Raw genomic sequence first — 230,686 nt, forward strand, 5'->3', positions numbered from 1 at the left:
AATCGGGGCAGTTTGAATTAAGCAGTAAGCTTAAAACTTACATTTATTCGGTTTGCCGGAGGCTTTGGCTCAAAAGGCTTAGCCATATGCACAGATATGGAGGTGATATAAGGGATTTTGAAGAATACCTGCCTGTTGACGATGAGATTGATAACCATAATGACCGGGATATACAGTTTAATAAAATGGAAAACGCGCTCCAGTTATTAGGAGAACCCTGCAAAACCATTATGGAAGATTTTTATATACATAACAGATCAATGCAGGATATCTGCGAACGTTTTGGCTATACGAATGCCGATAATGCCAAAACACAAAAATATAAGTGCCTGCAAAGGCTGAAAAAATTGTTTTTTCAGCAAAAATAAGGAGTGAAAAGAGATGAGCGATAACCAACTTACGGAATTAATTGAACGGTACCTCAATGATGACATGAGTCATGATGAGCGTATTGAGTTTGAATTGCTCCGCAAAAACGATGCTGCGGTTGACAGCCGGGTAACCGAGCACAAGCAGTTTATTGGTTTGCTGAAGCAATATGGCGAGCGTTTGGAACTGGAGAAACGCCTGAATGCCATTCATGATGAAATTGATGTGCATGCACTGAAAGAAGAGGTGACCATCCATCCAGTATGGATTGTGCGTATGTGGCGCCATCATCACTCAAAAATATCGGTTGCTGCGTCAATTGCCATATTTGCTATTTTGAGTACGCTGTTTTTTACGGGTAAGCTTAATAATCACGATTCACGCTTTGTACAATTAAGCCAAAAGGTAGATCAGCTTCAGAGTTCAAACGATCAGCTTAAACATACCATAAACACAAGCCTTAAGAACAGTAAACCTGTTAAACCGGTTAAACCTAAGGTTGTCAATCCGGGTAATTTCAGAGGTACAGGCTTCGCTTTATCATCAAACGGCTATATAGCAACCAATTACCATGTAGTTACCGGTGCCGATTCAGTTTATGTGCAAAATGCCAGCGGTGAATCGTTCCATGCCAAGGTGATCTATACAGAACCTCAGTATGATATTGCCATATTGCAGATCAACGATCCGTCGTTTAAAAACTTAGGCGCTGTGCCATATAACTTTAAAAAATCAGGCAGCGATCTGGGCGAAAATGTGTACACGTTTGGTTATCCGAGCGGGCAGGAAGTTTTCGGCCCAGGTTCATTAACAGCAGCTACCGGTTATCATGGCGATACGCTGAATTACCAGGTATCTATCCCGGTTGATTATGGTAACAGCGGCGGCCCGTTGCTTGATGATAAAGGTAACCTGATTGGTGTTATCCGTGGTTTACAAACCCAGGTTGCTGGTACCGCGTTTGCGGTGAAATCGGCTTATTTATTAAAAGCGATACAAAACATCCCGTCCGATTCGTTAAGTAAATCGTTAACCTTAAATAACAAAAATACACTGGCCGGCTTAAGCCGTACCCAGCAGCTAAAAAAACTTAAAAACTATGTTTTCATGGTTAAAGTTTATAACCAATAATTTGCCCAACCAATAAAAATTAATAATTGAAAAAGGAGATACCGGAAGGTGTCTCTTTTTTGTTTTAGGGAAATTCGGGTTTGATGGCCTGTCAGTCTGAGCTTGTCGAAGACTCGTGCGAAGAAGCCTTTGCCCACCATGCTTCGACGGAACTCAACATGACACCCTGGCTTTTGATTCTCAGGAGAAAATAGGGATTGGCTTTCTACCTATCTACCTCTCCCAAAACAAAATCGATAGAGCCAACAATAGCTATCAGGTCGGCAATGAGTACGCCTTTTGATATTTCTGGTAATACAGATAAATTGTTAAAACTTGGTCCGCGTGATTTTACACGGGTAGGTATCTCTGATTTCCCATCGGCCATAAAATAAAAACCCAGCTCGCCTTTAGCGCCTTCACAGCGTACATAATAATCTTGTGCCTTAGGTATGGTTTTGCGGGGCATTTTAGCACGCGGATCAAAATCGGGTGTGCGTTTTAGCTCGTTTTGCAGGCGGTCAAGGCATTGCTCAACTATACGTAATGACTGTTCTATTTCATCAACCCGTACCTTGTACCGGTCCCAGCAGTCGCCTACGGTGCCCATGAGGCCTTTACCAACAGGTATCTCAAAATCAAGCTCGGGATAAGCCGAATAATTGTCTATACGTCTCAAATCCCACTTTAAACCCGAAGCACGCAGCATTGGGCCTGAGCAGCCATAGTTTATGGCCACATCAAGCGGTAGCACGCCTACGTTTGCCGTGCGCGATATAAATACCTGATTATCGGTTAGCAGTTGGTTAAGCTCCACCATTTTTGGTTTAAAGTATTCCACAAAATCACGGCAACGTTCTTCAAAACCCACGGGCAGATCATAAAACAAACCGCCAACCCAAATATAATTATACAGCATGCGTGAACCCGAAGCCCACTCCAGCATGCCCATAATATGTTCCCTGTCTCTAAAACACCATAAAAAAGGGGTAAACGCGCCTATATCAATACCGTAGGTGCCAATGGCTATCAAGTGCGATGCGATCCGGTTAAGTTCACAAACCAACACGCGGATGTATTCAACCCGTTTGGGGATATCTTTGTCAATGCCCATCATACGTTCAACACCCATTACAAAAGCGTGGCTGTTGTTCATAGAGGCAAGGTAGTCAAGCCTGTCAGTAAACGGAATGGTTTGCTGGTAGGTTAACGATTCGGCGTGTTTTTCAAAACAACGGTGCAGGTAGCCAATATGCGGAATAACTTCTTTTACTATTTCGCCATCGGTTATAAGCTCCAAACGCAAAACACCATGTGTTGAAGGATGCTGAGGGCCCATATTGAGCACCATATCCTCTACACTGGCATCAGCTATCTTTTTGTTGTAATTAAGGAGCGCTTCTTCGTATTTAGTGTTAGTGACTACCAATGTTGTTTGCTATTTTGTAAACTTCAAAAATCAACATTTTTTTGGTTTTATCGGGCCAAATTGATGTGAAATCTATAAAAATTGTAGTGCTTACAGGAGATAGAGGGCTCACCCAGCAATATACTATATCCAGCTTTGCTCGCAAAAAACATGTCATTGCGAGCGCAACGTGGCAATCGCATACGTTACAGCGTAACTTGTACAATTTGCGATTGCTTCGTCGTTCTTCCTCGCAATGACATGTTGATTTTTCCTCCCTCTTTTCGCCAAAGGCGAAGAGAGGGGAGGCGAGCGCAGCCATGTCGGGGTGAGTATACCTGCTATTTACCTTTTAAAGCCTCGCTGATTTTGGATGTTTGGGTCGCTACCGCTGCATATGCGTACATGGCGACGGCTTTTAGTTTGCTGTCGCGCTTTTTAAACGTCCATACATCCTTCATAAACTCTTTATGGTTTTTACTGTTCAGCGTATCAAAAGCTACAGATATGGTAGGCGTTAGCGAATAGGCCGTATGCCAGGTGCCAAAGGGAATAAACAGGGTTTCGCCGGGGCCTACTACAAAGTTGATAGGAGTGGCTTCTTTAAACAAAGGGTGTTTATTGTAATCGGGTTCAAATACGTTTACCTCCGAGCGCCATGGATCATCAGGACGAGGATAAAGTAAATGTTCTTGTCCGCGTGGGAACACGGTAAAGCGTTTTTTGCCATAAAGCTGGGTAATCCAGGCATTAAGGTGGTAATAATCAATATGCATGTATGGAAACCTACCGCCCGGGCCGCCAACAAACATTTCGGTGGCGCCACCCCATTTGCCCAAACTAAACATTTTATTTTTCAGCCAGTTTGGCGACGCATAGTTCAGATCCAATGGGTCTAACAGCGGCATCAACTCGGGTATAGTGGCCGGGATATCGAATATTATAGGGTATACAGCCGGTTTCTCTTCGGTACTGGCCTCAACCATATCCATTGCCTGTTTAATAGTCAATATTTGGCCGCGTACGTCGGTTTTCCTGTCGGGGTAGTTTTCCCTGAACCAATCGGGGCTAAACAAGCCATTAGCTTTCCAAACTTTGGCAGCATTGGTAAAAACCAGCGGAATGCCGGGTTTATAATGCTCCTCCATAAACTCTTCGTAAGTGATGTTGTCTCTGCGGATGATATCCATGTTTAATAATAGGGGCTTAATAAGGTTAACATTATATGGTTGTTAACCTGGTGATAACAAAATAATAAAGGTTTAAATTGGTGCTGGTTTTCTTTTACCGTTTTACGCAAAAAACTAAACGAAGGTTGTAAAACAAAGTGTAGATTGGAGAAGAATTGATGTGTTGTAAGTAAGTTAGCAGAATGGTGTCAAAAAATAAGTAACCAGGTTGTAAGTATATCATATGTTAACTAATTGGTTTGTTAGTGTTTGTGTAATATTAATTGATTTGTGGTTTATTAAATTATTGTATTATTTAATTATTTATTCTTTTTTTTTGGTTATTTAAATATTTTTTAATGTATTATTGTGAAATCATTAACCTTAAAAATACCATGAAAAAAACACTAATTTTTAGTTTGGCTTTCGCCGGACTCCTGAGCGTTTCGTTGTTTTCCTGCAAAAAAGACAACAATATCGCAAACAAAGACACTGCTGATTTAAGCAAAGCACAGGTTACCAATGCCAATGGCAGACTGGTGTTTAAAGACAGTCAGGCTCTTAATCAAACAATAAATGAATTAATGAACAAGGATCCCGAAAGCCTTGTTAAATGGGAAAAAAGTCTTAATTTTAATTCGCTTAGAAGCGACTCTACAGCAGCTTCAAGCTTTGAGAGTTTTGGGTTTCCGGATTTTTATACCTCAATAATTAATAATAAAGGCGAGTATATGATAGGTGATACTATTGTATATTTTAATAATGGCTACAAACACCTCATAGCTAATAAGGATGAAGCATTACTGGCAAAAATTAAAAGTAATCCAAGCCTAAGTACTTTAAAATTTAAGGCTGGTAATCAGGTTATTTATAAATCTGCCGTAGAGGGATCGCTTTCAACCCAAAGTGTAGGCTTGGCTAATGGACAAATAGATGCCCGGTATCAATATCAATTTTTAAGAAACGGTGATAACAATAGCAAACGTAAGTTAGTGTTTGAAATTCAAAATTATGTTGAGGGAAATCCCTTTGCCTATATTTGCTATGTACATACCAGAATAAAGCAAGAATATTTAGGAGGTAATAAACCTAATAATTGGCTACCAGCAGGCGAACCAACAGAGAAAAAAATTACAGGGCTAAGCTTTGATGTATCTTTTATTAATACGGGTAACGGCACTACAACCCATGTTACAGGAGCAAATATCAATGCATCTCAAACCGATGGCAATAACCTTGACCGTGTTTTATGTACATTCCAGGCTTCGCAGTCAACCATTACTGCTTCAGTTAGAGGAACCTATTATGCCCGCGTTTTACCACCATATAACTCGGATGGCAAAAGTACCTACACTGTAAACGCTGTATGGTAATCAGCTTTAAGTGATCAAAAAAAAAGGCTTTTTAGTAAAAAAAAGCCTTTTTTGTTTAAAAGTACTACCCCAGAAATGATGATCAGGAAATATGATCTATTTGCCCCGTGCAGTAAAAGTATTTTTGAAGCACCATTAAGGATATCAGCCCCTCCTGTTTTTTATTGAGGAATTGTTTTACAAACTGATTCGCATTGTTAACTATGTCCAACGCCTCCGCATCATGGTCAATGTAATAACATAGTTTTTCTTCCAGGTCTGAGTAATCGTCTTTAATTAGTATATAATGATAATCAGGAATCAGCAACCCTTCCATAAACCATGTTTCATATTTGGGTTTGGGCATTACCGCTATGGAATTGGATGACATGATCCATTTTAAGTTAGTAGCCACATCATTGCCTTCTAAACTTAATATGAATTTATAGCCTAAATGTTCGGTTATCGAAATTTTGGGTTTAAACCATGCTGTATTTCCTCCGGTTTTATTAACCTGACCTAAATCGCACAGCTGGCTATTAAAGTATTTTTCCATAAAGGTAATCCGGTGCGGCTGGCTCATTGTTCCCCGGCCTATGAGCATGTTTTTTTTGTCGGCAAACTTTTTATCGTCATTTATAAAAACAAAATGCCGCTTTTTATCCAGCTTTAATAATACAGCATTGGCATTGTCGCCGGTAATGGGGCGGCTTTTTTGTATCGATGGAACATCCGGATTGTAAGTTACATCGCCAAAAAGAAAGTTTGCTTTGAGGTGTTTTTTAAAATAACGGGTAAATTCAAAAGTATCAAAATTGTAGGCTTTAGGACTTTTAAATATTTGCATGTTTTGCAGTTCAATGGCATTAGGGCCAACTGAAGTGAATTTTTCGAGCCTGTTATAATAATTTACCCGGTTTATTACATCAGTCTTGTTGTAATTGTTTATAGCTGATAGTTTTTTATTGAGCAAACTTTGATAAAATACGGACGGAATAATTTGCCTTAAAATGTTTTTTGCATAATAAGGGATTTTGCTTCTTTTAATTTCCGAACTTATTTTTTTAAAAGCCATAATTACATTGTTTATAGAATGATCATAAATTCTGCGCAATAACAAATCCACTTGCCCAGGCCCATTGAAAATTATAACCGCCCAGCCAACCGGTAACATCTACACACTCACCACCAAAAAATAAGCCGTGGACCTTTTTGCTTTCCAGGGTTTTAGATGATAGTTCATCAGTTGATACCCCGCCGCGCATTACTTCGGCCTTATCATATCCCTTATCACCGGCGGGTTTTACCTTAAACTCGTGGATCAGGCTGCTGATGTTTTCTATATCGGTTTTAGTAAGCGATGCCAAGTTCTTTTCTACCGGCAGCTTATCGCTCAGCGCTTCGGCAAATTTGCGGGTATAGAGGTTGGCCAGGTATGCCAGCAGCATTTTTTTGCCATTAACTTCCTTTTCGTGCTGTATAAGTTCAGCTATGTTTTGGTTGGGTAAAAGGTCGATATTGATGTATTCACCGGGTTTCCAATAGGAAGAGATCTGTAATATGGCCGGGCCGCTTAATCCCCAATGGGTAAACAGTATGTTTTCTTCAAAGCTGGTGTGATCGTTCCAAACCCGGCAAAAAATGCTGTTGCCGCTTAATTGCTCATACCAGGGCTGATCTTTCCCGGTAATGGTAAGCGGCACCAGGGCAGGAGCGGTATCGGTAATTTTGAGGTCGAATTTGCGGGCTGTTCTCAATCCAAAATCGGTAGCTCCCATTTTAGGGATAGGTAAACCGCCGGCGGCTACCACCACACGGGGAGCGCTTATATACTCCTGCCGCCCGTTAACTTCGGCCCTGACGGTAAATCCATCTTCGGTTTTTTCTATCATCTTAACCTCTGCATCGCACCAGATTTCCTGGTCGAGATCGGCACATAGGTTAGTGAAAACTTCTACCACGTCCTTTGCTTTATCGCTAACAGGAAAAAGCTGACCGAGGGTTTTTTCCTTCCCCACAATGCCATAGGTTTCAAAAAAACTGATGGTATCGTCAACCGTCCATTGTGAAAAGGCCGATTTAGAGAAGTGCGGATTTTGCGAAATAAATTGCTGATCGGTAGCATACAAATTGGTGTAGTTGCACCTGCCGCCGCCGCTTATCAGAATCTTGGCGCCTACACGATCATTTTTTTCGAGCACGAGGGTGCGTTTACCCAGAAAGCCTGCCTGCACAGCGCACATGAGCCCGCAGGCCCCGCCGCCAATTATTATTGCATCAAAATGGGTTTGTTTTGTTAAATTTGTAGTCATGACCGATGTTTCGCAAATATCAGAATTTGGAAAGATACTTATCTTTCTGATTACAGGAATAATAATGGTATGCGTTATATTTTTTGTTAACCGCCTGTTTGCCCCAAATAACCCCAATCCGGAGAAACTGACCTCGTACGAATGCGGTGAAGAGCCAACCGGCAATGCCTGGCTGCCGTTTAATTCGCGGTTTTATGTAATAGCGCTTATATTTTTACTGTTTGATGTAGAAATGGTGTTCATTTTTCCGTGGGCAACGGTATTTGGCAGTCATGAAATTATAGCACAGGATGCGCGCTGGGGCTGGTTTTCATTGGCCGAAATGTTTGTTTTTTTAGGCATCCTGATATTGGGCCTGGTTTATGTTTGGGCCAAGGGCGACCTGGAATGGATAAAGGCCAAGCCTGTAACACCCACCATTGATGTAAGCATCCCCGCATCAATTTATGAGAAACTGAACCTGGAACAAAGTACATACGCTGTTAAAGCATTTAGTTTAACTAATCAGGAGCCAGAAGCTATAGCAGTAGCCGAAGCGCCTGAACCTGCTCAGACGGTTAGAAAGCCTATGTTTAAACCAACTTTTAAAAAGCCTGCAAATGAGTAGTGATATAACAAGCGAAAGCGGTGGTGTAGTAGTTACCAAATTGGACGACCTGCTCAACTGGGCACGTTTATCATCATTATGGCCTTTGAGTTTTGGCATAGCCTGCTGCGCTATCGAAATGATGGGTTCCATGGCATCTACCTATGACCTTGACCGGTTTGGTGTTTTCCCGCGCCCCTCTGCGCGCCAGGCCGATGTTATTATTATTGCGGGCACCGTTACCTTTAAAATGGCCGAACGCATCAAACGTCTATACGAACAAATGCCCGAGCCAAAATATGTAATATCTATGGGTTCATGCTCCAACTGCGGCGGCCCGTACTGGCAGCATGGCTACCACGTAGTAAAAGGGGTTGACCGTGTAATTCCTGTTGATGTGTACGTACAAGGCTGCCCGCCCCGCCCCGAAGCCCTTATAGGCTCCATACTTGAACTGCAAAAGAAAATTGAGCAGGAACATCTGGTGAGAGGGTAAGGACATTTCTTCCTGCCAATGTTGGTGTTGTCACCCTATGTGTCCAAAAAAATCAAGATACATTTCAAATGTCTATTTTGGCTAAAGCTAACGGCAATGATCAATAAAGATATTTTAAATGATTTCGTTTATTGCAGTCCCATTTATGGGACAGATAGCCCACATTCATTTATAACATTTTATCGTATTATTCCATTGCATGAGCAACGCTTCAGATTTTAATAATATCATTGATCAATTTTTGGTAAGGCGACTGATCAATTCGCAGTTTCCGCAGTGGACCGATCTGGAAATAAGCCCTGTAGAACCGGGGGGATGGGATAACCGAACCTTTCGGCTTGGCAAACACATGACGGCGCGTTTACCAAGCGCTGCAGGTTACGCAGCACAAGTTGAAAAAGAACAATACTGGCTACCTAAGCTCGCGTCGCATTTAACGCTCCCAATTCCCACACCGCTGGCTGTCGGGAAACCAGGATTCGGCTATCCATGGCATTGGTCAGTTTATAGCTGGATAAACGGGGAGACCGCTGCCATTGAACGCATAGCTGATTTATCAGAATTTGCGGCTGACCTTGCCGGGTTTTTAAACGAGCTATATCAAATTGATGTGGAGGATGGTTTAGCGCCGGGTACGCACAATTTTTTTCGCGGCGGTTCGGTAAGTGTTTACGACGCCGAAACGAGGCAGGCGATTGCTCACTTACAAGGTAAAATTGATACTGCTGCAGCTATTGCAATTTGGGAAGAGGCGTTAAATGCTACCTGGACCGGAAGACCAGTTTGGATGCATGGAGATATTAGCTGGGGTAATTTGTTGGTGAATAATGGTAAATTAAGCGCTGTTATTGATTTTGGAAGCTCGGCAGTAGGCGATCCGGCCTGTGATTTGGCTATTGCCTGGACGCTGTTTAAGGGAGAAAGCCGGGCGGTTTTTCGCAGTAAATTAAATCTTGATAAAGCCACCTGGGCCCGGGGCCGTGGCTGGACGATATGGAAAGCCCTGATCGTAATGGCAGGCCTTTCAGGTACAAATCCTTTAGAAGTAGAAAATTCCAGACGGGTACTGGAAGAAGTGATTGCAGATTATCAGCAATCTGCTTGATTTATCCAGCTTACACTAACAATGGCTTCCGGTTTTAGTGTGTAAATTGTATCCCGACAGAACCCGTTGTTTATCAGTCATATTTTATAAATTTACTTTATAAAATATCTTTCATGAAAACCTTCTGCCTTAATTTTATCGCATTTATCTGGTTATGCCTTGGCGCTTGTCATGCACAAACTGCTAATCCCAAACAAGATATTTTCCCAAAAGGAACCACGTTTATCAGCAATATACCTTATGCAAGCGATACATTAAAAAAGCACCTGCTGGATATTTACCTGCCGCCGGTTGTTAAAAGCAGCTATCCACTCATTATATGGGTGCATGGTGGCGCCTGGATGCTGAACGACAAGTACGCCGATATGGGTTATATGACCCAAACCCTGAAAAAGTTTATGGATAAGGGCTATGCCGTAGCATCTATCGACTACCGGCATAGTACTACCGCGTCTTTCCCGGCGCAGATACAGGATTGCAACCAGGCTGTGGAGTTTTTATATCAGCATGCCATCAAATACAAGCTCGATCGTGATAAAATAGCGCTCATCGGTTTTTCCGCAGGCGGGCATTTGGCATCGTTACTGGCATTATCCAATAATAATAACATTAAGGAGTTTTACTATGACGGCAAAAAGCCAGGTTTTAAAATACGGCTGGTACTTGATTTTTATGGCCCTTCAGATTTTCTTTCCCTTAAAGGCAGCGAAGTAAATGATCCCAAAAGTCCTATAAACTTGTTGCTGGGAGCATGGGTATTTGACCGGCCCGATCTGGCTAAAATAGCCAGCCCGGTTACTTACATTGATAAAAATGATCCGCCGTTTTTAATAGTTCAGGGCGAAAAAGACGAATCTGTGAACCCCACACAGTCAATATCGTTAAGTCTGCACCTTAAACTGGCCGGTGTAAAAAACGACCTGATCATAGTGCCCAACGCGCCGCACTATGGCGTTATGTTTGATGCTGAAAATATCAGGGAGAAAATAGCTCAATATCTGGATGAGTTTATGAAGTAAATAGGGGAAGGGTATATCAGTGTAATACTTTTCTTTCTTCTACTATCTTTTTCAGCAAGGCTTGTAATACTACAGCGTTCCAGTCGTTGGCAAAACTGCGGCTTTTGTTTTGGCTTTTGTTATTGCTGTTGTATATCATGAAATAGCTCTGGTAACTGCTGATGCCTATGGCGTTCCACTGTAAAATGTTTTGCGGTTCCCAGCCAATACCATTAACATGAAACCGGATACCACACAAGTCAAACGTTTGCCGGATATTATACAACTCGTAATAGTAATTGTAAACGTTAACGAAATAATTTCGCCAAAGCTGCTGAATAATATCTGTCCAGAGTTTACTGTATAGCTTTTTACGGATATTGTAATAACTCGTGAGCTTTATACTGATAATTTTTTGCTGCTCGTTTTGAATTTCAATAAAATACTGCCGGCCTATGGTAAACGCGTACCCGTTAATCCAGTTAACACCATAGCGGAAACCGGTAATATTTTCGGCCGCGATAAAATCTGGAGGCATAAAGCTTAATGGTTTTTCAATAACGAGGCTTTCGGTTTTAAACGTAAGTATTTTGCTTGTTTTTTTACTAAGCAAGGCAGGAATTTCAATAAGGCAGGTATCGTTATTCATCAGCATAAAAATAGGCATCTTAACTTATAGTTTATTTATATGCACAAAATATTTACATATTAAAAAAGTGGCCGTTTTTATAAAAAAACTAACTTTAGATCCTGAAAATTACATCTGATGCAAAAAAAAGCACCTCGTAAAAGCAACGCCCTGCTCGCTATCCTTTGGATTGGTTTGCTCTGTGGCACGCTTGATGGCCTTGCCGCCATGTTGTTAAACTATAAAATTAGTCCGGCTATTATTTTTAAGTTTATAGCAAGCGGGGTATTCGGGCAGGCTGCCTTTAAAGGCGGAACCGAAATGATTGTAGCCGGGGTGGTGTTTCATTACCTTATTGCCATTTTATTTACAAATGCCTTTTATCTGTTGTATCCTTTTTTTAAAAAACTATTTAAAAACCCGTATCTGATAGCTGTTATTTACGGACTTGCCACCTGGATTATCATGAACCTGATGGTTGTGCCCGTTAGTAAAATAGGCTTCCATACCATTAAGATACAAGGTATTTTAACGGGTATGCTTGTTTTGATTATCTGTATAGGGCTACCTGTTGCCCTTAATGCCGACAGGCATTACAAAGCCGGTAAATTTGATATTCCGGATAGGTAAGGATATAAAAAAAGAGCCCGGTAATTTTCATACCAGGGTCCTTTTGGATTTAAAATTAAACAAACATACGATTAACTATTGGGGCATCAACACCCCGTTAAGGCCGTGTACAACGCCATTGGTGGCCATGAGGTCAAACGCTATAACCAGGGCAGCGTTGCCTTTGGCGTCGGTAATCTGCAAATTGCTCTTATCGTTAACAGATAGGGTTAATGATTCGCCGTCAATAGTTTTTAACACCGCTTTTCCCTTACCGGCACCAAGGGCTTTTATAATATCGGCCTTGGTATATTTACCTGCTACCACATGATACTTTAATACCTTAGCCAGTTTGGCATGATCTTTCATCAACTCGTCCATAGTTGGTTTGGGCACTTTGCTAAAAGCCACATCATTAGGGGCAAATATGGTAAATGGACCAGCAGCTTTTAAGGTAGTTTCCAGGTCGGCATTTTTTATAGCTAATGCAAATGGTGCATAATCTGTTGATGATGAAAGTACGCCCACTACATCGCCCGAAGCAGCAGAAGGTGCGGCAGGAGTTGCGGGTGCGGCATTAGTTGTATCTTTTTTGGTTGTGTCTTGCTGTTGAGTTTGGGCAATCGCTTTGTTCGATAAAATCCCCGTCGCTAATGATACGATTGCAATTAAAACTGACTTTTTCATGTTCATCTTTCTTTTTGTTTTAGTTAGTAATAAAATGTAATGAGTAGCAGTTTATCTCATGAATTTTCCTTTTAAATTATTTATAGTTGTCGATTGATGCAGTGTTATAACCTATAATTACATAAAATAGTTTTTAATTAATTAAAATTGGTTTGTAAATAACTGCAAACCAGTTAGGTATGGAGTGGCAGAGCAATATAAAGGAGGGTTTACTACACTAAGTTTACAGTTAAAACCGATTTGATGAGACCTTTAATTTAGAGAATTATCCTTCATTTCCCCAACTCGTAAAGCAAGCAGACCAAATGCAAAGGTTAGACTGACAAATATAAGTTGGTATAGGAACAGGAAAAACAAAGTAGTACGAGTTAGCATTGATGAGGAAGACGATTTGATCACGTGAAATACATCATCCCTTCCCCATTCTTTAATCAGGTTGGCTTTACTTCCAATGTCTGCCAGGCCTTGTTTTAGTTCTCCCCGTGGCCATAGCGGGAAAAATAACGGGCTTGAGCCGGCAACTTCGACCACATATTCGCTAAAAAGGTACAGATAGAGAAACATGGTAAAAGCGAATACCAGGATAGAACCAATGGTTAAGCTATTGATAGCTTTTATACTGAATGACTTAAACATGTTCTGATTAAAATGTAATAGCATCAGTGTAAAAATCCCGAACGATTCAATGGTAGCAAAGAACATCACTTTGGAGCAGTTTGGCGGTACCCCAATATTGGTTGCCAAAACCGCTAAACCCGGAATAATGGCGAATACTCCGGCAGCAGCCTGTAAAGATGTTTTTAACCTATTCATTTTTAAAAATCAACACTCACCTTTTGTATAGGTTCCAGTTCAAGGGGTTTTGTATAATGCGTACGGATTAGGTATTTATCGCCCAATTTAAAAATAACGGTGTACACAGTTTCATCTATGCCAACGCTGGTGTTTGTTTTATCGCTATCTACAAGAAAAGCCTCAATTAATACATTATTCTTTTGCCAGTTAGAGTTTTGTATCCTGTTAAGCCACACACGGCGGGGTATCAAATAAACTTCGGCTTTAACCGGGTTTGATACCAGCTGTAATTGTATTCCCCGGGCAGTTACCCCATCGTAGCTTACAATAGTAGCTGAAGACCAATTTTCACGATCACTTTCAGGTCCGCCCCACATAGCAGCTGCGTTACAGGTGAACATAGGGTGTAATTTGTAAATATTCAGGGGGATCCGCACTTTTACCAGAAAGCCCAGTGAGTCATTATCCAAAGGTATTAATGCAGGTGATGTCCAGTCAATATTATCCGTTTTATATTTTAATTTAAAAGCCTTTGGATTGCGCCAGCCCGGCACATTTGTAATTGGTACAGATAGATGTTTTATATGTAAAAATGTAAGCACCGTTGAGTCGCTATTATTTAATGGTTTACCGGCGGCGGCTACAGAATCGGCGTGCTGCTGAGCAGCGCATGTGAAAAATAAGTTTAAAAGAAATACTGCAATTAAACCTGTTTTTTTGAGAACCCGGGGCGATTTCATAATTATAGGTTTAGAAGTTGATAATGTAATCTAAATTAATAAAAATGAGGTATTTATCAAAGGAATGACTGATGTATAATCGCACAAAAAAGGCCCTCGACTTAATCACAGGCTTTTCGTTACAGCTGAAATTTAGGGGGTTATTTATTGCCCCTGCGCCAGGGTATAGCCTATCTTTCCGTCAAAGTTCATCAGGAATTCTACCGAACAAACTTTTACCCGTTCAGAAAAATCGGCCGCTATGTGCAGTAGCTCTTTTTGGGTAATTTCCCTGCCTGCCTTTTTTTCAAAACGAACGCGGTATTCGTTCACCAGTTCGGTATAAATAGAACCGGTGGGCCAAATCTGTGTGCCGCGGTTTGATATCATGACCAGCTCAAAATTATCGGTAAGTACGGTTTTGGCAATTTCGGCCAGTTCATTGGGCTGTATTTTTGACTCCACAAAAACGTCGACACCAATCATTTCTTCCTTTATATTGCTGGTAACGGTGAGCTTATTTTTCAATGGCTGCACGTGGCTGGCTTTATTTTCAAAATTGGTGTTGGAGAACACTCCGCCGCTGGCCGGTACCTTACCCAGGTTGGCAATAATGGCTTCGGTAAATTCGGTAGTGTTTGAAGCGGGAATTGATCTATCGCCGAAATCGCCGGTATGCACACCCTGTTCCAGTGTGTATAACAACGCGTTTTCAATATCAGCTGCGTTTTTTGAAAAACCCAGAAAGCGCAGCATTGAAATACCCGAAAGTAACAGGGCCGTTGGGTTGGCAATACCTTTGCCCGCAATGTCAGGCGCCGTGCCATGCACAGCTTCAAATATGGATATATTATCGCCAATATTGGCCGATGGCGCAAAACCCAGGCCGCCGACTAATCCGGCGCACAGGTCAGACACAATATCGCCCTGCAGGTTGGTTAACACAATAGCCTCAAATGTTTGCGGGCGTGTTACCAACTTCATACACAGGTCGTCGACGATAATGTCAGATGCTTCAATATCAGGATATTCCGGGGCTACTTTCTGAAAGGTCTCGAGGAACAGGCCATCGGTAAGTTTCATGATATTGGCTTTGTGGCCGCAGGTCAGTTTTTTTAGGCCCTTGCGACGCGCCATTTCAAACGCATAACGGATCACCTGCTCTGAGCCGGGGCGGGTAATGATCCTGCGGCCAACTGCTACATCATAAGTAAGCAGGTGCTCAATACCTCCGTAAGTATCTTCAATATTTTCACGAATAATAGTTAGGTTAATAGGAATGCCCGCCTTAGAGAAAACGGTATCAACACCGTTTAGTGTTCGGAAATCGCGTTGGTTGGCATAAGTGTTCCATACTTTGCGGGCGGTTACATTTATACTTTTAACGCCCTTACCTTTAGGTGTTTCCATGGGACCCTTAAACAGCAGGCCTAAAGTTTCGATGGTTTCCTTGGCCTTTGCCGTCATCCCGGTTGAATGGCCTGCATCAAAATACGATTTTCCCATCTCCACAAATTCATATTCTAATTGTACATCATTGGCTTCAAAAATTTTAAGCACGGCCTGCATTATCTCCGGTCCGATCCCATCTCCGTTGGCAACTGCTATTTTGGTTTTCATAGATAGTTTATTAAGTAAAAACGTTGTAAATTTAGCCGTTTTGGGCTTGTTCGCCTTGTTTTACCCGAGTGTCAATCAATTTGTGACATTAGGATTAAGGCTTTTTAAGGTTCGATACGTTTCTTTGCAGCTACAACAACCCGGCCAAAAGCCAATCTTTTAATTTAGCACCATACTATGAAGGAACGTACAAAACAACTTTTTAAAGGCTTTCTGTTTTCACTTCTTATTTCGGTGGCTGCGGCTTGTATTTACTTTGCGGTTACCCAAAAAGGTGTTGATTACAGCCAGGCTTTATCCCCAATTATGGAGGGCGTTTTTCTCCTGAATATTATGGTATTCATCATGACGTTACCGTCGCTGTTCCTGGTTAATCCCGCTTACTGGAATAACTTGCCGGTAAGGTTGCTATTATATTTTTCCGGGCCGATAGTTTTTATCATTACGGCTTCGTTCCTTAAAATAGAACCTTCATATAAAGTGGTTTATCTGCTCACCGGTGTTATTTTCCTATTGGTTCATACTGTATTTTACTATTTAATGGTAAAAAGGAGGGCTTAAGCAGTCTATGTTTAAGCATTTCATGGCTTTTTCAAAGATTTCAGGTAAACTTGCATCAGCAACATGAAAGCATTTTACGGAGATTTGAAATTAGGTATCCTGGGCGGCGGTCAGTTAGGTCGTATGCTGATACAACAGGCTATAAACTATAACGTTACAGTAAAAATTCTTGACCCCGACCGCGAGGCGCCTTGCCGCAAACTATGCGATGAGTTTACTGTGGGCTCACTGGGCGATTATGAAACCGTTTACAATTTTGGTAAAAATGTCGACCTACTTACCATTGAAATTGAGAAGGTAAATGTTGATGCGCTTGAGCAACTGGAGAAGGAGGGGGTGCTGGTATATCCACAATCGCGCATTATCAGGCTGATACAGGATAAAGGACTTCAGAAGCAATTTTTTAAGGAAAACGATATCCCTACTGCCGATTTCCAGATCATATCATCACCGCAGCAATTGCAGCAAAGCTATATTCCGTTCCCTTATATTCAAAAACTGCGTAAAGACGGTTATGATGGCAAAGGGGTTTACAAGGTAGCCGACGAAAGTTATCTGCCCGGCGCGTTTAAAGAACCCAGCCTGATTGAAAAATGGATAGATTTTGAAAAGGAAATAGCGGTAATTGTGGCCCGCAATGAAAAAGGCGATGTAAGCACATTCCCATTGGTGGAAATGGAGTTTAACCCGGAAGCCAACCTGGTTGAGTTTTTAATATCACCATCAACACTATCATTTGAAATACAACAAAAAGCCGAGCAGATTGCCAAAAAAATAGCCGAAAGCCTCAAAATAGTTGGCTTGCTGGCGGTCGAAATGTTTTTAGATAAACATGGCAAAATACTGGTTAATGAACTTGCCCCACGTCCGCACAACAGCGGGCACCAAACCATTGAAGGTAATGTGGTTTCGCAGTTTGAACAGCATTTAAGGGCTATATTTAATCAGCCCTTAGGCGATACAGCCTGCCTCAACAACGCCATTATGGTAAATGTTTTAGGCGAGGCTGGTTATGAAGGCCCGGCCATTTACCAGGGTATTGAAAAAGTATTGAATGTGCCGGGAGTATATGTGCATTTATATGGGAAAGCCCTTACTAAGCCGTTCCGCAAAATGGGCCATGTTACTATTGTAGATGTTGACAGGGAAAAAGCCATTGAAAAGGCTCGGTTTGTGCAGAAAACACTAAAGGTGATTAGTTGATTGGGAAGTGGCGTGTCACCCTAAGCTTGTCGAAGGATCGCGCGAAGAGGCCCGCCCACAATGCTTCGACAAGCTCAGCATGATAGCCTTTTGATTGATATCGAATAACAAAGTTAAAACAGCATGTCAATGCGAGGTACGAAGCAATCCCCACGATGACATTCAATAGGCATAGATATCAATAATTGTCTTGAGGAAGGAGATTGCTTCGTACCTCGAAATGACATAGTTGAGATAATAATCCTCGCAGTAATGACGATTTTAAATAAAATAAAAAAATGAGCCAGCCAAAAGTAGCCATAATAATGGGCAGCAAATCGGACCTGAACGTGATGCAGGATGCTGCTGACGTGTTAAAAGAATTAGGTGTGGAGTATGAGATCACAGTGGTATCGGCACACCGCACACCCGATCGTATGTTTAGCTATGCACGTGCCGCTGCCGATCGTGGTATTAAGGTAATTATAGCCGGTGCAGGCGGTGCAGCGCATTTGCCGGGCATGGTGGCTTCGCTAACCCATTTGCCGGTGATAGGGGTGCCGGTAAAGTCAAGCAATTCTATTGATGGCTGGGATTCTATCCTTTCTATATTGCAAATGCCAAATGGTATCCCGGTTGCTACCGTGGCTCTAAATGCCGCTAAAAACGCGGGTATATTGGCCGCTCAGATACTATCCACTGCGGATGAATACCTGGTTCAAAACCTTATCAACTTTAAAGAAGACCTTAAAAAGAAGGTAGAGGACTCTGCAAAGGAAATGGAGGGGTAGTAAATGTTTTAGGTTATACGTGTTACGTTGTACGTTTTTATAGCTCTGTTCTTTTGAACGTACAACGTAATACGTCCTACGTAAAACCTCATCAAATTGCTAACTTAATTCAACGCCGGATTCTCCGGGAAATTGGCAATGTGGGCATAGCGCTGGCCGAGACCTATCACTACTTCTCGCCATAGGTTTTGTTCGTCGCCGCTGAATAATGTTTCGGCTTTAAAGTTATCGGCAACAATCCAGCTGTCTTGTTGTATTTCTTCGTCGAGTTGCTGGGGAGTCCATCCGGAGTAACCAGCAAAAAATTTTATTTCGTTTTCGGTTACCTGGTAGTTAGATACCAGTTCCTTAGCCTGTTCAAAATCCCCGCCCCAAAATATGCCATGGGTAATTTCAATACCGCCCTCTATTTTATCGGGGCAGCAGTGTATAAAGTGCAGCGTGTTTTTAGCCACTGGTCCGCCATCGTAAACCGGCATCTCGGAGTAGGATACATCAGGCAGTACATCGCCCAGCATAAATTCACTGTGGTGGTTTAATATAAAACCCATAGCACCCTCGGCAGAATACTCCGTTAGTATGATAACCGATCTTTTAAAGTTCGGATCCATCATAAAAGGTTCCGAAATGAGTAAACGCCCCGCGGCAGCCGAAATTTGACTAAGCATAAGGTCAGTATTTAAATAGTGTAACAAGCATAGTAAAAATATGTTCAATTATTAAATTGAAATATATACAATATGTACGGTTTAATTAATTTGTAAGTTTGCATGAAATGAATCAGCAGGAAATACAAGATTTAAGGCAGGATTATACTGCCGCTACGTTGTCCGAAAAAGACACTAAAGCAAGCCCGGTAAGCCAGTTCGAACAATGGTTTAACGAAGCTTTAGCCGCAAAATTGCACGAACCCAATGCCATGACGCTGGCTACGGCCACGCCAAACGGCAAGCCATCGGCCCGAATAGTGCTGTTAAAAGGCTTTAATGAGCATGGTTTTATATTCTATACCAACTACTTAAGCCGCAAGGGCAAGGAGATTACCAAAAATCCGCAGGGTGCCTTAACTTTTTTTTGGGGAGAACTGGAACGCCAGGTACGTATTGAGGGCACTATTGAAAAACTGAGCAAGGAAGATTCTGAAAAATACTTCCACTCGCGCCCCAAAGGTAGCCAGATAGGAGCGGTGGTATCACCGCAGAGTCAGGAAATTGATGGTCGTGAAACACTGGAGAAAAAATGGAGCGAACTGGAAACCGAATACGAAGGTAAGGAAGTTCCGAAACCATCATTTTGGGGCGGCTATATCTTAAACCCTCAAATGGTTGAGTTTTGGCAGGGACGCTCAAGCCGCTTGCACGACCGCATTTTGTATAAAAAAGTTGATAAAAAAAGCTGGAAGAAAGTACGTTTAGCGCCATGATGTTTAACGATATTAAGCTGTTACTCACCCAAAAATTTGGTGAAGCCGTAATTACTGGTGAAGAAAAAGACGGGCTGCAGTCCGCCCTGATCATCAACCCGGATGATATTGCGGCAGTATGCCTCGAGCTGCGCAATAACCCTGAAACCTATTTCGATTTCCTGTCGAGCCTGAGCGGGGTGCATTACAATGATGATACCAACCGCTACGGCGTGGTTTATCACCTGGCATCCATTCCGTACAAAACACAGCTTACCCTTAAGGTGAGCAAACCGCATGATCGTGAAAGTAACGATTTGCCGGAATTTAAAAGTGTAACCAGCGTTTACCGTACTGCCGACTGGCATGAACGTGAGGCCTATGACCTGCTGGGAATATTTTTTGAAGGCCACCCCGATCTGCGCCGTATCCTGTTACCTGATGATTGGGAAGGTTTCCCATTGCGCAAGGATTACAAGAACGCGGAGTATTATAAGGGTATTAAGATAGATTAGAGCCCCCTAACCCCCTAAAGGGGGAACCAAAGTATAGATGATTTTAATTATCCTAATCAAAAGCTCCCCCTTTAGGGGGCTGGGGGGCTCTTAGTCACTTTCTCATTAAAATAAGCTATCAGTTTTTCAATGTTTTTCAGGCTGTATTGGTGGGCGTGTATCTTTTCAACCACGTCGGGTTCATCGCCCATAATGTCGGTCATGATATCTTCAAAATTTTCATTCGTAAGTTGCTTCATTTCGGCCGTATTCACGCCATAATAATAAACGGTTTTTCCGCCGCCGTTGCGACCGCGACCGCCGCCTAAGGATATGCCTACGCCGCCACCGAAACCGCCGCCGTAGCCCCCGCTGCCATAACCAACCCCAACACCCGGCGAAATGCCAAAGCCACTGCCACCACCGCCTTTGCCTCCCTGGGCTACATATAGTTTGGTGGGTTCGTCCAGTGCCACTTTTACAAAGTCGGTTTCTTCTTTGCCCCATGATTCATTCTGAGGAGCATGTGCGACCACAAAGCTGTCTTTCCCGGCAACAAATGAGCGCAAATCGCTGGCGCTTAACTTATATGGATTTGTTTTTTTGTTCTCTTTAAATTCAATAAATCCTTCGTCTTTTATTGGCCCTTTTCCTGACGGGTTAACTCTTATTAAGCCGGTTTCGCGGTTACCCTTAACATCGGTAAAATTACCCGGCTGCCATTTCTGGGCCTGGACCGATGTACAGCGCAGCATAACTAATATGATAATTGCAATTGAACGCATAATGTTTAAAATACAATAAACGAAAATTTTGAATATTTAATATTACTAACGCATACTTGTTACAAGTATGATGATCTGAAACCGGTAACGCATAAAATACATAACAATAGTAACAAAATTGTACGCATAAGATTTAGATTTGAACATCTAAAATAGGAATTTATAATTACCATGCAATTAACTGTCGATTTACGCAGCGATACCGTAACCAAACCCACACCGGGAATGCTGGAGGCCATGTGGAGCGCCAAAGTTGGAGACGATGTTTTAGGAGAAGATGAAACCGTTAACGAACTGGAACAGAAGGCTGCCGCTATTTTTGGAATGGAGGCAGGGTTGTTCTGTCCGTCGGGCACCATGACCAATCAGATAGCTATTAAATGTTTTACCCAGCCTCTTGACGAACTCATTGCAGATCAAACCGCACATGTTTACCGTTACGAGGGCGGGGGTATTGCTTTTAATTCGGCGGTATCAACGCGCTTGCTTGAAGGTTATCGGGGTATTATTACCGCCGAAATGATTGAACCGGAAATAAATGCCGAGAACATCCACTATCCGCACACCAGCCTGGTGGTGCTCGAAAATACGGTAAATAAAGGCGGGGGTAGTTGCTATACCCTGAGGGACATCGAACCTATTGCTGCACTATGTAAAAAGCGTGGACTAAAGCTGCATTTAGACGGTGCACGCATATTTAACGCCCTGACCTATACCGGCGATAAGGCAGTTGACTATGGTAAATATTTTAACGGTATATCTGTTTGTTTATCAAAAGGTTTGGGTGCACCTGTGGGGTCGATTTTACTGGCTGATGCCGAAACTATAAAATATGCGCGCCGTATTCGTAAAGTAATGGGTGGAGGATGGCGCCAAGCCGGTTTTTTGGCCGCGGCTGGTATATACGCCTTAGACCATCATGTAGAACGCCTGAAAATTGACCACGCGCACGCCCGCATTTTAGGCGAAGAGCTGGGTAAACTGCCATGGGTAAGCAATGTAATGTCGGTAGAAACCAATATTGTACTGTTTGATACGGTTGAGCCAGCCAGCGCTGTACTAAATAAACTGGCCGCGCATGGCATTAAAGCCGGCGACACTGCCAAACATCGCATCCGTTTTGTAACCCACCTTGATGTTCATGCCGAGCAGATAGAATACCTGGTGAAGGTGCTTAAAGAAATGTGAAAACAAAGGCCCCGCGTTATTAACGAGGGCACTGAAAAAGTCTATTAGACAAACGGGGTAGAAAATTTAGTTTTTCTACCCCGTTTTTTGTATTTTAAAGTGTCGAAAGAAAGACACTAAAGATGCTTAACCAACAACAACAGATACAGTTTAGCGCGTTTTCAGGTCTTTATGACCTGATCGTTCCTAAAGACAATCTTCTTCGGAAGATCAATGACCTGGTAGATTTTACATTTATCTATGATGAACTGATCAGCAAATACAGCATTACTAACGGCCGGGCAGCAGAAAGCCCCGTGCGGATGTTCAAATATCTGTTGTTAAAAACGATCTATACGGTTTCAGATGTAGATGTTGTTGAGCGTTCGCAGTATGATATGTCGTTCAAATATTTCCTGGATATGTCACCGGAAGAAGGAATGATCGATCCGAGTTCATTGACCAAGTTCAGAAAGCTGCGGCTAAAGGATAATGATCTGTTAAACCTGCTTATTGGTAAAACGGTGACCATAGCTATTGAAAAAGGGCTCATCCGCTCAAAATCCATTATTGTTGATGCTACCCATTCCCTGTCGAGATCCAACCCGTATTCAGCATTGGAAGTATTGCGGGAACGTTCAAAGTTACTCCGCAAAGCTGTTTATGCGATAGATGAAGATATGAAGGCAGGCATGCCCGAAAAGAACACAGCCGACGAATTGGAAAAAGAACTGGCTTATTGCAGTGCATTGGAAAAGTATATTGAAGCCGATCAACCGTTATGCCAGATACCTGCGGTAAAAGAAAAACTGAATCTATTGAAAGAGACAGTAGCAGATACTCAGGAGCACTATATAGTATCTAAAGACAAGGATGCCAAAACCGGCCATAAATCAGCTGATAGTTCCTTCTTTGGTTATAAGACGCATTTGGCGATGACGGAGGAACGGATTATTACCGCTGCGGTGGTCACTTCGGGAGAAAAAGGTGATGGTCCGGAGCTTCCCCAACTTTTGGAAATCAGTCAAAAAAATGGTATCGAAGTCGAAGCAATCATTGGTGATACGGCTTATTCCGGGAAAGATAATCTTAAGATAGCAACTGAACAGGACATCAAGATCGTAGCCAAACTTACACCGGCGATTTCTCAAGGAACCAGAAAAGAAGAAGACAAGTTTGATTATAACAAAGATGCAGGTATGTTCGTATGTCCGGCGGGACATTTGGCTATCCGCAAAGCCAGGGAGGGGAAGAAAAATGTCGGAAAAAATCAATCTTACCTTTACTTTTTTGACGTTGAAAAATGTAAGATATGTCCATTAAAAGACGGCTGTTACAAACCCGGGGCTAAGACCAAAACCTATTCAGTAACTATAAAGTCAACCACACATCAGGAGCAACAGGCTTTCCAGGAAACAGAATACTTTAAAGAAAAGGCTAAAAACCGATATAAGATCGAAGCTAAAAACAGCGAGTTGAAAAATGTCCATGGGTATGATCGGGCAATAGCCTATGGAATCGAAAATATGCAGATGCAGGGTGCATTAGCGATCTTCACTGTCAACCTGAAAAGGATCATCAAATTGATCGGCTAAGCTACAGCCAAAACGGCTGGTTGGTCGCCCTCGCAACTCTGATAAGCCCGCTATCAACTATGACAAATAACCCACCAAAATGATTAAGCAAAAAAAGCGACCAAGTAAAAGTTGCCTTTCTCTTGATCGCTTTATGTACTCAGTATTATTGAGCTACTTTTTCAGTGCCCTCTTATGAACACACGGGGCTTTTGTTTTTTGAGTAACTGGATTTATAGCATTATTTATTTGGTCACCGGGACGTTCAGGGTAATGGCAAGATCATCCGGCGTGCCATTCTTGGTGATGTTAAAGTCTTTCGGTATTACTCTAAAGTCGCCTTTAAAAACTCCCTCATTGCCTTTATCGTCAAAGGTAAAATGAATAGTAACCGGTTTGGTAACACCTTTCAAGGTTAATTTGCCATTGGCATCGTACCCATTAGCTGTTTTAGTTACCCCTGTTGATGTAAAACTGATAGTGGGATAATTGTCGGCATCCAAAGCATCCTTGGCATGGCTGGTTTTAATAAAAAAGCCGGTACTAAGTGTATTAACATCAATTGATGCCGAAATTTTAGATTCTTCGGGATGGGCCTTGTCAAACTGTATGTTGGCCTTCAGGCCCGTAAACTCTCCATGGATTCTTCCATTTGCAAATTTTATTTCATAGGGCTCCTTTACTTTCCAAGTGGTTACAGCAATAAAAGCCGAAAAGCTGACAAATAATACGATCAGCATTGGATACATAATTTTTTTCATAGAAATATTTTTAGTGATATGATACATAAGCCGTCGGTTAACAGATGGTCTTGTAAAAAATACGAACGGTTTATGTAAGAGGTTGCCTGCGATAAAAATATAGTAAGTGCCCAACGCAAGGATCCCTTTTTTTGCTAAAAAAGTTTACTGGCAGGCAACCTATTTGTAAATGAGGCAGTAATGAGTATATAAACGTTTTTACAAAAAATCATATAAATGAAAAATCTATCGAAACTATTGGCTGCAGCATTCACAATCGCAGTTTTGTTTTTTACAACAAATGCGCAGGCCCAAACCACTCCGGCTAAATCTTTTCTGTTAAGTTTAGGTATTGAAACTGGTATCCCTACAGGTGTTGCGCGCATAGGTGCCAATTTTAACCTTGGTGGAACCGCCCGGTTGCAATATGGTATAACCAACGATTTGGCACTTACCTTTACGGCCGGTGGTTATCATTATTTCACAAAAAAAATACCTGGGCAAGATAAAAGATACTCAAGCTATGGTGAATTACCTATAAAGGCTGGTTTAAAAGAATTTTTTCTGCCAAACATTTATGTTGGTGGTGAAGCAGGCATTGCTTTTGAAAAATTAGAGGATGGCTGGGGACCGCATCGCCTGGTGTTGTCGCCAAATTTAGGTTATGCCAATAAAAACTGGGACTTTGGTCTTCATTATGATCATTTTACACATAAAGAAGATCACTTTGGCATATTCGCGTTGCGGGTAGCTTACGGCTTCGGTTTGTAATCTGCGTTTTTGTACTCTTATGTTTGTTGCTGCAAACAGTTTTGGGTAGTATATCGTGTGTTTATGGGGCTGCCATTGTTTGATGATATCAGCAATGGCAGTTTTTGTATGTTAAAACTTAATGCCGGTCACCTTGTTGTATCAACAAATATGAACCGTCTTCTTAAAAAGCTCGAAAAAATTGGTCGTGACCCCAAGATCACCGCGAAGGCAGTTGGCCTCCGCTACGTATCTGATTCATCGCCGGGATATACCCGGAAAAAATCGGGCAAGGGCTGGAGCTTTTATGATGCCGATGGTAAGCTGGTAAAAGATAAGGAGCAGATATCCCGCTTCAACAAGTTGGTGATTCCGCCGGCCTATACCAACGTATGGATATCGCCGTATGAAAATGGCCACCTGCAGTTTACGGGTACCGATGCCGCCGGGCGCAAACAATACCGGTACCATGCCGGCTGGAACCAAATCCGTAATCAAAGTAAATATCATCGCCTGCAAACTTTTGCATCCTATTTACCCGCTATACGGGAACAGGTAGATAAAGACCTGGCCCGCCGTAATCTTGACCACGACAAGGTAGTGGCTCTGGTGGTACGTTTAATGGAACTTACCGGTATCAGGGTAGGGAATGAGGAATATAAAAAACTTTATGGATCTTTCGGACTTACCACCCTGCAAAACCGGCATATAAAAATTGAAGGTTCAAATATGCGCTTTGAATTTAAAGGGAAAAAAGGTGTTTTTCATAAGGTAACACTACAGAGTAAAAAACTGGCAAGGCTGATAAAGCAATGCCGGGATATTCCGGGAAAAGAACTTTTTCAGTATTATAATGAAGCCGGTGAGCGGTGCAGTATAGGGTCGGGCGATATTAATGATTACCTTAAAAATATAACTGGCGAAGATTTTACTGCCAAAGATTTCCGCACATGGGCGGGCAGTGTGAGTGCCCTGTATGCTTTTAAGGATGCCGGCGAATTTGCCACCGTAACCGAGTGCCATAAAAAAATTGTCGGTGTGCTTGATGAGGTAGCCATTAACCTGGGTAACACCCGCACAGTTTGCAAAAAATATTATGTGCACCCTTCGGTAATAAAAAGCTACGAGGAAGGCACCATATTTAAATACATCAGCCACCTTGATGAAGACAATGATGTAAAAGCAGCAGAACTTAACAAAGCCGAAAAAGCACTGTTAAACCTGCTTGAAACAGAAAAACTGGCCGAGGCCAGTTAAATACTGTATATGGAAGCTGTGCGGGCGGTTAAAGAGAATTAATACTTATTACTTTTTAGTAGTAATGAGTATAACTCCATCTTTTCCCTTATCTCCGTATTTTTTGGTGATACTGCTGCCTTTTAATACGCTCATATTATCAATTTTATCGGGATTCAGCTTCTTTAAATCAGCGGATGATGATTCATTACCATCGATAATGATTAAAGGATTAGTGTTTTTACCAGTTGTAATAACACCATTATTTATGGAAATACCTGTTGCCGGTGTAATGGATAGAGCAGAAGTAGGGACAATACGCAGATCCTTAACAATCACATGTGATTTAGTAGAGATGCCTGCTACTTTGCTTTTTACCGCCGGAATACTTGCAACAGATACGTTGGAAATTGTTATCGTGGAATCTGCCGATACGCGAGTACGAGGCTGGGCGTAAGAGACTCTATAATGAATATTCGAAACAGAATCAACAGTCAATGTTAGCGGAACAGCCTCGTTAACGGTAACTGAACTGCTGCTACTGGCATTTGTATGGATGTGTTGATCGGTAGTAATATTCGCATATTTATCGCTCTTTTTTGATTGATCTATTTTTTTCTTAAGCGCCGCCCCTTCGGGTGAATTTTTTGTAATAACAATGGATACTTTATTGTTTAGTGCAGGTTTAACATCAACAAAGGGAGTTGCATCCTCTGCAGATAAAACATATATTGATGTAATATCATCAGGATCTACCGATTTTATGTTTCCTTTTTTGCCGTTAATGTAGGTTTCTACAGGCACATCATTTATTAGCACTTTTTTTGTCGTAATTTTAGTAGTATCGGGCTTTGACGCTACCCGAAGAGATGCTGCAGCTTTGTGGGTAATTTTTTGATGTTTAACAGCGGTTACCGGCCTGGCATCAGGTTTTTTGTCGGGATTGAAATCGATGATCTTTGTCAGTGGTAAAGCAGCTGCAACCAGCTTTATCCTGACAGGTTTGGCAAAATCAGCTTTTGATATACTGAATACGAACAGCAGGGTAATTACCGCAGGTACCAGGAAAGCGTAACGGGTAAGGTTTAGTTTCGAAGATCGTTTGGCGTTCATCATGATAATGCGTTTTTTAATGGTTGATATATTAAAGTGGTTTACTATACCAGGTTGCTGGTTATTAAAGCTTACCGAAACCAGGCTGTATTGATATTTTTTACTGTCAATACCCTTATTCAGTATCTTGCGGTCGGTTATAAATTCAATGTTTTCGCGAATGGCCTTTTTCATGAGCCAGATACCGGGATTAAACCAATAAAGGATGCTGCTCAGCTCGGCCAGTAATATATCGGCAGTATGCCACTCGTTTACGTGTACCTGTTCATGCAGCAATATGGCTTCGAGGTCGGCTGGGGCATGTTTTGCCGGATTTACAAAAATGCTTTGCCAAAACGAAAATGGGGCAGCGTCTTTATCTATGATCCTTACTTCGTGATCATTAATCATGGCCGGTTTTGAACTTTTGTAGAGCTTGTAAAGGGAAAATAGCTGAACAGCCAACCTTATGGCCAATATATATGCACCCAACCAGAAAATAACTTCGGCCCAATGCCAGTAATCAGGTTCATTAAGCGGTATTAGTAGGCTATTGGCCGATACCTGCCAGTTTATGGCTACTTGTTGTACAGGCCGGGCCAGTTCTTCGTGCCGCTGCAAAAATGACGAAAGATTTATCAGCGGATAGATACTGGCAAACAATATAGCCGTGAGCAGGTAAATGCGGTTTAAGGTATAAAAAGTAAGACGTCTAAGTACCAGGTAATAGCCTGCGCAAAACAGTAGCAAGGCAATATTTACTTTGAGTAAAAAAACAAACAGTACTGGCATGGCTTTAAAATTTATTGTTTCTCAATCAGTTTTATGATCTCCTGCAGATCGCTCGCACTTATCTTTTTTTCGTTGGCAAAAAAAGTAACCAGGTCTTTATAAGAGTTTTGAAAATAATCGCTTACAAAGCCGTTCATAAACCGCTTTTTATATTCTTCTTCCTGTATAGTTGGTGCATAACGCAATGAGTTGCCCATTTTTTCGCTTGCTAAAAAAGCTTTGCGTTCAAGGTTTTTAACGGTTGATGCCAGCGTGGTATATGGGGGTTTAGGTTCTTCCAGCTGGTCCAAAAAATCCTTAATAAAACCCGGGCCGTATTGCCAAACTGCCTGCATGGCTTCTTCTTCCTGTTTAGATAGTTTTTCCATTGTTTTACGATTGTTTCGTAAAACTACGAACTTTTCGTAATTATCCAAATTTATTTTCATTTTTTTAGAAGAATGGAAAAATCAGCTCCGCAATTCGTTTGATAAGACCGTTTTGGGACATTGGCTTATCAATCAAAAAATTTACGCGTAACGGATGCTGGAGAGGCGAAAACAATAGTACCTTGCATAATCAAAAAAAAGCTCACTGAGGGTTTATGGCTTTAAAAACAACCATTATCACCGGGGCAACCTCCGGAATAGGACAGGAAACCGCGTTGGCGCTTGCAAAGCAGGGGCACGCGCTTTATTTACTGGTGCGCAACACGCCTAAAGGCGAACGCCTAAAACAGGAAATTACCGATAAAACGGGTAACAAGGAGATTTTTGTAGTAAGATGTGATCTGACCGATTTGGAAAGCGTTCGCGAAGCGGCAGATGAGCTTACCCAAAAACTATTTGCTATAAATACCCTTATTAATAATGCGGGCGGCATTTTTGAAGAGCGTGAGCTAAACAAGAATGGTTTTGAAATGACCCTGGTTACCAACCATCTGGGGCATTTTTTACTAACCACCAGCCTGATGCCTTTATTACAAAAAGGGCAGGCACGTATTATTAATGTAAGTTCAGAAGCGCATAAACAGGCAAAACCCCAGTTTGATGACCTTCAGTGGGAGCAATCATACAGCGCTATGAAAGCTTATGGTATGAGCAAGCTCTTTAATATTTATTTTGCTCAATCACTTGCCGAAAAATATGCAGCTAATGGCATCCTTGCTTTCTCCTTGCATCCAGGCGTAGTTAAAACAGGTTTTGGGGCAAATCTTAAAGGATTTGGGAGAATATTGCTATTGGTTGCACGTCCATTTATGATAACTCCCGAACAGGGTGCCGAAACTTCTGTGTTCCTGGCTACGTCACCGCGGCTTGATCAATACAATGGCGCTTATTTCAAAAAGAAAAAGAAAGCAGCAACTTCGGCTATTGCAACTGATACCGAATCGCGCAATAAACTCTGGGCCATCAGCGAAAAACTGCTCTCAAGATACCTGGTTTGGCCTGATGTGAAATAACCAGCCTCGTTGCTGTAGTAAAATCATGAAATAAAAGATTATCGTAAATTCCGGGTTACAAAGAGCCCTCGCTTGTATCTGAAAAATTACCTCATCAGTTAAGACAAAAGTTGTAACATTAAAAGTTATTGGTTATTTTAGATGACTTAAACATGACAATCATGCCTTTAAACAAAAAAATTGTAGTTACAATTGGCTTATTATCTGTAGTGGTACTTGGTGCCATGACTTCTATGACCCCTAAAAAGGTTCAGGATGAAGGTTTCAAGAATTTGAAAGTATTACCTAAAAATATCTCAAACGATAATCTTCACAAGGTGATGGAAGAGTGGGAACACTCCTTGGGCGTACACTGCAACTTTTGCCACGTGCGAAACGAGGAGACAAAAAAGATGGATTGGGCAAACGATACCAAACCGGAAAAGGCAATGGCCCGCGATATGTATAAGATGATGAATAAGATCAACCAGAAATATTTTCACGCCAAAAAAGATTCATTGGGTATGATCATGCCTGCCGGTGTAAATTGCAATACCTGTCATCGCGGTACTGCTCACCCGGAGGTAATTGTACCTGGAGATCAAGGCCCTGGCGGTATGCCTCCGGGTGGCCAGCCAGCTCCTGAAAAAAAGGGGTAATTGAAAAAACGGAAACACCTCTGACTTGAAGTTAGGGGTGTTTTAATTTACAATAGTTATGACTACTGGTATAATCAACATCAGAAATGCGAATGAAGATGACCTTTTGGCCATATTGCACATTTATAATGATGCTATACTAAATACTACGGCAGTTTATAGCGAACTCCCGCATACTATTGAAATGCGACAGGCCTGGTTTGCGGATAAGCTTAACAATGGCTTCCCGGTGCTGGTTGCCGAATCTGCTGGTAAAGTAACCGGTTTTTGCACTTATGGGCACTTTAGGGCATGGCCATGCTATCGTTATACTGTAGAGCACTCTGTATATGTTGATCCTTTGTTTAGAGGACAGGGGATTGGTAAACTTTTACTCAGGCCGCTTATAAACAAAGCACAGCAAAATGGTTTACATGCTATGATAGCCGGTATTGACAGTGGAAACCAGGTAAGTTACCATTTGCATCAATCACTCGGTTTCAGGCAAGTGGCTCATTTTAAGGAGGTGGGGTTTAAATTTGATCGCTGGCTTGATCTGCTGTTTATGGAACTATTATTTGATAAATAAAATTATATTGTTAATTATTTATTAATACGATATTTATTTATTTCCAGAGTTGAAAATTCATTATTTTAACTTATCTTTAATGGTTTCTTAGCTGAATTCCTGCCTGATAAGAAATATAGAATATAAGAATACTGTTCTTTTACTGATCAAAGTTATATAAATATCCCCCCTAATTCGTTTAACTATGACTGCCGACCTTGAAGAAAAGCCTATTATCGCTGTACTTAATCAAAGACAGGTAACCCCTCACCGTTCTCCTTATTGCCGCAAATGTGGAAATCAAAATATTAACCGCATACCCAGAGGACGCTTTGTAAAAATGTTTTTGTTTTGGCTGCCACTCAAAAAATACATTTGTTACCGCTGCCATCATAAAACGTATAGATGGGGAAGCAGGCACTAAACCTGAATACACTTTTTCCTAAATATCTTTTCGGGCTAATAAAAATAAAACCGTACAAAGCGCAAATCTTTTACATTTGTTAAATGCAAAAGATACTGATTGCCAACCGCGGTGAAATAGCTTTAAGGGTAATGCGTTCAGCGCGCGAAATGGGTATAAAAACCGTTGCCGTATATTCTGATGCGGATAGGAACGCGCTGCATGTGCGTTATGCAGATGAGGCGGTTTATATAGGTGCGGCCCCATCAAACCAATCATACCTTAATGGCGAAAAAATTATTGCGGCCTGCATCCAGACGGGAGCAACCGCTATTCATCCGGGATATGGTTTTTTGAGCGAAAACGCAGCTTTTGCCCGGCAGGTGAAAGATGCAGGTTTGGTACTTATAGGCCCATCGCCGGAGGCTATGGAGGTAATGGGTAACAAGCTATCGGCCAAAGCGGCGGCCCTGAAATATAACATCCCTATGGTTCCCGGAACTGAGGAGGCTATTACCGATGTTGCCGAGGCAAAGAAACGCGCGATTGAAGTAGGTTTTCCTATACTCATCAAGGCTGCAGCAGGCGGCGGGGGCAAGGGCATGCGTATAGTTGAAGGCGACGCTGATTTTGAAGAACAAATGGCGCTTGCCGTATCAGAGGCAACATCGGCTTTTGGCGACGGATCTGTTTTTATTGAGCGGTACGTATCCTCACCGCGGCATATCGAAATACAGGTATTGGGTGATACGCATGGTAACATTGTGCATCTTTTTGAGCGCGATTGCTCTGTACAACGCCGCCACCAAAAGGTAATTGAAGAGGCACCCTCTAAAGTGCTTACGCTGCAAATCAGAGAGCAAATGGGCAAATGCGCGGTTGATGTGGCACGCTCTGTAAATTATACCGGCGCCGGTACGGTGGAGTTTATTATGGATGATGCCCTTAATTTTTATTTCCTAGAAATGAATACCCGCCTGCAGGTAGAACATCCGGTAACGGAACTTATAACCGGTATAGACCTGGTAAAGGAGCAGATACGCATTGCCCGGGGCGAGGCCATCAGCTTTAAGCAGGAAGACCTGGAAATACGTGGTCACGCCATTGAACTAAGAGTATATGCCGAAGATCCGGCCAATAACTTTTTACCAGATATTGGCACGCTGCAAACCTATGTTACACCCAAAGGGGCCGGCGTACGGGTTGATGATGGTTTTGAGCAGGGTATGGAAATACCTATTTACTATGACCCTATGATAGCCAAACTGATAACTTATGGTGAAAATCGTACTGAAGCTATTGAGCGTATGCTGCGTGCTATTGACGAGTATCAGATAACGGGTATAACTACAACATTGGGTTTTGGCAAATTTGTAATGCAGCATGAAGCTTTTACATCGGGTAATTTTGATACACATTTTGTAAAAAAATATTTTACGCCCGATGTGCTTGACTCCGATAATAAGGAAGAAGCTGAAATTGCGGCCATTATTATGGAACAATTACTTAGTGAGCAAAAGGCAGTAATAACTTCAACCCCAACCGCCGAAATAAGCAGCTGGGTAAAAAACCGGAGCGGGTTACAGTAAAAAAATATTGGGGCCGCTATTAAAGCAGTTCTGTCAATTCGCTGAAATTGTTTACGGTGGCTATCATGCCTTCAGGTACATCGCCAAAGCCATAGCTTGCAAAAATGAATGGCACGCCGGCCTGTTTGGCAGCGGTATAATCGCCCATGGTATCGCCCACATAAACCGGGGCCTTAAGCTCATGATCATTAACAATATCTCTGATGTTATCAGCTTTAGGGTTCCCCTTTGTACCAAAGCACTGATGGCCTAAAAAGTAAGGGTGCATATCGTTCAGATCTAAGAATACTTCAATATAGCCGCTTTGGCAATTACTCACAATGTATAGCTTATATTTTGTGCCGAGATATTTTAAGGTTTCTTCGAGCTGGGGATATAATTCACCGCCCCTGGTGTGTAATATTTCCAGCTCGCTTATGCCGCAAAGGGTTTGCACTTCTTTACGTTGTGCGTTATCAAGTGTTGGGAAAAGCTTATCAAAAATAGCATCATAGGTCATGCCGGTGATTGACCTAACGCGGTCTACAGTCATTTCTTCATCGATATAATCAACCTTGGCAACTGCGGCCTGCCAGGCCAGCGCCACGTTGGCTGTACTGTCCCAGAGGGTGCCGTCAAGATCAAAAATTATACTGTCGAATTTGTGGTGTAGTGAAGTATCCATAGCGCCGGCAAAAATAGTAAAAAACTCATTATTGATCTTACATCAATCGCCTATTGCTGAAAAGTTGAGTTTATAGAATGCCAAACCAATGTAAAATAATCAGTCCTTTAAATACTTAGAGTGCTTATTGATTAAATTTGATTATAACGAACAAGAAAGAGATAGCTATTGAAAACGAACCGCCCGCCCAAAAATACCATCAGTAATCAAGTAACTTTAAAGGAGCGTTTTGACGCGCTGCGCAATTTGCCCGCCTTTTTTAAATTGGTTTGGCAAACCAGCCGCTGGATGACAATTGTTAACGCCGTATTGCGCATAACCCGTTCGGCCATGCCGCTGGGTTTGCTGTATGTGGGTAAACTAATCATTGATCAGGTGGTCACCATAAGCCATGCCCCGGTTAAGGACATGACTTACCTTTGGGAGCTGGTGGGCCTGGAATTTGCCCTGGCCATATTAACTGATACACTTAGTCGTGCCGTTACCCTGATGGATAGCCTGCTTGGCGATTTGTTCAGCAACCATACTTCGGTAAAAATAATGGAGCATGCGGCAACGCTTGATCTTGACCAGTTTGAGGATTCGGTATTTTATGATAAGCTCGAGCGCGCCCGCCAGCAAACTGTAGGGCGCACCATACTATTGTCGCAGGTAATGAGCCAGGTGCAGGATCTGATTACGATGGGTTTTCTGGCCGTTGGCCTTATGACCTTTAATCCCTGGCTTATTGTACTGCTGCTTATTGCCATTATTCCGGCTTTTTTAGGAGAGTCGTACTTTAACGATCAGAGTTACGCTCTAACCCGCGGGCAAACGCCCGAACGCCGTGAACTTGATTATATACGTTACCTGGGTGCCAGCGATGAAACCGCCAAAGAAGTAAAAATATTTGATCTTTCGGGTTTTATTATTGACCGCTTCAGGTACCTGTCAAATAAATTTTATAGCGATAACAAGGTGCTGGCCATCCGTCGCTCTTTGTGGGGGACTTTTTTTGCTGTACTTGGCAGTTTGGGTTATTATGTGGCTTATGTGGTTATCATCATCAGAACGGTGAACGGAAGTGTAACTATTGGTGAGCTGGCTTTTCTGGCCGGTTCATTCAGGCAACTGCGTACGCTGCTCGAAGGTATTTTAACGCGTTTTACTGCAGTATCACAGGGCGCCATTTATTTGCGCGACTTCTTTGAGTTTTTCGACATAGTACCTAAAATAAAACAGGCCGCAAACGCGCTGCCATTTCCCAAAAACATACAACAAGGTTTTGCCTTTGAAAATGTAGGTTTCAGGTATGTTAATGCTGATAAATGGGCCAACCGCCATTTAAATTTTACGCTTTATCCCGGTGAAAAGCTGGCATTGGTAGGTGAAAATGGCGCGGGCAAAACCACGCTGGTAAAATTACTCGCCCGTTTATATGACCCCACTGAAGGTCGGATATTGCTTGATGGCATCGACCTGCGCCAGTATGATCTGGCCGACCTGCGCCTTAATGTTGGTATTATTTTTCAGGACTATCTGCGATATCAGATGACCTTTGCGCAAAATATTGCAGTAGGTAAAATAAGTGAGCAGGATAACCGGTCATTAATAGAGAACTCAGCTCGGCAAAGTCTGGCCGATGTGCTGGCTGCAAAACTTCCGGGTGCTTATGACCAACAATTGGGCAAGCGATTTGCCGACGGGGTTGAACTATCTGGCGGCGAATGGCAAAAGGTGGCCCTGGCGCGAGCTTATATGCGCGATGCCCAGTTACTGATACTCGACGAACCAACTTCGGCTCTTGATGCCCGGGCCGAATACAATGTTTTTGAACGTTTTGCCGAATTAACAAAGGGTAAATCAGCTGTGCTGATATCGCATAGGTTTAGTACCGTGCGTATGGCCGACAGGATACTGGTGCTGGAGAAGGGCGAATTGGTTGAAATAGGAAGCCACGAGGAGCTGCTGCTTAAAGGCGGCCGCTACGCCGAATTGTTTGACCTGCAGGCAGCCGGATACAGATAATTTTATTGACTCAAACCTTATCTGTTGTGCCTGTATTAATCATTAGTTAATAGCCGAATAATTGCCGATTACGAGAAAGTAATCATAACATTGGTTAATTTATTAGAATATTCTAAAAATGCGTAAAACTACGTATGTAAATCGGTGTAAACCCCTACTGTTTTTAACATGGTAAAGGTTAACTTTGAATTAATGTTTGATGAGTAACCCATCCACACATTACTTTAATGCCGCTATCATGAAACTTTTTTATCACTTTTTAGTCTTTGTTTTTGTATCACTTTTGTTAATAGCCTGTGCCAATATATTTACTTCAGACAGGAACGTGAAAACCATGAACAATGAACCTCAGGGTTTAAAGCATGAACATAACAATAAACGGGATGGTTCGGTAAAAAATCAAGTAAAGAATGACCCCTATATTATAACCAGCTTTAATTATAAAAACCTGCTAAAAGGAAAAAGATGGACCGATAATCAATGTGAAGATAACGGTAATTTCTATTTGAAAAATATACAGATGGTTATTCGTGAGTTTAGTCACTATAAACGATATTGATAAAATGAGTTTTAGTTAGTTTAATTTAGTTAGGGAACAGTTGGCAAACAGTCATTGCAGCAATGGAATGACTGTTTTGTTGTTTAATGAGAGAGTATAACCCCTACTATAAATACCATAAAAAAAATGCCCATAGCTGTTAAACTATGGACACCACTCATCATCATCATCATTAAAAAAATTACTGCGGTTTGTCCTGGCTCATTTCTGGATGGTAGTGCAAGCCAGGCGTAAGCCAGTGCAACAATACAACACGCGAATACCTGAAGTTGAAAGGCGATAATATAAAAGCAAAACTTAATATGACAGTCACATACAACCATGGATTTCTGCTGCCGGTTAAAACACTTATGGCAACTGCTAATGTTACCATTTCAGCTACATTTAAGGCATAACTCACAAACATAGCTACATAAAAATAGCCGGGCTCTCTTTCATATACCAAACCGCAATGGGAGCAGGAGATATTCATTTTTTGCCCTTTGAAACCGTACATACTGTTGGCAAACATATCGCCGCGTCGGCAACGGGGGCATTTAGCGTGCACAATGGCAGGCCAGGCGGCCAATTTGTATTTATTATTTTCCATGATCTTGAGTTATTTTTTTTCTGAATTCTTCGGGGGTAATGTCTTCCATTTTTTTAAAAAACTTGGTAAAATAAGAGTTGTCGCTAAAGTTTAATTTCAGGGAGATTTCGCTGATGCTCAGTTTGGGATTGGTGAGCATCCGCTTAGCTTCCAATAGTATCCTGTTACGGATAAGCTCGCCAGCAGAAATGCCCATAATATCTTTACAAACCGCGTTGAGGTGATTTGGGGTTATATATAACAGTGTGGCATAATCTTTAGGTAGTTTAATGTCGGAATAATGATGTTCAATTAAGTTTTTAAAGCTTTTAAGCAGGGTTTGATTATAGGATGAATTATTACCTGTTGCAGGGTTTATGCTCATCCGGTTTACCAGTATAAATATTTGAAGCATCAGCAACCTTACCATATCGACGGCAGACGTTGCAGATAATGCAGCTTCGGTCAGTATAGCTTCAAATAAGGGTTTTACAGCCGCAAAGGTTTCTTGCGGTAAATTAATCACCGTATCGGCCAGGTTGCCGCTAAAAAATGAGAAATTATCCAGGTAACCATGCTGCAGCAGAAATGACTGTATAAACGACGCCGAAAAGTTAATGATATAGCCATCGGTAAAACCATCAAAGGCCCAGGAATGTACCTGGCCGGGCACCATAAAATAAATTTGCCCGGGTTTAACCTCAAAACTTTCAAAATCAATAGTGTGAGCCCCACTTCCGGCTGTAAAAAGCACCATATGATAAAAGGAATGCCTGTGCGTAGCGAAAAGATTTTTATGTGTTTCGAGATATGGTGCAAAACGGCTTATGAGTATGTCATCCTGATTGATGTCAGATAATGAGCAGATATCATATAGTGGTATGTTTTGTATCATGGAACAAATTTACATACCAAACTACCATATATAATGGTACTATTTTTATTTTGAATGGTACTATTCAATGATAATTGAATAGTACCATAAATTCAGGAAGGTTACACTTGATGCCCTGTATTTATTCGTAAGCACTTGCGGCATTTAGCGCCTCAATAGTTTCATTACTCAGCTTCAGGGTTGCTGCCTGAGTAAGTTCATGAAGCTGGGACAAGCTGGTGGCGCTTACTATAGGCGCGGTTATTCCGGGCCGGGCAATTAGCCAGGCTAAGGCAACAGCTGAGGGATTGCTGTTACATTGCGCGGCAATTTCATCTAAAGCTTTCAAAATGCGGAAACCTCTTTCGGTAAGGTAGTTTTTAACCATACCCGCCCGGTTACTACCTTCCAAATCGGCTGCCGACCGGTATTTACCACTTAAAAAACCGCTCGCTAATGAAAAATAGCTGATAACACCAATATTTTGCTCTTTTATAAATGGTTCAAAAGTGGTTTCGTATTTTTCCCGGTCAAATAAATTGTATTCGGGCTGCAGCACCTGGTAAGCAGGAAGGCTTTTTTCGCGGCTGGCTTTAAGCGATTCATGTAATCTTTCTACCGAAAAATTGGAAGCGCCTATGGTCCTTACCTTGCCATCTTTAATCAGTTGATCATAAGCTTTAAGTGTTTCCTCAACAGGAGTGGAGGCATCATCATAATGCGATTGGTAAAGGTCGATGTAATCAGTTTGCAGTCGCGTTAATGAATCTTCGGCCGCTTTAATAATGTAATCTTTTTTAAGCCCCTTTTTACCAGGACCTAATTCGGCACCTACTTTAGTGGCAATAATCACTTTATCGCGCTTACCGCTTTGCTTAAGCCATTTACCTATTTCCGTTTCTGATTCGCCGCCAGTATTACCCGGTACCCAGGCCGAATAAGCATCGGCAGTATCAACGGTATTAAAGCCTGAATCTAAAAATGCGTCGAGCAAAAGAGCATTATCGTTGCCTTTAACGGTCCACCCAAACACATTACCGCCAAATACTAAGGGTGCAGTTTTTATGCCCGAGTTACCCAATTCACGTTTTTCCATAGTCATAAAAATATAAGTTGATAATAAAAGCCATGGCAACAGTTAATTGTTTGTCAGTATTATGAAATATTAGGTAATAAGAATGTTATGATAGCGTGCGTGTTTATATAATATATACGAAAAGGTATTAAATAACCATTTGGTTATTCAAATGGTGTTATACGCATATTTTTAAGGTGCTATACGCATATTTTTATTTTATAACCATAGTGACATTTGATAAAAAAATATCACAATGAAAAATAAATTTTTGGTGGTTTGTATAATGAGTCTATTTTCAGCCACAACCCTGTTTGCTTATACCGGTCCAAAAGCCGATGCCGATTATACTACTGTAATCCGCGATTTTATTGATAGCCACATGAACTCCAATTATAAAAAACTGAATAAGATTTTGGATGAAAATTCAAGTGTGAAAATACCCCGTGGCGAAAAGGTAATTCAGCAAAACAAATCAAGTATTATTGATGCGCTGAAAAACGTATCGGGCACACAGCAAAATTGCCAGTCGAATTACGAGGTAATTGCTAAAAGCGATGCTTTGGTAATTGCCCGGGTTGATTTTACCTATCAGGATAACATACAGCATAATTACCTTATAGTTGAAAAAAACGATAATAAGGAGTGGAAAATCACACAGGTTTGCAAAATGTTTGATGACATTGAAAATCCGGGTAATGGTGCTCCGGTAACGGCCAAAACCAAGCTTAGTGACTGATCTTATAATATAAACTCACCGGGCTTTTTTAGTTAAAATGGTTTCGATGATACTTAATCACCCCAAAAGGGTGATTTTTTTTATTTTATTTAGCTTTATTTTGAATTTAAATTGCGGTAATACTGCAAACTATTTAAACTGTATTTAATTGAACAGGAATTTTTTATACCGGATGATTGTGCTTGGGTGGATGGCCTGGCTTTGTTTGATGCAGGTTCACCCGGTTTTTGCCCAAAAATATACGTTTGCACATTATGATATTGAGGATGGACTGATACAATCGCAGGTGAATAAGTTTGGGATGGATAAAGATCACCGCTTATGGATAGCCACATTTGGCGGCGCCTGCCGTTTTGATGGGAAGGATTTTACAGGCTATTCCAGGCAAAACGGTTTGCCTAATAATTATGTAAGCACCGTTTTTTCTGACAAGGAAGGGCGTACCTGGTTTGGTACCATTAATGGGCTGGGTATGCTTTATAATGGAAAAATTAAAAATTATAGTTCGGCAGATGCTTCAAAAAATAATGTGGTTACCAATATAGCCCAGGATGGGGCAGGAAATATCTGGGTGGTGATACGTTTTAGCTTGTTTAAAATTGTGGGCGATAAAATGCAGCCGGCATTACTTGATGACAGTGTTAGGGTAACTACCATAGCGGTAGACAATACCGGAAAACTTTATGCAGCCCTATATAAGAAGGGTATATATTGTTTAACCGGCAATAAGTGGTCATGCTCAACTCCCTTTAATGCGCAATATGAACATATTGTAGTAAAAAAGATATTGTTCGACAAATTTGATAAACACAAAGTATACCTTTTAGCCAAGAACGGACTTTATTACATTAGCGGTAACCAATTAATGCCTTATGCTCCTAAACAAATGGCAACAGTAAAAGGACAGTTGCTCTGTTTGGCACAGGATGCTTACCGTGATTTATGGATTGGTACCGATAATGGCGCGTACTGCATTGATAATGATGATTATGAAATAATTCACTACAATTCGTCTAACGGGCTTACTGATAACTCCATAGCCGATATATATAACGATGCTGATAATAACTTATGGCTGGGTAGTTTGGGTAACGGCGTGTATCGCTGCGAGGGGAATAAATATGTAACCTTTGACGGTTCGCAGGGTATGCCCGATTCAAAAATAGTAATGGGGCTTACCAAAGATTGGAACGGTGATATTTTATTGGGTGCCGATGGGGGTGGGTTAATACGGTACGATGGCAAAAAACTAACCGACATTGCTACCCCGGTAACGCCAAAATATTTAAAAGGGATACAATGCCTGTACACCGATAAAAATAAAACCACCTGGATAGCAACCAGCATGGCCGGGTTATGGCAATATGATCAAAAAGGTTTCAGGTTAATAAAAGGAAGTGAGGATATAGGCTTTAATGGCATTACCGCCGATAGCAGTGGCGTAATATGGTTAGCTACATCAGCCGGTGCATGTTATTACGAAAAAGGGACTTTGAAACAATTGAGCGGAATTTCAGAATTTGCATCGTCATTGGTAGTAAGCGGTCGCGATTCGGTGTTCATAGGTACGCAAAATGGAATTGTACTATCGGTAAATAAAAAGGTAGTAAACACGTTTAGTCAAAATTCATTTAAAAACTCCGCTATTCTGGCTATGATCAGGTACAGGGGCTTGATGCTGATTGGCACTGATGATCGTGGTTTGTTTGTCTGGGATATGAAAAACGGGCATGTGAAAAATTATACAACCCATGATGGCCTTAAAGCCAATGCCATATACAGCCTGCTGACCGATGAACAGGGTAAACTTTGGATAGGCACGGGTAAAGGAGTAAACAGGATGCAGTTTGATGCCAATAACCAACGGTTTACAGTTATTGATAATACGGGTTCAAAAGAACCTATATTTGAAACTAATCAAAATGCCATTCTTTACAAAGATCACCAGGTTTGGGTAGGTACCACCAAATCAGTAATGGTTTATAATACACGGGTAAAAATGCAGCCATCACCACCGCCGCATATACTTATTGAAAATGTAAAACTAATGCCACAGATAGGCAGTAATACCGACACTAATTACACCTACTTAACCAATAAGGCACGGTTAAATTATAACCAAAACCATTTGGCAATTTCTTTTATGGGTATTTATTTAAAAAATCCAGATGGCGTGTCATACCGTTATAAGCTTGTTGGTTTGGACAGTAGTTTCTGTGCGCCGGTAAAAAACAATATTGTGGAGTACCCGTCGCTGCCTCCGGGTAAATATACCTTTAAAGTTAAGGCTATAAGCCCCGATGGTAAGCTATCAGCCGGAACGGCCAGTTTTAGCTTTGAAATTGTTCCGCCATTTTATAAAACCCTTACCTTTCAAATATCAGCGGTTTTATTTTTTGTTTTAATAGGGTTTGGGCTGCAGAATGTATGGCACCATAACAAAATACAACGGCAGCAGGTTATTGAGGCCATGAAACAGGAGGAGAAAATAAAGATAAGGCAGCAAACAGCTGAAGATTTTCACGACGATCTTGGTAATAAACTCACCCGTATATCCATACTTTCCGAAATTCTGAACGCAAAGATTGATCAGAGTAAATCCGATCAGCGTGGTCTTGTTGAGCAGATTAAGCAAAATGCCGCTGCGCTTTACAATGGCACTAAAGACATTTTATGGGCTCTTGACCCCAAAAGCGATAACTTATACGAAACATTGATGCATATTAAAGAAATTGGCGCCGAACTTTTTCAGGATATGCCTGCCGAGTTTGAGTTTGAAGGTATTGATGAAAGCTTACAGCAGATTAAGTTGCCTATGGAATATAGCCGCAATATTACGATGATATTTAAGGAATCGTTAAATAATGTACTTAAACATTCTGAAGCCAGCCATGTTGCATTGCAATGGACATATTCTGATAAAAATGAGGTGAGCGTGCGCTTAACTGACGATGGCAAGGGCTTTACTTGTGAAACCATTACAAAAGGCCACGGTATGCATAATATAAAAGCAAGGGCTAAACGTATAAATGCCGAGTTGCTTATTGTTTCACGAGAGGGAAAGGGTACATCTGTTGAATTGAAGTTCAGAAAAAATGCTGCGGCCTAATTAAAAATTATTATGGAACGTAATATAAAAATAACCATTATTGAGGATGACGAAACCATTAGAAACGGTTACGCCTACTTAATTGGCGCTACAGAAGGGTACGAAGTGGTAAGTACATATTGCTCTTATGACGAGGCTGCCAAAAAAATTGCTATCGACCGTCCGGAGGTTATATTGTTGGATATCGAACTTCCCGGTACCAATGGGGTTGATGCCATTCCCAAATTAAAAAAGCTGCTGCCGCAATGCTTTATACTGATATTAACAGTTTATGAATCAGAGAAATTAATATTCAATGCACTGGCCAACGGCGCATCGGGTTATTTAACCAAAAACGCACCATCGGCCAAGATAGTTGAATCAATTAAGGAGGTAAAAGAGGGTGGGGGCCCAATGAGCATCAATATTGCCAAGCTGGTGATCCGTTCGTTTCAAAAAAACCAGGAGTCGCCCCTGTCAAAGCGCGAAACGCAGATACTTGAACTCATAGGAGATGGTAAAAGCCGCAGTCAAATTGCCAAGGATTTGTTCATAGATCTGGAAACCGTACGCAGTCATATCAAAAATATATATGTTAAATTGGATGTGAACTCCCGGGCCGACGCTATAAAAATGGCCAAGCAGAACAAGCTGATCTGAACAAAGTGCTGTTGTTGATACCTATTTGTATTGTTTGTATATTTATGTCATATAATTGGGTAACAATGTAATATACGGATTACAATTCGCCATATGGATTTTAAGCATTTTCTCCCATCGCCTGTTTTAAGCGCATATGTAAAGCACTATTATATCTTTGAATCAGATTCAGATACTGAATTTGAAGATACCGTATTTCCGAGCGGAGATATGGAAGCCATTTTCAATCTTGGCGAGGGTATATGGGAGTCGGCAGTTGGAGACGAATACTTGAAAACACCCAAAATAGAACTATGGGGCCAGATCACAAAACCCCTGCCTATAAAATCAAAGGGCAGGCATACCATGCTGGGTATTAAATTTTTCACCCATTCGGCGGCATATTTTTTCAATGATGAGATTGGGGTATTTAATGACCATATTTTTGATCTGGGTGATATTTTAGGCAGCCCGGTAAAAACATTACATGCCCAACTTTTAGAAACAAAAGATCAACTCAAAAGAATAGAGCTGGTTGAGTTTTTTTTGTTAAAAAGGTTAACAGGTAACCAAAAAAAATCATTCAAGGTTGATAAGGTGGCGAACATTTTAACAAGCATAAAGAAAAACCCGGCAGAAAATAACCTGGGGAATATTGCAACAAAACATGGTATTACACCTCGCTATCTGCATAAATTAATCTATCAGCATACAGGTCTTTCTCCAACATCATTTAATAAAATAAACCGTTTTCAGTTTAGCCTTAAGCTTATTGCTAAAAATGAAATGCCTTTAACCTCTGTTGCTTACAGCAGCGGTTATTTTGATCAATCGCACTTTATAAGAGATTTTAAATCATTTACCGGGGTTACTCCATCTGCTTATCTGGAAAACATAACACCCGTTAACCAGCTATTGATGCAATAATTATAAAACTGTTCCGGTTTGTACAATTCTAAAGTTTTTTGCTGCAGTACTTTTGTTTTAATTAATTATTAAACAAATAAATTTTTATTGTATGAACGCTTTTGAAACATTTGCACAGCTACACCAAAATTCAACCCCATTTTTAATAGGTAATATATGGGATGTAAATAGCGCAAAGCTATTTGAGGCCAGTGGTTATAAAGCTATTGCTACATCCAGTCAGGCGTTAGCAAATTCGTTTGGTTATGATGATGGCGAAAAATTACCGTTTGAAATCCTGCTCCAGTTAGCTAAAAGAGTAGTTGAGGTGGTTCAGATCCCTTTTTCTGTTGATATAGAAGGTGGGTATAGCCGCACAATTGAGGGCATTACCGCCAATATAAGCAAACTGCATGATGCCGGTGTGGTTGGCATAAACCTGGAAGATACCCTTCCCGGCGCTCCGCGCCAATTGCAATCTGTTAATGAGTTTGAAAAAATACTATCTGCGGTAGCTGATTACATTAGCCAAAACAATCTGCAGCTGTTTTTAAATGTCAGAACCGATGGGTTTTTGCTTGGTATGCCAACTGCGCTTAATGAAACACTCGTCCGGATTAAAAGTTACGAAAGCTCAGGGGCTAACGGTGTTTTTGTACCCTGCATTACTAGCAAGGATGATATTAAACAGGTGGTGGAAGCTACTAAGCTTCCTGTTAACGTAATGTGTATGCCAAATCTGCCCGATTTTGCAGAGTTGGGTGAGCTGGGTGTGAAGAGAATAAGTATGGGTAGTTTTCTATTTAGTAAAGTTTATGACAGCGCACGGCAACTTTTAAAGAGTATTGATGAGGATAATAATTTCTCATCGATTTTATAAGGCGCTACTTACTTTATTATCATAAAACGATAGAATAATAAATCACCCTATTTGGGGGATACATACCCTTGCGGGTTAAGTTATCTTTGATATGTACAACAGTTTTAACTGACCGGCTGCTGTAACTCACTCAAAAAGATCAACCCAAGGGTATTGTATTGATTTTCTACAAGAAATTTTTTAGAGTTATTGCAACATGAAACTGAAATATATCCCTGTTTTTGCAGAGGACGCCGAAGCGCAAATAGATTTTTATACGCAGAAACTGGGCTTTAATACTGCTAACAACAGTTGTTTTATAGAAGGAGAGGAGTGTACCGTATTGCAGGCCGATAATCTGGATGTAGCACTTGTTGTGGCAGGTAAAAACAATAATAATGCTTTTAAAAGCTGTATTATATTAAATACTGAAGATTGTTTAAAGGACTATCATTTATATAAAACAGCGGGTGTGTTTTTTTACGCAACCCCACGGTACCTGCCTAATGGTCTTGCAGCAGAATTTTTGGACCCTGGAGGCAACCGGTTTATTTTATTAGAAGAAAGAAATTATAACTTAGAAGAAAGGAATTATACCGAAATCTAAACTTTATATGATGGATTATTCAAAAACATTGCGGAATAATAACAAAATATACAGCCGCACCAGCAGCCAAAAGCAAAATCAGCAGTATAATTCTGATTTTAGCCTGAGATTTGTTTTTTCTGGAAACGAACGTTATGATATCGGCAAACGACATTTATCTATATACCCCGATTCCTTTTTGATATTGAACAAGGGTACACAATACTCAACCGATACCGATTCAGATATCCCTGTACAATCATTCAGCATTAATTTTGATCAGCAATTTTTAGAAGATTTTAAAGAATACTGGGCATTTAGTGATAACAGATTGCTAAACAAAGGCAACTATAAACTAAAACATGATCAGGAATTTGATGAAACCATTTATCCGTTTAGCGGCGATATCATGTATAATGTATATCACCTTAAACAACATCTGGATAGCGGAATGAATGATGAATTGTTGATAAATGAATATTTACATCACTGCCTTATCAACTATTTCAGTATTTATAACGAAGAGATATTAAAGAAAGCCGAAAAGCTCCATTTTTTAAATACAAGCACAAAAATTGAAATTTTGCGAAGACTTAACCTGGCTAAGGAATATCTGTATAGTAATTATAACCAGAACATAAGTCTTGATGATCTTGCTGAGCATTCATGCCTTTCGGTTAATCACCTTTTGCGAACATTTAAACAGGCATTTAATTTAACACCGCATCAATTTTTAATACAGTTGCGTTTAAAAAGGGCTCAGTTACTATTAAAAAGTACATCTTATCCAATCAACGAAGTAGTAAACCTTATTGGTTTTGAATGCCCGAGCTCTTTTATCAGGCTATTTAAAACGCATTATAATATTACTCCTTTAAAATACAGACAAACCGCCTGAAAGATTGTTATTTTTCTTGTTTCTTCGAGGTTAATAATAGTATAATAATAAACTGCCTTAAATGTGGCTCTAATTATATGCGAAAATTATCAAAATGGTGATTCTCGCATATCCCTCAATATTTCCAAGTGTTATTATTGTGTTTTCAGAAATGATATAAGTATATTTGCTTATATAATAATTAACTATTAAACACATATGTATGACAAAAGCACCCGCTTAATCTATACCCATTTTTAAAATTTTGCCTGGCATGAACTAAATGTACTTGTTAGTAGGGCATTTTCCCAGTTGACACTCCCCTTCAATTGGCATTCATCAAATCATATTAAAAGAGCTTTGATTTACTAAGTTATCAATTCGAAGAGCTAAAAAAGTAATTCATTTTTTAAAATATTCAGCTACTCATTTGTTCTTTATAATCAGTTAATAGTTAAGGAAAGTTTTTTCCAGGAGTGGAGGAGACTTTTCGCTTAGCAGTGTTAAATTTTAAAAAGCGCTATAAACCCTCAAATTTTATAAATATGAAAAAATAAATAATGCAACCAGACACTTAGCTTCCTTAGTTATTTAGTCTTTAATAAGAGCTAAAACGTAAAAAAATAAAAAAGAATATTCTAATAATAAATTAAAAAAGCATGAAGCACAAATTACTTAAAATTTTCATGGTTTGCTTTTTCTGCACGGCTTCAATGGCCTTCGCGCAAAATAAAACCATAACAGGTACTGTTACTTCAAAGGATGATGGTTTGCCAATTCCCGGAGTAACGGTAAAAATTAAAGGTTCCAATCTGGGAGCCCAAACCAGTAATGATGGTAAATATTCCATAGCCGCGGGCGATGGTACAACACTGGTATTCTCATTTATTGGGTATGCTCAACAAGAGGTAGTTGTTACCAAAAACATTATCAACGTTATACTAGTAACAGATAGTAAGCAATTAGGCGAAATTGTAGTTACCGGCTTAGGTATCAACAAAGCGAAAAAAACTTTGGGATACGCGCAAACTACTGTGAAAAATGAAGACATCAACCGTTCGGCTTCTATCAATGCACTTGGCGGTTTACAGGGAAAAATTGCCGGTGTTAACATTTCAAACGTATCTGGTACTTCCGGCGGTTCAACCAAAATTATTTTACGTGGTTATACGTCACTAAGCGGATCAAACGCTCCGTTATATGTAATTGATGGTGTGCCTTTGAATAACGCACGTGCTGGCTCAGATGATAACTTTGACTTTGGTAACAACGCCAATGACATCGACCCTAACTCTATTGACAATATATCGTTCCTGAAAGGATCTGCCGCATCTGCCATATACGGTTCACGTGGTTCAAACGGTGTTGTGGTAATTACTACCAAAAAAGGTAAAGCCGGAGCGCCTGTTGTTAGCTTTTCGTCAGCAGCTACAGTAACAGATGTTGCTTTTGTTTACAAACCACAGAGTGAATTTGGACAAGGTTGGGATGGTCACTTTGTATTGGGCGAAAACGGAAACTGGGGTCCTAAATATAATGGTTTAACACAGCCATGGGGCGCTGTTGTTGACAATACACAGTTGATCAGGCCTTTTTCATTTATTGAAAGTAACGTAAGAGATGCTTTTGATCGCGGGTTAGAGTTAAACAACAATATCTCTATTGCCGGTGGTACTGATGCTTCTACCTATTTAATATCATATAACAACATTCACTCAAACGGTGTTTTACCCGGCCCGGCCGATAAATTTAACAGGAACAATTTCTCTTTTAGGGGAACTACTACCTACAAAAAATTCTCTGCTGACGTATCTATGAATTATGTATCTAAGGTTGGAAACTTTGTTGCAACAGGCCAGGGCCCAACCGGTATAGGTACAACATTTTATGAAAATATTTTACAAATCCCCGGTAATATTCCAATCAAGGATCTAAGGGATTATAAAAATAAATATTTTAACGTAGATAATTACTATACTCCATTTGCCGAAAACCCTTTTTGGAACTTAAACGAAAATGGCAGCCGTAGCAAAAGCGACCGTTTTTACGGCAACATCAACTTAAATTATAAAGCTACTGACTGGTTGACCATTAATTTCCAGCAGGGTGCCGATGTAACTAACGCTGGTGCCAAAATATGGTATAACTCAAACTACCCTCTTCCTGGTAGCTGGGTTGGCGGTGCCAACACCGAAGGCGCTGTAAGAAAACCAGATGTTGGTAGCGTTGAAGAAGATAACAACCAAAACTTTGAGTACGATACCAAATTACAGGCGCTGTTTAATAAAAAATTCAGTTCTGATTTTGATATCAATGGTTTGATTGGTGCTAACTACAATGATCGTGGTTCAAGAGAGCATATTTCAACTATCGAAGGTTTAGCCGTACCGGGCTTTTTTAACTTATCAAACAGCTCTAATAAACCAACTGCTACAGAAACAGAATTGCATCAGCGTTTAATAGGCTTTTATGGACAGGCAACATTAGGTTTCAGAGATTATTTATATTTAACTGTAACAGGCCGTAATGATATTACATCAACGCTGGCAACAGGTAACAATAGCTATTTTTATCCTGGAGCAAACGTAGCTTACGTATTGTCACAAGCGCTTGGTTTTACCAACAAAACAGTAAGTTATGTTAAGTTAAGAGGTAGCTACGGTGAAACAGGTAGTGATACAGACCCCTACCAGATATATAACACTTTGAGGCAGACTAATTCGCCTTTGGGTTTTGGTAATCTATTATTTCCATTTAATGGGGTAGCGGGTTTCAGTATCAACAACACCTTATTTACTACAGGGTTAAAGCCTGAACGTGTAAAAGATTATGAGCTTGGTGGTGAGTTCAGATTTTTAGATGACCGTATTGGGTTAGATTTTACTTATTACCACAAGATACGTAAAGACCAGATTCTAAATGTGCCGATTGCACCTTCAACAGGTTATTCAAGTCAATTAATAAACTTTGGTGAAGTTGCCGAACATGGTTATGAGGTAGCGTTTAATGCAACTCCTGTGAAAACCTCATGGGTTAAATGGGATTTTAACTATACCTTTTCACGCAACAGAAGTATTGTAAAATCGCTTCCTCCGGGATTAGACAAAGTTATACTGCAAACAGACGGTTATGGTGGCCAGTTTGTTGCAATTGCTGGTCAGCCGCTTGGCTTATTACAGGCACCTGTTCCTGCTTATGATCCTCAGGGCCATATTATTGTTGACAGTCAGGGTTATCCTGTTGCAGCTCCTGAAAATGGCACCTATGGTAACTTCCAGCATGATTTTGTGATGGGCTTTAACAACACCATCCGCGTAAAGGACTTTGCTTTAGGCTTTACTTTAGAGTGGGATAAAGGCGGTAAATTTTATTCCGGAACAGCCGATTTGTTTAACTTTGTTGGTGCAGATCCTAAAACTACTTACAATGACCGTAATCCGTTCATCGTTCCAAACTCTGTTCAAAGGGTTTTGGATGCCGGAGGTAATGTAATTGGTTACACAGAAAACACCACACAAATAACCGAAGCTAACAACGACGATTACTATTATACAACATCAAACAAAGCGTTAGCGTGGTCAAGAGACATATTAGACAGAAGCTTTGTTAAATTAAGGGAGGTAACTTTGACCTATAGCCTGCCCAAAACGTTCCTCAGAAAACTGGGAGCATCAAATGCTACAGTGGGCGTATTTGGTAAAAACTTAATTACCTGGCTTCCTTCAGGTAATCATGTTGTGGATCCGGAAGTATCTAACTACGGAACTGATCTGGCGAGTGAGTACGGAGAGTTCAGAACAGCTCCACCATTAAGGTATTATGGTGCTTCACTAAAAGTTACATTTTAATTATTTGCATCATGAAAAATAGAAATATAAAAATTAAATCAATATTCTTTGTACTGGCTGCCACGTCGTTGTCATTTGGCTGCAGTAAAATAAATGATATAAACAGAAGCCCAAACAACCCGCCTATTGAACTGGCCACAGCTCAGGTTTTATTTCCGTCGGGAGTGATGTCGACAGCGGGCCAGGTAGGGGGCGAACTGGATATTATTGGTGGTATATGGTCACAGTACTGGACACAGTCGCCCATTGCCAACCAGTTTAAAACCATTGATTCATACAACCTGCAAAGACAGGATTTTAATGGCGGCTATAACGAATTATTTGCCGGTGCACTGGCCGATTACCAGTTAGCCATTACTAAAGCAAAAGATGCCAAACTGTACAATTTTTATTTAATGAGTACAGTGATGAAAGCGTATACTTATGAAGTGCTTGTTGATTTGTATGATCAGGTGCCATATACTGAAGCTTTCCAGGGCGCTGCTAAGTTAAACCCTAAATTTGATGATGGGTTTACCATTTACAAAGGTTTGATAGCTGAAATAAACGCCGCTTTGGCAACGGATTATAAAGGTGCCCCATTTGTAGGAAACGATGCGAAAGCCGACTTTTTGTTCGGGGGAAATATGGACAATTGGCGACAGTTTGCCAATACGCTGAAGTTAAAAATGTATTTGCGTATGGTAAACACACATGCTGCCGATGCAGAAGCAGGTATTAGAGCGTTGTATGCAGCTAATGCCGATTTCTTAACTATTGACGCGGGGGTTAACTTGTTTATCGATGCTACAGATCAAAGAAACCCTATTTATGCATATACTGTGTTTAATTTAGGTGGAAATGATTTGCGCGCAAGTAAGACGCTGTCAAGCTGGTTAATTGAAAACAATGATCCGCGTGCAGTAGTGTATTTTGGAACAGCCAACCCAATTTCTGTTGACCAGGGTAACTATACTGCTCCTCAATCTGCGCAGCCAACTTATTATTCAGCAACTGCGCCAGCATTTAAAGCAACCGACCCAGTTTATTTTCTTACAGCGGCAGAATCACATTTCTTACAGGCCGAAGCCGGTGCACGTTATGGTGTTACCGCTGCAGGTACAGCATTTAACGCAGGTGTGAAGGCTGCTTTTGACCAATATGATTTAACTGCGCCGGCAACTGCTGCATATACTTATCCTAATGGTACGCTTCAAGCTAATTTGAAAGCCATTATTTATCAAAAATGGGCCTCATTTCCTAACTCACACGCATTGGAAGGTTTCTTTGATCAGCAGCGTACAGGTTATCCGGAGCTTTCTACTGTATATTCTCTTGACGCAAATTATATCCCTGGTCAATGGGTGTATTCAAAAAATGGTGTAACAGGTGGCCGGCTTCCTAAGCGTTTGGTTTTCCCAGACTCAGAACGCAGCAGAAACTCAAGCACACCAGCCGAAGTTCCAATTACTACGCCAGTATGGTGGGGGCAGCCAAATAAATAAATTTTAATTAGATAAGAATATGAAAAGATATATAAATTATTTGGCCATCATAACAATATCGAGCATATTGTTAACAGCCTGCAATAAAGATAATTTTAATTATAAAACAGGATATGTTGGTAGTTCAAAAATTACAAACTATGCTGTGTTTACGTTAAAAGGCGCTACGACAGTGAGTGGTGTAAACTATACCACTGTTGCCAAAGGGGGTACGTATACAGAGCCAGGAGTAGAGGCTAAAGCCGGCTCAGCAACCTTAAAGGTTACAACCAAAGGCACGGTAAACACCAATACACCCGGCATATACGTTATCACCTACAGCGCAACAAACGACGATGGATTTGATGCAACAGCTCAAAGGTTTGTGGTAGTATACTCAACAGACGCATCAGCTGCTGCGAATAATTTTGCCGGCAACTACGCCAGAAATACCAATGGCTCGGTAGCAGTTTGGACAAAGCTTGCTCCCGGTACCTATGCGGTAAATAACCCTGGTGGTGCACCTGGTACAAACCTTACCGTAGTCGTGTTTAACAATACAGGTAACAGCGTGTTTATTCCTGAACAAGTATCAAACGATGGCTCTGTAACCAGCTCAGACGGTGAAACAAGCACTCCGGGTGCCGGTGGCACGTTAGCCCAGTACACCATGGTGATAGTTAACCCCGGATACGGAACAGCTCCAAGAACGTTTATAAAACAATAACTTATCAGAAAAATGAAAAAATTAAATACCATATTATATGCACTGATACTATTGTTTGTAGTAACTGCATTTACGTCCTGCCAAAAGGATGAAAAAATAGGAGGTACCCAGGTTCAATCTCTTGCGGGAGAATTTTGGATAAAGCTGGATGGTGGCAAAGGTGATTTTGGGAATGATTATTACACCATTTTTACTTACAATACTGCATCAAACAGAGCTGATAGCTTATGGTTTGATGACGGATACGATGCCTCAACAGGTGTGCCTTTCTGGCAAATTAAAGGTAAACTGCATGCTGATGTACCTAATCTTACCTTTTCAGGTAAAGATGTTGCCAATCAGTACTACGAAAGTACATTTACCGTTAGAAATGCTAAAATTATCCCTAAAGCGGCAACGGCTCCTGGTACCAAGCTAAAAACAGATTCAATTTATTTTGAAATATCATTTAGCGATGATGCTGATCCTTCAGTGTTTCATAAAGCCGGAGGCTACGCCAGAACCCGCTTTGATGCAGATGATCATTATTAATAGTTAATAATCAAAATGTACTTAACCCGGATCATGTAAAATGATCCGGGTTTTTTTATGTGATATAATATTATACAGGTTTTTAACAATAGACTAATTATAAACACCTATATTATGGGTGATTTTCACATATCCCATTTTTGATTTACGTATTATGTTTGTAAGAACCAGATAGTTTCGTTAAGATATTTGGTCAGTTAATAGTTAATTAAAAAAGTCAGTAACGCGAGGTCACTGACTTTTTTTGTGTAATACTATCAGGATCAACGTGTTTAAAAGCATCAGTAGGAGAGGGCTTGCGTTTATCTTAATAGGTGAAAATCACTTTTTTGATTTTTTTTGTAACGTTCTGCTGGTTTAGTCCGTCATAGATAAACATATATCTTTATCATGAAAATATTTACTTTATTGGCGGTAACCGGTGGGCTTTTTCTTAGTTCACTTTGCATAGACGGCAAAAACGTGAGACATGTATCAAATGCTTGTGTAAAAAGCTATGCCAGGCACTGCGTAAAAAAATGCTGTAACAATACCAAAAAAACAAAAATTGCTAACGCAAATATCAGCGCCAAAGCAGGTCATGTCCGTAGTTAGCCAACGTTGCATCATTGCAATATATTATCGGTAATTTTTGCTATATCGTAGCTTATTTTATTGATAAAACCCAGTTGCTCTTTCAGCAAATTATCCTCTGCTAATAATTCAGGCTTTTCAATATTGATAGCGGCAACAGGTTTGCCTATATTAAATTCAATGCCCGGCCCGGCAAGTTTTTTATTACTTTCGTTTAAAACAGATATGCTTTTTTTAACCAGTTTAAGCGCTTCGGCGTGAGGCTGTAATGTTTCTTTTTTAACCAGGCCCGATGCTATATTGGCTATGTACGATGATAAGATATGGTTAAGTACAACAAACTTATGCACATCTTTTACTTTGCGTTGCTTGCTTTTGGGTTCGGATGTCATGCGTTCAAATGCGGCCGATAAATTGGCCGATTTTACATATACTTCCTTACGGGCCAGTTTATACATGGTGGTGCCTGTTACTTTACCCGAAAGACTTTCGGCAATAGTGATCAGGTAATTAATATTGGCAACTATTACATCGCGCAGCGTCTCCTGAATTTGCTCAAACTCCCAGGTTGGGAATATAATATAGCTGGCAATAAACGCAATAGACGAGCCTATAAGTGTATCTATTATACGCTCCTGCGCTATGTTTAACAATCCTACTCCTAAAAACTTAAACAGGATAAGTACAAATGGCGTAGTGAAAATTACACTTACCACATAGTTTAGCCTTTGAAAGCTATATGCCCCAATCATAAATATCATCAGGAAAATAAATTGAACGGTAACATTGGGTATAAAACTTAGTATAAGTATACCAATGGTACCGCCCCCTATAGTACCAATAAGGCGCTGGTAATTGCGTTGTTTTGAAAGGCTGAAACCTGGTTTCAGGATCACAATAATAGTTAACAATACCCAATAACTATGATGGCCCTGTGCTATTGTTTTAGCCGTGATAAAACCTACTAAACAAACCAATGCTACCCTTAATGCGTGTTTAAACACGCCCGATTCAAATGTTAAGTTGTCAAAGAAAATATGCGGCGTGTAGTCCTGGTGCGTTACAAACTGTGAATATTCAATATCGCCCCGCACCTCGGTTGATTTAGAAGCGGTTTTAGAGTTGTAATAAACATATATATTATTAATGCTTTCGCTTAGCGCACGCAGGTTAATGAGTATTTTTTTTAATACCAGGGTGCTTGTTTCCTGATTGTTTTTGCCAATGTCATCAATTTTTAACTTTAGTTTTTCAAGCTCAATATTAAAATCTTTCAGGTGTTTGTGCTTTGTGTTGGATAGTATGAGATAAGCGATATCATCAAGTTCATCGGCCATGTGGTGCAGTATGCGGGCAATTTCATTCAGTATGCCGGTGTCTTTAAATTTTTCACGTATATAACCATAGTCATAATGTGTGGCCATGATCTGTTCAAACATATCAACCAGATCAACAAACGTGAGTACCAGCAGCCTGCTGGCCGCGGTTGATTCCCTTACCAGCAACCTGCTTTTAAACAACAGTTCGCGCACTGCGTCCTGGTGCTGGCTCACCTGTATCTGCCGGGATACCAGTTTCCGGTAATTTTCGTCAATGTCGGTATCTATCAAATAAAAATCGGCCTTGATACGCAAAAATTTGGCAATATCGGCTACGTTTTCGCCCAGCGCCTGCTGCGCCGCTCGGTAAGGCCTTATGCCAAAAAACACAATACTGAACAGCATATACCATATACCACCTGCTAAAATAATAGCGCTATAGCCAAGTACGCCGCTGGCAGGTAATGCCTTGTCCATCATAAATATCATAATGAGTAGCGAACAGGTACCCACCGATGCCGCCCGGTTACCATAAACGGTGAACATGGAAAAAAGGAATGAGAACAGTGTGATTTCCAGCCCCAGGGTGAAAATATTAAGCCGGGCAAAGCCTGTAATAGCCGCCACCAGGAAAAGGCATAAATTACCAATTGCCATGGAGTTACGCTTGTGGCTTACCGGGCCGGGGCTGTCAATAACACAAATACAAAGCGCCCCCAATGATAAGGTAAGGCCTAGGTCAAACTGGTTAAACTCTAACAACACCAACGATGGCAGTAGTATCCCCGCTGATATGCGCAAGCCGTCAGAAAAATACTGGCTGTAAAAAAAGCTTTTTATTTCCCTGGTATTAATATTCATCAAAATAGTTTTATTTCCTGGTTGAGGCGATGTAAAAATAATCAAAGGCAAGTTATTAAAATCTTTCTGCCTGCCTTTGCTGAATTTTTTTAATAACACTTTGAACAGAAATTTAGAGGTAAATTTACAATAATTAAATTTTTGTTGCTTTTTTTAGTAAATTTGGTATCAATATCATAATACTTTTATTAAATTAATTGCTTATAGCTGAAATTTAATTTTAGATAATTAAATTCACCCCCGGTTTTGTGCAGTAGCCAGTACCACTTAGTTTCACCCAATTATTTTAAACTATGTCGTTAACCTTAAAACTCAGTCAAAGAGAAACAATCTTTAATAACGAGGTTGTAACCAGGTTTGAGTTATATAATAGTTTATTTCAAACATTACCCTTTTACCAGGTAAAGGATACCGGTATTTTACTTCCGTTTTTTAGTTCACACTGCGAAAAAGGTGCTATAAAGCAGGCATCGCCTACTGATATCATTGAAACTTTTTTTAAAAAGTACGTACCCGATATCGATCATCGTGAACAAATAAACCGCATGTTCAGGTTTATACAATATATTGAACGCCAGGTGGTTTTGTTTGATGCTATTGAAGATTCGTCTTTTAATAAATTGGGTAAGTTTGATGATTCAGGTACGTTGCAAAGCATGCTGCAGCAAGCTGCCATAAGCGATGAAACCCGCAATAAGATTAGCGAAAAGTTGAAGGATTTTTCGTTAAGACTGGTGCTTACCGCGCACCCAACACAGTTTTACCCGGGTACAGTGCTCGGCATCATGACCGATTTAATTGAGGCAGTAAAGGTTAATGATATTCCAAGCATTGATGAGTTGCTGCAACAATTGGGTAAAACGCCGTTCTTTAATAAAACATCGCCCACACCGGTTGACGAAGCCGTTAGCCTGTCGTGGTTCCTTGAAAATATATTTTATCATGCGGTATCGGGTATCCAGTCAAAACTGGAAGAGGAGTTTGATATTGATGTAACTAACCAGGTATTGGAGCTGGGCTTTTGGCCGGGCGGCGATAGGGATGGTAACCCCAACGTAACCACACAAATTACAAAGGATGTTGCCAGCTTTTTAAGGCAGCGCCTGTTTAGGTGTTATTACCGCGATTTTAGGGTGCTCAAACGTCGTATCACCTTCAGAGGGGTTGAAAAGGCAATGGACAAACTTGAAAAATTGCTGTATAAAAATGCCAACGAGCACCCCGATACTAAGAATTTGCAGGGCGAGTTGCTGGGTTTGCTGCAATCTATCAAACAAACCATTATAACAGACCACGACAGTTTGTTTGTTGACATAGTTGAAAACCTGATCCAGAAGGTACGTTTATTTGGTTGTTATTTCGCTACGCTTGATATAAGACAGGACAGCCGTGTACTGCGCAGTGTGTTTGATTATTGCTTAAAGAATATTAAAACCGACACAGTTAAAGGTTATAAAGATTTAGAAGAAGAAGAAAAGCTAAAACAGATCAGTTTTAACGAAGCTGATTTTCATTGCCCGGATGAAGCTGATGACATGACCCGAGATACCCTGAACACCATCAGGCTGATGCAGGAAATTCAGCGCAGCAATGGCGAAAAGGCATGTCAGCGCTTTATCATCAGCAACTGTCAGCAAGCCTCTGATATATTACAGCTTATTGATTTGTTTTTATGGAGCGGATGGAAAAAAGACAGCCTGAGTGTTGATTTTATGCCGCTGTTTGAAACCGTGAACGATTTGGCCCGCGCCGGAGAGATCATGGAGCAACTGTACACACATCCGTATTATGCCGAGCATTTAAAAAAACGCGGTAACAGGCAAACCATTATGCTCGGTTTTTCTGACAGTACCAAAGATGGTGGTTACCTGATGGCCAACTGGTCTATATATAAAGCCAAGGTCGAACTCACCAGCATGGCCCGTAAATATGGCATAAGCCTGGCGTTTTTTGATGGCCGCGGAGGCCCGCCTGCACGTGGTGGCGGTAAAACCCACCGCTTTTACGCGTCAATGGGTAACGAGATTGCTAATGAGCACATACAGCTTACCATACAGGGACAAACCGTAAGCTCACAATATGGATCGGTAGAAACCGCAAGGTTTAATATGGAGCAATTGATTAATGCTGGTATTATATCGGCTTTACACCCTAACCATAACGACCTGCTTGATACCCGTCATAAGGACCTGATATCGCAAATGGCCACCGAAAGTCATAAGTTATTTATGGCGCTGCGTGAGCATCCTTTATTTGTAGATTATCTGGAGAAATTTAGTCCGCTTAAATTATTGTCGCGCATCAATATCAGTAGCCGGCCAACCAAAAGAAATGCCGGAGCGCCTTTAAAGCTCGAGGATTTGCGTGCTATTAGTTTTGTAACTTCCTGGAGCCAACTGAAGCAAAATATCCCCGGATTTTATGGAGTGGGTACTTCCTTGAAAAAGATGAAAGACGCTGGTAACTGGCTCGAAATAAAAGAATTGTACAGAACATCTGGGTTCTTTAAAACCATGCTGGATAATTGTGCCATGTCTATGTCTAAGTCAGATTTCAGGGTAACTGCTTATCTGGGAAAAGATGAAAAATTTGGCAAGTTCTGGAAAATGCTTAAAGACGAATACGAGCTTACCCGTGAAATGCTGCTTGACCTAACCGGAAGCACCGTACTGATGGAAGAATACCCGGTTGAACGTCGTTCTATAGCCATACGCGAAAAAATTGTATTACCGCTGGTGATCATACAGCATTATGCCTTACAATGCTTAAATAACAGCAAGGACAGCGAACTTACTGAAGTATACCATAAGCTGGTGATCAGAACCGTTTACGGTATTGTAAACGCCGGCCGAAACCTGGCATAAGGTTATGTTATTTCTTATCAGACTTACGAAGTTTTAAAACTTCGTAAGTTTCCTATAAAAAAAGGCCTGTCATCCTGAGCCTGTCGAAGGATCGTTCGGAAAGGGCTGTCCGCTATGCTTTGACAGCCTTAGCGTGACAACCTTAGATCTTATACAAAAAAAAATAGATATGTCATTGCGGGGCACGAAGCAATGACATGTGTTTTATCTTACTTATCCGTCGGATTCTTCTTTTTGTTCTGTAGCATCGTAACCATCTTAGCTAAACGATCCTGGCGGGTTTTTTCCTGTTTGGCGGTTAGTATCCATAACACATACTCCTTTTTATGGCTGTAGGCCAGTTGCCGAAACCAGTCGAGTACACCCGGATACTTTTCAAGTTCAGCTTTAACATAATCGGGTAGGGTTACTATTTTATTATCTACATCAATAAAAGCGCTGTACTCATTGGTCCGGATTACATCTTTGCGGCCTTCCGAAACTTTAGTTTGATCAATAGAGCGAAAACGGAGGGCTGTCCATACCTCGTTTACAGCAGCAGCTGCGACCGGGCGAAGCCCGTAACTGCCGGGAGCGTCCCAACTGCTCATCATTTCCAGATCGGAGGGGATACCCGAATTTTTTTTCGGATAAATGATCCAGAAAACTGTATCATCCTTTAATAAAGGGGCAATGATTTGAAGACTGGTAGCCAATTCGGTACTGTTGGTGACAAATAGTTGTATGCCATTAAAGTTCCCCTCGGTATTAAATACTACCTCAGCACCATTGGGCAAAGGGTTTAAGCTATCCGGATATCCGGCTGGTGAATTATAAATTAACCAGCGGGAATTTGGTTTTATTTGCAGTTTTTTGGCAAGAGCATTCATGGTTTACAGCAAGGGATTAGCTAATTTAATAATAATTAGCAAAAAACTGCGTCATGCTGAACACAGTGAAGCATCTGTTTTTAAAAGGAAGGTTTACGAAATAGATTCTTCGTTCCTCAGAATGACAAGGCTGTTTAACCTACATTGTCATTTTGGCGAAAAAATCCCAGAGCACAATCCCTGCAGATACTACAATATTAAAAGAATGCTTGGTGCCAAACTGGGGTATTTCGATACAGCCATCAATGTTCTGCATTACTTCGTCACTTACGCCATTTACTTCGTTGCCGAATATCAGGGCATACTTTTCGTTTTCGGCAGGGGTAAACTCGTTAAGCATTGTGCTGTTTTCGGCCTGTTCGACGGCTATGATGCGATAACCATCATTACGTAATTGTTCAACGGCCTGTAAAGGTGTTTCGTAATAAGTCCAGCTGACGGATTGGGTGGCGCCAAGGGCAGTTTTCTCAATTTCGCGATGAGGAGGCTGGGCGGTTATACCGCAAAGACAGATCTGTTCAACAGCGAAACCATCTGATGTACGGAAGATAGAACCGATGTTGTGCATGCTGCGCACATTATCAAGTACTACAGCTACCGGCAGCTTATCCTGTGTTTTAAATTCATCAACCGAGGCCCGGTTCAGCTCATCTAACTTTAGTTTACGCATCTTTTTTGTCCATGGTCCATGGACAACAGACCATGGACTTTATTGCGCAAAAGTATTAAAAAGCGTTTAATTAACGGCTACGCTCAGTAAGCCTACGCCGTTGCCTATTAAAGAGCTGTATACCGATGGTTCATAACCTATCTTTTGGGTGTAATAATCGCTTACAGCCTGGCTGTAAGCGTCAAATGAGTCGCGTTTAACCAGTGCTATGGCACAACCGCCAAAGCCTGCACCGGTCATGCGGGCGCCGGCAACATTAGGGTCGGTTTTGCTGTATTCGGCTATCGTGTCGAGCTCAATACCACTTACCTCGTACTGATCGCGCAGGGAGTTGTGAGAAGCATACATCAGTTTGCCAAATTCGGTAAGGTCATTATTAGCCAATGCCGCGGCAGCCAGTTTTACACGGTCGTTTTCTTCAATAACGTGTTTGGCGCGCTTTAACACCACCGCATCGGTAATCAGGTGCTCATGCTTTTTAAAGATATCGGCATCAATATCGCACAGGTAGTTGATTTTAAGTTCGGTTTGTAAAGCTGCCAACGCCTGCGCACATTCCTGCACACGTTCGTTATATTTTGATTCGGCCAGTTTACGGGGTTTGTTGGTATTGATGATAGCCAGCACATAATCGCCCAGGTTGCTATCAACTGCCTGGTAATCCAGTGTGTCGCAATTAAGCATCAGGGCTTTGTTCTTTTCGCCAAAGGCAACTGCAAACTGGTCCATAATGCCGCAGTTTACGCCAATAAAATTATTCTCAACAGATTTTGCAAGTTTTACCAGGTCAAGCTTGCTGTAACCGGCGTTAAAAATATCATTCAGCGCGTAAGCAGTAACAACTTCTATAGAAGCAGATGACGACAGACCAGAACCGATAGGTATATCACCATAAAAAAGCATGTCTAAGCCCTTCAGCTCGTGGCCATCCCTTGTAAAATGCTCAATTACACCAATAGGGAAGTTAAACCAGTTATCGCCTTCTTTTTCATAATGCTGCTGCACAGGAACATCCTGCTTTTCAGAAAAATTAAGGCTCCTGAAACGGAACACACCATCTTCATTTGGCGATGTTAGCAAATAGGTGCCAAAAGTAATGGCGCATGGCATAACCAATCCGCCGTTGTAATCAATATGTTCGCCAATGAGGTTTACGCGCCCGGGTGAAAAATAAGCGTTGTCGGCCTCTTTGTTATAAAGCTTGTTAAATTCCTGGTGTAAGGTATTCTTCATTATTACAGGTTTGTTATATGGGAAACAAATATTGTAAAAATTGTCATATTTACAGTTATAAAATTAATTTTTATTCAAAAAAATTTAATAATTCTATTTTTTTAGCTGTTTTTGCTGGTGTTTTCAATCAAATGGCTTTAAAAACCGTAATTTGAAACAGAACGGTTTTTTGCCTGTTGCTTTAATACAACATAATTATTTATAAAATGAAACAATACCTGGTTACCGGCTACGACTACACAGACCCAGATGCACTGCAACGCCGCATGAATGTTCGCCCGCATCATTTAGATAGCAGTAAAGCCTTAAAAGAAAGCGGGAATTATGTAACAGGGGGCGCTATCCTGAACGACGAAGGTAATATGATTGGCTCGGTAATGATCATGCAGTTTGAAACCGAAGAAGAACTGGAGGCGTGGAAACAAAATGAACCGTACATTACCCAAAAAATATGGGAATCGGTTGATGTGAAGCCGTTTAGAGTGGCGCCTGTTTAGTTACAGCAGTCCGGGCCTCGGTGAGCAGTGCGGCTATAAATTGAGTTTTATGGTTTGAATAAGCAATTAATGTATCTATTCTCTGTGCAATCGCTTCTTCCTTAATTTGGGCGTATTTTTTGGCTGCCTCCGGCTGGCTTAGAAGATAGTCTCTTAAAAGGATATTGTTACGCCAAAGCTCACTGTCACTCAACATAATGTGTACGTTGAAAGCCTGTGCTCTGCGCTTTCTGAAATATTCCCTGCCAGGTACCCCGGCTTCTCCAAGATATTCATAACCCAGAGCTATTAAACCGGATTTGATTTCAGGCAATGATTTCCATGAGGTTGGGCCAAGCATAATATCGACAACAGGTTTCGCACTTAACCCTATAACCGCAGTACTGCCAATGTGCTCCAGTTTGAATTTAACCGGCGAAAGCACATTATGAATTTCGAAAGCCTCCTCCTTAAATAATTCCGGCCACTGCGGATTATAATCGCTAACGGTGATTTTTTCATCAATGATACCCGGTGTAGTCATTTACCTATAGTTTTAAACAAGTTCAATCCATTTGTTCAGCTGCCAGTAACCCGAGGCATCTTTTGCATAAAAAGCCGTATAACTCTTACCCTGCATGGTAAAATCAAACGACAGCTCTTTTACCGAACTGTCGCTGGGTAAAAAGTTGGGTAAAATGCTATCGGCCACCAGTGCTATCGATTCATCGAGCAGGTTGCGGTTTTCCTGCGCTTTTTGTGCCATAAGGGCGGTATGGTTTGCATAATCGGCATAGGTGGAAAACTCATAGCCATTATCATTTAGCTTACGGGCGGAGTTAAAAGCATCTTCGGCAACCTGGTCCTTATAGGCCTCCATGGCATTTAACAAATCACCGGCAGATATTTCGGGCATACCGTCTCGTCCTGTGGTATAAAAGCTGTTCAGTATTTCTTCTTTACTTTTCATGTTTTGCTGTTGATGCAAGCAGTGCAAAAATAAAAGGATGCCATAACATCATGGCATCCTTTTATTTTATTTAACTGTCCTGGTGATTATTGCCCGCCGTTCAGCGCTTCCAGCTCTGTTAAATCATTTTCGGTTAATGAGATGTTCGCGGTTTTCATATTCTCTTCCAGGTGTTCAACGCTTGATGTGCCCGGTATCAATAAAATATTGGACGAATGGTGCAGCAGCCAGCTTAAAGCTATCTGTTGAATGGTAGCCTCATATTTATCGGCCACGCGTTGAAGTATCTGCTCACCCTGTACATTGCCGCCACCCAGCGGGTACCACGGAATAAACGCAATATTATGCTCCCGTGTGTAAGTCAGTTCTTCTTCCCACTTCCGATTGTCAACACTGTACATATTTTGTACCGATACCACCTCAAAAAACTCCTGCGCCTTTTTTATATCGGCTACACTAACCTCAGATAAACCTATGTGTTTGATCTTACCTTCCTGTTGCGCTTTTTGTAAAAATTCAAATGATTTTTCAGCAGGTACATTAGGGTCGATGCGGTGCAGCTGATACAGGTCGATATGATCCTGTTTCAGGCGTTTTAGGCTGCCTTCAAGCGCTTGCTGTAAATGAGCGGGTGAGGCATCAATAGTCCATACGTTGGGGCCGCTACGAAGAAAGCCGCCCTTTGTGGCAATGAGCAGGTTGGCAGGGTAGGGTGCAAGTGCTTCCGCAATTAACTCTTCAGACACATTAGGGCCATAACTATCGGCTGTATCAATAAAGTTAACGCCCAGTTCAACCGCTCGTTTTAATACGCGTATACATTCGTCCTTATCTTTTGGCGGTCCCCAGATACCCTGACCTGTGATACGCATGGCGCCATAACCTAAACGATTTATGGTATACTCGCCACCGAGGGTGAAAGTTTTTTCAAATGTGTTTGCCATGATGATAGTTGTTATTAAAATTGTAACTCAAATATGGCCGCATTGTTTACACTTGTATAAGCAAATTGTAATATTGATAAGCTAATGCCAATCATATTTATCTCCAGGCACCGATAATAGTACCCATCAGCGTTAAGGAAACAAGGCTGTAGCCTCCGTTTATAAATATCAGCCGCCAGCTTTTAATCTCAAATAAACCTTGTATGGCTATAGCGCCAAATGTCCAGATACCGGCCAGGAAACCCGCCATGGCTCCCCATGTAATGTCGGTTTTAGAATCGGCCAGGAAAAAACCCAGGTTAATGGCCATAATAACAGAAAATATAAACGAAAAACCAAATGTGCGGGCCTTGCTCGATGCCTTTAATTCGTCGGCATTAAGTTTATTATCAGCCATCCACGCTTTTGCAAAAAGGGCAGGGGAATACCAGATACCGCCAACTAAAAATGCGGATAGACCAGCCACAATAACGGCCAGCCAATTGATTTGTGAAGGATCCATGATGATAAGTTTATGTGTATAATAAAAATAAGAAAATAAATCCTTATTTAATTACAACACTACTTCACCTGGAAATGTATCACCTGCCGGCCTAAATTACCTTCGCCATCCAGGCCTTCAATAATGGCCCGGTATGAGCCGCGAGCATCACTGTTAAAGAAGTTGAAGGATGCCGTGCCCGTTTTATCGGTTACGATTTTAGGGTTCCAGTAAATGGTATTACGCAAATCGGCGCCAAGCGCACCGCTTTTGTTTACATCATACTTTGGCATATAAAACTCTTTGGCTTTATTATAGCCCTGTATGCCAAAGGTAACCACGTTTTGTTTAGGTATAAGCGCCTGCAATTGGGCAAGTGTTATTTTTTCCTTTTTTACTACCCTTTTATTGATGACTAAAACACCATTTGTTTGGTTCATACGGTTAATGCCGCTCACACCATCGGTTAAAAATATCTCAACAGATGCTACTTCCGGCCCTGTAATGGTTGATAAAAAGTTAACATCCACCGGCATGCTGCCAACGTAAATCTGTACCGGCACTTTTTTACCGGCATTATAATCGCGGGTAATGTAAAAGTTATTGTCAACGTAAGTTAAGCCAAACGCCATGGTGCTTAAACAATTTACCAATAGCGGACAATCCTTTAACTGGTCGCCGGATATTTCATGATCTGCCTGTGCCGGCAGCCCCGAGAATGTACCGAAATCATTATGGCTTGGTTTTTTCTCAAATTTGGTTGACTTAATTACTACCTCTTTCAGCACGCGGGAGTTTTGATATTGTTTGCGGGCGTTATCAAGATAGGGGCGCATAGCGCTGTCTACGTTTACAATTTCATCGGGGGTATTAGGATTTTTAGTTAATTTCTGATACAGTTCACCGTTAACATTTATGACCAGGTTTTTGCTGTTTACGTTATTACGGGCACTCAGGGTAATTTTTGAGGTGTCCATCACCGTTACATTAGAGAACTTGAAGTTACCGGAAAGGTCGGTTATGGTTTCGGCCGAATAGTTACGGTCTGGTATCAGCAAACGTATGTTGGCTTTGCCCACGGGCAGGCCGGTAGTTGTTCTTAATATACCGGATACTTCAATACCTTGTTCCGGCATTATGTAAACAGGCGGGTTTTTATCGGCGAGTATATCCTCGTAAGAGAAACGGCGATACCCTTGGGTAAGCATCAATATATCCAGGTTATCGAGCTTTTCCTGGTCGGGCTTGTTAAAATAATAGTTGGGTTTTTCTATATATCCCTTCAAATCAGATGTTAGCAGCAGGTAACTCAATATGGTTGTTTCCGAGTCTTCATTGGTAGGTACACTTGTATCATCCAGTACGGCTACGGAAAAACTCCCTACAACCGGGGCAGCATTGTTTTTTGCTGAAACAGACATTCTTACGTTTTGCCGGGTAGTGTATGATGGCTTATCGGTTTTTAAACCCAGGTTTAACTGATCATTATGCTGTATAAATACCACACGCTCACATAAGGCATAGCCGCCCGATGAGAACAGCGTGAGCTGTACAATGCCGGTTGGGAATTTACTTTTGGGTATATTGGCAGTATAACTAAGGTTCTGCATTACGGTTTGCGCCGCGTAGTAAACCACACCGCCGCTTTGCGCTACCAGGTAGAAGCTTTTATTTTGCTTGCGCTGTAAAAACAGTTCATTGGCCGATATTTTAACCGTGAGGTTATCGGCATCGGGACTAAATGCTGATAAGTTTATACCCATGGCCTGTACGCGCGGCAGTTTATAAGTAGCCGTTGAGCCGTCGGGAAAAGTTACGTTGGCGGTATAGGCTTTACCGGTTTCGGGGGTTAAGGCAAATATACCCATCCCTAAGTGCGAGGTTGTAATGTTGGCCATAGCGGTACCCTGATCGTCGGTAATGGTGCCTTTAATATCAACCCCTAAACCTTTGGAGTTGATGGCCTTAAACGCAATTTTTGAGCGGATGCCGTTGGTTAACTGCCCGCTTTCGGGGAAAAACTGAACGTCATAGGCTGTTACCGCACCCTTTAACGAAAAGGAATTGGTAACCGTTTTCCGTTCGCCCATATCAATGGCTGTTACCAATGATCCGGTGGTTATGGTGGATGCCTCGTTTTCCGGAATATCAACCAGTAAGTGGCCTTTTTCGTCGGTACGGCCTGCACCTTTACTTACCGGGTCGCCGTTACGCATTAACTGCCAGCTTACCCTTCGGTTGGCATAAGGGGTATTCGACGGATCTTTATACAATATATCGGCATCAACCTTTACGGCTCCGGTTTTTTTAGATGAGCTTTTGTAAGTTATAAAAGTATTTACCTGGTTATCAATGGCATTTCCTATATTAATGGTATGATCGTAAAAGTAATCGGCATCAAAATTTCGCATCCAGTTGGTATATGCCCTGATGCGGTAAGGGCCCTGCTTATATGTATCTCCGGTCAGGATAATGTTGCCATTGGCAGCGCCGTTTTTTACAGGTAACCGCAGGTTTTCCATTACAGAATCCTGGCCGTTTATTACATCGACATAAACCACCCCGCTTAATCCCGACGGCTGGTGTTTTTCAACCGTTACATAGGCTTTAAACCAAATAGTATCGCCAACGGCATAATAAGGCTTATCCATGTGCAGGTAAACCTTTTCAATAGGATAACTGCTTTGAAATTTGGCAGTTTTTTGAATAAGTGTAGTTAAGGGGATGCTATCCTGCTGTGCCAAAGCGGCTAAACTGAAAGAAAGCAACAGGGAAATTACGAGTAAAAATTTTCTTGATATCATTAATATAATATAAAGCAGCTAAAGGGGCTAATATAAACATTTAGGGTTGTTGCATACCGAAGCCGCAAATGTTTTAACACTTTTTTACAAACCATATAAATTTGAAGAAGCTTAAAACAGCGACGGTTATGTACCACCAGGCAAACAAAAATATTGCTTTTTGCTTATCAAACGGAAAGTTATAATCAATATGTTGTAAGGGAAACATAATAACATGATTGTTACTTTTTGGAAAACGTTGGTCGTATATATTTTGCTTCTAAAAGCGCATTTCATGAGTTGGATAAAATATACGCCACCTGCCGCTTTTACGTTCAATAAACATTAACTTTAATTATGCAATTAACGCCATCACCGTATCTTTTCCATATAGTAAAGCACTATTTGATATTGGAGAATAAACATGATGCCCCATCTAAATACCGGCTATTCTCCGATGGCAATCCCGGGATAGTTTTTTATTTTAATACACCGTTAATGCAGTACACTGATCAGCATCTGTACGCACATCCATCCAGTTTTGTATACGGGCAGTTAACTCAGTATAAAGACCTTGTTTCTGTTGGGAAATTAGGGATGCTAGTAGTGGTGCTACAGCCCTACGCTATTTACGCGTTATCGCGCGTTGCAGCCTATGAATTAAATGATGACATCGCTAATTTAAGCGATGTTTTTGGTGCTGTAGCTACTGATCTGGAAGATCAGGTTTTAGGCGCTGCAAGTACCCAGGATAGGATAAATCATATCGAAAGCTTTCTGCTCAAAAAACTTAGTATAGTATCTTATACTGAAGGTATATTTAGCAATGCCTTAAAGCTGATCAATGATTATAAAGGGAATATCTCCGTTGCCGGTTTGTTGAATATTTTGCCGGTAACAGAGCGTCAGCTGGAACGAAAGTTCAAACAATTTATTGGTGTAGGACCAAAACGCTTTGCCGATACGGTTAAATTACAGCATTTTTTGAAGCTACTGCAAAAACAATCTCCCTGCAATAATATTGCTGATACCGTTTACGAGGGTGGTTACTATGACCAGGCCCATCTGAATAACTATTTTCGAAAAAATACGGGCATTACCCCATCGCAATATAAAGCCAACAGCAATCCGCTCGCCATTAATTTTATATCGGTCCCGGCGGTTTTATAATTGTCGGTTTTTTACAAGGACAACACTTTTTAGGCAGCTATGTTTGTTAAACATTAAAATTTGATACATGAAAAACCTGAAAATAGCAACCGCTCAATTTGAAAACAAAAGCGGCGACAAAGCCTATAACCTGTCGGTAATTAAAGACCTATCTGCAAAAGCGGCACAGCAGGGGGCAGATGTGATAGCCTTTCATGAATGCTCAATTACCGGTTATACTTTTGCCCGGCATTTAGATAAACAACAAATGCTTGATGTAGCGGAGCTTATTCCTGATGGGCCAAGCATACGGGAGCTTACCACTTATGCCCGTGAATTTGACATTGCTATATTAGCCGGATTGTTTGAGAAAGATGCTGATGATAATCTTTTCAAGGCCTATGTATGCGTTGATAAAAGCGGACTGGTTGCCAAACACCGCAAGCTTCATCCTTTTATAAACCCGCACCTAACGCCGGGCAATAGCTATACCATATTTGACCTGAAGGGCTGGAAATGCGGTGTCCTGATATGTTATGATAATAACGTTATTGAAAATGTACGGGCAACTAAATTGCTGGGCGCCGATATTATTTTTATGCCGCACGTAACAATGTGTACGCCATCAACCCGGCCGGGTGCCGGTTTTGTTGATGCACGGCTATGGCTGAATAAAGAGGCCAACAGAGAGTTGCTGCGTTCGGAATTTGATGGGCTTAAAGGCCGTAGCTGGCTCATGAAATGGCTGCCTGCCCGTGCCTATGACAATGCCATATATGCAGTGTTTTCAAACCCGATTGGCATGGACGATGATCAGCTGAAAAATGGCTGCTCCATGATTGTTGATCCGTATGGTGATGTGATAGCTGAATGCAGGTCACTGGACAATGAGATAGTTATTGCCGAAGTAAGTGAGGATAAATTATCACTGGCCGGCGGGTACCGTTATATTAAGGCCCGTAAACCTGAACTGTATGCCGATATTATTGGCAAGCCGCACGAAAGTGAGCAAAAGGTGGTATGGTTAAATAAATAACCCGCGCTTAGTCAGCCTTGTGTAAAAACGCGTGTATAGTAATATCTTTGAGTGCGTTTTTGACGTAAGTACTGATATGCGAAAATTAATCATTGCACTATTGTTCCTGCTACCTTTTGTGGTAACCGGTTGCAAGCAAAAAACCGAAGCCCAGGAAGCCCCAAAAGCTAAGCACAACTATAATAAATTAACGCCTGAACAAGAAGCTGTTATCGTAAATAAAGATACAGAGATGCCTTTTACAGGTAAGTATCTGAAAGATATGGGCAAGGGTGTTTACGTTTGCGCGCGCTGTAATGCGCCGTTATACAACTCCGGCAGTAAATTCGACTCTCACTGCGGCTGGCCCAGTTTTGACGATGAGATCAAAGGCGCCGTTAAACGCGTTCCCGACCCGGATGGTATGCGTACCGAAATTGAATGCGCCCATTGCGGCGGTCATTTGGGCCACGTGTTTTTAGGCGAGGGCTTGACCCCGAAAGATACCCGGCATTGTGTAAACTCTTTATCGTTAAAGTTTGTGCCACAGGCCGATGTTAAAAACATTAAAGTACTTCAATAAATTATCAATCAGTTTTAAGTCAATAATATGTATCGTAATAAAATTTTTCTGTTCTTTTTTGTGGTGTTATTTAGCCCGGCCGCTTTTGCGCAAAAGCAGGCTGCTTTGCCCGCAGGTACGCAAACCGCTACTTTTGGCATGGGATGTTTCTGGTGTTCAGAAGCTATTTTTACCCGGTTAAGGGGCGTAACAAAAGTAGAATCGGGGTTCTCTGGCGGCACAGTGAAAAACCCAACCTATGAGCAGGTTTGTACCGGCGAAACCGGTCACGCCGAAGTAGTGCAGGTTTATTTCGATCCTAAACAGATCAGCTATGCCGACCTGCTGGAAGTGTTCTGGAAAATGCACGATCCAACCACCTTAAACAGACAAGGGGAGGATGAAGGCACTCAATACCGTTCGGTAATATTTTATCGTGACGACGCGCAAAAAGCCGAAGCCGAAAAATATAAGGCAGCACTGAACAGTGCCAAAGCTTACCCTAACCCGATAGTTACCCAAATTGTACCGTTTAAGGCCTTTTACAAAGCCGAAGATTACCACCAGAATTATTTTGCCCTTAATGGCAGCAAACCATACTGCCGCCTGGTAATATTGCCCAAAGTACAAAAGCTGGAAGAGGTTTTTAAAGGCAAACTAAAAAGCAACTAAGCCCGGATACTTGCTGAAGCAGCCACCGTTTTAATGCCGTTATCAATTTGTTAAAACCTAAACATGAAGTTTAGGTTTATTTATTAAGGTAATAATTAAAACAGATGGTTATGTTAAGTACATATTATAAAATATGGGTTGATGCCATTGTACTGGAAAAAGGCAAAAAAGGCGAGCAGGGAAACTGGAAAGCATTTACCCTAATTCCGATGTCGCTGCTGCAGGGCGTTAACCTGTTGACGCTTATTTTTGTGATCAGGATGTTTACCCATCAACAAGTGCCGGTAGTGTTGAGCTTTGATATATTCAGGGAAAGGGTCTTCAATACTTTTTTTGCCGGCGCGCTTACATTTTTTATCCCCTTTGTGATACTCAACTACCTGCTGGTGTTTTACAACCAGCGTTATAAGTATCTCATGAAAACCTATACCGGCAGTAATGGTAAATTATACCGCAACTACTTTTTTATAACTGTTGGCGTAATTGTGGTTCCCCTGGTTTTGAAACTGATATTCTAAAAGTAGTTTCTGTAAAATAAAGCTGAAGTTAATGATTTGTTATTTCTAAATACCGATATGGTATTTGGTATAAAAATAGTCTTAATTTGTTTTTTAATATGGTTTAATTGCTTATACTTGTGATGTGTGAAACCTAATAACAAAAAAATAAACTTAAATCCACATATCACCAATGAATCAGGAAATAAAACAAGCCTATCCGAAAGCTTACGAGGCTATTGATAAAGCCACCATCGAATCGGGGTTTACTATGGCCTCAGATGCCTTAACATGTTCATTACTGAAAACGCTTGCTGCCTCAAAACCCAATGCACGATTTTTGGAGTTAGGCACAGGTACCGGCTTATCTACCTCATGGATACTTGAAGGAATGGATGCTGCATCAACACTGGTTTCTATAGATAATGATGCCCAATTTCTGGCCATCGCACAGCAATTTTTAGGAGATGATAAGCGGCTGGAGTTAGTTTGTACCGATGGTGACGACTGGTTTGGACAAAATAAACACCTTAAGTTTGATTATATTTTCGCTGATACCTGGCATGGCAAATACTTACTGCTCGACGAAGCTATAACCATGCTTAACCCGGGTGGGCTATATATTATAGACGATATGCTACCCCAGCCCAACTGGCCCGATGGTCACCATGAAAAAGCCCTGAAGCTGGTAGAAGTTCTGGAACAACGGACCGACCTGGTGCTCACCAAACAATGCTGGGCAACCGGAATTGTTATAGCGGTGAAAAAGGTGGTGTAAATTATTGCGGCGGTGTAATCATCCTATATCAAAGAAGTTAAATAACCAAAAACTGAAACGTTTAAGTTTTCCTGTGCAGGGTTGGCAATAAAAATAAAGGATAATAAAAAACCAAACCTGCTGAAATTCATTCAACAGGTGGAGAATGCAAAGTTAATTATACAGCTTATGCACTTTGGGGCAAGGCAAGCAGATGATCGGGTTCCGATTCGTCATTAACTGTTTTAACATATTTATTGCCTTCGGGACAAACTGCTGGGATGAGGCTGGTCTTTTTACCGTATTGATCAATAATATAAGCTTCACCATCACCGTCTTTTATCCAGTCGTAAAGTTTATCCCGCTCAGTTATTCCCTTAACGTTGATGCGCTCATTTACCCACTCCAGCGAATCTATCGCTACGTAGGGATTTTGATGAAGGCCCGCATCGGTTTTTATGCAAAGTATTCGAACTGACATTGTTTATGTGTTTTAATTAATAGGTCCATAAAATTAAAACAAATAAAAAAACGAGAAAATAGGTGTTTTCACCCATTTGTTATTGCGTAAAATTACACACAAAGGTTGTGAAGCTAAGGGGCTGAAACTTGAAGAAAAGCTTAAAAGCTACGAAAAGTTTAAAAATTGGCGCCGGATGGGCAAGAGGAAAAGATACAATAAATATACCCTGGTTTACGCAAGAACTTAAACCAGGGCATTATAATTTACCAGCCAGTGCCTTTTTTGGCATTACCGTTTTTAATATGCTCTTCGGCTGTTGCTTTTCCCATGATGGCTGCCATTTTATTGCCAGCGCTATCTTTACCTGTTGCAATATACCTGCCCGATTTTACGTCGATAACCGGATCAATCATTGGTACGTTTTTAGTTTTTGTTTTTACTGAATACGCGGTAATACCGCTTCCTTTTTCTGTTGCCATGATAAGTTCTTTTGTTTTTAATTGTTAACCCCATTTAAACCGAATTGTTTTCGGCCTTAGCTATAATTGGTATTTATGCTGTAAACATGCATTAAAATTTTTTAATTCAAAATACCCAAGGTAAATATTTTGTTAACACATTTAATTTTTTGTTAACAACGTATATACTGCGGTATCGGCAAAAGCACCGTTATGAAAATGGTCTTCTTTAAAGTATGCCTCGCGCACAAAGTTGTTTTTTTCGAGTAATTTTATGGAAGCGGCATTGCCTGGGCTTACATTGGCTTGTATGGAGTGCAGGTTCATAACCCCGAAACCATATTGTATAACCGTTTTTATGGCTTCCTGCATAAGACCGCTACCCTGAAATGCGGGGTTCAACAGGTAGCCAATCTCAGCTCGGTAGTTTTCTTTTTCTATCCTCCAAAAGCCTATGCTGCCAATAAATTCATTGCTGTTTTTAAGGCTGATGCACCAGGTGATGCCGTTGTTGCTGTTTAACAGATCGTTAATAACTTTTATCAGGTCAAGGGCATCATTTGTGGTTTTTGCCAGCGGACGGGCTATATATTGCATTATTTGAGCATTGCTGCGCACTTCAAAAAAGGCAGGCACATCGGTGTATTCAAATTTTCGCAGTACCAAACGCTCGGTAGTTAAAACAGGAAAGGGATTAAAATTTAATTCAAGCATTAGTTGGCAGATGATAGGGTTACCGGTCTTTTTTTCATGAGACTTGTATTAAACTTTACAATCAATTTAAACAGATGATTATATTCGTTGAGCGGGAGCGTGGCGCTGATGTCGTAAATATCATGGTATGCTTTTATACCGCCCAGCGTGTAAATAAAAAAAGCGGGCACTCCCTTTTCGGTGAAATAATAATGGTCGCTGTTGGCGGCTTTTCCCCTCGGGTTCACCTTTATGAGGTAATTATTTTCACTGTTGATTTGTTTTAGCGCGGCAAATTCATGTGGATAAATAGTTGCGTTTACTACAGTAATACCTTCAATTCCGGTACCGTTCAGGTCTAAATTAATCAGGAAACGGATATTTTTCAGGGGGATGAGCGGGTTACCGGTAAAATATTTAGAACCTAACAGGCCGGCTTCTTCGCCCGAAAAGCAAATGAAGGCCATACTGAATGGTTGCGGGTGCGCTGCGTAATACTTAGCCAGGCTCAGCAGTTGTGTTACCCCGCTGGCGTTATCATTAGCTCCCGGGAAGTATATACTGCTGCCCATACCACCCAAATGGTCATAATGAGCGGTAATTACAATAACCGAATCAGGTTTGGCAGTTCCCTTTACTATGCCGCAAATGTTGGCGGTTTTAAAATCGGGGATCAACTGGTTCTCTATATCGGTGTAGATGCTGTTAAACGGCTGCTTTACTGCTTTTTTATCCAGTTGTATCAGTGTATAATCAAGCGCCTTGCTTTCAACCGACCAGGTGAGCTTGTCTTCCAGAGAAAGCACAACGCGGTTTTGCCTGTCAACAAAGTGGGTGCTATCCATCTGTTCCAGTTTTCCTGCTCCGGTTACCCCTTTACTGTCCGGACTCACAATGTAATCTTTTCCAGGTACCAGTTCCGCGCCGTTTATAATCACCTTCATTTTACCCGGAAATGTGTTTACGGGGTAGCTAAATTCCTGCAGGTAATTTTTCCCATCCATGGGTTTTACACCATAAGCCTTAAACTGTGCCGATAAAAAAGCGGCTGCCTTATGCACACCATCATTGGTATAACCACGGCCCCAAAAGTAGGGCGATGTAAGGGTATCAACCATTTTGCGGGCAAACAGGCTGTCCTGCGCCAGCAAACAATTGGTTGTTAGCAACAATGCAATGGTAAGTTTAAATTTCATTTATGAGGGAAATAAATAGGGTTATATAAAGCTGTCTGCCTCGCGGTAGGCTTTAATGAGTGCCAGCTCACCTTCTTTGCCTTCGCCTGCAGTACCGTGTTCCATCCCCATAACACCTTTATAACCTTTATTATAAATGTGTTTAAATATGTTTTTATAATTCATTTCGCCGGTACCCGGCTCTTTACGGCCCGGGTTATCGCCAATCTGGTAATAGCCAATCTCATCGTAAACCCAATCAAGGGTTGTTATAATATTGCCCTGGTTGCGCTGTACATGGTACATATCATACAAAATTTTGCATGATGGGCTACCCACCGCCTTGCAAATGGCATAAGCCTGGTCGGGTGTGCGTAAAAACAGGTTAGGGTTGTCGCTCAACGGCTCCATTACAATGATAAGGCCGTGCGGCTCAACAATAGCGGTGCCTTTTTTCATGGCCTCAATAACATTGCCTGTTTGTATACCTATGGGCAGGTTGCGCACAAAATCGCCGGGTACAACGGTAACCAGTTTACTGTTGATGCGCTTGGCAACTTCTACGGCTTCCTTACAGCTGGCAATAAATTTATCCAGGTACTCGGCCTTGCCCGACGCCAGCATATTGGTATCATTACCTAAACCGGGCTGCACAAAAACACCCATAACCATACCCAGTTTGGCCAGTGTATCGCCAATTTTCTTTTGCTGTTCAACAGGGCGGCCAGCCATACCATTATCTTCAATGGCGCGGAAGCCATTATCATAAGCAAACTTTATCTGGTCAATAAAATCGGCGCCGGCATGGCTTTTAAACATGCCATCGTGTATGCCATAATTTAAATGGAAAGGTTTGGTGCTGTCGGTTGCAGTAGTATTAGCTGCTTTTAAAACACCTGTTGTAAGTAATGATGCACCTGCAAGCACCGAGCTTTGCACAAAGTTTCTGCGTTTCATATAGGCTATTGATTTTTGAGGAAGCAAGATAAGGCAAATTCAATTAAAAATTCAAAAGTCAAAAATGGACATTTGGATGAGGGTATAGTGGTGGCCCCGATAAGATATTTGGAAAAAATATCGTATATTTGTGCTACAAACGGAAAATTTATTGCTATTTCCCATATAGCCACCTTGTTAACCGGTCCTTGTTGATCAGGGTTCATTTTATCCCCGCTGATACCGTTGCTGCCCGGAAATTAATTGATGATCCTCTTCATGTATAATCACTGCCTTATCAGGCTCCGTTGATTGGTTTTTTATAGGTTGAGCCCGCGGGAAAGGCATATTGTTTAACTAAAATTTTTTAATAAACATGGCTAAATCGCAAGCAACCTTCATGAAAAAACAACTGGAAAAAAATAAACAAAAAAAGAAAGAAGATAAAGAACAACGCAAACTGGAACGGCAGCAAAACAGCACAGGCGGCGACCTGGAAAGCATGATGGCTTATGTTAATGAATTTGGCGAAATAGTTTCAACTCCTCCCGAAAAGAAAGCTTAGCTTTCAATTTACAATTTATGTAGTGTAACAGACGAGTGTTTACACTACATAAAAGTGTATTTTCATACCTTGTTAAAGGGTCAGAAATCCTGAATTACTTTTCCTTTCCTGCTTGAAATAACAGCTTCATTAAATAACTTTACTGTAACAAACATTTATTTGTATGAAACCAGTTTATATTTTAGTAGCAGGCTTGTTCGCATTATCAGCAAGTTTACTTATCGGATTTTATTTTCCGGCTATATCGGATACTGCAAAGGGTTTTTTAATGGGTATGAGCATAGGTATACTGGTAGTAGGCTTAATTAAATTACCGCATGCCCGCTCATCTGCAGAAAAAACGGTTTGAAAGATATCGAGTACATATTTATTTAATTTTGGAGGTATTGAACCTTTTACCATTTAAATTGTCATAACCAATATTGATTGATAAATGGCCATGAAAATAAAACTATATGCCCTGCTTTTGTCAGGAGCGCTTTTTGCCTCGTGCGCAGGCAATCGCAGTAATAGCAATACTGATACCTTAAGTAAAAAAGATACAGCGCAGGCCAACGCAGCCGATGCACCCCCTGTAAATATGCAATATTGCTTTTACCATACCGATGGCACACAGGCTCAGGATACCACTATGGTTAATATGCTTATAAATGGTGATAAGGTAACCGGTAAAATGAGCTGGATACCCAAAGAAAAGGATGCGCGCAAGGGCGATATTACAGGTATACTTAAAGGTAATGCCATAAAAGCAGTATGGACTTTTATGCAGGAAGGGGCTAAAGATACGGTAAGCGTTGAGTTTCAATTAAGGGGTAACGCACTTGCGCAAAAGCCTTATCAGTATGATGCCAAAACAGGCAGGCAGCAAACCAACACCAATGCAGATTACAGCGTGATTTATAGTATGAAAAATTGTACTAATTAACGTTGATTTGTTACATTAGCTTCAGCATACTATAAACCATAAGCCTCTTATATTAATATGATGAAAAAAAGAGAAACCAGTATATTGTACCTCGTATTAGGCCTTTACACCCTCATGATTAGCTGGTATTATAACCACTCGGTAATATTGCTGCTTATCCACTATATATTCTGGCCCGTTTACCTAGTGTACGAGTTATTAATTGGTCACCTTGCCAACGGCATGTGGAAAACCATTCCGCTGTCGTACTTTAACTGATATTACCTTTTAATAAAAAACACCCGACTATTTAAGAGGGCACTGAAAAAGTAGCTTAATAAGCTGAAGTATTTGAAGCGAGCAATAGAAAAGGCAACTTTTACTTGGTCGCTTTTTTATTTTAGGGGATGGGGTGATTTGTTAGGGCTGATATGAGCCGAAGGTGCAATTGATGACAAAGCAGCCGCTTTAACTTGGCACTTAGCTTATCAGCTTGATGATTCTCTTAAGATTTACTGTAAAGATGGCCAACGCACCCTGCATCTGCATATTTTCGATACCGTAAGCTATTGCCCGGTCATAACCATGAACGTTTTTTAGCTCACTGTTCTTCGCTTCGACCTTATATCTGTGTTTGATACTTTCTTTATACTCTGCCGTTTCCTGGAATGCCATCTGCTGCAGGTGCATGTCTGATTTAATGCTGACCGAATAGGTTTTAGCCTTCGCGCCGGGCTTATAGCAATGCTCTCTTAATGGGCATATCTTACATTTTTCAACATCAAAGTAATAGGTGTCTACCTGATTCTCGCCGATATTCTTTTTCCCGCCGCGTGCTTTTCGGATAGCCAGATGCCCTGCCGGGCAGACGAACATGCCTGCATCCTTATTATAGTCAAATCTGTCCTCATCCTTTCTGAAACCCTGAGTGATGGAAGGGTTTAGTTTGGCTACAATCTTTATCTCTTGAGTGCTCGTCAGTTCAAGATTGTCTTTTCCTGAATAAGCTGAATCGCCGATAATCTTTTCTACGTTGATCCCATTGTTTTGGCTGATTTCTAAAAGTTTGGGAAGCTCCGGACCATCACCTTTTTCACCCGATGTGATTACCGCAGCGGTAATGATGCGTTCCTCTGTCATCGCCAAATGGGTCTTATAACCAAAGAATGAGCTATCAGCTGATTTATGGCCGGTTTTGGCATCCTTGTCTTTAGATTTAGATACTATATAGTGCCCCTGAGTATCTGCTACTGTCTCTTTCAATAGATTCAGTTTTTCTTTTACCGCAGGTATCTGGCATAACGGTTGATCGGCTTCAATATACTTTTCCAATGCACTGCAATAAGCCAGTTCTTTTTCCAATTCGTCGGCTGTGTTCTTTTCGGGCATGCCTGCCTTCATATCTTCATCTATCGCATAAACAGCTTTGCGGAGTAACTTTGAACGTTCCCGCAATACTTCCAATGCTGAATACGGGTTGGATCTCGACAGGGAATGGGTAGCATCAACAATAATGGATTTTGAGCGGATGAGCCCTTTTTCAATAGCTATGGTCACCGTTTTACCAATAAGCAGGTTTAACAGATCATTATCCTTTAGCCGCAGCTTTCTGAACTTGGTCAATGAACTCGGATCGATAGTTCCTTCTTCCGGTGACATATCCAGGAAATATTTGAAAGACATATCATACTGCGAACGCTCAACAACATCTACATCTGAAACCGTATAGATCGTTTTCAACAACAGATACTTGAACATCCGTACAGGGCTTTCCGCTGCCCGGCCGTTAGTAATGCTGTATTTGCTGATCAGTTCATCATAGATAAATGTAAAATCTACCAGGTCATTGATCTTCCGAAGAAGATTGTCTTTAGGAACGATCAGGTCATAAAGACCTGAAAACGCGCTAAACTGTATCTGTTGTTGTTGGTTAAGCATCTTTAGTGTCTTTCTTTCGACACTTTAAAATACAAAAAACGGGGTAGAAAACCCTCGTCTTCTACTCCTTTTGTCCATTTGGACTTTTTCAGTGCCCTCCTATTTAACCGGGTGTTTTTTTATGAGTTTACGTAACTCCGTTTAAACCTTTTCAACCACAACAGCGGTACCATAGGCCAGTACCTCGGTTATGCCCTGCATTACCTCGTTGGCATCATAACGCATGTTAATAATGGCGTTGGCGCCCAATGCCTGCGCGTGTTGTATTAAAAGCTGGTATGCCTCTTCGCGGGCATTTTCGCAAAGCTCTACGTAAATAGATAGCCTGCCACCAAAAAGCGATTGAAAACCACCTGCTATATTGCCCAGGGCGCTGCGGCTGCGTACGGTAATTCCGCGTACAACGCCTAAATGTTTAATCACATGATAGCCCTCTAATGAGGTGCTGGTTGTAATAAGTGAAGTATCCATCTGTTTTTAATTATTGGTATGATGTTTTATTTGTGTTTATAGTATAATTAGATGTTTTATTGGCCATGTAATTACACGCAATGCCTCATTTATTTCAAAGTACTTCAAAATTATTTTGTCATCCTGAGGAACGAAGGATCTATTTGGCACTTGCTTGCTGATGAATAGATGCTTCACTGTTCAGCATGGTACTTGTTTTCTTACCTGTACTTACAAAGATATGAGCTTTGTACGTTGGTTTTTACCTTGAATGAAGTATTTGCCTCTACCTCAAACGATTGGCCGGCTGTAAATGTTTGCCAGTTCTGCTCTCCAGGTAGCAAAGCTTCCATCTGGCCCTCAATAATGGTCATGGTTTCGTGGCTTGAGGTGCCAAATTCATATTCGCCTTTTTCAATAACGCCAATGGTTGATCGGCCTTCGGCTGTAGTATAGGCAAGTGATTTAACAGCTCCTTCAAAGTATTCGTTTACATTAATCATTGTTTTATAATTTTAGGGCCTAATATGCTCAAATAAAATCATTTGTTTAATAAATACAGCGCACATATTACATATGTCAAAAAAAGCATAATGTTAAAATATGTGAAAAAAGTAACTTTGGTTGTAATTATTACTTCTTAAAGAGCGTTATTTGCATAAAATTTATATATGAAGAAAACTCAACTAATTATGCTGCTGCTTTTAACAGCTATAGGTTTCCAAAGCTGTAAAAAAGACGCAACTACTTCTGCTTCTACCACTTCTGATAAAATTCTGTCTGCTAATATTAATGGTAACGCCTGGAATCCTGATACCGTGCGCGCCGCCATTACCTATAACGATGCTGCCAAAACTAAAGCTTTTACTGTGGTTGGTACTGCCAATCAACAACAGGTGAGGATCAATATAACCCTGCCAAACAGCACCAATGACAATGATTTCCCTTTAGCTACTTATAAAGTTGATGCAACCACCAGGGTGGTATTAAATTATGACGAATATAAACAACTTCCTGATGGCTCATATGATTATGTGCCCGTTGGCACGGTTGAGGCCGGTTCAGGTTCGGTTATTATAACCGCTATTGATAAAGACAAAAAACTGATAACCGGTACCTATTCGTTCTCTACCAGGCACATTGATAAAGATGAAGAGGGCAATATTATATCAATAACAACAGTGAATGTGTTACTGGGTACCTTTACCAATTTGCCCTATTCATTTGTAGCTAATTAACGGGCTTATTTTAGCTGCCGGTATACATATATAAAGTTAAAACGAAAAAGCCCTGCTGTAATTAATTACAGCAGGGCTTTTTATGTTAAAACCTAAATCCTGTTTACTGACCGGGAGGGGTAGGTGTTGGCGATGGACTTGGACTCGGGCTTGGTGTTGGACTCGGACTCGGACTTGGTGTTGGCGTAGGAGTCGGGCTTGGATTCGGGTTAGGATTTGGTGACGGTGTAGGGCTTGGACTTGGCATAGGGGTAGGTGTTGGCGTAGGAGTAGGCGACGGATTTGTTGGGTCTGTTGGTGTTGGCGTAGGCACCGGTGCCGGTTCCGGAGTTTTCGGCGCTTTTTTCTTCTTCTTTGTCGTATCCGTTTGCAGGACCGTTTTTTTAATATTCAAACCGCTAGCTTGCTGGTCATCTGCTTTATGAGTGCCTGCAAAAACAATTGAACCGGCAAATGTCAATGCAATTGCTGCAGCTGTTATTCTTAAATTTTTCATGATGTTTTTTCTTTAGATGTTTTAAAATTTAATTATAATGATAACATGGTGTAGTTGTAATAGTTTTGATTAATTGAAACTATGGGGTGTATAATGTTGATAACGAGTTATTTGTTAAGCAAGTAATGCCGGTCTGAAAAAAGGCTGAATGTAGGGCGTCCGCCCCTTGATATCTGAGTTGAATCGCTGTCCAACTGTCCTTTTATCTTCTTTCAATTCAAACAAATAAGGTGCTAATGCACTTTGGTTTTATGACATGGCATCATCAAATAAATCCATCTACAGCGCACTGGCGGCAAACCTGCTTATTGCTGTTACCAAATTTATAGCCGGTTTTATAAGCAATAGCGCCGCCATGATTGCCGAAGGAGTGCATTCGGTAGTGGATACGGCAAACCAGCTGCTCCTGTTGCTTGGCCTGCACCGGAGCAAAAAGAAGCCCGACGCCCGGCATCCTTTTGGTTATGGCAAAGAGCTGTATTTTTATTCGTTTATCGTATCTATACTTATTTTTGGTTTGGGTGGCGGTGTTTCTGTTTACCAGGGCATTGCACATATTATACATCCTGATGTACCGGGCAACCCCACCTGGAGCTATGTGGTATTATGCTCGTCGGTGGTGTTTGAGGGTACTTCATTAGTAATAGCGACAAAGGAATTTAACAAACTCCGCGGCGACCAAACCTGGTGGCAGGCTATTACTAACAGTAAAGACCCATCAACCTTTCTGGTATTGTTTGAAGATGGGGCTGCGGTAATAGGTTTATTTATTGTGATGATCTGTTTGTTTATAGGGCACAGGTATCACCTTGATTATCTGGATGGTGTTGCCTCCCTGCTGGTTGGGCTGTTGCTTATAGGCGTATCCATCATACTGGCGCGCGAAAGCCGCAGTTTGCTCATGGGCGAGGGTATAAGCAAACAAACCAAAGCCCGGATAACCGAAATTGTAGAGCAGGACGCCGACGTGCAAAAGCTGATGCATATTCTTTCAACCTATCAGTCGCCAAGCGAAATTTTGCTGATGCTGATCATCGCTTTTGAGCAGAATAGGGACACACAACAAATCAACGATGCCATTTCACGTATACGTAACGGGGTAAAGGATGAATATAGCCTGATCCATTTTGTAATCATTCAGCCTGATATTTACATGGATAAGATAGACCCCAATGTGCAGACCTATATTTAATTTTTATATTTAGGCACAAAACTACCTCATGATAAAAACTGAACTTCAAAAAATGCTCGATGGTGAACTTTATGACGCGAGCGACGCCGAACTTACCGCAGGCCGGTCAAACGCGCGAAAGTTGTTTATGGAGTATAACGCCTTAGATTACGACGATAAGGACGGCAAGAAAGCTATTTTAAAACAATTGCTGGGCAGTTTTGAAAATAACATCGATATACAATCGCCATTTTACTGCGATTACGGGTTTAATATTTTTGCCGGCGATAACCTGTTCCTGAACTTTAATTGTATTATACTGGATTGCGCCCGGGTAACTTTTGGTGACAACGTATTTCTGGCGCCGAATGTACAGATCTATACTGCCTATCACCCCGTGTTAGCTGCTGAACGCATTAAGGGGCCCGAATATGCGGCGCCTATTACCATTGGCAGTAATGTATGGCTTGGAGGCGGGGTAATTGTATGCCCTGGAGTAACCATAGGCGATAATACCACCATTGGCGCAGGCAGCGTGGTAACTAAGAGCATACCTGCCAATGTGGTTGCAGCAGGTAACCCCTGCCGCGTAATAAGAGAGTTGTAGATGGAGGATGATTAATCAGCGGGTTGCTTATTAACCTTGCTAACCCATTTTACAGCCTTATCCAGTTCCGTAAGCGGGAAACCTTTTGATTTGCCTGGAATAGCGAAATTCACCGCATCAGTAAACCATTCAACTCCTTTTTGGTCGGATACGATGGCTATCCGGTTCCAGTCGGTAAAGTGTTTTAGCCCGGCTTTAATGTCTTCATACCAGGCACCGGCCGTAAAATTCTGTACGCCGGTTTCAAGCACCAGCAAATAATTGATTTCGCCTTGTTTTTTGGCCAGATCATCAAGGCGTGGTATTACTACTTTGTCCAGATCGGTTTTGGTGACTTCACCAGAGGCATGTATACCAACTACATGTTGCGGTAAATTATTTATAATTCTTAACATAATCTTTGTTTTTCCTTATGGTTACAAATATTATTCCATTGTTAAAAATGTGAGTTTTTTATAATGAATAAAATGTAACGAGTTTATGACACAGGCGTAGCCGGCGTTAATGGGACACTTTGTTTAACACCCTGTTTCAGCATTTTGAGTTCGGCTACAATAATAAAGCTTACAATCACTAAGAAGCCCCATGAACTTATTTTTTGATAATCTACCATGGTCCAGCCGTGGTGCTGGTAGGCATATTTCCATGCGCCAAGACGCGTAGCTATGTTTTCTGCCAGCCATATAAAAAAACCTATGAGCATAAATGATAATACAGTGGGCATACGATAGGCACTGCCATCTAAATGAAACACCACTACCGACCGCCTGAAAAAATATAGGATAAGCAAGCCTATCACGTACCGCACATCATAAATAAATTTATTGCTGAAAAAGTTAAGGTAAATGAGTACGCCTATTACGCGCGCCGTATTGTGGTGCGGCCAATGCAATATTTGTATATCAAGCCGTCGCCATGCCTGGCACAGGTAGCTGGCCACACTGGCGTACATAAAACCGCTGTACAGCGGTACACCGAAAATCTTAGTATAAGCAAATTCCGGATAGGCCCATGAGCCATAATGTACCTTAAAAAGCTCCATTGCTAAACCCAGCAGGTGAAATATACATATTACCAGCACCTCGTCCTTGGTTTCAATTTTGGTATAATACATGGCTGCCTGTATGGTAAGGCAGGTCAGCAGCATAAAATCATACCGGGGAATAATATCTTTAAACAAGTGCGATACGGCCAGCATGGTAAAAACCAACACCGGGAACAAGCACGATAAAGCCTCCTGGCTAACAAAAATAAAGAAGTGACGGATGCCAGTTTTCACAGTTTTCAGGATTGTATGTATAAATGGTCAAGGTTTTTTATTTGTGATTTATAGGCTACCGGCAGCAGTCCGTCGCGCAGAAACTTTTCCAGCCTGATGAGCCTGAATAATTTATAAACCCATAAAACCGGCAGCAGCCAGGGCACCCGGCCTAAGCTCAGGTGTTTGCGTACCAGGGGCGATATAACCAGCAACTGCGCCTGCTTTAATATCTGGTAACGGACAGGACCCAGATGTTTGCGGTATTGTTTGTAAAGATCGGCGGTTAGCGCACTGTTCACCAGGTTTTGCTGCAAGTGTTCATTACGCGCGTGCAGGTATGCGGTATAGCTGGCCGGTAAATCATGAAGCTGCATCCGCGTGCCCACCCGCTTAAAAACTGCAAAAACCTGAGCTTTTTCCATATCAGTAAGCGGGCGCTCCAGCAGTTCATAAGAGCGTACGGAAAGATCGATAAGCAGGAACAGCACATCGCGATAGGCCCAGTCTGGTATCTGCATGCCGCGGCTGGCCTCAACACCTTTATGAATGGCTGTAATTTTATCAATGGATTGCAATGCCGCTTCCCGTTCCGAAAAAATGATCTGCCTTGAATAGGCCACAGTAGAGAACAGGCGACCCAGCGGATCGGCAGGGAGCCGCCCTGTAAAATAGAGCCAGTCGGCCGCTTTATTTAAAGCAAATTCGGCACCGGCACCTGCAAAAATAAACAGGATATTATCTGCCTTGCCCCATATTTTACGTACAATCGAATCTTCAGCAACGAAATACTCCATAGTTATATAACTTGTATTGAGGCACATTTGGTTTTGTACCTTAATCTTATTTTTTCAACAATTATTACCAGTGCAATACCCAAAGTATAGCAAAACATATCCATCCATGAAAAAGCGCTTCCAAGTACCATCAAAGCTGTTGCAGAATGCTGCAGGTGAAGCAGCGCCACTAAGTGAAAATATTGCGAAACCTCAACAGCATAAGCGAACAGCAGCACAAGAGCTGCGGCTTTGATCACCGGGGCATTCCAAAAACTTTTAACCATACAGTAAATCAGTATCACCACCAGGAAATCGCCGCCGTAAGGCCTGATTAGATTGTCGTGGGCATACTTGCCTATACATACTTCAATAAGCAATAGCAGCAGGGCGGAAATGAAATAATTATAAAATTTCATACATTAAAAGTACTTTGTTATGCAAAGTAAATAATAAAAAATAGGATTTACAAATTCATTTCTGCAACATAAGGCAACAAGGGGAGTATTTTAGGTATATAATAGCACGGACTCCCAAGTTTGAGAGCCCGTTACTATAAACAATAAACACATCAATAATAGGAGGGAGAGTTTAATTAAGGCTCAAGTTATTATTCACGTCCTTTATTAAAATTTCTACTCTGCGGTTTTTTTGCCTGCCCTCGCGGGTTTTATTGGTAGCAATAGGTACAGTGCTGCCCAGCGGGGTAGTTATTATTTTTTGTTCCTGCACGCCCAGTTTCATGAGGTAATCCCTTGCGCTGTCGGCCCGTTTTTGCGATAGTTTCCAGTTGCCAACATAAGTGCCGATAGAATCTGCATGGCCGCGAAGTATCACGGCATATTTTCCTTCAATCAATACTTTCGCAAGCTGGTTTAACTGCTCATCATATTTTGCATCAAGGTTGGCCTTAGCAAAGGCAAATTGCAGGTTTTTAGTCATCGCAGATATTGACATCTTACGATCGGAGCGGTGCGCACTTTTAGGAGCCGGGACAAGGGGTGTGGTAAACGCGTATAGGTTAACCGTCAACAATAATAAAATAATTGAGGTTGATGTGATGATTTTTGCTTTCATGAGTGAATAGATTAAGTGAATAAGCTGTATCGGTATAATACTACCTGTTGCACTTTGTTTGGCAGGATAAAGCGGTTATACACTTAATTGTGAAATAGTGCACACAAATTGAGTAATATAATATTCCTTAAGGTTGTAATTAATTGTTTTTGTGATTTTAGAACAAGCTGATAAATTAATCGGATAAACCGGAGAAATAATAAAACCGTAATACTGACAGTAAATAATTTGGTTTTTTGTATCGGTTTTGTTACTTTAGGTGTTCCACAAACCTAATAATGAATACTATTACTTACAGATGCAGCAAAGCGTTATGGCTTGTTGGTATTGTTATACCATTTGCCCTGACATTTATTTGCATTGCCAGCCTTGATAGCTACAACTGGCCCAGTTTATTGCCGGTAATCACTATTCTTTCGGCGGTGGTGGTTTATTATTGCAGGCAATGCTTCACTTATGATTTAAAAGATAAGGCCGCCTTGCTGCTCGATGACGAAAAGCTGATTTATTATATTGACAATACCGTAATTTACTGGAAAGACGTAATTGACATTAGCTACGGCAAGGTATGCGGTCAGGGCTTATCTATATTTTTTACCATAAACAAAGAGGGTATTCGCGAAAAGCGCGTTTGTGTGTCAACCGATCTGGTTGCGGGTTGCGACAGGGCTATATATAATGACATCATAGCCCGGTATGTGAAAATGAGGCGTAAAGCTTTTCCGGCTGTGTAGATTTAGAGGGGGATAAAGTATCAGATTAATTCGTTTGGTATTTATACTCTATTCCTAACCTTTGGCCGGGGTAATATCTTAGGTTCAAAATGCTTTCGCCCGGTGATGGTCACTTTCTTTTTTGCTTCTGCTAATTGTATTTTTAGAAGTTTATCCTGTGGCCTTTGAATTTGGAAGTACCACAGCAATAAACCCGGGAAAAATAGTAGAAGCCCCGCATGCGCTAAAAGCTCAAAAGTTCGCTCTTGCAACTCGAGTTTGCTTGAATAGAACTCATATTCGTTTATAACTTTTTCATTCTTTTCCCAAAGTACACTATTGATTCTTGAACAAAATTCTTTAAAATTCTGAAGATAGGGCATTGTAACTCCTATAGGGTAAATCGCGTGTATAGTTGTATCTGTTTCTTGTTTGTAAATTTTAGCGGCTTTCCGATCATCCAAAATAAATGGATATTGATTTACAAGATCATTCAAATCCTGTATAATCATTTGTTGTGTTAATAGATTAGCTTTTGTTTTAGATTCCAAATCAGCTGTATAACCTTTCATTACATCACTATCTACCGATAGCTGAAAATTACTATCATCTTTAACTTTCTCTAATGAATCAACTTGATAAATAACCTGGTGTTTATCATATTCATCTAATTGCCTATCTCTGTAATAAAAAGAGAATACAATTAACAGTAAACCAAACATAAACGCAAATTTATAGAGGCTATCGGTGGGTATTGGTAGATTGAACATAGGGGTAAGGTTTTGATTTGTAGTTAAATATAAAAAGTAAAGGCATCACTAAGGATGCCTTTACATATATCGTATACTATTTACCGCAATAAAGTTTGTGTTATTATTGATTACCCCAGCTCGATGAGCCCAAAGCTATAAGGCCCACAATGGCAACAACAGCTACTGATATTCCACCTATTAATAAAACAGAATGCCCGGTTGTGCGGCGGTGCAGAGTTTTGTTATAAGCCAGTTGCCTGAAGGTTTTTACATAAGTAGAATCTTTAAGGAAGGTGGTATCACTTACATTTAACGGAGTAGGTTTAAAATAATCGGAAGTAGCCGGAAAATGATGGGCCTTGAATTTTTTAAAGTTGCTGCCGTCAAGTTTAAAATTTTTGGCATCGGTGCTGGCGCTTTCCACCATAGCCGAATCGCGCGAGATAGTTTGCGCGCCCGATACGGATGCGGCCAGGATTATAAAAAATGTAAATAATAATATTCTCATACCATTACGGAGTTAAAGAGATAAGCTGGCATATATTAAACTAATATTCAGGTAGAAATTACCGGTATGTCCTGGTAATATTGCGGAGCAAGGTTTTGTATAGTTAGTGGTTGCTGAGGTGGATAATAATGACCAAATACGGAAATACAAAATATGGTGTTAGGGGCGCAATTAATAAAAAAATAGAAACCATCATTACCGGTTATAGCATATGAAGCATCAATCCAGCTTTGACCATTCCACACCATCAGGTCAACCCTTACACCCCCAAGCGGGTAATAAACGCCATTAATATTTCTTACCAGTTGCCCGCGTAAATTTGTACCAAATGCGGTATGTGCTATAAAAACGAACGCCAGTGTGAAAACTAATGCTAAACGTTTCATGATAAAATGGTTAGGGGTTTGTAACAGCGGGTGGCATTATGTTATTCGCCATTTTAAAGTGTCGAACTCCGGTGTCCCGAACGCTTTTTAAAGATGCATAATCATTAGTGTGTGCTTTATAAAACTTTTTAGTTATAGTAATTGTCCTGTTTTTGAGATTTCGACAGTTTTTATCAATAATAAAATTGCAGGTACCAAAACCATTTCTGAGCACCAAAGTACCCGCAACCTGACCTTCTGATTGCTGCAGCACATCGTTGTCAATATAAAAGCTGAGCGTTTGCGTTTGATAATCAAAGCGCATGGGCCTTGGCGACGACATGATAGAATCTTGCTTAATATATTTTTCATAATCAAGTGTGCTGATAGCTGAGGTATCATTCATCAGTTGAACTTTGAAGTAAACCTTCCAGGGTAAATTAACCCGCTCATTCTGCATTTGCTGATAGGCATCTATCGAAGTAAAAACAGTGTCTATTTTAGGATATAAAGCGGCGAACAGGATGATGAATGTAGCAGTTGCACCGGTAGCATTGATGTTAAACCCGGCAAAATTACCTTTGCCCAATATTTTATCTTGCGGGGCAATTTTATATAACAAATAGGCAGGTAAAACCGGGCCTAAAATAAAGAAACCAAGAGTTAATGTCTTATACAATAAGTTATAGTCGAAATTTTCCATGACTATTTAACTATTTGATTTTCAGAAATCTTAAATAAATATAATAAATATATCTATTTAAACTAATGATTAATTTAGAATTAATTATTGTGCATTACTATCTACAATAACGGACATAAGTGTAAAGTACTTTTACACTTAACACGCTGTTTTTAATGGCTTATTTGCATTTGTGTATCCGGGGCGCCTTATATTGTTTGGCATTCGCGTCACTTTACAAATAAACATTAATACCCGGTGCAAGTGATTGTCGATGATCAGTACTGCACGTGTTTGGAGGGCGGCTTGTCGTGTTTGCATCCATTCGGTGGAGTCCGCGACTGTTCGCAGGTGTTCCCGATGTTCGCATTTCTAAAAAACGAAAACCCCCGCACCCCACCACTCGCACCCCGCTCCACACCCCCATAATCCACAATATTCAACTTTTCCACAATTCCGTAAAAAAGCGGTCAATGCATTAACTTAGCCGATTAATAAAAGGATAACCGTTGGCTAAAGATACTACCAAAGAAACCCCCTTAATGCAGCAATACAATGCCATAAAGGCTAAGTACCCTGGTGCTTTGCTGCTATTCCGCGTGGGCGATTTTTACGAAACCTTTGGCGAGGATGCCGTTAAAGCGTCGGGCATACTGGGCATTGTGCTCACCCGCCGGGCCAATGGCGCCGCCACCCATATTGAGCTGGCCGGCTTCCCGCACCATTCGCTCGAAACTTATTTGCCCAAACTGGTACGGGCCGGGCAGCGTGTAGCCATCTGCGACCAGCTCGAAGACCCAAAGACTACCAAAACCATTGTAAAGCGCGGCGTTACCGAACTGGTTACCCCCGGCGTGGCTACCAATGATAACATACTGCACCAAAAGAGTAATAACTACCTGGCCTCGCTCCATTTTGAGAAGAACACTATAGGCATTGCCCTTATTGATATTTCAACCGGCGAGTTCCACACCGCGCAAGGCAACAGCGACTATATTGACAAGCTGCTGCAAAGTTTTTCGCCCAGCGAGGTGATATACCCCAAAAGCCGCTCGCGCGATTTTAAGGATACCTACGGCGACAGCTTTTACACCTACGCGCTCGATGAATGGCCCTACAGCGGCGATTATGCCAATGAAACGCTACTCAAGCACTTTGGTGTAAAATCGCTCAAAGGGTTTGGGATTGATAAGCTTAACCTCGGTATAATAGCTGCAGGTGTGGCTATCCATTACCTGAATGAAACGGAACACCGCAACCTGCAGCATATATCATCCATCAGCCGTATTGAGGAAGACCGTTATTTGTGGATAGACAGGTTCAGCATCCGCAACCTCGAACTGGTAGGCTCGGCCAACGAGAACGCCAAAACCCTGGTTGATGTGCTTGACCATACCTGTTCGCCCATGGGAGCCCGCCTGCTGCGCCGCTGGATAGTGATGCCTCTGAAAGAGATAAAACCCATCAACGACCGACTTGGGGTGGTTGAATACCTCATAGCTCAGGAAGAGCTGCGTGAAAACCTGCAGCAATACATTCGCCAGATAGGCGACCTGGAGAGGCTCATTTCAAAAATAGGTTTACAACGGGCCAACCCGCGCGAAGTGTGCCAGCTTAAAAAGGCGCTGATTGCCATCGGCGAAATTAAAAAAATAGCCGAAACCTCCCCAAGCCAGCCGCTAAGGGCCATAGGCGAGCAGCTAAACCCCTGCACACTCATCTGCGAGAAAATAGAAAAGGAACTGCACCCTGAGCCCCCGGTAATGATAGTAAAAGGCTCGGTAATGAACGAGGGTATTAATGAGGAACTGGACAGGCTGCGCAAGATCGCTTTCGGTGGTAAGGGCTATTTGCTCGAGATCCAGAAACGCGAAGCCGAGGCAACGGGTATCCCATCGCTTAAAGTATCGTTTAACAATGTGTTTGGCTACTACCTGGAAGTTACGCATAGCCACCGCGATAAGGTGCCTACCGAATGGATCCGCAAGCAAACGCTGGTAAATGCGGAGCGATACATTACCCCCGAACTCAAAGAATATGAAGAGCAGATATTAGGTGCAGAAGAAAAGATACTGGCGCTGGAAACCCGCCTGTACAACGAATTGCTTTATGCCCTTGCCGAATATATTAAGCCTATACAGCTTAATGCCCAGCTTATAGCCCGTTTGGATGTGCTGCTTAACTTCGCTACCATCTCCATTAAAAACTACTACGTAAAGCCGGAGATGAGCGAAAGCAAACAGCTGGATATTAAAGGCGGCCGCCATCCGGTGATTGAGAAAAACCTGCCGCTTGGCGAAACCTATATCACCAACGACGTTTACCTGGATTCGGAAACACAGCAAATCATCATTATTACCGGCCCTAACATGGCAGGTAAATCGGCCCTGTTGAGACAAACCGGTCTGATTGTTCTTATGGCGCAAATGGGCTGCTTCGTACCGGCTAAATCTGCTTCGATAGGTTTGGTTGATAAGATATTTACCCGGGTGGGTGCATCGGATAACCTGTCATCGGGCGAATCAACCTTTATGGTGGAGATGAATGAAACCGCCAGTATCCTGAATAACCTGTCGGACAGGAGCCTGATCCTGCTTGACGAGATTGGCCGGGGTACCTCAACTTACGATGGTATTTCCATTGCCTGGTCCATTGCGGAGTATTTGCATAACCACCCGGCCGCCAAAGCCAAAACGCTTTTTGCCACACACTATCATGAACTCAACGAATTGAGCAACAGCTTTAATCGCATCAAAAACTTTAATGTTTCGGTAAAAGAGGTTGGCCACCAGATCATTTTCCTGCGCAAGCTGATACCCGGCGGCAGTGAGCATAGCTTTGGTATCCACGTGGCTAAACTTGCCGGTATGCCGCCAAAAGTGCTTACACGCGCCAACGAAATATTGAAGAAACTGGAAAACGAGCGTACCGGTGGGGAGCATATTAAGGAAAGCATCCGTAAAGTGCAAAAACAGGCTGTGCAGATGCAAATGTTTTCTATAGATGACCCTGTACTGGTGAAAATCCGCGATACCCTGAACAATCTTGACGTAAATACGCTAACCCCTGTTGAGGCCCTGATGAAGCTGGATGAGATACAGCGGGTTATAAAGAGTTAGATTAGATGTGCAGATATAAAACAAAGAGCCGGGTAATAGACGAGGGCACTGAAAAAGTCCCGGAAAATCCGGCAAAAATGAAGGGGTTGTTCAATAAGCACGAACAACCCCTTTTCCTTGTCTTATAGGCCTACAAGTCTCATCGCCGAGTCGTATAAACGATTCTCAACGTATCAAATTGATTTTTTTAAGCCCTCCTTTTTACCTCACATATTAATTGGACTTTTTCAGTGCCCTCGTAATAGACCCGGCTCTTTGTTTTATTCAACTTTCAGTTTGCCTTCAATAGAATCATCAAGCGTTTTACCTATAGCGGCGCCTGCTAATTGTTTTATGAATGCTATGGCATTGCCGTGTTTGTTATCCCAATAATAACCTTCAGTTGGTTCAACTTTTATAACAGATATACGCGGATCGTCCTTACCTTCTGTAAACCAGACTTTTAGTATGGGCTCCCAAAGTTCGTCGATCTTCTGTTTATCATCGCTAACGGTGGCTATACCATAAATGTTTAGAAAATCAGAATGTGCCGATCCCTGGAATAACAGGTGCACCATTGGGTCGGTTGATAGGTCGCTGTTCTTGTGGCTGTCTTTAGCGCTCAAAAACCATAAGTTTCCTTCATCGTCTACCTTTTGCACGGACATAGGGCGTACGGAGGCAGGGATACCTGTTTTAATATTGCTCAGGAAAAAACAGCTTTTGGCGCTGTTTACTAATTCTTTGATCTTTGAAATGGCCTCGGGGCCGCCTAAATCTTTAAAATTATCTTCGGGTTGTTGTTGATTAATACTGTCCATTTTTATAATGTTTTAATAGGTGATTGTTAAATTAGATAACCCATCAAAACATGAATTGTGTGACTTTTTTTAACTTTAAAGATAATTATTTACCAAATTAAGGAGCAAACACCACCATTCTATCAGGATAACGCATGGCATAGGTAGAAACAATATTTTTGATATAGTCATTGCCCGGATAAGGGGTCAGGTAATTCTTGAGCTGCTGGATATTATCAGCATCAAAATAATGAGATACATATCCCATTCCATAAAACTGACCTTTTTCTACGAGTATACAGCTATGTTCATCGCCGGTACGGCCCTCATCGCGGATGGCATAGGTAGGCAAGGCCTGTTTAAGCTCGTCAATAGCGTTATTTACTTTGCGGTTGTAATCATCAACCGGCTCTATGCCTTCGCACGCGCATGACACGCCCAATGCCCCTGCACAGGGATTATTATTTTTTTGTATAAAACACAGTTTGGGGCAAAGGCTAAAAGTTTCAATTAACTTATTGAGCAGGTTGTAACCCTCTAAAAGGGAATGGCAGGTATATATAGGGTCGCTGTATTTGCGGTGCTTATCAACGGCAAGGCGCAGGTAGCCACGCTGGTCTTCAAAAGCGTAAAGGCAATAAGCGTTTTCGAAACGCTTTAACGACCGGTTATACTTTGGCCAAAGACGTTTAATTTCAATAGCTTCCAGTACAAAGGCAATAAGCTCGGTGCCGCAAATCTGGTAGCTTACCTGGTGAATATTGCGTAAAAATTCCTGCCGCTGTAAGCCAGGATTGTTGCCTGTAAAATGGCTGCTTACCCGTTTTTTCAGATTTTTGGCCTTGCCTACATATATCACTTTACCTTTCTGATCATGAAAATAATATACACCGGGAGTGTATGGCAATTGGTCCACATCCTTTTTTGGTAAATTAGGGGGCAGTAATTGTTCCTTTGAATTTTGTTTTAAGGCATTTTTAATATGCCCGTCGCTATCACTGTTGAGCAGCAGGGTAAATAGTTCCGCTGTTGCCTCGGCATCGCCTGCGGCCCGGTGACGGCTTTCATTATCAATACCTAAATGCCGGCATAAGCGCCCAAGACTGTAAGACGGTAAGCCGGGTAAAATTTTTCGACCCAAACGTACGGTACATAGTTTATTACTTTGCAGATCGTAGCCGGCAGCAGCCAGGTGATAGCGTACAAACGAATAGTCGAAATTTACGTTATGGGCTACAAATATTTTACCGTGAATGAGGTGATAAACATCGGCAGCAACATCCTCAAACGGCGGCGCCTGCTGCACCATTTCGTTGGTAATGCCGGTTAACGCGCTAATATAAATCGGGATCTCCCTGTGTGGATTTACCAGCGACTGGAAACGTTTTACCACTTTTTTGCCATCATGTATGCATATGGCAATTTCTGTTATGCCATTAGCGCTGGCATGTCCCCCGGTAGTCTCAATATCAACAATTGCATACATATTTCAAATGTAATACAAGTTTGCTAAATATTTTAGTGTTTTTTGGATTTTTTGGTGCGGAGTGCGGGGAGAGCGGAGTGTGAGTTAAAACTAAGAGTAGGCCTGTCATCCTGAGCTCGTCGAAGGATCGCACTTAGAGGCCACCCACCATGCTTCGACGGTGCTAAGCATGACAGCCAATGAAAAGACAAAGCCCGGAATATTATAGTGCCTGTTGCACAAGAAAGCATGAGGGCTAAAGTTAACGGGCAAATGACCAAAAGGTTGTTTGCCCGTTTCTGTTGAAGGGGAGCAGAGTCGCTATAAAGGCATTTGTAGTTCTGTGAAATCGAGTTATAAGATTATAAAACGGATTATCAAGACTCCCCGATGGTTTTGTTTTGCTATTTTTATTTGGCGAGGGCTTTAGCTTCAGTAGTTTTTTGAGGTTATAAGCAACGGCAGCCATAATCATACACTTGTTTGCCATCGCAATACCCTTTGTATTTACTTTTTTCATTCCGGTGAAATTGACCAGGGTACCTAATACCGGCTCGACGGTACCTTGCCTTACTTTCCGCATCTTCCGGCCTTTGCTGCTTTGTACACGCTGCTGCATCTGCCTGTATATATCCTTAATGGCAGACTCTCTGATGACCTTTGTACCTGTAGATGGATTGGTGCAGCTATCTTTGAGAGGACAAGTCGCGCAATCGCTAACCGAAGTTTTATAAAGCTTATGCAGGCCATTGCCTTTGGCTCTGAAATGTCGGAAGGTAAGGTATTTTCCCTGTGAACAGATATACCGGTCATGCTCTTTATCATAGGTGAACCCTTCCCTGTCATCTTTGTAGCCTGAGCGGTTGGGTATATACCCTTCGATCTGATGTTCGATCAACGCTAAGAGCCCCGGCTCACTGCTATAGCCTGAATCCGCCAGGACTTCATGCACTGTCAATCCATTCTCTTTAAGGGTGTTTACCGTCTGCGTTAATATCTCGGGGAGACATTGCCCATCGCCTTTATCGGCATGGAATGCTTGTATGTGGGTAATTACGTGATTTGAGGTATCCACACTCACCTGGCTTAGGTAATTTAAGGCCAATACTTTGCCCGGCTTGTAAGATATGCGGGCATCAGTGTCGGATGGGCTTACCCTGGCTTGATTTACCGGCTTGGGTTTTTGTTTGGCAGAAGCCTGGCTGGCTGAAAGATGATCAGGCAGGTGAATGATATTATCCGAAGATAGCTTTTCAGTGTGTGCATCCAACTCCTTGCCATAGCCTGCAGCATCATCCAATATCTGACGTTCGACCACACTGGACAGGGCGGCATTGGCTTTCACCAGCACACTATCTACAGCCTGTCGCCGACCAGCGACCAAACCGTTATCGATACATTGTTTCAGTACCGTTTTGAAAATGGCAGTAAACGTTTCCTCCCCGTAAAGTTGGCGTGTCCGGCTCAGGGTGGAATGCCATGGTAGTTCTTCATCCAGGTCATAGCCGATAAAATAAAGAATATCCATGCGCATCCGTGATGTGATGATAATACGTCGGTCGCTATTCATGTTTTCCAGATAACCCACCAGCATCAGTTTAAAGAACACGACAGGGTCAATGCTCTTTTGGCCTTCGTTGCCATAATACTTCGCGGTCGAATCATAAAGGAAAGAGAGATCAAGTATGCTTCTTAACCGCCTGTAGAAATTGTCAGCCGGAACGTAATCGGAAAGCTGAAATCGGATGAATAGCTTCTCCTGGTAATCTTTTTTGCCTTGCATGCCTTTAATATACAAAACAAATAGCTGATTAACAAATACTTATAAGAAAAAAACACAATTGCCAAATTAGCAATTGTGTTTTTTGAAAGACCGCTGTTAGTTGTGCAACAGGCACTATTATATTCCGGGCTTTGTCTTTTATCTTAAAGTCTTTCGTCTCAAAGTCCTAAAGTCCAATAGTCTAAGGTCCAACAAAAACTATTTCTTCTTAGCAGCTTGTGCCTGTTGCTGACGCATCATTTCTTCCATGCGTGCTCCAAAACCTGACTTTTTCTTTTTCGGATCATCAGGTTTCTTTTTGTTTTCCTGTATCTGGGCATGTATCTTTTTATCATCAACCATGAATTTAATCAGGTATTGCTGTAAGAAGGTAAGCATGTTAGCCAGGAAGTAATAGTAGTTCAAACCTGATGGATAGCTGTTCAATGTAGCCAGGAATATGATAGGAGTAATGTAGCCAATATATTTCATCTGGCCGGTAGCACCCGAAATCTGGTTATTGAAATAAGTATATATCAATGTTGATATAGTCATCAGCAAACACATTAAACTGATGTGATCACCAATTAAAGGAATGTTCGGGAAAGTAACTACCGCGTCATAGGTCGACAGGTCATGCATCCACAAAAAGCTTTCACCGCGCAACTCAAATAAGCTTGGGAAAAAACGGAAGAACGCGATCACGATAGGCATTTGAATGAGCAATGGTAAACAACCACCTAACGGGTTTACGCCGGCTTTTTTGTAAAGCTTTAAATATTCCTGTTGTAACAGGGTAGGATTATCCTCACCAACTTTAGTTTTAATTTCATCCATTTCCGGCTTTAGCACACGCATTTTGGCCATTGACAGATATGATTTGTAGGTAAGTGGCGATAACACCAGCTTAAGCACTATAGTTAATGCTAAAATGATAAGTCCGTAATTCCAGTTAAACTGTTTCAGGAAGTTAAATACCGGTAATACAGCAAACTGGTTTATATATTTTAATGGTCCCCAGCCCAGGTCTACCAGCTTTTGCAGATCATTACCCTGAGCTTTTAAAGTAGAATAGCGGTTTGGTCCAAAATAAAATTCTAATGGTACCGTGCCGTCAGTAGCACGCGCAATGGTCAGGTCTGCTTTCATTTGCTTAACATCGGCCGAATCGGTAACATCAGTACTTACAGCTAAGTTTGATTTGCTGATGCCGCCTTTGGAGATCAGTACGTTAGAAAAGAAGTGCTGCTTAAAGGCAACCCATACCATTTTTTTATCACTGATCTCTTTTTGGTCATCTTTAGATACGCTCAGATAATCATCGTGATTTTCGGTATTATAATAATATACTGTTGAGTACTGACGCTCTTGTTTAATATCTTTTTCCTGTTTGTGCAGGCTGGCTGCCCAGTTTAGGTTAACAGAACTACTGTTATTGATAACGCCATCAAGCCCGGTAGGTTTAATGGTAAGGCCCAGTTTATAGCCGGTACCTTTTAAGCTATACACATAATCAATATACTGGGTAGCGCTGTAGCTTAAACGCAACGTAACTGAGGCCGAATCATTTTCGGCAACTTTAAGTTCGGGTGCGGTTGATGTAAAGTAATACTCATCGGTATTGATCTTTTTTTCGCCGGCAGAAAAAACTAAACCAAAATGAGTTTGAGGGCCGCTAAAAAGTACCAGCGGTTTTTTATCAAAAGTTTTAAAGTTTTTCAGTTCAACCGAAGCAACTTTACCACCACGTGTGCTTAGTTTTACAATCAGGTCCTTATTCTCCAGTGTTACCAGCTTCTCGCTGCCTATTGAGGCTGCACCAAAAGGGCTTCTTAAAGTGGCCGAATCTGCTACTGTCGGTTTACCGTTAGCGGTATCAGCTTTTGCTGCAGCAGGTGTACTTGCTTTGGCCAGACCAGCCTTTTTCAAAGAGTCCTGTTGCTGTACCAGGCGTTCTTTTTTAAGTTCGGCGTCAGATGGCTTCAGGAAGTAAATTGAGCCAGCTATAATAGCCATAATCAGGAATAATCCTGTAAATGTATTTTTATCCATTATCTATTGTATCCAATGATCAGTTGTTGATCATCACTGTTAAATTTTCGTCTTTATTTCTCAGGTCTATCCCGCCTTCGTATACCGATTTTAAATTAGTAAGATAAAAAGCCCAGCCATTGGAGCAACCTAACCTTACGTGTTTTTTTGAGTTATCGTCAGTAGGAATATTGTGCTGTTTTAATTCAACTATTGTATATCCGTTCTGCTCGGTTAAATTAACATCAACCAGGCATTCTCCTTCAAAAGTAAATTGTATCAAATCCTTACCATTTGCCTCTTTAATAAAACCGGGCATAAAATCAGGAAACAAATACCAGTACCATTTATAAGAACATCCTTTACTAACCTGATGGTTAGATGCCAGAAGTTCATTTTTGTTAGTGTAAAACTCAGCTTTTTCTAAAAACCACCTTTCTATATCAGCAGAACGGGTCCAGGCATTATAAATACCTGCCAGATCTGCTTTAACAGCAATCCGTTTTGTAAACGCGGTCCAGTCGAAATCCTTCATTCTTCTTAGCCAAATTCTTATTCGCTATACTTATTTCTTGCGGGCATAAGCCAGCGAAGCGGCGACAAAGTTAATAAAAAGTGGATGCGGATTTGCAACTGTTGATTTTAATTCGGGATGAAATTGCGCTCCCACAAAAAACGGATGGTTTTTTAATTCCACAATCTCTACCAGATTGTTTTCCGGATTAATGCCTGATGGTACCAGACCGGCTGTTTCGTATTGTTTCAGGTAATCGTTATTAAACTCATAACGGTGCCTGTGGCGCTCAGAAATGTGGGTTTTTCCGTATATAACTGCGGCTTTGCTGCCTTTTTTAAGGTCGCAGGGATAAGCACCCAAACGCATGGTTCCGCCTTTGTTGGTAATGTTCTTTTGATCTTCCATCATACCAATTACCGGGTATAGGGTATCAGGGTTCATTTCGGTACTGTTGGCATTATTAAGGCCTAAAACATTGCGGCCAAATTCAACAACAGCACATTGCATACCTAAACAGATGCCGAAAAACGGAATATTATTTTCGCGCACATAGCGTATAGCCTGTATTTTGCCCTCAAAACCACGCTCGCCAAAGCCCGGCGCCACCAGTACACCATGCAAACCTTTCAGGCGTTCAACGGCGTTTTCGGGTGTTAAAGTTTCTGACGGGATATATTCAACCCTTACCTTGCACTCCATTTTGGCACCCGCATGTATAAAAGCTTCAGAGATAGACTTATAAGCATCAGGCAGTTCCACGTATTTACCAACCAGCGCAATACGTACATCGGCAGTTGGATTTTTTAAACGGCCCAGGAAATCTTTCCAGTTTTCCAGGTCGGGTTCCAGCTTATGCGATAGCTTCAGTTTGGTAAGTACCGTTTTGTCTAACTGCTCTTTTAACATCAGCAAAGGCACATCATAAATGGTTGATGCATCAATCGATTCAATAACCGCGTTGATGTTTACGTTACAGAACAAGGCTATTTTTTTACGGATATCATTGGTGAGGTGATGCTCGGTACGGCAAACCAGGATATCGGGCTGTATACCATACTCCAGCAGCATTTTTACAGAGTGCTGGGTAGGTTTGGTCTTTAATTCGCCGGCTGCAGCCAGGAAAGGAACCAATGTAAGATGAATAACGATAGAATTTCCGGAGCCAATTTCCCATCTGAACTGGCGTACAGCCTCAATATAAGGGAGCGATTCAATGTCGCCTACTGTGCCGCCCAATTCGGTGATCACAATATCATATTCGCCGCTTTCGCCCAGTATACGGAAGTTGCGTTTTATTTCGTCGGTTATATGCGGTACCACCTGTACGGTTTTACCTAAAAAGGCGCCTTCGCGTTCTTTATTGATCACATTCTGATAAATGCGACCTGTAGTAATATTATTTGCTTTTGATGTAGGGGTATTTAAAAAACGTTCGTAATGGCCAAGGTCAAGATCTGTTTCGGCACCATCTTCGGTAACATAGCATTCTCCGTGTTCATAGGGGTTCAATGTTCCCGGATCGATGTTGATATAGGGATCAAACTTTTGGATAGTGACACGATAACCGCGCGATTGAAGGAGTTTAGCTAAAGAAGCAGAGATAATACCTTTTCCTAACGACGAGGTAACGCCGCCCGTAACAAAAATATATTTAGTCATGATTTTTTTTAAAAGGGCCCGGTTTTATGCCGAAACCAATTGTTTGTGTACGGGATACAAAAGTAAGAAAAATTTTAGGAGTTTGACTGATGAAATTACAATTGTTGAAAAGGATTTGAGCATTAAAAGGTAACTTATTTTCTGTTAACGTGTAAGGCAATAAAAACGCAAAGGCAATAAGCTATCTCTTGAAAGATTATACGATTAGCAATGACCGTCCGTGTACCGTATTTTGTTTTGATGCTGTAAATGCAAATAATTGATTATCAGGGGTTCATAAATGTTCATGATGTTCATACATCTGTGAACGTGAACATTGAAGGTTCCCTGGTCCTTTCCCGCTTCAGCGCTATAAATGACGAGTTTCTTTTAAAAATTCAATCTTCCGAACACTTAGGATAATAATACTGACAATTGATTGAGATGAGATGTTAAATGCTTTAAATCAATTAGTTAAATTCTGTTAAAAGTTGTTAAGTAATGTTAATGTGCATGGAGGTTTAGCAATTTCGCCCGAAATTGTAGCACAATTACATATGACTAAACTTTACAACCTTATTTACCATGAGCTATAATAAAATCAATAACCTGTTAGGCTGGCTATGCCTGTTGATAGCCTTTGGCACCTATGTTTTAACCCTGGAACCATCTGTTAGTTTTTGGGATTGCGGCGAGTTTATTTCCTGCGCTTACCGGCTGCAGGTCTCGCACCAGCCGGGTTACCCTATGTTTGCCATGCTGGGTAAACTCTTTTCGCTTTTATCCCTGGGCGATAATACTAAAGTGCCTTATTTTACGAATTTGGGCTCGGCCCTGGCCAGCGGTGCAACGGTAATGTTTTTGTTCTGGACAATTACCGCGCTGGCCAAAAAAATACTCCTTACCAGAGACGAAACACCAACTACACCCCAGCTGATATCCATCATGGGAGCCGGACTGGTGGGAGCACTGGCGTTTGCCTATACCGATACTTTTTGGTTTTCGGCAGTGGAAACCATCGTATTCGCCCTATCGTCTTTATGCACAGCAGTAGTATTCTGGGCCATTTTAAAATGGGACGCCCATGCCGATGAACCGGGTGCGGATAAATGGATAGTGCTTATTGCCTACATCATGGGGCTTTCCATTGGCATACACCTGTTAAACCTGCTCACTATTCCGGCTATTACTATGGTTTATTATTTGCGCCGGTATAAAAAACCTTCATGGAAAAGCGGTCTTTTGGCTTTTACGATCAGTATTGTTATACTGGGTTTGGTTCAGTATGGCATCAGGGAGTACACCATAAAAATAGCTGCCTATTTCGACTTGTTTTTTGTAAATACACTGGGGCTTGGTTTTTGGAGTGGTGCCATAAGCTTTTTTCTGCTTATTGTGGCGTTACTGGTAGCAGGCATCATTTACAGCATCCGCAACAAAAAGCCTGCGTTGAACCTGGCGCTGGTGTGTTTAGCATTTATATATTTTGGTTATGGCTCGTTTGCTTATATACCTATTCGCGCTTCGGCAAATACCGATCTCAACAACTCGCATCCCGATAACGCATTTACGCTTAATGGTTACCTCAACCGTGTGCAATACGGCGATAACCCTTTACTATATGGTCCTTATTTTGATGCCAAAGTTATTGATCAGAGCGAAGGCACTGCCATGTACCGCAAAGGCCGGAACCGTTATGAAGTAGCCGGTAAAAAGCCAAATTATGTATTTGACCATAACAGCATAATGCCTCGTATGCACAGTACCGAAGGGGATCAGGATTATACTCAAAATGTGCAGTTCTACAAACAATGGCTACAACTGGCCGATGGGCAAAGGCCAACCTTTGCCGATAACATGAGATGGATGCTGAGCTGGCAGATGTACCAGATGTATTGGCGCTATTTTATGTGGAACTTTGTTGGCCGCTATAATGATTTGGACGGGCAAACCAGCACTGTAGCTATTGATGGTAATTGGACATCGGGTTTATTTGATGGCGGTAAGCATTTACCAAAATCGTTAACCAGTTCAAATTTATACACTCCCTTATACGCACTGCCATTGATTGTTGGTCTAATGGGCATGTTTTATCATTTTAAACAAAAGAAAGGTGATGCTATAATAATTGCCCTGCTTTGGTTTTTTACCGGACTGGCTATTGTTTTATATGTTAACCAGATAAACATACAACCCCGTGAGCGCGATTACTCTTATGTAGGTTCTTTTTATGCCTTTGCTATTTGGATAGGGTTGGGCGTGCTGGCAATTAACGATTTTGTTCGGCGCAAAGTGAATGCCCGGGGGGCAGCGCTGGCATCGGTTGGTGTGTGTTTGCTGGCAGCACCTGTTTTACTGGCCAGGCAGGAATGGGGCGGGCATGATCGCTCAACCAAAACCATTGCGCATGATATGGCTTATAATTTCCTGATATCGTGCCCCAAAAACGCTATCCTGTTTACCTATGGCGATAATGATACCTACTCGCTGTGGTATGACCAGGAGGTAGAAGGTGTAAGGCCTGATGTGCGGATAGTATGCAATAGTTTATTTGGCATGGATTGGTACATAAGGCAAATGCAGCGGCCAATGAACCAATCGGCTCCTTTGCCTGTTACCATGTCCTTTGATAAATACAAACAGGGTACTCGCGATGTAGTTGCTTATAGCGACGCTAAAATATCCGGTTATGTTGATGTAAAAGATGTGTTTGATTTTATAACCTCTGATGACAGCCGAACCAAGGTGCAATACCAAAATGGCGAAACCATGAACTATTTACCTACCAGAAACTTTAAAATGGCCATCAATCCCGACGAAATAGTGAAAAATGGAGTAATCAGTCCCGGTCAAAAAAACATGTTGACCAAAAGCATGGAATGGAAATACGATGCCAATTATATGTTTAAAGACGATTTGGCTTTGACGGATATCATAGCGCATAATAACTGGAAACGACCAATTTGCTTTAGTATCGGATTTAGTCCGGATAATATGAGGGGATTACAGCCCTATTGCTACAAAGAAGGGTTTGTTTATCACCTGATACCGTTTAAGGCCGATACCTCATTGCAAAATCAGCTGAGCAAGGTAAATAGCCTGGTTATGTATAATAACGTGATGAACAAATTTAAATTCGGAAATTTTAAACATGCCAAATATTTAGACCCAGTTTCAAGAACCGAGTTTTATCCGTTTATGGAGACCACTTTCCATGATTTGGCCCAGGGACTTATCAAAGATGGCCATAATGATCTGGCTTTAAACACCCTGCATAAGTTTGACCGGGAAATGCCGGATATTAATCCCAATATTGATTCGGCACATCGCAAACTGCTTTTGGCGCAGGTAGCCTATAAGTTGAACGATAAAGAGCTGGCTAACCGTTATGTAAAAGGCATTGATCATTACCTTACCGGTCAGTTGGCATATAACTATGCTTTGTTGCAAAATAAGCCCGAGGCCCTGAACACGGGTGAGGTACAATACCAGCTTTATGTATTGAATGGTTTGGTTGATACTACTAAAAATTACCAGGAAACAGCCCTGCATAACCGGTTTCAAGCTCAATTGGATGATTATGGGAACAAGTTTGCGGCTTTATTGAACAGAGAGTAAGGACAATACTTATAATACTATGTCATTGCGAGCGCAGCGTGGCAATCGCTTATATACAGACAGGCCTGTTGGTTTGCGATTGCTTCGTCGTTCCTCCTCGCAATGACATGGTTTTATTTATTGTTGCACGCCTAAAACATCGTATTCAATTTCTGCAGATCTTCAGGCACATCAACGGCGTAGGTTTCCAGGTTGGTTTCGGCAACTTTTATGCGGTAACCGTTTTCAATCCAGCGCAACTGCTCAAGGCTTTCGGCCTTCTCTAACAATGATACCGGGAGTTTTGTAATTTGCTGCAACACATCGGCCCTGTAGCCGTAGATGCCGATATGTTTAAAAAACGTATGAAATTCCAGCCAGTTCTCAGGCTCCTGTCCGCGGATATGCGGTAGGGTAGAGCGCGAAAAATAAACCGCTTCAGAAAGTTTATTGACAACCACTTTAGGTGAGTTGCTGTTAAAAAGCTCTTCAGCTGTTTTAATCCGTTTTATGAGTGTGGCTAACTGAGTGTCAGCATCATTGAAACAGGCTGTTAACTTAGTGATCTGCTGCGGATCGATAAAAGGTTCATCGCCCTGTATGTTAATAATTACATCATATTCAGGATGCAGCCGTGCCACTTCGGCACAACGATCGGTACCGCTTTGGTGGGTATCGGCCGTCATTACGGCTATGCCGCCAAAGGCTTGGGTATGATTAAATATGCGGTCATCATCGGTAGCTACAATTACTTCACTTAAACTGTTGCACTTTTTTGCCTGCTCGTAAACCCGCTGAATCATGCTTTTGCCCGCAATATCAACCAAAGGCTTGCCCGGAAACCGGGAAGATGCGTAACGGGCGGGTATGATACCAAGGATTTTCATTTTTAAGTTGTACGTTTTAGGTTGTAAGTTATACGTGTGCCTAGTAGAACAATTAATGATTTGTTTTTAATATGTGAATGTACCCAAAACATAAAACGTGTAACGTCCCACGTAAAACCTCTTTAAAACAACCCGTTAATTTCCCGTTCAATTAGGTTTACTATTGTAGCCATATCTTCGGTATTGTTTGCAAAATCAAGATTATCTTTATCGAGTATAAGCAACTTGCCCAGCTTGTAGTTCTTTATCCATTTATCATATTTTTCGTTCAGTTTGGAAAGATAATCTAAACGAATCCCGATCTCATATTCCCGGCCCCGGCGCTGTATGTTGTTAACCAGTGTAGGCACCGACGCTTTGAGGTAAACTAACAGATCAGGTGGTTTTATAAATTCGGTTATATTATCAAATATAGATTGATAATTTTCGTAATCACGGGTAGTCATGAGGCCCATATCGTGCAGGTTTTCGGCAAAAATATAGGCATCTTCATAAATGGTACGGTCCTGCAAAATATTGCGACCACTTTTTTGTATATCGACAATCTGGCGGTAGCGGGTGTTCAGGAAATAAATTTGCAGGTTAAAGCTCCAGCGTTTCATATCGCTGTAAAAGTCTTCCAGATAAGGGTTATTATCAACAGCCTCAAACACTGGGTCCCATCCGTAATTTTTGGCCAGCATTTCGGTAAGTGTGGTTTTACCGGCTCCTATGTTTCCTACAATAGCTATGTGCATGTATTTGTTAGTTGTTGATAGTTTGATGATAAGTGGTTGATAGCTTTAACGAAAAATGCCAATTAAAGTTTAACCAATACTTATGTGCAAGCACTAAAAATACATTTTGAACAATAAACTACCAACAAACTATCAATTAAAATTTCTTAAAGCCGATGATTTCCCGCACTTCTCTGATGGTTTTTGAGGCACTTTCCCTGGCTTTGTCTGCTCCTTGCTGGGCTACCTTTCTTAAGTATTCAGCATCGCCGGCAATGGCATTAATACAATCGCGGATAGGGGCGGTAGCGTTGATCATGTCTTCGGCCAGCTGTTTTTTTAAATCGCCGTAACGGATTGTGCAGCTATTATATAGGTTATCAAAATGAACTAAAGTATCAGGGGTAGAAACCACTTTCATCAGGTCAAACAGGTTTTGAATCTCTGATGGTTTTTCCTGATTTTCTGCAGTAGGGCCGCTGTCAGTTACAGCGCGCATTACTTTCTTGCGGATGGCTTCAGGAGTATCGCTCAGGAAAATAGCATTGCCTTCACCCTCCGATTTGCCCATTTTTCCTTTACCATCAAGCCCCGGAATTTTTACGAGGTTATTACTGAAGTTAAACGCGTAAGGCTCCGGGAAATATTCGTGATTGTAAAGTCTGTTAAAACGATTTCCAAAAGTACGTGACATCTCCAGGTGTTGTTCCTGATCTTTACCAACTGGCACCTTGGTAGCCCGATGAATAAGGATATCGGCAGCCATTAAAACCGGGTAGGTAAGCAGTCCGGCGTTTACATTATCAGGTTGGGCGCGTACTTTGTCTTTAAACGATGTACTGCGTTCCAGTTCGCCCATGTAGGCGTTCATGTTCAGGTACAGGTACAGCTCGGTTACTTCGGGTACATCACTTTGTATATATATGGTAGCCGTATCCGGATTGATACCGGCGGCCAAATATTCTACCAAAACCTGCTTTACGTTACCGTGCAGATTGGCAGGAGTGGGGTGTGTAGTTAACGAATGCAGATCGGCAATGAAAAAGAAGCAATTGTATTCATTTTGCATCTTTATAAAGTTTTGCAATGCCCCGTAATAATTTCCTAAGTGTAAATTTCCGGTTGAACGGATGCCACTAACAACAGTTTCCATAGGTTGCGAAAGTAAGTAATTTTTCTATTTCTGGTAAGGATGAAAATCATATTGAGAATCAGGGATTACAATATGATGAGCAGAAAATCCAGGCGGTGCCGACAGTTAGTAACAGTTTAGCTTGCGCTTAAGCGAGGAATTTTTCTAATTTTGGTCGCCATGAAATTAGCATTGAAAAGAATACACACTTATTTTTACCAGTATAGTGTTGGCTTCTTTTTTATATTATTTTGGCCGGTATTATATCTGCTCAAAAAAAGGCCCTGGCTATATAAGTACATTAACAAAATAAGGCAGTTTATTGCCCTGATAAGCTCAGCAATATCCGGCATTTTTTACAGGGCGACATTTGAACAGCCCATCGATTGGAGCAGAACCTATGTAATATGTCCAAACCATACCTCAAATCTTGATGTATCGGCCATTAGTACCAACTTGCGCAACAACCATTGCTTTATGGGCAAGGCCGAGCTGCTTGATCATTTTGTACTCAGGTATTTTTTTACCACTATTGATATTACCGTTAACCGCGAAAGTAAAATGTCGTCATTCCGGGCGTTTAAACTGGCGTCTGAAAAGTTGAAGGACGGGGTAAGTGTAGTAATATTTCCGGAAGCTACTATTCCCGATGCTTATCCGCCGGTTTTGCACTCGTTTAAGAATGGCCCTTTCAGGCTCGCTATTGAAATGAAGGTGCCTATAATACCCGTAACATCGATGGATACCTGGAAAGTGCTTTGGGATACCGGAAAGGAATTTGGCAGCAGACCCGGAATTTGTGATATATTTGTACATAAACCCATTGAAACGGCACATTTGACCTTAGACGATGCGGACGCGTTACGCGATGAGGTTTATGCCATTATTAAAAAGAAATTGCCACAAGCATGACTATAGATAAAGAAACAGTTGAAAAAGTTGCCCACCTGGCCCGTTTGGAGCTTAACGAAACGGAAAAAGAGGAAATGATAAAGGACATGAGCAAGATACTTGACTTTATGGCCAAGCTTAATGAATTGGATACATCGGGAGTTGAACCGCTGGTTTACATGAGCGACGACGTAAATGTGTTACGTGAGGATGAGGTAAAGCAACGCGTTACTCATGAAGAAGCATTAGAAAACGCGCCCAAGCATGATGAAAATTACTTCCTGGTGGCTAAAGTGATTGAAAAATAAGCTGAAGGCTAAAATGAATGCAGTAGTAACCTGAATTTTTAATCTATCTTGTAACAATCGTACCTAAACCTTAGTCCAAACAAAAAACATATATGGAGCCGGTAAATACTGCTAAACCACTAATAACTATAAATGATATCGGGCGCAAGTACGTAATAGGCTCCGAAGTAATTCATGCGCTTAAATCGGTTTCGTTATCTATCAACAAGGGTGAGTTTGTAGCGTTAATGGGCCCATCCGGTTCGGGCAAGTCAACCCTGATGAATATTTTAGGCTGCCTGGATACCCCGTCAAAGGGTGAATATATATTGAACGGCATCAATGTAAGCCACATGTCTGATAATGAACTTGCCGAAGTACGTAACTCCGAAATTGGTTTCGTTTTCCAGACATTTAACTTGCTGCCGCGTAATACCGCCCTTGATAATGTAGCCTTGCCCTTAATTTACGCGGGCATCAATAAAGAAAAACGTATGCAACGGGCAACCAATGCCCTTAAAAATGTAGGTCTTGGTAACCGTATTGATCATAAACCTAATGAACTATCTGGCGGACAAAGACAGCGCGTAGCCGTAGCCCGTGCGCTCATCAATGATCCATCAATTATTTTGGCTGATGAGCCTACTGGTAACCTGGATACCAAAACATCAATTGAAATAATGGGACTGATTGAGGATATACATGCCAAAGGCAATACCATTATATTAGTAACCCACGAAGAAGATATAGCCAAACACGCCCACCGCATTGTACGTATGCGCGATGGTCTGATTGAGAATGATTACCTCAATACCGAGATCCAAACTGTAAACCGCAGAACAGAAGAGGTGTAAGAGATACAAACCTATAAACGCAGGATATCCGATGATTTGCAAATACATTTTTTACAATGAAACGCTACATCCTCCTTATTCTGACTATTATAGCTACCGGGCAGTTGTTTGCTCAAACAGCTAATATAATTGAGCCAGATCCGGTTACATCACCCATTCATAAATCCAATTTAGGTAAGGTGGTTTTTATAGGCGATACTATTGCCCTGGAAAAACTAAGGCAAACCGATTTACTGAGGAGTTTTGAAGCAAGCCCCAGAAATAACATATATATGCGGCTTTTTTTGGCCAATTCCCTCACTAATTATCAACACACATTAAATCCTGCTTTAAGTGTTGAGCAATTGAACAAGGGAAATTTTCAGTTTACTTTTTATGTAGACGGCAAGAAAACATATCAGGAGAATTTGAACAAGGGCGCTAATTTACCTGCAGTTAAAAATACTAAACTAACTATTGGGGTTCCGTTAATTAGTAACCGCGAAGAAGATTCGTGGGGGCGTTTTCTCTGGAACCGTTTTATGAACCACGGAGGAGAGGATGCATTAACAATAGGAACACATTTGTTGAAAATTGAAGTGCGCCCTTATATAGACATTTCGGCTTTAAAGGTTGGCGATTTGATAGCAGAGGGCGAACTTAAATTTATTGTGCCAACGCTTAATCAAAAGGATGTGGCATTACAGCCTATCAGGCCCAATAGTGGCTGGCCGGTATCAACAGATGTATTCGATAAAAAGAAGATCATGGAGATGAATGGCATGATAGCTCAAAATAGGTTAAAAGATATCACAAGCGTTATTGTTATTAAAAACGGCAAGCTGCTTATTGAAGAATATTTTAATGGCAGCACGCGCGATTCGCTTCACGACCCTCGTTCTGTATCCAAAAGTTTTACATCGGCATTAATGGGTATGGCTATTCGTGACGGATATATTAAAAATGAAGATCAAACGCTTCATGATTTTTATGATTTAAAACAGTACAAAAATTATTCATCAAAAAAAGATAGTATTTCTTTAAAAAGTTTGTTTACCATGAGCTCTGTGTTTGATGCAGATGATAATGACGATAGCTCTCCCGGCAACGAAAATAACATGTACCCTACAGGAAATTGGGTAAAGTTTGCTCTTGACCTGCGTGTAGATAGCACCAAAACAGCCGGCAGGCAGTGGCGTTATTTTACAGCCGGTGTTAATGTTTTAGGTGATATATTAAATAAAACAGTTCCGGGTGGATTGGAAAAATATGCCGACGAAAAATTATTTAAACCTTTAAATATTAAGAATTATAAATGGGTATATACCCCACAACATGTGGTATTTACTGGTGGTGGCTTACAAATGTGCTCGTTAGATTATGCCAAATTTGGTCAACTTTACAAAAACATGGGCCTGTGGAACGGCAAACAGATTGTCCCGCAAAGCTGGGTAAAGCAATCTTTTAGCAAACAGCTTACATTGCCCGAGGATGTGGTTGGAAAGGGTTACTATGGCTACCTGTTCTGGAACAAGACTTATACTGTAAATAATAAACCTTACGAAACTTATTACTGTACCGGCAACGGAGGCAATAAGATATTCGTTTTTACAAATGAGCCTTTGGTGGTTATTGTTATGGCTACGGCCTATAACACCCCGTATGCACATCCACAGGTTGACAAAATGATGGAACGTTACATTTTGCCGGCGGTGTTACAACAGTAATTTATTCACTATATCTATACGGCTCCATTTTACCGCATGAGCAGGCGCAATTAGCATCGGTAATACCCATTTTCTTTAAAAAGAACTGATAAAAGCCAATACGGTCGTTCATGTTGTACATGTTGTCGCCTTTATTACATTCCACTTCGCCATTTACGATGTTAATGGTCATACCGAAACCAGGGGTGCGGCCTTTAGCCTTATCAACAGCATTAGGCTGCCACTTACCGGTCATTACATCATGGGCCGATGGTTTGTGGCTTTCAGGCGTCATCCAAAAATAAATGGCGGCTTTAAAGGCTACTACCGGATCAGTTTCTACGAGGTCGGGGTTGTTTAACAATATCTTCGGGTCACCGAATATACAGTTGGACGCCAGTCCGTAATTGCCATTGTAGCTTAGCTGCATTGGGCCGCGGCCATAGTATTTTTTACCGGCAACAGGTGGGTACTCGTCACTTTCGGCTATATAGGTTAAGGCGGTGTTGCTTTCGTGTATCAGCATTAGTCCATCGGTATAGGTGGCATTTACCCCATGACGGGTTTCATGCGCTATGTGGGCGAAAAATGCTGCTAACTCCTTTTTATTAAGCGTGGCATCAAACTGGGTGCAAAAGTTACCATAGTCAACAGAAAAGGTGCTGTCGGGTTTCTTCTTGGCCCATTCCTCGTTCCAGTCCACATCCTGCCGTACAACTGCCGATTTACCCGTTTTTTTATCGGTACGTATATATTGATAAACAGATAGAGCCCGCCTGGTTACTTTTATCTTTACCTGACCCAGTTCATCGGCTGCTTTTACAAAGGCGGTGTAAGAGTAAAATTTGTCGCGTTGGGGAAAAAGATCATTAAATTGCTGCTCACTGATAAGGCTAGATATGGAGACCGCTTTTTGCGGAGCAGGAGCCTTAGCAGCTTGCTTTGAACTGCTATTGTTGCTGTTGCCGCAGCTAAAGGCCGAAATTACCAGGGCCGAAAATACTACTGCGATTAACTTAGATGATGATATGATCGATCTCATAATTCTTGACTTTGAATGAAAGGACATATTTCCCCTTTATAAATATTGTAAACAACAATAACGTTATAAGCTATATTGAGTTTTCAAATATCTCAATAAATATTTCCCCGTATTACATCTCATTGTGGGAAAATTTGCTTTAAATCGTTTTTTAAATATTTATTTTCAATAAAATCAAGCAGCTCTTCCAAGGTTTGGTTTTCGCCGGCATAAATGTCAATATCGCATTTTAAAGCAAAGTCGAGCAAATTATTCTGATCCAGATTAAATCTTTTTTTCTTTAGTATCTTCTCAGAAATTTTCCCCAGGTAAAACTCAATCAGATTTGCCTCGTCTGATTGTTTTTTAAATCGTATACTTTTAGTATTAATATTAGTGAGAATAACCGCGGTAGTTTCTTTTTCGATATGGATACGTGATAAGTTTATTCTGAGGTCACGGAGGGTTTTATCCCATAAAAGTTGATCGCTGCTGCTTAGTTTTTTATCCAGATCAGGTATCCCTAAAAGCCACATCTTTAATCGTTGATGGCCTATTGGCAGCATTATGCTGTGCAAGGTTACTTTATTTATATGCTTAATAGCATCAATTTCACTTAAAACTAACTTTGCGTTCGCCGGTAACTGCACAGGTTTACCGTTATTATAAACTACCAACGCAAGAGGATTACCCGAAATCAGGTTATTGTATATGTATTGATCTCTCAACTTTGCGGCGGTTGAGGCATCTGCATAGCAGGATGCTATATTTTTACCACTTTCAAATAGAGAAACGGGCGGTAAATTTTTGTTCTTGAAATTTACTTTTAACTGCGATAGGTCTTTTATTGCGTTTTCCAGATTAAAACTATTGCCATTTAATTCATCATAGTATTCCCTATGTTCCAGGCCTATTTCTAATTTATTCATAAACAGACCATCGGAAAAAAATCTGCGATAAATTGGTTTGGTGTTATTTGATAGCTTACCGAATTGTATAACGCCCGTTGCATCGCAAAATTTATCCTCGCTGCCCCAATATTCACTACCGCCATTTAAGCGGTCTTTAATGCAACCAAAATTCCTGATAAAGGGGATTTTTTCTTCGAGTTTCACAATAGGCCATGATGGTTTTTTTAGCTTGTTTGTTTCCGGTAAAACAGGCCTCAGATCAACAATCGGAAATGTGATGGAATAGTGCATGGATTTGTTGAAATTAAGCTTTTACTTACATGGTGCTATTAATTTAATTGGAATACATAAAAATAATAATTTATTAACAAACATATCTGCTAATTTTATATAGCCCATATCACCATTGTAAATGAAAAGTAAGAACCTCTGGATTTTGGTTTCAATAGTTATAGTTGTTTTGATGGCAACTAAAGCTATTTACTGCCTTTACCTGGTTGCAGGTACAAAGCAGGATGATGTAAAATTAGAATTGATAAAGATATTAGCAGAAGGGGTAATTTTAGGAATATTGGGATTTTGGCTTAAATACCTTATTGACGAGGCTACTAAAAACCGGGAGCGGCTAAGACAGGAAGCTGATGCAAGAGCGCGGTCTGAAAGGGAGAAGAAAAAGAAGCTTTTGAAAATCATGATAAATTTGAGAAATGCATGTAAAAAAATGATTAAAGCAGTTGACGATGATAACAGCGTTAAGGCGGAGGAGATGATTACCATTAGCGATGACACTCCATACCCTGAATTATTGGATGACTGGAAAATGCACGACTTTGATGATGATATTGATAAAGCAACTGCGTTATATGATGCACTTTATAAACGATTAAAGGAAAATAACAGCAGAATAGACGATGCAAAGAAAAGTTTAATAAAACAGGAAGTAAAAAAATGGAATGACTACTATGAAGCGAAAATAAGGGCGCTAAACACAAATAATAACAATTACTATTCGGTATCATGGGTACAAGAATAAAGGCGTTCAAAAAATAAGAGCCTGGCATAAAAGCCAAACTCTTATATAGCAGTGAATTACAGCTCGTTAAAGCTATAAAAATTGCATTCCTTAAAACTCCAAATAAGTAACTAAGGATGCACAATACTTTCCAAAATAACTCTCGTCCGCTTCACTTGAATACGTTTAAAATTATTTTACTGAAAGAATAATTAAAAATAATGAATTTCAATGACAAACAAAAGCGTGTGGTTTTTTGATTTGATATAGTATTTGACGGTATTTAAAAGAAAGCATTAGCGGATTTTCTATATTTAAAAAAACAAATTTTGCTCATAATCTAAATGAAAATATATACTAAAACGGGTGATAAAGGGTTTACATCATTGATAGGAGGTACCCGCGTGCCTAAGCACCATTTGCGTATTGAAAGCTACGGCACTGTTGATGAACTTAATTCTTATATTGGTCTTATCCGGGATCAGGATATAGCAGGCCACGATAAGGAGATGTTGAAGCAGATTCAGGACAGATTGTTTACTATTGGCTCCTCACTGGCGTCAGACCCCGAGAAGTCAAAAATGATCATACCTGACCTGCATATCGCTGATGTGGAATTGCTGGAACAGGAAATAGATGCCATGAATGGGCAATTGCCTGAATTACGTCATTTTATTTTACCGGGCGGAAATAATATCATTTCGTTTTGCCATATTGCAAGATGTATTTGCCGTAGGGCCGAAAGGATTACCGTTCACCTGTCGGAAGAAAGTACCGTTGACGAAAAAGTGAATGTTTATCTGAACAGATTGAGCGATTACCTGTTCACTTTGGCACGTAAAATTGGAAACGAGCGTAAAATACCTGAAAACCAATGGATACCGCGCATTTGAAAAATTTGAAAAAAAATATTGATATTCCAATTGAAAATATTATACTTTTGCGAAAAAGTTAATTTACTGAAATAAATATAAATAGAGAAACATGTATTGGACACTTGAACTGGCATCTCACCTTGAAGATGCGCCCTGGCCCGCAACAAAAGACGAATTAATTGATTATGCTATTCGTTCAGGAGCTCCTGTAGAGGTTATTGAAAACCTGCAGGCGTTGGAAGACGATGGTGAACCATATGAGAATATCGAAGAAATATGGCCGGACTATCCAACAAAAGACGATTTCTTTTTCAACGAAGACGAATATTAGCAACATAAAAAAAGCCCTTTAACTGAGGGCTTTTTTTATGGCATAACATTTTGGAATGATTTTAGTAATAAGCTTAAAACATTTATCACTTAAATTATATCAAAATGAGAGGCTTATTGTACATTATCGCTGTAATCCTGGTAATAGGATGGCTATTCGGAGCATTTATTCACCCATTTGGTGGTGGCTTAATTCACATACTCTTAGTTATAGCTATTATAGCTGTGCTATTGGGAGTAATCCGAAGGGCATAATCAATCAGATCCTGGGGAGTTAAACTTTAAAACAAATCAATATGAGAGGTTTATTATATATTATCGCCGTTATTCTGGTAATCGGGTGGGTATTTGGATTTTTTGTTAGCCACCTTGGCGGGCTTATTCACATTTTATTAGTTATAGCCGTTATAGCTGTACTCTTAGGAATTATCAGAAGAGCATAAAATCTCTGCCCCGGATTATGAAATTTAAATAGAAACCACTGGTCTTCAGGCCTGTGGTTTTTTATTTAAAAATAGTTCGGCAATGATTAAATCTTCAGGAAAGGTGATCTTTATGTTTTGATGATTACCTTCGATAAGGTGTATTTCAAAACCATATTGTTCCATCACGCTGGCATCGTCTGTAAATTTATCGCTATAAGGTTGTTCATAAGCCTTTTTTAGCAAATCGGCCCTGAAGGTTTGCGGTGTTTGTATCAGGTATATCTGGTCTCTTGATAAACTTACCGATTTACCATTAACTAACTGCCTTACTGAATCGCGGCTTTTAACCGCCGTAACAGCATTGCCATGTTTTTCGGCATACTGATACGATGTTTCGATGATCTGCTTACTGGTAAGCGGGCGTACAGCATCATGGACAGCTATCAGCGAATCTTTGTCAGGTATTTGATCAATTCCGTTTTTTACAGAATGAAAACGTGTTTCGCCGCCTGCTACCAGCAAATGTGGGGTAGTAAATGAGTGAACATCACAAAGTTGCTGCCAGTACGCATGATAGGTCAGCGGTAAAACCAGTACAATAGTCGGAGTTACCCATGATTGTTCAAAAGCCCTGATGGTATGCATCAGCACTGGTAATCCATTAAGTAGCAAAAACTGCTTGGGAACAGCCGATTGCATCCTTGTGCCCGAACCTCCTGCAACTATTACAGCATAGTTTTTTTTAGATGTGAGATGTGAGATATGAGATGTGAGAGGAGAAGACATAGTGCTAATTTTTTTCAAATCTAAAGCAAAAAAAATGAGATATAAGAAAAGTCTCATATCTCAAATCTAATGTCTCAAATCTAAAATTAGATGATCAGCATGGCATCGCCATAGCTGTAAAAACGATATTTTTCTTTTACCGCCACTTCATAAGCATTCATCACATTTTCATAACCGCCAAACGCACAGATCATCATCAACAAGGTTGATTCAGGAGTGTGGAAGTTGGTAATCATGGTGTTAGCGATGCTGAAATCGTACGGAGGGAATATGAATTTGCTTGTCCAGTCGTTAGCCGCTTTAAGTGTTTTGCCTGCAGAAACTGCAGATTCAATAGCGCGCATAGAAGTTGTGCCCACAGCGCAAATGCGTTTTTTACGCTCAATGCCCCGGTTTACAATATCAGCCTGTTTTTGCTCAATAATAAACTGTTCAGAATCCATTTTGTGTTTGGTCAAGTCCTCAACCTCAACCGGGCGGAAGGTGCCTAAACCAACATGCAGGGTAACCTCTGCAAACTCAATGCCTTTTAATTCAAGGCGTTTCATGAGCTCACGGCTAAAATGCAAACCAGCAGTAGGAGCTGCAACTGCACCTTCGTGCTTGGCAAAAATAGTTTGGTAACGTTCTTTATCTTCGGCGGTGGCTTTACGTTTAATGTATTTTGGCAGCGGTGTTTCGCCCAGTATCTCCACATTTCTGCGAAACTCTTCTTCGGTGCCGTCAAATAAAAAGCGGATGGTACGGCCACGTGAGGTAGTATTGTCAACAACTTCTGCAATTAAAAGATCGTCGTCTCCAAAGTACAGCTTATTACCTACGCGTATTTTACGTGCAGGGTCAACCAACACATCCCATAAACGCAGTTCTTTGTTTAATTCGCGCAGCAAAAATACTTCAATAGTTGCGCCGGTTTTTTCTTTATTTCCATATAAACGTGCAGGAAATACTTTGGTATTATTCAGGATCATGACATCCTGGTCGTCAAAATAATCCAGCACGTCTTTAAATATTTTATGCTCAATTTTGCCAGAATCCTTGTGTAAAACCATTAAACGAGCCTCGTCGCGAGTTGCTGATGGGTTATGTGCTACTAATGATTCGGGTAAATTGAATTTAAATTGAGATAATTTCATGTTTGTATTTATGAATTTTCAGGGCGCAAATGTATTAATTTTTTTTGTTAATTTCACCGATTTTTTTATGCACTGCATATTTTGATATGCATTTAGTTTAATCAAAAAATAATGTAACTTAACAGTTGTTACATCGTCTAAAAAACTAATGAGTTGATCATTATTGCTACAGTTAAAAAGGACAATAGATTGATTAACCATTGAGATCAAAATAAGTTGTATGCTATTTTTAAAACTTTTCAGAGAAAGCTTTCTGTTTGCTTATGATGCGCTAAGACAAAACAAACTGCGAACCATGCTTTCATTGCTTGGAGTAACAATTGGCATATTTACTATTATAGCTGTTTTTTCGGCAGTTGATACGTTGCGTAACAACTTGCAGAACAGTGTAAATAAGTTAGGTAACAACAGTGTTTATATCCAAAAATGGCCGTGGGTGGGCGGCAGCGATTTTCCCTGGTGGAAATACCTGCAAAGACCGGTACCAAAGTTAAAGGATTTTAACGAGCTTACACGCCGCAGTCAAACTGCCGAAGCATTGTCATACGAAATATTTATCGACAACCGCACTATTAAGTATCAAAGTAACACCATTGACGGGGCTCAGGTGGATGCAGCATCAAAAGACCATGATAAAACCTGGAACTTTGACTTTGCCTATGGCAGATATTTTACTGAAATGGAATCGAAAACAGGGGCGCCTGTAACCAATATCGGGTATGATATTGCGCAAAGCCTGTTCCCGGGTGGCGATGCCGTAGGCAAACAGATCAAAGTAATGGGCCGCTACGTTACTATAGTGGGTGTTTTTTCAAAACAAGGTAAGGATATGCTGGGTATATCAACCGATAAAGAGGTTTTATTGCCACTTAATTTTGCCCATAATCTTATTGACATACAAAACGAAAAATATGGTCCTCAAATAGTTGTGCGCGGCAGGGTGGGTGTACCGGTTGATGATGTGGAAAGTGAATTGCAGGGACTCATGCGCTCTATCAGGAGCTTAAGACCTGGGCAGGAAGATAATTTTTCACTAAACAGAACAACCATGCTCACTAATGAGCTCGACAGGCTATTCGGTATCATTAATATCGCGGGTGCAATTATAGGTGGTTTCTCTATCCTGGTAGGGGGCTTTGGTATTGCTAATATTATGTTTGTATCAGTAAAAGAGCGCACCAATATCATAGGCATCCAAAAATCACTCGGGGCCAAAAATTATTTTATACTGCTGCAATTTTTAATTGAATCAATAATACTTTGTTTATTGGGTGGATTAATAGGCTTATTACTTGTTTACTTCTTAACTTTTGGGGTTAAGGCTGTTTTTGATATACAAGTGGTACTCGATTTAAAAAATATTATAGTTGGTATTGGTACTTCTGTTACAATAGGTGTAATTTCGGGCATTATACCGGCGTATTTTGCTTCAAGACTCGACCCTGTTGAGGCTATACGCACAAACTAAGCTCAACAATGAAGGTCATCAACAACGTAATTCTTTTTAGTCTCCTTATCGCCGTAACGGCGTGTAACCAAACCGCCAAACCAGTAAAAGATGAAGTAGTAAAAATAGATAGCAATAAAGCAGTAGTAGCCCAGGTGGTTGATACCGCCAATACTGCTGAGGTATTTAACGCTTACATTGGTTTAAAAAATCAGTTTTTAAGATCGGACGTTGATAGCATTAAAAACACGGCTTTGGGGCTGGAAAGTAAACTTGCAGGCATTAAAGGCTGTACCGAAACTGCCACGCTTGCCCATCAGATAGCAACATCAACTGATATCAAAGTACAAAGAAATACTTTTTTGATTTTAAGTAAAGATATTGTTACGCTTGTTAAAGGCTCAAAATTTAAATCAGCCCCAATCTATGTTGATTATTGCCCCATGGCCGATAATGGCAAGGGTGGCTACTGGCTCTCAGTAAATAAATCCATCGAAAATCCGTATTTTCCAGAGCATATGAAGGAGTGCGGCCAAGTTAAAGAGCAGATAAATTAAGCTTTATTATTCGATTTGTGCAAACATTTTGATCGGCTTTGCGGTTAATGTGTTTTTTACACAATAATTGATAAGTGTAATTAGCAAAACTGCGTTAATTTAATAGATTTGCACATAAAATTTACAAACTGTAAATGATCTGAGGGTTATTACTACACAGATTTAATTACATTTGTTGCAGATACAAATATTTTCTATGTCGGAAACAGCACAACTAAAAATTGGTGATAAAACATTTGACCTCCCGGTAATAGAGGGCACTGAAGGTGAAAAAGCAATTGATATTTCTAAGCTCCGGGATCAGAGCGGTTTTGTAACTCTTGATATCGGCTACAAAAACACAGGAGCAACAAAAAGTGCAATTACCTTTTTAGATGGCGAAAAAGGCATATTAAAATATCGCGGTTACACCATAGAACAACTGGCCGAAAATGCCAGCTTTATTGAAGTAGCCTATCTGCTTATAAATGGCGAATTACCTACCGAAAAGCAGCTTGCTGATTTTCAGTATGAGATAAGCCGGCATACCCTGGTTCATGAGGATATGAAGAAGTTTTTTGACGGGTTTCCGTCAAAATCGCACCCAATGGGGCAGCTTTCATCATTGGTAGGAGCCTTAGCGGCATTTAATCCTGAATCACTAAAATCAGGTCTTACTACCGAGGAAGTAAATTTGGAGATTAAAAAGCTGTTGGCCAAAATGAGTACTGTGGTATCATGGATCTACAAAAAATCGTTAGGGCACCCGGTAGTTTATCCGCAAAATAAATATGATTATGTGACCAACTTCCTGTACATGACCTTTGCAGAACGTACAGAGGATTATAAAGTTGATAAGGTTATAGTTGACGTAATGAACAAATTGCTGATACTCCATGCCGATCATGAGCAAAATTGCTCAACATCAACCGTTCGTATCGTTGGTTCATCTGATGCTAACTTGTATGCTTCAATTTCGGCTGGAATATCAGCCCTTTGGGGGCCGTTACATGGCGGTGCAAACCAGGCGGTAATTGAAATGCTGGAGAAAATCAAGAATGATGGTGGTGATACAGACAAATGGATAGCGAAAGCAAAAGATAAAAATGATCCATTCCGTCTGATGGGATTTGGTCATCGGGTATATAAAAACTTTGATCCAAGGGCCAAGATTATCAAGAAGGCCTGCGATGATATATTAGAGAAGCTGGGTATTAACGATGAAGTGCTGGAAATAGCTAAAAAGCTGGAAGAAGTAGCATTAAAAGATCCATATTTTGTAGAGCGGAAGTTATATCCGAATGTTGATTTTTACTCTGGTATTATTTACAGGGCTTTAGGTTTCCCTACCGAAATGTTTACCGTACTGTTTGCCCTGGGCCGTTTACCGGGATGGATAGCACAGTGGAAAGAAATGAAAGAGAACAAGGAGCCTATCGGCCGCCCTCGTCAGATATATACTGGTGACACTACTAAGGAGTATATAGATATAAAGAAAAGATAACGTTGAGGCTATAAGCCTTTATAATAATCTGTAACCAATGAAATAGCGATGATTTTATCATCGCTATTTTTTTTACCTCTCCATTCACCTTATATCATTTATATTTGACCTCGCCACATGACCATAGAGGAAATATTAAAACAGTACTGGAACCATGATAGCTTTCGGCCTATGCAGGCCGAGATCATCAAGTCTGTTTTATTAGGGCATGATACTTTAGCGCTTTTGCCAACCGGTGGTGGTAAATCAGTTTGTTTCCAGGTACCTGCATTGGCCAAAGAGGGGATATGCATTGTCATATCGCCCCTCATAGCGCTAATGAAAGACCAGGTAGAAAACTTAAAGGCGAAGGGCATCAATGCGGTAGCCATAGTATCTGGCATGGGGGTACGTGAAATTGACCTTGCACTTGACAACTGTATTTACGGAACCGTTAAGTTTTTATACCTGTCGCCCGAGCGCTTACTTTCTGAACTGGTGCGCGAGCGCATCAAATACATGAAGGTAAACCTCATTGCGGTTGACGAGGCGCATTGTATATCACAATGGGGGTACGATTTCAGGCCCCCGTACCTGCACATTGCCGATCTGCGCGAGCTGCACCCTGATGTGCCTGTGCTGGCGCTTACCGCGACGGCCACATCAGAGGTTAAAGAAGATATCCAACAAAAGCTGCGGTTTAAGTCGCCGGTTATCTATCAGCAAAGTTTTGAGCGCCGTAACATCAGCTATGTAGTGCAGGATGCGGAGAATAAATACCGTAAAATGCTCGATATAGCAAATGGGGTTAAAGGCAGCGGTATTATATATGTACGCAGCCGTAAAGACGCGGCAGAGATAGCCAAATACTATAATGATAATGGTATTAAGGCCGATTATTATCACGCCGGCCTTTCGATGGATCAGCGAGCCGAGAAACAGGAAAGCTGGAAAAATAACCGCACCCGGGTAATGGTAGCCACCAATGCCTTTGGAATGGGTATTGATAAGCCTGATGTTCGTTTCGTAATACATAAGGACATGCCCGAAAGTCTGGAAGCTTATTACCAGGAGGCGGGCCGTGGCGGGCGGGACGAGCACAAGGCATACGCTATCCTATTGTATACTCACGCCGACAGATTAAAACAGAAAAAAATGTTTCTGCTCAATTTTCCGTCGGTTGAGGAGATCAAACATGTTTACCATTGTTTGGCTAATTATTACCAATTAGCCTATGGTGCCGGCGAAGGCTTAAGCTTTGATCTTGACCTTGGCGACTTTTGCAGCCGCTTTAAGTTGGATGCTATAAAAACACTCAACGCCCTCAAGTTTTTGGAGAAGGATGAATACTTGTCATTTAACGAAAGCGTGTCTTTGCCATCCCGTTTCCGGTTTGAGGTAGTGAACGAGGTATTGTATAATTTTCAGATACAAAATGCAGGCTGGGATCCGTTTATCAAAACACTGCTGCGCTCGTATGGCGGCTCGTTTGAAAACTATGTACGCTTAAAAGAGTACGACCTGGCTAAACGTACCAACCTCAACGTTCAGCAGGTAATTGACGGCCTGATGCAGTTGCAAGGCTTTGGCCTGATCAGCTATATGAAGCAAACCGACCAACCACAGGTTACCTATTTAAAACCAAGGCAGCAAGCCAACCGGCTTTTTATTAACCGGAAATACATTGAGGAACGTAAGGAAACTTACCGCCAAAAGATGGAAGCGGTATTTGCTTATGCTGTGCATAAAAAATGCCGCAGCCAAATGCTGTTGGCTTATTTTGATGAACCTAACGCCCGCAAATGTGGCGTTTGCGATGTTTGCCTGGAAGAAAAAAGGAAAAAAAATGTCGACGAGATATTTGATAACATTACCCATGAAATTGTGCAGCTGCTTACTATATCAACTCCAGATATTGATGCATTAATCACCACCATTAACATAGGCACCGAAAAAGAAAAGATGGAAACCCTTCGTCTGCTGCTTGATGCCGGCAAAATTAAAACCGACGGCGAAAAGTATTATTTAGCATAAGCTTGCTGTTTCGTTACCTCCCGGACAAGATCCGGTACTGTCTTTTCTTTGTAATCCTCTGAATCTGATAATTGGGGTTAAAATTTCTTTCCGTTTTTACCGAAACAATCCTTTCGTTTACCGACAAAAACCCGGCGTATAACTATTAGAGGCTGCTTTGCTGTAACGTTTTAAAATTGGGGGCGTCATATCTGTGTATTTAAAATAACAATAATTAATCAACTGACAATCAAAATATTAATATCATGAAAACTAACTTAATAGCCATCTTTACAGTAGTAGTTACCGTACTTGGCATCGCAAATTCAACTCAAGCCGCTGTTAATAACAACAACAATGCAGGCGTAGTTTTAACCGACATTTCTAAAATCAATAAAATTGAGATTTACGGCAATGTTAAAGTATATGTATCAAACGGCGACGCCGATCAGGTAAAGGTTTATAACCGTTATTATTCAGAAAGCGCATTGGTTCAATCACGCAACGGTGTATTACGTATCTCATCATACAAAGCCGAAAAACTGGAAGTTTGGGTAACAGCAAAAGAACTGAACGCTATAACTGCTTATGATAATGCCGAAGTTAAATCATTTGGAAATCTTTCGGCCATTGAGCTTGATGTGAAATTATACAATAACGCATCTGCCGATTTAAAATTGGATGCTTTTAGCGCAGCCGTTACCATGAACGACAAAACCCGTGCTAACCTGAGTGGTAATGTAAGTGAATATAGCTTAAACCGCAGTGTTGCTTCAAGTGTAAACAGAACCCATTTGGTTGTCGATCATTCAACCGAAGTAACAAATGGTATAAAAGCAAAAGCCAGCGAATATGCATTTTTATAACAGTAACCCATCATATAATGAAAGCCACCTGGAAGCCGGGTGGCTTTTTATTGAATCATCATTGTAATGTCCTTCTTCCGCTCTTCTGGGAATACTTTCAGGTCCTTAACTTTTCCATCCCTTAATGTTGCCTCAACAGTTGTATTATACGGTGCATGGAGCTTAAAATGCACATCCCAATCCTTTGGCCATGAAGGGAAGAGGTAGATCTTTTTATCATCAACCTGCAGCAGCATTTCCTGCAGACCAATCATGCCAGAACCGCCCCAGTTGTGGTCGGGTGTCCAGTCAAAACCTGGCCCCCAAAAAGCAGGAAAACGCCTGCCAGAGTCTTTAAGTTTAAATGTAGTGAGTTCAGCCGCTTCTTTTGTTAAACCTAAGCGGGCTGCAAATATATTATCCTGCTTCCATCCAATACCGCTTCTGAATTTAATTGCAAGGGTATCGAGCTTCCAGGTATTTAGCGGGATATCAATTCCGGGTTTGCCAACACCAAATATGCCCCAGGGGAACACCGGATAAAACTGCGGACTTTCTACATTGCTTACACGCTCCCATGATTTAGCAGGGGTAAATACCTTGTGCCCATCGGTTTCACCAAAACTAAGCGGAGGGATACGCTTTAATAACCCCTGCAGTTTTAACCGCTCGGTGTTATTCAGATAATTATCTGGCAGCGCCAGCAAACGTTGAGTTATAGTTTGTAATGCCGCTATAGTGGAGTTTGAATTATAGGTCATTTTAAAGGTTTCGGTTGACGAGCCCGGGTATAAAACCAAATGACCGTTACCATCAAGCGCTTTGCTGCTGCGTAAGCGCGACAGGTATTGGTAGTGTTCGTCAAAAAATGTCAAACAACTTTCTATAAAAGGGATATACTGGTGAATGTCTTTGCCGGCATAATGCTCTGTTTCCAGCATCATCAGGCAAAACTCAAATACGGTGTCCCAGGTATACTCCAGCCATGTGTTATATTCTACGCCTTTATCAAAACTGACCGGACGTTTCCATGCATACTCAGCGCTGTTAGGCAGACCGAAATTTTCGACTTGCTCGGTAAAGCAGGCGCCCTGATGCCCCCAGTAGACCTGACTGCGCAATTCGGCATTGTGCAAAGAACGGAGGTAAAAGTCAAACTGCGGTTTCATTAAATCAAAATCACCGCTTTTAAGCATAGGGAAATATACCAGTCGCTGGTTTTGCGCTGTCATCAGCCCGCCGCCCCAATTACGAAAATCGGGAGTATAATCGGTTTTAGGGTTTACAAAAACAGGGTCATAAGTAAATAGACCACCGTTGAATTTGGTGGGATATTGCCCGTAAGCATTACAGCCCAGCATATACCTGAACAATTGATAGTTTTTACCGGTTTGATATGCGGCAGTATCAGCAGCGGGTTTATTGGTGTTGATAAAGACAAAACTCTTGTCCCAATATTGTTTCCACCAGTCAGCGGTTTTTTGCCATGCGGTTTTTTGATTGACGCGGGCATCTTGTATAACTTTATTAAGCCCGTTTTGCCATTGATCAGCAGACGCAGCCTGTTCTGTATTTAAATAAATATCGATATCCTGATTACGGACAGGTTTTATGCTTTGAAGTTTCCATCCTTCAAAATCAGTATTAATGTACTTACCCTTATAGGTACCTGCAGGTTTTAAGTTCGCACCACGCATTAATCCGCCGAAGGTGAGGTTCTTGAGCGGATTGAAAATTTGCTGCTTTACTGCATCCATTCCCTGCTGTTTTACGGTTACATCAAATATGGTAGAATCGAGGTTGTGATGATAAAACAGCACCCCATCATTATTAAAGGCTATCTCATCTTTTAATGTTTTAACCTGGCCCTGCGGTGAAAATTTCCATGAGCCCTGGTTATTCTCGGTACCTTTTACTGATCTGTCCTGATAGCGCCAACTTTCAAAAGCAGCTTCGGTTTTTATTGCTTTATTGCTTTTGATGCTGAGGTGTATCACCGGCCGGTAAACATCAACCCAAAGCTTAATTTGGGCCGATATACCACTGCTTTTACCATCAATGAACACGGTGCCGTTATGGAGCGTTAATTCCTGTTTAAACTCGCCGCCATCAAAGGGATTAGGGGATAGCTTAACTCTTATCCGGCCCAGTTTAAGCATCGCGTTATTCTCATCAAACGTGCCGCTTCGGGCTATATAGAAAAGCAATTCACCATGCTCCACCCATACATTCAGGCCAATATCGCCGCCGCCGCATGGCATAGATTCGCTCGAATTTTTGCTCTGGCTTGTCCAGGTTGGGTTGTACCGGTCAATATCGGTTTGCGCCAGTGCAGTAATGGCATTGTATAGAAGGAGGCTCAGCAGCAGCGTTTTTTTCATATTACCAATCGTCGGTTCTGAACGAAGAAGCAGGTAGTCCGTTGGTGCCAAACAAATCGCCCACTATAAAATCCCTGAAAGCATACCGAACAGCCACCGGCTCCTTAACCAATGGTGAAGATACAACAATAGTACTACCTGATATGGCAGCCTGCGCGGGGTGGAACATCTTGTCTTTACCTGCAATTTCAAAGCACTCCATTGGCTTATTGAATGAGGTAAGACCATTTTCGGCATGATCAAACCTGATGATGGCTCTTTGCCCCTCTATGTTTATACTTTTAAATATTGGGCTGGCATAATCAAAGCCCTTAACGCCGTAGGTTTGTGCGAGAGCAATATAGGCAAGCCTGGAACCCACAGGTTCTTTACGCGGGGGGTGTATGGTAGCTTGCTCGCCAATATCAAGCAGTACCGCCATGCCGCTATTGGGAATTACACTTAATGATTTACGCTGAGCATCCCGAAGGTAAGCCGAATTGTATTTGCCGCCAGAATTGTAGGGAGGGAGCTGTGCATAATCGTAAGGCGCAATCTGTACATAGTAAAAAGGAAAATCACCCTGGCCCCATAGCGCACGCCAGCGTTTTACCATGGCCGGGAATAGTTTTTCATACTGGTCCGGACGTTCATAGTTTGATTCGCCCTGATAATATATGCAGCCTTTTATACCATAACCAATAACCGGGTTAAACATGCCATTAAACAGGGTTGTAGGCGTACGCGAGACCGCTTTAATTGAATCTGTTTTGGCAGGGATTTTTATCTCGGGAAAATCTTTTAAACCTTCGGCGTCCATCCAGGCCTCGGCACTTGAGCCGCCATAACAATCACTTATAAGACCAACAGGCACGTGCAACATCTCATTCAACAACCTGCCAAAATAATAACCCGTTGCACTAAAATTTGCCACAAACTCTGGCGATGCTGCATGCCACACAGAAGGCTTACTGTTTTCCTGTGCGGTAGTTACTGATGAGCGCGGAACTGTATAAACATGAATGTTGCTGCTGGCCGATTTAAGTATGGCATCAACCGAACCTATTATAGGTTGACTTTTATAACCTTTCATCGGTATTTCCATGTTTGATTGCCCGGTGCAGAGCCAAACTTCGCCTATCAATACATTATGCAGATTGATGGTTGAGTCGCCCTTTATAGTTATGGTGTATGGTCCGCCATATACAGGGGTAGCTACTTTTGTCATCCATTTTCCGGTAGCGCCAGCCTTCACGTTATAGCTTTTTTTGTTCCAGGATGTGGTTATAGTAATGCTTCTACCAGCTTTGGCCCAGCCCCATATCGGTGCCTGGCTCTGTTGCTGCAATACCATATTGTCTGTAAATAACGACGCTAATTTTTGGGCCTTTACTGTGATATTAAAAAAAAGAGTGCAGATGAGTAATGGGAGAAGTTTAATTTTCATTGGTATTATTTATTCAATTTATTGGCGCGTTTGGCTTCGAGCCATCCACTGAAAAGAAGATTTTTATTAAGCTCGGGTTTAGGGAAAAACAGGCTCGCAACGTAACCTACAATGATCACTACTAAATGGCTGTAAACACCCAGCATATATTTGTGCTGATTAAAGTTGTATTTTCCCAAATCGAGTAAAATATGTTTCTCATTTCCTAAGCCAATTTTTGTGGAGGTCAAAAAAGCATAGGCTGTAAAAATGATACAAGCGGTAATGCCGATGTTAAGTCCCTGACGATTAGCCCTGCTGCTGAATAAGCCCAAAAGAAATATGCCTGCTATACCGCCCGAAAATATGGCATATAAGGTAAATACAATACCTAATGCTCCCTCATCACCAGCCAGCAGATAAAGCGTAGCAATCATTATAGCCCCGATACCAGCAAATACAACAATCCATCGCCCAGCCTTTAAATATTCTTCATCGGTTCTGTTAGGTCTGAATTTTTTATAATAATCCTCTACACCAATCGCCGAAAGGCAGTTCAAATCGGCACCAAGGCTTGATATAGCTGCCGATATCAACGCCGCCAGAATTAGTCCTACTACACCGGTTGGCAGTTTACTCATAATAAAATAGGGAAAAACTGCATCAGCCTTAATGCCGGCAGGTAAAGGGTTTTGCTGGTAAAATGCAAACAGTGCTGTACCAATAAACATAAACAAAGCCCATAATGGAACGGTTAAAGCCACACCCAATATAGAAGCCCTGATAGCCGCCTTATCCGTTTTAGCGGTAAGATAGCGCTGTACCATGGTTTGATCTGTGCCGTATTTTTGAATAGCGTAAAACACACCATTAATGGCCATGACAATAAAGGTGAGTTTTTTAAAATCCCAGGTATAGGGGCCGAAATTATTTTTATGATTGATGGACGCAATATGCCAAAGCTCCGGGAACCCTCCCTTAATAGAGAAAATAAGGATAAAGAATGATACGATACCGCCACCGATGAGCAGGAAACCTTGCACTACATCGGCCCAGATCACGGCTTCGATACCACCAATTAATGTAATTACAATAATTACAAAACCAATAACCCAAATAATGGCGAATGTATTAGTATTGGTCATGTTTGCCAGTGCCAGCGCCAATAAAAAGAATACCGTGCCCATTTTTGAAAAGTGGGTTAGTACAAAACTGATGGAACTATAAAAGCGGGCGAATGTGCCGAACCGTTTTTCAAAATATTCATACGTACTTACGCCAATTACTTCGCGGTAAAGCGGAACGATAAACCATACCATTAAAAGCAATATTATGGGCACCATTAAGCCTTGTACAAGCAATATCCAGTTTGATGAAAAGCCCTCGCCAGGGTATGCCAGGAAGGTTACACTACTAATGAGTGTTGCCATAAGCGACATACCAATCGCCCAGGCAGGAATAGAACCGCGGGAAACGAAATATTTTTTGGTTGAGTTTTGACCTTTTGAAAATCTAAGACCGATAGTTAGAGAAATAGCCAGGGCTATTGCAATAATGATATAATCTGCCAGGTGCAGAGTTTCATGTTTCATAATTAGCTATAAGTTGTAGTTTCCCAAACAGGAGCTGGCCACTCATAACTGCCGGGTTTTAAAGTTACACATAATTGGTTATTGCCGGCTATACCCATGCGGATAACACCTGGACTTAACTGTTTTATTGGATACAGTTTTGAAATATTTAGCTCTGATAATATGGCCCATGCAGTTGCTCCGCCTTCAATTAGCAGCTCATGTAATGGCGCTTGCTGGTTTATATGGTTTACAATTGCACCCATTTTGCGGGTAAGCTGTACCGGATCGATATATATTCCTTTTGTAATATCGGGATGGATGGCTATAATAGTATTGCGGTGTTTTTTTAAGCTTTGAACAACAGAACCGGTAAAGGATTCATATAAATGTTGCGGCATATTATCGTTGCCGAGAAGTTCTATCGGGAGATAGACTACCGGAACATTGTTAATTAGCGTATCTTCAATAGGATATCTGCCCTGATGAAATGTACTGCCAAATACAAATAAACGCGATGCTGATTCCTGTGTGAATGTTGGAGTAGCTGCGGTATCTTTTTCGCGGATCAGATATTTGAGCAGCCTGTTGAATAAACCCGATGCGCCTGCGATAATGGTATTATTATCAGCTTGTTCGATCCAATATTCCAGATCACGTACGCCGGCAGCCTCACCTACGATTATACCGGCATCCGGAATTTTTTCATTTATTTTAAATAATGGCAAATTTTCATCGGCCCGAAGCATTGTTCGAACGTTTGATGAGGTAGCTGGGAAATCCGGATCAACCGAATAGTTACTTAGGTGTACTGGAATGTTTTTATAATAGTAAGTGCCATTAACAACTCTTTTGCCATGTTCGGGGTTACCCGGGATGATCAATGCCCTTTTTAAGCCGGATGCTTCCAGATGGCTGCTAACCTCATCTAAAACATGGCCGCGTAATGCAGAATCGATCTTCTTGTATAACAAGTGGGGCTTAAGCGCCATAACCTGACGGGTAAGCTCATGAACTTTTGTTTTTGCTTCGGTTGCTTTTAGCGAACGAGTATCCGTAGCGATGATCAGTAAATCGGCATTACAATTGATTTCAACAGTGGTATTCACCTCTGTTTTTAGATGGTAATCCAATCCTATACCCGCCAGTTCGGCAGCCCCTGTAAGATCATCTGCAATTACGGCTATCATGCATTTTGATTTAACCTCGCTTTGCTCAACTGTACGGCCGATTCAATGGCCAGTATCATGGCATCGCTGCTGGCTACACCTTTCCCCGCTATTTCAAATGCAGTACCATGATCAACCGATGTGCGGATAATGGGTAGCCCCATAGTAATATTAACTCCCTTTACACTGTCCATTTGTTGTTTTTGTGCATTCCACTTAAAACCGGTAAGTTTAAAGGGTATATGTCCTTGGTCATGATACATGGCCACTATACCACCGTAATAACCGGTTGACGCTTTTGAAAACAGGGTGTCGGCGGGTACCGGGCCTTCCACCTGATAACCAGCTTCCCGTGCCTCTTGAACGGCTGGTAATATTTCCAGATCATCTTCTGTTCCAAATAATCCAGAATCCCCCGCATGTGGATTTAATCCGGCCACCCCAATTTTGAGATTGGTTTCACCCAGCTGTATCAAGCCATTGTGTAATAACTCAATTACCTGAATGATCCTTTCTTTTTTTACCAGATCACATGCCTGACGTAAGGAAACATGGGTTGATACATGAATAACTTTCATGTTTTCTTCAACCAGCAGCATGGCATATTTTTTAGTGTTGGTAAAATGAGCGTATATTTCAGTATGTCCGGCAAAATGGTGACCAGCCTCATTTACCGATTTTTTATTGATGGGGCCGGTAACAGTGGCGTCAACCTCACCTGCAAGTGCAAGTTCAATTACCTTTTTTACCGCTTCAAAAGAAGCATTGCCAGCCATTGCCGAAATTTCGCCAAAGCGTAGCTGGCCCATATCTACATTTTGCAGGTCAAATACATCTGGTTCACCATAAATGAATTTTGCATCACTGATGCTTTTAATGACATTGATTTTGGCATTGGTATCCAACCTTTTAATGATGTCATTAAAAACAGAGGCATCGCCAATAATTACCGGGTTACAAATTTCAAATATGCGTTCGGTTAACAAGGCTTTTATGGCTATTTCTGGCCCTATACTGGCCGGATCGCCCATGGTAATTCCTATAACTGGTTTGTCGCTAATCATTGATATATAGGTAAATTAAGGTTTTCCTGAGTGATGATACTTTGCAGGGCTTGCTGCAATTCTACTGCATCGGCCGGTAATACTTTTTGAAGCGGAGGCATCATGTATGACCTACACAGGCCCGCGCTTTCCATTAATGATTTTAATGCAGCCAATGAGCCACCTAACAAACGTTTGCTTTGATAAAGATCGCCCAGGATGTTTGAATGTCTTTGTAAAGACAAAGCAGCAGGTTCATCATTACTTTCGGCGGCTACCAGCATTTTATAATAAATATCAGGGAATAAATTACCTGTACTTGGCACGAGTCCGTCACCACCTGCAAACAGCGAATGTGCAGATTGTGCTCCCCATCCTAAAAAATGGCTGAAATCAGATCTGGTGGCCCATAGGTCGAGTGATTGTTTTAACCGCTCATGGTTACGTTCAGAATCTTTTGTCCCTACAATATTATCGTGAAAACTCAACTCATTTAATAAGGGTAAATGTATAGAAGTGTGAGTTGTTGCCGGTATGTTATAAATAATTAAAGGCAAAGGAATTTTATCGGCCAGCGTTTCAAAGTAGTCCTTTATTTCCTGGTCGGTTAGGGTAAAGTATGCAGGTAGATGGGCAACAACTACGTCAACCCCTTCATCAGCACAATGTTTGGCCAGTGTTATTGAATCGGCCACGCAGTTTGATGATATACCTGCATAAAGCATTTTGTTTGGTTGCTTAAGTTTTGAAGCCAGTTTAATAAAATCAAGTTTTACATCACTGGGCAATGATGATGCTTCGCCCGTGGTGCCCAATATAAACGGAACGCCGCCGTAATTAAAAATGTTATCAAAAATTTTCTCAACAGCTTCGTGATCCAGCTTGTAGTTTTCGGTTAAAGGGGTAATTGCAGGCACCACCAGGCCATTATATTTCTTTTTTACTTTCATTTTATTTCAATAAGCTGCCTCATAAATATTGATAGCATCATCAAATCCTATCGGACGGGGATTATTTTTTAATAGTCTGGTAATTTTCATGGCATCTGCGGCCATTACAGGTATAGTATCCTTATTCACACCTGCCTCACTTAATCTTGATGGTATGCCGCATTGTTCAATCAGTTCCTTAATTTTAGCTACTCCGGCGTTCGCTGTTTCGGTATCAGTTTTACCACTGTTACAGCCCAAAGCACGGGCTACGTCTGCATAACGTGCCGGTGCGGCAGGTATATTAAACTCCATTACATAAGGCAGCAACAGCGCATTTGAAAGGCCATGCGCAATATGGAACATGCTGCCTAAAGGATAGGATAGGGCATGTACCCCTGCAGTGTTTACAGGCCCAAGGCAAAATCCTCCCAACATGCTCCCGATGGCCAATGGTGTGCGTATGCTTTCGTCGCCCCCGGTTTTAACTGCCTTTACCAAATTGGCTGCAATAAGCCGCATGCCCTCATAAGCGTACATATCAATAAAAGGATGCGCAAATAAATTGGTGTAAGCCTCAAGGCAATGCGTAAGTGCATCAAGCCCGGTTGCCGCGGTAATATCAGGTGGCAGGTTAAAAGTTAATGAAGGGTCAAGGATCACGGTATCCGGAACAAGGTAAGGGCTTATAATGCCTTTCTTCTGATTGTCGGCATTGTCAATCAGGATAGCGTTCGGGGATACCTCACTACCTGTGCCGGCAGTGGTTGGCACACAAATTAATTTGATACTACGTTTTTTGAGCAGACCAATGCCTGTTATATCGTTTAATGTTTGATCATTATCAAGCTGGGCCGCCAATAGCTTAGCTACATCCAATACACTGCCCCCGCCAATACCTATAACCACATCAACCGGTGCATTGGTTACTGAATTTATCAAACCCGCGAAGTCTTGAAATGATGGCTCCTGTACAATTGATGTGTTTACCTGAACATTTATGTTCTGGTCTTTAAGTTGTTGTATAAGCGGGTCGAGTTTTGTCAAAAGAACAGTTATAGTAACAATCAGCACATTAGCATATCCTGCTGCAGTTACTTCATCTGCCAGTTTCATAAGTGAATCTTTGCCAATAATTATTTGTGCGGGAAACCTGATAGTAATATCCCGGTAGGCATTATCTGTTCGTATCATATATATTTATATATGGAGTATTTTGAGTCCACTTTACCATGAAATAAATAAAGGTTGGTCAATTGGTTGATATGAACAAAGATGTGCAAAGGCACACCTCATTTTTACTTAGGTGTTATCAAGTTATTGTACGATATTATCTAAAAGTAACTTTTATTGTGGTGTTGTTAATACCTAATATATTTAAACTTTAAGTATAAATATACTCCTTTAACGTAAACAGACTTTACGTGTAATACTCAAAACAACGAGACAGTTCATGATAGTTGATCAACGTATCACAACTACTTTGGCAAAAAGGGATTAAGATAGGATCGGGCAATAATTGCCTGTTTTTAGAAAGATTGTATTTGTCGATCGGGCTTTATTTTTTATTCCTGAAATTGAGCTTCCATCTTTTATAAACTACTTAGTTTCTGGCTAAGATCCGATTAATAACCTGATAAATATTTATATGAAAGTAGTTAAAACATTAGGACAATTTATTATAGAGAAGTTAAGTTGTTTTCAGGTATCTGCGAATTAATAAAATAACGCAAAATATGCCTGCTGCCGAAATAATGGAACTTACTGTTATAGCATTTACTATGGCTTTAGTACCTCCATTGGCCATTGCGCCAAATACAGCCACTCCCATTGCACCAGCTGCTTGCCGGGTAGTGTTTAAAACTGCCGAGGCGGTACCCGAGCGTGTTTTAGTTACTGTCGCCAATATGCTGGTCGTCATGGCCGGAACCGCGAGGCCCATGCCCATGGGTATGGTAATAAAAGGAATAAATAATTGCCAGTATGGTGTGCCTGCATGTGCTATCAGTAGCCCGGCAAAGCCTATAGTGCCTATGGTTAACCCTGCTAAAATAGGTATTCGTGTGCCATACTTTGCCATGAGCTTGCCGCTAATGAGGTTTGAAATGATAAAACCTGCGGTTAGTGGTAAAAAAGCCATACCAGCGGTAAGTGATGAATAATGCAAAACATCCTGCAAGTACAAACTTAAAACAAATACGGTTCCGTAATAGGTTCCATTCAGCACAATACCCATTAATATCAATACATTGAAATTTGATGATTTAAACAAGTCAAGTGGAAGTATGGGTGATATCGCTTTCTTTTCTATGGTCAGGAACAACGCAAACATTAACGCGCTAAAAATGAGTCCGCCATATATGAATGGGTTTTTATATCCTAAATGGTGCAGCTCAATGATAGCTGCTATAAGTGCGGTTAGCGCCAGCATCCAGGTTAACTGGCCTGGGATATCGAAACCTTTATTAGGATGCTTTTCGCTTTCCTTTAGCTTTATACTTAATAACATACCTGCTAAACAAAGCGGGATGTTTACAAAAAATATCATCCGCCAGTTACTGATGTGCATAAGCAAGCCTCCAAGAATAGGTCCGGCGGCTATGGATACCCCGCCGGCGGCTGTCCATAATGCAACAGCTCTGCTTCGCTCGTCTTTATTATGAGCAAAACTTTGGTTTAAAATGGATAGTGAACTTGGTATCATGGCCGCAGCTCCTATGCCCTGCAATACACGAAACCCTATTAAGCTAAAAGGCCCCCATGCCAGGCCACACCCAGTTGAGGCTATACCAAACAACAATAATCCAAACTGAAAAAGACGTTTTGATCCCAGCAGGTCGCTCATACCTCCGGCCGACAGCATTAATACTGCAAAGGCAATGGTGTAAGCATCAACTATCCATTGTAGCTCACTTACATCGGCAGAAAATGACCTGGATATTTGTGGCAGGGCAATGTTAACAATAGATACATCAAGTTGCGATACTACAAAAGCCAGGCTTGTGGTGCCGACTATAAAAATAAAAGGAAGTGTAGTTTTGTTGCCTGCATGCGTAGCCTGATTCTTCATGTCATCAAAAGTATCATTATGTGGCTTAGTAAATGTCAAGTTAATCTAAAAAGAACCTCGTTATCATAAAGATAAATTAAGTTATAGTACACCTTTTGCATCAAAAATAATACAGAAATACTGGGGTAAATAACCAGATAACTGGCCCTGAATTTTGCTTAAAAGGCTGGTTTTAGTATCTTTAAGGCACTTCTGGTATTTTATAAACTCACTGATAATTAATTGGTTACTTGTTTTGTTTTATCACGGAAAACTCCGGGGTATCTTGTTTTATAACCGGAGTGAAGATGAATAATATTAATGAAAGATATAACCAAAGTACAGCAACCCTCATTTAAAGAAGCATTAAAATTCTGGTTCAAATTAGGATGGATAAGTTTTGGCGGAACGGCCGGACATATTGCCATTATGCATGATTATCTGGTTGATAAAAAGAAATGGATCAGTAACAGCCGCTTTCTTCACGCGCTAAGCCATTGCATGATTCTACCCGGTCCGGAGGCACAGCAACTGGCTATTTATATTGGATGGCAATTACATGGAAAAAGGGGCGGGCTTGTCGCTGGTATCTTGTTTGTGCTTCCTTCTATGTTTATTTTATTGGGCCTTAGTATCATTTATGTATTGTTTGGGAACCTGCCATTTATCTCGGCCATGTTCAACGGGTTAAAGCCGGCTGTAATTGCGCTTATTATCATCGCCTTATTTAAAATAGCGCAAAAAGCTTTACGTGGGCCATTGCATTTTATGGTTGCCGCAATCGCTTTCGCCTGTATGTTCTTTTTTAATGTGTCGTTGCTTTTGATTATGGGGTGTACCATCGTTTTGGCGTTCTTTATCAGATACCTGAAACCATCTTTATTTCATAACAAAAAAACAGAAGAGACAATTGACCAGGAGGATGGCTATTATATTAACAAATACTCTACAAAACCCCAAAACAGCTCTAAAATTAAGCCTTTAATAAAACTGGTTGCTACAGCATTATTTTTATGGCTGATCCCTTTTGTACTATTTAATTTATTTACTGATGATTTTCATTTTTGGGATAGCCTGGCATTGTTTTTTACCAAAACGGCCTTTGTTACTATAGGTGGTTCATATACAGTAATACCCTACGTTGCACAGTTTAGTGTTTTAAAATTGAACTGGCTCACTAACTTACAAATGACAGATGGCTTCGCCCTGGCCGAAACTACTCCAGGCCCTTTGATTATCGTGCTTGCATTTGTGGGTTTTATGGCCGGCTATAATCATTTCAGCGGCTCATTACTTATGGGAACGATTGGTCTTTTGGCCAGCACTTTTTATACTTTTTTGCCATGCTTCCTATTTGTTTTCGCAGGTGCGCCCATTGTTGAAAAAACACAGGGTAATCCTGTTGTAGAGGGCATTCTTGGATTAATTACCGCTGTTGTTGTGGGCGCCATCCTGAACCTTACAATTTTTCTTGGCGAAAATGTCATATTTCCGGGAGGAATAGAGATAAAGAACCTCGACATTGTTTCGCTCGGATGGGTGATAGTATCGCTTATACTCATAAAAAAATTCAGGATGAATGTAATTTACCTTGTTATTTTGAGCATACTGTTTGGCCTTGCCCATTACCTTATGGGAATGTTTTGGGATGACATTTCTAATTATGTAAGACCGGAGATGTAAATATTTTAATGTTTAATTTTTATAAAACCCTCTGAATAGTATATTTAGCTTACATAAATCAAAGGCCGCCATTATTTGCCTTTATAAACCACGTAAAGCGAATGACAGACATAAAAAGAAGGGTATTTATTAAAAGCACGCTATTGGTAGGTGTCAGTACCGTTTTAACTCCACAGCTTATACAAGCAACGGAAAACACAGACATTAAAAGTAAGTCCTCTAAAATGCCCTTATCCGCAGGCGCTAAAAAGGTTATAATTGCAGGTGCAGGCATTACAGGTTTGTGTTGTGCTTATGAGTTAATGAAGGCAGGTCATGACGTAGTTGTGCTGGAGGCCAGCGGAAGATATGGTGGGCATGTGTTTACTGGTCGAGATGGTTTGTCAGATGGTTTGTATGCTGATTTTGGTGCCGATCATATCACTAAACCGGGTTACGAACGCTTTTTTGAATATGCTGACGAGTTTAAACTAAAGGTGATCCCATATCCGCATGCGGAAGGTTCTGAAGCTGCCCCCGATAGTCATTCACAAAAAATGATAGCGGGTAAGTTTTATACGCCTGATATGCTTAAAGACCCAGCGGTGCTTGCTAAGTTCGGGTTTAACGAAAAAGAAATAAAGTTCTTATCACAAAACCCCATGTATGCGCTGCGTGATTTCTACTTAAAGCCATACCTGGGTAAGTTTACCGATCCGTACCAGCCGTTTGGGGTGGGCTATGATGATTATGATAATATCCCAATCGCAGAGATATATAAAAAAGAAGGGGCTTCGCCGGGAGCCCTGCGGTTTTTGGGTGGCAGTACCACCAATGCCTTATATGTGCTCTGGCGGTCCGCAATCATGAATTTCAGAGGTATTCCATCATCAGAGGGCGATACTTATCACCTTAAAGAGGGTAACGAGCAGTTACCCATAGCTTTTGCCAAGCGTTTGGGTGCGCGCGTAAAGTTAAATCACCCGGTTACTGCCATTAAGCATGATGCTACTGGCGTAACCGTTTCCTGTAAGCCCTATGGTACTGATAAAATTGAGGAAATACGGGCCGATGTACTTGTAAACTGTATCACACTGCCCATATTTAAAAATATTCCGGTAAGCCCTCCATTATCGCCGGCTAAACAGTATGTGGTTAACCGCATGGGGTATTCATCACATCCTTTTTGTGTTTTTGAGGCCAGTACCAAATTTTGGCTCGATGATGGTTTTAAAAGTATCAATATGGAGTTTGAGCATCCTGATATATCATCCATTTGGGAAGAAACCAATGAGGTAGATACCAGCCGTGTTATTTTAAAGGCGTTTTGCCCCGGCGGGGTTTCACCAGAGCGTGTTTTAGCTGCTTTTCGCGCGGTTTACCCGGGCAAACATGATACGATTGAACAGGCGTTAATTTTTGACTGGACGAAAGATAAATTTGCTCCCGCCTGCGAAATGCAGCCATTCCCGATAGGTACCATGCATAAGTTCTGGCCACAAATTATGATGCCGGAGGGCCGCATATATTTTGCCGGAACTTATGCCGATAATATGAGCCGCGGCATGGAATCTTGTATCCGCTCGGCACAACGGGTGGCGCAGGAAATCGATAAGCTTTAACACTTTTCTGAGATACTAACGTTATCTGTTAAAGAAGGTTACTACTGATAATGTGTACGGATATGTTAAAGCCTGTTCAGATAAGTCATTACTTTCCGGTATCGGCTACGCAGGTTTTTGACGCCTGGTTAAATCCAGAGGTGATTAAATTATGGATGTTTAAAAGTCCCACAAACCGAATTGTAAGTGTAAAAATTGAACGTTGGGTTGGCGGCAGTTTCTCTGTTTTGGAGTTGAGCGGAGATGAGGAAATTGATCATTATGGCGAATACAAAGAAATAACAGGCCTCCGGCATCTGGGCTTTTCATTAGAGGTTCCGAAGCATTTTCCAGGAGTTACTCATGTTGATATACATTTTGAACCCGAAGCTGATGGATGCAAACTCACATTAACCCAAACGGGCGTTCCCGCCAAAATAACAGAAGGGCCCTGGACCGAAATGCTCAATAATTTAGAAGCCCTGCTTATGCAGAAAAGTCAATAATCTTTGAGGTTTGTGTTTACACTAATTACCTTTCACGGCACCTGGTTTATATGCGGGACCTGGAATTTTAGCCCCATTATGCCTATCATGATCAGGGAAATAAAAAAAGCTTCTGTCCAGGTAACCGTCTTGTTAAAAATGGCCATTTCGGCAATTTTTATGAAAACAAGTGTGGCTGCTGTCCATATCGCGTAGGCAGTAGCTGTTGATAATTCTTTGATAGACAGGGAGAAAAAATAAACATTCCCTACACCAAAAATAATATAACCAAGCAACGGGGCAAGCAAAGGGAAACTAATATCAACCCGGTAAAAATTATGCCACGTGAGAAGTTTCAGATCATTAAGTTTAAAATACTTAACTGAAAATGTCCATGCGGTTTCAAATACCGCTGCTATGATGATATATATCCAGGCCAAAGTTTACAGGGTTATTGCAAAATTTCTTCTTGCTGATGAGGTGTTAATGTTGTTTTTAATATTTCGGGTTGATGAGTAATATTTACTTGTGAATTATCCTTTTTCCAAAACTTAAACAGGGCCGAAAGCAGGGCAGGCCTTAAATTGTAGTAACGCTTAAACCATTTGTATTTTAATAGTTTGTTTTCATCAAAGCGCTTTACCGAAAAAGCATGCTGCAAAAAGTAATCTTTAGGATATTCGTAACCAAGTCCCCAGTTTTCGGGCTTATCACCGGGGGGATGACCGGGGTCATAGGCCGAACCAAACAGGTGGTCCCAAACGGCAAATTTGGTGGCAAAGTTAGCATGGAAAACTTCCTGGTAGTTGGCATGATGCCATAAATGCAATTCGGGTGTGTTTATGATATACTTTAACTTACCCAGCTTTACATTGACATTGGCATGTATAAACATACCGAACATGGCATCGAGCATGGCCTTAATGGGCACTACGGCCGGATCGGCGCCAAGCAAAATGATAGGTGCAAATTCAATCGTTTGATTGATAATGATCTCTACAATGTGTGAGCGCGAACCGGATAAAAAATCCACTTCCTTGCCCGAATGGTGTGCCTCATGGATACGCCAGAATACTTTATTGCTATGCTGAAACCGGTGGAATAAATAAATGTACAGATCGTGCGTAACAAGGAAAAACAGCACTTGTACGGCTATTGGCCAGTCTTTTACAAATTGAATAGCCGACCAGTTAAAATTGTGTTGAACAGGTGCTATCAGGTAATCAAATATCAGGATCTTTAAAAAGTAACTTTGAATAAGGGTGTACCAAACCAAGTCAATCCAGAAACCTTCCCTGAAAAACGACAGGCCTTTTCGATAGGGCGATAAACGCTCCCAGGTAATGATCAATATTATCCACAGAGCGAGTATCGTGGTAGTAACAGTAAGCAATTTATCCTGTGACATAGTATTGATAATTTGTATTAAATATCATGTAGTTAGTATCAGTACTTTGTTCTCTTTTAATAGTCGTAATACTTGATACTAACTACTTGATACCTCATTTATATAGCTGTCCACCCGCCATCAACCACCAGGTTGGCTCCGGTCATATAGGCCGATGCATCACTTGCCAGGAATATTAAAGCTCCCTGGTATTCATTGGCTTTCGCCATGCGCCCCAGTGGGGTTTTAAAAGAGTAATTTTGTATAAAAAATTCGCTCTGATTATTCTCAACTCCACCCGGCGAAAGTGTATTAACCCTAACTCCTTTGCTACCCCAGTAAGCGGCTAAAAAGCGTGTGAAATTTACGACGGCTCCTTTGGTTACCGGGTAAGCTGCCGATTTATAAAAATCCTGTTCACCAAGTGCGTTTTTATAGATGGATTGGTCAGGACCCACCATGCCATAAGTTGATGCGACGTTGATGATGCTGCCCGAACGTTGTTCGGCCATTACGCTTCCAAAAACTTGCGAACATAAAAACACGCCAGTTATGTTTACATTAAGCGACTGCTGAAACGATTCGAGCGGATAGTTTTCAAAGGCTGACAGTTCCTTTGCTAACGCTGGATTTTCGAACATATCGTTAATGGCGGCATTATTTACCAAAATATCGATACTCCCGTAGCGGGTTAAAATCTTGTCACAGGCTACTTCAATCGCATGTTTACTGGTCACATCAATTTTTAAACCGCCATGACTTTCGCCTAAACTTGCCGCAAATGCTTCAGCTTTTTTTTCATCCATATCGGCAACTACTACATTGGCGCCTGCCATAACCAGGGCTTCACAATGCTTTTTACCAATTAAACCCAGAGCGCCAGTAACAATAGCTGTTTTGCCCTTTAAAGAAAATAATTCCATATACTTATAAAGCAGCAGCTTTTGGCTTTATGTTATAATTGCTCACTTTACGAAACACAGCTTCCAGTACTTCACCTTTTAAATAGCTTTTGATATCGCCGCTTAAAATGGCTTCTTTTACAATTGGCAATACATCCCGGTAAGCTAAAAGCGTATAATCAATGTCCTCGGTAGTATGACTGTAGCACATATTGTGAAAACCGGCCCAAAGTACGCCGCGCTTTATCATTTCCTGCTGCATCAGTGTCTTTAGTTCGAGGGCATTGCCAGCCTCAGGGGTGAAAGTTACCATGCTGCGGCAATTGTAACCAATGCAACGTGTGTACTGATTCATTCCCATTGATATGGCCAATTGATTATAACCATCTTTTAAAAGCGCCCCGTTTTGATCAAGGTACTGTGGCACATTTTTATCACGAAGCTCGTTGATAGTTGTTACGCAGGCTGCTAATGATAATGCCTCGCCGCCAAATGTGGTATAGCTAAATACTTCTGAATTGAGTAGTTCCATTACATCAGCGCGACCGGTGAGCAGGGCTATGGGCATGCCATTGGCACACGCTTTTGAGAAAACGGCCAGATCGGCCTTTACATTAAAATATTCCTGTGCCCCGCCCAAAGCAATGCGAAATCCAGTCCACATTTCATCAAAAATCAGTAATGTGCCATTTTCGCGGCATACTTCGGCTAATTGTTCTAAAAAGCCCGGTTTAGGAGCCTCAAATATAAAAGGTTCCAGGATCAGCACGGCAACTGTTTCATCAAGCGCTGCTTTTATTGACTCGATATCGTTATACTCAAAAGTATAGGTAAGTTCCTGTATGGCTTCGGGGATGCCGGCGTTGCGACTGGTTATACCTATATACCAATCGTGCCAGCCATGATAACCGCAGCAAAATACCTTGTCGCGGCCGGTAAACGCACGGGCAAGACGAATAGCTGCCGAGCAAACATCTGCGCCTGTTTTGGCTATTTTAACTGCCTCGGCGTTTGGAATTACCTGCTGTACCAACTCTGATAATTCTACCTCAAGCGGATGCATTAATGAAAAAGTAATACCATCATTTAATTGCCTGCGGATTGCCTCGTCAACAGCAGGATAGGCATAGCCCAAAGAAACAGGTCCTATGGCGGCGTTAAAATCTATATATTCATTCCCGTCGGCATCCCAAACATGTGATCCTTTACCTTTTACCAGGTATTTGGGAGACACTCCTTTACTGAACTGGCCGGGACCTTTGGCCAAAGTTTGAGTAACCGGTTTTTGTACTTTTAAAGCCCGTTCAAATAATTTGTCAGACTCGGTTATATCGGGATAGTTATTGGTAAGTTGTATTTTATTAGCCATGGTTCACATTAATTATTCTGAAAATGCGTGTGTTAAAACAGATGGTTGCAGGTGCATGGTTTGATAGCCTAATATTCTTTCGGCTATTTGTTTTCCGGTAAAGCCTGTATGTTGCAATACATCGGGCAGTAATGCCGGTTTAAACCATTTTTCATTCAAAGCAATAGGCAGCACTTTTGCTGTTAATTGATGCTTTAGTAACACTTCGGCAACTATAGTATATAACCCACCCGTTAAAAAATGATCTTCAAGTGTAACTATCAGATTACTGGTGGCAACTGTTTTCAGAATAACCTCTTCATCAACAGGTTTAAGGCTGCGCATATTAACCAGTCCTACCGAAAAACCTTCACTTTTTAATATATCCACAGCTATAAGGGCCTGCTCGAACATTAAGCCGTATGTAAGAATAGTTACATTACTGCCGGTACATATTACTTCTGCTTTTCCCAATTCAAAAGGTTCATGCTCGTAACCGGTTTTGCGGGTATTAATGCGTATATAAGCCGGGTTGGGCGATTGCCATATCTGCGGGAGCATTTTTACAAGATCATCTTCATCGGCCGGGGCAAACACGGTTACATTAGGTATTCCGCGCATAATAGAAATATCTTCAATAGCCTGGTGGGTAGGGCCATTAGCATCCGATAAAAAGCCGGGTATAAAACCACTGAGTTTAACCGGTAAATTGGCAATACCCAAGTCGGTACGCACAAATTCAAACGACCGCATAGTTAAAAATGCGGCAAGTGCATGCACAACAGGTATACGGTTGCGCAATGCCAAACCAGCCGCTGCACCAATCATGGTTTGTTCGGTAATACCGGTATCAATAAAACGTTTACCCAAAACAGCGGGCAGATTACGCACCAATGCGCGGTTCTCGGCAGTCATCACTATTACCTGTTCATCGTTCAGGGCTGTTGCGGTTAATAATTCTTCGTAAGTCATGGGGTTATCTGACAATTAAAGTTTCTGATGTTAATGATGTAGTATGTGTGCCGTGCAGCTCAAGCAGTAGCTCATCAATTTCGCCGGCTGAAAAATTGCAGAACCAGCGATCTGCCCGTTCTTCTATACTTGGCAATCCTTTGCCACGAACGGTATCGGCAATAACTACATTTAGCTTGCCTTTTTGAAATGGATATGATTTGAAAGCTTTATCAAGTTCAGCAAAATCGTGTCCGTTAACGCGTTTAACGGCGGCTCCGAATGATTCGAACTTTTGCGCAAGCGGTTCGAGGGGTATAAGATCTTCGGTACGCATATTGGCCTGGAAATGATTACGGTCTATCACAAAGATCAGGTTGTCCAGACCATAAGCATTGGCTACCAGCACAGATTCCCAACAAGAACCTTCGTTAAGTTCGCCGTCGCCCATAATGCATATCACTTTATTGCTGCTGCCGCAGATCTTCAGATCCATGGCAACGCCTAATGCCACCGAGGGTAAATGACCTAATGAACCCGAGTGAAATTCAATTCCGGGAATGTTGGTATTCGGGTGCCAATAGATATAATCGTCCAATGAAAGGTGCTTTTCAAGTCTTTCCTTTTGAATAAAACCGAGTTCAGCTAACGTTCCATACAAAGCAGGTACATCGTGGCCCTTTGAAAGGAATAGATAATCGCGGTTGGGATCGTTTAAATTGAACGGAGTAACATTCAGAAATTCGGTATACAGGTAAACAACCAAATCAACCGCTGAAAGAGACGCGCCGGTGAAACAGCCACCTGCTGTTGACATGCGAACAATATGCTCCCTTACTTTAAGGGCTATAGCTTCGGTTTCGTGGTATTGGGGGTTTTTACTTTCCACAAATTTATGTTTTTATGAGTCTAACAGAAATCCGGAAATTTCTCTGGTTTGTCCGGGATTTATGGTTTTTAATTCATTTAAATGATGGCGGTACCAGTTAACGCCCGCATATTCGGCATTGATCTGATAGATATCCGGCTTTCGGTTGAGTAACTTAAGGACGTCAATACAAGAGAAGCTTTTATTTTGATAATAGAGTTCTTCAAAAACTGCTTTTATAAAATGATAATCTTCCAGATAGTCGATGGTGAAACGGTGTGACATGGAATAATCCAGACCGGTTTCCCAGGTTACATTACCAATGCTGAATAGTTGTGGGTTTTCCCATATATGCGGGGTAGTATGTTCCAGCTCCATGCTTTTGGTAGCGTTTTTCCAGGTTTGCCTTAAACAATCCATGGTCATAATCTCCACATCGTTGCCGTCTGGATATGTTGCCGGATGCAGGTTGCTTACATAATCATACATACCCTTATGCTTAAAGTAATACTTAAGCACATCGTCTATAATACGCGGATCTATTAAAGGGCAATCGGACGGGATTTTTAATACAATATCAGCGTCATGTAACAGCGCAGCCTGATAATGGCGGTCAAGCAGATTATATTGGTCGCCCCTGTAATAGGGAATATTCAACATATCAGCTTCGTTTACAATGATGTCATCATCAGCACTAACTGTAGTAGCTATAACTATAGTTGCCTTATGCTGTATCATTTGCAGCCGCTCTATCATTAAAGCCAGGAGGCTTTTATCCACTACGGGTAACATTACTTTACCAGGTAAACGGCTCGATGCCATACGCGCCTGAACAATGATCAACACTTTATCTGCCATTTATATATGTATTAATAGTTTATCAATAATTCGTCGTTTAAAATTTGTGATATATGGTTGTTTAGTGCATTTTGAGGGTTAAAATGCTGTTTAGCTCCTGTATGGTTGATATATTCCCTACATATTTGTGCTATATTTTCGGCCGAACTACCTCCATTTTGTATGGGGGCAAGTTTGTGTAACTGCTCGAGATTAAACCAGGAATGTACTTTTTTACCCAGCGCTATACCCGTGTATACTACGGTAGAGTATTGGGTTATTAATTCGCAGCAATTGGCAATCATGTGCTGGGTGTTCCCTGTACTAAATATTAAAGCGCCTGCTGGGGCATATTTGCGAATTTCCCGCTCGGCCCTTGCCACGTTTTCGTTAGGGTGAAGCTTAAAAAGCATTTGCCTGCCGTTGGCTATTTGTGTGGCTTTTTTGATGAAAGCTGGTCTGTTTTCCACGCGATAGGTTTCGCGCATATCTGTAGTGGCTACCATTACATAATCTCGATATGGGAAATCATTGTCTAAAAACTGACTCAGGTTGTCGTAATTAGGCATGCCGGTTACTACTGTTTTAATTTTATCGGCCCCTCTTTCAATGAAATATTCCTGGTAGCCGGAAGATGCAACACAATAAACATCGCATACGTTTGATGACCCGTTTAAGGAGGTGTTACCGCAGAGAAAGGGTGGGAGTTTTAGTTTTTTTACAATTTTACTAAGCAAAGTATATTTATCAACCATGCCTTCCTGCACCCATATGGTTTTGAATTTTTGTAAACGCACAGGCACAACTATATCTGAGCAAAAAACCACAAGATCATAGTTGTTTAATTTTGCTCCAAAATCAATTTGCAGATTATGCCGCCGGAGATATTTTTCAGCGCTTGCCCTGAACTGTCCTGACAGTACTGTTCCTTTTAGTAACGAACTGTGATTTATAAGGAGGTTGAATAGTCGGTTGTCTGTAAATAGTTGGCTAAACCAGCAATCGAACTCTGGCAGTTCGTTCGCTATCTGATGCATTTGTGATGTTTGGTTTATAGAACCGGTGATAAACAGTATTTTCTGCATTTATAATCTGGTCACTAATTGTTTAACAAGCAAATATTCTCTTCAAGGCCTTGTATGCAGCGTTTTTAATACGGAGTAAAATATTAATACAAATACCTCCACATTTATAACTTATTATAATAAATTAAATGTATGGCAGCTACTTTTAAATAGTGCTAAGTTTAGGTTATGATATAATTAATTGTATACTAAAATAGTATTAATTTAGTGTTTAGGAATGATACAGAATTTGTAACTACTTTACATTAGCAGAAAATGCTATACGGCTGGTAAGGAAGCTTTTAAGTTCGGGAAGTTTATCGGTATTAATCAGGTCAACACCACAATCAAGTAATTCGTTCCAAACAACCGGATTTTCGGGCGAAGCCCATAATCTTACTTTTTTCCCATATCGGTGAGCCATATTTACATAATTACGCAAGCGCTGTTTTTGCAGAACAGGAAACGTTCCATTACCGTCCCAGTTTACTAACCTGGAGTATTTACAGCTCGCGGTGCGATAAATATTTTCTGATGAAGTATCCTGCTGAACCTTCATTAAGTCTTCATCAATAAACGCAAGTCGGTTTTGCTGCTTTTTTAAAATTTCAAATGGTTTATTACCGGTGATAACTATAGTAATTTGCCGCTGTATAAATGTGCCGTTTTCATATCCGGAAAGTATAGACTTGTATTTTTCAAGTACCGCCGACAATGCTTCATAGGTTTTATTTGCATTTGATTTAATATCAATCATGAGCGTGAGCGGGTACACCAACCGACCTGCGTGTCCTTCAGTGCCGTTAATACATGCGGCTAAAGGGTCGAGATAAAGGCGCTCAAGTGTTCGGTGCCGTTTGAAAATGGGAAACAAATGGGCTACTATCAATTTGCTTCCCCTTAAATAAATATCTGCTTCAATATGGGTATAGCCATTATCCAACGCATCATACAGTGGTCGTTTATGCCAATAATCATTATGAGCAAAAGCGTTAACGAGCGGTACATTTTGAGAGTAGGAGTTAAAGGTAATAAATACCAGAAGAGCAGATAACAATAATTTCAGGTGCTTTGGGCAAAAGCTTGCTGCTTGCATCATTAATTGTTTTTGTTGCACCAAGTTACCAGTTGAATATGTGTAAGGTGTTAGCTTATGGTTAATTTATTTTTTATTGATGTTAATGTTCTGTAAAATAAAAAGGGATTGCTCATTACAAGCAATCCCCTTTTTTTAAAAGGTTGATTTGATTATTAATAACCTGGGTTTTGAACCAGGTTAGGGTTGGTTTTTATTTCGGTAGATGGAATAGGGTACAACCTTCTGGTTGGGTCTGTATTCATTTTCAGATCGTCCGTTTTCCCACCAGCCACTGGTAGTGGATATTCTTTTTCAAACTGCCCGAAACGGATCAGATCGTTACGGCGCCATGCTTCCCATGAAAGTTCACGCGCACGTTCATCCAACAGCCCATTCAAATCAATTGATGAGGCAGTAGCGGCATGTGCACGTGCACGCAGTTTGTTTACCAATGTTAAAGGGGTTTGTGTTTCGCCATTTATGATAGTTGATGTGGCTCCGCGTAACAAGGCTTCGGCTTTCATCAGGTAAACATCGGCTAAACGGAATACCGGTACATCGTTACTATTTAAGCGGGTTGCCTGGATGATGTTAACATCAGGGTAGTATTTGATCGATCTTACACCTTCAGATTGTGAAGTAAGCACATCGTTACCCAAATCCATCGGCTTTAATCCGCTAAGGGTTAAGGTAGGTATGATGTTAATTTGTGTATTTGCCGGAACCCCCGGAGTTGCTGCAGGATAGTAAATTGGTTGGTTGGTAAAACCACCGTTACCATCAGGGTAAAATTGCGGACCGGCCAGCCATGTTTTAGTACGGTCGTCACCAGGGATATTAAAGCGGTTATAAAACTCAGGAGTAGTACTCATCGCAATACTTAAACCCACATTAAAACCATAGGCCTGTACCAGGTAATAAAAGAAACCGAAACGCGTAAACTGGTTACCTGGTATTTGCTGATCATAAGGAACAGCAAATATGGTTTCATTGATGGCCGGGCCATTAGTTGGCAAAAATATGTCCCTGTATTTAGTATCCAGGAAATAGTTGGTGTTTGCCTGTACGCTATCGCACATGGTTACCGTTTCCTGGTAGCGGGTAGTTCCGGTATATACGCCCGAGTTCAGGTACATTTTTGCTAATAAGGCAAATACCATTCCTTTGGTAGGGCGACCGTATTGTGATACGTTTGTTGCCGCATTACTGCTTTTTGCCGGCAACAATGGTAAAACAGCTTTTAACTCACTTTCAATAAAGGCATATACTTTAGCACGTGGTTGTGTTGCTGGTTGTACGGTTACCGGGAAATCGGTAATGATAGGTACGTTGCCATACAGGTCCATCATAAAGTAAAGGTATAGAGCACGCATAGCTTTAACCTCGGCTATTGATGTTTGTTTTTTTGTATCAGATGATGATGAACTATTGATAACACTGATAATACGGTTACAAGTGTTGATACCACCAAAACCCCATTGCCATACACCTATTACGTTAGGGTGGTCAAATGTCCAGGTATGGTAGTGCAATTGCCTGTACTGGCCACCGTCGTCAAAGTTACCATCACGGGCCGGTAAAATAGCTTCGTCTGTCGACATATCCTGCATGCGCCAGTAAGGTACCGCATAGCTTGATGAAAGGTTGGAGTAAATAGTACCCAGTAATGCGGTATAATCGGCATCAGTTACCGGGAAATTTGATTTTACGTATTGCGACTCAACAGGTACATCTAATTTTGTACAAGAAAATGTGCCTACCGTCACAATTATCGCGGCACATAATATGAATATCTTTTTCATTTTTGTTTGTTTAACTGTTATTAAAATGATGCGGTTAGACCTAAACTGAAGGTGCGTGTTTTAGGATAAAAATTCCTGTTATCGATACCCGGAGTTAAACCGCCCATATCAATTTCCGGATCAACGCCACGGTATTTGGTAATGATGAAAATGTTATTACCTGAAGCATAAAAGCGCAGGCTCTTAAACGCCTGAATGTGCGGCTTAATGGTATAACCAATGGTGGCGTTATCCAACCGCAGGTACGAGCCACTTTCCAGGAAACGATCCGAGATCAGGTAAGCATTGATATCTTTAAACGATTCGCCTAAAGTAAATCTCGGTATATTTTGCAGTTTGGAGTCGGCGGGGTTATTTAAACCGGCAAGTGTTGCATTTAATATTTTGTTGCCATATACACCACGAACTAAAAAGTTAAGGTCGAAGTTTTTGTAGAAGAAACTGTTGCTCCAGCCGTAAACAAGTTTGGGCTGCGCATCGTATTTAATAAACTGATCGGTAGTAAGTGGTTGTGCGGCAGTTGTTGATCCGTCGGCTTTTTCATAAGTACTAACACCGTTGGCATTTTTGCCCAGGTAGTGCCACAGATCAAAAGTACCAAGAGCATAACCTGGCTGAATGATCTGGCTGTAGTTGCCCGACTGACCTTTACCACCTAACTGTGCAGTTTGAATGTATGGAAGAACCAGGCCACCCTGTGATAAACTTTGTACCACGTTTTTATTATGTGAAAAGTTTAACGAGGTGCGCCAGGTAAAAGCACCCGATTTTACAGGTACGGCATTTAATACAACTTCAATACCGCTATTTTTCATTTGACCCACGTTTGCGGTTAAAAGCGGATAAAAATATTGAGTAGTTGATACCTGGAGGGTAGTGATTAAGTCAGAGGTTTTTTTGATATAATAATCAACAGAACCGGTAATACGATTGTTGAGTATACCAAAATCCAAACCAATGTTGGTTGTAGCGGTACTTTCCCATTTCAGATTTCGGTTTTCGTTACGTACGGGGCCTATAGGGTTAACTATATTACCATTATTTAAAAATTTACCACCACCCGGAGGCACGCCATAAATGAGCTGAGCGGTAAAGGCATCAAACCCGGCGCTATTACCCGAAACACCATAACCGGCTCTTAACTTTAAATCGCTGATAACCGGAACAGATTTCATGAAATCTTCGCTGGTGATCTTCCAGCCGGCAGAAGCAGCAGGAAAATAGCCATGACGAACGTCTAAACCGAAACCCGAAGATCCGTCTTCCCTTAATGAGGCCTGCAGTAAATACTTGTCGGCAAATTGATATTGTGCACGGGCATAAAAAGATACCAGCCTTAAAGTAGAAATATAGGTTGGCGGGGTAGTCCCATTTATATTGTAACTTGGATTAAAAATAATCTGCGAAAGCTGGGTAGGATTGGAGAATGCTAAATAATTATAAGTTAAAGCATCATTTGAAAATCCCTGGGTTTGTACCCCGAATCCATCACCGTTACGGTCCTGCTGATAAGAGTAACCGCCTAACAATTTAAGGGAATGCCGACCAAAAATGCGATCGTAATTAAAATAGGCTTCAACTACGTTACTGGTATTGGTATAAGCGCTGCGCGCAGCTACACCACCTGCGTTAACGTATATGCCAGACTGACTGGTAGAATAGGTATTAACGTTGTTTTGTTCCTTTTGGGTTGACCCTGATATGGTAAATTTTAAACCGTTTATGATATCTACTGCGGCAAAACCATTGATCAGGGTTTTGTTGTTCTCTGTTTTGGTAAAGTTATTGTCAATTAACGATAGAGGGTTCAATGGCCCGCTGCCTGTACGGGTGTAGTTTTCTTTATAAGTACCATCAGGGTTAAAAGGGGCCACGGTTGGCAAATAGAACAAAATGCCCGACAATACCTGGCTCTGGAATATATCGTTGTTTTTGGTGGCGCTGTTGGTAAGCGTGATACCTAATTTTAAACGATCATTAAAAAAGCGCTGGTTGATATAGCCTTTGTAAATAGTACGCTCCAGGCTGGTGTTTTTCAATATACCGTTGTTTTTTAAATAATTTACGCTTGCGCCGTACTCTGAATTGGTACCGGCTCCACCATAAGAAAGGTTATGGTTTTGGGAATAACCGGTTCTTTCGGCTAGCTTTTGCCAGTTGGTATTTGAGCCGTCGTCATCGGCTGCGCTTAGCTTAGGTACACCATTATCGGTTAAATACTTACGCAGTTCATCACCGGTAAGTACATCAATATTTTTTGATACATTTTGAACAGCGCCGTATGCACTATATGTTAACCTGGTTTGACCTGCTTTGGCTTTACGGGTTGTAACAATGATTACACCATTTGCAGCACGTGAACCGTATATAGCTGTTGATGATGCATCTTTTAATACATCAATACTTTCAATATCGGCTGGTGCCAATAAATCGATAGAAGCACCCGGTACCCCATCAATTACATAAAATGGCTGGGTAGCACCATCGCGCAAAGTTGATGGCCCCCTTAAAATAGTTGAAGGTTGTTTGTTCGGGTCACCGCTTTTTGTAATGTTTAAGCCGGCTACCTTACCTTGTAATAACTCTGAAGGGGTAGTTAGTACACCCGCGTTAAAATCTTCGGCTTTTACTGAGGTTATGGCACCCGTAACATCCTTACGGCTTGAGGTTCCGTAACCGATAACTACTACGTCCTTTAATTGTTTGGTATCGGTTACCAGGGTAACATTAATTGCTGGCTTGCCATCAACAATTACTTCTTTAGGTACCGAGCCTAAAAATGTGAATTTTAAAACATCATCAGCACCGGTAACCGTAACGGTGTAACCACCATTGCCATTAGTAGTAGTTGATTTACCTGAACTTTTAACAGTTACCACCACACCAGGTAACGGTATGTTAGTTTCGTCGGTTACGGTTCCTTTTACAATCCTGCTGGTTTGTGAGAATGCTGATAACGCGGTAAGTAATACAGCGCAAGCTATTAATAAGCTTTGCCTGTACAAATAATGGGTTTTCTTAAAAAAACTATGGTAAATTTTTTTCATAAAGGGGTTAAATAAATTATGAACTTAATTGAATTCGGAAAGCGCATTTTTTCCGCTGCAAAGGAATGACGCTTATGTTATCAAATCGTCAAGTAAACATTAGGGTTTTTTGAGGTTATTATTTGTAATGCAGTTGGTTAGTTGATTTTTATTTTTTCATAACTATTTGATTTTGTTTGTATTATGTAATATTTCTTATAGGAGTAAACAGCAAAATTCTATTATCATTAATTGAAAATTAACAGGTGTTAAAAATTTAGTATTAGAATGGTTTGGCAGAGAGTAGATGAAATTAACGTAATGGTATATCACGGAGAATTCATGATTTCTCTATGCTATATACGGAACACGGATGATCATGAATTAAACTAAGTACCTGTGATTTTTAGATCAATAATTAAGAATGGAATTTGTAAATTTTATTTAAATAGTTGATTATTTGGGTATTGAAGCCATTGACGTTAAGCCAATCAATACAGCCATTACTAAAAACTAAAATTTAAAAAATTCGATAAAATAATTAGGTTATACATTTTTTAGTTATATATACATAACTAAAAAATGGTAAATAAAATTAAGTTTAATTAGCATTGTTTAAAATACGTGGGGGTTACTTAAACGTTTTCTGTTTAAAAATAGTTAAGTATTATATATGATGTGCGTGATATTTTTAAATGAATACGCTCGATTTAGGTTAAAAAATTATAATATATATGTTAAATTTAGCCCTGGTGTTATTTTAATGCTAAAAAATAGGCGCTAAAAATCCTCAACAATTCCTGTAAATGCTCTTATTTATTTATGTTATATCAGAAATAAACTGCTGAACTATTTATAAAGATTCCTGCTTTGAAAATATTTCGGGACTAAGGCCACATTCACGCAAGATTTTGGCATTGTTAGAGGCCAGCTGTTTATAAAACGCAGGATCTGAGTTTACAATAGCTGGATTGTTCAGCAATAAGTTTATCGTGAATATTTTTGAAAATTTGTTTCCTGATTTATCAGAGGTTTGATTTAAATATTTTAAAGAGCCGGGAATGGTGCTATACTCGTTACTAAGTATTGCCTTTTTTATTTTAAGGCTGTAAAACGCAAGTTTCATGTATGGTGTAAATGAATTTTCTCTCGTTTTAAACAGATCAGAGATATTGTCATGGATAGCTTTAAGCTCTTTTACTTTATCCAGGAAAAAAAGTGAATTGGCAGTTAATATTTTAGAGAAAAAATTATATCCTGTAATTTCTGCCTGATCTTTGCCTTGCATTTTTTGTAACGCATTTAAGTATCGTAGCATTTTTCTTGGTTGTTGGCATATTAAAAGCGTATATCCTGCCAATAAATAAATCAGCTCATTCGTTTCTGAATAAGTTATGCTCCTATCTTGTTTAGGCGGATTGAAGTAAAATCGGGTAATATTTATAAAGAAATCCTTTTTTATAACACTATACTTGAAAAAATAATATATAGCAGTAAGGCAATCTAATGGGTTTATTGCAAATTTACGGTAGTCCTCGGCACTAAAGCCGTTAAGCTTTGCCAGATAACTTTCTAAAGAATTCATGTCTAACTGAAGGGCCGCAGTAATTGCCAAACCTGTATAGATAAGTATCTTTTTGTAATTTGGCAATTCGAATTTTAATAAGGTCTGCAATGTTTTCCTGTAATCAGTACTTATAAATTCTATCCCAAGAAAATAATAGAATAAACCATCACCACAGTCCTGTTTAAAGTAACCGGCTATTTCTGCATTAGTGTTTTGTGAAGAATAGGCTTTATTTAGCAGGTCACCTAAAAAAAGTATAAGGTCTGATTTCTCTTTAAGATTAAGATCAAGATTTGAAAGAAGTGAGAAATTATCCTGTTGCCCATTCTTAACGGCATGCATAATACTCCACTTGATTATGGGAAGTTTGAGATCATTGTTGGAAAAGAATTGATTAATGGTTTTAATTAAATTACTGTCAAATAGTTTGTTATTGTCGTGTAATAATTTATTGGCTATGGCCAACTCTAAAAAATTGCCGTTGCCAAATTGAACATAAGTGTTAAACTGTGAATCGTTGCTTGAGTTTGTTTCTTTTAAAAAACCAATGCTTAATAATTCTTTGTAAGCTTGATTATATTGATTAAACAGACTATTTACCTTTAATTTATCCACATCGTATTCCCGTTTCTTAAAGTCCATGTTTTCAACAAGGCCTTTAAGTAATAAGGTTTTCTCTGTAGCATGGTGCCCCTTATAAACTTTAGTAAATATAAAATTGGAGATAAGGTCATAGATACAGGTATGGTCGATGTTATTAAGTGAAAAATTGTCTTTGTATTGTTTATAATAAAATTGAAAATAGAGCGGATGATTAAAGCTGGCTGCTACATCAGCAGTTATCTGATTTTGCATCTCCGGATTTATTTTCAAACAAAGGTCTTTTATTTCGTGCAAATTAAAGGGAGGGACATTATTGTTTCCCTGCTGGTCAAAAACTGAGCCGGTAAACCATTTCGGGTGTTCATAATCCAGAATATGCCGGTTATTTATCCAGGTGGCCGTGCGCATAGTTAAAATCATTTTAAACCAGCTGTATGATTGATAAAATGAAAAGATATCCATTAACTGGTCAAGCAAAAGCTGAAACCAGCTGTTTTTAAACATATGCTCATCCAGGCCATCAATAATCAGGTAAAAATTACCTTCCTTGCGTTTATTAATATCTAATAACGATATAATATCTTCTTCCAGGGTATAGCCCAATAAAGCCAGTAACCAATCATTAAAATCTTTGCCGCTTATTAAAACATTCATTAAAGCATTGCTGCTAAAAAACAAAACTATATCGTTGTTTCCTGTAGTAATATTTGCCGCCAGTTTCTCATCTATCCAATGACACAATGCTATTGTTTTTCCATAACTTGGAGGAGCGGTTAAAATGGTTGCTGCATAATCGCCATTTAAAAATTCTTCAAAGTATTTGTCAAGAAAATCTCTTTTTATGGTTTGATTAAATGGAACCCCCGACTTGTTTTTTAATGCCTGTAATGTAAAGTTTGTAATTTTCGCAGCCTGGTGACCCAAAGAATCCCAATCAATATTTTCATGATTAGCTTTCAACGCTTTTTTGTCCTGTTTTTCACAAAAGTCTTCCCAGCCCTTATATCCACAATAATTTGATAACACATCTATTGTAAACAAAGATGGTTTAAACTTGCTCATAGCAAAGCCATAGATTCGTTTCAAGGTAGTTTCACTTACAGTATGGCTTGTTTTATCAGAAATCTGCGCGGAAAGAATTTTGCAATCGCTGGCCTCAATATGTGTAAGGTGGGAGCTTGCTAAAACATATGATTTTAATAATTCAAATAGCTGAGAAGAAAAGGCTGTCATGTTATTAAAAAATATAAGGTAGGTGTGTGATGATCATTATAATAATCATCACATCTACCTGCAATCTGATTTATAAGTTTTAGTTAATCCGTAGGTTAATTAATAAGTTCATGAAAGTATGTAATTTTATAACCGAACTTTTTATCCATTCGTCAATGAATGAAATGAATGTTTACACATCTTGTTCAGTGGGGGCTGAACCTAAGTATCGGGGTCATTTTGTTTAAATGTTATGGAAAGGAACTAGAAACGGAGTGGCCATTAATTATGGCTAGTAATGGTTAATAGAGCACTAAATCGGTAACGATGATTATTTAGTTTACCTTTCTTCTATTATAGCAGACAACAAATAGATACTGCGCAAATGAGTACATGAAAAATGCCCATTACCAACAGGTCTGACTGTTCATCGGTTAATATATTTCCCGATGTTTTAACATTTAGTTTTCTTAATTTAAAGATGCCATATATCCCAGTTATTGTAGCCAAAATAACAGCCACTAAAACAATTTTATCATTTAAAATACTATTTACCATCTTCTCTTTTGTTTAGCTTAAAATCTATTAAGTATAATATATATATAATACTGATATATAGTGTCTGTTTATTTTGTTTATTATTATGATTTTGTTCAGGTTGTTCATTGTGTCTGTTTTGCTATTGAACGGCCCTTTTAAGCTTAACTTTCCCATTGTTAAACCCGTATTACTTCTCGACTTGATACGTATATCTGCATCAATAATTCACATAATAAATAACGATAGACCATTAAAAATATATTGCATTCATATTAAAAATAAAATGGATAACACAGACATTTTAGCCGAGAAACTTGACTTTACCTACAAAAAAGAAGAAGGGCCCAGTGATGTGAGGGGGTTAATAGCATTATGCCTTACATATTGGTATATTTTTGCATTAAGCATTGTTGCCTGTTTATTAGCCGGATTTATTTATATACAATACTATCCTAATCAATGGAGCATTGTAAGTAAAGTTATTGTTGAGGATGATCAGGGCACTCCGGAGAAAGCCCTGACCAATGGTTTAAATGCCGACCTCGCTTCACTTTTTGATGTAAAAAGTAATGCCGATAATGAGGTTAAGATTTTAAAATCAACCAGTCTTTTAAACAAGGTTGTAGATAAGCTAAAGCTCAATATCCATGTGTATGATAATAATGGATGGGCAAGTTTTGAAATATATGAGAATAAGCCTTTTGCTGTAAATGTAATTTATAATAAAAAGGATATTAAGCTGGTGAAGTATGAAATGAAAATACTTAACGACAATACCTTTCAGTTGCAAAGCAGCAAAAATAATATTGATGTTACCGGCACATTTGATAAACCTGTTAAACTTGATCAATACACAGTTACTTTAACCAAAACAGCAAAATTTAAACCATCTGGCGATTATAAACTTAAGATACAATCTGTAAAACAGGCTCAGAAAGATTTGGCCGAGAACTTAAATGCCGGATTGGATGATAAGCAGGCAACCGTTATTAACCTGCAGCTAAGCCATGAAAATCCGCATCAGGGGGAATTGATTCTGCAAACTTTAATGCAAATGTACCTTCAGAACAACCTATCGAACAAAATTCGGAAGGCGGATAGCACAATGAAGTTTATTGATACGCGCCTGGTTGTGGTTGGTGCCGAACTTAATCGAGTTGAAAAAAATCTGGAACAATATAAGGTCCAAAATAAAATATCTGACATAAACGCCCAATCAAAAGCCCTTGTTGAAGGCGCTAATCAATATCAGAGTAAACTTAATGATAACTCAGTTCAACTGGCTGTGGTGGACGATTTGTACAAATATGTTAGTGATGCCAACAATCCGCAAGTGGTTCCCAGTTCTTTAATAACCAAAGATGTTGCATTTGGATCAGCAATCAATGCATATAATGAAATGCTTTTACGTAAAGAGCAGTTAAAATTAAATCTTACGGAAAATAGTACTATCATTCAAAATCTTAATGAGCAAATTGAGCTGGCGCGTAAAACATTAATGGCCAGTATCAAAAGCTTTCGCAACAGTTTACAGGTTTCGCAATCAACGTTCCAGCGACAAAACTCATTTATACAAGGCAAAATTTCGGATGCCCCTGTTAAAGAAAGGATCTATTTAGATTATTCGAGGCAACAGAGCTTAAAGCAAGATCTTTACTTGTTTCTACTTCAAAAGCGCGAAGAAACAGCTATTTCACAAACGGCAACTATTTCGAGCGTACGTATATTGGACAACGCTGAAAGCGACGAAAAGCCCTATGCGCCCAAACAATCGCTTATCTATCTTATAGCTTTGTTTGCTGGTGTGTTTTTACCGGCTACCGGATTAAGTATCAAGGAGATGCTTAATATTCGCATTAACAGCAAATCGGATATTGAAAAACACACGAGCGTGCCACTGCTTGGTGAAATAAGCAGGAATAATAATAAAAATAAATTGTTGATTTACAATGATTTCCGGTCAATAGTGTCTGAGGAGATCAGAGCGGTACGTACCAACCTGAAGTATGTAACAGATAAAGGGAAGTCAAATGTGATCCTGTTCACTTCGAGCATGAGTGGCGAGGGGAAGTCATTTATTTCCTTAAACCTGGGTAACTCTATCGCTATGTCGGGTAAAAAAGTAGTGCTGCTTGAGCTCGACTTGCGTAAGCCACGACTATTAAAAAATATTGGGGTTGAAAACGACTATGGCTTTACCAATTATGTGATCTCTAATGACGAGGATTGTATTGACCATTTGATAAAACCCTCAACTTTTAACGAAAACTTCTTCTTCATATCATCGGGTCCGATACCACCAAACCCCACTGAATTATTAATGAGCGACAGATTGAAAATATTGATAGATGATCTGCGGGCAAAATTTGATTATGTAATAATTGACAGCGCGCCGGTAGGTTTAGTATCCGACGCCCTGATCATTGAGGAGTTTGTAGATATAACCTGCTATGTAGTAAGGCAAAACTACACCTATAAATCACAATTGGGTATAGTAAATGATCTGCATAAATCGAAAAAGGCAAAGCATCTTTATCTGATTGTAAATGATATTGAACTTAAAAAGAACGGTATTACGGGTTATGGACACGGTTACGGAAATTATGGCTATGGTTATGAAGGCATCGAAGATAAGGCTAATGCTTTAACATCTATTTTCAACAAAGCGAAATAAGTCCTGAATAAAATTTTGTTTATGTTACAGGTTATACAAAGCAATCTTCAGAGGTATTTTACCAAAGGGCATGAGCGGTCATTAAAAGCCAAGAAAAATATAATACAATCGGTTATATTAAAGGGAGGCAGTGTGATCATTTCTTTTTTATTAATTCCCCTTACTATTCGCTATATAAACCCAACGCAATACGGTATCTGGTTAACGTTGAGCTCAATCATAACCTGGGCAGGTCTTTTTGATATGGGGTTGGGAAACGGGCTCAGAAATAAGCTTGCTGCAATGATCACATTGGACGATGTTTCGGCAGCAAGAAGTTACGTTAGCTCTACCTACGCGCTGCTACTTATTATTTCTACAGTAATGTTTACTGTGTTTTTCATTGTTAACCCATATATTAACTGGCAGCAAATCTTAAACGCACATAACACCGAAGCTAATTATTTAAGCCTGGTGGTATTGGTTGTGTTCGGCTTCTTTTGTTTTCAGTTTGTAATACAGCTAATTAATAATGTATTAACAGCTAACCAGGCACCCGCCAAAACAGCTTTGTTAAATCTTATCGGACAGCTTCTGTCGCTGATAGTTGTTTTGTTTTTAATAAGATATAAACAGGGAGCTTTAATGGATGTGGTAATTATTATTGCCGGTTTACCCTTAATAGCACTATTAGCTGGCAGTATTTGGTATTACAATGGTATGTATAAAATGCAGGCTCCGGCTTTTAGATTCGTGAATTTCAGACACGCCAAAGAATTGCTCGGAATAGGCGGTGGGTTTTTTATTATCCAGATAAACGCGCTTGTGCTTTATGAAACCGATAATATTGTAATTACGCAAATATTTGGTCCAAAGGAAGTAACCACTTTTAATGTGGCGTATAAGCTGTTCTCCATTATCCTGATGTTTTTTGTTATTGTGATAACCCCTTTTTGGAGCGCTTTTACCGAAGCTTATACCAAAAATGATTATGACTGGATAAAAAGCACCCTTGCCAAAATAAATAAACTTTGGATAGCGCTAAGTTTTTGTACAGTGTGCCTGTTGGTGCTTTCTCCGTGGCTGTATGATTTATGGCTGGGTAAAAGTATTGCTGTGCCCGTAAGCCTTTCAATAGCCATGTGTTTGTATACCATAACCATTATATGGCAAGCCATACACGTTCAGTTTTTAAACGGTGTAGGTAAAATAAAACTTCAGTTATATCTGGGAATAATTGGTTCAATTGTAAATGTCCCCCTGTCGGTTTTTTTGGGGCGAAAAGTAGGAGTGGCCGGGGTAACGCTTTCAAACGTGATTTTATTTATCGTGATGGGAATTGTGTTTTCTATCCAAACCAAAAAACTAATTAGCAAAACAGCTACGGGCATTTTTAATGCCTGATTAAGCGGTTGTGAAAGTATTATAAAAGTGATCTATGTATTTTATCAGGAAGCTATACAGATTATTACGCGTTGTTTACTACAAAATGGCTCGTATATATTCATGGATCATCACTTGTTTTAAATTTTATTTAAACGGGGTGAAATTCCATGCCGATTTTATAGGCTTTGGCATTCCTATACTGGATATTAATATGCAGGGGAGTTTTACAATAGGTAAAAGATTTAGGTTCAACAGCGGTAAATATCACGCTATGGGCGGCAGGCAACAGCAATGCTATTTTGTAGCAGCCAAAGGCGGCCAGCTAATTATAGGCGATAATGTGGGTGTTACCTCCATAGCCCTAATATGCCATAATAAAATCAGCATTGGTAATAATGTCAAGATCGGTATCAACACGGTTATCTATGATACTGATTTTCATTCGCTTGATGCCCGGATGCGAAACAGCTATCCCGAAAGACTGGATGGGGTAAAATCAAAACCGGTTATTATACATGATGGGGCTTTTATAGGGGGGCACACCACTATTTTGAAAGGGGTAACCATAGGCAAAAACGCTATAGTTGGAGCAGGTTCGGTTGTTTTTGAAAGTATCCCTGACGAACAGGTTTGGGCTGGCAATCCGGCCAGGTATATACGTGATAATTATGTTTATGAAACAGCTTAAATAAGAAGTATTTATGATTAACCGCATATACCCACTTTTACTTCTTGTGTTAATACTGGCTTCATTTTTTCATGTGCAGGCCATTGTGTTGGTTATCACACTGGTAATTATTTTTATGCCCCTAAAGAACCATTTAGCAGCTATCAAAGCAGCGCGTGTTTTTGCTGCGCTAATGCTGCCTGCAATATGTGGGTTAATTGTGGGGTATCGGAATGATAATTATCTCATCTTAAAAGATCTTTATTACTTCACCATACCGGTGTTATTTATATTGTCGGGTATGGTTTTGGCCTGCAGGTTAAACATCGGGTCGTTTTTAAAAACATTGGTTTATGCAGGTCTCATCACCTCTGTGATGGTTACCGCTATATCGGTATCATATATCGGATTCAGCGCTCTGCTTGATCCATATTCGGCGCATTATGCCATGGGAATTGTTGGCGCCCCCGGTCCGCCAATGGGCTTAGCTTGTTTATTATTTACCTGGAAGTTTAACATTAGACTTTTTAGGCCTCACTGGTTTAAGCTGTTTATGGTAGTAAATACATTTGGCATATATATGTGTGCCTCCCGTACTTATTTTATTATTATGGTGTGTTTTATGCTGTTGCTGGTTGCTGATAAGGTTAAAAGAATATGGATAATACCAACTGTGTTTTTTGCAGTGATGCTGATAGCGTTAATTCCTTCTGATATTTTTCAGGCTACCTCGTCCGAAACATTTATGAGCAAATTGCTTGGTTCATTTAACGAATTAAAAATGGGTGACTATAATACCGAGCAGGATATTAACATGAAGTACCGTGGGTATGAATCGTTTATGGCGCTTAAAGGCTATATGGAAGGAGATACCCAGGACTGGATATTTGGCGGGTTAGCTAAAACCGTTGACCTGAAAACTTTTGTGCGCTTAGGGGAGGATACTGATTTTCAATTTATCCCGGTTTTGCATAACGGTTGGTTGTACTTGCTGGTAAAAATGGGTATAGCTGGCGTACTGATTTACATTATTGTGTTTTTTAATTTAATAATTATTCAATGGAAAAAGTATGCCGATACTAAAGCCAAGCCCGCGATAAGATTGTTTGCCGCGCTAAGTATCGGTTCCATTTTTAGCCTGTTGCTAACCAATTATATAGTAACCGCGCTGTTTAATGTGGAGATGTGTATCATCATGATTACGCTGGGATACAGTTACCTTAATTTTCAGGCATTGGTTTTTAAACAGCAAGCACTTGAAAAACAGCAAGCACAGAAATATGAATTAGCTTATTGATAATATGAAAACCTATTTAAACGGCCCGAAAGTAACCATTATTACAGTGGTATATAATGCAGAGGCAACTATTGAAGATACCATTTTAAGTGTTATTAATCAAACTTATACCAATCTGGAATATATTATTGTTGATGGCAGGTCAACCGATGGCACAATCAAAATTATTAACCGGTATCTGGAAAGGATTAGCCGATTTGTAAGTGAGCCCGATAAGGGTATAGCCGATGGTTTTAACAAAGGTATTGCTATGGCAACAGGCGATTGGATAGGGATGATCAATGCCGACGACTGGTATACGCTTAATGCTGTAGAGCTAATGATGAATAACTGCTCTGCAAAAGATGATGTATGTTGCGGTAACATTATGCTGGTAGGGAAAAACGGGTTTGTACAAGGAAAAAAAAGCAAAATTAGCTGGCTAAACTTCGGAATGTACATTATGCATCCAACCTGTTTTATAAAAAAAGAGGTTTATCAAAAAGTGGGTATGTACGATACTTCCCTAAAAATAGCAATGGATTTTGATATGTTCCTGAGGATAAAATACAATGGGTTTAAGATTAAATATTTTGATGAAACTGTGGCCTATATGCGGGCAGATGGCGTAAGCAGCGATACGGTAAAAATGCACCGTGAAGAGCTTGCTGTAATGCGGAGGCATTTGAGAGGCATGAGCTACATCAGTTCATGGCTTTTTAATTATTTAAACCGCCTCCGCTGGAAATATTTTTATAAAGACCCCCTAAGAACACAGCTAAACTAAAATCCAGAAAGCTAAATACCCCCTGTCATGAAAAAAAAGATACTCATATCTGCTTACGCTATATCTCCTTTCAGGGGATCAGAGTATGGTGCGGCCTGGAATACTATAATACATTTGGCAAGTCAGCATGATCTTTGGGTGCTTTATGGCATGTCTGATAATTTCATGGGCGATACCCAAACCATGAAAAAATATATCATGAATAGCCCTGTTCCAAATGTTGAATTTATAGAAGTAAAACCAGGTGGCTTGGCAAGGGCAATTACTTTGTTAGATAAGGCCGGGTTTGGTTGGTTTTTTTATTTTGCGTATTACCTGTGGCAAAGGAGAGCCCTTAAAGCAGCGCGCGAGATCTTAAAAATAGTTGATATTGACGTAGTACACCAGTTAGGGCCAATAGGCTTCAGAGAGCCGGGATTTTTATGGCGACTGAACAAACCCATGGTTTGGGGACCAATAGGAGGGATGAACGTTATAAATCAGGAGTTGCTTGATGGAAAACCCTTTTTGACCCGTGTGAAATTTTCAATCAAAAACAGCATCAACCGTTTTCAGCTTAGTTATTCAAAACGGATAAAAAAGGCATTTTCCAGGGCTGATATTCTTATTGCGGCCACATCAGCAGGAAAGCAAACTATATCGGAAAAATTTGGTGCAAAAAGTTATTATTTACCAGAGCAGGGCACTGTAACCCATCCTTTTCTCGACGAAACAAAATTTGATCATATTAAACAGCAAGTTCATTTGGTTTGGTCCGGAAGTCTTATTGAGCGTAAGAATTTTGCTTTATGTCTTGATGCACTTAGTCGTGTTGAACGCAATAATTGGATACTTCATGTAGTGGGTAGTGGTCCTTTAAAAAAGAAGTTGCAGGCAAAGGCTGCTGCTTTACAGCTTATGGATCGTATCAAATGGCATGGTCATTTACCCCGTACGGAGGCTGTTCGTATCATGTCTGGTGCTCACCTGCATATAATCAGCAGTATAGCAGAGGATAATCCTGCTGTTATTTTTGAAGCTTTAACTTATGGGATACCTACCCTAACAATTGATCATTGCGGTATGCGCGATGTGATCTGCAATAAATGCGGTTTCAAAATAAAGCCGGATATGCACAACATAATGGTAGATGAAATGAGTCATGTATTAAATGATCTGCTAAGTGATCCGCATCTGTTGGTTGAGCTGGCCCAAACCACATTGTTATGCGCTGATAATCATAGTTGGGATAAAAGATTGTCAAAGTTGAGCGAGATGTATGACGATGCAGCCCTTGTATATTCCGGGCGATTTAAATCACCATCTACACAAACAACTTTATTTGCCTGACATGAAAGCCAACGGTCGTCATAAAAAAATAAAGTTGGGAATTGATGCCAAATGGTTTTTCAAGGGGCCGCCAAGTGGTAACATGGTGGTGAAAAACCTGGTGAACGAGATGATAAACGATCAAAACGAGCATTTTGAACTTTACCTCTTTCTAACCCATGACTGTAAAAAGCAGGCGCTTAGTCATTTTCCTTCAGGTGTAAAGCTTATTTTTTTACCGGGAGTTCCGAATCTTCTGTCAAACATGCTAATCGTACCATTTATTGCAAGGCTGTATGGTTTAGAGGTGGTGCTTTTTCAAAATTTCAGCGGTTTATGGCCGCATAGTTTACGCAAAATAGTATACATACATGATGTTTTGTTTTTGGACTATCCGCAGTATTACTCCGGTTCGGAACTTATGTATTTTAAAGAGATGAAACGCCTTGCTGCAAAGGCAGACATGATTATTACCATATCAAATTCAGAAAAACAGCGATTAGTAAAAAATAATGTAGCGGATGAAAACAGAATAGCGGTTGTTTATCACGGAATAAACCACCATTTTAAAACATTAGCCCAATACCCGGCTGAAAGTATCACCGCCTTTGTGCATAAATACAATCTTCCGCAGGGGTATTTGTTGTATGTGGGCAGGGTAAATGTCCGTAAAAACATTACCCGTTTGGTAAGCGCTCTTAATATGCTCGATGATAAGGCCATTAAGTTGGTAATTGCCGGCGAATTGGGTAACGATGCGGACATGCTGAAACAACATATCAATGCTGAAAATCTTTCGCACCGGATAATATTTACAGGGCATATTCCCGAAAATGACTTGTATTTAATTTACGCGAATGCTACGGTTTTTTGCTTCCCATCTTATGCCGAAGGGTTTGGTTTGCCACCACTAGAGGCTATGAAATGCGGAGTACCCGTTATCGTATCGCAGCGTACCGCGATGCCCGAGATTTGCGGAGATGCGGCTGTTTATATTGACCCCGATAATGCAGAGGATATTGCAGAGAAAATAACTTTTTTATTAAATGATGTAAATCTGTATGATAAGAAAGTAACTGACGGGATTAAGCATGCCAAAAAGTTTTCATGGCAAATATCAGCAAACGGAATACTAAAATTAATTGGTGATGCATACATTAATTGAAAAGGTAATACGGAAGCTCAAAAACAACCCCGATTACAAGTTCGAAAATAATTATAGCTTCAGGGAACTGTCGGTTATTTTGTGGGACAGGGGGACGCAATTATCAAGAGGTGCCTGGAAAAGATTGTTTTTTAAAAAATCAAGTGGGTTGGTATTTATTGGCTCGCATGTGGTTATTAATCATGCTTACCTGCTTACCGCGGGTGAAAACCTGATCATCGAAGATAATGTTTATATCAATGCCTTATCATCAGAAGGAATTACGATAAAAAATAATGTATCTGTTGCGCGCAACTGTACAATTATTTGTACCGGAGTTATAGCGCAAAAAGGTAAAGGTATTATTATAGGTAATAATAGCGGCATTAATGCGGGCACTTATCTTGGCGGACAGGGAGGGATTGAAATTGGCGACAATGTGATTATAGGACCTGGAGTAAAGATATTTTCTGAGAACCATAATTTCTCTGATTTTAATATTAACATCAAGGATCAAGGAGTAACCCGAAACGGAGTTTTTATTAATGATAATTGCTGGATAGGAGCCGGTGTAACCATACTGGCAGGTGTAACTATTGGGGAGGGTTGTGTAATTGCAGCGGGCAGCATCATTACAAAGACTGTAGCGCCGCACTCCATAGTTGCCGGTGTGCCCGGCCGAGTATTAAAAAAACGCGGAGAATTACTTAGTCAGGAAGTACCGGTTTAAACAAATACTTTTTAAAATACATAGCAAACTATATGATCAACAACGGCTTTACTAAGTTTAAAGGTTCTTTGCTTTATATTATATGCGGAATGATTGGCTGGCTGCCCTTTCATACATTGCGTATTTTATTGCTCCGGATGTTAAAAGCTGATATAAACTGGCGTGTTGGCCTGTACAGAGGGTTTGAGATCAGAAGACCCCGGAAACTGAAAATAGGCAGGGGTACAATTATTGGCCACAATGCTTTACTTGATGCCCGCATGGGTTTAATTATTGGAGATAATGTAAACATTAGTAATGAGGTGATGATATGGACACTTCATCATGATTACAACGATGCCAACTTTTCGCAAACCGGGCAGCAGGTAATCATTGAAGATTACGTTTGGGTATGCTCGCGCGCTGTCATATTACCTGGCGTTACTATTGGTAAAGGTGCGGTGGTTGCCGCTGGTGCAGTAGTTACCCGTAATGTAATGCCATATACAGTAGTAGGCGGGGTGCCCGCTAAACAGATAGCTAAACGCAACGAAAATCTTACTTATGATCTGAGCAATGCGATTTTACCAATTATTTAATACCACCACTTAATATCTGTTTTTAATACCCGCATAGGGTTTCCACCGAAAATAGAATTTTCACCGCTCAGTTTCTTGGTAACCATGGAATTTGCAGCAACAACACTGCCCGATGGTATGACGGCCCCTTTTAAAATGGTGCATTTGCAAGCTATCCAAACATTATCGCCAATAATTATTTCTTTTGGGTGATTAAACACCTCGCCGGTTTCGTCGGCAATGTGGTGGAAATCGGTATCCATAACCAGCGATTCCCATGATATGCCGCTATGATTGCCAATTTTAATTTTTTTGGCAGCAATAATGGCGCATTCTGTGCTCATATTAAAATCATCGCCAAAAATAAGTTGTGCTTTTTCGGCAACGTTAATTTTACAGCCGTGCATAATGAAAGCTCTGCCGTTAAAAACTACATCTCCGTAAACTTCCCATACAGCTCTTGATCGCTTGAAATCCGAAATCCCAATAGCGCCATAACCAATCTGCACCAACGCGGTTCTGATAGGAGCATTGATAATTACCCTGCCCTTTGTTTTGTGTAAAAAAACATTGTTTGATATCAGTACCGGGAATTTGATGGCTGTTTTAAAAGGAAAATACCTGAAGTTAAAAATAATGGTTTTAAGATTTATCCGCCTCAGGAATTTGAATGCTTTAATCATTATTTGAAGTTATTATTTATTGTTTTAATACATATAAGTATAATGATTTTTTTTGAAAAAATATTATACTTTTTATTTATGTGGTTTACCGCTGTGTTTATTTTGTTCATTGTTGTTTTGTACATCCTGTTTATTCACATGGCTTAAAAACACAGCTTTTGGCTATCCTTATGCGTATAATTATACATGGTTTGATCAAAAGGTATCTACCTGATGCTCCGGCCTGTAAATACTGATTAATTGTTAATAAAGTATTAAAATATATATTATTATGCGTATATCTATCATTGGAACAAGGGGTATTCCGAACCATTACGGCGGCTTTGAGCAGTGTGCCGAATATTTAGCCGCCGGCTTAGTGAAGAGAGGTTATGAGGTGGTTGTTTACAACTCTCACAACCATCCATATCAGGAAAAAACCTGGAACGCCGTTGAAATATGCCATTGCTATGATCCGGAATACAAACTTGGGACAATAGGCCAGTTTTTGTACGATTATAATTGTATAAAAGATTTAAAGAAAAAGAAGTTTGATGTTATACTACAGTTAGGATATACCAGCAGTTCTGTATGGGGGTGGCTTTTACCCAGAAATACAGTTGTTACCACCAATATGGATGGCCTGGAATGGTCAAGATCAAAATATTCAAAACCGGTTCAGGCATTTTTAAGATTTGCCGAGAAGCTTGCCGTTAGGTATAGCGATTATTTGATAGCAGATTCTATAGAAATCCAAAAATATCTTGAAAAAAAATACAACAAAAAATCAACCTATATACCTTATGGCGCCGAAATATTTCAACGGCCAGATCCCGCTATACTTGATGAGTTCAAGCTTGAAATTCATCAGTATGATATGTTGATAGCCCGGATGGAACCTGAAAATAGCATAGAAACTATTTTGGATGGTGTTGTTAAAGCTGATACCGGTCGCAAATTTCTGGTTATAGGCAACACCGATAATGACTACGGTACTTACCTAAGAGCCAAGTTTGATTATTTTGATAATATCAGATTTTGTGGGGGGATTTATAATATGGATAAACTCAACAATTTGAGGTATTACTCTAACTTATACTTCCATGGTCATACTGTTGGAGGTACCAATCCATCTTTACTTGAGGCAATGGCATCTAATAGCCTGATATGCTCAAACGATAACAAATTTAACCGGGCTATTCTCGAAAACGATGCCTTGTATTTTTCTGACGCTGATGACGTTACGTATCATTTACTAACCGGTAACAAAAGTGAATCACGGTATCAGCATTTCATGGATAACAATAAGCAGAAAATAACAGAATTCTACACCCGAGATACGATCATTAATGCTTATGCAGATCATTTTGAATCTATTTTGTCTGAAAACGTAAAGTCTTATCAACCCAAAGTGCATGGAACTGAGGTGTCATTCCTTTTAGAAAATTCATAAATTATATGCGTATAAATAGATTACTCAATTTACTGTTGATTTTACCGGTAAGCGTACTTATCATGTTTTTAGGTTCCTGTTCATACAAGCAAAACCAAGCCTATTTTGAAAATAATTCCGGAGGACAGCAAGCTCCCGTTAAAGCCGACGATTATAAACCAACTGAATATAAAATTAAAACAGGTGATATATTACAGGTAAGGAACCTTCAAAGTATTAAACTGATTACTGATGATGCTACCGCGGCGGCTACTGCCGATCAGGCACCCTCCGGAAGTGGATCGCGAGCGTTAGACTACCAGGTTGAAAGCGATGGGACTATAGCATTGCCCGTAATTGGTCGTGTAGCTGTTGCCGGTTTATCAAGACTCGAAACATCAAAGAAATTGGATGATATCTACCGTCAAAACGTACTCAAAAACCCAATTATAGAGGTTAAGGTAATCAATTTAAAAGTTACCCTGATGGGTGAGGTAAAAAAGCCGGGTAATTATTCCTTGTTAAAAGATGAAACCACCTTAATGGAAATGCTTGGCGAGGCAGGCGGACTTACAGAAAAGGGGAACGAGAAAAAAGTTAAAATTTTAAGGGGGGGAGGATTACAAAGCAAACAAATAATTGAGGTCGATTTGGACGATGTTGCAGCTTTATCCAATCCGTCAACTATTCTTCAGAACCAGGATATTATTTATGTGGAACAAAACAGGCGCGCAATACGTAATGAGAAATTACAGAATATTACAACTATTGCCCAACCGGCTTTGCTTTTGCTGAACACCGCTTTAATTATACTGACATTGAGAAAATAACAAACCAAACATCAGATCACTATTTGTACTAAACCTCACCAGAAAAAATCCCCGGAATATGTTTACCCGGGGATTTCTGTTTATTGCATGTTTTTTTAATGACAGTCGATAATTTATTTTAGCTCGGCTGTCTGTTTCTTTTTCGTTTCGAGGTTGGGTAAAAATGCAGTCAGGATACCAATGAGAGGTAAATACGCGCATACCTGAAAAACATAATTAATGCTGGTACTGTCGGCCAGTTTACCCAAAATTGCAGATCCTAACCCACCCATGCCAAAAGCGAAGCCAAAAAATAAGCCGGCTATCATACCAACTTTTCCGGGCATAAGTTCCTGCGCGTAAACCAATATGGCCGAGAATGCAGAAGAGATGATCATGCCAATAATTACCGACAAAATAGTTGTCCAGAACAAATCGGTGTACGGTAGCAGCATGGTAAATGGCGCTGCTCCTAGTATAGATATCCAAATGATGTATTTGCGGCCAAATTTATCGCCCAACGGCCCTCCGGCCATCGTACCGGCGGCTACCGCGGCCAAAAATATGAACAAGTATATTTGTGAGCTTTGTACACTCATGTGAAATTTATCTATCAGGAAAAAGGTATAATATCCTGTCATACTTGCCAGGTAAAAGAACTTGGAAAAAATAAGTATCAGGAGCACTATTAATGAAACTGTAACCCGTTTTGACGACAAGTTATGATGACTTACGACATGTGCTTTAACCACTTTTGCCTTACTTACTGTCGTTTTTTTATACCATTTACCTATGTAAATTAATATAATAATTGCCAGTAACGCTGCCAAAGAAAACCACATGATTCCCCCTTGCCCAAAAGGGACAATAATTAATGCGGCCAGCAGCGGGCCTAAAGCGCTGCCCGCGTTACCGCCAAGCTGGAATATGGATTGAGCAAGCCCCCGTTTACCGCCCGAAGCCAAATGTGCTACCCGCGATGACTCCGGATGAAATATAGATGAGCCGATACCAACAAGACTTACGGCTAATAAAAGCCAGTAAAAACTGGACGCAAAAGCCAGGCATATTAATCCGGATAAGGTAAATCCCATCCCTACAGATAGCGAATAAGCCTTTGGTTTTTTATCGGTATACATGCCCACAAATGGCTGTAAAAGCGAGGCTGAAAGCTGATAGGTTAAGGTAATTAGTCCTATATCGCTGAAAGTTAAATGAAATTTAGTTTTAACAAGCGGATAAATAGAAGGTATAAGCGATTGCAGCATGTCATTCAGTAAATGCGACAGGCTGATGGTAAAAAGTATGGAGTAAACCGTCTTTTCTGCTATTTTTTTTGTTTGTTCAAGCGGTTGAGCTACGGATTCATTCGTCATATCATCTGATGATTAAAGGTAAAAAATTAATAATTAATAATTTGCGTTATGCAGTTCCAGGCTTTTTTGCCATCTCTGACTTTAATGCTTTTATAAAGCTCGTTATGTAAATCGGCAGTTTCCCTGAATATTTCCAGGGCATCTCTTTGTTGTAAAGCTGCCATTTCAGGATATATTTTTAAAAACCAGCCTTTGAGCTGTAGAGAAAATGATTGATACAAGTCAGCCAGGATAGGGTTGCCTGCAGCTTCAGCAATACTCATATGAAAATCTATGTCGGCTTGTATGCAATCCTCAAGCGGTCCGGTTTGGGCCAGTGCGTTGCGTTTATCAAGCACTGCTTTTATTTTTTTGATATCTTCTGCTGTATGATTGGCTGCAGCTTTTTCGGCAATTTTCATCTCCAGTAACTTACGCACCTCATCAAGATCAGAGGCTTCAGCTCGTTTTAAGCGTTGAATAAAGGGTTCTGTAATGCCGGCATGAGCTTCTATAAAAGTACCAACACCCTGCTGTACCCTTAATAAGCCCGAATTTGCCAGGATACGGATAGCCTCGCGTATAGATGATCGCCCTACACCAAATTGTTTCATCAGCTCGGGCTCTGTAGGGAGTTGTTCGTTCACCTTATAAGTGTTGGAAGTTATAGCTGCACGTAATTGCTCAGCTACTTCTTCGGCAAGTGATTTTTTATTGATAGTCATATTCATCATATCATCTGATGACTAAGTTATGCGTTATTTTTTAAATGAAAAAATAAATATTAAAAAATGACAAATAATGTGTGGGTTGACAATGCAGGTTGCATTGAATAATTGCTAATTTTAAAGGCCTTAGATCTCCCAATTTGATTACACACATTAGTGCACAATATTTATAAATTTGTCGGCCGATAAATCATAACTTCCCGGTTTAAACTATTTGAAACAAAACATAGCCCATATTAATAAAAAATGAAAAAAGTAATTCTGGTAACCGGAGCTTCATCTGGTTTAGGTTTGGCTACAGCCAAGGCGCTCTCGGCTCAGGGACATACGGTTTATGGAACCAGCAGGGATGTAAAACGTATTCAGGGTGTTGAATTTAATCCTTTGGAAATGGATGTAACCGACGATGCTTCGGTAAGTGCGGCTGTCGCAAAAATTATAAAAACCGAAGGACGTATAGATGTATTGGTGAATAACGCCGGTAATGGAATCACCGGGCCATTATATGCTATGCCAGTTGATGCCGCTAAAAAACAATTTGAAGTAAACTTTTTTGGAGTAGTGCGTGTATGCAGCGCGGTTTTACCCGGCATGATTGAAAAGAAACAAGGTTTAGTAATCAATATAGGTTCGCTGGCCGGTTTGTTTGGTTTGCCTTACCAGGGTTTATATAGCGCTTCAAAGTTTGCTATTGAAGGATATTCGCAAAGCTTGCGTATGGAGTTGCAAAATACGGGTGTTAAAGTATCTGTAATTAATCCCGGCGATTTTAAAACTGATTTTACAGGCAGTCGCGAAAAGCTGCCCTTTACCTTGCCAAACGGGCAACTGAAAAAAGAATTTGAAGCTGCTGTTGCCAGCATGGAAAAAGACGAGAGCATTGGCGGCGATCCTGCCAAAGTAGCCCAACAGGTTTGTAAAATTGTGGGTAAATCAAAACCCGCTCATAATTACCTGGTAGGAGCATTAGGTCAAACTATTGTACCTACGCTTAAAGCCATATTACCGGGCTCTATTTTTGTAAAATTGATGAATGATCATTACGGAATAAAATAATACAACCTTCCTGATCAACTATTCACTTATCAATGATGCAAGAAAAGAATAATAAAAAAACCATTTGGGCCTGGGCTATGTTTGATTGGGCCAACCAGTCGTACAATATGGTGATCACTTCCACCATATTTCCGGCTTATTATGTAGGTATAACCCAGGATAAAAACCCTGGAGGTATGGTGAACTTTTTTGGACATAGGTATGTAAATACGGTGCTGTCAAATTATGTACTGGGTGCTTCATACCTGCTAATTGTAATATTGCTGCCCATACTCACCTCTATTGCAGATTATAAAGGCCAAAAAAAACTTTATTTACAAATGTTTACCTGGCTGGGCAGCCTGGCTTGTTTCGGTCTGTTCTTTTTCCAGATGAAAACCTTTGAATTCGGGATGATCTGTTTCGGACTGGCGTCTGTAGGCTATTGCGGCGGTTTTGTGTTTTATAACTCTTATCTACCCCAGATAGCAACTGTAGATAAGCAGGATGCCGTAAGCGCTAAAGGCTTTATATATGGCTTTGCCGGTAGCATTGTAGTGCAGGTATTATGCTTTGTGTTTGTGCTGGGGCATAAATGGTTGGGCATCACCGAAGAAAAATCGGCACAAATCTCATTTCTTATTGTTGCTTTATGGTGGATAGGATTTTCATTGATTCCGTTTTATCTGTTGCCCAAAGGCGTTCCAAATGCCGGGTCGCATCAGTATAATGTATTTACCGGCGGATTTAAGGAACTGGCTAAGGTTTGGAAAAAGGTGGGGCAACTACCGTTATTAAAACGTTTTTTACCGGCATTCTTTTTTTACTCGGTAGGGGTGCAAACTATAATGCTGGTAGCGGCAAATTTTGCAGCTAAAGAATTAAAAATGCCTGATGATGACCTGATTACCATTATTCTTATTATACAGGTAGTAGCCATTATAGGAGCCGCTATTACAGCCAAAGCATCCGAAAAGTTTGGAAATGTAAAGGCATTGTCGGTAGTGGTAGCCATCTGGTGTTTGATATGTGCCGGAGTATATTTTATTGCAAATGCAAATGAGTTCTATGTGGCTGCCGGTATTGTTGGTTTGGTAATGGGCGGTGTGCAATCACTATCGCGCTCAACCTTTTCAAAATTTATCCCTCCAAATATTCCTGACACAGCCTCGTATTTTAGTTTTTATGATGTTACCGAAAAATTATCAATAGTAGTAGGCCTGTTCACTTTTGGTTTTGTGGAAGCAACAACTGGCGAAATGCGCGACTCGGCTCTGGTACTCGACGGTTTTTTTGTGCTGGGATTCTTCCTGTTATTATCTTTATTGTTTTTCCAAGCCAAGCTCGATACACAAGAAGCTGTGGCGGCATAGTTGCCTGAATCATGGTTCAGACAAAATTTACATTTAGAGATTGAAAAGACATACCATCCGTCAAAACTAAGTACATTTGCGGCTTGTTAAGTTTATATCATGGCTAAAGTTTCTATCAACCTGGCAACAGGTTCTATACAAAAGGAAGATATTATTGTAGGTATCGATCTGGGTACTACCAATTCGTTAGTGGCGTTTATTAATCCAGAGAAAAATCCTCATGTGATAAATGATACGGGTAAAGGTGTTTTAGTACCCTCTGTGGTACATTTTGGCCCAACAGATGATGTTTTTGTAGGTAACGAAGCTAAAGAATTTTTGATTACCGACCCTCAAAATACCGTTTTTTCGGTTAAGCGCCTGCTTGGCCGCAGTTATCACGATATTGAAAACTATAAGGATTTCTTTTCTTACAAAGTTATTGATGATGATACCGAAAGCCTGGTAAAAATTAAGGTAGGTGATAAGTTTTATACCCCCATTGAGCTATCGGCGCTGATATTAAAAGAGCTTAAAGCGCGCGCCGAACACGCGCTTAAAACCCCGGTGAACCGCGCTGTAATCACGGTACCTGCTTATTTTAATGATTCGCAGCGCCAGGCTACCCGCGATGCGGGTAAATTGGCCGGTTTGGATGTTTTACGCATAGTGAACGAGCCTACTGCAGCAAGTTTGGCTTATGGAATAGGGCTTAACCCCGAAGAAACAAAAACTATTGCCGTGTACGATTTGGGCGGCGGTACATTTGATGTATCTATACTGCAAATACAAAATGGCATTTTTGAGGTGTTGGCAACCAACGGCAATACCTTTTTAGGCGGCGATGATTTTGACCGCATTATAGTTGACTACTGGATAGAAAAAAATCAGCTGAATAAAGCCAATATTATAGCAAATACCGAATTGGCCCAGCAACTGCGCCTTAAAGCAGAGGAGGCCAAAAAAGCATTTGCTCATCAAAGTTTGTTCAACGAAAAGATAGGGGAGATTTGGTGTACGCTTGATCGCAATACTTTTGAAGAACTGATACTACCCAAAGTACAGCAGACTATTACCTGTTGTCAAAACGCGCTGAAAGATTCTAAATTGAGCATTACAGACATTGATGAAGTAGTGATGGTAGGAGGTTCCACACGGACAGCGTTGGTTAAAAAAATGGTAGCTGAATTTTTCGGTCGTCCAGTGCATGATGACCTGAACCCGGATGAAGTGGTTGCGTTGGGCGCGGCAATCCAGGCTGATATTTTGGCCGGCAATCGTAAAGATATTTTACTGCTTGATGTTACTCCGCTTTCATTGGGTATTGAAACTATGGGCGGGTTGATGGATGTGATTATCCCCCGAAACTCCAAAGTTCCTACCAAGGGCGGTAGGCAATATACTACCTCTATTGACGGACAGGTAAATATGAAAATTGCCGTTTACCAGGGCGAACGTGACCTGATTAAGGAAAACCGCAAGCTGGCTGAATTTAACCTCAAAGGCATTCCATCAATGCCGGCCGGTTTTCCAAAAGTAGACATTAACTTTTTATTGAATGCCGATGGTATATTAACCATACAGGCTATTGAGCTGCGCTCGGGCGTTAAGCAGGAAATAGAGGTAAAACCTACTTATGGGATTACCGATGAACAGGTGGAGCAGATGCTGATGGACAGTATTACCCATGCCAAGGATGATGTAAACCAGCGTATGCTGATCGAAGCGCGCACCGAAGGAGAGCAAATGGTGTACACCGTGGAACGCTTTTTGCAAAAGAACGGCAAATACGTTTCGGTTGAAGAAACCTCAAGCACCATGAAACACCTTGCTGCATTAAAAGAGGCGCTGGTTTCTGGGGACAAAGACCTGATATTGAAACGTATTGATGAGATAAATGAGTACACCAGGCCATTTGCCGAGCGCCTGATGGATCAAGCTATCAGTACCGCCATGAAGGGGAAGAGTATTGAATAATATACATAGTAATAAAGTTTATAAATTGAAGAAACTAACACGGGTATTTGGATTGTTAACAGGTATAGCTGTTTGTTTAACTGGTTCATTTAATAAGCTTTATGCAAATACAGCTCACGACCGAATAGGCAGGGACACCGTTTTAAAAAACATTACGACGTTAGATACCCTCCAATACGATTCGCTTGCCAAGCGCCTGGCCAATGGCGATAAAACCGGAAAATGGCCGGTTAAAAAAGCACCATATCCGCTGCCGGGCGCTGTTTTGCCATTTAACCGTATTGTAGCTTACTATGGTAATATGTATTCGAAAAATATGGGTGTTTTGGGACAGTATGCACCAAAAGAAATGCTGGCCAAGCTAAAAGGTGAAGTGAAGGTTTGGGAAGCTGCAGATACGCTTACACCTGTTATTCCCGCACTGCACTACATTTGTGTAACTGCTCAAGCCGATGCGGGCCGCAATGGCTTGCACAACCTGCGGATGCCTTTTAGTCAGATAGACAAAGTGCTTGATATGGCTAAAGAAATTAATGCACTGGTATTTTTAGATATACAGGTTGGCTTTAGTACCGTACAAACCGAACTGCCATTGCTGGAAAAATATATGCGTATGCCTAATGTTCATTTAGGTATCGATCCTGAATTTTCCATGAAAGAGGGGAGTGTCCCAGGCAAACGTATAGGTACTTTTGATGCTAATGACATCAATTATGTAACAGGTTATTTGGGCGACCTTGTAAAAAAATATAATTTGCCACCTAAAATGTTTGTGATACATCGTTTCACCAAACGCATGGTAACCAATTATAAAGATATTAAGTTGCGCAGGGAAGTTCAAGTAGTAATGGATATGGATGGCTGGGGAGGCCCCGAACTTAAAAAAGGAACTTATAAATATTTTATAGCTGATGAGCCCGTGCAGTTTACCGGTTTTAAGCTTTTCTATAAAAACGATATTAAGAACGTTCCACACAAAATGCTCACTCCAAAAGAGGTGCTTAACTTAAAACCAAGCCCAATTTATATCCAGTATCAGTAATTAATTATTTGACAGGTAGGAATAAATTATTGGTTTATAGAAAATATAGATATAAAAAAGCTCCGTCATTTTAAAACGACGGAGCTTTTTGGTTTATGGATGCTTATTGCATGCTTACCTGTACCGTGGCCCTTGTTTCGTCATAAAACAAGTTCAACGCTTTTGCTTTAGCGCCGGCAGGTATGCGGTAAGTAATTGCTTCTGATTCTTTTGTAGATTCGGGCTCAGAAGAAAAATAGCTTCCGCTGGATTGTGATATTGAAGTATTGTTATCCAATACCAATCTGAAATCGTTAGGGGCGATACCTATGGTGTTGCCGCCAATTTTGTTTTTGTTGGTTAAACTAACCTTAAAAGTAAGCTCAATACCTTGCGATTTTCCATCAGGATCGCTCAGATCAGTTGCACTTACAGGAACTACCTTAAGTGCGGCTTCTTTTTGTTTACCAAGTATGGCGGTGTCTGGTGTAAATGTTACTGTGTAAGTTTTTGGTGCATTGCCCTGTTCTGCTGGTGGGGTTGCCGTAGTAGGCGATGCTGATTGGGTAGCTGCAGGTTTGCTGGTGTCTGCACTTTCAGATGAGTTATTGGCCGATTTTGATTTACATGAAAATAACGCCACTGATAAGGTAATAGCGGCTAATAAGGTGATTTTTTTCATAAGGTTTGTTTAAGTAAATAATAGCTAAGATAATTTATTTATAGATTTTTCGCCAATATAAGCTAGTTATTTTAATATTAAATGACTGGTTGGTAATAGTTTGTGTATATGTAGTTTGCTATTAGCCGTTGCGACATAATCATATAGCTGGAAGCTTGCCAAAAAAAAAGCTCCCCATTGCCGGAGGGCACTGAAAAAGTAGCTTAATAAGCTGAAGTATTTGAAGCGAGCAATAGAAAAGGCAACTTTTACTTGGTCGCTTTTTTATTTTAGGGGATGGGGTGATTTGTTAGGGCTGATATGAGCCGAAGGTGCAATTGATGACAAAGCAGCCGCTTTAACTTGGCACTTAGCTTATCAGCTTGATGATTCTCTTAAGATTTACTGTAAAGATGGCCAACGCACCCTGCATCTGCATATTTTCGATACCGTAAGCTATTGCCCGGTCATAACCATGAACGTTTTTTAGCTCACTGTTCTTCGCTTCGACCTTATATCTGTGTTTGATACTTTCTTTATACTCTGCCGTTTCCTGGAATGCCATCTGCTGCAGGTGCATGTCTGATTTAATGCTGACCGAATAGGTTTTAGCCTTCGCGCCGGGCTTATAGCAATGCTCTCTTAATGGGCATATCTTACATTTTTCAACATCAAAGTAATAGGTGTCTACCTGATTCTCGCCGATATTCTTTTTCCCGCCGCGTGCTTTTCGGATAGCCAGATGCCCTGCCGGGCAGACGAACATGCCTGCATCCTTATTATAGTCAAATCTGTCCTCATCCTTTCTGAAACCCTGAGTGATGGAAGGGTTTAGTTTGGCTACAATCTTTATCTCTTGAGTGCTCATCAGTTCAAGATTGTCTTTTCCTGAATAAGCTGAATCGCCGATGATCCTTTCTACTTCAATGCCGTTGTTCTGACTGATCTCCAGAAGCTTGGGAAGTTCCGGCCCATCACCTTTTTCACCTGATGTTACTACCGCAGCGGTAATGATGCGTTCCTCTGTCATCGCCAGATGGGTCTTATAACCAAAGAATGAGCTATCAGCTGATTTATGGCCGGTTTTGGCATCCTTGTCTTTAGATACTATATAGTGCTCCTGAGTATCTGCTACTGTCTCTTTCAATAGATTCAGTTTTTCTTTTACCGCAGGTATCTGGCATAACGGTTGATCGGCTTCAATATACTTTTCCAATGCACTGCAATAAGCCAGTTCTTTTTCCAATTCGTCGGCTGTGTTCTTTTCGGGCATGCCTGCCTTCATATCTTCATCTATCGCATAAACAGCTTTGCGGAGTAACTTTGAACGTTCCCGTAATACTTCCAATGCTGAATACGGGTTGGATCTCGACAGGGAATGGGTAGCATCAACAATAATGGATTTTGAGCGGATGAGCCCTTTTTCAATAGCTATGGTCACCGTTTTACCAATAAGCAGGTTTAACAGATCATTATCCTTTAGCCGCAGCTTTCTGAACTTGGTCAATGAACTCGGATCGATCATTCCTTCTTCCGGTGACATATCCAGGAAATATTTGAACGACATATCATACTGCGAACGCTCAACAACATCTACATCTGAAACCGTATAGATCGTTTTCAACAACAGATACTTGAACATCCGTACAGGGCTTTCTGCTGCCCGGCCGTTAGTAATGCTGTATTTGCTGATCAGTTCATCATAGATAAATGTAAAATCTATCAGGTCGTTGATCTTCCGCAGAAGATTGTCTTTAGGAACGATCAGGTCATATAAGCCCGAAAACGCGCTAAAATGGATCTTTTGTTGTTGAACGAGCATCTTGTAGTGGCTTTCTTTTGACGATTTAAGATACAAAAAAAAGAGTAGAAAACCCTCGTCTTCTACTCCTTCTGTCCATTTGGACTTTTTCAGTGCCCTCCATTGCCGGGGAGCTTTTTTTAGAAAGAGTTTGTATTTTAACCTTTAAGTGCTTCCTGCTCTTTCAATGCCTGAATGTTATTATTGTCGCTAAAACTGTCAGTTTGCTTGGCAAAATCTTCCAGAATGCTGGTAATGTTGTCCAAATTATCTGATACACGTTGGTGCATGTCGGGTAAATCCTTTTCCAGCCTTTTATCACCAAGTTCAATATTATCTACTTCTATCTTAGTAAGCTTAGTAATAATAGCCTGCTGACTATTTCTCAGATCTTCCAGTTCATGGACAATTTTTTCCATCAGTCCAAACTTCTTTAACTTATCCATAGTGTCGAATTTTTTAATGTATAGTGTATTCATTTAACCTTAAAAAATAAAAATTGTTTAGAATTTGGATAATAAGAGAATAACTAATATTTTAGTTTTAACTAAATAATTAGTTATATGAAAGCTATCGTATTATCCATTTTGCTGATCGTTTGTTTATCGATAAATATCAAAGCGCAACAATTAACTACAGCAGCTGACTCCTTGTTGCTTGATTATTACCAGAACCAGCGCTTTGCCGAAGCGGCTGATTATCTGAAAAAAGCATATCCCGAACCGGTGAGTAATATCCGCGTGTTGGGTAAACTGGCTTACACATCGCAAATGGCCGGACGGCTTCCAGATGCGGAGGGCTACTATCAGCGTATATATGATACCGACTCGACTAATACCACGGCCTTATTTAGTCTGGCTGGTATCAACCTGCGCCGCGGTAATAATACCAGGGCCGAAGTTTATTATAAAATAATCGCCAAAAAAGACAGTACTAATTTTTTGGTGTATAAGCAGTTGGGCAAAATTGCCGGCGATAAAAGCGATTTTGGAAGCATGATCTATTATTTGCAGAAAGCCAATAAAATTAATCCGGCCGAGCCTGATGTAGCCTCTGATTTGAGCGACCTGTATGTCAACCTGAAACAATATCCTGCGGCCGAAAAAGCATTGAATGGCGCCATTGCCCAGGACCCTGACAATATGATTTTATTACAAAGTCTGCTTAAACTGGTTTCATCACAAGATAAGTTTGAAGAAACTAAAAGTACATGTTTAAAATTGATGAATCTGGGTAACCATTCGGGTTATGTATTAACCAAGCTTGGTGTGGCTTATTATAATCTCAAAAATTACGCCTGTAGTGTAGAAACCTTTGCTGATATTCCGGGTATAGAGCAATCAGAAACCAGTTTTTACGTATCAGCCCTGGCATATAAGGCGCTTAAAGACCAACCTAAAGCTATACTAAACCTTGATAATGCCATTAAAGCAGGTATTTCATCCAACATCAGTGATTATTATGCGGAAATGGCTGATAGCTACGAAGTGCGTAAAAAATATCAAAAAGCTGTTTGGGCATATCAAAAGGCCTTACAATTTTCAGAAAAGCCCATACTGTACTATCTGCTGGCTTCGGTTTACGATACCAACCTGAAAAACAAGAAGCTTGCTTTAAAGTACTATAAAAAGTACACAGCCAGCAGGCCGCCCGAAAAGCAGCAAAAATATGTAGCCTATTCCAAATCGAGGCTTGATGCGCTGGCGCGTTAGCGCTGCATTAAGCGGGCTACGTATTTGCCAATAATATCAAATTCAAGATTGACTACGGAACCTTCACGCACATTATGCAGATTGGTATGCTCGAAGGTGTAGGGGATAATAGCTACCGAAAAACTGTTTGCTTTGGAATTAACCACAGTTAAGCTTATGCCATTTACACAAATAGAACCTTTTTCTACAGTGACATTACCTGTAGCGGCGTCATACTCAAAAGTATATTCCCAACTGCCATCAAGCTCTTTAAACGCGGTGCAAACGGCGGTTTGGTCAACATGGCCCTGAACGATGTGGCCGTCGAGCCGAGCGTTCATTTGCATACAGCGTTCAAGATTTACAGGTTCACCAACTTTTAAATGGCCCAGGCTGCTCTTATTCAGGGTTTCTTCAATAGCGGTAACCACATGCAGGCCGTCGGCCAGAGCTACTACTGTCAGGCAAACCCCGTTATGGGCTACCGATTGATCGATCTTTAATTCGTGCGAAATAGCAGATTCAACAGTGATGTGCAAATTACCCTGCTCTTGCTGCAGATCCGTTACCTTACCTAAAGTTTCAATAATACCTGTAAACATAATGTGTTAAGCGCCGGGAAGGCGTATTTTTTATTGGGATCAAAGCTAAAGATATTACAGGTGTTTTTTGTCAGGATAAAATGAAAAAAACAGCGGGAATATTACAGTTTTAACAAAAAATAGTTAATAATTTACTTGAAATTGGTAAATAAATCAACCCTTTTATTTCGTAAATCTTTGCCGCCTTCAATAACCGATTTCAGATTGGCTAAATAAAATGTCCAGCCAATCTGGCATTGTACATAAAGGTTTTTTTCGGGATCATTTTCTATCGGTATATTTTCCTGGGTTAGCTCAACTATAGTTACACCATATTTATTCTGGATGTCGACGGTAACTATGCTATCGCCCGAGAAGGTGAATTTAACCAGGTCGGCGCCATTGTTTTCCAACACTTGCCCGTACTCTACGGTTTCATCGGTATAGCCATGCCAATACCACGAATAGGTGTCTTCTTTTTTTATAAATTCCTGGGGCTCACGCCGCCTTCCGGCTATGGTGCAGAACTCGGCTTTACGTAAAAACCAGGTTTCGAGGCCCGCCTGGGTTGCCCATGCTTCGTAAACGCTGCGAACATCGGCATCAAGATTCGCGGTAAGTTTAAATTTTGTCCACCTGTCGTCGGTCATGTTATAAAAGTATTAGGTTGTCATAAAATTAGCAATAATACATTGCTCTTTTATTAACTTGCTTTTAAATATTAACTTATGCCTAAGCAAAGTGCAGGAATATTATTATACCGCAAAAAGGAGGCTCGAATGCAAATCTTCCTTGTACATCCGGGCGGGCCGTTTTTTAAGAATAAGGACGATGGTAGCTGGTCTATCCCCAAAGGTGAATTTATAGAGGGCGACGACCCGCTGGCTGCCGCTAAACGCGAGTTTGAAGAAGAGACTGGGGAAACTATAGCCGGTGAATTTATCCCTCTGAACCCCATCAGGCAAAAAGGCGGAAAAACGGTACAGGCCTGGGCTGTAGAGGGCGATATTGATCATGCCAGTATTAAAAGCAACCATTTTGAAATAGAATGGCCGCCACGCTCGGGTAAACAACAGTCGTTCCCGGAAATTGACAGGGCTGATTGGTTTGATATTGACATAGCTAAGGTGAAAATAAACTCAGCTCAAGCCGGGTTTATAGAGGAATTGGTTGGGCTATAAACCGAGATCTGCATGTTAGTTTTTGTAAAACTAATTTCACCTTTTACCGTTCTGCTTTTACCTTTAGGGGCAATTATATAACTTAGTAAAATGAAGTTTCTTAAATATTTACCTGTTGCGTTTTTACTTATCTCTATAGTATCCTGCAAACCCAAACCAAAATCTGTTTCGGTGCCGGTAGTTGGTTTTGTGGATGCTTTTGAGGATGCCACCATAGCGCAGGCCCGTACAGGGTTTGCCGATGCCTTAAAAAAGGAAGGCTTTAGTGAAGACAAAAAAACGGTGCAGATAGAATACCGTAACGCGCAGGGCAATATTCCAACGCTTACCCAAATAGTTAACTACTTTGTATCAGAAAAGGTTGATCTGTTGGCTACCAGCACTACGCTGGCAACCGTAACCGCTCTGCAAAACACCAAAACTATCCCGGTTTTTGCCATGGTATCGCCAGTGCCGGAGCGAATGAAAGTTGTTGACGCGCATGGTAAAGCGCCTGCCAATCTTTTCGGTGCGCTTGAGGATCTTAACTACATTGACACTTCATTTGCTATCATTCCCAAATTGCTGAAACCTAAGGGTGCAAAACTGGTAATTGGCATGATCTATAACCAGTCCGAACCGCAATCAACAGATGCGCTTAACCGCATTAAGGAATTGGCTGCAAAACAAAATGTAACTATTGTGGCCCTGCCGCTTAATACATCTGCCGAGGCCCAATTGGTTACGCAATCATTATTAAGCAAAAACATCGACGCTTTTTTTGCCAATCCGGATAACACGGTTTTCGCGTCGTTTGAAACCATACTCAAAAGTTGCAATCAAAAAAATATTCCCATATTCACCAGCGAAGCCGGTTTGGTTCAGCGTGGCGCGGTAGCGGCTTTCGGTGCAGATATTTATCAGTGGGGATACCAGGCAGGGGAGCAGGCGGCATATTTTCTGAAAAACCATAAAACCGATGGTCTGGCACCAGAAATGGTAAAGATCAGAAAGAGGGTATATAACCCAGCAGCAGCTAAAAAGTATAACATTGTTATTCCGTCAGATTTCGAGGCTGTTAAATAAATGGATTTTTACCTTACCGCATTATTACAGGGACTTTGTTTTTCGGCGCTTGCGTTGGGTATTTATATCTCTATGAAGATATTTAACATACCCGATATAACTACCGATGGAAGCTACACCCTTGGTGGCGCGGTTACCGGAGTAATGCTCACCCAACACCAGTCGCCTTATATAATTTTACCTGCGGTAATTATTGCAGGTGGGGTAGCCGGAGCATTAACCGGGCTAATTCATACCAAGCTAAAAATAAACGCCCTGCTGGCCGGCATTTTGGTCATGTACGGGCTTTATTCTGTAAACTTAACCATACTGGGACGCTCCAATTTACCACTTATCAACGTGCCATCATTGTTTTCGTTATTGGACTTGGTTACTGATCCTAATCAGAACACCTTTTGGATACTGGCAGTATTTGTTATCGTGATCACCTTTTTAATAGGTTATTTACTCAAAACAGATTTTGGGATAGCCATGCGGGCAACAGGTAACAGCGAATCCATGATCAGGGCCCTGGGGGTAAATACCGATAGAATGAAAATTACCGGACTGGCGCTGGCAAATGCCCTTACCGCGCTTAGCGGGTATTTGATTGTACAGTTTCAGGGTTTTGCCGATATCAGCATGGGCATAGGCATTGTGATAGTAGGGTTGGGTTCGGTTATCATTGCCGAAACGCTTATCAATTGGTTCAAAATAACAAGTGTATGGCTTAGTTTGGTATTGGTGTTGGTTGGTGCTGTGGTATTTCAATTGGTTTTGGCCTTTACGTTAGCTATCGGAGTTGATGCCAATCTGCTTAAAATAGTTACCGCTGGTTTTGTATTGTTAATAGTTGGTTTACCACGTCTATCATTATTAAAAGCATCATGATAGCTATTAACGATATTCATAAAGCTTTTAATAAAGGTAAGGCTAACCAGGTAAACGCGGTTAACGGTATCAGCCTCAAAATTACGGATGGTGAATTTCTGGTGATTGTGGGTTCCAATGGTTCGGGCAAAACCACCTTGCTTAACCTGGTGGCTGGAAGTGTGTTGCCGGATGCAGGCAGTATCAACATTGACAATAACAATGTAAGTAAACTAGCCGATTACAGGCGCAGCCAGTGGATAGCCCGTGTTTTCCAGAGCCCCATGAGCGGTACTGCATCTGACCTGAGTATTCTGGATAATTTCAGGCTGGCGGCTATTCGTACCAAACATAAGGGCCTCTCAATAGGTATCAATGATGCTTTTAAGCAAGAGGTAAAAGGGAAGATAGCAACGCTCGGTATGGGCCTCGAAAATAAGATCGATCAGCCAATGGGCACGCTTTCCGGCGGGCAGCGACAGGCATTAACCTTGCTGATGAGCGTGATGGACAGTTGCAAGGTATTATTGCTTGATGAACCTACAGCCGCGCTCGACCCCCGGTCGGCCGATGTAGTGATGCGTACTGCCGATAAACTGATAGCTGATTTTAAACTGACTGCCATATTGATCACCCATAACCTGAAAGATGCCTTTAACTACGGAACACGCGTTATACAAATGAGCGAAGGGCTGGTACTAAGAGATCTGAACAACAAACAAAAGTCAGATTTAAAGCAAAATGATCTTTTTGATTGGTTTGCCTGAAAAATGGCAAAGAAATTGTATGGTGAATGGTACTATGAAGAACAATAATTTTGAAGCCATACTCGATGCTTACCAGTTAGTAAGCGGAGCCAAGATAAAAGGGAAAAAACAAGACGAAATATTTGAACTAGGTACTTATGATGCTATTAAAAGGGGATACACCCTGTATCCTTTAGAGCATGGTATTAAGTACGATGACTTTAGTGTTATCATTTCTGAAAAAGAATTAAAGAATAATTTTTTGATTGAAGGAGCAAAGGCTGCTATAGCTGCTTAATTCAAAGCAAGGGAGACGCATGTAATGCGCCTCTACGAGTTTGTGCTATTATAGAGACGCATCACATGCGTCTCTATAAGTTCATGCTGTTATAGAAGCGCATCACATGAGTCTATCAACTATCTCTTCATCAGCCTTGTTTCTACCCATTTTGCATTCTCAGGCAATAAGCGTATTTTTGTAAAAAAATAAATGATGCTGTTTAATAATTCATTCTGCGTAAAAAACGTGATGTGGTCTTTGGGGGCACGGCAGAAGAGTTATGCATCAATGTTACTCTTCGCAAGTCCGGTTTAGCAAATATCTTTTACACCCGGCAGAATTTTACATCATTATTTATTGAATTTAAAGTTTGCATCAGGCAAGCTTAGTACACTATTAAATTTATGGACACTTATTATACTATCGAAGAAAAGTATCTGCAGGCCCTTGACAAATTATCATACGGAAAAACTACCAAAGGACTAAAGTTACTGAACGAGATTATCAGCAATGACCCTTTATACGCGCGTGCACATCACCAGTTAGGCATTATATATTATTACGAAATTAAAGATTACCAAACGGCAGGTTATCATTTTAAAACCTGTATGGAGCTTGAACCTTCATTCCCGGATAATTATATACACTATCTTGATCTGCTTGTGTTTTTGAACATGGAGAAAACGGTGCTCAGTGTATCGGCCAAGGCCTTGAACACTACAGGGGTTGATACAGCGGGCATTTATGAATTGCTGGGCCTGTTTTATGAAAAGAACAAGCAATGGGCAAATGCCATGACTAACTATCATAAAGCATTTATGGATGTAACCCATAATAAAGACAAGGCAGATATTGAACAAAGCCTTAAACGCGTACGCTCAAAAATGGAACATACATTGGCTTACACTTATCATATTACTGAATAAGGAGCCTAAATCTTCTTCAAGAGCCTTTAGCTCTTTTTATTATTCGCTCTTACAGTCTTAACCTGGGCTACCGTGATGGCCGGGGCTTTATTGCCAAAGCTGTTGCGTACAAAAGTTAGTACATTAGCAATTTCCTCGTCCTTTAAAAAATCATGAGAGGCCATGCTGTTAGAGTATGTTTCTCCATTGATTTCCACATCTTCATTAAAGCCGTTTAAAACAATTTTTATAAGTTTTGTTTTATCGCCTAAAACATAGGTGGTTTTAACCAGAGGCGGATTCATGTGCGGTACACCCAAACCATCGGCCTGGTGGCACGATACGCAATATTGGCTGAACACTTTTTGTCCGGCGGCTATGGAAGCCTTCAACCCAAGAGGCCTGCTTTTTTTTAAAGGAGCTTTATGTTTGGTTTGTGCGTGCAAACCGGCAGCGAGTAATACAAATGTTAGTATTAGAAAAGGGGCTTTTTTTAAGTCCATTATTGTTTTTTATAAGTTATTTTGTAAATAGTTCCCTGGTTATCGTCGGTTACATAAATTGATCCATCAGGGCCTTGCGCCAATCCGCATGGGCGATGATCGGCACGGCCCGACGCTGTATTTGCGGCAGAGCCTGCAAAACCATTGGCAAATACTTCCCATTGGCCGGATGGTTTTCCATCTTTAAACGGTTGAAACACCACAAAGTAGCCTGCCTGTGGTTCAGGTGCGCGGTTCCACGAACCATGAAAAGCTATAAAAGCGCCATTCTTGTATTTTTCGGGGAACTGGTCGCCGGTATAAAACAGTAAACCGTTAGGGGCAAGGTGACCAGGGAAAGCTGCCACCGGATCAATAGCATCCTGACCGCCTTCTTTTTTACCATCACCGCCATATTCGGGCATTAATATTTTCTTATGCTGTTCCTGATCATAGTACATATAAGGCCAGCCGGCATTGTCCCCTTTTTTTAGCGCATACATACACTCGGCAGGTAAAATGGCTGATTGCTGGGTGGTAAACATATCGGGGAACAGATCATGTAACTGATCGCGGCCATGCTGCATTACAAAAAGCTGGTTGTTTTGCTGGTTCCAGTCGAGCCCGACAACATTACGCAGACCTGTGGCATAACGTACGCCATCGCCATAATGCTGGTTAAGTTTATCGGCCTTAAACTGCCATATACCACCAGCCGAATCTAAAATAGGGCAGCCTTTTTGACCCGGAGAACCCTTTTTACGATCTTCTATCTGGCAGGAGTTAGAGTAAGCACCTATGTTTACATAAATGTTGCCATCGTTATCAAGCGTAATGGCTTTGGCTTCATGTTCGCGACGACTTAACAGGCCGGTAACAATTTTTTCGGGCTGATCGGGGCTGATCACCTCATTTTGCGCATTCAGTTTATAACGGAATACCTCCTCATCTGACGAGGCATACAGATATCCATTTTTAACATAAACGCCGGTGCCGCCATAAGTGCCAAAGCCAGTTTTTACCGTTGCTTTATCGCCTTCCTGATGTAAAAATAAAATGCTTTTGCCGTTTTTGGCACGGCTTAATTTAACATAAATATCGTTTTGCGGGGTAAGGGCAATTTCACGTGTACCGCCAAGTTTGTCGGCAATAATGGCCGCGTTAAACCCTGCGGGTAATTTCAATCCTGCACCACCATCTGTTATTGGCGAGTTAGTACCCGGATTGGAATTATTGTGATTAGCAGGATCATTGCTTTTGCAGGCGTTAAACACTATAAATCCAACTACGGCCATAAGCGGCAGTAATACGGAGCGCAATTTTCTGTTCTTCATGGCAATTAATTTACGGTTATCAAATTAAATAAATATACAGTGAATCAGGAAATCTGTTTTGTAGTAATGCTATGACAAAGACATTTATTCATAGATACGGTAACGTAAACGCTATGAGATAATGCTTTTGAAATTAAATTCTATTTATAAGTTAAGTGCTAAAATAAAATTCTGTTTTATAATGATTTAAGCACAGGTAATTAAAACGGATTAAACCATTGCTTTGGTAAGCCGTCATAACTGTATAAAATTTAACAATTATGAAGAAGTTAATTATATTATCAGCAATAGCAATGGGCGCCGTGTTTTATACTAATAACGCAAGTGCTCAAATATCTATACATCTGGGTGTAAACATTCCTGTGCACCGTGTATATGTACCCGCCCCGCGCCCGGTAGTGGTTGAAGAAGCCCCTGTTTATGATGATGCAGATTACGGCGATGATTATTATTATCTGCCAGAGGTAGAGGCTTACTATAGCGTTCCTAACCACTGTTACTATTATAATAACGGAAGCGCCTGGATCAGCGCGGCTTATTTGCCCGGAGCCTACAGGGATTATAACTGGCGCACTGCTGTAAGGTATGAAGTACGTGCCTCACGCCCTTACCTGCGCCACGATTTTTACAGGTCAAGATGGGGTGGTTATGCCGGCGACCGCAACAACTGGGCGCACCGTTTCGACAGAAGGTATAACGGTGGCGGATATGCTTATCAAAACCACGATAATCGCGGATGGGGCAGGGATGATCACAACCGCGGCAACTGGAATAACAGGTCAAATGACGATCACAACCGCGGTAATTGGAATAACAGACCAAATCAAAATGATAACCGCAACCGTGGTAACTGGGGCGGCCAGCATTCAGACAATCATAACAACGGCGGACGTGATCGCGGTAACAACGAACACTTTGCGCAAAACAGGATAGGTTATGGTGTGCGTCACTAAAATAACAGTATTGTAATTAGCTTTAAAATTCAATCTCAATATATATTTTAGGGAGACCGCCTGTTATGGGCGGTCTTTTTTTGTGGGTTTTTATTTTTGCTTCTTTTCACTCTTTACGGATGTTTAATGTGATAATCATTATTTGACTTTTTATTCATATTTATAATCAACTTATACTCAAAAGGCTCTTTTGTGTTTCCATTTATATCATATATTTGGATAAATAACATTAAGGATTTTGAAGAAGAAATTATCTATTGTTGATATTGCCAATAGCCTGAACATATCTAAAACAACCGTCTCGTTCATTTTAAATGGCCGGGCACGGGAAAAAAGAATAAGTGAAGAGCTGGTGGAACGTGTTTTAAAATATGTTAAAGAGGTTGGCTATAAACCAAACTCACTGGCTAAAAGTTTACGTACGGGAAAATCAAATACTATAGGTTTATTGGTGCAGGATATATCCAATAACTTTTATGCTACCATTGCCCGCCAAATAGAAGATCTGGCGTATAAAAACGGTTATAAAATTATTTACAGCAGTACCGAAAACGACACCCAAAAAACCCAGGAGCTGATAGCCATGTTTCGCGACCGGCATGTTGATGGTTATATTATTGTGCCGCCCGAAGGTATTGAAGAGGATATCCGCTCCCTGATTAAGGATGGCCTGCCGGTGGTGATGTTTGATGGATATATACCCAAAGTGAAAACCGATTATGTAGTGGTTGATAATTTATTCAGTACCTATAACGCTACCCGGTATCTGGTTGATAAGGGGCATAAGCATATTGCTTTTATCACCTTTAAATCCGGACAAACCCAAATGATAGAGCGGCTTGATGGTTACAAACAGGCTATGAAGGAGAGTAAAAATCCAACGCTTATTAAAGAGATTGATTTTTTACAGGAAGATAAGCCGATGATAGACCCGGTGCGTGATTTTTTGAATGAACACAAGGAAATTGATGCCATTTTGTTTGGGAATAACCGCCTCAGTATTTTCGGTCTTAAAGTTCTCAGAGATTTGAACAAACGGGTACCCGAGGATGTTGCTTTAATTTCTTTTGACGATTATGAGTTTTTTGAATTGTACAATCCATCTGTAACGGCTATAGCACAACCCATTGGCGATATTGCCGACAATGTGATCAATATATTATTACGACGGCTGAACACATCAAACGACAATGATTCAAAAGAGCATATTACCTTACATACAACATTAAAAATCCGGAAGTCTACAGAGTAATTATTGAATTACATGGTGAAGAAAACTTACGTTCATCATTATTCATTGAGCTTGGTTCTTCGACACTTTTGGTAGTGAATGAAACCGCTTCTTTTTTTACCTGTGTTTCAAATCAAACTGCTCTGGGTTCGCCTTGATTACAAAAGGCAATTCCTTTCCCGTATAATTGTTATTTATCAATAATTTGTTATTTTGGAATAAAAATCGCAATCAGCGTATTACTTGAATCCAACCCTATTTCATATCAGCTGGTATAACCTGGTGGCGGTGGGAATATTTTTCGCTGGGCTGACACTTGCGCTGCTTTCAGGATTTGCGCAAAGGCCTAATCGTGCTGCGAACCGGTTTCTGGCGATGGCGCTTGGCCTGACCGTATCGGTGTTAGCAGGGTTGCCCGTATCGTGTTTGCTAGCGCTCGGGCCGCTGCTCTATTTTTACGTACGCCGGCTGACACAACCGGAGTGGCGGCTCAACCGAAAAGATTTATGGCAGCTATGTTCGTTGGTTCTCATCACTTTCGCACCGCGGTGGCTGATCTTTTCCTCCGTTCTGCCGTATCTGTTCCTGTCACATCGCCTGATACAACAGTATTATAACCGCCTTCAGCCGGTGCTGATGGACAAATCCCGTTTTGCTTTTCGCTGGCTCGACCGCGTACTCTGGTTGCTCGCTGTGTTGTGTATCATCTGGCTATTTAACGATTTTGCCGGTATTGGTGTCGCAATAACCCTGATCGGCGTGACAGCAGCGGTGCTATTAAAGCGGGATGAAATCAACCTGCTGCAAGCGCCGGCAGCCAGACCGGAAGGAATACAGAAAAAAGGCAGATGGCTGAAAGAACAGATGCTCGCCGGACGTTTCTATACGGACGCCGAGCTGACCTTGGCTTCGCTCGCGGTCAAATTAGGTATCCATCCGCATGAATTGTCCCGGATTATCAATCTGGGGTTGAAGAAGAGTTTCAGCGACTTTATTAACGAATTACGGGTCAGAGAAGTAGCCCGGAAAATGCAGGAACCAATATATGACCGACTGACACTGCTGGGCATCGCCTGGGAATCCGGCTTTAATTCGAAAACAACCTTTAACCGCGTTTTCAAAGAAATCACCGGTAAAACGCCGCTGGAGTTTAAAAATACCTTAAAAAAAGAAGTGCCAATTGATAAGTTGGTACTTCGTTCAACCACGAGCCCGGTAATATTGCACCACGAAAAACGCAATTTTATGATCCGGAATTATTTTAAGATAGCTTGGCGCAGCCTGCTGAACAACAGCGTATCCTCTTTCATTAATTTATCCTGCCTTTCTATCGGCATGGCCGTAGCCATGCTGATCGGGCTTTGGATCTATGATGAGGTTTCCTATAACCGCTCCTATGCACATTATGACCGGATCGCTCAGGTGATGGTTCATGCCACGTATGACGGTACAATCAACACCATCAGTTCCAATCCTTTGCCCCTTGCCGCGGAACTGCGGTCCACGTACGGCAACAATTTTAAACAGGTAGTCGTCTCGACCGCTACGGAACAGCACCGGATCGTTTCGGGTGACAAGCAATTTGACGAATCCGGCAGGTACATGGAACCAAGTGTAACCGGTATGCTTACGCTAAAAATGAACTACAGGTCCCGCGCAGGCCTCGACGAACCCAATACTATCCTGCTTTCGCAGCACCTGTCAAAGAAGTTGTTCGGGGAGGCCGACCCGGTCGGACAGATCATCAGTATCGATAAAAAGCAAACGGTCAAAGTCACCGGGGTTTACGAGGATCAGCCCGACAATTCCGAATTCAGGGACCTCGGCTTTATCGCGCCTTTTGACCTGTATCTCGCCGCGCATGACTGGGCCCGCAAGACAGAAAATAACTGGAGCAGTCAATTTGTGATGATCTACACCGAATTGAATGACCATACTCGCCTTGACCAGGTCTCGGCAAAGATCAGGGACAGTAAATTAAGTCATGTGAGCGGCGAACAGGCAGTGCGCAAGCCCATTGTGTTCCTGCAACCGATGAGCCGCTGGCATTTATACAATCAATTTGAGAACGGGGTAAACGTGCGCAGCGAGGCCTTGAAATATGTATGGTTCTATGGCATTATCGGCGTATTTGTGTTACTGTTAGCCTGTATCAATTTTATGAACCTGAGTACCGCCCGCAGTGAGCGGCGCGCGAAAGAAGTGGGTATCCGTAAGGTGATCGGCTCAGGCCGCGGCCAGCTCGTCGCGCAATTTTATACTGAGTCGGTGCTGCTGGCCTTTTTAGGATTTGTACTGGCCATTGCCCTGGTGGCTTTGAGCTTACCCTGGTTTAATGGCATTGCTGGTAAAGCGATGGATATACCCTGGGCAAACCCGCTTTTCTGGCTCAGCGGGCTCAGCTTTGCTTTAGTAACGGGTTTACTTGCCGGTAGCTACCCGGCGCTTTATCTGTCGGCTTTTAAACCGATCAAAGTGCTCAAGGGCAACTTTCGTGTCGGCCCCCAGGCCGCAGTTCCACGACAGGTGCTGGTCGTCTTACAGTTTACCGTCTCCATCGCCCTCATCATCGGAACGATCGTTGTTTACCAGCAGATCCGTTTTGCCCAGGACCGTCAGGTCGGTTACTCGCGTAAAGACCTGGTCAGTATCAATCTCGCCGGGGAGATGCAGGCTAAATATGACGTACTCCATAACGAACTGAAATCTGCAGGTGCGGTAATGGACATGGCGGAATCCTCCAGTCCGCTCACCAGCATCTGGTCGACCAGCACAGATTTCGACTGGCCGAGCAAGGCGCCGGATGTGAAGCAAGAGTTCGGCACGATAGCGGTCAGCAGTACATACGGTAAAACGGTCGGCTGGCAGTTTTCGTCCGGAAGAGATTTTATCGCTGCCTCAACGAGCGATTCCAGCGCATTTGTGATCAACGAGACCGCTGTTAAAGCGATGGCACTGAAAGACCCGTTGAATGCCGTGATCAAATCCGGCGGGGAAAGCTATCGCGTTATCGGTGTCGCCAAGGATATGGTGATGGAATCCCCCTTCAAACCGGCCTCGCCAACCCTCTTTTTTCTCAAAGGCGACCGGAACTGCCTGTTGCTCAAATTAAACCCGGCTTTAAGCGCGCAGGCAGCACTTGGAAAAGTGCTGAATGTTTTTAAGCGGGTCGCGCCCGGCACCCCGGTTGATTTTAAATTCGTGGATGAAGCCTATGCCGCTAAGTTCGCTGCAGAAGTACGGATCGGCAACCTGGCGGGTTGTTTTGCCGGGCTGGCGATACTCATCAGCTGTCTGGGTCTGTTTGGCATGGCCTCCTTTATGGCCGAGCAGCGCATCAAAGAAACGGGTATCCGAAAAATTTTGGGCGCATCGGTATTTAACTTATGGTATTCACAGGCGCTTGGTTTCGTTAAACTTGTCCTTGCGGCATTCTTGATCGCTGCACCATTGGCCTGGTATTTCATGCATAACTGGCTTGATAATTATCAGTACCGCATTTCTTTATCCTGGTGGATATTTGTAATTGCCGGCGGCGGGACGGTTTGCCTAACCTTGTTAACGGTGAGTTATCAAGCGGTTAAAACAGCGCTGACCAGTCCTGTAAAAAGCCTGAGGAATGAATAAGTTTGTGGCAAACTATAGGCTATAGTGGTTGTTCCGGCATGAATGGCGGCTCCCAAGAGGTCATCAAAAAAAGATTTTATTATTCATAAGCTTACAACAGATTTTTCAGCACCACCCATACGTTTTCGGCTGCAATTTTAGCGCCCTGTGCGGTGGGATGAATGCCATCACCCTGGTTTAAAGCGGGAATGCCGGCCACATCTTTCAAAAGGAACGGCACAAGCGCAGTATTGTTTTTTGCTGAAAGAGTGGGGAATACCGACTTGAATTTATTAGAATAGTCGGCACCCATGTTTGGCGGTACCATCATGCCAAGCAATACAATTTTCACCTGCGGGTATTTGGCTTTTACTTTATCAATAATGCTTTGCAGGTTTTTACTGGTTTCGTCTACCGGGATACCCCGCAGGCCGTCATTGGCGCCAAGTTCCAGCAGGAAAATATCTACTTTTTGTTTCAACAGCCAACTGATACGGCTATTTCCTCCGGCAGTTGTTTCACCGCTCAGGCCTGCGTTTACTACACGGTAAGGTAGTTTCAGGGAGTCTATCTTATTTTTAATAACACCCGGAAAGGCTTCAGACGGATCATCCAGGCCATATCCGGCAGTAAGGCTGTTACCAAAAAAGACAATGGTTTTTAAGGTAGATGTATCCGCCTGTGCAACTGCCGGTTTATTTTGCGAAGCCGTATCATCTGCGGGTTTCTTTTTTTCGCCGCATGCCGCTAAAGCCATTACTGCTAATAGTACGATTGTTAACCTTAATTTGTGCATAGTAATTAAGCGTTGGTCCTTAATATTTCCAGAGGTGGTTTGTCTAAAACGTCTCTGCTATTTAACAAGCCAATGATAACGGTTAGTATGGATATAACGAAAAATAATATTACAGCGGGTAAATAGCTTACCGTATAAGGTATTTCAAAACTGTATTTAGCCAGTAACCAGCTGCCTCCGAAGGCGATCAATATTCCGGTAAGCGCCGATAAACTGCCTAAAAAGAGATATTCCAATGCGGTAATAGTGAATATCTGTTTACGGCTTGCACCCAGGGTGCGTAGTAAAACGCTCTCCTGTATACGCTGGTATTTACTGATGCGTACCGATGCAACAAGTACTACAACGCCTGTTATAATGCTAAACGCGCTCATAAAACGTATCACATAACTTATTTTACTGAGCAACTCGTCAACCACACTTAAAATAAGGGCCAGATCAATGATGGATACATTCGGGAAGTTTCGCACAATTGCCCGCTGGAAAGCCGCTGATGCTTTATTTGACGGAACATGCGTAAGCAATACCTGGAACTGAGGAGCATCCTCCAATACACCGGTGGGGAAAACTATCTGGAAATTGGTTTGCACCTTACCCCAGTTTACTTTACGAATGCTGCTTACATAACCCGGCACTTGCACTCCCTGTACATTAAAAACCATTTTATCGCCAATTTTAAGATTAGCCCTTTTGGCCAGGTTTTCTTCAACCGATACAGGTACATCTTTATCCGGAGTGGCTTTGCCTATCCATGTGCCGTTGGTGAGTTTTTCTGAGCTTGAAAGTGAATCGCGGAAAGTTACCCGGTATTCATACGCAAATACCCCATGCGGAATTTTTATGGTAGTATCCTTTTGTAAATCGGTAGCGGTTTTGCCGTTAATCTGCTCAATGCGTAAGGTTACAATAGGTACTTGTTGCAATACAGGTAACCCCTGTTTACGGGTTAAATCGGCCACGGCATCTTTCTGACTGTTTTGTATATCAAACAATATCATGTTAGATTGATTGCCGCTTGATGATAGCTGTACCTGGCCTATCAATATATTCTGTATGAAAAATAATATACATATAAACATGGTACTCAGCCCGATAGATACTATTAGTATTAAGGTTTGATTGTTGGGCCGGTACAAATTGGCAAAGCCCTGTCGCCATAAATAACTCCATGATCCGTTGATGAGCAGCTTCATTATGCGCATTAAAAGCCATGCCACACCTGCCAGTATCATAAAGGCAATCAATATACCGAGGGTGAAAAATAAGCTTCCCAGCCAGCTATCCAGTTGTAAAAAGGTAAATCCGGTAACAAACAGCACAATTAAGGCATATACCAGCCAGCGCAGGGGATCGCGGGAAATGCCTGCATCATCAAAAGATAATCGCAAAGTGTTTAGCGGCGATATATTGCGCACCGATATCAGCGGTAACAATGCAAATAGTATGGATATGATTACACCTAATAAAATTCCCTGCCCAATAGCCATCCACGATATTTGTACAGATATGGTAAACGGCAGAAAATCTTTAAATATCAGCGGCAGTAAATGTTGTATCGCAGTACCCAAAATAGCGCCTGTAACAGAGCCGATGAGTCCTATACCCACTATCTGGATGAGGTATATTAAAAATGCTTCGGATGCTTTAACCCCGAGGCAACGCATAATAGCTATAGATGCAATTTTTTCGCGGACGTATATGTGAACTGCACTGGCCACGCCAACACAACCCAGCAGCAGGGCTACAAAACCAACCAATGATAAAAACTTGCTCAGATCGCCAAAATTGCGACCGGTGTTTTCCTTGCGGCTTTCAATAGTATCATACCTCATGCCCGCTTTATCAAGCACAGGATCGATTTTTTTGGTAAGCCTGTCCATATTTACAGGCCTGGTGAATTTGTAGTAAAAACTATAATTAACCCGGCTGCCAATTTTTAACAGCCCGGTTTGTTGCAGGTATTGCATGGGTATATAAACCACAGGGGCTATACCTGCCACCACACCGCTTTGGCCAGGGGCGCGGTTTAAAATTCCGGTAATTAAAAATAAGCTGTTGCCAATTTTTATAGAATCTCCAACACGGGCGTTAAATTGCAGCATCAGGGTTTTATCAACCAAAGCCATCTGTCCTTTTTTAAAGGTGGTTCCGGCTTGTATTGGAGTGGTTTCAATAGTGCCGTAGTAAGGAAAATCGCCCTGAAGCGCGCGTACCTGCACTAATCGTGTTCCCTTGCTTTTTGGAAAGTAAGCCATAGAAGCAAAACTGCGTTCCTGTGATCTTTTATCACCCAAAGAATCAAGCATCCGCTTTAGCGGAGCATCTGCCGGTTTGTTGCCCGATATAGCTAAATCGGCACCAATAAGGGTAGCAGCCTGCCCGTTTATATCGTTCTGAACATTGTATTTAAATGAATAAATAGCAACTAACGCGGCTATACCGAATACAATAGCAGATATAAAAAGGAATAATCGAGATCGGTTTTTACGACTATCGCGCCAGGCCATGTTAAACAGCCAACGGTAATTTATTTTTCGTTTATAATTAACAGAGCCGTTTTCCATAGCAACTTATCCATTAATTGTTTTTTCGTCGGCTATCAGCTGGCCGCCTTTTATCCTGATAATGCGTTGTGTTTTGGCTGCGAGCTCCAGATCATGCGTTACCATTACTAATGTAGTGCCCGCTTCTTTATTGAGATCAAAAATGAGTTTTACCACCTTTTCGCTTGTTTCGGCGTCAAGATTGCCCGTAGGCTCGTCGGCGAATAATATTTTAGGCGCGTTTGAAAATGCCCGGGCAAGTGATACCCGTTGCTGCTCGCCCCCCGATAGCTGGGAAGGGTAGTGGTGCCCTCTATCGGCCAGACCAACCTTATCAAGCAAATCAAGAGCCTTTAATTTGATGTTTTTTTCGTTGCGTAATTCTAACGGAACCATTACATTTTCCAGTGCCGTAAGGGTGGGCAGGAGCTGAAAATTCTGGAATATGAAGCCAACGTACTGATTTCGTACCTGCGCACGCTGGTCTTCGGTTAAATTGCTCAGGTTAATACTGTTTAGTTCTACCGTGCCCGAGCTTGACCGGTCAAGCCCGGCGCATAACCCCAATAGGGTAGTTTTGCCACTACCAGATGGCCCGACAATGGCATTGGTTGAACCTGTAGAAATAGTGAAATTAATATCATTGAGCACTGTTAATGTACGCCCGGCACTATGGTAGGTTTTACTAAGGGCGGCAATATTCAGAATTGTTTCCAAAAGATAAATGTTTATGGTATAGATGCGTTAGCGCATAATTTGTTACCGGATGTACTTGCGTAAATATTCAAGTATTATGCCATTTATAGCAGAAAACAAAGGACGATTTTAATTTAATGACATTAGCATGTGATTGTAAATTACAGATACTGCTTACAGCTTAGCCTTCAGCCGTTCCTTAACCCCTTGCTGCCATTCGGGTTGCAAAATGCTTAGGACGATTGAATTTCGCCGTGTCCCATCTCCAGCTGGTGTGTGGCTCCTTAAAATACCTTCAACCTGGCAGCCAATACTTTTCATAGCCGCTATACTGCGGTCATTACGGGCATCGGCCCTAAACTCAACCCTCTTCATGTCGAGCGTTTCGAATGCGAGTTGCAGTAGTAAAAACTTGCAGTGTTTATTTAACCCTGTACCCCTGAACTTCTCACCATACCAGGTGTAGCCCAGTTGTAAAGATTCATACTGTGGCTGAATATCGTAAAAGCGGGTACAGCCGGCATATTGTTCTGTCTTTTTATCGTACACAATAAAAGGATATTCCCTGCCAGATGCCTTTGCTTCTAATGCGGCATTAATATAATTGCGCATCCCATCATAACCTTTGGCACTTGTTAAAGAAAATCCCCAGGTATCGGGCTCATGAAGGGCAAAGGGTAATAAGTTTTCAAAATCATCAGCTTGCAAAGGCCTGAGCAATACCTGCTCATCTTCTAAAATGTAATTAGCTTCCGGGTTAAAATTTGAGGCCATTTGGTTTTTTTAGGTTAAAGTATGAATATTACTTCGTACAACTTACTCTTCGTTTAAAATATCTCCCGGTTTATTATCCATGATGTGCTGATACATTTTATCAAATGGTTTATTTTTAAACTCGATGGCTGTAACAGAATTACGTTGCTCACAGTACTTCAGCATTTCGTAACAATCTACAATAACATCATCATTAATATCCTTAAACGTCATTTCAACAACCTTGCCCGATATCTTATAGTATTCATCCAAAGCCTGAAGCCCCTGTTCGGTTATTGTAATAAGTTTGGCGCGTTTGTCATCCGGTGATGTTCGCTCACTTACTTTTTCCTCACGTATAAGCCTGTTAATAACTTCCATACCGGTTGTTGTTTCGGCAAACATGTGGTTAATCAAATCGCTTTTTCTTACTTCGCCCAAATGCAGCAGGCCGTTTAAATAATAAAAACATTCGGCAGGAGGGGCGCCAATATGGTTAACTGCCGATCTGAAATACAGGGAGTATGCGCTCAGGATACGCCCCATGGTTTTCAATAAATGTGCCCCGTTCATTATTCGTTCTCCGGCTTTGCCAGGGTTCTTAGGCTTTGGTCTTTGCTTTTGAAGGTAGTACCGGCAAAAAGCCTCCACACTATGGTCGTCGCTAACTTCTTCAAAGCCAGACCATTCTTCTACTAATTGCACAACAGGCTTCATGTTTATTTCTATTTAGGTATAAAATTAGAAAAATATTTCTGAAAAGTTTTAATTGATACAGAATAGGAATATATTTGTATTAATGTTTCTGTTTGGTAATAATTAAAGTTGCAACATATAATATCATTTTGGTGTAAAATGTTTTATGTTCTTAATCGTCATTACATATATAATGATGTATTTTTATTAGGCCAAGTAAATTTCTAATACTATAAACGGTCTGTAATTAAGAAGCATCAGTTACAATATATTTATCTAAAAAAATGCAAGCACAGGAATCTCAAAAAATAAATAAAAAACCTCCAGGTATATTTAGTTTGCTAAAGCCCTATATGGGGTTGGTAACACTACTTTTATTGTTTGCTTTATTAAGTAACGGCATGAATTTATGGCTGCCCAAAATCATAGCAAGTGGTATTGATGATTACGCCAAACAACACTTTGTGTTTATTGATATTATAAAAAAGTTCACACTTGCTGTATTGTTCATTTTTGTTTTCAGCTATTTGCAAACCATTATTCAAACCTACGCGTCTGAACGAGTAGCGCGCGATTTGAGGAAAAAACTATCTGACAAGATATCGCGCCAAAGCTATGCCTTTATCGAGCAGGCTAATCCGGCTAAACTACTTACAAACCTAACTGCCGATATTGATTCTATTAAGCTTTTTGTATCACAAGCGCTCGTGTCTATAGTATCGTCGCTGTTTATCATTATCGGCGCAAGTATATTACTGTTTACCATTAACTGGAAACTTGCATTGGCTGTAATTGCTATAATTCCGATTATAGGCGGCACATTTTTTTATGTGTTAAAAAAAGTACGCGCGTTATTCATAAAAAGTCGTGGTGTTATTGACCAGTTAAACAAGGTAATTAACGAAAGTATACTCGGCGCTGCATTAATACGTGTCATCAATTCGCAACAACTGGAGTATCATAAATTTTTACAGGCCAATACCGAGGCTAAGGAATACGGGTTGAGGATATTGGGCTTTTTTGCGGGACTTATACCCATTGTAACTTTTACCGCTAATTTGGCGGCCTTAACCATTTTAATGATGGGCGGACATTTTGTAATTAATGGCAGCATGACATTAGGTAGCTTTGCCGCTTTTAACAGTTACCTGTCATTACTCATATTCCCGATATTTATATTGGGTTTTATGAGCAACCTGATAGCCCAGGCCTCTGCATCATTCATCAGGATCAGCACCGTTTTAAATGCTCCGGATATTGCCGAAAGCGGCACATTAAAGGAAACGCTGCGTGGCGACATCGAACTTAAGGATGTGTCGGTTGTTTACGGGCAAAAGCCTGCGCTGAAAAATATATCGCTGGCGGTGTCTGCCGGTTCAAAAATAGCGGTTATAGGGCCAACGGCGGCGGGTAAAACGCAGCTGCTTTATTTATTAACCAATTTAATTAATCCGGCTTCCGGGGCGGTACATTATGACGGGCGGGATATTGCTGCTTATAATAGCGAATCGTTCCATAGCCAGGTGGGTTTTGTATTTCAGGACAGCATTATTTTCAACATGAGCATCCGGGAAAACATTGCCTTTAGCGATACGGTAACCGATGAGTCATTACAGAAGGCCATTGATACTGCCGAGCTGAGAGATTTTATAGGAAGTTTGCCTGATGGACTAAATACAATTGTATCTGAACGCGGATCGAGCCTTTCGGGCGGACAAAAGCAGCGTATAATGCTGGCCCGGGCTTTGGCTGTAAATCCTAAAGTTTTATTGCTTGATGATTTTACCGCAAGGGTTGATAATACTACCGAAAAAAAGATCCTAACCAATATTCAAAAAAACTACCCGGGATTAACACTGATATCGGTTACGCAAAAAATAGCATCTGTGGAGCATTATGACCAGATCATACTGCTGATGCAGGGCGAAATTGTAGCCAGTGGTGTACACGATGACCTGATGCACACCAGCCCGGATTATGTACAGATATTTAACTCACAACAGAGTACCAGCAATTACGAACATGGTATTGCTCATTAAAAAAATGTTCATCAAATGAATTACGATCTTAATAAGCTTAATAAAGAACAGCAGAAAACCTCAACCGTTGCCGGGCTCAAAAAGCTGCTGCAGTTAATAGCGCACGAAAAAAGAATACTTTTATTCGCTCTTGTAGCTATACTAACCAATTCGGCACTTAACCTGTTGGGGCCGCTTATTATTGGGCATACCATTGATAAGTATGTACAGCATAAAGATTACAGCGGCGTTATACGCAATGCCATATTACTGCTCTGCATGTATCTTGTAGCGCTTTTTACAAGTTTTAAGCAAACAACGTTAATGGGCGGAGTGAGCCAGCGTATGCTGTTTACCCTACGTAACTCAATATTTAATAAATTACAGCAATTGCCTGTAGGTTTTTTTAATCAGAACAAAGCCGGCGACCTGATATCAAGGGTTAATAACGATACTGATAAACTGAACCAGTTTTTTTCGCAATCATTGATGCAGTTTATCGGCAATATATCTATCATGATTGGCGCAGGGGTGTTTTTGCTGCTTATCAATTTTGAATTAGGTGCCGCTACGTTATCACCTGCAATAGTTATACTATTGCTTACACTGACCTTATCGCCCTGGATAAAACGTAAAAATGCATTGAATTTAAAAAGCGTGGGTGGCATGAGTTCGGAGATACAGGAAAGCTTGCACAATTTTAAAGTGATCATTGCCTTTAACCGTCGTGACTATTTTAGAAAGCGCTTTGAAAAAGCTAACAGCGATAATTACAAAACAGCGATAGGCGCCGGATTGGCCAACAATACCTTTATCCCAATTTACGGCCTGTTTGCGAGTATTGCCCAACTCATTGTATTGGCATTCGGTATTTATCTTATTAGTATTAAGCAGTTTTCTATTGGTTTGCTGGTAAGTTATTTGTCATATGCTACCAACTTTTATAATCCTTTAAGGCAATTAGCTGCCTTGTGGACTAACTTTCAGCTGGCTATGGCAGGTTGGGACAGAATTTCGCAAATATTATCGCTCGAAACAGATTTGCCAGTGCTGCACAATGGAATAATGGAAACAGATGCAGCGATGCTTGAGTTTAGAAATGTGCATTTTTGTTATGACGAGGACAAAGAGATATTGCACAATATTAGCTTTAAACTGGAGCAAGGTAAAACTTATGCTTTGGTTGGCCCTACTGGCGGAGGCAAAACCACCACTGCATCGCTAATAGCAAGATTATATGATCCGTCAAAAGGTTTGGTAATGCTCGGTGGTAAGGATATAAGGACCTATGGCCCGGAAGAGCGTAGCCAAAAAATAGGCTTTATATTACAGGAGCCATTTTTATTTACCGGAACTGTTAAAGAGAATATTTTATATGGTAATGATTTATATACAGACCATACTAACGAACAACTGGAAAAAGTAATTACAGATGCCAACTTAGGCAGCCTGCTGGCCAGTTTTGAAAACGGATTAGAAACCACAGTGCTTTCGGGTGGAGATAGCATAAGTCTTGGTCAAAAACAGCTGATTGCCTTTATGCGGGCAGTGCTGCGCAATCCGCAGTTATTGATACTTGATGAAGCCACCGCTAATATTGATACTATAACCGAAAAATTGCTAAGCGATATTCTGAATAAATTGCCTGATACCACTACCAGGGTTATTATAGCTCACCGTTTAAATACAATTGAAAATGCCGATGAGATATTTTTTGTAAATTCGGGTGAGGTAACACGTGCAGGTTCGCTGGATGATGCGATGGATATGTTGCTGCAGGGAAAACGGGTTAGTTAGCGGTTTAGATTTAATAACCAATTATACGGGATATATGATAGCCGCAGTTTGCTGATTTTTGGGCGTAACCTGAGAAGGCCGGAAATAAAACTATCTTCAAAAAAATAGTTGTCCGATTAACACTAAATAATTGCATAATTATTTTTACACTTGTAAATAAACTTAACCAGATTATGCAGAAGTATAGCGGCGAGAAACGCATTTTGGTAGCGACCGATTGTATCATTTTTGGCTTTGATGGCTTTAATATAAAATTGTTATTGGTGCAGCGTGGCCTTGAACCGGAAATTCATAAGTGGAGTTTGATGGGCGGGTTCATTCAGCCTTCCGAATCACCTGATGATGCTGCTAACCGTATATTGGAATTGCGTACAGGGCTTAAAAATGTGTACATGGAGCAATTTCATGTGTTTGGACATCCTGACCGTGACCCGGTTGAAAGAACGCTTTCAATTGCTTATTTTGCGCTTATTGATATCCACCAATATGAAAAGCAACTGAGTGAAGAATATCACCCGGAATGGTTTTTACTGACGGAAATGCCCGAACTGATATTTGACCATGCCGAAATGGTAAGGCTTGGTTTGCGCCAGTTGCGCTACAAGGCAGCGTTGCATCCGCTCTTATTCCAGTTATTACCCGAAAAATTTACCATTCCGCAGTTGCAGGCACTTTATGAAGGCGTGTATCAAACTAAATTTGATGACAGGAACTTCAGCCGTAAGCTGTTGTCAACAGGTTTGCTGGTAAAACTGCCCGAAAAAGATAAGCAATCGTCAAAAAAGGGCGCATTTTATTACCGGCTCGATCAATCGCATTATGAGGAAAATTTTGAATCGTTCCTGAACCTGGTGCCTAATCCTGAAAAGTTTTTTTAGTAAGTACAATTCTGTAAAAATATCAGGCTAAATTTTTTGGTAGCGTTACTATGAAAGTTGCGCCATTACCAGGTGAGGAAATAACCTCGATATTACCGCGGTGCTTTTCAATAATACCAAACACGATGGAAAGACCCAACCCGGTACCTTCGCCGATACTTTTTGTAGTAAAAAAGGGTTCAAATATCCTTTGTTTTGTTTCATCGCTCATGCCTATGCCCGTATCGGTAATTTCGATGGAAATATGGTCTGCATAATCTTTTGTAATGATCATAACACTTTCATCACTGTGGTGCTCCCTGGCCTTTATAGCGTATATGCTATTATTGATGAGGTTAATAATTAACTGATTAATTTTCCCGGGATAACAATGTAGAGGCTCCAGTTTATCAAAAACCGGTTTAATTTCAATATAATAGGGAATGGTACTCCTTAAAATGAGCAGGTTGTTCAATATCGACTTATTAATATCTGTAGTTTTTAATATCTGCTCATCAGTACTGCTAAAGGCACGCAGGCTGTTTACAATTTCGGCAGTGCGATTAGCCCCTTCTTCAATTCCATTAAGTAAAATGGTTATTTCTTCTTTTATAAAATTGATATCTATCTTCTGTTTATAATTGTTAAGGATACTTAACAAGGATGATTGCTCAGGATTGTTCAAAGCGTCGTCATATTTATTCAACAGGACAAACAATTCATCAAAATCAAGCCGTAAGGGAGCAATATTTGAACTTACAAAGTTAATGGGATTGTTAATTTCATGAGCTACCCCGGCAGTAAGCTGGCCTAATGACGCCATTTTTTCGTTATCTATCAATTGTTTTTGAGTAGACATTAGGTTATCAATAGATACAGACAAGTTCTTGTTAGTAGCGATTAGTTCATTTGTGCGTTCTCTTACTTTGTTCTCTAATAAAATATTCTGTTGTGTTATTAAACGTTCGTTTTCTTTAGCCACGGCAAGGGCGAAATTTTGTGATTCGTTTTTTTGAAACCTGTAAAAGTTGATCTTTTCTGCAAGTGCTGCAGAAAACAGTATCAGTTCTAAAACCGAACTGTAAACCACAATTTCGGTTGTTAAATTATTATACGGTATAAAGCCTCTATTGCTCGCTACAGAAATCAGAATGCTTATTAAAAAAATTCCCCAGCCCAGCATGAAAAACTTTGCAGGTTTAAAGCCATTACCAAAATAAAGATGGGCGCCAATGATGAGCAGACTTACAGATGTTATACAAGTGCTTATGGTAATTAAATTATATGCGGTAACCACCATGCCACATAAAACGGCTACCAGTAAGATGGAGTATATTGCGTACAGCAATAAATAATATTTATACCAGCGCTTTAAATTTTGTTTTAACTGTAAAAATTCACTTATAAACAGTAATATGGAGTACCCGAATAATACCCTTACTAAAGGTATAATATAGTTATTTAAAATAGTTTTGTCTGTGGTAAATAAATTACCCCCGTAGCCACGCTTAAGTACCTGAGATAAACCAAAGAATAGGATATAGCATACATAGTAAATGTAACTACGGTCGCCAACAATAAAAAACAATAATAAGTTATACAAAGCCATTACAATAAACACACCTATTATTACTCCTGTAGTAATATTCTCAATGTTGCGGCTTTTCAAAAAGGCATAAGTACCATAAACTTTTATGGGTATTACATTAGGTGCGCTGCTTTTAATGCGTAAATAAATGGTATTTGATGTTCCTGGTAATACAGGACAGTTTATAAACATAATATTTTGTGTAACCTGGTCATTATGTGCATTGTCCGGAACAAGGTGACGAATATTAGTTGTGGTGTTGTCAATATAGTATAAATCAAATTCATCTATAACACTGGCTGCGATACTGATAGTTATAAAGGGCGCTGTACTATCGTTCTTAATGTTAAATTTTAGCCATGTTGTTGATTTTGTGTATTTGAAGGTTGGGAGTGTGTTTTTAATTACATAAAATTCTTTATTTAAAACATTGTTTATAGTCAGGTTGGCATTGGTGTCTTCCAGTTCATAAAAATACCTGTTTGTTAATAAAGTGGATTGGTTATTATTAATAACAACGGTATCTGGCTTATCGGCAAAAGCTATAATGCTTGAGAATAATAAATATGCTGTTACTAATATTTTTCCCATATTGGAATTGTTACGATTATACGTTGCAATAATTATAATAAAAATGTGCAGTAATTTAAACTTTGCATAAATTTACTTTTGAAACCAGTTATATATTTATTGCCTGTTTTACTAAAGTGATTTGCCATGCCTGTAGGAGTGTTGTATGTTGACGATGAGATTAATAATTTAAATAGCTTTAAAGCGGCTTTCAGGAGGGACTTTAATATATATACAGCTTCCTCGGCCACCGAAGGGAGAAAAATTTTAGATGTTAATGAAATTGGCGTCATTATAACCGATCAACGGATGCCGGTAACTACCGGTATTGAGTTCTTAGAGTCAATTTTACCTGTGTATCCTGATACTATCAGGATATTATTAACTGGTTTTTCTGACATTAACGCGGTTATTGATGCAATTAACCGCGGCCAGGTTTATAAATACCTGGTAAAGCCATGGCAAAATGATGAGTTGAAAATTCACATCCAGAATGCCATTGAAATTTATAACCTACGTAAAGAGAATAAAGAGCTCACGTATAAATTACAAATAGCCAATATGGAACTGGAGACATTGGCTAAAGCTTTTAAGTAATTTTTTAATTTTCCCTATACTTTAAACTAATGCTTTATGTACATTTAAGGCGTAGTTTTATATTAGTGCCGTAAAGTTAAATCTACGTAAAGTATTTTTGTGCTCAGCCCCCTGATTTTTTTTAAAAATGGTGGTAAATGGTATTGGGCCAATAACCGTCATTACATAAATAATGAGAAAAACCGTATACCTTATTGTTTTTATTGCATGTGTACAATTGGTTAAAGCGCAACAAAGGCCTCAGTATACCCAGTATATATTTAATAATTACCTTTTGAACCCCGCGTTAACAGGTATTGAAAATTATACCGATGTAAAGTTGGGGTATCGCAGCCAGTGGACAGGCTTGGAAGGTGCACCGGTTACAGCTTATTTATCAGTAAATGCACCCATTGGCAATAATTTTATTCAGGGCGATGCTACTGCTTTCCCGGCCAGCGGGGGGCTCAATCCGTCGAGCAGGTTGTATACACAGCAATATCAGGCCTCCGAGCCGCATCACGGAATAGGTTTAACCATAGTATCTGACAAAACCGGGCCCATTACGCAAACAAATATCGATGCAACCTATGCCTATCATATTGGTTTAACCGACAGGTTAAATCTGGCCGTTGGCGTTTCTGCAGGTTTTAGTCATAATGTGTTGAACCTTTCGCAAATTACAACGGCCGACCCATCCGACCCTATATTTAACAGCCTGGATAATAACCAGTGGAAACCCGATTTGGGGATAGGCGTGTGGGCTTATGCCTCTGATTATTTTGTGGGTATTTCTGCTCAGCAAATATTACCGCAAAATATGTACATAACCAGTAAAGCAAATGAGTATCAAAATAAAACTGTACCACATTACTTTTTAACCGGGGGCGTTAAGCTTTTTTTATCAGACGATGTTACGCTTATACCGTCTGTAATGCTTAAATATATAAAGCCGGTACCTACAACTTATGATCTGAACATGAAATTGTCTTTTCAGGACAAGTTTTGGGTGGGTGGTTCTTATCGTCATAACGACTCATTTGGCGCTCTGGCGGGTTTTAATCTGAGTTCCTTTGTAAATGTGGGGTATTCTTATGATTTTACCACATCGGCATTAAATACCGTTAGTAACGGTACACACGAAATAGTTATTGGTATATTACTTAATAATCGTTATAAAGTAAGCAGCGGCGGACACTCGTTTTAGCCCCCCTGCCCCTAAAGGGGGAGCTAATGTGTAGATTTCAGATGTGCAAATATGCAAATGGCCTTATAATAAAGAAGCCCAGTTTATATAAACCGGACTTCTTCGTTTAATAATATCTGCACATCAAAAACTCCCCCTTTAGGGGCAGGGGGGCTAAAGTTCTCTTCTAAGCCGTGCCACCGGGATATTCATTTGCTCCCGATATTTGGCAACGGTGCGGCGGGCAATATTGTAGCCGGCGTCTTTCAATATGTCAGTCAATTTTTCATCAGCCAGCGGATGGCGTTTATCTTCTTTGCCGATATGTTCTTCCAGAATTTTTTTAACCTCTTTGTTTGATACCTCTTCGCCGCTTTCGGTTTGTATAGCTTCGGAAAAGAAAGATTTTAACAGGAAGGTCCCAAATTCGGTTTGTACATATTTTGAATTGGCTACCCGCGATACGGTTGAGATATCCATATTTATCCGGTCGGCAATATCCTTCAGGATCATGGGTTTCAGATTTTTATCATCGCCTGTTAAAAAAAACTCATATTGATATTGCATAATGGCATTCATGGTTTTCAACAAGGTTTGCTGCCGTTGCTTAATAGCGTCGATAAACCACTTAGCCGAGTCGAGTTTTTGTTTTACAAACTGCACAGCCTCTTTTAATTTTTTATCCTTTTGAGAAGCCTTGTCATAATGCTGAAACATCTCCTGGTAAGAGCGGCTTACCCTGAGTTCCGGAGCGTTTTTTGAGTTTAGTGTTAATATAAGCGTACCATCATTATTGGTGATATGAAAATCGGGTATCACCTGCATTTGTTTGGTATTGAGTTCGTTGGAATCGCCGGGTTTGGGGTTTAACTTTAAAATTTCATTAACTACCCCCCGCAATTCGTCCGAACCCATATTTAATGATTTTTCGAGCTTATCATAATGTTTGCGGGTAAATTCATCCAGATATTGCTCGACAACAATAATAGCTTTTGCAATAATGGGATCGTTGGGGTCTTTTTTACGGAGCTGTATAAGCAAACATTCCTGGAGGCTGCGTGCGCCAACGCCTGCAGGATCAAAGCCCTGTATAACTTTCAGCATATCCTCTACTTCTTCATCCTCCGCCATTACATTTTGTGAAAATGCAAGATCGTCGGTTAACGACATGATAGGGCGACGCAAATAACCGTCATCATCAAGGCTGCCAATTATTTGTTTGCCAATCCTGAAATCCTTGTCGCTAAGTGGCAGCAAGTCAAGTTGTAGTTGTAAGCTTTCAAAAAATGAATTTTGTACAGCAATGGGTATTTCCTTCCGTTCGTCTTCGTCGTCGCCATTTTGATCATAGCGCGATCCGTAGTCATTTACATTATCTTCCTGCAGGTAATCGTCAATATTAAATTCGTCCATCTCGCCCTTTTCTTCATCACTGCTATAGGTGTCTTCGTCAGGGTCTCGGTCCGGATATTGTTCTTCAGGTTCATTTAAGTTAGTCAGGCTCAAATCTTCAAGTGCGGGATTTTCTTCCAGTTCCTCTTTTATCCGGGTATCAAGCGAAACGGTTGGCACCTGCAACAATTTAATAAATTGTATTTGCTGCGGTGAAAGTTTTTGTAAAAGTTTTTGTTGAAGATTCTGTTTAAGCATAATTAAGATGTGTTCAAAAATACATCAATTACCGGTAACTTTAAAATATCTTGTGGTATACCAACAATGGTATTAAATAATAAAAAAAATAAATTGTTTGAGGGGCTTAAATTTATTCGTTACTTTATGTAAACATAAAATAAACTAAAACCTCTGTTAAACGTTACTTCAATCATTGACTTAAATTTATCATTATGGCAATAATCAAAGAATTTAAAGAATTTGCCATGCGTGGCAACGTTGTTGACCTCGCTGTGGGTGTTATCATCGGTGCTGCTTTTGGTAAAATAGTTACCTCATTGGTAAATGATGTAATTATGCCGCCAATAGGTTACCTAACCGGTGGTATTGATTTTAAAAATCTTAAAGTTATTATAAAACCGGCCGATCCTGCAAATAAGGTAGCAGAAGTTGCTATTACCTATGGGAACTTTATTAATACTGTAATAGAATTCCTGATTATTGCTTTTTGTATTTTTATGGTTGTTAAAGCCATAAACTCCCTTAAAAAACCAGAAGAAGCTGCTCCGGCTGCAGAACCCGCACCAACCAAAGAAGAAGTTTTACTTACTGAGATACGCGACTTGTTAGCTAAAAAAGCTTAATAGATTATATTGACTTTTATAAAAAAGGATTAGGATACCTCTGCACCTTAATCCTTTTTTATAATCTTAATTTTTTGCCAGTTCAGGATCTGTTAAAATTATATAATCTGCCAGTTGCTTGTATTTAACCCAGTCAGGGTTGTTGGGGTTACTATCATTGTATGCTGCGATGGTTAATATACGCACGTTTGGCGCGTATTTTTTAAGCTGGTTAACTACCCCCTGCTTTTCTTCGCTATGAAAGCCTCCATTTAATTGCAGTATTTTAAAATTAGGATGGGTTTTAAAAAATTGAGCTATTGACCAGCCCATAGTAGCGTCCCACAAGTTTTGCGATTGATAGAGCTGCATGCCGGCCATTGCCCCGTGCCCGCCCATTGCTTTTACAAATTTATCATAATAAGCTCCGGTAGCCGTGTCAATGGGGAGGGGAGCAAGATAACTCTTGGCTTGTGTGCTTAAGAGCTGCAGGCTGTTGAGCCCGTTACGGGTAACCATATTGGTATAGCGGGTAGGGGCGTTGGCTGCTATAACAGCTAACTGATTTGATTTTGCCAATTCAACCAATGGACGATAATCAGTATAGTTTGGCCAGGCACGCGCATCGCTGATCATGTTTTTTTCGCGGATGAGACCGTTTAGGTACTCGTTTAATACCAATTGGCAGTCGGTCTGGAACATCTCCATAGAGAGTGCCGTTTGATGAGGGTATTTTTCGGCTAAGCCTTTAAATAAAATATATTCCAGATAATGCGCGGTTGAATCATTATGCTCTTCGCCAAAAAAAAGCACATCGGCTTTATTGGTTTGGTTAATAATATCAGCTATTGTAGCCGGTTTTTGGGTGGATGTGTTATATGTTTTGTAATGCTCAGCCGATATATCCTGACCAAAAACAATTGACGGTAAACATGTTAGGAGCAGGATAATGAATGATTTCATATTGTGGTTTTAAAACGCTTAATTTACAGTAAGAAACATTGGTAGCCAAATAAGAAAAATAGTATTTGATATGTTTTAAATTATTACTACATTTGCGCTCTTGTTTTTAAAACGACGAATAGAATAAAATAGCCATGAAAAGAACGTTTCAGCCTTCTCAAAGAAAAAGAAGAAATAAACACGGATTCCGTGAACGCATGTCAACTGCTAACGGTAGAAGAATATTAGCAGCCAGAAGAGCAAAAGGCAGAAAAAGATTATCAGTTTCTGACGAGGGTCGTCATAAAGCATAAACCAGGTTGCTTGGTCCTTTCATAGGGACATGGACCGTTTATATGCTTTAATTCCGGTTCAAATATGGCAACTATGTATACTTTTAAAAAAGAAGAACGGTTATGTAATAAGAGGCTTATAGATAAGCTTTTTCATAACGGCTCTTCTTTTTTGTGTTACCCCTTCAAAGCTTCGTGGTTGTATCATACCGAGCCACAGTCTTATCCTGCTCAGATTTTATTTTCGGTTTCCAAAAGGCGATATAAACACGCTGTGGACCGTAATTTAATAAAAAGGTGCATGCGCGAATCATACCGGCTGCACAAACAACAGCGCCTATATAATTTATTAATAGCAGCCGATAAAACTATCGTACTGTCAGTTGGCTATATAGGCAAGCAAATAGAACCCTACAGCGTTATTGAAAAAAAAATGCTGAAGCTGCTTAATCAGCTTGCGGAGCAATTGACTGGCAGTAATAGCATTCAGGCCAAATAATATGAATGCCGTGATCAGGATATTGAAGACGATTATTGGGGGCATTTTTATATTGCTGATAAAAATATATCAATATTTTATTTCGCCGCTTACGGGTGCTTCATGCAGGTATACACCTACCTGTTCACAATATGGCGTTGAGGCTATAAAAAAGCACGGGGCATTTAAGGGCGGATGGTTAACTTTAAAACGGATTGCCAGTTGCCATCCCTGGGGTGGGCACGGGCATGATCCGGTACCATGAATTTTAAGTTGTGAGCTTCGAGTTCTGAGTCATAGACATAAACGTCTAAATCAGAATTCATAACTCAAGACTTAAGATTCATAACTCAAGATTGAAAAAGATGAGTGTTATTTTACAAATAGAAACCGCGACTACTTCCTGTTCTGTAGCATTGGCCATTGATGGTACTGTTGCTGCTTTTAAACAGGTAAATGAGCGGAATATACACGCAGAAGTGATTACATTGTTTATTGATGAGTTGTTAAACACAGCTGGTTTAACTTATAATGATCTCGATGCAATTGCCGTTAGTTGCGGGCCAGGTTCATATACAGGGCTGCGTATAGGTGTATCGACCGCCAAAGGCTTGTGTTTTGCCCTTGATAAACCCCTTATTGCCATTGAAACCCTGGAGGCTATGGCTTATGGAATACTTAGTGATAAAGCAATAGCGATAAATAGTAATACGCTTTTATGCCCGATGATTGATGCCCGGCGTATGGAGGTTTACTGTGCCTTGTTTAATCATGAAGGTGTAATGGTGAGGCCTACCGCTGCAGATATTATTGATGATCATAGTTTCAGTGAGTTTCTGAACAATCACAAAATCCTGTTTTTTGGCGATGGCGCCGATAAGTGCGAAACTGTGCTGGGATCAAATAATAATGCTCAATTCTTGCCGGCTTTTGTTAATTCTGCAGTGCACTTAACTCAAAGAGCGGTAGAAAAGTTTAATAATAAGGAATTTGAGGATGTGGCTTATTTTGAACCTTATTATCTCAAAGATTTTATAGCCGGGAAAAAAGCTTTATAAGCGAAAATGAAACTATCTGTCAGTTTTAAACAGGCGACCAAACAGGCGGCCAAAAAAGCCCTTTTCGCCCATGGGAATACTGCTGGCGTTCATAGGATGTTCTATTACATGACCAAACTTTAAGCTAAATCCCAAATACAGATCTCCGCCGGAGTAATCGCCTTCATGCTGAATCTGGGCATCATTATGTAAAGAAGCTAAAGCAAATCTGCCCGTATTAATTAACCTGTCGGTGCCCACAAAGAACTCAACATTGGGAGATTTGACCATGAATTGAGTGCCGAGGTTAAAGAATTTCATATCATCATAGCTGGTAGTAAGTGTGGCTGTAAATTTGCCAAACTGAAAATGGTTTACCAGCGCTCCTGTGAACCCGGCATAAAACAATTCTTTTGATGCTATAAGTGTAGGCGTATATTTTAAATTATTGCCATCACCAAGCCAGTAGCTTTTTGTAGCGCTCAGCTCGGCACGGCCATTTATTGGTGTAGTGAATGATTGTACAGTGCCGTTATTTTTTAATAATTTATGTGTCCGGTTGTACAAGGTATCCTCGCGGTGTGTGCTGGTTAAATCGTTAATAGGCTCACTATTATTAAAATCATAAATGGCTGATCGTTTACTCCAATGAATAAAACCAAGGTCTTTTACGTTAGCCTGGATAGTTATACGATCGTCTGTTTTATATGATGCACCTAAACTTACGGCCGCCCCAGGATTCCGGAATGTTGGCAGATAATCGTGAGCTGTCATTTGACCAGGAATATAACTATCGTAATAACGGCCCCTCAGGTATAAAAGCGCCGTTGGTTGCGTTGGAACCTCTCTGTTAAAACTAATGTGCGATTCTACAATGTCAATTTGCTGGTATTGTATGCCCAATAAACCGCTTACTTTAAAACCAAGTGCAAATTTATTATTAATGCGTTCGCGGTACGAAAAGCTTAGCTGATGATAAGCCTGAAAACGGTAGGTATCGTTAAATATATCGCTGTAACTATTAGCATGGAAGTTATTAACCCCGTTTAGCAAGGCAAGTGATTCGTCGGAAAAAAGGCCCCGGCTTTCTACTTTTGTTTGTGCTGAAAAGCCCATTTCTACATCGCCATTAAGGCTGGTGAATACCTTAAACATAATTGAGTAGGCATTTACGTTTGCATTAAAATGGTTGTATTGTCCCTTCCCGATTTTTAATCCTTCTGTATCATAAAAGGCGGTTCTTGAAAATAGACGGCTTTTAAGTCCTGGTTGTATGTTTCCGGTTACATAGGTATTAGCATCAAAATTAGGTATTAAAAAGTTAAACGCATATTGTCTGCTCGAATCGGGTATAAATGACCTTTGCGATGGGTTTTCAAAGGAGTCATACAGAGTACCGGTATTGTACTGGGAAAACTGCTGGGCTGAAACAGATAAAGAAAAGAAAAAGAATAATAAACAGAAAACAATATATATCTTATTCATACAATATTTCACCAAGCCTCAATTCTGTATTTGCCCTAAAGATAAACTTCAAAATTGATTATCGGCAAATAATCGGCATATAATATTTTGATGTTAACGTATTTAAGCCTTTATGGTTGTGAAATAAGTTAATTAAATTTTTTATTTTTTTATGTCCGTGGTGTCGGTGCTGTTAAGGCGCATGCAAAAATTGGTATAAAAATTTTTGTCAGATGCGGTAAGTTGATATGAAGCCGCGTAAAAATTTTTCCAGCCGGGGTTTGAGTTTTCAAGGGCATCATAGAAAGTATCTTTAAGATCCCTTTTTAATATAGGTTGCGCGTTTTTGAAATTGATAAAAAAAGCAACGCTGCTTCTTTCAGCCAGCAGATTGTCAAACTGGTTATACTGGTCAATTTTGTTTATGAATTTTCGATTATAATAAGTATCAGTATAACTTGTCAGTTCAGATTCTGTAGTTGCCAGTATCAGATAATTATCAAAAATCTTAAAATAGGGCTTGCGGAAAATGCTGAAAGCATCGCCCAACAAGTAAAACGGAACTTTGCTATAATTAAACTGGCCTACATTATCATTAATCATAGTACTGATGTTTCTCATCAGGGGTAATAGCTTTGAGCCATCTTTAACCGCAATAATGGCATATTTTTCCTGGTACCGGGTAGTTACCACGGCAAATTCGTTACCCAGCAAATGTTCAAATTCAGGTTTTAAAAATAACCCCGTCTCAGCCTTTATTTTGCTGAATAATTGATCCTTTTCATTACTAATGCCAGCCTTAATATGCCATTGCGTAAGGTCAGCAGAGAACTTACTGGCATCCGAGATAGCGAAATTCAGGCTGTAAGCTGTAGTAGATGGGAAGATTTCTTTTAAGTGGTTAGCTACCGGCTGCTGGGCTGCAAACAGGTTAAGATAGCTGGCCACGTGGTTATGCTGTAAATTGGTAAAGCCATTAAACATTAAAGCATCATTTTTATAGTTTAAACTTAAAGCGGCCAGGGCAGGCAACAGATTAAAGCTTTTAAAAATGTCGGTATTTTTGTTTTTAAACAGCTGATCAAACAATGGGGTAAGCTGACTATAATTGAGATACAGGTTAGCCAATGAATTAGCATTCTGTTGCTCAGGTAGCGGAATAAATACATTCCTGTTTTTATCATCGCGGTATAATATACTTTGGGCTATCAGATCTTTCGAAAAACTGCCTGCGAATATATTATCTTCTTTTTGTGTAATATAAAAGTGTTTATTAATGGCCTTGATTAAAACATCATACTCAAGTCCAATGTTGTTTCGAACAGGCGTTATCAATAAGCCGCTATTCGGCTGAGTGTTTAAACCGGTAAAAGCGTCAATTTTAAAGCCGCTTGTAGCAGTAGTGGTTATCAATAAATTGATATTGTCACTGCTTGAGGGATGTACGGATATGAAAATATTTTGCTCGTTAAAAAACTGGTCAAGCCGGGGTGAAGCAAGCAGTAATTTTCGTAGTGTATCAAGCTCGGCCAGTTTATCTTTGCCCATAACAGCGCTCAGCAACTGGCTGCCTTTAAAAATATCATAAAAGCCCTTTTCGTTATTAAATTCAAATACAGCTACAGCATTATCAGGAATGGTGCGCATAACCTGGCTGGTACGCACCCCGGGCGGGCTTAAATTTTTAAAATAAACAACCGTTATTGCTACAGTGGCGGCAAGTAAAATTAAGGTGGTAACTATCAGTCGTTTCATTGCGGTTTGCCTTACAAAGATAGAATTTTACCCTGCGGCTTTAAAGTAATACTTTCAATTGGTTAACTTAGCTTTTTATATCTGCATGAACAAACAAATAATTATTACGGCTTCGCTTTTTGGTATGCTGGCCGTTATTACCGGGGCTTTTGGTGCACATGGTTTAAAGGCCTTATTGCCAGATAGTCAGCTCGAAGTATGGCACACTGCGGTACAGTATAATTTTTACCATGTATTTGCATTGCTGTTCCTTTCAACCTTTGCACGGTTTAAAAACAGGTTAATCACATTATCGTATTACTTCTTTACTTTCGGCATTGTATGCTTTTCGGGCTCATTGTACCTGTTGTCATGTCGCAGCATATTAGGCTGGGACTGGCTGCTTGCCTTAGGGCCAATAACACCCTTAGGTGGTTTGTTGTTTATTTTAGGCTGGCTCATGCTGGCACTTGCCGCTTTTCGGAATAAATAGTGAGTAGTGAATAAAAATGCCCGGCAATTTAGAGTTTAGAAATTAGAGTTTAGGATTTATAATTTAAGATGTTAGAATTTGCTGAAATTGAACATACCGATCGTGAAACGCTTTTTGCCGAAGTGATTTTACCGCTCGCAATTTCAAAAAATTATACATACCGGGTTCCTTATGATCAAAATGCAGCTATAGCTGTTGGCAAAAGGGTAGTGGTACAGTTTGGCAAAAGTAAGCTGTATACTGCCATTGTTAAGGAGATCAATAATCTGGCTCCAGAAAAGTATGAAGCTAAATACATTATTGAGATACTGGACGACCGACCTGTTGTAACCCCGCATCAGCTGCATTTTTGGCAATGGCTGGCCGATTATTACATGTGTAATATTGGTGAAGTGATGAACGCGGCACTGCCCGCGGCCTTGAAGCTGGCCAGCGAAACCCGTATTGTGCTCAATAAAGAATACGAAATTGACCGTTCCATATTGCATGATAAGGAATTCCTGATTGTTGAAGCGCTTGATATACAGCCGGAGTTAACCGTGAGCGATATAGCTAAGCTGCTTGGGCAAAAAACGGTAATGCCTATTCTGAAACTGATGTTTGAAAAAAACATCATTCATATATCTGAGGAGGTAAGCGAGCGCTACAAACCCCGCAAACGTACTTTTATTACGCTTAATCCGGTTTATAATAATCCTGACAATTTACGTGAGCTTTTCCCGATCCTGGAGAAGCGCGCCCCCAAACAGGCAGATGCGTTGTTGGCTTATATTAAACTGGCCCGGCATCAGAAAGCCATCACTAAAAATGAACTGATTGAAGAGAGCGGCGCCGGCGAATCGAGTATTAAATCACTTATTGAAAAGGAAATCCTTCTTGCCGAAGAAAAAAATGTAAGTCGTTTGCATTTTGAAGCCGAAGATGAGTTTAACAATAATTTTGAACTGAGCGAACAACAAACCGAGGTGCTGCAAAGTATCCGCAATCAGTTTAAGGAGAAAGATGTGGTACTGTTACACGGCGTTACCTCATCGGGTAAAACACAGGTTTACATCAGGCTCATTGAAGAAATGATGCGTAACGACCGCCAGGTGCTTTACCTGCTGCCCGAAATTGCGTTAACCACCCATATTATTGAGCGGTTGCGTATGTATTTCGGCTCCGACATCGGGGTTTACCATTCCCGTTTTAATGATAATGAGCGGGTTGAGGTTTGGCAAAAAGTATTGAATAATGATTATAAAGTGATCCTGGGTGCACGATCATCGGTGTTTTTGCCTTTTAATGATCTTGGGCTTATTGTTGTGGATGAAGAGCATGAAACATCCTACAAACAATTTGACCCTGCCCCGCGCTATAATGCCCGTGACGCAGCCATTTTTTTGGCTAACATGCACCAAGGGAAGGTATTACTGGGGTCGGCTACACCATCTTTTGAAAGTTTTTTTAATGCCCGTACAGGTAAATATGGGTTTGCCGAACTGGCCGAACGCTATGGCGGAGTATTACTGCCTGAAGTAGAGGTGGTGAGCATTAGTCATGAAACAAAACAAAAAACCATACAATCGCACTTTACCAGTGTGTTGATGGAGGGAATAAAACAAACCCTTGCTAATAAAGAGCAGGTGATATTGTTTCAAAATCGCCGTGGCTATGCCCCAATACTGATGTGTAAAATATGCGCTTACACACCTAAGTGCATCAATTGCGATGTGAGCCTTACTTATCATAAAAGTAGCGGCAAACTGCATTGCCATTATTGTGGTTACAGGGAAGATTCGCCATCTATCTGCCCCGCCTGCGGATCAACGCATTTGGAATATAAAGGCTTTGGTACCGAAAAAATTGAAGACGAGCTCAGTATGCTGTTGCCCGATGCCCGTATTGCCCGTATGGACCTGGACACCACACGCGCCCGTAATTCGCTGCAAACCATACTCAATAACCTCGAGGAAAAAAAGATTGACATATTGGTGGGTACACAAATGGTAGCCAAAGGACTCGATTTTTCTGACGTTACCCTCATCGGCATCATTAATGCGGATAGTCTGCTGAAGTTTCCGGATTACCGAGCCAATGAGCGAAGCTTTCAGATGCTGGCACAAGTAAGCGGCAGGGCCGGCCGCAGGGGTAAACAAGGTAAAGTAGTTATCCAAACTTATGATCCTTACCACAGAGTAATAAAGCAGGTAATTGCAAACGACTATAACGACTTGTATTTTACTGAAATGGAAGAGCGTAAAAGTTTTAAATACCCGCCGTTTTACCGCATCATCAACCTGGATATTAAGCATAAGGATCCCGAAGTGTTATATAACCAGGCGAATTATCTTGGCAATGAGTTGCGCAAACACTTTGGCGAGCGTGTAATTGGTCCGGAGTCACCGCTTATTAGCCGGATACGTAATTATTACATCAAATCTATCATGCTCAAATTTGAAAAGGATGGCATATCCATTGTGAAAGCCAAGGCTATTCTAAAAGATGTGATTGTACAGTTCCAAACAACAAAACTCAGCAAAGGGTGCATCATACAGCCCGATGTAGATCCTTATTAAGAGGGTATTCTCCGGCGCGTCATTGCGAGGTACGAAGCAATCTCTACATAGGCAGATCACAAATTGAAGTTTGGTTCTAATCAACCGCTCTGTATAGCATAAAGATTGCTTCGTACCTCGCAATGACGCATGTTTTTATATGATGTTAATCATGTGAATTTTTTTATCAGCTAACACATAATGAATTACCGATTGCAACGTTATTAAGCCCTTTAAATGCTGAAATTACTGCTAACTTTGCCATGTAAATGGCGTATAAATACATTGATAATTACCGCGAGAAAGGTGCCCGCAAACAATTAGTTGACATCCTGAGAAAAAAAGGTATCCAGGATGAGGAAATATTATTGGCCATTGGCAAAGTACCGCGCCATTATTTTTTTGACGAAACATTCTGGAACCAGGCATATCGCGATATTGCTTTTCCTATAGGCGAGGGGCAAACTATATCTCAACCCTACACTGTTGCCTATCAAACCGAACTATTGCATATCCGTAAAGGCGATAAGGTACTGGAAATTGGTACCGGCTCGGGTTACCAAACCTGCATTTTAATGGAACTCGGTGCTACGGTTTATACCATTGAAAGGCAGGAAAAACTATATCAGCGCACTAAATATATCCTCCCCGAAAAAATGGGATATAAGCCTCACTTTTTTTGCGGAGATGGTTCTATCGGTAAAGCCGAATATGCTCCTTACGATAAAATTATTGTAACAGCCGGAGCACCTACCGTGCCCGATGTGTTGTTAAAACAATTAAAAATTGGCGGTATACTGGTTATTCCGGTGGGCGACGAGGAAACCCAAAAAATGGTCACCGTGCTAAAGGTTGGCGAGCACGACTATGAAAAAATAGTACTGGATACTTTCAGGTTTGTTCCGTTAGTGGGGGATAAGGCTTGGTGAGCCCCCCGGCCCCCTAAAGGGGGAGCTAAAAAACTAAAACGACCTGCTTTTATAAAGCAGGTCGTTTTAGTTTTAGGCAAATTTGCTAATCAAAAGCTCCCCCTTTAGGGGGCTGGGGGGCCTACCTTTTCATTGCCCGGTCCATTTCAACTTTGGTGTCGCGTTCTTTCATGGTTTCACGTTTGTCAAATGTCTTTTTACCTTGGGCCAAACCAATTTCCAGTTTGGCAAAGCCGCGTTCACTAATGAACAAGGCCAGCGGTACAATGGTTAAGCCTTTTTCTTCGCCGCGGACAAGCAACTTTTTGAGTTCCTTTTTATTGAGCAGCAGCACGCGGTCGCGTTTCGCTTCGTGATTGTAAAACGACCCAAAAGAATATTCAGATATATGCAGGTTGCGTACAAATAGCTGGTTGCTGATAAACGTGCAAAAGGCATCGTTAATGTTTGCTTTTCCCTCACGTATGGACTTAATTTCGGTACCCAATAATTTAATACCGGCCACATATTTATCCAATATGTGGTACTCAAAATAAGCCTTCTTATTTTTTATATATATTTTATTTTCAATCATTACTCACAGTTGCTTTAACTGCAAACTTACACAAATTTCGTCTTCAAGTTTTGCAGCTTGCGTCGCTTTTAACAAGTTATGCTCGCTGAGGTTTTACGATAAGTACAGGAATATTAACCATGTGCCTTACCGAGTTTACAGTAGTTCCAAAAATAAGATCTTTAAATGTCTTGTGCCCGTGTGAGCCCATTACTATAAAATCGATATTTTCCTCGTTCACAATTTTGGCTATCGAACCGGCGGGGCTGCCATAACCAATTTGAGCGCTGGCCTTATAGCCAAGGTTTTCCATAGCAACAACGTATTTGTTTAAGTTGTCTGCATCGCTTTGCGTTTCACTATCCATTACCTGTTTACCGTAGTAACGGGCGCCGGCGGTTTCTACTACGTGGATAAGCGTGTAATTAGCCTGCTTACCTCCCTGCATAATGGCATGGCGCAGGCAGTCGTTATCGTTTTTAGAGAAATCAATAGTAATGGCGATGTGCCTATAGGTAATTGCGTTAAGCTCTGTAATAGCGCTCGCGATACCATGGGGTACATAAGCGGGCCGGTCTTTATGTTTAAACATGGTTGGTCTTATAAAAACATACAATAACAATATACCAATACCAATAACAATTGGTATTACCAGGGTGTAAATCCATATATCGGCAGCAGGGTATTCTTTTATCCAATCAATTATTTGCTCATATACCAGCTTTACATTTAAGCTCACTATGCCGAGCGCGCTTGCCCATGCCAATATTTTTACTTTAAGGCTTATGGCAAAGTTACCCATTCGTTTTTTATCAGAGGTAAAGTGTATTAATGGTATAACCGCGAACCCGAGCTGCAGACTCAAAACTACCTGGCTTAACACAAGAAGGTTGCCCAGGGCGGTTTCGCCAAAATAAATAATGGTTAGCACTGCAGGTACAATGGCCAGCAAGCGGGTAAGTAACCTGCGCATCCAGGGCTCTATGCGCAGGTTAATGTGTCCTTCCATAATTATCTGCCCGGCAAGCGTTCCGGTTATGGTAGAGCTTTGACCTGAAGCGATCAGGGCGATGGCAAAAAGGGCAGGCGCGATTCTGCCGAAAATATGTTCAAGCAGTTTATAAGCATCCTGTATTTCGGCAACCTGGAAATAACCGTTCTTAAAAAAAGCGGTAGCCGCCAGTATTAGTATAGCCGCGTTTACCAAAAAAGCAAGGTTAAGGGCTATAACGGTATCAAATAAGTTGAATTTTATAGCCGATCTGATACCCTCATCAGTACGCGTGATCTGCCGGGTTTGTACCAGCGACGAGTGGAGGTAAAGATTATGGGGCATTACCGTAGCGCCAATAATGCCAATGGCGATATACAGTGATTCGCCGGTTAAATTGCCTGGTGCAAAGCCTTTCGCAATTTCAACTACATTGGGCTGCACTATAAACATCTCTATTAAAAAAGACAGGCCCACAATAAATATCATTGATATAATAAAGCCCTCCAACTTGCGCATGCCTTTATTCATCAGGTAAAGCATAAGCACGGTATCGGTAATGGTAAGCGATACACCCCATATCAGCGGCAGGTTAAACAATAATTTTAAACCAATAGCCATACCAATGATCTCGGCCAAATCGCAGGCTATAATGGCTATTTGGGCCAGTATATACAACCAAAAGTTTACAAAACGTGGGTAAGCATTTTTTGAAGCTTGTGCCAGATCCAAGCCGCGAACAATGCCCAGGCGGGCGCTTAACGATTGCAGGAGCAAGGCTATCAGGTTTGATGCAAATAAAACCCATATCAGTTTGTACCCGAAGGCGCTGCCGCCGGCAATATCAGTTGCCCAGTTGCCCGGATCCATATAGCCTACACTAACCAGGTACGCCGGCCCAAGAAAAGCCATCATTTTGCGCCAGCCGGTTTTATTTTCGGTGGTGACCGAACTGTGTACATTACCTAATGATTGGTTCTGGTTGTTGTTCATGGGGCTATCATTAAATTATTGGCCACTTCGCGGCTGATGTGAACTTCTTTGTTATTTTCAATTTGCAGTATGATCGAATGATCAAAGGCAATGATGTCCATTATTCTAATTTTTTTACCTATAGTTAGGTTTTGTTTTTCAAGATATTGTAAGAAGGATGGGTTATGGGCACGCACCTCTGATATTATTCCGTAATCATTAATTGCAAGTGACGAAATAGGCTTAAGTTCAGACGATTTAAACCTGCCGTTACAATCTGGTATCGGTTCACCATGTGGATCATGCTGAGGGTAATCCATGAATTTATCCAGCCTGTCAATCAATTCTTCTGATGATATGTGTTCCATCTCTTCGGCCATATCATGTACCTGGTCCCATTTAAACTTTAATTTCTCTACCAGGAAATACTCCCATAAGCGATGTTTGCGAATAATGTTAAGCGCTATTTTTTCGCCCGATGGGGTAAGATTGACACCCTGGTAACGGGTGTAGTTTATTAAAGCCTTATCTGCCAGTTTCTTTAACATATCGGTTACCGACGAAGCCTTGGTATTTAATGACGCGGCAATTTGATTGGTGCTCACGTTTCCAGAGTCCATCGACAAATGATAGATTGATTTTAAATAATTTTCCTCGGCTAAAGTATTCATTTATACAAATCTAATAAAAAATTTAGACTTACCTAAAAAATTGAATTTGGGAAATATATTTTTGTTGAAATACTTTTCAGAAAAATATAATTTTGTGAAGTGTGGAAAAATGTATATTTGCATACATTATTGTATTCCTAATGGCTGCCGAATTAGATAAAATTGATTTTCAAATACTTAAGATATTACAGGAAAACGGGAGAATAACCAACCTTCAGCTTTCAAATGAGATAGGGCTTTCACCAGCGCCAACACTGGAGCGTGTAAGAAAACTGGAGAACGCGGAATATATAAAAAGCTATCACGCCCTTGTTGACGAAGAGAAACTTGGCCTGGGAATAAAAACTTTTATCCAGATATCGCTTGATTTTCATCAGAAAAATACCATCCAGACATTCCTGGATGAGATAAAACACATCAAAGAAGTTACCGAATGCCATCACGTAACGGGGCAGTGCGATTTTTTATTGAAAGTTTACGTACGTGACATTAAATCATACGAACAACTGATCATGGAAAAAATAAGCCGCATTACGGTAGTTAAAACTTTCCAAACCATGATGATTATGTCTACCAGTAAAAAAGAGCCGATAGTGCCGCTGGAATATTAGCCCCCTGCTCCCCTAAAGGGGGAGTGAAAAAACAGAAAGGCCTGCTCTATTAAAAATAAAGCAGGCCTTTCGCAATTCAAAAGCTCCCCCTTTAGGGGGTCGGGGGGCCTAATGTATTTGCCAGTCAATTGGCTTTTTGCCTTCCTTTTCAAGTATGGCATTGGTTTTTGAAAAAGGTTTGCTGCCAAAAAATCCCCGTTCTGCAGAGAATGGAGAGGGGTGTGGCGATTTTAAAATAAAATGTTTCTTTTCATCTATCAACACCACTTTTGATTGGGCAAATGCTCCCCAAAGTATAAATACAATGCCTTCTTTTTTGTCGGAGATGGTTTTGATCACATGATCAGTAAACTCTTCCCAGCCTCTTTTTTGATGCGAGCCCGGGTTGCTTGCCCTAACGGTTAAGGTTGCGTTTAATAATAGTACACCCTGTTGTGCCCACTCTTCCAGATTACCATGCGACGGGGCTTTAAACCCAGGAATATCCGTTTGCAGCTCTTTGTATATATTGATCAGCGAACGCGGAATGGCAATACCCTTTTGTACCGAGAATGAAAGCCCGTGAGCCTGGTGTGCCCCATGATAAGGGTCCTGGCCCAATATAACTACCTTAACATCATCAAAATGGGTGGTATTAAAGGCATTAAAAATATCGCTGTTTTTGGGGTAAACTAACTGTCCTGCTGTCTTTTCGTCCTGCAAAAACTTTTTAAGTTTTATCATGTAGTCTTTATCAAATTCGCCTTTTAAAACTTCGAGCCAGGAGGGGTCTAATGCGTTTGCCATAAATATTGATATAATGTTGATTAAGCGTACAAATTAACAGATATTTGCGCTTAATATAGTATCACAAATTATGTCAAATATTGTTAGGTTAATTATTACCTGTGTGTTATTCGGTGCGGCCGTTGCGCTTTGTGCTTTTGGCTTTTGGGGCTGGGGGATTTTAGTGTTGTTATTAGGCGGTATATTACTGCTGAGTTTCTTCTTTAATGAAAATATGATCTTGTCGCAATATTTTCTGCGCAAGGAGAATACCGAAAAGGCAGAACTATGGTTAATGAAGATTACTGATTATGAAAAACAGCTGCATAAAAATCAACACGGCTATTATAATTTGTTAATTGGGCTTATCGAATCACGTAAAGCACCCATGAAATCTGAGAAGTACTTTAAAAAGGCGCTTCAACTGGGTATGAAAATGTCGCACAATGTTGCGCTGGCTAAATTAAGTCTTGCCGGTATATCTATGGCTAAACGTAACAAACGGGAAGCGCAGATGTATCTGTCTGAAGCTACAAAAGACGATAAAAATAAATTATTAACTGAGCAGATCAAGATGATGAAGGGGCAATTGGCTCAGATGGATAAACAGGTAGTAAGAGGCGGATACCGCCAGTTTTAAGAAATTAAAAAAATAAAAGAGACGAAAAACTTCGTCTCTTTTATTTTTCCTCGATAGGGCTGTAGTAATCAGGCTCTGATGAGTGGTTCTGATAAGGTTGGATGATACGGTCTGTATATGCATCGCTTTCCTCAGTCGGGTTGGCCACTTCAACCAGTTTTAGTAAACTCCTGATGAACGATAAGTTGAAGTTACTTCTGTTCAGCTTTATCAGGTATTCGCTTTCGGTGATCTCCAGAATTGAATTGGTCATGACTTTTTTGAATAGTTGTTTATTGCAATTATACTCAAGATACTTAAACCTAAAGTGCTGTTTTGTTTAAGCTTTTATTAACAAATTGTTATTAAATTACTGATATAGAGTTTGGTATCGGATTTACCAAAAAGAAGCCGTCTCATAAGTCAAATATGGGGCGGTTTTTTGTGTATCTTAAAGACATGGGAGGCAAGGTAGTCTTTAAGGCATATGATCCGGACCAGTTAACGTTTTTACCGTATAAACTGGAAGAATTGGTACCGGCAGGTCATCCGGTACGGATAGTTAAACAGGTGGTTGACGCGGTCGATGTCAAGCCACTCAACCGGAAGTACAAAGGCGGCGGCGCGTCGAGTTTTCATCCCCGGCTGATGCTGAAGCTGCTGATCTACGGTTACCTGACCAATACGTATTCCTCACGTAAACTGGAGGAGCAGGCGGCCCAGAACGTGCCCTTCATGTGGCTTTTAGGGATGAAAAAGCCTGACCATAATACCATCAACCGCTTTCGCAGTGAAAAGCTGTCGGGTGTATTAAAGCAATTCTTTTCCCAGATCGTGCAGTTATTAGTGGCCGAAGGTATCGTATCGCTGAAAGAAGCAGTGTTTACCGATGGGACGAAGATTGAGTCAGCAGCGAATAAGTATAGCTTTGTATGGGGCAAAAGCATAAAGCATAACAAAGAGAAGATCAAAAGCCAACTGGATGAGTTATGGAAATATGCCCAGAACCTGGCGAATGAAGAGCGGCTGGACACCTCGCCCACTACGTTTGCAGAAGTGAATGCCGAAAGGGTGGAACAGACCATTGCCAGCATTAATGCAGCCTTAGCCGGGCAAGAGGATGTAGACCCTAAAGTAAAGCAAAAGCTGAATTATGCAAAAAAGCATTGGCCGGAGAACCTGGCCAAATATGATGAACAGGAAAAGTTATTGGCTGGGCGTAACAGTATGTCAAAGACGGACCCGGATGCCACGTTCATGCGGATGAAAGAAGACCATATGCTGAACGGTCAACTCAAGCCTGCTTATAACCTGCAGATCTCCACCCAAGAGCAGTTCATTCTCAATTACACCCTGCACCAGGCTTCGACCGATTATCAAACGCTACCCTCACACATCGAACAGTACGAATCCCTTTATAAAGAACTACCCAAAGCGATAGTTGCCGATGCAGGTTACGGCTCGGACGAGAACTATGGTGTGCTGCAGCAAAAAGGTATTGAAGCTTATATCAAATACAATACGTTCGACAAGGAACAAAAAGAAGGTATCAAAGCATTCAGTAACGATAGTCTCCATTATAACGAAGCGGATAACTATCTAACCTGCCCGATGGGCCAGCGCATGCACCATGTTGGCGACGGTCAGCGGATAACTTCTTCAGGTTTTCTGCAGTTGATCAGCCGCTATCAGGCGCAGAACTGTGAAGGCTGCCCGATGCGGGGCGCATGTCACCAAAACCCCGGCAACCGGATCGTCGAGATCAACCACAGTCTGAGAAAACATAAACAGGCAGCGACGGAAAGATTGAATACAGAACAGGGCATCAAATACCGAAAACGAAGACCCGCCGATGTGGAGCCGGTATTCGCACAACTGAAGCACAATCATGGTTTCAGACGATTCCTGTTGAAAGGAATGTCCAAAACAGAGGTAGAAATAGGGTTATTATCCATCGCTCATAACCTCAGAAAATGGAAAGCCTGAGAAAAAGGCTTTTATCTCCCCAAAGACAGCTGAACCAATCCAAAAAACAGAACAAACCAACACAGTCCGCCTTCCCTAATAGCTTATCTAAATCGCTCTAAATAAAAAAACCGCCTCATAATTGACTTATGAGACGGCTTCTTTTTATGAAGCTTATATTTAAAAAAGCCTATTCAAACCAGGCCATTACCTCTTCTTTAGTTGGCATGGTAATATCAAGTTTTAATTTTTTGCGCATACCGCCAAGATCATTAAAAACCTTATTGGGATTGCCTGCTTTCAACTCTTCAACAGTGTTAAAGCCCATTTTATTAAGTACCGGTACCCATTCGGCACGTACGCCAATGTTTATAAAGTCATCGGCGGTAGCAACCTTAACCTTTTTCTCCGGACGCATTTGCGGGAAGAACAATACTTCCTGTATAGTGCTTTGGTTGGTCATCAGCATTACCAACCTGTCGATACCAATACCCAGGCCCGATGTTGGCGGCATACCATATTCCAGTGCGCGCAGAAAATCATCGTCCATAGCCATCGCTTCGTCATCGCCTCTGCCTGCCAGTATCAATTGTTCTTCTAAACGCTCACGCTGGTCAATAGGGTCATTTAATTCAGAATAAGCATTAGCTATCTCTTTGCCATTTACAAACAGCTCAAAACGCTCCACAAGGCCATCCTTGGTACGGTGCTTTTTGGCCAGCGGTGTCATTTCGATAGGGTAGTCGGTAATGTAAGTTGGCTGTATGAGATTATGTTCTACCTTAGCGCTAAATATCTCGTCTATCAGTTTACCTTTACCCATTGTTGGGTTAACCTCAATATTCAGTTCCTTACAGGTTTCACGCAGACCGGCTTCGTCCATAGCCGATACATCGATACCTGTATATTTCAATATAGAATCATACATCGAAAGCTTTTCGTAAGGCCCCGCAAAATTTATTTCATGCTGACCTACCTGTACCACAGGGATGCCGTGTACTGCTTTGGCAACGGTTTCCAAACATTCTTCAACCATGGCCATCATCCATATATAGTCTTTATAGGCCACGTAAATTTCCATGGCAGTAAATTCCGGGTTGTGGGTGCGGTCCATGCCCTCGTTACGGAACATTTTGCCAAACTCAAAAACGCCATCAAAACCGGCTACTATAAGACGTTTTAAGTACAGTTCATTGGCAATACGCAAAAACAACGGCATATCGAGCGTGTTATGGTGTGTTGCAAACGGACGGGCCGCCGCGCCGCCATGTACAGGCTGTAATATCGGGGTTTCCACTTCCATCCATCCCTGTGCGTTAAAATAGCTGCGCATGCTATTGATCACTTTAGAGCGATTGATGAATATTTGTTTATATCCGGGGTTAACGGTTAAATCAACATAACGCTGGCGGTAACGCAGCTCCGGATCGGTAAAGCCATCATGTATAGTTCCGTCGTCTTCACGTTTAACAACCGGCAACGGTTTAAGTGATTTTGAAAGTACGATCAATTCACGAACATGAACAGAAATTTCGCCGGTTTGGGTTAAAAACACATAGCCTTTAACGCCTATGTAATCGCCAATATCCAGCAGTTTTTTAAATACGGTATTGTAAAGGGTCTTATCCTCATCAGGGCAAATGTCATCACGCTTCAGGTAAATTTGTATCCGCCCGGTTGAATCCTGCAGCTCGGCAAATGAGGCACTGCCCATAATACGGCGGGTCATGATCCGGCCTGCAATTACTACATTCTGGTATTCTTCGGGTTTATTATTGAAATTATCGGTAATGTCCCGTGCCCAGGCGTTAACATCAAAAGCTTCGGCAGGGTATGGGTTAATACCCAATGCCCTTAATTGTTGTAAAGATTCGCGGCGTATAATTTCCTGTTCGGATAGTGCAATACTCATGCTGTAACGATATTTTAAATAATTTGCAAAAATAGCGTTTTTAATGAGTTTGGGTAATGTGTTTTTTAATACATATCAAACGCCGATATTAAATTTTTTGTTCCCGGAAGTTAATCTCATTTAAAAACACATTACATTAGTAAACCTTTTAAAACTTATACCCAAATTATGAAAAAGCTCAAGGGCATATTTCTTTTTTTATCAATAGCTGCAGCAGGCAACGTATTTGGCCAGGATGCGCCGGGTTTATATGATGCCGGAACAAAACCGCAGTTGGTTGCCAAACAGTTTTCGTTTACCGAAGGCCCGGCAGCAGACCGCTATGGCAATGTTTTTTTTACCGACCAGCCCAATAATAAAATATGGAAATACGATACCAATGGTAAACTATCGGTTTTTTTAGATAGCGCAGGCCGCTCAAACGGAATGTACTTTGATAAAAAGGGAAACCTGATAAGTTGCGCCGATGCTAAAGATGAGCTATGGTCTATCAGCCCCAAGGGTAAAATCACCGTTTTGTTAAAAGATTACAATGGTCATTTGTTTAACGGACCTAATGATGTCTGGATAAGGCCCGACGGCGGTATTTACATAACCGATCCTTATTACCAGCGTGACTACTGGACCCGCAAACAACCCGACCTTGACGGTCAAAAATTATACTATCTGCCCAAAGGGCAACACCGGGCTATAATGGTCGACGATAAATTTGTGCGCCCTAATGGTATTATTGGAACACCTGATGGTAAAACTTTGTACGTGGCTGATATTGGCGATAACAAAACGTATAAGTACGATATTAATAAGGATGGTTCATTAAGCAACCGTACTTTGTTTATACCACAGGGATCAGACGGAATGACCATTGATGAGCAAGGCAATATTTATTTATGTGGTAAAGGCATTACTATAGTTAACCCCAAAGGCGAAAAAATAGGCCACATTGATATTGACGAGCCATGGTCGGCCAACATTTGTTTTGGGGGTAAAAACAAGGATGTTTTATTTATTACGGCTTCCAAAGCGGTATATACAATGAAAATGAATGTAAAAGGCGCAAATTAATACCCATTGATTATAAAATCGGCAACTTGCTTTTGCTCATCCTGGTCAAGTAACTCGCCGGTGTATTTCCATTGCAAGCGCATAGGTTCAATGTCTAAGGTGCCCAGGTAATCGGGATTGGCTTCATCGGCCAGTGCCGGTTTCCCTTCATCTATTTCCAGCTCTTCGGTAAATAAAGCCGACTCATTGTCTGTGGATGTTTTATATATTTTGTATATCCCTGCTTCGCTCAGATCATGAAGCAACTGAGGTTCAATAATAATGTTTCTCAAACTGCCATCGGCGTGTTTTAAAATAAATGTGACCGGGTTTTTCATGAGTTGTGATTTTGTATTTAATACAGCGGGCTATAAAGTTTGTTTG

Annotated in this window: 215 protein-coding genes and 1 pseudogene (1 of these 216 cut by a window edge); 111 read left to right on the plus strand and 105 right to left on the minus strand. The window is 40.8% G+C overall.

Annotated features, from left to right (window positions below; genetic code table 11):
- Together SNE25_RS13795 and SNE25_RS13800 are read left to right on the plus strand one after the other, a co-directional pair.
- Positions 1-368, plus strand: partial view of an RNA polymerase sigma factor gene (locus SNE25_RS13795; protein ID WP_321565685.1) — the 3' portion only. The gene continues 202 nt to the left of window position 1, outside the view; the window shows 368 of its 570 coding nt (coding positions 203-570); the start codon falls outside the window, past its left edge; the stop codon is at positions 366-368.
- A gap of 13 nt (positions 369-381) precedes the next feature.
- Positions 382-1,500: a S1C family serine protease gene (locus SNE25_RS13800; protein ID WP_321565686.1), complete on the plus strand. Its 1,119-nt coding sequence runs from the start codon at positions 382-384 to the stop codon at positions 1,498-1,500.
- Positions 1,501-1,705: 205 nt separating this feature from the next.
- Here the strand turns inward: SNE25_RS13800 and SNE25_RS13805 are convergent, their stop codons facing one another.
- Together SNE25_RS13805 and SNE25_RS13810 are read right to left on the minus strand one after the other, a co-directional pair.
- Positions 1,706-2,830 carry an NADH-quinone oxidoreductase subunit D gene (locus tag SNE25_RS13805; protein ID WP_321566223.1) on the minus strand — a complete coding sequence of 375 codons (1,125 nt, stop codon included), beginning with the start codon at positions 2,828-2,830 and terminating at the stop codon, positions 1,706-1,708.
- Between the two features lie 398 nt (positions 2,831-3,228).
- Positions 3,229-4,077 carry a cupin-like domain-containing protein gene (locus tag SNE25_RS13810; protein ID WP_321565687.1) on the minus strand — a complete coding sequence of 283 codons (849 nt, stop codon included), beginning with the start codon at positions 4,075-4,077 and terminating at the stop codon, positions 3,229-3,231.
- A 374-nt stretch (positions 4,078-4,451) separates the two neighbouring features.
- Between SNE25_RS13810 and SNE25_RS13815 the strand changes: the two genes are divergently transcribed.
- Positions 4,452-5,429, plus strand: coding sequence for a hypothetical protein (locus tag SNE25_RS13815; RefSeq protein WP_321565688.1), 978 nt, complete (start codon positions 4,452-4,454; stop codon positions 5,427-5,429).
- A gap of 82 nt (positions 5,430-5,511) precedes the next feature.
- On the opposite strand, the gene SNE25_RS13820 is transcribed toward SNE25_RS13815, so the two are convergent.
- Positions 5,512-6,483 carry a glycosyl transferase family 90 gene (locus SNE25_RS13820; protein ID WP_321565689.1) on the minus strand — a complete coding sequence of 324 codons (972 nt, stop codon included), beginning with the start codon at positions 6,481-6,483 and terminating at the stop codon, positions 5,512-5,514.
- Positions 6,484-6,505: 22 nt separating this feature from the next.
- Complete coding sequence (locus SNE25_RS13825) at positions 6,506-7,720, minus strand: BaiN/RdsA family NAD(P)/FAD-dependent oxidoreductase (RefSeq protein WP_321565690.1); 1,215 nt, start codon at positions 7,718-7,720, stop codon at positions 6,506-6,508.
- Here SNE25_RS13825 and SNE25_RS13830 point away from each other — a divergent pair.
- From SNE25_RS13830 to SNE25_RS13845, 4 genes are all read left to right on the plus strand, one after another.
- On the plus strand, positions 7,719-8,327 hold the full coding sequence (locus tag SNE25_RS13830; protein ID WP_321565691.1) for an NADH-quinone oxidoreductase subunit A: 609 nt from the start codon (positions 7,719-7,721) through the stop codon (positions 8,325-8,327). The genes SNE25_RS13825 and SNE25_RS13830 overlap by 2 nt on opposite strands.
- On the plus strand, positions 8,320-8,802 hold the full coding sequence (locus SNE25_RS13835; RefSeq protein WP_321565692.1) for an NADH-quinone oxidoreductase subunit B: 483 nt from the start codon (positions 8,320-8,322) through the stop codon (positions 8,800-8,802). Before SNE25_RS13830 ends, SNE25_RS13835 begins: the two co-directional genes overlap by 8 nt.
- 199 nt (positions 8,803-9,001) lie before the next feature.
- On the plus strand, positions 9,002-9,907 hold the full coding sequence (locus SNE25_RS13840) for an aminoglycoside phosphotransferase family protein (RefSeq protein ID WP_321565693.1): 906 nt from the start codon (positions 9,002-9,004) through the stop codon (positions 9,905-9,907).
- 113 nt (positions 9,908-10,020) lie between these two features.
- Positions 10,021-10,926, plus strand: coding sequence for an alpha/beta hydrolase (locus SNE25_RS13845; protein WP_321565694.1), 906 nt, complete (start codon positions 10,021-10,023; stop codon positions 10,924-10,926).
- A 16-nt stretch (positions 10,927-10,942) separates the two neighbouring features.
- Here SNE25_RS13845 and SNE25_RS13850 read toward each other — a convergent pair whose 3' ends face one another.
- Complete coding sequence (locus SNE25_RS13850) at positions 10,943-11,572, minus strand: hypothetical protein (protein WP_321565695.1); 630 nt, start codon at positions 11,570-11,572, stop codon at positions 10,943-10,945.
- Positions 11,573-11,671: 99 nt separating this feature from the next.
- On the opposite strand from SNE25_RS13850, the gene SNE25_RS13855 reads away from it, so the two are divergent.
- The gene (locus SNE25_RS13855; RefSeq protein WP_321565696.1) at positions 11,672-12,163 is read left to right on the plus strand and encodes a hypothetical protein; all 492 of its coding nucleotides are present in this window, start codon (positions 11,672-11,674) and stop codon (positions 12,161-12,163) included.
- A 75-nt stretch (positions 12,164-12,238) separates the two neighbouring features.
- On the opposite strand, the gene SNE25_RS13860 is transcribed toward SNE25_RS13855, so the two are convergent.
- From SNE25_RS13860 to SNE25_RS13875, 4 genes are all read right to left on the minus strand, one after another.
- Positions 12,239-12,829, minus strand: a complete 591-nt coding sequence (locus SNE25_RS13860; protein ID WP_321565697.1) for a fasciclin domain-containing protein — start codon at positions 12,827-12,829, stop codon at positions 12,239-12,241.
- Positions 12,830-13,081: 252 nt separating this feature from the next.
- Complete coding sequence (locus SNE25_RS13865) at positions 13,082-13,642, minus strand: hypothetical protein (protein ID WP_321565698.1); 561 nt, start codon at positions 13,640-13,642, stop codon at positions 13,082-13,084.
- A gap of 2 nt (positions 13,643-13,644) precedes the next feature.
- Positions 13,645-14,364: a hypothetical protein gene (locus tag SNE25_RS13870; RefSeq protein WP_321565699.1), complete on the minus strand. Its 720-nt coding sequence runs from the start codon at positions 14,362-14,364 to the stop codon at positions 13,645-13,647.
- Positions 14,365-14,508: 144 nt separating this feature from the next.
- Positions 14,509-15,963 (minus strand): NADP-dependent isocitrate dehydrogenase, encoded by a 1,455-nt coding sequence (locus tag SNE25_RS13875; RefSeq protein ID WP_321565700.1) that lies wholly within the window; start codon positions 15,961-15,963, stop codon positions 14,509-14,511.
- 177 nt (positions 15,964-16,140) lie between these two features.
- Between SNE25_RS13875 and SNE25_RS13880 the strand changes: the two genes are divergently transcribed.
- From SNE25_RS13880 to purE, 3 genes are all read left to right on the plus strand, one after another.
- Positions 16,141-16,524 (plus strand): hypothetical protein, encoded by a 384-nt coding sequence (locus tag SNE25_RS13880; protein ID WP_321565701.1) that lies wholly within the window; start codon positions 16,141-16,143, stop codon positions 16,522-16,524.
- Positions 16,525-16,587: 63 nt separating this feature from the next.
- Positions 16,588-17,727 carry a 5-(carboxyamino)imidazole ribonucleotide synthase gene (locus tag SNE25_RS13885; protein WP_321565702.1) on the plus strand — a complete coding sequence of 380 codons (1,140 nt, stop codon included), beginning with the start codon at positions 16,588-16,590 and terminating at the stop codon, positions 17,725-17,727.
- 278 nt (positions 17,728-18,005) lie between these two features.
- Entirely contained in the window at positions 18,006-18,497 is a 492-nt protein-coding gene (gene purE, locus SNE25_RS13890; protein ID WP_321565703.1) for a 5-(carboxyamino)imidazole ribonucleotide mutase, read from the plus strand.
- A gap of 104 nt (positions 18,498-18,601) precedes the next feature.
- Here purE and SNE25_RS13895 read toward each other — a convergent pair whose 3' ends face one another.
- Positions 18,602-19,165 (minus strand): YqgE/AlgH family protein, encoded by a 564-nt coding sequence (locus SNE25_RS13895; RefSeq protein WP_321565704.1) that lies wholly within the window; start codon positions 19,163-19,165, stop codon positions 18,602-18,604.
- A gap of 107 nt (positions 19,166-19,272) precedes the next feature.
- Here SNE25_RS13895 and pdxH point away from each other — a divergent pair, with 107 nt between their 5' ends.
- Together pdxH and SNE25_RS13905 are read left to right on the plus strand one after the other, a co-directional pair.
- Positions 19,273-19,920, plus strand: a complete 648-nt coding sequence (gene pdxH / locus SNE25_RS13900) for a pyridoxamine 5'-phosphate oxidase (protein ID WP_321565705.1) — start codon at positions 19,273-19,275, stop codon at positions 19,918-19,920.
- On the plus strand, positions 19,917-20,414 hold the full coding sequence (locus tag SNE25_RS13905; RefSeq protein WP_321565706.1) for an NADH-quinone oxidoreductase subunit C: 498 nt from the start codon (positions 19,917-19,919) through the stop codon (positions 20,412-20,414). The genes pdxH and SNE25_RS13905 overlap by 4 nt, the downstream gene beginning before the upstream one ends.
- 71 nt (positions 20,415-20,485) lie before the next feature.
- Here SNE25_RS13905 and SNE25_RS13910 read toward each other — a convergent pair whose 3' ends face one another.
- Entirely contained in the window at positions 20,486-21,178 is a 693-nt protein-coding gene (locus SNE25_RS13910) for a hypothetical protein (RefSeq protein ID WP_321565707.1), read from the minus strand.
- Between the two features lie 171 nt (positions 21,179-21,349).
- Between SNE25_RS13910 and SNE25_RS13915 the strand changes: the two genes are divergently transcribed.
- A complete protein-coding gene (locus SNE25_RS13915; RefSeq protein WP_321565708.1) occupies positions 21,350-22,366 on the plus strand; it encodes a threonine aldolase family protein in 1,017 nt (338 codons plus the stop codon).
- Between the two features lie 122 nt (positions 22,367-22,488).
- A complete protein-coding gene (locus SNE25_RS13920; protein WP_321565709.1) occupies positions 22,489-23,940 on the plus strand; it encodes an IS1182 family transposase in 1,452 nt (483 codons plus the stop codon).
- A 224-nt stretch (positions 23,941-24,164) separates the two neighbouring features.
- On the opposite strand, the gene SNE25_RS13925 is transcribed toward SNE25_RS13920, so the two are convergent.
- A complete protein-coding gene (locus SNE25_RS13925; RefSeq protein WP_321565710.1) occupies positions 24,165-24,680 on the minus strand; it encodes a YceI family protein in 516 nt (171 codons plus the stop codon).
- A 216-nt stretch (positions 24,681-24,896) separates the two neighbouring features.
- Here SNE25_RS13925 and SNE25_RS13930 point away from each other — a divergent pair, with 216 nt between their 5' ends.
- Both SNE25_RS13930 and SNE25_RS13935 read left to right on the plus strand, forming a co-directional pair.
- The gene (locus SNE25_RS13930; protein ID WP_321565711.1) at positions 24,897-25,430 is read left to right on the plus strand and encodes a hypothetical protein; all 534 of its coding nucleotides are present in this window, start codon (positions 24,897-24,899) and stop codon (positions 25,428-25,430) included.
- Between the two features lie 150 nt (positions 25,431-25,580).
- The gene (locus tag SNE25_RS13935) at positions 25,581-26,666 is read left to right on the plus strand and encodes a DNA topoisomerase IB (RefSeq protein WP_321565712.1); all 1,086 of its coding nucleotides are present in this window, start codon (positions 25,581-25,583) and stop codon (positions 26,664-26,666) included.
- A gap of 48 nt (positions 26,667-26,714) precedes the next feature.
- On the opposite strand, the gene SNE25_RS13940 is transcribed toward SNE25_RS13935, so the two are convergent.
- Both SNE25_RS13940 and SNE25_RS13945 read right to left on the minus strand, forming a co-directional pair.
- Complete coding sequence (locus SNE25_RS13940; protein ID WP_321565713.1) at positions 26,715-28,529, minus strand: M56 family metallopeptidase; 1,815 nt, start codon at positions 28,527-28,529, stop codon at positions 26,715-26,717.
- An 11-nt stretch (positions 28,530-28,540) separates the two neighbouring features.
- Positions 28,541-28,897, minus strand: a complete 357-nt coding sequence (locus tag SNE25_RS13945; RefSeq protein WP_321565714.1) for a BlaI/MecI/CopY family transcriptional regulator — start codon at positions 28,895-28,897, stop codon at positions 28,541-28,543.
- Between the two features lie 215 nt (positions 28,898-29,112).
- Here SNE25_RS13945 and SNE25_RS13950 point away from each other — a divergent pair, with 215 nt between their 5' ends.
- The 4 genes from SNE25_RS13950 to accC all read left to right on the plus strand — a co-directional run bounded on the left by SNE25_RS13950 (position 29,113) and on the right by accC (position 33,147).
- Positions 29,113-29,970 (plus strand): SDR family oxidoreductase, encoded by an 858-nt coding sequence (locus SNE25_RS13950; RefSeq protein WP_321565715.1) that lies wholly within the window; start codon positions 29,113-29,115, stop codon positions 29,968-29,970.
- Positions 29,971-30,131: 161 nt separating this feature from the next.
- Positions 30,132-30,608, plus strand: a complete 477-nt coding sequence (locus SNE25_RS13955; protein WP_321565716.1) for a c-type cytochrome — start codon at positions 30,132-30,134, stop codon at positions 30,606-30,608.
- 58 nt (positions 30,609-30,666) lie between these two features.
- Positions 30,667-31,176, plus strand: coding sequence for a GNAT family N-acetyltransferase (locus tag SNE25_RS13960; protein WP_321565717.1), 510 nt, complete (start codon positions 30,667-30,669; stop codon positions 31,174-31,176).
- 486 nt (positions 31,177-31,662) lie between these two features.
- Positions 31,663-33,147: an acetyl-CoA carboxylase biotin carboxylase subunit gene (gene accC / locus SNE25_RS13965; RefSeq protein ID WP_321565718.1), complete on the plus strand. Its 1,485-nt coding sequence runs from the start codon at positions 31,663-31,665 to the stop codon at positions 33,145-33,147.
- Positions 33,148-33,166: 19 nt separating this feature from the next.
- Here the strand turns inward: accC and SNE25_RS13970 are convergent, their stop codons facing one another.
- Positions 33,167-33,811: an HAD family hydrolase gene (locus SNE25_RS13970; RefSeq protein ID WP_321565719.1), complete on the minus strand. Its 645-nt coding sequence runs from the start codon at positions 33,809-33,811 to the stop codon at positions 33,167-33,169.
- A gap of 168 nt (positions 33,812-33,979) precedes the next feature.
- Between SNE25_RS13970 and SNE25_RS13975 the strand changes: the two genes are divergently transcribed.
- Both SNE25_RS13975 and SNE25_RS13980 read left to right on the plus strand, forming a co-directional pair.
- A complete protein-coding gene (locus tag SNE25_RS13975) occupies positions 33,980-35,818 on the plus strand; it encodes an ABC transporter ATP-binding protein (protein WP_321565720.1) in 1,839 nt (612 codons plus the stop codon).
- 238 nt (positions 35,819-36,056) lie between these two features.
- A complete protein-coding gene (locus SNE25_RS13980) occupies positions 36,057-36,377 on the plus strand; it encodes a hypothetical protein (protein WP_321565721.1) in 321 nt (106 codons plus the stop codon).
- A gap of 181 nt (positions 36,378-36,558) precedes the next feature.
- On the opposite strand, the gene SNE25_RS13985 is transcribed toward SNE25_RS13980, so the two are convergent.
- The 3 genes from SNE25_RS13985 to SNE25_RS13995 form a co-directional block, all read right to left on the minus strand.
- Positions 36,559-36,966, minus strand: coding sequence for a DUF983 domain-containing protein (locus SNE25_RS13985; protein ID WP_321565722.1), 408 nt, complete (start codon positions 36,964-36,966; stop codon positions 36,559-36,561).
- On the minus strand, positions 36,956-37,840 hold the full coding sequence (locus SNE25_RS13990; RefSeq protein ID WP_321565723.1) for an AraC family transcriptional regulator: 885 nt from the start codon (positions 37,838-37,840) through the stop codon (positions 36,956-36,958). The genes SNE25_RS13985 and SNE25_RS13990 overlap by 11 nt, the downstream gene beginning before the upstream one ends.
- 121 nt (positions 37,841-37,961) lie before the next feature.
- On the minus strand, positions 37,962-38,915 hold the full coding sequence (locus SNE25_RS13995) for an aldo/keto reductase (RefSeq protein WP_321565724.1): 954 nt from the start codon (positions 38,913-38,915) through the stop codon (positions 37,962-37,964).
- A gap of 235 nt (positions 38,916-39,150) precedes the next feature.
- Between SNE25_RS13995 and SNE25_RS14000 the strand changes: the two genes are divergently transcribed.
- From SNE25_RS14000 to SNE25_RS14050, 11 genes are all read left to right on the plus strand, one after another.
- The gene (locus SNE25_RS14000; RefSeq protein ID WP_321565725.1) at positions 39,151-39,633 is read left to right on the plus strand and encodes a hypothetical protein; all 483 of its coding nucleotides are present in this window, start codon (positions 39,151-39,153) and stop codon (positions 39,631-39,633) included.
- Positions 39,634-39,781: 148 nt separating this feature from the next.
- On the plus strand, positions 39,782-42,742 hold the full coding sequence (locus tag SNE25_RS14005) for a sensor histidine kinase (RefSeq protein ID WP_321565726.1): 2,961 nt from the start codon (positions 39,782-39,784) through the stop codon (positions 42,740-42,742).
- Between the two features lie 12 nt (positions 42,743-42,754).
- On the plus strand, positions 42,755-43,381 hold the full coding sequence (locus tag SNE25_RS14010; RefSeq protein WP_321565727.1) for a response regulator transcription factor: 627 nt from the start codon (positions 42,755-42,757) through the stop codon (positions 43,379-43,381).
- 93 nt (positions 43,382-43,474) lie between these two features.
- Positions 43,475-44,287, plus strand: a complete 813-nt coding sequence (locus tag SNE25_RS14015) for an AraC family transcriptional regulator (RefSeq protein ID WP_321565728.1) — start codon at positions 43,475-43,477, stop codon at positions 44,285-44,287.
- Positions 44,288-44,378: 91 nt separating this feature from the next.
- Positions 44,379-45,146 carry an isocitrate lyase/PEP mutase family protein gene (locus tag SNE25_RS14020; RefSeq protein ID WP_321565729.1) on the plus strand — a complete coding sequence of 256 codons (768 nt, stop codon included), beginning with the start codon at positions 44,379-44,381 and terminating at the stop codon, positions 45,144-45,146.
- Positions 45,147-45,342: 196 nt separating this feature from the next.
- A complete protein-coding gene (locus SNE25_RS14025) occupies positions 45,343-45,732 on the plus strand; it encodes a VOC family protein (RefSeq protein ID WP_321565730.1) in 390 nt (129 codons plus the stop codon).
- 7 nt (positions 45,733-45,739) lie between these two features.
- Entirely contained in the window at positions 45,740-46,609 is an 870-nt protein-coding gene (locus SNE25_RS14030) for an AraC family transcriptional regulator (protein WP_321565731.1), read from the plus strand.
- Between the two features lie 638 nt (positions 46,610-47,247).
- On the plus strand, positions 47,248-50,436 hold the full coding sequence (locus SNE25_RS14035) for a SusC/RagA family TonB-linked outer membrane protein (RefSeq protein WP_321565732.1): 3,189 nt from the start codon (positions 47,248-47,250) through the stop codon (positions 50,434-50,436).
- Positions 50,437-50,447: 11 nt separating this feature from the next.
- Positions 50,448-51,920: a SusD/RagB family nutrient-binding outer membrane lipoprotein gene (locus SNE25_RS14040; protein ID WP_321565733.1), complete on the plus strand. Its 1,473-nt coding sequence runs from the start codon at positions 50,448-50,450 to the stop codon at positions 51,918-51,920.
- A gap of 19 nt (positions 51,921-51,939) precedes the next feature.
- Positions 51,940-52,626, plus strand: a complete 687-nt coding sequence (locus tag SNE25_RS14045; RefSeq protein WP_321565734.1) for an immunoglobulin-like domain-containing protein — start codon at positions 51,940-51,942, stop codon at positions 52,624-52,626.
- Between the two features lie 12 nt (positions 52,627-52,638).
- Positions 52,639-53,157 carry a lipid-binding protein gene (locus SNE25_RS14050; protein ID WP_321565735.1) on the plus strand — a complete coding sequence of 173 codons (519 nt, stop codon included), beginning with the start codon at positions 52,639-52,641 and terminating at the stop codon, positions 53,155-53,157.
- Positions 53,158-53,762: 605 nt separating this feature from the next.
- On the opposite strand, the gene SNE25_RS14055 is transcribed toward SNE25_RS14050, so the two are convergent.
- Positions 53,763-55,910, minus strand: coding sequence for an FUSC family membrane protein (locus SNE25_RS14055; RefSeq protein WP_321565736.1), 2,148 nt, complete (start codon positions 55,908-55,910; stop codon positions 53,763-53,765).
- A 293-nt stretch (positions 55,911-56,203) separates the two neighbouring features.
- Between SNE25_RS14055 and SNE25_RS14060 the strand changes: the two genes are divergently transcribed.
- Entirely contained in the window at positions 56,204-58,774 is a 2,571-nt protein-coding gene (locus SNE25_RS14060) for a phosphoenolpyruvate carboxylase (protein WP_321565737.1), read from the plus strand.
- Positions 58,775-58,983: 209 nt separating this feature from the next.
- On the opposite strand, the gene SNE25_RS14065 is transcribed toward SNE25_RS14060, so the two are convergent.
- The 3 genes from SNE25_RS14065 to SNE25_RS14075 form a co-directional block, all read right to left on the minus strand.
- Entirely contained in the window at positions 58,984-59,643 is a 660-nt protein-coding gene (locus SNE25_RS14065) for a YdeI/OmpD-associated family protein (protein WP_321565738.1), read from the minus strand.
- Between the two features lie 139 nt (positions 59,644-59,782).
- A complete protein-coding gene (locus SNE25_RS14070; protein ID WP_321565739.1) occupies positions 59,783-60,313 on the minus strand; it encodes an RNA methyltransferase in 531 nt (176 codons plus the stop codon).
- A 66-nt stretch (positions 60,314-60,379) separates the two neighbouring features.
- A complete protein-coding gene (locus tag SNE25_RS14075) occupies positions 60,380-61,546 on the minus strand; it encodes a galactokinase (RefSeq protein WP_321565740.1) in 1,167 nt (388 codons plus the stop codon).
- Positions 61,547-61,752: 206 nt separating this feature from the next.
- Here SNE25_RS14075 and SNE25_RS14080 point away from each other — a divergent pair, with 206 nt between their 5' ends.
- On the plus strand, positions 61,753-62,043 hold the full coding sequence (locus SNE25_RS14080; protein WP_321565741.1) for a YciI family protein: 291 nt from the start codon (positions 61,753-61,755) through the stop codon (positions 62,041-62,043).
- Here SNE25_RS14080 and SNE25_RS14085 read toward each other — a convergent pair.
- The 5 genes from SNE25_RS14085 to SNE25_RS14105 all read right to left on the minus strand — a co-directional run bounded on the left by SNE25_RS14085 (position 62,024) and on the right by SNE25_RS14105 (position 67,221).
- Positions 62,024-62,566: a GrpB family protein gene (locus tag SNE25_RS14085; RefSeq protein WP_321565742.1), complete on the minus strand. Its 543-nt coding sequence runs from the start codon at positions 62,564-62,566 to the stop codon at positions 62,024-62,026. The genes SNE25_RS14080 and SNE25_RS14085 overlap by 20 nt on opposite strands.
- A gap of 12 nt (positions 62,567-62,578) precedes the next feature.
- A complete protein-coding gene (locus tag SNE25_RS14090) occupies positions 62,579-62,992 on the minus strand; it encodes a hypothetical protein (RefSeq protein WP_321565743.1) in 414 nt (137 codons plus the stop codon).
- Positions 62,993-63,078: 86 nt separating this feature from the next.
- Entirely contained in the window at positions 63,079-63,936 is an 858-nt protein-coding gene (locus SNE25_RS14095; protein ID WP_321565744.1) for an aldo/keto reductase, read from the minus strand.
- 97 nt (positions 63,937-64,033) lie between these two features.
- Positions 64,034-64,438, minus strand: a complete 405-nt coding sequence (locus SNE25_RS14100; protein WP_321565745.1) for a DUF1761 domain-containing protein — start codon at positions 64,436-64,438, stop codon at positions 64,034-64,036.
- 59 nt (positions 64,439-64,497) lie between these two features.
- Complete coding sequence (locus SNE25_RS14105; protein WP_321565746.1) at positions 64,498-67,221, minus strand: carboxypeptidase-like regulatory domain-containing protein; 2,724 nt, start codon at positions 67,219-67,221, stop codon at positions 64,498-64,500.
- Positions 67,222-67,557: 336 nt separating this feature from the next.
- On the opposite strand from SNE25_RS14105, the gene SNE25_RS14110 reads away from it, so the two are divergent.
- The 6 genes from SNE25_RS14110 to SNE25_RS14135 all read left to right on the plus strand — a co-directional run bounded on the left by SNE25_RS14110 (position 67,558) and on the right by SNE25_RS14135 (position 71,873).
- Positions 67,558-68,370: an AraC family transcriptional regulator gene (locus SNE25_RS14110; RefSeq protein ID WP_321565747.1), complete on the plus strand. Its 813-nt coding sequence runs from the start codon at positions 67,558-67,560 to the stop codon at positions 68,368-68,370.
- Positions 68,371-68,437: 67 nt separating this feature from the next.
- Positions 68,438-69,385 (plus strand): nitrilase family protein, encoded by a 948-nt coding sequence (locus SNE25_RS14115; RefSeq protein WP_321565748.1) that lies wholly within the window; start codon positions 68,438-68,440, stop codon positions 69,383-69,385.
- A gap of 76 nt (positions 69,386-69,461) precedes the next feature.
- On the plus strand, positions 69,462-69,947 hold the full coding sequence (locus SNE25_RS14120; RefSeq protein WP_321565749.1) for a methionine-R-sulfoxide reductase: 486 nt from the start codon (positions 69,462-69,464) through the stop codon (positions 69,945-69,947).
- Positions 69,948-69,974: 27 nt separating this feature from the next.
- A complete protein-coding gene (gene msrA, locus SNE25_RS14125) occupies positions 69,975-70,598 on the plus strand; it encodes a peptide-methionine (S)-S-oxide reductase MsrA (RefSeq protein WP_321565750.1) in 624 nt (207 codons plus the stop codon).
- Positions 70,599-70,708: 110 nt separating this feature from the next.
- Positions 70,709-71,116: a hypothetical protein gene (locus SNE25_RS14130; RefSeq protein ID WP_321565751.1), complete on the plus strand. Its 408-nt coding sequence runs from the start codon at positions 70,709-70,711 to the stop codon at positions 71,114-71,116.
- Between the two features lie 172 nt (positions 71,117-71,288).
- Positions 71,289-71,873 (plus strand): O-methyltransferase, encoded by a 585-nt coding sequence (locus SNE25_RS14135; RefSeq protein ID WP_321565752.1) that lies wholly within the window; start codon positions 71,289-71,291, stop codon positions 71,871-71,873.
- Between the two features lie 166 nt (positions 71,874-72,039).
- Here the strand turns inward: SNE25_RS14135 and SNE25_RS14140 are convergent, their stop codons facing one another.
- The 5 genes from SNE25_RS14140 to SNE25_RS14160 all read right to left on the minus strand — a co-directional run bounded on the left by SNE25_RS14140 (position 72,040) and on the right by SNE25_RS14160 (position 75,598).
- Positions 72,040-72,333 (minus strand): DUF3892 domain-containing protein, encoded by a 294-nt coding sequence (locus tag SNE25_RS14140; RefSeq protein WP_321565753.1) that lies wholly within the window; start codon positions 72,331-72,333, stop codon positions 72,040-72,042.
- 245 nt (positions 72,334-72,578) lie between these two features.
- Positions 72,579-72,794, minus strand: a complete 216-nt coding sequence (locus SNE25_RS14145; protein WP_166088316.1) for a hypothetical protein — start codon at positions 72,792-72,794, stop codon at positions 72,579-72,581.
- 141 nt (positions 72,795-72,935) lie between these two features.
- Positions 72,936-73,487 (minus strand): GNAT family N-acetyltransferase, encoded by a 552-nt coding sequence (locus SNE25_RS14150; protein ID WP_321565754.1) that lies wholly within the window; start codon positions 73,485-73,487, stop codon positions 72,936-72,938.
- Complete coding sequence (locus SNE25_RS14155) at positions 73,487-74,662, minus strand: M28 family metallopeptidase (RefSeq protein WP_321565755.1); 1,176 nt, start codon at positions 74,660-74,662, stop codon at positions 73,487-73,489. Before SNE25_RS14155 ends, SNE25_RS14150 begins: the two co-directional genes overlap by 1 nt.
- Positions 74,663-74,683: 21 nt before the next feature.
- Positions 74,684-75,598 (minus strand): hydroxypyruvate isomerase family protein, encoded by a 915-nt coding sequence (locus tag SNE25_RS14160; RefSeq protein WP_321565756.1) that lies wholly within the window; start codon positions 75,596-75,598, stop codon positions 74,684-74,686.
- A 355-nt stretch (positions 75,599-75,953) separates the two neighbouring features.
- Between SNE25_RS14160 and SNE25_RS14165 the strand changes: the two genes are divergently transcribed.
- From SNE25_RS14165 to SNE25_RS14180, 4 genes are all read left to right on the plus strand, one after another.
- Positions 75,954-76,142 carry a hypothetical protein gene (locus tag SNE25_RS14165; protein ID WP_321565757.1) on the plus strand — a complete coding sequence of 63 codons (189 nt, stop codon included), beginning with the start codon at positions 75,954-75,956 and terminating at the stop codon, positions 76,140-76,142.
- A gap of 163 nt (positions 76,143-76,305) precedes the next feature.
- Positions 76,306-76,491 (plus strand): hypothetical protein, encoded by a 186-nt coding sequence (locus SNE25_RS14170; RefSeq protein WP_321565758.1) that lies wholly within the window; start codon positions 76,306-76,308, stop codon positions 76,489-76,491.
- Positions 76,492-76,581: 90 nt separating this feature from the next.
- Positions 76,582-77,067, plus strand: a complete 486-nt coding sequence (locus tag SNE25_RS14175; protein ID WP_321565759.1) for a hypothetical protein — start codon at positions 76,582-76,584, stop codon at positions 77,065-77,067.
- Positions 77,068-77,124: 57 nt separating this feature from the next.
- Positions 77,125-77,325, plus strand: a complete 201-nt coding sequence (locus tag SNE25_RS14180) for a hypothetical protein (RefSeq protein WP_321565760.1) — start codon at positions 77,125-77,127, stop codon at positions 77,323-77,325.
- A 201-nt stretch (positions 77,326-77,526) separates the two neighbouring features.
- Here SNE25_RS14180 and SNE25_RS14185 read toward each other — a convergent pair whose 3' ends face one another.
- From SNE25_RS14185 to ppnP, 3 genes are all read right to left on the minus strand, one after another.
- Entirely contained in the window at positions 77,527-78,984 is a 1,458-nt protein-coding gene (locus SNE25_RS14185) for an IS1182 family transposase (protein ID WP_321565761.1), read from the minus strand.
- 141 nt (positions 78,985-79,125) lie between these two features.
- Entirely contained in the window at positions 79,126-79,455 is a 330-nt protein-coding gene (locus tag SNE25_RS14190) for a YbjQ family protein (protein ID WP_321565762.1), read from the minus strand.
- A gap of 200 nt (positions 79,456-79,655) precedes the next feature.
- The gene (gene ppnP / locus SNE25_RS14195; protein ID WP_321565763.1) at positions 79,656-79,937 is read right to left on the minus strand and encodes a pyrimidine/purine nucleoside phosphorylase; all 282 of its coding nucleotides are present in this window, start codon (positions 79,935-79,937) and stop codon (positions 79,656-79,658) included.
- A gap of 168 nt (positions 79,938-80,105) precedes the next feature.
- On the opposite strand from ppnP, the gene SNE25_RS14200 reads away from it, so the two are divergent.
- Positions 80,106-80,672: a DUF6252 family protein gene (locus SNE25_RS14200; RefSeq protein ID WP_321565764.1), complete on the plus strand. Its 567-nt coding sequence runs from the start codon at positions 80,106-80,108 to the stop codon at positions 80,670-80,672.
- A 103-nt stretch (positions 80,673-80,775) separates the two neighbouring features.
- Here SNE25_RS14200 and SNE25_RS14205 read toward each other — a convergent pair whose 3' ends face one another.
- A complete protein-coding gene (locus SNE25_RS14205) occupies positions 80,776-81,168 on the minus strand; it encodes a hypothetical protein (RefSeq protein ID WP_321565765.1) in 393 nt (130 codons plus the stop codon).
- Between the two features lie 256 nt (positions 81,169-81,424).
- On the opposite strand from SNE25_RS14205, the gene SNE25_RS14210 reads away from it, so the two are divergent.
- Both SNE25_RS14210 and SNE25_RS14215 read left to right on the plus strand, forming a co-directional pair.
- Positions 81,425-82,360, plus strand: a complete 936-nt coding sequence (locus SNE25_RS14210) for a cation diffusion facilitator family transporter (RefSeq protein WP_321565766.1) — start codon at positions 81,425-81,427, stop codon at positions 82,358-82,360.
- A gap of 28 nt (positions 82,361-82,388) precedes the next feature.
- Positions 82,389-82,946 (plus strand): sugar O-acetyltransferase, encoded by a 558-nt coding sequence (locus SNE25_RS14215; protein ID WP_321565767.1) that lies wholly within the window; start codon positions 82,389-82,391, stop codon positions 82,944-82,946.
- 11 nt (positions 82,947-82,957) lie between these two features.
- Here the strand turns inward: SNE25_RS14215 and SNE25_RS14220 are convergent, their stop codons facing one another.
- From SNE25_RS14220 to SNE25_RS14240, 5 genes are all read right to left on the minus strand, one after another.
- Positions 82,958-83,341 carry a SpoIIAA family protein gene (locus SNE25_RS14220; RefSeq protein ID WP_321565768.1) on the minus strand — a complete coding sequence of 128 codons (384 nt, stop codon included), beginning with the start codon at positions 83,339-83,341 and terminating at the stop codon, positions 82,958-82,960.
- 83 nt (positions 83,342-83,424) lie between these two features.
- Positions 83,425-84,225, minus strand: coding sequence for a DUF817 domain-containing protein (locus SNE25_RS14225; RefSeq protein WP_321565769.1), 801 nt, complete (start codon positions 84,223-84,225; stop codon positions 83,425-83,427).
- A gap of 5 nt (positions 84,226-84,230) precedes the next feature.
- Entirely contained in the window at positions 84,231-85,001 is a 771-nt protein-coding gene (locus SNE25_RS14230; RefSeq protein WP_321565770.1) for an oxygenase MpaB family protein, read from the minus strand.
- A 2-nt stretch (positions 85,002-85,003) separates the two neighbouring features.
- The gene (locus SNE25_RS14235; RefSeq protein WP_321565771.1) at positions 85,004-85,399 is read right to left on the minus strand and encodes a ribosomal maturation YjgA family protein; all 396 of its coding nucleotides are present in this window, start codon (positions 85,397-85,399) and stop codon (positions 85,004-85,006) included.
- Between the two features lie 172 nt (positions 85,400-85,571).
- Positions 85,572-86,057 (minus strand): OmpA family protein, encoded by a 486-nt coding sequence (locus SNE25_RS14240; RefSeq protein WP_321565772.1) that lies wholly within the window; start codon positions 86,055-86,057, stop codon positions 85,572-85,574.
- 278 nt (positions 86,058-86,335) lie between these two features.
- On the opposite strand from SNE25_RS14240, the gene SNE25_RS14245 reads away from it, so the two are divergent.
- Positions 86,336-86,791 (plus strand): hypothetical protein, encoded by a 456-nt coding sequence (locus SNE25_RS14245; RefSeq protein ID WP_321565773.1) that lies wholly within the window; start codon positions 86,336-86,338, stop codon positions 86,789-86,791.
- Positions 86,792-86,832: 41 nt separating this feature from the next.
- Here the strand turns inward: SNE25_RS14245 and SNE25_RS14250 are convergent, their stop codons facing one another.
- The 4 genes from SNE25_RS14250 to SNE25_RS14265 form a co-directional block, all read right to left on the minus strand.
- The gene (locus tag SNE25_RS14250; protein ID WP_321565774.1) at positions 86,833-87,540 is read right to left on the minus strand and encodes a hypothetical protein; all 708 of its coding nucleotides are present in this window, start codon (positions 87,538-87,540) and stop codon (positions 86,833-86,835) included.
- 103 nt (positions 87,541-87,643) lie between these two features.
- Entirely contained in the window at positions 87,644-88,030 is a 387-nt protein-coding gene (locus SNE25_RS14255; protein WP_321565775.1) for a hypothetical protein, read from the minus strand.
- Between the two features lie 47 nt (positions 88,031-88,077).
- Positions 88,078-88,416: a hypothetical protein gene (locus SNE25_RS14260; RefSeq protein ID WP_321565776.1), complete on the minus strand. Its 339-nt coding sequence runs from the start codon at positions 88,414-88,416 to the stop codon at positions 88,078-88,080.
- Positions 88,417-88,426: 10 nt separating this feature from the next.
- Entirely contained in the window at positions 88,427-89,098 is a 672-nt protein-coding gene (locus SNE25_RS14265; RefSeq protein WP_321565777.1) for a hypothetical protein, read from the minus strand.
- A gap of 488 nt (positions 89,099-89,586) precedes the next feature.
- Here SNE25_RS14265 and mutS point away from each other — a divergent pair, with 488 nt between their 5' ends.
- On the plus strand, positions 89,587-92,196 hold the full coding sequence (mutS, locus tag SNE25_RS14270) for a DNA mismatch repair protein MutS (RefSeq protein ID WP_321565778.1): 2,610 nt from the start codon (positions 89,587-89,589) through the stop codon (positions 92,194-92,196).
- 260 nt (positions 92,197-92,456) lie between these two features.
- Here the strand turns inward: mutS and SNE25_RS14275 are convergent, their stop codons facing one another.
- The 6 genes from SNE25_RS14275 to SNE25_RS14300 form a co-directional block, all read right to left on the minus strand.
- The gene (locus SNE25_RS14275; RefSeq protein WP_321565779.1) at positions 92,457-92,996 is read right to left on the minus strand and encodes a pyridoxamine 5'-phosphate oxidase family protein; all 540 of its coding nucleotides are present in this window, start codon (positions 92,994-92,996) and stop codon (positions 92,457-92,459) included.
- 97 nt (positions 92,997-93,093) lie between these two features.
- Positions 93,094-94,461, minus strand: coding sequence for an exonuclease domain-containing protein (locus SNE25_RS14280; RefSeq protein ID WP_321565780.1), 1,368 nt, complete (start codon positions 94,459-94,461; stop codon positions 93,094-93,096).
- 241 nt (positions 94,462-94,702) lie between these two features.
- Positions 94,703-96,223 (minus strand): IS1182 family transposase, encoded by a 1,521-nt coding sequence (locus SNE25_RS14285; protein ID WP_321560387.1) that lies wholly within the window; start codon positions 96,221-96,223, stop codon positions 94,703-94,705.
- A 198-nt stretch (positions 96,224-96,421) separates the two neighbouring features.
- Positions 96,422-98,254 (minus strand): membrane protein insertase YidC, encoded by a 1,833-nt coding sequence (gene yidC, locus SNE25_RS14290; protein ID WP_321565781.1) that lies wholly within the window; start codon positions 98,252-98,254, stop codon positions 96,422-96,424.
- A 19-nt stretch (positions 98,255-98,273) separates the two neighbouring features.
- The gene (locus tag SNE25_RS14295) at positions 98,274-98,768 is read right to left on the minus strand and encodes an SRPBCC family protein (protein ID WP_321565782.1); all 495 of its coding nucleotides are present in this window, start codon (positions 98,766-98,768) and stop codon (positions 98,274-98,276) included.
- A gap of 30 nt (positions 98,769-98,798) precedes the next feature.
- A complete protein-coding gene (locus SNE25_RS14300; protein WP_321565783.1) occupies positions 98,799-100,409 on the minus strand; it encodes a CTP synthase in 1,611 nt (536 codons plus the stop codon).
- A gap of 564 nt (positions 100,410-100,973) precedes the next feature.
- Here SNE25_RS14300 and SNE25_RS14305 point away from each other — a divergent pair.
- Entirely contained in the window at positions 100,974-104,006 is a 3,033-nt protein-coding gene (locus SNE25_RS14305; RefSeq protein ID WP_321565784.1) for a glycosyltransferase family 117 protein, read from the plus strand.
- A gap of 131 nt (positions 104,007-104,137) precedes the next feature.
- On the opposite strand, the gene kdsB is transcribed toward SNE25_RS14305, so the two are convergent.
- The 3 genes from kdsB to trpS all read right to left on the minus strand — a co-directional run bounded on the left by kdsB (position 104,138) and on the right by trpS (position 106,741).
- Positions 104,138-104,872, minus strand: coding sequence for a 3-deoxy-manno-octulosonate cytidylyltransferase (gene kdsB, locus SNE25_RS14310; protein WP_321565785.1), 735 nt, complete (start codon positions 104,870-104,872; stop codon positions 104,138-104,140).
- Between the two features lie 122 nt (positions 104,873-104,994).
- Entirely contained in the window at positions 104,995-105,609 is a 615-nt protein-coding gene (locus tag SNE25_RS14315) for a deoxynucleoside kinase (RefSeq protein WP_321565786.1), read from the minus strand.
- 136 nt (positions 105,610-105,745) lie between these two features.
- Entirely contained in the window at positions 105,746-106,741 is a 996-nt protein-coding gene (gene trpS, locus SNE25_RS14320) for a tryptophan--tRNA ligase (RefSeq protein WP_321565787.1), read from the minus strand.
- Positions 106,742-106,900: 159 nt separating this feature from the next.
- Here trpS and SNE25_RS14325 point away from each other — a divergent pair, with 159 nt between their 5' ends.
- The 4 genes from SNE25_RS14325 to SNE25_RS14340 all read left to right on the plus strand — a co-directional run bounded on the left by SNE25_RS14325 (position 106,901) and on the right by SNE25_RS14340 (position 110,458).
- A complete protein-coding gene (locus SNE25_RS14325; RefSeq protein WP_321565788.1) occupies positions 106,901-107,632 on the plus strand; it encodes a lysophospholipid acyltransferase family protein in 732 nt (243 codons plus the stop codon).
- Positions 107,629-107,919 carry an Asp-tRNA(Asn)/Glu-tRNA(Gln) amidotransferase subunit GatC gene (gene gatC / locus SNE25_RS14330; protein ID WP_321565789.1) on the plus strand — a complete coding sequence of 97 codons (291 nt, stop codon included), beginning with the start codon at positions 107,629-107,631 and terminating at the stop codon, positions 107,917-107,919. The genes SNE25_RS14325 and gatC overlap by 4 nt, the downstream gene beginning before the upstream one ends.
- 92 nt (positions 107,920-108,011) lie before the next feature.
- Positions 108,012-108,752 (plus strand): ABC transporter ATP-binding protein, encoded by a 741-nt coding sequence (locus SNE25_RS14335; protein WP_321565790.1) that lies wholly within the window; start codon positions 108,012-108,014, stop codon positions 108,750-108,752.
- 56 nt (positions 108,753-108,808) lie between these two features.
- Positions 108,809-110,458 carry a serine hydrolase domain-containing protein gene (locus tag SNE25_RS14340; protein ID WP_321565791.1) on the plus strand — a complete coding sequence of 550 codons (1,650 nt, stop codon included), beginning with the start codon at positions 108,809-108,811 and terminating at the stop codon, positions 110,456-110,458.
- Position 110,459: 1 nt separating this feature from the next.
- Here the strand turns inward: SNE25_RS14340 and SNE25_RS14345 are convergent, their stop codons facing one another.
- Together SNE25_RS14345 and SNE25_RS14350 are read right to left on the minus strand one after the other, a co-directional pair.
- Positions 110,460-111,479: a chitinase gene (locus SNE25_RS14345; protein ID WP_321565792.1), complete on the minus strand. Its 1,020-nt coding sequence runs from the start codon at positions 111,477-111,479 to the stop codon at positions 110,460-110,462.
- 119 nt (positions 111,480-111,598) lie between these two features.
- Entirely contained in the window at positions 111,599-112,660 is a 1,062-nt protein-coding gene (locus SNE25_RS14350; RefSeq protein ID WP_321565793.1) for a hypothetical protein, read from the minus strand.
- A gap of 121 nt (positions 112,661-112,781) precedes the next feature.
- Here SNE25_RS14350 and SNE25_RS14355 point away from each other — a divergent pair, with 121 nt between their 5' ends.
- The 5 genes from SNE25_RS14355 (at position 112,782) to SNE25_RS14375 (ending at position 115,029) form a co-directional block, all read left to right on the plus strand.
- A complete protein-coding gene (locus SNE25_RS14355; protein ID WP_321565794.1) occupies positions 112,782-113,402 on the plus strand; it encodes a hypothetical protein in 621 nt (206 codons plus the stop codon).
- 323 nt (positions 113,403-113,725) lie between these two features.
- A complete protein-coding gene (locus tag SNE25_RS14360) occupies positions 113,726-114,274 on the plus strand; it encodes a cob(I)yrinic acid a,c-diamide adenosyltransferase (RefSeq protein ID WP_321565795.1) in 549 nt (182 codons plus the stop codon).
- A gap of 91 nt (positions 114,275-114,365) precedes the next feature.
- Positions 114,366-114,587: a DUF2795 domain-containing protein gene (locus SNE25_RS14365; protein WP_002996718.1), complete on the plus strand. Its 222-nt coding sequence runs from the start codon at positions 114,366-114,368 to the stop codon at positions 114,585-114,587.
- A gap of 104 nt (positions 114,588-114,691) precedes the next feature.
- Positions 114,692-114,841, plus strand: coding sequence for a lmo0937 family membrane protein (locus SNE25_RS14370; protein WP_110585189.1), 150 nt, complete (start codon positions 114,692-114,694; stop codon positions 114,839-114,841).
- 41 nt (positions 114,842-114,882) lie between these two features.
- Positions 114,883-115,029: a lmo0937 family membrane protein gene (locus SNE25_RS14375; protein ID WP_321565796.1), complete on the plus strand. Its 147-nt coding sequence runs from the start codon at positions 114,883-114,885 to the stop codon at positions 115,027-115,029.
- Between the two features lie 45 nt (positions 115,030-115,074).
- Here the strand turns inward: SNE25_RS14375 and SNE25_RS14380 are convergent, their stop codons facing one another.
- Together SNE25_RS14380 and queA are read right to left on the minus strand one after the other, a co-directional pair.
- Positions 115,075-115,797 carry a 2-C-methyl-D-erythritol 4-phosphate cytidylyltransferase gene (locus SNE25_RS14380; protein ID WP_321565797.1) on the minus strand — a complete coding sequence of 241 codons (723 nt, stop codon included), beginning with the start codon at positions 115,795-115,797 and terminating at the stop codon, positions 115,075-115,077.
- A gap of 86 nt (positions 115,798-115,883) precedes the next feature.
- Complete coding sequence (gene queA, locus SNE25_RS14385) at positions 115,884-116,933, minus strand: tRNA preQ1(34) S-adenosylmethionine ribosyltransferase-isomerase QueA (RefSeq protein ID WP_321565798.1); 1,050 nt, start codon at positions 116,931-116,933, stop codon at positions 115,884-115,886.
- Between the two features lie 220 nt (positions 116,934-117,153).
- On the opposite strand from queA, the gene SNE25_RS14390 reads away from it, so the two are divergent.
- The 5 genes from SNE25_RS14390 to SNE25_RS14410 all read left to right on the plus strand — a co-directional run bounded on the left by SNE25_RS14390 (position 117,154) and on the right by SNE25_RS14410 (position 123,278).
- Entirely contained in the window at positions 117,154-118,401 is a 1,248-nt protein-coding gene (locus SNE25_RS14390; RefSeq protein WP_321565799.1) for an ABC transporter permease, read from the plus strand.
- A gap of 8 nt (positions 118,402-118,409) precedes the next feature.
- Complete coding sequence (locus tag SNE25_RS14395) at positions 118,410-118,937, plus strand: DUF3347 domain-containing protein (RefSeq protein ID WP_321565800.1); 528 nt, start codon at positions 118,410-118,412, stop codon at positions 118,935-118,937.
- Between the two features lie 196 nt (positions 118,938-119,133).
- Positions 119,134-120,420, plus strand: a complete 1,287-nt coding sequence (locus SNE25_RS14400; RefSeq protein ID WP_321565801.1) for a citrate synthase — start codon at positions 119,134-119,136, stop codon at positions 120,418-120,420.
- A gap of 117 nt (positions 120,421-120,537) precedes the next feature.
- Positions 120,538-122,433, plus strand: a complete 1,896-nt coding sequence (locus SNE25_RS14405) for a RecQ family ATP-dependent DNA helicase (RefSeq protein ID WP_321565802.1) — start codon at positions 120,538-120,540, stop codon at positions 122,431-122,433.
- A 245-nt stretch (positions 122,434-122,678) separates the two neighbouring features.
- Positions 122,679-123,278 carry a GIN domain-containing protein gene (locus SNE25_RS14410; protein ID WP_321565803.1) on the plus strand — a complete coding sequence of 200 codons (600 nt, stop codon included), beginning with the start codon at positions 122,679-122,681 and terminating at the stop codon, positions 123,276-123,278.
- A 47-nt stretch (positions 123,279-123,325) separates the two neighbouring features.
- Here the strand turns inward: SNE25_RS14410 and SNE25_RS14415 are convergent, their stop codons facing one another.
- From SNE25_RS14415 to SNE25_RS14450, 8 genes are all read right to left on the minus strand, one after another.
- Positions 123,326-125,638 (minus strand): DUF5703 domain-containing protein, encoded by a 2,313-nt coding sequence (locus SNE25_RS14415; protein WP_321565804.1) that lies wholly within the window; start codon positions 125,636-125,638, stop codon positions 123,326-123,328.
- Position 125,639: 1 nt separating this feature from the next.
- Positions 125,640-127,064, minus strand: coding sequence for a sialate O-acetylesterase (locus SNE25_RS14420; RefSeq protein ID WP_321565805.1), 1,425 nt, complete (start codon positions 127,062-127,064; stop codon positions 125,640-125,642).
- Positions 127,065-127,069: 5 nt separating this feature from the next.
- The gene (locus SNE25_RS14425) at positions 127,070-128,635 is read right to left on the minus strand and encodes a sodium:solute symporter (RefSeq protein ID WP_321565806.1); all 1,566 of its coding nucleotides are present in this window, start codon (positions 128,633-128,635) and stop codon (positions 127,070-127,072) included.
- 2 nt (positions 128,636-128,637) lie between these two features.
- Positions 128,638-129,804 (minus strand): four-carbon acid sugar kinase family protein, encoded by a 1,167-nt coding sequence (locus SNE25_RS14430; RefSeq protein ID WP_321565807.1) that lies wholly within the window; start codon positions 129,802-129,804, stop codon positions 128,638-128,640.
- Positions 129,801-130,847 carry a 4-hydroxythreonine-4-phosphate dehydrogenase PdxA gene (gene pdxA / locus SNE25_RS14435; protein ID WP_321565808.1) on the minus strand — a complete coding sequence of 349 codons (1,047 nt, stop codon included), beginning with the start codon at positions 130,845-130,847 and terminating at the stop codon, positions 129,801-129,803. Before pdxA ends, SNE25_RS14430 begins: the two co-directional genes overlap by 4 nt.
- Positions 130,844-131,776, minus strand: a complete 933-nt coding sequence (locus tag SNE25_RS14440) for a dihydrodipicolinate synthase family protein (RefSeq protein WP_321565809.1) — start codon at positions 131,774-131,776, stop codon at positions 130,844-130,846. Before SNE25_RS14440 ends, pdxA begins: the two co-directional genes overlap by 4 nt.
- 6 nt (positions 131,777-131,782) lie before the next feature.
- Positions 131,783-132,949: an iron-containing alcohol dehydrogenase gene (locus SNE25_RS14445; protein WP_321565810.1), complete on the minus strand. Its 1,167-nt coding sequence runs from the start codon at positions 132,947-132,949 to the stop codon at positions 131,783-131,785.
- Positions 132,950-133,445: 496 nt separating this feature from the next.
- Entirely contained in the window at positions 133,446-134,825 is a 1,380-nt protein-coding gene (locus SNE25_RS14450; protein WP_321565811.1) for an MFS transporter, read from the minus strand.
- A gap of 300 nt (positions 134,826-135,125) precedes the next feature.
- Here SNE25_RS14450 and chrA point away from each other — a divergent pair, with 300 nt between their 5' ends.
- The 3 genes from chrA to SNE25_RS14465 all read left to right on the plus strand — a co-directional run bounded on the left by chrA (position 135,126) and on the right by SNE25_RS14465 (position 138,573).
- Positions 135,126-136,487: a chromate efflux transporter gene (gene chrA, locus SNE25_RS14455; protein ID WP_321565812.1), complete on the plus strand. Its 1,362-nt coding sequence runs from the start codon at positions 135,126-135,128 to the stop codon at positions 136,485-136,487.
- A 101-nt stretch (positions 136,488-136,588) separates the two neighbouring features.
- Positions 136,589-138,088: a flavin monoamine oxidase family protein gene (locus SNE25_RS14460; protein ID WP_321565813.1), complete on the plus strand. Its 1,500-nt coding sequence runs from the start codon at positions 136,589-136,591 to the stop codon at positions 138,086-138,088.
- Positions 138,089-138,150: 62 nt separating this feature from the next.
- Entirely contained in the window at positions 138,151-138,573 is a 423-nt protein-coding gene (locus SNE25_RS14465) for an SRPBCC family protein (protein ID WP_321565814.1), read from the plus strand.
- Positions 138,574-138,605: 32 nt separating this feature from the next.
- Here the strand turns inward: SNE25_RS14465 and SNE25_RS14470 are convergent, their stop codons facing one another.
- From SNE25_RS14470 to SNE25_RS14525, 12 genes are all read right to left on the minus strand, one after another.
- Positions 138,606-138,992 carry a DMT family transporter gene (locus SNE25_RS14470; protein WP_321565815.1) on the minus strand — a complete coding sequence of 129 codons (387 nt, stop codon included), beginning with the start codon at positions 138,990-138,992 and terminating at the stop codon, positions 138,606-138,608.
- An 11-nt stretch (positions 138,993-139,003) separates the two neighbouring features.
- Positions 139,004-139,960: a sterol desaturase family protein gene (locus tag SNE25_RS14475; protein WP_321565816.1), complete on the minus strand. Its 957-nt coding sequence runs from the start codon at positions 139,958-139,960 to the stop codon at positions 139,004-139,006.
- Positions 139,961-140,058: 98 nt separating this feature from the next.
- A complete protein-coding gene (locus SNE25_RS14480) occupies positions 140,059-140,862 on the minus strand; it encodes an SDR family oxidoreductase (protein WP_321565817.1) in 804 nt (267 codons plus the stop codon).
- A 4-nt stretch (positions 140,863-140,866) separates the two neighbouring features.
- Positions 140,867-142,210, minus strand: a complete 1,344-nt coding sequence (locus tag SNE25_RS14485; protein ID WP_321565818.1) for an aminotransferase class III-fold pyridoxal phosphate-dependent enzyme — start codon at positions 142,208-142,210, stop codon at positions 140,867-140,869.
- A gap of 12 nt (positions 142,211-142,222) precedes the next feature.
- Complete coding sequence (locus SNE25_RS14490) at positions 142,223-143,161, minus strand: transketolase family protein (protein ID WP_321565819.1); 939 nt, start codon at positions 143,159-143,161, stop codon at positions 142,223-142,225.
- A 4-nt stretch (positions 143,162-143,165) separates the two neighbouring features.
- On the minus strand, positions 143,166-144,029 hold the full coding sequence (locus SNE25_RS14495) for a transketolase (RefSeq protein WP_321565820.1): 864 nt from the start codon (positions 144,027-144,029) through the stop codon (positions 143,166-143,168).
- A gap of 12 nt (positions 144,030-144,041) precedes the next feature.
- The gene (locus tag SNE25_RS14500; RefSeq protein ID WP_321565821.1) at positions 144,042-144,866 is read right to left on the minus strand and encodes a glycosyltransferase family protein; all 825 of its coding nucleotides are present in this window, start codon (positions 144,864-144,866) and stop codon (positions 144,042-144,044) included.
- Between the two features lie 11 nt (positions 144,867-144,877).
- The gene (locus SNE25_RS14505; protein WP_321565822.1) at positions 144,878-145,930 is read right to left on the minus strand and encodes a hypothetical protein; all 1,053 of its coding nucleotides are present in this window, start codon (positions 145,928-145,930) and stop codon (positions 144,878-144,880) included.
- Positions 145,931-146,165: 235 nt separating this feature from the next.
- Entirely contained in the window at positions 146,166-147,008 is an 843-nt protein-coding gene (locus tag SNE25_RS14510) for a phosphatidylinositol-specific phospholipase C/glycerophosphodiester phosphodiesterase family protein (protein WP_321565823.1), read from the minus strand.
- 152 nt (positions 147,009-147,160) lie between these two features.
- Complete coding sequence (locus SNE25_RS14515; protein WP_321565824.1) at positions 147,161-148,789, minus strand: RagB/SusD family nutrient uptake outer membrane protein; 1,629 nt, start codon at positions 148,787-148,789, stop codon at positions 147,161-147,163.
- Between the two features lie 20 nt (positions 148,790-148,809).
- Positions 148,810-151,836, minus strand: coding sequence for a SusC/RagA family TonB-linked outer membrane protein (locus tag SNE25_RS14520; RefSeq protein WP_321565825.1), 3,027 nt, complete (start codon positions 151,834-151,836; stop codon positions 148,810-148,812).
- A gap of 832 nt (positions 151,837-152,668) precedes the next feature.
- Positions 152,669-155,218, minus strand: a complete 2,550-nt coding sequence (locus tag SNE25_RS14525) for a hypothetical protein (protein ID WP_321565826.1) — start codon at positions 155,216-155,218, stop codon at positions 152,669-152,671.
- A gap of 802 nt (positions 155,219-156,020) precedes the next feature.
- On the opposite strand from SNE25_RS14525, the gene SNE25_RS14530 reads away from it, so the two are divergent.
- The 9 genes from SNE25_RS14530 to SNE25_RS31880 all read left to right on the plus strand — a co-directional run bounded on the left by SNE25_RS14530 (position 156,021) and on the right by SNE25_RS31880 (position 166,266).
- Positions 156,021-158,411, plus strand: coding sequence for a GumC family protein (locus SNE25_RS14530; protein ID WP_321565827.1), 2,391 nt, complete (start codon positions 156,021-156,023; stop codon positions 158,409-158,411).
- Positions 158,412-158,432: 21 nt separating this feature from the next.
- On the plus strand, positions 158,433-159,794 hold the full coding sequence (locus SNE25_RS14535) for a lipopolysaccharide biosynthesis protein (RefSeq protein ID WP_321565828.1): 1,362 nt from the start codon (positions 158,433-158,435) through the stop codon (positions 159,792-159,794).
- An 85-nt stretch (positions 159,795-159,879) separates the two neighbouring features.
- On the plus strand, positions 159,880-160,464 hold the full coding sequence (locus SNE25_RS14540) for an acyltransferase (RefSeq protein ID WP_321565829.1): 585 nt from the start codon (positions 159,880-159,882) through the stop codon (positions 160,462-160,464).
- 13 nt (positions 160,465-160,477) lie between these two features.
- Positions 160,478-161,740, plus strand: coding sequence for a hypothetical protein (locus tag SNE25_RS14545; protein ID WP_321565830.1), 1,263 nt, complete (start codon positions 160,478-160,480; stop codon positions 161,738-161,740).
- A 4-nt stretch (positions 161,741-161,744) separates the two neighbouring features.
- The gene (locus SNE25_RS14550) at positions 161,745-162,506 is read left to right on the plus strand and encodes a glycosyltransferase family 2 protein (protein WP_321565831.1); all 762 of its coding nucleotides are present in this window, start codon (positions 161,745-161,747) and stop codon (positions 162,504-162,506) included.
- A gap of 27 nt (positions 162,507-162,533) precedes the next feature.
- A complete protein-coding gene (locus SNE25_RS14555) occupies positions 162,534-163,835 on the plus strand; it encodes a glycosyltransferase family 4 protein (RefSeq protein ID WP_321565832.1) in 1,302 nt (433 codons plus the stop codon).
- 1 nt (position 163,836) lies between these two features.
- The gene (locus SNE25_RS14560) at positions 163,837-164,979 is read left to right on the plus strand and encodes a glycosyltransferase family 4 protein (RefSeq protein WP_321565833.1); all 1,143 of its coding nucleotides are present in this window, start codon (positions 163,837-163,839) and stop codon (positions 164,977-164,979) included.
- A complete protein-coding gene (locus tag SNE25_RS14565; RefSeq protein WP_321565834.1) occupies positions 164,963-165,688 on the plus strand; it encodes an acyltransferase in 726 nt (241 codons plus the stop codon). The genes SNE25_RS14560 and SNE25_RS14565 overlap by 17 nt, the downstream gene beginning before the upstream one ends.
- Positions 165,689-165,993: 305 nt before the next feature.
- Positions 165,994-166,266, plus strand: a complete 273-nt coding sequence (locus tag SNE25_RS31880; RefSeq protein WP_407667044.1) for an acyltransferase — start codon at positions 165,994-165,996, stop codon at positions 166,264-166,266.
- Here the strand turns inward: SNE25_RS31880 and SNE25_RS14575 are convergent.
- Positions 166,263-166,928, minus strand: a complete 666-nt coding sequence (locus SNE25_RS14575; RefSeq protein WP_321565836.1) for an acyltransferase — start codon at positions 166,926-166,928, stop codon at positions 166,263-166,265. The genes SNE25_RS31880 and SNE25_RS14575 overlap by 4 nt on opposite strands.
- Positions 166,929-167,199: 271 nt before the next feature.
- Here SNE25_RS14575 and SNE25_RS14580 point away from each other — a divergent pair, with 271 nt between their 5' ends.
- Positions 167,200-168,360, plus strand: a complete 1,161-nt coding sequence (locus SNE25_RS14580) for a DUF1972 domain-containing protein (protein ID WP_321565837.1) — start codon at positions 167,200-167,202, stop codon at positions 168,358-168,360.
- 5 nt (positions 168,361-168,365) lie between these two features.
- On the plus strand, positions 168,366-169,169 hold the full coding sequence (locus tag SNE25_RS14585) for a polysaccharide biosynthesis/export family protein (RefSeq protein WP_321565838.1): 804 nt from the start codon (positions 168,366-168,368) through the stop codon (positions 169,167-169,169).
- A gap of 113 nt (positions 169,170-169,282) precedes the next feature.
- Here SNE25_RS14585 and SNE25_RS14590 read toward each other — a convergent pair whose 3' ends face one another.
- Positions 169,283-170,524 (minus strand): MFS transporter, encoded by a 1,242-nt coding sequence (locus tag SNE25_RS14590; protein ID WP_321565839.1) that lies wholly within the window; start codon positions 170,522-170,524, stop codon positions 169,283-169,285.
- 26 nt (positions 170,525-170,550) lie between these two features.
- A complete protein-coding gene (locus SNE25_RS14595) occupies positions 170,551-171,237 on the minus strand; it encodes a FadR/GntR family transcriptional regulator (RefSeq protein ID WP_321565840.1) in 687 nt (228 codons plus the stop codon).
- A gap of 240 nt (positions 171,238-171,477) precedes the next feature.
- Between SNE25_RS14595 and SNE25_RS14600 the strand changes: the two genes are divergently transcribed.
- The 4 genes from SNE25_RS14600 (at position 171,478) to SNE25_RS14615 (ending at position 176,637) form a co-directional block, all read left to right on the plus strand.
- Positions 171,478-172,287, plus strand: coding sequence for an SDR family oxidoreductase (locus tag SNE25_RS14600; protein ID WP_321565841.1), 810 nt, complete (start codon positions 171,478-171,480; stop codon positions 172,285-172,287).
- Between the two features lie 32 nt (positions 172,288-172,319).
- Positions 172,320-173,639 carry an MFS transporter gene (locus SNE25_RS14605; RefSeq protein ID WP_321565842.1) on the plus strand — a complete coding sequence of 440 codons (1,320 nt, stop codon included), beginning with the start codon at positions 172,320-172,322 and terminating at the stop codon, positions 173,637-173,639.
- 99 nt (positions 173,640-173,738) lie between these two features.
- Positions 173,739-175,595, plus strand: a complete 1,857-nt coding sequence (gene hscA, locus SNE25_RS14610; RefSeq protein WP_321565843.1) for a Fe-S protein assembly chaperone HscA — start codon at positions 173,739-173,741, stop codon at positions 175,593-175,595.
- A gap of 25 nt (positions 175,596-175,620) precedes the next feature.
- Positions 175,621-176,637, plus strand: coding sequence for a hypothetical protein (locus SNE25_RS14615; protein WP_321565844.1), 1,017 nt, complete (start codon positions 175,621-175,623; stop codon positions 176,635-176,637).
- Between the two features lie 103 nt (positions 176,638-176,740).
- Here the strand turns inward: SNE25_RS14615 and SNE25_RS14620 are convergent, their stop codons facing one another.
- The 3 genes from SNE25_RS14620 to SNE25_RS14630 form a co-directional block, all read right to left on the minus strand.
- On the minus strand, positions 176,741-177,298 hold the full coding sequence (locus SNE25_RS14620) for a hypothetical protein (protein ID WP_321565845.1): 558 nt from the start codon (positions 177,296-177,298) through the stop codon (positions 176,741-176,743).
- A 349-nt stretch (positions 177,299-177,647) separates the two neighbouring features.
- Positions 177,648-179,099, minus strand: a complete 1,452-nt coding sequence (locus SNE25_RS14625) for an IS1182 family transposase (protein ID WP_321565846.1) — start codon at positions 179,097-179,099, stop codon at positions 177,648-177,650.
- Positions 179,100-179,236: 137 nt separating this feature from the next.
- Positions 179,237-179,524, minus strand: coding sequence for a hypothetical protein (locus tag SNE25_RS14630; protein ID WP_321566224.1), 288 nt, complete (start codon positions 179,522-179,524; stop codon positions 179,237-179,239).
- Positions 179,525-179,641: 117 nt separating this feature from the next.
- Between SNE25_RS14630 and SNE25_RS14635 the strand changes: the two genes are divergently transcribed.
- Complete coding sequence (locus tag SNE25_RS14635) at positions 179,642-180,790, plus strand: tetratricopeptide repeat protein (protein WP_321565847.1); 1,149 nt, start codon at positions 179,642-179,644, stop codon at positions 180,788-180,790.
- Here SNE25_RS14635 and SNE25_RS14640 read toward each other — a convergent pair.
- A complete protein-coding gene (locus tag SNE25_RS14640) occupies positions 180,787-181,371 on the minus strand; it encodes a riboflavin synthase (RefSeq protein WP_321565848.1) in 585 nt (194 codons plus the stop codon). The two genes, SNE25_RS14635 and SNE25_RS14640, sit on opposite strands and share 4 nt — an antisense overlap.
- Positions 181,372-181,502: 131 nt before the next feature.
- Positions 181,503-182,000: an SRPBCC family protein gene (locus SNE25_RS14645; protein WP_321565849.1), complete on the minus strand. Its 498-nt coding sequence runs from the start codon at positions 181,998-182,000 to the stop codon at positions 181,503-181,505.
- A 78-nt stretch (positions 182,001-182,078) separates the two neighbouring features.
- Here SNE25_RS14645 and SNE25_RS14650 point away from each other — a divergent pair, with 78 nt between their 5' ends.
- From SNE25_RS14650 to SNE25_RS14675, 6 genes are all read left to right on the plus strand, one after another.
- Positions 182,079-182,531: an NUDIX domain-containing protein gene (locus SNE25_RS14650; protein WP_321565850.1), complete on the plus strand. Its 453-nt coding sequence runs from the start codon at positions 182,079-182,081 to the stop codon at positions 182,529-182,531.
- Between the two features lie 90 nt (positions 182,532-182,621).
- Complete coding sequence (locus SNE25_RS14655) at positions 182,622-183,596, plus strand: ABC transporter substrate-binding protein (protein ID WP_321565851.1); 975 nt, start codon at positions 182,622-182,624, stop codon at positions 183,594-183,596.
- Complete coding sequence (locus SNE25_RS14660) at positions 183,597-184,466, plus strand: ABC transporter permease (RefSeq protein ID WP_321565852.1); 870 nt, start codon at positions 183,597-183,599, stop codon at positions 184,464-184,466.
- A complete protein-coding gene (locus SNE25_RS14665) occupies positions 184,463-185,212 on the plus strand; it encodes an ABC transporter ATP-binding protein (protein WP_321565853.1) in 750 nt (249 codons plus the stop codon). The genes SNE25_RS14660 and SNE25_RS14665 overlap by 4 nt, the downstream gene beginning before the upstream one ends.
- Positions 185,187-185,489, plus strand: a complete 303-nt coding sequence (locus SNE25_RS14670; protein ID WP_321565854.1) for a hypothetical protein — start codon at positions 185,187-185,189, stop codon at positions 185,487-185,489. Before SNE25_RS14665 ends, SNE25_RS14670 begins: the two co-directional genes overlap by 26 nt.
- Positions 185,490-185,875: 386 nt before the next feature.
- Positions 185,876-186,397 carry a tetratricopeptide repeat protein gene (locus SNE25_RS14675; protein WP_321565855.1) on the plus strand — a complete coding sequence of 174 codons (522 nt, stop codon included), beginning with the start codon at positions 185,876-185,878 and terminating at the stop codon, positions 186,395-186,397.
- A gap of 26 nt (positions 186,398-186,423) precedes the next feature.
- Here the strand turns inward: SNE25_RS14675 and SNE25_RS14680 are convergent, their stop codons facing one another.
- The gene (locus tag SNE25_RS14680) at positions 186,424-186,879 is read right to left on the minus strand and encodes a c-type cytochrome (RefSeq protein WP_321565856.1); all 456 of its coding nucleotides are present in this window, start codon (positions 186,877-186,879) and stop codon (positions 186,424-186,426) included.
- A complete protein-coding gene (locus tag SNE25_RS14685; RefSeq protein ID WP_321565857.1) occupies positions 186,879-188,192 on the minus strand; it encodes a PQQ-dependent sugar dehydrogenase in 1,314 nt (437 codons plus the stop codon). The genes SNE25_RS14680 and SNE25_RS14685 overlap by 1 nt, the downstream gene beginning before the upstream one ends.
- A 260-nt stretch (positions 188,193-188,452) precedes the next feature.
- On the opposite strand from SNE25_RS14685, the gene SNE25_RS14690 reads away from it, so the two are divergent.
- The 3 genes from SNE25_RS14690 to SNE25_RS14700 all read left to right on the plus strand — a co-directional run bounded on the left by SNE25_RS14690 (position 188,453) and on the right by SNE25_RS14700 (position 194,003).
- Entirely contained in the window at positions 188,453-189,145 is a 693-nt protein-coding gene (locus tag SNE25_RS14690; protein WP_321565858.1) for a hypothetical protein, read from the plus strand.
- 238 nt (positions 189,146-189,383) lie between these two features.
- Positions 189,384-190,397 (plus strand): LacI family DNA-binding transcriptional regulator, encoded by a 1,014-nt coding sequence (locus SNE25_RS14695; protein WP_321565859.1) that lies wholly within the window; start codon positions 189,384-189,386, stop codon positions 190,395-190,397.
- Between the two features lie 222 nt (positions 190,398-190,619).
- Positions 190,620-194,003, plus strand: a complete 3,384-nt coding sequence (locus tag SNE25_RS14700; protein WP_321565860.1) for an ABC transporter permease — start codon at positions 190,620-190,622, stop codon at positions 194,001-194,003.
- A gap of 91 nt (positions 194,004-194,094) precedes the next feature.
- Here SNE25_RS14700 and SNE25_RS14705 read toward each other — a convergent pair whose 3' ends face one another.
- The 5 genes and pseudogenes from SNE25_RS14705 to SNE25_RS14725 form a co-directional block, all read right to left on the minus strand.
- Complete coding sequence (locus tag SNE25_RS14705) at positions 194,095-194,778, minus strand: arylesterase (RefSeq protein ID WP_321565861.1); 684 nt, start codon at positions 194,776-194,778, stop codon at positions 194,095-194,097.
- A 5-nt stretch (positions 194,779-194,783) separates the two neighbouring features.
- Complete coding sequence (locus SNE25_RS14710; protein WP_321565862.1) at positions 194,784-197,342, minus strand: ABC transporter permease; 2,559 nt, start codon at positions 197,340-197,342, stop codon at positions 194,784-194,786.
- A 6-nt stretch (positions 197,343-197,348) separates the two neighbouring features.
- Positions 197,349-197,990 (minus strand): annotated as a pseudogene (locus SNE25_RS14715) (ABC transporter ATP-binding protein); the annotation flags it as partial.
- 201 nt (positions 197,991-198,191) lie between these two features.
- Positions 198,192-198,791, minus strand: coding sequence for a GNAT family N-acetyltransferase (locus tag SNE25_RS14720; protein WP_321565864.1), 600 nt, complete (start codon positions 198,789-198,791; stop codon positions 198,192-198,194).
- Between the two features lie 42 nt (positions 198,792-198,833).
- The gene (locus SNE25_RS14725) at positions 198,834-199,487 is read right to left on the minus strand and encodes a MarR family winged helix-turn-helix transcriptional regulator (protein ID WP_321565865.1); all 654 of its coding nucleotides are present in this window, start codon (positions 199,485-199,487) and stop codon (positions 198,834-198,836) included.
- Positions 199,488-199,750: 263 nt separating this feature from the next.
- Here SNE25_RS14725 and SNE25_RS14730 point away from each other — a divergent pair, with 263 nt between their 5' ends.
- The 3 genes from SNE25_RS14730 (at position 199,751) to SNE25_RS14740 (ending at position 204,159) form a co-directional block, all read left to right on the plus strand.
- Positions 199,751-201,505 carry an ABC transporter ATP-binding protein gene (locus SNE25_RS14730; protein WP_321565866.1) on the plus strand — a complete coding sequence of 585 codons (1,755 nt, stop codon included), beginning with the start codon at positions 199,751-199,753 and terminating at the stop codon, positions 201,503-201,505.
- 15 nt (positions 201,506-201,520) lie between these two features.
- Positions 201,521-203,281, plus strand: a complete 1,761-nt coding sequence (locus SNE25_RS14735) for an ABC transporter ATP-binding protein (RefSeq protein WP_321565867.1) — start codon at positions 201,521-201,523, stop codon at positions 203,279-203,281.
- 173 nt (positions 203,282-203,454) lie between these two features.
- On the plus strand, positions 203,455-204,159 hold the full coding sequence (locus SNE25_RS14740) for an NUDIX hydrolase (protein ID WP_321565868.1): 705 nt from the start codon (positions 203,455-203,457) through the stop codon (positions 204,157-204,159).
- Positions 204,160-204,181: 22 nt separating this feature from the next.
- On the opposite strand, the gene SNE25_RS14745 is transcribed toward SNE25_RS14740, so the two are convergent.
- Positions 204,182-206,317, minus strand: coding sequence for a sensor histidine kinase (locus SNE25_RS14745; protein ID WP_321565869.1), 2,136 nt, complete (start codon positions 206,315-206,317; stop codon positions 204,182-204,184).
- A gap of 126 nt (positions 206,318-206,443) precedes the next feature.
- Between SNE25_RS14745 and SNE25_RS14750 the strand changes: the two genes are divergently transcribed.
- Together SNE25_RS14750 and SNE25_RS14755 are read left to right on the plus strand one after the other, a co-directional pair.
- Positions 206,444-206,893, plus strand: coding sequence for a response regulator (locus SNE25_RS14750; protein ID WP_321565870.1), 450 nt, complete (start codon positions 206,444-206,446; stop codon positions 206,891-206,893).
- Positions 206,894-207,065: 172 nt separating this feature from the next.
- Entirely contained in the window at positions 207,066-208,079 is a 1,014-nt protein-coding gene (locus SNE25_RS14755; RefSeq protein WP_321565871.1) for a PorP/SprF family type IX secretion system membrane protein, read from the plus strand.
- A 153-nt stretch (positions 208,080-208,232) separates the two neighbouring features.
- On the opposite strand, the gene rpoN is transcribed toward SNE25_RS14755, so the two are convergent.
- The gene (rpoN, locus tag SNE25_RS14760; RefSeq protein ID WP_321565872.1) at positions 208,233-209,708 is read right to left on the minus strand and encodes an RNA polymerase factor sigma-54; all 1,476 of its coding nucleotides are present in this window, start codon (positions 209,706-209,708) and stop codon (positions 208,233-208,235) included.
- A gap of 194 nt (positions 209,709-209,902) precedes the next feature.
- On the opposite strand from rpoN, the gene mscL reads away from it, so the two are divergent.
- Positions 209,903-210,313 carry a large-conductance mechanosensitive channel protein MscL gene (gene mscL / locus SNE25_RS14765; protein WP_321565873.1) on the plus strand — a complete coding sequence of 137 codons (411 nt, stop codon included), beginning with the start codon at positions 209,903-209,905 and terminating at the stop codon, positions 210,311-210,313.
- A gap of 66 nt (positions 210,314-210,379) precedes the next feature.
- Here mscL and SNE25_RS14770 read toward each other — a convergent pair whose 3' ends face one another.
- On the minus strand, positions 210,380-211,255 hold the full coding sequence (locus SNE25_RS14770; RefSeq protein ID WP_321565874.1) for a ChaN family lipoprotein: 876 nt from the start codon (positions 211,253-211,255) through the stop codon (positions 210,380-210,382).
- Between the two features lie 134 nt (positions 211,256-211,389).
- Here SNE25_RS14770 and rpmH point away from each other — a divergent pair, with 134 nt between their 5' ends.
- The 4 genes from rpmH to tsaB all read left to right on the plus strand — a co-directional run bounded on the left by rpmH (position 211,390) and on the right by tsaB (position 213,063).
- Positions 211,390-211,548, plus strand: coding sequence for a 50S ribosomal protein L34 (gene rpmH / locus SNE25_RS14775; protein WP_076375290.1), 159 nt, complete (start codon positions 211,390-211,392; stop codon positions 211,546-211,548).
- 73 nt (positions 211,549-211,621) lie between these two features.
- A complete protein-coding gene (gene rnpA / locus SNE25_RS14780) occupies positions 211,622-212,026 on the plus strand; it encodes a ribonuclease P protein component (protein ID WP_321566225.1) in 405 nt (134 codons plus the stop codon).
- Position 212,027: 1 nt separating this feature from the next.
- The gene (gene yidD, locus SNE25_RS14785) at positions 212,028-212,270 is read left to right on the plus strand and encodes a membrane protein insertion efficiency factor YidD (protein ID WP_321565875.1); all 243 of its coding nucleotides are present in this window, start codon (positions 212,028-212,030) and stop codon (positions 212,268-212,270) included.
- Between the two features lie 100 nt (positions 212,271-212,370).
- Positions 212,371-213,063, plus strand: a complete 693-nt coding sequence (tsaB, locus tag SNE25_RS14790) for a tRNA (adenosine(37)-N6)-threonylcarbamoyltransferase complex dimerization subunit type 1 TsaB (RefSeq protein WP_321565876.1) — start codon at positions 212,371-212,373, stop codon at positions 213,061-213,063.
- 12 nt (positions 213,064-213,075) lie between these two features.
- Here tsaB and SNE25_RS14795 read toward each other — a convergent pair whose 3' ends face one another.
- The gene (locus SNE25_RS14795; protein WP_321565877.1) at positions 213,076-214,527 is read right to left on the minus strand and encodes a DUF5723 family protein; all 1,452 of its coding nucleotides are present in this window, start codon (positions 214,525-214,527) and stop codon (positions 213,076-213,078) included.
- A gap of 141 nt (positions 214,528-214,668) precedes the next feature.
- A complete protein-coding gene (locus tag SNE25_RS14800) occupies positions 214,669-216,261 on the minus strand; it encodes a hypothetical protein (protein WP_321565878.1) in 1,593 nt (530 codons plus the stop codon).
- A gap of 85 nt (positions 216,262-216,346) precedes the next feature.
- On the opposite strand from SNE25_RS14800, the gene SNE25_RS14805 reads away from it, so the two are divergent.
- The 3 genes from SNE25_RS14805 to SNE25_RS14815 all read left to right on the plus strand — a co-directional run bounded on the left by SNE25_RS14805 (position 216,347) and on the right by SNE25_RS14815 (position 220,199).
- Complete coding sequence (locus tag SNE25_RS14805; protein ID WP_321565879.1) at positions 216,347-216,733, plus strand: DUF423 domain-containing protein; 387 nt, start codon at positions 216,347-216,349, stop codon at positions 216,731-216,733.
- 68 nt (positions 216,734-216,801) lie between these two features.
- Entirely contained in the window at positions 216,802-219,291 is a 2,490-nt protein-coding gene (gene priA, locus SNE25_RS14810; RefSeq protein WP_321565880.1) for a replication restart helicase PriA, read from the plus strand.
- A gap of 248 nt (positions 219,292-219,539) precedes the next feature.
- Entirely contained in the window at positions 219,540-220,199 is a 660-nt protein-coding gene (locus SNE25_RS14815; RefSeq protein WP_321565881.1) for a protein-L-isoaspartate(D-aspartate) O-methyltransferase, read from the plus strand.
- A 121-nt stretch (positions 220,200-220,320) separates the two neighbouring features.
- Here SNE25_RS14815 and smpB read toward each other — a convergent pair whose 3' ends face one another.
- The 3 genes from smpB to SNE25_RS14830 form a co-directional block, all read right to left on the minus strand.
- Entirely contained in the window at positions 220,321-220,773 is a 453-nt protein-coding gene (gene smpB, locus SNE25_RS14820; protein ID WP_321565882.1) for an SsrA-binding protein SmpB, read from the minus strand.
- A gap of 76 nt (positions 220,774-220,849) precedes the next feature.
- Positions 220,850-222,736: an Nramp family divalent metal transporter gene (locus SNE25_RS14825; RefSeq protein WP_321565883.1), complete on the minus strand. Its 1,887-nt coding sequence runs from the start codon at positions 222,734-222,736 to the stop codon at positions 220,850-220,852.
- Positions 222,733-223,386, minus strand: coding sequence for a metal-dependent transcriptional regulator (locus tag SNE25_RS14830; protein WP_321565884.1), 654 nt, complete (start codon positions 223,384-223,386; stop codon positions 222,733-222,735). The genes SNE25_RS14825 and SNE25_RS14830 overlap by 4 nt, the downstream gene beginning before the upstream one ends.
- Positions 223,387-223,526: 140 nt before the next feature.
- On the opposite strand from SNE25_RS14830, the gene SNE25_RS14835 reads away from it, so the two are divergent.
- Positions 223,527-223,997, plus strand: coding sequence for an Lrp/AsnC family transcriptional regulator (locus SNE25_RS14835; RefSeq protein ID WP_321565885.1), 471 nt, complete (start codon positions 223,527-223,529; stop codon positions 223,995-223,997).
- Positions 223,998-224,105: 108 nt separating this feature from the next.
- On the opposite strand, the gene ung is transcribed toward SNE25_RS14835, so the two are convergent.
- Positions 224,106-224,783, minus strand: a complete 678-nt coding sequence (ung, locus tag SNE25_RS14840; RefSeq protein WP_321565886.1) for a uracil-DNA glycosylase — start codon at positions 224,781-224,783, stop codon at positions 224,106-224,108.
- Between the two features lie 70 nt (positions 224,784-224,853).
- Here ung and SNE25_RS14845 point away from each other — a divergent pair, with 70 nt between their 5' ends.
- A complete protein-coding gene (locus tag SNE25_RS14845) occupies positions 224,854-225,402 on the plus strand; it encodes a DUF2892 domain-containing protein (RefSeq protein WP_321565887.1) in 549 nt (182 codons plus the stop codon).
- 40 nt (positions 225,403-225,442) lie between these two features.
- Here the strand turns inward: SNE25_RS14845 and SNE25_RS14850 are convergent, their stop codons facing one another.
- Entirely contained in the window at positions 225,443-225,655 is a 213-nt protein-coding gene (locus SNE25_RS14850; RefSeq protein WP_321565888.1) for a hypothetical protein, read from the minus strand.
- Between the two features lie 185 nt (positions 225,656-225,840).
- Between SNE25_RS14850 and SNE25_RS14855 the strand changes: the two genes are divergently transcribed.
- Entirely contained in the window at positions 225,841-227,367 is a 1,527-nt protein-coding gene (locus SNE25_RS14855) for an IS1182 family transposase (RefSeq protein WP_321566226.1), read from the plus strand.
- A 169-nt stretch (positions 227,368-227,536) separates the two neighbouring features.
- Here SNE25_RS14855 and lysS read toward each other — a convergent pair whose 3' ends face one another.
- Positions 227,537-229,258, minus strand: coding sequence for a lysine--tRNA ligase (gene lysS / locus SNE25_RS14860; RefSeq protein WP_321565889.1), 1,722 nt, complete (start codon positions 229,256-229,258; stop codon positions 227,537-227,539).
- Between the two features lie 168 nt (positions 229,259-229,426).
- Between lysS and SNE25_RS14865 the strand changes: the two genes are divergently transcribed.
- Positions 229,427-230,323, plus strand: a complete 897-nt coding sequence (locus tag SNE25_RS14865; protein ID WP_321565890.1) for an SMP-30/gluconolactonase/LRE family protein — start codon at positions 229,427-229,429, stop codon at positions 230,321-230,323.
- Here the strand turns inward: SNE25_RS14865 and SNE25_RS14870 are convergent.
- The gene (locus SNE25_RS14870; RefSeq protein ID WP_321565891.1) at positions 230,320-230,640 is read right to left on the minus strand and encodes a hypothetical protein; all 321 of its coding nucleotides are present in this window, start codon (positions 230,638-230,640) and stop codon (positions 230,320-230,322) included. The genes SNE25_RS14865 and SNE25_RS14870 overlap by 4 nt on opposite strands.
- Positions 230,641-230,686 lie beyond the last annotated feature (46 nt).

It is taken from the genome of Mucilaginibacter sabulilitoris, assembly GCF_034262375.1.
Taxonomy (GTDB): domain Bacteria; phylum Bacteroidota; class Bacteroidia; order Sphingobacteriales; family Sphingobacteriaceae; genus Mucilaginibacter; species Mucilaginibacter sabulilitoris.

Excerpts from the sequence above, each read along its gene's own strand:
- SNE25_RS13800 (WP_321565686.1), top strand. The coding sequence starts at position 382 with ATGAGCGATAACCAACTTACGGAATTAATTGAACGGTACCTCAATGAT.
- SNE25_RS13805 (WP_321566223.1), bottom strand. The coding sequence starts at position 2,830 with ATGGTGCTCAATATGGGCCCTCAGCATCCTTCAACACATGGTGTTTTG.
- SNE25_RS13810 (WP_321565687.1), bottom strand. The coding sequence starts at position 4,077 with ATGGATATCATCCGCAGAGACAACATCACTTACGAAGAGTTTATGGAG.
- SNE25_RS13815 (WP_321565688.1), top strand. The coding sequence starts at position 4,452 with ATGAAAAAAACACTAATTTTTAGTTTGGCTTTCGCCGGACTCCTGAGC.
- SNE25_RS13820 (WP_321565689.1), bottom strand. The coding sequence starts at position 6,483 with ATGGCTTTTAAAAAAATAAGTTCGGAAATTAAAAGAAGCAAAATCCCT.
- SNE25_RS13830 (WP_321565691.1), top strand. The coding sequence starts at position 7,719 with ATGACCGATGTTTCGCAAATATCAGAATTTGGAAAGATACTTATCTTT.
- SNE25_RS13825 (WP_321565690.1), bottom strand. The coding sequence starts at position 7,720 with ATGACTACAAATTTAACAAAACAAACCCATTTTGATGCAATAATAATT.
- SNE25_RS13835 (WP_321565692.1), top strand. The coding sequence starts at position 8,320 with ATGAGTAGTGATATAACAAGCGAAAGCGGTGGTGTAGTAGTTACCAAA.
- SNE25_RS13840 (WP_321565693.1), top strand. The coding sequence starts at position 9,002 with ATGAGCAACGCTTCAGATTTTAATAATATCATTGATCAATTTTTGGTA.
- SNE25_RS13845 (WP_321565694.1), top strand. The coding sequence starts at position 10,021 with ATGAAAACCTTCTGCCTTAATTTTATCGCATTTATCTGGTTATGCCTT.
- SNE25_RS13850 (WP_321565695.1), bottom strand. The coding sequence starts at position 11,572 with ATGCCTATTTTTATGCTGATGAATAACGATACCTGCCTTATTGAAATT.
- SNE25_RS13855 (WP_321565696.1), top strand. The coding sequence starts at position 11,672 with ATGCAAAAAAAAGCACCTCGTAAAAGCAACGCCCTGCTCGCTATCCTT.
- SNE25_RS13860 (WP_321565697.1), bottom strand. The coding sequence starts at position 12,829 with ATGAAAAAGTCAGTTTTAATTGCAATCGTATCATTAGCGACGGGGATT.
- SNE25_RS13865 (WP_321565698.1), bottom strand. The coding sequence starts at position 13,642 with ATGAATAGGTTAAAAACATCTTTACAGGCTGCTGCCGGAGTATTCGCC.
- SNE25_RS13870 (WP_321565699.1), bottom strand. The coding sequence starts at position 14,364 with ATGAAATCGCCCCGGGTTCTCAAAAAAACAGGTTTAATTGCAGTATTT.
- SNE25_RS13875 (WP_321565700.1), bottom strand. The coding sequence starts at position 15,963 with ATGAAAACCAAAATAGCAGTTGCCAACGGAGATGGGATCGGACCGGAG.
- SNE25_RS13880 (WP_321565701.1), top strand. The coding sequence starts at position 16,141 with ATGAAGGAACGTACAAAACAACTTTTTAAAGGCTTTCTGTTTTCACTT.
- SNE25_RS13885 (WP_321565702.1), top strand. The coding sequence starts at position 16,588 with ATGAAAGCATTTTACGGAGATTTGAAATTAGGTATCCTGGGCGGCGGT.
- purE (WP_321565703.1), top strand. The coding sequence starts at position 18,006 with ATGAGCCAGCCAAAAGTAGCCATAATAATGGGCAGCAAATCGGACCTG.
- SNE25_RS13895 (WP_321565704.1), bottom strand. The coding sequence starts at position 19,165 with ATGCTTAGTCAAATTTCGGCTGCCGCGGGGCGTTTACTCATTTCGGAA.
- pdxH (WP_321565705.1), top strand. The coding sequence starts at position 19,273 with ATGAATCAGCAGGAAATACAAGATTTAAGGCAGGATTATACTGCCGCT.
- SNE25_RS13905 (WP_321565706.1), top strand. The coding sequence starts at position 19,917 with ATGATGTTTAACGATATTAAGCTGTTACTCACCCAAAAATTTGGTGAA.
- SNE25_RS13910 (WP_321565707.1), bottom strand. The coding sequence starts at position 21,178 with ATGCGTTCAATTGCAATTATCATATTAGTTATGCTGCGCTGTACATCG.
- SNE25_RS13915 (WP_321565708.1), top strand. The coding sequence starts at position 21,350 with ATGCAATTAACTGTCGATTTACGCAGCGATACCGTAACCAAACCCACA.
- SNE25_RS13920 (WP_321565709.1), top strand. The coding sequence starts at position 22,489 with ATGCTTAACCAACAACAACAGATACAGTTTAGCGCGTTTTCAGGTCTT.
- SNE25_RS13925 (WP_321565710.1), bottom strand. The coding sequence starts at position 24,680 with ATGAAAAAAATTATGTATCCAATGCTGATCGTATTATTTGTCAGCTTT.
- SNE25_RS13930 (WP_321565711.1), top strand. The coding sequence starts at position 24,897 with ATGAAAAATCTATCGAAACTATTGGCTGCAGCATTCACAATCGCAGTT.
- SNE25_RS13935 (WP_321565712.1), top strand. The coding sequence starts at position 25,581 with ATGAACCGTCTTCTTAAAAAGCTCGAAAAAATTGGTCGTGACCCCAAG.
- SNE25_RS13940 (WP_321565713.1), bottom strand. The coding sequence starts at position 28,529 with ATGCCAGTACTGTTTGTTTTTTTACTCAAAGTAAATATTGCCTTGCTA.
- SNE25_RS13945 (WP_321565714.1), bottom strand. The coding sequence starts at position 28,897 with ATGGAAAAACTATCTAAACAGGAAGAAGAAGCCATGCAGGCAGTTTGG.
- SNE25_RS13950 (WP_321565715.1), top strand. The coding sequence starts at position 29,113 with ATGGCTTTAAAAACAACCATTATCACCGGGGCAACCTCCGGAATAGGA.
- SNE25_RS13955 (WP_321565716.1), top strand. The coding sequence starts at position 30,132 with ATGCCTTTAAACAAAAAAATTGTAGTTACAATTGGCTTATTATCTGTA.
- SNE25_RS13960 (WP_321565717.1), top strand. The coding sequence starts at position 30,667 with ATGACTACTGGTATAATCAACATCAGAAATGCGAATGAAGATGACCTT.
- accC (WP_321565718.1), top strand. The coding sequence starts at position 31,663 with ATGCAAAAGATACTGATTGCCAACCGCGGTGAAATAGCTTTAAGGGTA.
- SNE25_RS13970 (WP_321565719.1), bottom strand. The coding sequence starts at position 33,811 with ATGGATACTTCACTACACCACAAATTCGACAGTATAATTTTTGATCTT.
- SNE25_RS13980 (WP_321565721.1), top strand. The coding sequence starts at position 36,057 with ATGAAACTTTTTTATCACTTTTTAGTCTTTGTTTTTGTATCACTTTTG.
- SNE25_RS13985 (WP_321565722.1), bottom strand. The coding sequence starts at position 36,966 with ATGGAAAATAATAAATACAAATTGGCCGCCTGGCCTGCCATTGTGCAC.
- SNE25_RS13990 (WP_321565723.1), bottom strand. The coding sequence starts at position 37,840 with ATGATACAAAACATACCACTATATGATATCTGCTCATTATCTGACATC.
- SNE25_RS13995 (WP_321565724.1), bottom strand. The coding sequence starts at position 38,915 with ATGGAAAAACGTGAATTGGGTAACTCGGGCATAAAAACTGCACCCTTA.
- SNE25_RS14000 (WP_321565725.1), top strand. The coding sequence starts at position 39,151 with ATGAAAAATAAATTTTTGGTGGTTTGTATAATGAGTCTATTTTCAGCC.
- SNE25_RS14010 (WP_321565727.1), top strand. The coding sequence starts at position 42,755 with ATGGAACGTAATATAAAAATAACCATTATTGAGGATGACGAAACCATT.
- SNE25_RS14015 (WP_321565728.1), top strand. The coding sequence starts at position 43,475 with ATGGATTTTAAGCATTTTCTCCCATCGCCTGTTTTAAGCGCATATGTA.
- SNE25_RS14020 (WP_321565729.1), top strand. The coding sequence starts at position 44,379 with ATGAACGCTTTTGAAACATTTGCACAGCTACACCAAAATTCAACCCCA.
- SNE25_RS14025 (WP_321565730.1), top strand. The coding sequence starts at position 45,343 with ATGAAACTGAAATATATCCCTGTTTTTGCAGAGGACGCCGAAGCGCAA.
- SNE25_RS14030 (WP_321565731.1), top strand. The coding sequence starts at position 45,740 with ATGATGGATTATTCAAAAACATTGCGGAATAATAACAAAATATACAGC.
- SNE25_RS14035 (WP_321565732.1), top strand. The coding sequence starts at position 47,248 with ATGAAGCACAAATTACTTAAAATTTTCATGGTTTGCTTTTTCTGCACG.
- SNE25_RS14040 (WP_321565733.1), top strand. The coding sequence starts at position 50,448 with ATGAAAAATAGAAATATAAAAATTAAATCAATATTCTTTGTACTGGCT.
- SNE25_RS14045 (WP_321565734.1), top strand. The coding sequence starts at position 51,940 with ATGAAAAGATATATAAATTATTTGGCCATCATAACAATATCGAGCATA.
- SNE25_RS14050 (WP_321565735.1), top strand. The coding sequence starts at position 52,639 with ATGAAAAAATTAAATACCATATTATATGCACTGATACTATTGTTTGTA.
- SNE25_RS14055 (WP_321565736.1), bottom strand. The coding sequence starts at position 55,910 with ATGAATATTAATACCAGGGAAATAAAAAGCTTTTTTTACAGCCAGTAT.
- SNE25_RS14060 (WP_321565737.1), top strand. The coding sequence starts at position 56,204 with ATGTCGTTAACCTTAAAACTCAGTCAAAGAGAAACAATCTTTAATAAC.
- SNE25_RS14065 (WP_321565738.1), bottom strand. The coding sequence starts at position 59,643 with ATGAATGCTCTTGCCAAAAAACTGCAAATAAAACCAAATTCCCGCTGG.
- SNE25_RS14070 (WP_321565739.1), bottom strand. The coding sequence starts at position 60,313 with ATGCGTAAACTAAAGTTAGATGAGCTGAACCGGGCCTCGGTTGATGAA.
- SNE25_RS14075 (WP_321565740.1), bottom strand. The coding sequence starts at position 61,546 with ATGAAGAATACCTTACACCAGGAATTTAACAAGCTTTATAACAAAGAG.
- SNE25_RS14080 (WP_321565741.1), top strand. The coding sequence starts at position 61,753 with ATGAAACAATACCTGGTTACCGGCTACGACTACACAGACCCAGATGCA.
- SNE25_RS14085 (WP_321565742.1), bottom strand. The coding sequence starts at position 62,566 with ATGACTACACCGGGTATCATTGATGAAAAAATCACCGTTAGCGATTAT.
- SNE25_RS14090 (WP_321565743.1), bottom strand. The coding sequence starts at position 62,992 with ATGAAAAGTAAAGAAGAAATACTGAACAGCTTTTATACCACAGGACGA.
- SNE25_RS14095 (WP_321565744.1), bottom strand. The coding sequence starts at position 63,936 with ATGGCAAACACATTTGAAAAAACTTTCACCCTCGGTGGCGAGTATACC.
- SNE25_RS14100 (WP_321565745.1), bottom strand. The coding sequence starts at position 64,438 with ATGGATCCTTCACAAATCAATTGGCTGGCCGTTATTGTGGCTGGTCTA.
- SNE25_RS14105 (WP_321565746.1), bottom strand. The coding sequence starts at position 67,221 with ATGATATCAAGAAAATTTTTACTCGTAATTTCCCTGTTGCTTTCTTTC.
- SNE25_RS14110 (WP_321565747.1), top strand. The coding sequence starts at position 67,558 with ATGCAATTAACGCCATCACCGTATCTTTTCCATATAGTAAAGCACTAT.
- SNE25_RS14115 (WP_321565748.1), top strand. The coding sequence starts at position 68,438 with ATGAAAAACCTGAAAATAGCAACCGCTCAATTTGAAAACAAAAGCGGC.
- SNE25_RS14120 (WP_321565749.1), top strand. The coding sequence starts at position 69,462 with ATGCGAAAATTAATCATTGCACTATTGTTCCTGCTACCTTTTGTGGTA.
- msrA (WP_321565750.1), top strand. The coding sequence starts at position 69,975 with ATGTATCGTAATAAAATTTTTCTGTTCTTTTTTGTGGTGTTATTTAGC.
- SNE25_RS14130 (WP_321565751.1), top strand. The coding sequence starts at position 70,709 with ATGTTAAGTACATATTATAAAATATGGGTTGATGCCATTGTACTGGAA.
- SNE25_RS14135 (WP_321565752.1), top strand. The coding sequence starts at position 71,289 with ATGAATCAGGAAATAAAACAAGCCTATCCGAAAGCTTACGAGGCTATT.
- SNE25_RS14140 (WP_321565753.1), bottom strand. The coding sequence starts at position 72,333 with ATGTCAGTTCGAATACTTTGCATAAAAACCGATGCGGGCCTTCATCAA.
- SNE25_RS14145 (WP_166088316.1), bottom strand. The coding sequence starts at position 72,794 with ATGGCAACAGAAAAAGGAAGCGGTATTACCGCGTATTCAGTAAAAACA.
- SNE25_RS14150 (WP_321565754.1), bottom strand. The coding sequence starts at position 73,487 with ATGCTTGAATTAAATTTTAATCCCTTTCCTGTTTTAACTACCGAGCGT.
- SNE25_RS14155 (WP_321565755.1), bottom strand. The coding sequence starts at position 74,662 with ATGAAATTTAAACTTACCATTGCATTGTTGCTAACAACCAATTGTTTG.
- SNE25_RS14160 (WP_321565756.1), bottom strand. The coding sequence starts at position 75,598 with ATGAAACGCAGAAACTTTGTGCAAAGCTCGGTGCTTGCAGGTGCATCA.
- SNE25_RS14165 (WP_321565757.1), top strand. The coding sequence starts at position 75,954 with ATGGCTAAATCGCAAGCAACCTTCATGAAAAAACAACTGGAAAAAAAT.
- SNE25_RS14170 (WP_321565758.1), top strand. The coding sequence starts at position 76,306 with ATGAAACCAGTTTATATTTTAGTAGCAGGCTTGTTCGCATTATCAGCA.
- SNE25_RS14175 (WP_321565759.1), top strand. The coding sequence starts at position 76,582 with ATGAAAATAAAACTATATGCCCTGCTTTTGTCAGGAGCGCTTTTTGCC.
- SNE25_RS14180 (WP_321565760.1), top strand. The coding sequence starts at position 77,125 with ATGATGAAAAAAAGAGAAACCAGTATATTGTACCTCGTATTAGGCCTT.
- SNE25_RS14185 (WP_321565761.1), bottom strand. The coding sequence starts at position 78,984 with ATGCTTAACCAACAACAACAGATACAGTTTAGCGCGTTTTCAGGTCTT.
- SNE25_RS14190 (WP_321565762.1), bottom strand. The coding sequence starts at position 79,455 with ATGGATACTTCACTTATTACAACCAGCACCTCATTAGAGGGCTATCAT.
- ppnP (WP_321565763.1), bottom strand. The coding sequence starts at position 79,937 with ATGATTAATGTAAACGAATACTTTGAAGGAGCTGTTAAATCACTTGCC.
- SNE25_RS14200 (WP_321565764.1), top strand. The coding sequence starts at position 80,106 with ATGAAGAAAACTCAACTAATTATGCTGCTGCTTTTAACAGCTATAGGT.
- SNE25_RS14205 (WP_321565765.1), bottom strand. The coding sequence starts at position 81,168 with ATGAAAAATTTAAGAATAACAGCTGCAGCAATTGCATTGACATTTGCC.
- SNE25_RS14210 (WP_321565766.1), top strand. The coding sequence starts at position 81,425 with ATGGCATCATCAAATAAATCCATCTACAGCGCACTGGCGGCAAACCTG.
- SNE25_RS14215 (WP_321565767.1), top strand. The coding sequence starts at position 82,389 with ATGATAAAAACTGAACTTCAAAAAATGCTCGATGGTGAACTTTATGAC.
- SNE25_RS14220 (WP_321565768.1), bottom strand. The coding sequence starts at position 83,341 with ATGTTAAGAATTATAAATAATTTACCGCAACATGTAGTTGGTATACAT.
- SNE25_RS14230 (WP_321565770.1), bottom strand. The coding sequence starts at position 85,001 with ATGGAGTATTTCGTTGCTGAAGATTCGATTGTACGTAAAATATGGGGC.
- SNE25_RS14235 (WP_321565771.1), bottom strand. The coding sequence starts at position 85,399 with ATGAAATTTTATAATTATTTCATTTCCGCCCTGCTGCTATTGCTTATT.
- SNE25_RS14240 (WP_321565772.1), bottom strand. The coding sequence starts at position 86,057 with ATGAAAGCAAAAATCATCACATCAACCTCAATTATTTTATTATTGTTG.
- SNE25_RS14245 (WP_321565773.1), top strand. The coding sequence starts at position 86,336 with ATGAATACTATTACTTACAGATGCAGCAAAGCGTTATGGCTTGTTGGT.
- SNE25_RS14250 (WP_321565774.1), bottom strand. The coding sequence starts at position 87,540 with ATGTTCAATCTACCAATACCCACCGATAGCCTCTATAAATTTGCGTTT.
- SNE25_RS14255 (WP_321565775.1), bottom strand. The coding sequence starts at position 88,030 with ATGAGAATATTATTATTTACATTTTTTATAATCCTGGCCGCATCCGTA.
- SNE25_RS14260 (WP_321565776.1), bottom strand. The coding sequence starts at position 88,416 with ATGAAACGTTTAGCATTAGTTTTCACACTGGCGTTCGTTTTTATAGCA.
- SNE25_RS14265 (WP_321565777.1), bottom strand. The coding sequence starts at position 89,098 with ATGGAAAATTTCGACTATAACTTATTGTATAAGACATTAACTCTTGGT.
- SNE25_RS14275 (WP_321565779.1), bottom strand. The coding sequence starts at position 92,996 with ATGGACAGTATTAATCAACAACAACCCGAAGATAATTTTAAAGATTTA.
- SNE25_RS14280 (WP_321565780.1), bottom strand. The coding sequence starts at position 94,461 with ATGTATGCAATTGTTGATATTGAGACTACCGGGGGACATGCCAGCGCT.
- SNE25_RS14285 (WP_321560387.1), bottom strand. The coding sequence starts at position 96,223 with ATGCAAGGCAAAAAAGATTACCAGGAGAAGCTATTCATCCGATTTCAG.
- yidC (WP_321565781.1), bottom strand. The coding sequence starts at position 98,254 with ATGGATAAAAATACATTTACAGGATTATTCCTGATTATGGCTATTATA.
- SNE25_RS14295 (WP_321565782.1), bottom strand. The coding sequence starts at position 98,768 with ATGAAGGATTTCGACTGGACCGCGTTTACAAAACGGATTGCTGTTAAA.
- SNE25_RS14300 (WP_321565783.1), bottom strand. The coding sequence starts at position 100,409 with ATGACTAAATATATTTTTGTTACGGGCGGCGTTACCTCGTCGTTAGGA.
- SNE25_RS14305 (WP_321565784.1), top strand. The coding sequence starts at position 100,974 with ATGAGCTATAATAAAATCAATAACCTGTTAGGCTGGCTATGCCTGTTG.
- kdsB (WP_321565785.1), bottom strand. The coding sequence starts at position 104,872 with ATGAAAATCCTTGGTATCATACCCGCCCGTTACGCATCTTCCCGGTTT.
- SNE25_RS14315 (WP_321565786.1), bottom strand. The coding sequence starts at position 105,609 with ATGCACATAGCTATTGTAGGAAACATAGGAGCCGGTAAAACCACACTT.
- trpS (WP_321565787.1), bottom strand. The coding sequence starts at position 106,741 with ATGGAAACTGTTGTTAGTGGCATCCGTTCAACCGGAAATTTACACTTA.
- SNE25_RS14325 (WP_321565788.1), top strand. The coding sequence starts at position 106,901 with ATGAAATTAGCATTGAAAAGAATACACACTTATTTTTACCAGTATAGT.
- gatC (WP_321565789.1), top strand. The coding sequence starts at position 107,629 with ATGACTATAGATAAAGAAACAGTTGAAAAAGTTGCCCACCTGGCCCGT.
- SNE25_RS14335 (WP_321565790.1), top strand. The coding sequence starts at position 108,012 with ATGGAGCCGGTAAATACTGCTAAACCACTAATAACTATAAATGATATC.
- SNE25_RS14340 (WP_321565791.1), top strand. The coding sequence starts at position 108,809 with ATGAAACGCTACATCCTCCTTATTCTGACTATTATAGCTACCGGGCAG.
- SNE25_RS14345 (WP_321565792.1), bottom strand. The coding sequence starts at position 111,479 with ATGAGATCGATCATATCATCATCTAAGTTAATCGCAGTAGTATTTTCG.
- SNE25_RS14350 (WP_321565793.1), bottom strand. The coding sequence starts at position 112,660 with ATGCACTATTCCATCACATTTCCGATTGTTGATCTGAGGCCTGTTTTA.
- SNE25_RS14355 (WP_321565794.1), top strand. The coding sequence starts at position 112,782 with ATGAAAAGTAAGAACCTCTGGATTTTGGTTTCAATAGTTATAGTTGTT.
- SNE25_RS14360 (WP_321565795.1), top strand. The coding sequence starts at position 113,726 with ATGAAAATATATACTAAAACGGGTGATAAAGGGTTTACATCATTGATA.
- SNE25_RS14365 (WP_002996718.1), top strand. The coding sequence starts at position 114,366 with ATGTATTGGACACTTGAACTGGCATCTCACCTTGAAGATGCGCCCTGG.
- SNE25_RS14370 (WP_110585189.1), top strand. The coding sequence starts at position 114,692 with ATGAGAGGCTTATTGTACATTATCGCTGTAATCCTGGTAATAGGATGG.
- SNE25_RS14375 (WP_321565796.1), top strand. The coding sequence starts at position 114,883 with ATGAGAGGTTTATTATATATTATCGCCGTTATTCTGGTAATCGGGTGG.
- SNE25_RS14380 (WP_321565797.1), bottom strand. The coding sequence starts at position 115,797 with ATGTCTTCTCCTCTCACATCTCATATCTCACATCTCACATCTAAAAAA.
- queA (WP_321565798.1), bottom strand. The coding sequence starts at position 116,933 with ATGAAATTATCTCAATTTAAATTCAATTTACCCGAATCATTAGTAGCA.
- SNE25_RS14390 (WP_321565799.1), top strand. The coding sequence starts at position 117,154 with ATGCTATTTTTAAAACTTTTCAGAGAAAGCTTTCTGTTTGCTTATGAT.
- SNE25_RS14395 (WP_321565800.1), top strand. The coding sequence starts at position 118,410 with ATGAAGGTCATCAACAACGTAATTCTTTTTAGTCTCCTTATCGCCGTA.
- SNE25_RS14400 (WP_321565801.1), top strand. The coding sequence starts at position 119,134 with ATGTCGGAAACAGCACAACTAAAAATTGGTGATAAAACATTTGACCTC.
- SNE25_RS14405 (WP_321565802.1), top strand. The coding sequence starts at position 120,538 with ATGACCATAGAGGAAATATTAAAACAGTACTGGAACCATGATAGCTTT.
- SNE25_RS14410 (WP_321565803.1), top strand. The coding sequence starts at position 122,679 with ATGAAAACTAACTTAATAGCCATCTTTACAGTAGTAGTTACCGTACTT.
- SNE25_RS14415 (WP_321565804.1), bottom strand. The coding sequence starts at position 125,638 with ATGAAAAAAACGCTGCTGCTGAGCCTCCTTCTATACAATGCCATTACT.
- SNE25_RS14420 (WP_321565805.1), bottom strand. The coding sequence starts at position 127,064 with ATGAAAATTAAACTTCTCCCATTACTCATCTGCACTCTTTTTTTTAAT.
- SNE25_RS14425 (WP_321565806.1), bottom strand. The coding sequence starts at position 128,635 with ATGAAACATGAAACTCTGCACCTGGCAGATTATATCATTATTGCAATA.
- SNE25_RS14430 (WP_321565807.1), bottom strand. The coding sequence starts at position 129,804 with ATGATAGCCGTAATTGCAGATGATCTTACAGGGGCTGCCGAACTGGCG.
- pdxA (WP_321565808.1), bottom strand. The coding sequence starts at position 130,847 with ATGATTAGCGACAAACCAGTTATAGGAATTACCATGGGCGATCCGGCC.
- SNE25_RS14440 (WP_321565809.1), bottom strand. The coding sequence starts at position 131,776 with ATGAAAGTAAAAAAGAAATATAATGGCCTGGTGGTGCCTGCAATTACC.
- SNE25_RS14445 (WP_321565810.1), bottom strand. The coding sequence starts at position 132,949 with ATGATACGAACAGATAATGCCTACCGGGATATTACTATCAGGTTTCCC.
- SNE25_RS14450 (WP_321565811.1), bottom strand. The coding sequence starts at position 134,825 with ATGAAGAATCAGGCTACGCATGCAGGCAACAAAACTACACTTCCTTTT.
- chrA (WP_321565812.1), top strand. The coding sequence starts at position 135,126 with ATGAAAGATATAACCAAAGTACAGCAACCCTCATTTAAAGAAGCATTA.
- SNE25_RS14460 (WP_321565813.1), top strand. The coding sequence starts at position 136,589 with ATGACAGACATAAAAAGAAGGGTATTTATTAAAAGCACGCTATTGGTA.
- SNE25_RS14465 (WP_321565814.1), top strand. The coding sequence starts at position 138,151 with ATGTTAAAGCCTGTTCAGATAAGTCATTACTTTCCGGTATCGGCTACG.
- SNE25_RS14475 (WP_321565816.1), bottom strand. The coding sequence starts at position 139,960 with ATGTCACAGGATAAATTGCTTACTGTTACTACCACGATACTCGCTCTG.
- SNE25_RS14480 (WP_321565817.1), bottom strand. The coding sequence starts at position 140,862 with ATGGAATTATTTTCTTTAAAGGGCAAAACAGCTATTGTTACTGGCGCT.
- SNE25_RS14485 (WP_321565818.1), bottom strand. The coding sequence starts at position 142,210 with ATGGCTAATAAAATACAACTTACCAATAACTATCCCGATATAACCGAG.
- SNE25_RS14490 (WP_321565819.1), bottom strand. The coding sequence starts at position 143,161 with ATGACTTACGAAGAATTATTAACCGCAACAGCCCTGAACGATGAACAG.
- SNE25_RS14500 (WP_321565821.1), bottom strand. The coding sequence starts at position 144,866 with ATGGCAGATAAAGTGTTGATCATTGTTCAGGCGCGTATGGCATCGAGC.
- SNE25_RS14505 (WP_321565822.1), bottom strand. The coding sequence starts at position 145,930 with ATGCAGAAAATACTGTTTATCACCGGTTCTATAAACCAAACATCACAA.
- SNE25_RS14510 (WP_321565823.1), bottom strand. The coding sequence starts at position 147,008 with ATGATGCAAGCAGCAAGCTTTTGCCCAAAGCACCTGAAATTATTGTTA.
- SNE25_RS14515 (WP_321565824.1), bottom strand. The coding sequence starts at position 148,789 with ATGAAAAAGATATTCATATTATGTGCCGCGATAATTGTGACGGTAGGC.
- SNE25_RS14520 (WP_321565825.1), bottom strand. The coding sequence starts at position 151,836 with ATGAAAAAAATTTACCATAGTTTTTTTAAGAAAACCCATTATTTGTAC.
- SNE25_RS14525 (WP_321565826.1), bottom strand. The coding sequence starts at position 155,218 with ATGACAGCCTTTTCTTCTCAGCTATTTGAATTATTAAAATCATATGTT.
- SNE25_RS14530 (WP_321565827.1), top strand. The coding sequence starts at position 156,021 with ATGGATAACACAGACATTTTAGCCGAGAAACTTGACTTTACCTACAAA.
- SNE25_RS14535 (WP_321565828.1), top strand. The coding sequence starts at position 158,433 with ATGTTACAGGTTATACAAAGCAATCTTCAGAGGTATTTTACCAAAGGG.
- SNE25_RS14540 (WP_321565829.1), top strand. The coding sequence starts at position 159,880 with ATGGCTCGTATATATTCATGGATCATCACTTGTTTTAAATTTTATTTA.
- SNE25_RS14545 (WP_321565830.1), top strand. The coding sequence starts at position 160,478 with ATGATTAACCGCATATACCCACTTTTACTTCTTGTGTTAATACTGGCT.
- SNE25_RS14550 (WP_321565831.1), top strand. The coding sequence starts at position 161,745 with ATGAAAACCTATTTAAACGGCCCGAAAGTAACCATTATTACAGTGGTA.
- SNE25_RS14555 (WP_321565832.1), top strand. The coding sequence starts at position 162,534 with ATGAAAAAAAAGATACTCATATCTGCTTACGCTATATCTCCTTTCAGG.
- SNE25_RS14560 (WP_321565833.1), top strand. The coding sequence starts at position 163,837 with ATGAAAGCCAACGGTCGTCATAAAAAAATAAAGTTGGGAATTGATGCC.
- SNE25_RS14565 (WP_321565834.1), top strand. The coding sequence starts at position 164,963 with ATGCATACATTAATTGAAAAGGTAATACGGAAGCTCAAAAACAACCCC.
- SNE25_RS31880 (WP_407667044.1), top strand. The coding sequence starts at position 165,994 with ATGATATGGACACTTCATCATGATTACAACGATGCCAACTTTTCGCAA.
- SNE25_RS14575 (WP_321565836.1), bottom strand. The coding sequence starts at position 166,928 with ATGATTAAAGCATTCAAATTCCTGAGGCGGATAAATCTTAAAACCATT.
- SNE25_RS14580 (WP_321565837.1), top strand. The coding sequence starts at position 167,200 with ATGCGTATATCTATCATTGGAACAAGGGGTATTCCGAACCATTACGGC.
- SNE25_RS14585 (WP_321565838.1), top strand. The coding sequence starts at position 168,366 with ATGCGTATAAATAGATTACTCAATTTACTGTTGATTTTACCGGTAAGC.
- SNE25_RS14590 (WP_321565839.1), bottom strand. The coding sequence starts at position 170,524 with ATGACGAATGAATCCGTAGCTCAACCGCTTGAACAAACAAAAAAAATA.
- SNE25_RS14595 (WP_321565840.1), bottom strand. The coding sequence starts at position 171,237 with ATGATGAATATGACTATCAATAAAAAATCACTTGCCGAAGAAGTAGCT.
- SNE25_RS14600 (WP_321565841.1), top strand. The coding sequence starts at position 171,478 with ATGAAAAAAGTAATTCTGGTAACCGGAGCTTCATCTGGTTTAGGTTTG.
- SNE25_RS14605 (WP_321565842.1), top strand. The coding sequence starts at position 172,320 with ATGATGCAAGAAAAGAATAATAAAAAAACCATTTGGGCCTGGGCTATG.
- hscA (WP_321565843.1), top strand. The coding sequence starts at position 173,739 with ATGGCTAAAGTTTCTATCAACCTGGCAACAGGTTCTATACAAAAGGAA.
- SNE25_RS14620 (WP_321565845.1), bottom strand. The coding sequence starts at position 177,298 with ATGAAAAAAATCACCTTATTAGCCGCTATTACCTTATCAGTGGCGTTA.
- SNE25_RS14625 (WP_321565846.1), bottom strand. The coding sequence starts at position 179,099 with ATGCTCGTTCAACAACAAAAGATCCATTTTAGCGCGTTTTCGGGCTTA.
- SNE25_RS14630 (WP_321566224.1), bottom strand. The coding sequence starts at position 179,524 with ATGGATAAGTTAAAGAAGTTTGGACTGATGGAAAAAATTGTCCATGAA.
- SNE25_RS14635 (WP_321565847.1), top strand. The coding sequence starts at position 179,642 with ATGAAAGCTATCGTATTATCCATTTTGCTGATCGTTTGTTTATCGATA.
- SNE25_RS14640 (WP_321565848.1), bottom strand. The coding sequence starts at position 181,371 with ATGTTTACAGGTATTATTGAAACTTTAGGTAAGGTAACGGATCTGCAG.
- SNE25_RS14645 (WP_321565849.1), bottom strand. The coding sequence starts at position 182,000 with ATGACCGACGACAGGTGGACAAAATTTAAACTTACCGCGAATCTTGAT.
- SNE25_RS14650 (WP_321565850.1), top strand. The coding sequence starts at position 182,079 with ATGCCTAAGCAAAGTGCAGGAATATTATTATACCGCAAAAAGGAGGCT.
- SNE25_RS14655 (WP_321565851.1), top strand. The coding sequence starts at position 182,622 with ATGAAGTTTCTTAAATATTTACCTGTTGCGTTTTTACTTATCTCTATA.
- SNE25_RS14660 (WP_321565852.1), top strand. The coding sequence starts at position 183,597 with ATGGATTTTTACCTTACCGCATTATTACAGGGACTTTGTTTTTCGGCG.
- SNE25_RS14665 (WP_321565853.1), top strand. The coding sequence starts at position 184,463 with ATGATAGCTATTAACGATATTCATAAAGCTTTTAATAAAGGTAAGGCT.
- SNE25_RS14670 (WP_321565854.1), top strand. The coding sequence starts at position 185,187 with ATGATCTTTTTGATTGGTTTGCCTGAAAAATGGCAAAGAAATTGTATG.
- SNE25_RS14675 (WP_321565855.1), top strand. The coding sequence starts at position 185,876 with ATGGACACTTATTATACTATCGAAGAAAAGTATCTGCAGGCCCTTGAC.
- SNE25_RS14680 (WP_321565856.1), bottom strand. The coding sequence starts at position 186,879 with ATGGACTTAAAAAAAGCCCCTTTTCTAATACTAACATTTGTATTACTC.
- SNE25_RS14685 (WP_321565857.1), bottom strand. The coding sequence starts at position 188,192 with ATGAAGAACAGAAAATTGCGCTCCGTATTACTGCCGCTTATGGCCGTA.
- SNE25_RS14690 (WP_321565858.1), top strand. The coding sequence starts at position 188,453 with ATGAAGAAGTTAATTATATTATCAGCAATAGCAATGGGCGCCGTGTTT.
- SNE25_RS14705 (WP_321565861.1), bottom strand. The coding sequence starts at position 194,778 with ATGCACAAATTAAGGTTAACAATCGTACTATTAGCAGTAATGGCTTTA.
- SNE25_RS14710 (WP_321565862.1), bottom strand. The coding sequence starts at position 197,342 with ATGGAAAACGGCTCTGTTAATTATAAACGAAAAATAAATTACCGTTGG.
- SNE25_RS14720 (WP_321565864.1), bottom strand. The coding sequence starts at position 198,791 with ATGGCCTCAAATTTTAACCCGGAAGCTAATTACATTTTAGAAGATGAG.
- SNE25_RS14725 (WP_321565865.1), bottom strand. The coding sequence starts at position 199,487 with ATGAAGCCTGTTGTGCAATTAGTAGAAGAATGGTCTGGCTTTGAAGAA.
- SNE25_RS14730 (WP_321565866.1), top strand. The coding sequence starts at position 199,751 with ATGCAAGCACAGGAATCTCAAAAAATAAATAAAAAACCTCCAGGTATA.
- SNE25_RS14735 (WP_321565867.1), top strand. The coding sequence starts at position 201,521 with ATGAATTACGATCTTAATAAGCTTAATAAAGAACAGCAGAAAACCTCA.
- SNE25_RS14740 (WP_321565868.1), top strand. The coding sequence starts at position 203,455 with ATGCAGAAGTATAGCGGCGAGAAACGCATTTTGGTAGCGACCGATTGT.
- SNE25_RS14745 (WP_321565869.1), bottom strand. The coding sequence starts at position 206,317 with ATGGGAAAAATATTAGTAACAGCATATTTATTATTCTCAAGCATTATA.
- SNE25_RS14750 (WP_321565870.1), top strand. The coding sequence starts at position 206,444 with ATGCCTGTAGGAGTGTTGTATGTTGACGATGAGATTAATAATTTAAAT.
- SNE25_RS14755 (WP_321565871.1), top strand. The coding sequence starts at position 207,066 with ATGAGAAAAACCGTATACCTTATTGTTTTTATTGCATGTGTACAATTG.
- rpoN (WP_321565872.1), bottom strand. The coding sequence starts at position 209,708 with ATGCTTAAACAGAATCTTCAACAAAAACTTTTACAAAAACTTTCACCG.
- mscL (WP_321565873.1), top strand. The coding sequence starts at position 209,903 with ATGGCAATAATCAAAGAATTTAAAGAATTTGCCATGCGTGGCAACGTT.
- SNE25_RS14770 (WP_321565874.1), bottom strand. The coding sequence starts at position 211,255 with ATGAAATCATTCATTATCCTGCTCCTAACATGTTTACCGTCAATTGTT.
- rpmH (WP_076375290.1), top strand. The coding sequence starts at position 211,390 with ATGAAAAGAACGTTTCAGCCTTCTCAAAGAAAAAGAAGAAATAAACAC.
- rnpA (WP_321566225.1), top strand. The coding sequence starts at position 211,622 with ATGTATACTTTTAAAAAAGAAGAACGGTTATGTAATAAGAGGCTTATA.
- yidD (WP_321565875.1), top strand. The coding sequence starts at position 212,028 with ATGAATGCCGTGATCAGGATATTGAAGACGATTATTGGGGGCATTTTT.
- tsaB (WP_321565876.1), top strand. The coding sequence starts at position 212,371 with ATGAGTGTTATTTTACAAATAGAAACCGCGACTACTTCCTGTTCTGTA.
- SNE25_RS14795 (WP_321565877.1), bottom strand. The coding sequence starts at position 214,527 with ATGAATAAGATATATATTGTTTTCTGTTTATTATTCTTTTTCTTTTCT.
- SNE25_RS14800 (WP_321565878.1), bottom strand. The coding sequence starts at position 216,261 with ATGAAACGACTGATAGTTACCACCTTAATTTTACTTGCCGCCACTGTA.
- SNE25_RS14805 (WP_321565879.1), top strand. The coding sequence starts at position 216,347 with ATGAACAAACAAATAATTATTACGGCTTCGCTTTTTGGTATGCTGGCC.
- priA (WP_321565880.1), top strand. The coding sequence starts at position 216,802 with ATGTTAGAATTTGCTGAAATTGAACATACCGATCGTGAAACGCTTTTT.
- SNE25_RS14815 (WP_321565881.1), top strand. The coding sequence starts at position 219,540 with ATGGCGTATAAATACATTGATAATTACCGCGAGAAAGGTGCCCGCAAA.
- smpB (WP_321565882.1), bottom strand. The coding sequence starts at position 220,773 with ATGATTGAAAATAAAATATATATAAAAAATAAGAAGGCTTATTTTGAG.
- SNE25_RS14825 (WP_321565883.1), bottom strand. The coding sequence starts at position 222,736 with ATGAACAACAACCAGAACCAATCATTAGGTAATGTACACAGTTCGGTC.
- SNE25_RS14830 (WP_321565884.1), bottom strand. The coding sequence starts at position 223,386 with ATGAATACTTTAGCCGAGGAAAATTATTTAAAATCAATCTATCATTTG.
- SNE25_RS14835 (WP_321565885.1), top strand. The coding sequence starts at position 223,527 with ATGGCTGCCGAATTAGATAAAATTGATTTTCAAATACTTAAGATATTA.
- ung (WP_321565886.1), bottom strand. The coding sequence starts at position 224,783 with ATGGCAAACGCATTAGACCCCTCCTGGCTCGAAGTTTTAAAAGGCGAA.
- SNE25_RS14845 (WP_321565887.1), top strand. The coding sequence starts at position 224,854 with ATGTCAAATATTGTTAGGTTAATTATTACCTGTGTGTTATTCGGTGCG.
- SNE25_RS14850 (WP_321565888.1), bottom strand. The coding sequence starts at position 225,655 with ATGACCAATTCAATTCTGGAGATCACCGAAAGCGAATACCTGATAAAG.
- SNE25_RS14855 (WP_321566226.1), top strand. The coding sequence starts at position 225,841 with ATGGGAGGCAAGGTAGTCTTTAAGGCATATGATCCGGACCAGTTAACG.
- lysS (WP_321565889.1), bottom strand. The coding sequence starts at position 229,258 with ATGAGTATTGCACTATCCGAACAGGAAATTATACGCCGCGAATCTTTA.
- SNE25_RS14865 (WP_321565890.1), top strand. The coding sequence starts at position 229,427 with ATGAAAAAGCTCAAGGGCATATTTCTTTTTTTATCAATAGCTGCAGCA.
- SNE25_RS14870 (WP_321565891.1), bottom strand. The coding sequence starts at position 230,640 with ATGAAAAACCCGGTCACATTTATTTTAAAACACGCCGATGGCAGTTTG.